The 165,489-nt window shown below is 42.7% G+C and carries 140 protein-coding genes, 1 tRNA gene, 1 pseudogene and 1 riboswitch; of the genes and pseudogenes, 68 read left to right on the forward strand and 74 right to left on the reverse strand.

Annotation, left to right across the window (positions count from 1 at the left end; translation table 11 throughout):
* Positions 1 to 323 precede the first annotated feature (323 nt).
* From HUJ21_RS09270 to HUJ21_RS09280, 3 genes are all read left to right on the forward strand, one after another.
* Positions 324 to 3,392: a SusC/RagA family TonB-linked outer membrane protein gene (locus tag HUJ21_RS09270; RefSeq protein WP_291369048.1), complete on the forward strand. Its 3,069-nt coding sequence runs from the start codon at positions 324 to 326 to the stop codon at positions 3,390 to 3,392.
* Positions 3,393 to 3,402: 10 nt separating this feature from the next.
* Positions 3,403 to 5,025 (forward strand): SusD/RagB family nutrient-binding outer membrane lipoprotein, encoded by a 1,623-nt coding sequence (locus HUJ21_RS09275; RefSeq protein ID WP_291369050.1) that lies wholly within the window; start codon positions 3,403 to 3,405, stop codon positions 5,023 to 5,025.
* Positions 5,026 to 5,103: 78 nt separating this feature from the next.
* Positions 5,104 to 8,409 carry a VCBS repeat-containing protein gene (locus HUJ21_RS09280; protein WP_291369052.1) on the forward strand — a complete coding sequence of 1,102 codons (3,306 nt, stop codon included), beginning with the start codon at positions 5,104 to 5,106 and terminating at the stop codon, positions 8,407 to 8,409.
* 66 nt (positions 8,410 to 8,475) lie between these two features.
* On the opposite strand, the gene HUJ21_RS09285 is transcribed toward HUJ21_RS09280, so the two are convergent.
* Both HUJ21_RS09285 and HUJ21_RS09290 read right to left on the reverse strand, forming a co-directional pair.
* Positions 8,476 to 9,558, reverse strand: coding sequence for a bile acid:sodium symporter family protein (locus HUJ21_RS09285; protein ID WP_291369054.1), 1,083 nt, complete (start codon positions 9,556 to 9,558; stop codon positions 8,476 to 8,478).
* A gap of 50 nt (positions 9,559 to 9,608) precedes the next feature.
* On the reverse strand, positions 9,609 to 10,070 hold the full coding sequence (locus tag HUJ21_RS09290) for a RidA family protein (protein WP_166150230.1): 462 nt from the start codon (positions 10,068 to 10,070) through the stop codon (positions 9,609 to 9,611).
* A gap of 278 nt (positions 10,071 to 10,348) precedes the next feature.
* Here HUJ21_RS09290 and HUJ21_RS09295 point away from each other — a divergent pair, with 278 nt between their 5' ends.
* The 3 genes from HUJ21_RS09295 to HUJ21_RS09305 all read left to right on the forward strand — a co-directional run bounded on the left by HUJ21_RS09295 (position 10,349) and on the right by HUJ21_RS09305 (position 14,799).
* Positions 10,349 to 11,281 carry an SMP-30/gluconolactonase/LRE family protein gene (locus HUJ21_RS09295; protein ID WP_291369056.1) on the forward strand — a complete coding sequence of 311 codons (933 nt, stop codon included), beginning with the start codon at positions 10,349 to 10,351 and terminating at the stop codon, positions 11,279 to 11,281.
* 38 nt (positions 11,282 to 11,319) lie between these two features.
* Complete coding sequence (locus HUJ21_RS09300) at positions 11,320 to 13,611, forward strand: PAS domain S-box protein (RefSeq protein WP_291369058.1); 2,292 nt, start codon at positions 11,320 to 11,322, stop codon at positions 13,609 to 13,611.
* 165 nt (positions 13,612 to 13,776) lie between these two features.
* On the forward strand, positions 13,777 to 14,799 hold the full coding sequence (locus HUJ21_RS09305) for a PAS domain S-box protein (RefSeq protein ID WP_291369060.1): 1,023 nt from the start codon (positions 13,777 to 13,779) through the stop codon (positions 14,797 to 14,799).
* A 26-nt stretch (positions 14,800 to 14,825) separates the two neighbouring features.
* On the opposite strand, the gene HUJ21_RS09310 is transcribed toward HUJ21_RS09305, so the two are convergent.
* The 11 genes from HUJ21_RS09310 to HUJ21_RS09360 form a co-directional block, all read right to left on the reverse strand.
* A complete protein-coding gene (locus HUJ21_RS09310) occupies positions 14,826 to 15,209 on the reverse strand; it encodes a response regulator (RefSeq protein ID WP_291369062.1) in 384 nt (127 codons plus the stop codon).
* A 17-nt stretch (positions 15,210 to 15,226) separates the two neighbouring features.
* The gene (locus HUJ21_RS09315; RefSeq protein ID WP_291369064.1) at positions 15,227 to 16,045 is read right to left on the reverse strand and encodes a hypothetical protein; all 819 of its coding nucleotides are present in this window, start codon (positions 16,043 to 16,045) and stop codon (positions 15,227 to 15,229) included.
* Position 16,046: 1 nt separating this feature from the next.
* Entirely contained in the window at positions 16,047 to 16,619 is a 573-nt protein-coding gene (locus HUJ21_RS09320) for a carboxymuconolactone decarboxylase family protein (RefSeq protein WP_291369066.1), read from the reverse strand.
* Positions 16,620 to 16,930: 311 nt separating this feature from the next.
* Positions 16,931 to 18,184 (reverse strand): amidohydrolase/deacetylase family metallohydrolase, encoded by a 1,254-nt coding sequence (locus HUJ21_RS09325; RefSeq protein WP_291369068.1) that lies wholly within the window; start codon positions 18,182 to 18,184, stop codon positions 16,931 to 16,933.
* Between the two features lie 3 nt (positions 18,185 to 18,187).
* Positions 18,188 to 19,411, reverse strand: coding sequence for an aminotransferase class V-fold PLP-dependent enzyme (locus tag HUJ21_RS09330; protein WP_291369070.1), 1,224 nt, complete (start codon positions 19,409 to 19,411; stop codon positions 18,188 to 18,190).
* 57 nt (positions 19,412 to 19,468) lie between these two features.
* Positions 19,469 to 19,999 (reverse strand): RidA family protein, encoded by a 531-nt coding sequence (locus HUJ21_RS09335; RefSeq protein ID WP_291369072.1) that lies wholly within the window; start codon positions 19,997 to 19,999, stop codon positions 19,469 to 19,471.
* Positions 20,000 to 20,023: 24 nt separating this feature from the next.
* A complete protein-coding gene (locus HUJ21_RS09340; RefSeq protein WP_291369074.1) occupies positions 20,024 to 20,707 on the reverse strand; it encodes a carbohydrate-binding family 9-like protein in 684 nt (227 codons plus the stop codon).
* Between the two features lie 105 nt (positions 20,708 to 20,812).
* Complete coding sequence (locus HUJ21_RS09345; RefSeq protein WP_291369076.1) at positions 20,813 to 22,573, reverse strand: c-type cytochrome; 1,761 nt, start codon at positions 22,571 to 22,573, stop codon at positions 20,813 to 20,815.
* A gap of 416 nt (positions 22,574 to 22,989) precedes the next feature.
* Positions 22,990 to 23,877 carry a MerR family transcriptional regulator gene (locus tag HUJ21_RS09350; RefSeq protein WP_291369078.1) on the reverse strand — a complete coding sequence of 296 codons (888 nt, stop codon included), beginning with the start codon at positions 23,875 to 23,877 and terminating at the stop codon, positions 22,990 to 22,992.
* The gene (locus HUJ21_RS09355) at positions 23,870 to 24,319 is read right to left on the reverse strand and encodes a sterol desaturase family protein (RefSeq protein ID WP_291369080.1); all 450 of its coding nucleotides are present in this window, start codon (positions 24,317 to 24,319) and stop codon (positions 23,870 to 23,872) included. Before HUJ21_RS09355 ends, HUJ21_RS09350 begins: the two co-directional genes overlap by 8 nt.
* Before the next feature lie 36 nt (positions 24,320 to 24,355).
* Positions 24,356 to 25,021 carry a carotenoid biosynthesis protein gene (locus HUJ21_RS09360; RefSeq protein WP_291369082.1) on the reverse strand — a complete coding sequence of 222 codons (666 nt, stop codon included), beginning with the start codon at positions 25,019 to 25,021 and terminating at the stop codon, positions 24,356 to 24,358.
* Positions 25,022 to 25,157: 136 nt separating this feature from the next.
* Between HUJ21_RS09360 and HUJ21_RS09365 the strand changes: the two genes are divergently transcribed.
* The gene (locus HUJ21_RS09365; RefSeq protein WP_166150202.1) at positions 25,158 to 25,463 is read left to right on the forward strand and encodes a DUF4286 family protein; all 306 of its coding nucleotides are present in this window, start codon (positions 25,158 to 25,160) and stop codon (positions 25,461 to 25,463) included.
* A 12-nt stretch (positions 25,464 to 25,475) separates the two neighbouring features.
* Here HUJ21_RS09365 and HUJ21_RS09370 read toward each other — a convergent pair whose 3' ends face one another.
* The 3 genes from HUJ21_RS09370 to HUJ21_RS09380 all read right to left on the reverse strand — a co-directional run bounded on the left by HUJ21_RS09370 (position 25,476) and on the right by HUJ21_RS09380 (position 29,798).
* Positions 25,476 to 25,982 (reverse strand): hypothetical protein, encoded by a 507-nt coding sequence (locus tag HUJ21_RS09370; RefSeq protein WP_291369085.1) that lies wholly within the window; start codon positions 25,980 to 25,982, stop codon positions 25,476 to 25,478.
* 157 nt (positions 25,983 to 26,139) lie between these two features.
* The gene (locus tag HUJ21_RS09375) at positions 26,140 to 28,689 is read right to left on the reverse strand and encodes a M14 family metallopeptidase (protein WP_291369087.1); all 2,550 of its coding nucleotides are present in this window, start codon (positions 28,687 to 28,689) and stop codon (positions 26,140 to 26,142) included.
* A 215-nt stretch (positions 28,690 to 28,904) separates the two neighbouring features.
* Entirely contained in the window at positions 28,905 to 29,798 is an 894-nt protein-coding gene (locus tag HUJ21_RS09380) for a TIGR01777 family oxidoreductase (protein WP_291369089.1), read from the reverse strand.
* Positions 29,799 to 30,002: 204 nt separating this feature from the next.
* A riboswitch (Fluoride riboswitch) is annotated at positions 30,003 to 30,113 on the forward strand.
* Positions 30,114 to 30,166: 53 nt separating this feature from the next.
* Here HUJ21_RS09380 and HUJ21_RS09385 point away from each other — a divergent pair.
* The 3 genes from HUJ21_RS09385 to HUJ21_RS09395 all read left to right on the forward strand — a co-directional run bounded on the left by HUJ21_RS09385 (position 30,167) and on the right by HUJ21_RS09395 (position 33,907).
* Entirely contained in the window at positions 30,167 to 31,462 is a 1,296-nt protein-coding gene (locus tag HUJ21_RS09385) for a voltage-gated chloride channel family protein (protein ID WP_291369091.1), read from the forward strand.
* A gap of 148 nt (positions 31,463 to 31,610) precedes the next feature.
* Positions 31,611 to 31,847 carry an acyl carrier protein gene (locus HUJ21_RS09390; RefSeq protein WP_166150192.1) on the forward strand — a complete coding sequence of 79 codons (237 nt, stop codon included), beginning with the start codon at positions 31,611 to 31,613 and terminating at the stop codon, positions 31,845 to 31,847.
* A 590-nt stretch (positions 31,848 to 32,437) separates the two neighbouring features.
* A complete protein-coding gene (locus HUJ21_RS09395; protein ID WP_291369094.1) occupies positions 32,438 to 33,907 on the forward strand; it encodes a Gfo/Idh/MocA family oxidoreductase in 1,470 nt (489 codons plus the stop codon).
* 62 nt (positions 33,908 to 33,969) lie between these two features.
* Here HUJ21_RS09395 and HUJ21_RS09400 read toward each other — a convergent pair whose 3' ends face one another.
* Positions 33,970 to 34,386 carry a GNAT family N-acetyltransferase gene (locus HUJ21_RS09400; RefSeq protein WP_291369096.1) on the reverse strand — a complete coding sequence of 139 codons (417 nt, stop codon included), beginning with the start codon at positions 34,384 to 34,386 and terminating at the stop codon, positions 33,970 to 33,972.
* A gap of 113 nt (positions 34,387 to 34,499) precedes the next feature.
* Between HUJ21_RS09400 and HUJ21_RS09405 the strand changes: the two genes are divergently transcribed.
* The 9 genes from HUJ21_RS09405 to HUJ21_RS09445 all read left to right on the forward strand — a co-directional run bounded on the left by HUJ21_RS09405 (position 34,500) and on the right by HUJ21_RS09445 (position 45,003).
* Positions 34,500 to 35,621: a Gfo/Idh/MocA family oxidoreductase gene (locus tag HUJ21_RS09405; RefSeq protein ID WP_291369098.1), complete on the forward strand. Its 1,122-nt coding sequence runs from the start codon at positions 34,500 to 34,502 to the stop codon at positions 35,619 to 35,621.
* A 327-nt stretch (positions 35,622 to 35,948) separates the two neighbouring features.
* A complete protein-coding gene (locus HUJ21_RS09410) occupies positions 35,949 to 36,992 on the forward strand; it encodes a quinone-dependent dihydroorotate dehydrogenase (RefSeq protein WP_291369100.1) in 1,044 nt (347 codons plus the stop codon).
* 62 nt (positions 36,993 to 37,054) lie between these two features.
* Positions 37,055 to 39,505, forward strand: a complete 2,451-nt coding sequence (locus tag HUJ21_RS09415; RefSeq protein ID WP_291369102.1) for a DNA translocase FtsK — start codon at positions 37,055 to 37,057, stop codon at positions 39,503 to 39,505.
* Between the two features lie 19 nt (positions 39,506 to 39,524).
* A complete protein-coding gene (locus tag HUJ21_RS09420) occupies positions 39,525 to 40,181 on the forward strand; it encodes an outer membrane lipoprotein carrier protein LolA (protein WP_166150181.1) in 657 nt (218 codons plus the stop codon).
* 49 nt (positions 40,182 to 40,230) lie between these two features.
* Positions 40,231 to 41,046: an orotidine-5'-phosphate decarboxylase gene (pyrF, locus tag HUJ21_RS09425; RefSeq protein ID WP_291369104.1), complete on the forward strand. Its 816-nt coding sequence runs from the start codon at positions 40,231 to 40,233 to the stop codon at positions 41,044 to 41,046.
* 75 nt (positions 41,047 to 41,121) lie between these two features.
* Positions 41,122 to 42,426, forward strand: a complete 1,305-nt coding sequence (locus tag HUJ21_RS09430; RefSeq protein WP_291369106.1) for a DUF2851 family protein — start codon at positions 41,122 to 41,124, stop codon at positions 42,424 to 42,426.
* A 53-nt stretch (positions 42,427 to 42,479) separates the two neighbouring features.
* The gene (locus tag HUJ21_RS09435) at positions 42,480 to 43,118 is read left to right on the forward strand and encodes an acetyltransferase (RefSeq protein WP_291369108.1); all 639 of its coding nucleotides are present in this window, start codon (positions 42,480 to 42,482) and stop codon (positions 43,116 to 43,118) included.
* Positions 43,119 to 43,175: 57 nt separating this feature from the next.
* The gene (locus HUJ21_RS09440) at positions 43,176 to 44,162 is read left to right on the forward strand and encodes a rhodanese-related sulfurtransferase (RefSeq protein WP_291369110.1); all 987 of its coding nucleotides are present in this window, start codon (positions 43,176 to 43,178) and stop codon (positions 44,160 to 44,162) included.
* A complete protein-coding gene (locus HUJ21_RS09445) occupies positions 44,143 to 45,003 on the forward strand; it encodes a nucleoside phosphorylase (RefSeq protein ID WP_291369111.1) in 861 nt (286 codons plus the stop codon). Before HUJ21_RS09440 ends, HUJ21_RS09445 begins: the two co-directional genes overlap by 20 nt.
* Positions 45,004 to 45,241: 238 nt before the next feature.
* Here HUJ21_RS09445 and HUJ21_RS09450 read toward each other — a convergent pair whose 3' ends face one another.
* The 3 genes from HUJ21_RS09450 to HUJ21_RS09460 all read right to left on the reverse strand — a co-directional run bounded on the left by HUJ21_RS09450 (position 45,242) and on the right by HUJ21_RS09460 (position 48,078).
* Positions 45,242 to 47,125: an ABC-F family ATP-binding cassette domain-containing protein gene (locus HUJ21_RS09450; RefSeq protein ID WP_291369113.1), complete on the reverse strand. Its 1,884-nt coding sequence runs from the start codon at positions 47,123 to 47,125 to the stop codon at positions 45,242 to 45,244.
* A 315-nt stretch (positions 47,126 to 47,440) separates the two neighbouring features.
* Complete coding sequence (locus HUJ21_RS09455) at positions 47,441 to 47,752, reverse strand: hypothetical protein (RefSeq protein ID WP_291369115.1); 312 nt, start codon at positions 47,750 to 47,752, stop codon at positions 47,441 to 47,443.
* A gap of 134 nt (positions 47,753 to 47,886) precedes the next feature.
* Positions 47,887 to 48,078 carry a hypothetical protein gene (locus HUJ21_RS09460; protein WP_291369116.1) on the reverse strand — a complete coding sequence of 64 codons (192 nt, stop codon included), beginning with the start codon at positions 48,076 to 48,078 and terminating at the stop codon, positions 47,887 to 47,889.
* A 135-nt stretch (positions 48,079 to 48,213) separates the two neighbouring features.
* Between HUJ21_RS09460 and HUJ21_RS09465 the strand changes: the two genes are divergently transcribed.
* The 5 genes from HUJ21_RS09465 to HUJ21_RS09485 all read left to right on the forward strand — a co-directional run bounded on the left by HUJ21_RS09465 (position 48,214) and on the right by HUJ21_RS09485 (position 53,871).
* On the forward strand, positions 48,214 to 49,659 hold the full coding sequence (locus HUJ21_RS09465; RefSeq protein ID WP_291369118.1) for a BatD family protein: 1,446 nt from the start codon (positions 48,214 to 48,216) through the stop codon (positions 49,657 to 49,659).
* Between the two features lie 3 nt (positions 49,660 to 49,662).
* Positions 49,663 to 50,739, forward strand: coding sequence for a chorismate synthase (gene aroC / locus HUJ21_RS09470; protein WP_291369120.1), 1,077 nt, complete (start codon positions 49,663 to 49,665; stop codon positions 50,737 to 50,739).
* 22 nt (positions 50,740 to 50,761) lie between these two features.
* Positions 50,762 to 52,087 carry a dicarboxylate/amino acid:cation symporter gene (locus HUJ21_RS09475; RefSeq protein WP_291369122.1) on the forward strand — a complete coding sequence of 442 codons (1,326 nt, stop codon included), beginning with the start codon at positions 50,762 to 50,764 and terminating at the stop codon, positions 52,085 to 52,087.
* A gap of 97 nt (positions 52,088 to 52,184) precedes the next feature.
* Positions 52,185 to 52,766, forward strand: a complete 582-nt coding sequence (locus HUJ21_RS09480; protein WP_166150157.1) for a NifU family protein — start codon at positions 52,185 to 52,187, stop codon at positions 52,764 to 52,766.
* Positions 52,767 to 52,791: 25 nt separating this feature from the next.
* On the forward strand, positions 52,792 to 53,871 hold the full coding sequence (locus tag HUJ21_RS09485; RefSeq protein ID WP_291369125.1) for a DUF3810 domain-containing protein: 1,080 nt from the start codon (positions 52,792 to 52,794) through the stop codon (positions 53,869 to 53,871).
* 87 nt (positions 53,872 to 53,958) lie between these two features.
* Here the strand turns inward: HUJ21_RS09485 and HUJ21_RS09490 are convergent, their stop codons facing one another.
* Together HUJ21_RS09490 and ade are read right to left on the reverse strand one after the other, a co-directional pair.
* Complete coding sequence (locus HUJ21_RS09490; protein WP_291369127.1) at positions 53,959 to 55,209, reverse strand: HAMP domain-containing sensor histidine kinase; 1,251 nt, start codon at positions 55,207 to 55,209, stop codon at positions 53,959 to 53,961.
* Between the two features lie 89 nt (positions 55,210 to 55,298).
* Positions 55,299 to 56,948 carry an adenine deaminase gene (gene ade, locus HUJ21_RS09495; protein ID WP_291369129.1) on the reverse strand — a complete coding sequence of 550 codons (1,650 nt, stop codon included), beginning with the start codon at positions 56,946 to 56,948 and terminating at the stop codon, positions 55,299 to 55,301.
* 153 nt (positions 56,949 to 57,101) lie between these two features.
* On the opposite strand from ade, the gene cmk reads away from it, so the two are divergent.
* The 9 genes from cmk (at position 57,102) to rffA (ending at position 65,336) form a co-directional block, all read left to right on the forward strand.
* The gene (gene cmk, locus HUJ21_RS09500; protein ID WP_291369131.1) at positions 57,102 to 57,779 is read left to right on the forward strand and encodes a (d)CMP kinase; all 678 of its coding nucleotides are present in this window, start codon (positions 57,102 to 57,104) and stop codon (positions 57,777 to 57,779) included.
* Positions 57,780 to 57,783: 4 nt separating this feature from the next.
* Positions 57,784 to 58,683 carry a 4-hydroxy-3-methylbut-2-enyl diphosphate reductase gene (locus tag HUJ21_RS09505; RefSeq protein ID WP_291369133.1) on the forward strand — a complete coding sequence of 300 codons (900 nt, stop codon included), beginning with the start codon at positions 57,784 to 57,786 and terminating at the stop codon, positions 58,681 to 58,683.
* Positions 58,684 to 58,815: 132 nt separating this feature from the next.
* Positions 58,816 to 60,177: a Na(+)-translocating NADH-quinone reductase subunit A gene (locus HUJ21_RS09510; protein ID WP_291369135.1), complete on the forward strand. Its 1,362-nt coding sequence runs from the start codon at positions 58,816 to 58,818 to the stop codon at positions 60,175 to 60,177.
* Positions 60,178 to 60,182: 5 nt separating this feature from the next.
* Complete coding sequence (locus HUJ21_RS09515) at positions 60,183 to 61,385, forward strand: NADH:ubiquinone reductase (Na(+)-transporting) subunit B (protein ID WP_291369137.1); 1,203 nt, start codon at positions 60,183 to 60,185, stop codon at positions 61,383 to 61,385.
* Positions 61,372 to 62,142, forward strand: a complete 771-nt coding sequence (gene nqrC / locus HUJ21_RS09520) for an NADH:ubiquinone reductase (Na(+)-transporting) subunit C (protein WP_291369139.1) — start codon at positions 61,372 to 61,374, stop codon at positions 62,140 to 62,142. The genes HUJ21_RS09515 and nqrC overlap by 14 nt, the downstream gene beginning before the upstream one ends.
* Positions 62,143 to 62,170: 28 nt before the next feature.
* On the forward strand, positions 62,171 to 62,854 hold the full coding sequence (locus HUJ21_RS09525) for an NADH:ubiquinone reductase (Na(+)-transporting) subunit D (RefSeq protein ID WP_291369141.1): 684 nt from the start codon (positions 62,171 to 62,173) through the stop codon (positions 62,852 to 62,854).
* Between the two features lie 12 nt (positions 62,855 to 62,866).
* A complete protein-coding gene (gene nqrE, locus HUJ21_RS09530) occupies positions 62,867 to 63,478 on the forward strand; it encodes an NADH:ubiquinone reductase (Na(+)-transporting) subunit E (protein ID WP_166150137.1) in 612 nt (203 codons plus the stop codon).
* 105 nt (positions 63,479 to 63,583) lie between these two features.
* Complete coding sequence (locus HUJ21_RS09535; protein WP_291369144.1) at positions 63,584 to 64,207, forward strand: DUF502 domain-containing protein; 624 nt, start codon at positions 63,584 to 63,586, stop codon at positions 64,205 to 64,207.
* Between the two features lies 1 nt (position 64,208).
* Positions 64,209 to 65,336, forward strand: coding sequence for a dTDP-4-amino-4,6-dideoxygalactose transaminase (gene rffA, locus HUJ21_RS09540; RefSeq protein ID WP_291369146.1), 1,128 nt, complete (start codon positions 64,209 to 64,211; stop codon positions 65,334 to 65,336).
* 66 nt (positions 65,337 to 65,402) lie between these two features.
* Here rffA and trxA read toward each other — a convergent pair whose 3' ends face one another.
* The 3 genes from trxA to HUJ21_RS09555 all read right to left on the reverse strand — a co-directional run bounded on the left by trxA (position 65,403) and on the right by HUJ21_RS09555 (position 72,240).
* Positions 65,403 to 65,753 (reverse strand): thioredoxin, encoded by a 351-nt coding sequence (gene trxA, locus HUJ21_RS09545; protein WP_291369299.1) that lies wholly within the window; start codon positions 65,751 to 65,753, stop codon positions 65,403 to 65,405.
* 65 nt (positions 65,754 to 65,818) lie between these two features.
* Positions 65,819 to 70,105 (reverse strand): DNA polymerase III subunit alpha, encoded by a 4,287-nt coding sequence (dnaE, locus tag HUJ21_RS09550; RefSeq protein ID WP_291369148.1) that lies wholly within the window; start codon positions 70,103 to 70,105, stop codon positions 65,819 to 65,821.
* A gap of 356 nt (positions 70,106 to 70,461) precedes the next feature.
* Complete coding sequence (locus tag HUJ21_RS09555; protein WP_291369150.1) at positions 70,462 to 72,240, reverse strand: metallophosphoesterase family protein; 1,779 nt, start codon at positions 72,238 to 72,240, stop codon at positions 70,462 to 70,464.
* Positions 72,241 to 72,426: 186 nt separating this feature from the next.
* Between HUJ21_RS09555 and HUJ21_RS09560 the strand changes: the two genes are divergently transcribed.
* From HUJ21_RS09560 to HUJ21_RS09570, 3 genes are all read left to right on the forward strand, one after another.
* Positions 72,427 to 72,618 carry a hypothetical protein gene (locus HUJ21_RS09560; protein ID WP_291369152.1) on the forward strand — a complete coding sequence of 64 codons (192 nt, stop codon included), beginning with the start codon at positions 72,427 to 72,429 and terminating at the stop codon, positions 72,616 to 72,618.
* Between the two features lie 155 nt (positions 72,619 to 72,773).
* Complete coding sequence (locus HUJ21_RS09565) at positions 72,774 to 76,193, forward strand: SusC/RagA family TonB-linked outer membrane protein (protein ID WP_291369154.1); 3,420 nt, start codon at positions 72,774 to 72,776, stop codon at positions 76,191 to 76,193.
* A 20-nt stretch (positions 76,194 to 76,213) separates the two neighbouring features.
* Positions 76,214 to 77,914, forward strand: coding sequence for a SusD/RagB family nutrient-binding outer membrane lipoprotein (locus tag HUJ21_RS09570; protein WP_291369157.1), 1,701 nt, complete (start codon positions 76,214 to 76,216; stop codon positions 77,912 to 77,914).
* Between the two features lie 351 nt (positions 77,915 to 78,265).
* Here the strand turns inward: HUJ21_RS09570 and HUJ21_RS09575 are convergent.
* The 6 genes and pseudogenes from HUJ21_RS09575 to HUJ21_RS09600 form a co-directional block, all read right to left on the reverse strand.
* A pseudogene (locus HUJ21_RS09575) lies at positions 78,266 to 78,460 on the reverse strand (Txe/YoeB family addiction module toxin); the annotation flags it as partial.
* A 71-nt stretch (positions 78,461 to 78,531) separates the two neighbouring features.
* Positions 78,532 to 78,783, reverse strand: coding sequence for a hypothetical protein (locus HUJ21_RS09580; RefSeq protein ID WP_291369159.1), 252 nt, complete (start codon positions 78,781 to 78,783; stop codon positions 78,532 to 78,534).
* A gap of 530 nt (positions 78,784 to 79,313) precedes the next feature.
* Positions 79,314 to 80,606: a hypothetical protein gene (locus tag HUJ21_RS09585; RefSeq protein WP_291369160.1), complete on the reverse strand. Its 1,293-nt coding sequence runs from the start codon at positions 80,604 to 80,606 to the stop codon at positions 79,314 to 79,316.
* A gap of 87 nt (positions 80,607 to 80,693) precedes the next feature.
* Entirely contained in the window at positions 80,694 to 81,857 is a 1,164-nt protein-coding gene (locus HUJ21_RS09590; RefSeq protein ID WP_166150114.1) for a DNA-binding transcriptional regulator, read from the reverse strand.
* Between the two features lie 3 nt (positions 81,858 to 81,860).
* Positions 81,861 to 83,108: an MFS transporter gene (locus tag HUJ21_RS09595; protein WP_291369163.1), complete on the reverse strand. Its 1,248-nt coding sequence runs from the start codon at positions 83,106 to 83,108 to the stop codon at positions 81,861 to 81,863.
* 249 nt (positions 83,109 to 83,357) lie between these two features.
* Positions 83,358 to 84,221 carry an ROK family protein gene (locus HUJ21_RS09600; RefSeq protein ID WP_291369165.1) on the reverse strand — a complete coding sequence of 288 codons (864 nt, stop codon included), beginning with the start codon at positions 84,219 to 84,221 and terminating at the stop codon, positions 83,358 to 83,360.
* A gap of 354 nt (positions 84,222 to 84,575) precedes the next feature.
* Here HUJ21_RS09600 and HUJ21_RS09605 point away from each other — a divergent pair, with 354 nt between their 5' ends.
* The 7 genes from HUJ21_RS09605 (at position 84,576) to HUJ21_RS09635 (ending at position 93,243) form a co-directional block, all read left to right on the forward strand.
* On the forward strand, positions 84,576 to 85,976 hold the full coding sequence (locus HUJ21_RS09605) for an alkaline phosphatase (protein ID WP_291369167.1): 1,401 nt from the start codon (positions 84,576 to 84,578) through the stop codon (positions 85,974 to 85,976).
* Between the two features lie 279 nt (positions 85,977 to 86,255).
* Complete coding sequence (locus tag HUJ21_RS09610; protein WP_291369169.1) at positions 86,256 to 87,356, forward strand: sialidase family protein; 1,101 nt, start codon at positions 86,256 to 86,258, stop codon at positions 87,354 to 87,356.
* A gap of 11 nt (positions 87,357 to 87,367) precedes the next feature.
* The gene (locus HUJ21_RS09615; protein WP_291369171.1) at positions 87,368 to 88,423 is read left to right on the forward strand and encodes a polysaccharide deacetylase family protein; all 1,056 of its coding nucleotides are present in this window, start codon (positions 87,368 to 87,370) and stop codon (positions 88,421 to 88,423) included.
* Positions 88,420 to 89,607: a sialidase family protein gene (locus HUJ21_RS09620; RefSeq protein ID WP_291369173.1), complete on the forward strand. Its 1,188-nt coding sequence runs from the start codon at positions 88,420 to 88,422 to the stop codon at positions 89,605 to 89,607. Before HUJ21_RS09615 ends, HUJ21_RS09620 begins: the two co-directional genes overlap by 4 nt.
* 303 nt (positions 89,608 to 89,910) lie before the next feature.
* Positions 89,911 to 92,154 (forward strand): hypothetical protein, encoded by a 2,244-nt coding sequence (locus tag HUJ21_RS09625; protein WP_291369175.1) that lies wholly within the window; start codon positions 89,911 to 89,913, stop codon positions 92,152 to 92,154.
* 9 nt (positions 92,155 to 92,163) lie between these two features.
* The gene (locus HUJ21_RS09630) at positions 92,164 to 92,412 is read left to right on the forward strand and encodes a hypothetical protein (protein WP_291369177.1); all 249 of its coding nucleotides are present in this window, start codon (positions 92,164 to 92,166) and stop codon (positions 92,410 to 92,412) included.
* A gap of 21 nt (positions 92,413 to 92,433) precedes the next feature.
* Positions 92,434 to 93,243, forward strand: coding sequence for an N-acetylmuramic acid 6-phosphate etherase (locus tag HUJ21_RS09635; RefSeq protein ID WP_291369179.1), 810 nt, complete (start codon positions 92,434 to 92,436; stop codon positions 93,241 to 93,243).
* 53 nt (positions 93,244 to 93,296) lie between these two features.
* On the opposite strand, the gene atpC is transcribed toward HUJ21_RS09635, so the two are convergent.
* The 3 genes from atpC to HUJ21_RS09650 form a co-directional block, all read right to left on the reverse strand.
* A complete protein-coding gene (atpC, locus tag HUJ21_RS09640) occupies positions 93,297 to 93,542 on the reverse strand; it encodes an ATP synthase F1 subunit epsilon (RefSeq protein ID WP_187357740.1) in 246 nt (81 codons plus the stop codon).
* Positions 93,543 to 93,592: 50 nt separating this feature from the next.
* Positions 93,593 to 95,095, reverse strand: coding sequence for a F0F1 ATP synthase subunit beta (gene atpD / locus HUJ21_RS09645; RefSeq protein WP_291369182.1), 1,503 nt, complete (start codon positions 95,093 to 95,095; stop codon positions 93,593 to 93,595).
* A 174-nt stretch (positions 95,096 to 95,269) separates the two neighbouring features.
* A complete protein-coding gene (locus HUJ21_RS09650; RefSeq protein WP_291369185.1) occupies positions 95,270 to 95,755 on the reverse strand; it encodes a C40 family peptidase in 486 nt (161 codons plus the stop codon).
* Between the two features lie 214 nt (positions 95,756 to 95,969).
* On the opposite strand from HUJ21_RS09650, the gene HUJ21_RS09655 reads away from it, so the two are divergent.
* Positions 95,970 to 96,215 carry a hypothetical protein gene (locus HUJ21_RS09655; RefSeq protein ID WP_291369187.1) on the forward strand — a complete coding sequence of 82 codons (246 nt, stop codon included), beginning with the start codon at positions 95,970 to 95,972 and terminating at the stop codon, positions 96,213 to 96,215.
* A gap of 8 nt (positions 96,216 to 96,223) precedes the next feature.
* On the opposite strand, the gene coaE is transcribed toward HUJ21_RS09655, so the two are convergent.
* From coaE to nusB, 6 genes are read right to left on the reverse strand one after another with little or no spacing between them, the layout of a single operon-like run.
* On the reverse strand, positions 96,224 to 96,832 hold the full coding sequence (gene coaE / locus HUJ21_RS09660) for a dephospho-CoA kinase (protein ID WP_291369189.1): 609 nt from the start codon (positions 96,830 to 96,832) through the stop codon (positions 96,224 to 96,226).
* The gene (locus HUJ21_RS09665; protein WP_291369191.1) at positions 96,825 to 97,790 is read right to left on the reverse strand and encodes a YbbR-like domain-containing protein; all 966 of its coding nucleotides are present in this window, start codon (positions 97,788 to 97,790) and stop codon (positions 96,825 to 96,827) included. The genes coaE and HUJ21_RS09665 overlap by 8 nt, the downstream gene beginning before the upstream one ends.
* Positions 97,791 to 97,802: 12 nt before the next feature.
* Positions 97,803 to 98,120 (reverse strand): preprotein translocase subunit YajC, encoded by a 318-nt coding sequence (yajC, locus tag HUJ21_RS09670; RefSeq protein ID WP_291369193.1) that lies wholly within the window; start codon positions 98,118 to 98,120, stop codon positions 97,803 to 97,805.
* A 2-nt stretch (positions 98,121 to 98,122) separates the two neighbouring features.
* Entirely contained in the window at positions 98,123 to 98,662 is a 540-nt protein-coding gene (locus HUJ21_RS09675; protein ID WP_291369195.1) for a DUF1573 domain-containing protein, read from the reverse strand.
* Between the two features lie 11 nt (positions 98,663 to 98,673).
* The gene (locus HUJ21_RS09680) at positions 98,674 to 98,982 is read right to left on the reverse strand and encodes a YtxH domain-containing protein (RefSeq protein ID WP_166150062.1); all 309 of its coding nucleotides are present in this window, start codon (positions 98,980 to 98,982) and stop codon (positions 98,674 to 98,676) included.
* 8 nt (positions 98,983 to 98,990) lie between these two features.
* Positions 98,991 to 100,175, reverse strand: a complete 1,185-nt coding sequence (gene nusB, locus HUJ21_RS09685) for a transcription antitermination factor NusB (RefSeq protein ID WP_291369198.1) — start codon at positions 100,173 to 100,175, stop codon at positions 98,991 to 98,993.
* A gap of 498 nt (positions 100,176 to 100,673) precedes the next feature.
* Between nusB and HUJ21_RS09690 the strand changes: the two genes are divergently transcribed.
* On the forward strand, positions 100,674 to 102,467 hold the full coding sequence (locus HUJ21_RS09690) for an ABC transporter ATP-binding protein (RefSeq protein ID WP_291369199.1): 1,794 nt from the start codon (positions 100,674 to 100,676) through the stop codon (positions 102,465 to 102,467).
* Positions 102,468 to 102,755: 288 nt separating this feature from the next.
* Here HUJ21_RS09690 and HUJ21_RS09695 read toward each other — a convergent pair whose 3' ends face one another.
* Both HUJ21_RS09695 and HUJ21_RS09700 read right to left on the reverse strand, forming a co-directional pair.
* Positions 102,756 to 103,808 carry an aminotransferase class I/II-fold pyridoxal phosphate-dependent enzyme gene (locus HUJ21_RS09695; protein WP_291369201.1) on the reverse strand — a complete coding sequence of 351 codons (1,053 nt, stop codon included), beginning with the start codon at positions 103,806 to 103,808 and terminating at the stop codon, positions 102,756 to 102,758.
* A gap of 11 nt (positions 103,809 to 103,819) precedes the next feature.
* Positions 103,820 to 104,833 carry a dipeptide epimerase gene (locus tag HUJ21_RS09700; RefSeq protein ID WP_291369203.1) on the reverse strand — a complete coding sequence of 338 codons (1,014 nt, stop codon included), beginning with the start codon at positions 104,831 to 104,833 and terminating at the stop codon, positions 103,820 to 103,822.
* Positions 104,834 to 104,955: 122 nt separating this feature from the next.
* Here HUJ21_RS09700 and HUJ21_RS09705 point away from each other — a divergent pair, with 122 nt between their 5' ends.
* The gene (locus HUJ21_RS09705) at positions 104,956 to 106,428 is read left to right on the forward strand and encodes a M14 metallopeptidase family protein (RefSeq protein WP_291369205.1); all 1,473 of its coding nucleotides are present in this window, start codon (positions 104,956 to 104,958) and stop codon (positions 106,426 to 106,428) included.
* A gap of 135 nt (positions 106,429 to 106,563) precedes the next feature.
* A complete protein-coding gene (locus HUJ21_RS09710; RefSeq protein WP_291369207.1) occupies positions 106,564 to 107,295 on the forward strand; it encodes a class I SAM-dependent methyltransferase in 732 nt (243 codons plus the stop codon).
* A 4-nt stretch (positions 107,296 to 107,299) separates the two neighbouring features.
* Here the strand turns inward: HUJ21_RS09710 and radA are convergent, their stop codons facing one another.
* The 3 genes from radA to HUJ21_RS09725 form a co-directional block, all read right to left on the reverse strand.
* Positions 107,300 to 108,676, reverse strand: a complete 1,377-nt coding sequence (gene radA / locus HUJ21_RS09715; RefSeq protein WP_291369209.1) for a DNA repair protein RadA — start codon at positions 108,674 to 108,676, stop codon at positions 107,300 to 107,302.
* A gap of 71 nt (positions 108,677 to 108,747) precedes the next feature.
* Positions 108,748 to 111,558, reverse strand: coding sequence for a DNA polymerase I (gene polA / locus HUJ21_RS09720; RefSeq protein ID WP_291369211.1), 2,811 nt, complete (start codon positions 111,556 to 111,558; stop codon positions 108,748 to 108,750).
* A gap of 748 nt (positions 111,559 to 112,306) precedes the next feature.
* Positions 112,307 to 112,945, reverse strand: a complete 639-nt coding sequence (locus tag HUJ21_RS09725; RefSeq protein ID WP_291369213.1) for a hypothetical protein — start codon at positions 112,943 to 112,945, stop codon at positions 112,307 to 112,309.
* Positions 112,946 to 113,319: 374 nt separating this feature from the next.
* Between HUJ21_RS09725 and HUJ21_RS09730 the strand changes: the two genes are divergently transcribed.
* On the forward strand, positions 113,320 to 113,628 hold the full coding sequence (locus HUJ21_RS09730; RefSeq protein WP_291369215.1) for a hypothetical protein: 309 nt from the start codon (positions 113,320 to 113,322) through the stop codon (positions 113,626 to 113,628).
* A gap of 122 nt (positions 113,629 to 113,750) precedes the next feature.
* Here HUJ21_RS09730 and HUJ21_RS09735 read toward each other — a convergent pair whose 3' ends face one another.
* The 3 genes from HUJ21_RS09735 to HUJ21_RS09745 form a co-directional block, all read right to left on the reverse strand.
* Positions 113,751 to 114,194 carry a hypothetical protein gene (locus HUJ21_RS09735; protein ID WP_291369217.1) on the reverse strand — a complete coding sequence of 148 codons (444 nt, stop codon included), beginning with the start codon at positions 114,192 to 114,194 and terminating at the stop codon, positions 113,751 to 113,753.
* Between the two features lie 42 nt (positions 114,195 to 114,236).
* Positions 114,237 to 114,692, reverse strand: coding sequence for a hypothetical protein (locus tag HUJ21_RS09740; protein ID WP_291369219.1), 456 nt, complete (start codon positions 114,690 to 114,692; stop codon positions 114,237 to 114,239).
* A gap of 158 nt (positions 114,693 to 114,850) precedes the next feature.
* The gene (locus HUJ21_RS09745) at positions 114,851 to 115,459 is read right to left on the reverse strand and encodes a hypothetical protein (RefSeq protein ID WP_291369221.1); all 609 of its coding nucleotides are present in this window, start codon (positions 115,457 to 115,459) and stop codon (positions 114,851 to 114,853) included.
* A 128-nt stretch (positions 115,460 to 115,587) separates the two neighbouring features.
* Between HUJ21_RS09745 and gltX the strand changes: the two genes are divergently transcribed.
* The 3 genes from gltX to HUJ21_RS09760 are packed head-to-tail and all read left to right on the forward strand — an operon-like array spanning position 115,588 to position 118,032.
* Positions 115,588 to 117,123: a glutamate--tRNA ligase gene (gltX, locus tag HUJ21_RS09750; RefSeq protein WP_291369223.1), complete on the forward strand. Its 1,536-nt coding sequence runs from the start codon at positions 115,588 to 115,590 to the stop codon at positions 117,121 to 117,123.
* 45 nt (positions 117,124 to 117,168) lie between these two features.
* Entirely contained in the window at positions 117,169 to 117,366 is a 198-nt protein-coding gene (locus HUJ21_RS09755; RefSeq protein ID WP_291369225.1) for a hypothetical protein, read from the forward strand.
* Between the two features lie 27 nt (positions 117,367 to 117,393).
* Positions 117,394 to 118,032, forward strand: a complete 639-nt coding sequence (locus HUJ21_RS09760; RefSeq protein WP_291369227.1) for a porin family protein — start codon at positions 117,394 to 117,396, stop codon at positions 118,030 to 118,032.
* 358 nt (positions 118,033 to 118,390) lie between these two features.
* Here the strand turns inward: HUJ21_RS09760 and HUJ21_RS09765 are convergent, their stop codons facing one another.
* From HUJ21_RS09765 to ruvB, 4 genes are all read right to left on the reverse strand, one after another.
* Positions 118,391 to 119,767 (reverse strand): RagB/SusD family nutrient uptake outer membrane protein, encoded by a 1,377-nt coding sequence (locus tag HUJ21_RS09765; protein WP_291369229.1) that lies wholly within the window; start codon positions 119,765 to 119,767, stop codon positions 118,391 to 118,393.
* Positions 119,768 to 119,786: 19 nt separating this feature from the next.
* A complete protein-coding gene (locus HUJ21_RS09770) occupies positions 119,787 to 122,756 on the reverse strand; it encodes a SusC/RagA family TonB-linked outer membrane protein (protein ID WP_291369231.1) in 2,970 nt (989 codons plus the stop codon).
* A gap of 288 nt (positions 122,757 to 123,044) precedes the next feature.
* The gene (gene queG / locus HUJ21_RS09775) at positions 123,045 to 123,971 is read right to left on the reverse strand and encodes a tRNA epoxyqueuosine(34) reductase QueG (RefSeq protein WP_291369301.1); all 927 of its coding nucleotides are present in this window, start codon (positions 123,969 to 123,971) and stop codon (positions 123,045 to 123,047) included.
* Between the two features lie 33 nt (positions 123,972 to 124,004).
* Positions 124,005 to 125,042, reverse strand: a complete 1,038-nt coding sequence (gene ruvB, locus HUJ21_RS09780) for a Holliday junction branch migration DNA helicase RuvB (protein ID WP_166150021.1) — start codon at positions 125,040 to 125,042, stop codon at positions 124,005 to 124,007.
* Positions 125,043 to 125,200: 158 nt separating this feature from the next.
* Here ruvB and HUJ21_RS09785 point away from each other — a divergent pair, with 158 nt between their 5' ends.
* Entirely contained in the window at positions 125,201 to 126,259 is a 1,059-nt protein-coding gene (locus tag HUJ21_RS09785) for an FAD:protein FMN transferase (RefSeq protein ID WP_291369234.1), read from the forward strand.
* A 22-nt stretch (positions 126,260 to 126,281) separates the two neighbouring features.
* Positions 126,282 to 127,016, forward strand: a complete 735-nt coding sequence (locus tag HUJ21_RS09790) for a ZIP family metal transporter (RefSeq protein WP_291369235.1) — start codon at positions 126,282 to 126,284, stop codon at positions 127,014 to 127,016.
* A 408-nt stretch (positions 127,017 to 127,424) separates the two neighbouring features.
* Here the strand turns inward: HUJ21_RS09790 and HUJ21_RS09795 are convergent, their stop codons facing one another.
* From HUJ21_RS09795 to HUJ21_RS09810, 4 genes are all read right to left on the reverse strand, one after another.
* On the reverse strand, positions 127,425 to 128,216 hold the full coding sequence (locus tag HUJ21_RS09795) for an alpha/beta hydrolase (RefSeq protein WP_366483683.1): 792 nt from the start codon (positions 128,214 to 128,216) through the stop codon (positions 127,425 to 127,427).
* A gap of 63 nt (positions 128,217 to 128,279) precedes the next feature.
* Positions 128,280 to 129,437, reverse strand: a complete 1,158-nt coding sequence (locus HUJ21_RS09800) for a succinylglutamate desuccinylase/aspartoacylase family protein (protein WP_291369236.1) — start codon at positions 129,435 to 129,437, stop codon at positions 128,280 to 128,282.
* The gene (locus HUJ21_RS09805; RefSeq protein ID WP_291369238.1) at positions 129,430 to 131,319 is read right to left on the reverse strand and encodes a CBS domain-containing protein; all 1,890 of its coding nucleotides are present in this window, start codon (positions 131,317 to 131,319) and stop codon (positions 129,430 to 129,432) included. Before HUJ21_RS09805 ends, HUJ21_RS09800 begins: the two co-directional genes overlap by 8 nt.
* A 183-nt stretch (positions 131,320 to 131,502) precedes the next feature.
* Positions 131,503 to 132,135 carry a GDSL-type esterase/lipase family protein gene (locus HUJ21_RS09810; protein ID WP_291369240.1) on the reverse strand — a complete coding sequence of 211 codons (633 nt, stop codon included), beginning with the start codon at positions 132,133 to 132,135 and terminating at the stop codon, positions 131,503 to 131,505.
* A gap of 93 nt (positions 132,136 to 132,228) precedes the next feature.
* Between HUJ21_RS09810 and HUJ21_RS09815 the strand changes: the two genes are divergently transcribed.
* A complete protein-coding gene (locus tag HUJ21_RS09815; RefSeq protein ID WP_291369241.1) occupies positions 132,229 to 133,083 on the forward strand; it encodes a hypothetical protein in 855 nt (284 codons plus the stop codon).
* Between the two features lie 12 nt (positions 133,084 to 133,095).
* Positions 133,096 to 133,752: a class I SAM-dependent methyltransferase gene (locus HUJ21_RS09820; protein WP_291369243.1), complete on the forward strand. Its 657-nt coding sequence runs from the start codon at positions 133,096 to 133,098 to the stop codon at positions 133,750 to 133,752.
* Here the strand turns inward: HUJ21_RS09820 and HUJ21_RS09825 are convergent.
* The 6 genes from HUJ21_RS09825 to HUJ21_RS09850 form a co-directional block, all read right to left on the reverse strand.
* Positions 133,707 to 135,038, reverse strand: coding sequence for an alkaline ceramidase (locus HUJ21_RS09825; protein ID WP_291369245.1), 1,332 nt, complete (start codon positions 135,036 to 135,038; stop codon positions 133,707 to 133,709). The two genes, HUJ21_RS09820 and HUJ21_RS09825, sit on opposite strands and share 46 nt — an antisense overlap.
* Positions 135,039 to 135,054: 16 nt before the next feature.
* The gene (locus HUJ21_RS09830; protein ID WP_291369246.1) at positions 135,055 to 136,224 is read right to left on the reverse strand and encodes an AIR synthase related protein; all 1,170 of its coding nucleotides are present in this window, start codon (positions 136,222 to 136,224) and stop codon (positions 135,055 to 135,057) included.
* A gap of 45 nt (positions 136,225 to 136,269) precedes the next feature.
* Positions 136,270 to 138,219 (reverse strand): OmpA family protein, encoded by a 1,950-nt coding sequence (locus HUJ21_RS09835; RefSeq protein ID WP_291369248.1) that lies wholly within the window; start codon positions 138,217 to 138,219, stop codon positions 136,270 to 136,272.
* Between the two features lie 22 nt (positions 138,220 to 138,241).
* Complete coding sequence (locus tag HUJ21_RS09840) at positions 138,242 to 138,730, reverse strand: hypothetical protein (protein ID WP_291369250.1); 489 nt, start codon at positions 138,728 to 138,730, stop codon at positions 138,242 to 138,244.
* A 172-nt stretch (positions 138,731 to 138,902) separates the two neighbouring features.
* The gene (locus HUJ21_RS09845; RefSeq protein ID WP_291369252.1) at positions 138,903 to 139,700 is read right to left on the reverse strand and encodes a (Fe-S)-binding protein; all 798 of its coding nucleotides are present in this window, start codon (positions 139,698 to 139,700) and stop codon (positions 138,903 to 138,905) included.
* A 10-nt stretch (positions 139,701 to 139,710) separates the two neighbouring features.
* Positions 139,711 to 141,048 carry a 4Fe-4S dicluster domain-containing protein gene (locus tag HUJ21_RS09850; protein ID WP_291369254.1) on the reverse strand — a complete coding sequence of 446 codons (1,338 nt, stop codon included), beginning with the start codon at positions 141,046 to 141,048 and terminating at the stop codon, positions 139,711 to 139,713.
* Positions 141,049 to 141,136: 88 nt separating this feature from the next.
* On the opposite strand from HUJ21_RS09850, the gene HUJ21_RS09855 reads away from it, so the two are divergent.
* The 11 genes from HUJ21_RS09855 (at position 141,137) to HUJ21_RS09905 (ending at position 151,425) form a co-directional block, all read left to right on the forward strand.
* Positions 141,137 to 141,209, forward strand: a tRNA-Phe gene (locus HUJ21_RS09855).
* A 269-nt stretch (positions 141,210 to 141,478) separates the two neighbouring features.
* Positions 141,479 to 141,976: a sigma-70 family RNA polymerase sigma factor gene (locus HUJ21_RS09860; RefSeq protein ID WP_291369256.1), complete on the forward strand. Its 498-nt coding sequence runs from the start codon at positions 141,479 to 141,481 to the stop codon at positions 141,974 to 141,976.
* Entirely contained in the window at positions 141,963 to 142,385 is a 423-nt protein-coding gene (locus HUJ21_RS09865) for a hypothetical protein (protein ID WP_291369258.1), read from the forward strand. The genes HUJ21_RS09860 and HUJ21_RS09865 overlap by 14 nt, the downstream gene beginning before the upstream one ends.
* Positions 142,382 to 142,909: a DUF4252 domain-containing protein gene (locus tag HUJ21_RS09870; RefSeq protein WP_291369260.1), complete on the forward strand. Its 528-nt coding sequence runs from the start codon at positions 142,382 to 142,384 to the stop codon at positions 142,907 to 142,909. The genes HUJ21_RS09865 and HUJ21_RS09870 overlap by 4 nt, the downstream gene beginning before the upstream one ends.
* A gap of 34 nt (positions 142,910 to 142,943) precedes the next feature.
* On the forward strand, positions 142,944 to 143,432 hold the full coding sequence (locus tag HUJ21_RS09875) for a DUF4252 domain-containing protein (protein ID WP_291369262.1): 489 nt from the start codon (positions 142,944 to 142,946) through the stop codon (positions 143,430 to 143,432).
* Between the two features lie 373 nt (positions 143,433 to 143,805).
* Positions 143,806 to 144,957, forward strand: coding sequence for a DUF4221 family protein (locus HUJ21_RS09880; RefSeq protein ID WP_291369263.1), 1,152 nt, complete (start codon positions 143,806 to 143,808; stop codon positions 144,955 to 144,957).
* A 745-nt stretch (positions 144,958 to 145,702) separates the two neighbouring features.
* Positions 145,703 to 146,848, forward strand: a complete 1,146-nt coding sequence (locus HUJ21_RS09885; protein ID WP_291369265.1) for a DUF4221 family protein — start codon at positions 145,703 to 145,705, stop codon at positions 146,846 to 146,848.
* A gap of 102 nt (positions 146,849 to 146,950) precedes the next feature.
* Complete coding sequence (locus HUJ21_RS09890) at positions 146,951 to 148,087, forward strand: DUF4221 family protein (protein WP_291369267.1); 1,137 nt, start codon at positions 146,951 to 146,953, stop codon at positions 148,085 to 148,087.
* 63 nt (positions 148,088 to 148,150) lie between these two features.
* Positions 148,151 to 149,296 carry a DUF4221 family protein gene (locus tag HUJ21_RS09895; protein WP_291369269.1) on the forward strand — a complete coding sequence of 382 codons (1,146 nt, stop codon included), beginning with the start codon at positions 148,151 to 148,153 and terminating at the stop codon, positions 149,294 to 149,296.
* Positions 149,297 to 149,750: 454 nt separating this feature from the next.
* Entirely contained in the window at positions 149,751 to 150,353 is a 603-nt protein-coding gene (locus tag HUJ21_RS09900; protein WP_291369270.1) for a DUF6134 family protein, read from the forward strand.
* 742 nt (positions 150,354 to 151,095) lie between these two features.
* Positions 151,096 to 151,425 (forward strand): hypothetical protein, encoded by a 330-nt coding sequence (locus HUJ21_RS09905; RefSeq protein WP_291369272.1) that lies wholly within the window; start codon positions 151,096 to 151,098, stop codon positions 151,423 to 151,425.
* 36 nt (positions 151,426 to 151,461) lie between these two features.
* On the opposite strand, the gene HUJ21_RS09910 is transcribed toward HUJ21_RS09905, so the two are convergent.
* Positions 151,462 to 151,941 carry a nucleotidyltransferase gene (locus tag HUJ21_RS09910; protein ID WP_291369274.1) on the reverse strand — a complete coding sequence of 160 codons (480 nt, stop codon included), beginning with the start codon at positions 151,939 to 151,941 and terminating at the stop codon, positions 151,462 to 151,464.
* Positions 151,913 to 152,122 (reverse strand): hypothetical protein, encoded by a 210-nt coding sequence (locus tag HUJ21_RS09915; protein WP_291369276.1) that lies wholly within the window; start codon positions 152,120 to 152,122, stop codon positions 151,913 to 151,915. The genes HUJ21_RS09910 and HUJ21_RS09915 overlap by 29 nt, the downstream gene beginning before the upstream one ends.
* Positions 152,123 to 152,366: 244 nt before the next feature.
* Here HUJ21_RS09915 and HUJ21_RS09920 point away from each other — a divergent pair, with 244 nt between their 5' ends.
* Entirely contained in the window at positions 152,367 to 153,404 is a 1,038-nt protein-coding gene (locus tag HUJ21_RS09920) for a DUF4221 family protein (protein ID WP_366483684.1), read from the forward strand.
* 971 nt (positions 153,405 to 154,375) lie between these two features.
* On the opposite strand, the gene HUJ21_RS09925 is transcribed toward HUJ21_RS09920, so the two are convergent.
* Positions 154,376 to 156,820 carry a prolyl oligopeptidase family serine peptidase gene (locus HUJ21_RS09925; protein ID WP_291369280.1) on the reverse strand — a complete coding sequence of 815 codons (2,445 nt, stop codon included), beginning with the start codon at positions 156,818 to 156,820 and terminating at the stop codon, positions 154,376 to 154,378.
* 427 nt (positions 156,821 to 157,247) lie between these two features.
* Between HUJ21_RS09925 and HUJ21_RS09930 the strand changes: the two genes are divergently transcribed.
* A complete protein-coding gene (locus tag HUJ21_RS09930) occupies positions 157,248 to 158,447 on the forward strand; it encodes a DUF4221 family protein (RefSeq protein WP_291369282.1) in 1,200 nt (399 codons plus the stop codon).
* Between the two features lies 1 nt (position 158,448).
* Here the strand turns inward: HUJ21_RS09930 and HUJ21_RS09935 are convergent, their stop codons facing one another.
* The 9 genes from HUJ21_RS09935 to HUJ21_RS09975 form a co-directional block, all read right to left on the reverse strand.
* Complete coding sequence (locus HUJ21_RS09935) at positions 158,449 to 158,928, reverse strand: nucleotidyltransferase (RefSeq protein WP_291369284.1); 480 nt, start codon at positions 158,926 to 158,928, stop codon at positions 158,449 to 158,451.
* The gene (locus tag HUJ21_RS09940) at positions 158,900 to 159,109 is read right to left on the reverse strand and encodes a hypothetical protein (RefSeq protein WP_291369286.1); all 210 of its coding nucleotides are present in this window, start codon (positions 159,107 to 159,109) and stop codon (positions 158,900 to 158,902) included. The genes HUJ21_RS09935 and HUJ21_RS09940 overlap by 29 nt, the downstream gene beginning before the upstream one ends.
* 300 nt (positions 159,110 to 159,409) lie before the next feature.
* On the reverse strand, positions 159,410 to 160,675 hold the full coding sequence (locus HUJ21_RS09945; protein ID WP_291369288.1) for a 6-bladed beta-propeller: 1,266 nt from the start codon (positions 160,673 to 160,675) through the stop codon (positions 159,410 to 159,412).
* A gap of 133 nt (positions 160,676 to 160,808) precedes the next feature.
* Positions 160,809 to 161,267, reverse strand: a complete 459-nt coding sequence (locus HUJ21_RS09950) for a YciI family protein (RefSeq protein ID WP_291369289.1) — start codon at positions 161,265 to 161,267, stop codon at positions 160,809 to 160,811.
* 15 nt (positions 161,268 to 161,282) lie between these two features.
* Positions 161,283 to 162,677 (reverse strand): mercuric reductase, encoded by a 1,395-nt coding sequence (locus HUJ21_RS09955; RefSeq protein ID WP_291369291.1) that lies wholly within the window; start codon positions 162,675 to 162,677, stop codon positions 161,283 to 161,285.
* A gap of 6 nt (positions 162,678 to 162,683) precedes the next feature.
* Positions 162,684 to 162,965: a DUF427 domain-containing protein gene (locus HUJ21_RS09960; protein ID WP_291369293.1), complete on the reverse strand. Its 282-nt coding sequence runs from the start codon at positions 162,963 to 162,965 to the stop codon at positions 162,684 to 162,686.
* A gap of 59 nt (positions 162,966 to 163,024) precedes the next feature.
* Positions 163,025 to 164,074, reverse strand: a complete 1,050-nt coding sequence (locus HUJ21_RS09965) for a pseudouridine synthase (RefSeq protein ID WP_291369295.1) — start codon at positions 164,072 to 164,074, stop codon at positions 163,025 to 163,027.
* Positions 164,075 to 164,203: 129 nt separating this feature from the next.
* Positions 164,204 to 164,764 carry an SMC-Scp complex subunit ScpB gene (scpB, locus tag HUJ21_RS09970; RefSeq protein ID WP_291369297.1) on the reverse strand — a complete coding sequence of 187 codons (561 nt, stop codon included), beginning with the start codon at positions 164,762 to 164,764 and terminating at the stop codon, positions 164,204 to 164,206.
* A 2-nt stretch (positions 164,765 to 164,766) separates the two neighbouring features.
* Positions 164,767 to 165,150 (reverse strand): TraR/DksA C4-type zinc finger protein, encoded by a 384-nt coding sequence (locus tag HUJ21_RS09975; protein WP_166149943.1) that lies wholly within the window; start codon positions 165,148 to 165,150, stop codon positions 164,767 to 164,769.
* Between the last annotated feature and the right edge of the window lie 339 nt (positions 165,151 to 165,489).

The raw sequence follows: 165,489 nt of genomic DNA on the forward strand, positions 1-165,489 counted from the left end.
GAAAGGTTTTGCTATTTTTTACTTTTTGGTTTGGTATGAACTAAAAAAATTATTTCAAAGATAATAGGGTTGTTTGGGAAATAAATTATTCCTAATATTAGCCTCAAAATCCCCCAAACTAACCAACCTAACGGGCTATTTAAGAATAGGAATGACTTGATAACGTATTTCAAAAGTTTGATTTCATAAACAAAATGAAGCGAATTCTTAATTTGGTTGCTCCGGAATAATTCGGAAGGTACTGTTGATTTCCGACAGTGATGGTTAAAATTAAACATTGGAAAAAACTCCAAAATCCAATCCATTAAATTGTTGATTTACTTATGAAAAAAAGTTTACTAATTTTATTCCTGGCTCTATTTGCCTTTCAAGGCATGGCACAGGAAAGAACGGTTACGGGCACCGTGACCGATGAAGACGCTGATTCTCCCTTACCGGGTGTCAGTATTTTGATTAAAGGGACCAATACAGGTACCATCACGGATATTGATGGGCAATATAGTATTAGTGTTCCCGATGCGCAATCAGTGCTGGTATTTTCTTATTTGGGATATGCCTCGCAGGAAAGGGTTGTTGGCAACAACAGTGAGATTAATATTACCCTTTCTTCCGAATTGGAGGCACTCTCTGAAGTAGTGGTTACTGCTTTTGGATTGGAAAGGGAGAAAAAAGCCCTTACCTACACTGTACAGGATGTGAGCACAAGGGAGCTTTCTGAAGCCAGAGAGCTTAATGTGATGAACTCGCTTTCCGGTAAAGTGGCCGGTTTGTCCATTAACCGCTCAGGCAGTGGTGTTGGTGGAGGCACTCGCGTAGTATTGAGAGGCAATCGTTCCATCAGTGGAGACAGCCAGCCTTTGTATATCGTGGATGGTGTACCTGCAAATGGAATCGAAAACCTGAATCCCGATGATATAGAGAGCATCAACGTACTTAAGGGGCCAAATGCGGCCGCACTTTACGGAAGCAGGGCAAACAATGGTGCGATTGTGGTGAACACTAAAAGAGGACGCGAAGGTGGTTTTCAGGTTAGTGTGAATACATCGTATATGTTTGATCAGCCCCTGATTCTGGCCAATTTTCAAAATGTATATGGTCAGGGAAGTAACGGCAACTATGCACCGGGATCGGAATTCTCCTGGGGTCCCAGAATGGATGGTTCTTCCGTAGCACATTGGTCTCCGGACCCTAACAGGCCGAATGACACCTATTCATTTGCTCCACAACCTGACAACATCAATGATTTTTATCAGACCGGACACAATCTGGCGACCACCCTGGCCATCACCGGAGGGAATGAGAGAAATCAAACCTATTTCTCCTATACCTACACAGATGCTGCAGGTGTAGTACCAGGCAATGCTTTGGGCAGGCATAGTATCAACCTGAGGTTGACGAATAAATTGTCAGAAAAGTTGACACTTGACTCTAAAGTCAATTATATCCGGCAGGACATAGATAACCAATTGGCTCAGGGAGAAAACTTCTCCAATCCCAACAGGCATATCATGCGCTTGCCCAGGAACATCACAACTGAGGATATTTCAGATTTTGAATTTATAAATCAGAATGGATTGCTTCGTCAGAATTATTTCAATCCGGGATCAAACGGTGGGGCCAATCCTTATTGGACCATCAACCGAAACCTGAGAAAGAACACTTCTGATAGGATTGTGGCCTTTACCTCCTTAAGCTACCAGCTGGCGGAAGGTCTGACCGTTCTGGGTAGGGCTGCTCTGGACCGCTCTTTTGGTAACAGTGAAGAGAAGTTGTACAACGACAGTTATATCATCGCCCAAAATGGAAGGTATTCCATTGGCCAATCTGAAAACATGGAGATCAATACGGACTTCCTGATTAGCTATGAGAAGACCTTAAGCCAGGATTGGTATTTTAATATCAATGCGGGAGGTAACAGCCGGATCAACAGGAACTCATCTTTGAATTCCAATACGGGTCAAAACATGGTTGTTCCTAATTTCTTTGCACTGACAAACACCCAACAGGTAGTATCAACTCATGGAGTGGGAGCACCAAAGGATGTAAATTCACTTTATTCCTTTGCCCAACTGGCTTGGAAAAATGCCATCTTCCTGGACATTACTGCCAGAAATGACTGGTCTTCTACTTTACCCAAAGACAATTGGTCCTTCTTTTACCCCTCCGTAGGGTTGAACGCCGTGGTATCTGATCTGGTGCAATTTCCAGAATGGTTCACTTTTGCCAAAGTAAGGGGATCTTTTGCAGAGGTAGGTAATGATACAAGCCCTTATCAGCTCCAGAGAACAGCTGCCTTTGCAGCGGGAGGATTGGGAGGATATCTTTCCTTGAGTACCACCCTTCCGAACGAAAATTTGCTTCCTGAAACGACGCAATCGATTGAATTGGGTGGTGATTTCCGCTTTCTGGACAATCGTCTAGGGGTTGACTTCACCTATTACAAAACCAATTCATTCAACCAACTATTTACAGTTGCATTGCCGGTAGGTTCCGGAGCCTCCAGTTTCTTCACCAATGGTGGCGATGTGCAGAATGAGGGAATAGAGGTTGTGCTCAATATCACTCCGATCCGAAAAGCTAATTTTAACTGGAATATCACGGCAAACTTTGCCCGAAATATATCCATGGTCAATGAGATCAATGACCAACGTCCAAGCATCGTTGTTGGTAGTGATTTCCTGAGACAATTCAGGGTTGAGGAAGGCAAAATGTTTGGAGAAGTTTATTCCAGGGGATATCTTAGAGATGACCAGGGAAGGGTAATCGTTGGAGATAATGGGGTCCCAAGAACCACTCCAGGATTTACTGTTCGCGTAGCCAATTACAATCCTATCTGGCTGGGAGGTATCCAAAATTCATTCAACTACAAAAACTTTCGGGCTAATTTCACCATTGATTTCCGTCAGGGAGGTAGCATTGCTTCATTGACCAATGCGATCATTTATGCAGACGGAATGACGGAAGAGACCTTGCAGGGAAGAGATGGCGGTCTGGTTTTTGGAGAGAATTTCATGGCACATGAAACCGCCGTAAGGGAAACAGAAGATGGTACTTTTGTTCCCAATGATATCGAGACCACTGCAGAACTATTTTGGGTAAATATGGGAGGTAGAAATGCGCCAATCGGCGAGGTATTCTCCTATTCTGCTACCAATGTGAGGCTAAGAGAGGCAGTGATTGGTTATACCATTCCTGCAGCTAAACTAGAAGGCCTGCCTTTAAATAGCGTCAGCATCAACTTTGTGGCCAGGAACTTGTTTTTCTTCCTGAATGAAGCGAAGAACATCGATCCTGATGTAACGGTAGGAACTTCTGCTGCTGCTCAGGGATTTGATTCCTTCGGGCCTCCAACGGCAAGATCCTTTGGTTTCAATGTTAATTTAGGATTTTAAAAAAATTAAAATGATGAAGATATCTAAAATAGCGATGGGTTTATCCCTTGCAGGCCTTTCTTTAGGTGCTTGTACGGAAAACTTTGAAGAGTTGAATACCCAGCCCAATGCCATTGTAGCATCCAATTTGGATATTGGTTTGTTGGGTCAGGCGTTTGCCAATGCCCAGGGCAGAGCCATGTACCTTGCCCCGGGAGGTAGCACAGCAGGCTTTCAGACCGCCCAAAGTTTGTTTGCTGATTTGTATGCCCAATACTTTGCGACCACCCAGGTAAACTTTGACTCTGACCGGCACATTCAGGTTGGAGGTTGGTCCAATGGCGCATGGAATTACTTCTATGGACAAGCAGCTCCTGTCATACAGTTTGTGGAGGAGTTTACTGAAGAGAACGAACTGCCCCTGGAAAACGCTTTTATCAAAGTATGGAAGGTGAATGCCTATCATAGGATTTCCGACTACTGGGGACCAATCATTTATTCCTCATTCGGAAACGGCGAGACCACGGTACCCTATGATTCCCAGGAGGAGGTTTACAGGGATCTGTTTACCGTATTGGATGAAGCAGTGGCTGTGTTGAAGCAAAACACCGGAGGATCTGCCTTTGTGGGTCATGACCAGATTTTCGGTGGCTCGGCGGACAAGTGGCTGACCTATGCCAATTCTCTGAGATTGCGGTTGGCCATGCGCGTCAAGTATATTGATCCTGCCCTTTCCAAATCAGAAGCTGAAAAAGCAGTGGCTGATGGAGTGATGGAGTCCAATGATGACAGTGCTTTTATCAACACCACCGTTCAGTCCAGAAATCCTTACTGGATCATCACCAACTGGGGTGAATTCCGTATGAGTGCTTTGATGGAAAGTGTAATGGTAGGCTATGATGATCCCCGTACCGGCGTTTATTTCAGCGAAACCGTAAATTACCAAACTACCGGTGAAGGCGAGCCTTATCAGGGCCTACGAAATGGCCTTTCTCGTGAAGATTTGGGTCAGACAGGTTGGAACGATGCACATTCTGATATGGGCGTTATCTTTCTGAATGAAGGACGAGGAGGTAGTGCTTCCGGAGAACCCTGGAGAGTGCTAAGTGCTGCTGAGGTTCAGTTTTTACTGGCTGAAGGTGCCCTTGAAGGTTGGGCAATGGGTGGTACCGCACAGGAATTTTATGAAAAGGGAATTGAATTGTCCATGTCTGAGCCCAGAATTGGTGCTGAGCCTGCAGCCATACAGGCTTATATCAATAGTGACAATACCCCTAAGCCGGTAACATTTCCCGGGAATCCGGAATGGAATTTGGGACCAAATTCAAATGTGCCTGTGGCATTTTTGACTGGAGGTACCAAAGAGCAGCAACTGGAGCAAATTTGTACCCAAAAGTGGGTTGCTATTTATCCTGACGGCTGGGAAGCATGGGCTGAACTGAGAAGGACCAATTATCCAACTCCTTATCCCAGGTTGAATTCTGACAATGAAGATGTTCCTGCCGATGAAGTAATGCCCAGGTTGATATTTGTACAAGGGGAATACGACAACAACAATGAGGCAGTGACGGCAGCAGAACAGTTACCTGAGTTGACAAGCAGGGGAGGCAATTCCAACGGCACCAAGCTTTGGTGGGATGCCAAACCTGAATAGAATCTCATTTTATTTCTTTTAAAAAAAAGTGCCGTCAATAGCGGCACTTTTTTTAGTTTTATATCAAATTGCCAAGTCATGATCTATCTATCCCGGTTTTCCTTATTTCTATTTCTTTTGTTGATTGGATTTTCATGCAAAAGGGAAAACCCGGATGCCTTGTTTTCAGAATTGTCCTCCGGTACCACTGGAGTGGAATTCAAAAACCTGGTCCGGGAATCGGATGAATTCAATGTACTGACCTATGGTTATTTTTATCAGGGAGGGGGCCTGGCAGTAGGAGACATCAATAATGACAGTTTGCCGGATATTTACTTTACGGGAAACATGATGGCCAGCAAATTGTACCTGAACAAAGGTAATTTTAGATTTGAGGACATTACTGAAAAAGCCGGCGTTGCGGCAGCAGGCTTGTGGAATACCGGAACCACCATGGCAGATGTCAATGGGGATGGATTATTGGATATTTATGTTTGCCGATCTGCCGCCAATGACCCCGATAACCGGAAAAATCTGCTATTCATCAATCAGGGAGACCTGACTTTTAAAGAAGCCGCGGCGGAATTTGGCCTGGATGATCCTGGTTATTCTACCCAGGCTTCTTTTTTTGACTATGACAATGATGGAGATCTGGATATGTTTCTATTGAACCACTCCACCCAGGAATATGCAGGATTCAGCAGAATTGATGGCTCTTATAAAAAGAGAACCGGAGCTTTTTTGGGGGATAAATTATACCGTAATGATCAGAACCGCTTCACGGATGTCACCAGGGAGAGCGGGATTATTGACAATGTTCTTGGATTTGGGCTTGCCGTTACGGTAAGTGATTTTAATGATGATGGCTGGTTGGATATTTATGTAAGCAATGATTATAATGAAGAGGATTACCTGTATTTCAACCAACAGGATGGAACATTTGAAGAAGAAGTAAGAGAGCACATGGGACATGTTTCTCTTTTTTCCATGGGTGCCGATGCCGCCGACCTGAACAATGATTTGCTTCCAGATCTGCTTACTATGGACATGATGCCTGAATACAATTTTAACCAGAAATCAATACTTGGTCCTGAAAATTATGACAAATACAGGGAACTTTTGAATAAGGGTTTTCATGCTCAATCCATGCGCAACATGTTCCAACTTAATAAGGGGGAGGGAGATTTTATTGAATTGGGCCATTACAGTGGTATTGCCCATTCTGATTGGAGTTGGGCAGTGCTGGCTGCTGATTTTGACAATGATGGTTGGAAAGATGTATTTATAAGTAATGGCTATGCCAGAAATTACCTGGACATGGATTTTTTGAATTATATGGTCAGCGAAAGGATCAAATCCAATCAGTCCGGCAAGGAGGAGGCACTGACCGAATTGATTGACAAAATGCCACCTATTTATGTCAGAAATTACCTGTACCACAATCAGGGTGACCTTACCTTTAAAAATAAGGCCCAGGAGTGGGGGCTGGATAAGGAAACGGTTTCTAACGCATCCGCTTACGCAGATTTGGATGGGGATGGAGACCTGGACCTGATCGTTTGTCATACCAATGACCCGGTAAGTATTTACCGAAACAATAGTGAAAGGCTTTTTGACCATGCCTACCTTAAAGTCAGACTTGATGGAATGGGCAACAACACATCCGGTATTGGAAGTAAGGTGGTGGTTCATGCCGGAGGGCAAAGTTTCCTACAGGAAATGATACCTGTCAGGGGTTATCAATCTTCTGTAGACCATGAATTGGTTTTTGGTTTAGGAAACCAGAATCGGGTCGATAGTCTGGAAGTCTGGTGGCCAGGTGCTGGGTACCAGGTGCTTCGTGATCTTGAAGTTAACCAAACCATACTATTGGACCAGCGGGAAGCTGAAGCAAAACCCTCTGACAGGCAGACAAATGAAAATTGGTTAGTTGAAGTTGATAATGCCCTGGGGCTGGATTTTATTCATCAGGAAAGTAATTTTCTGGATTTCACTCAAGACAGGCTGATGCCAAATACCATGGGCTCCATGGGTCCGAAAATGGCCATTGCAGATGTGGATGGAGACGGACTTCAGGATCTGTTTATTGGAGGGGGAAAAGATCAGGCAGGCAAACTTTTTTTTCAGAATAGGAAGGGGTATTTTTCAGAATCCAGACAAATTGCCTTACAAGAAGACAGCCTTGCTACCGATACGGATGCTGTTTGGCTGGATGCCAATGGAGATAGTTTCCCTGATCTGTATGTTGTCAGCGGCGGCATTGACTTTTCTGAATATCACTCTGCTTACCAGGACCGGTTGTACCTGAATGACGGGAAAGGAAATTTAATTCGATCTGAGGATGCGCTTCCGGAAATGTTATTCAGCGGAAGTGCTGTAACAGTGGCTGATATCAATGAGGATGGTTTTCCTGATTTATTTGTAGGAGGAAGATATTTGCCGGGAAGATATCCGGAAGCTCCACGTAGTTATTTGTTGTTAAATGATGGTAAGGGGCATTACCAGGATGTGACGGCCCAATACAGCAATGAGTTGCTTGCTCCTGGTCTGGTTAGTGATGCCTGTTTTGCAGACACCGACGGGGATGGTAAAGCAGAATTGGTCCTGGTCGGAGAATGGATGGGGATTCAGGTTTACAAACTGGAAGGGGACCGTTTCGAACTTACCCAAAAGGACCTTTCCGAACGGACCAAAGGCTGGTGGCTGAGCCTGCATGTGAAGGATATGGATAGAGATGGGGATGTGGATATTCTGGCGGGGAATTACGGAAAGAATACGGTTTACCAGGCAAGTCATGAACAACCCATGCAGGTAATTTACAAGGATTTTGACAACAATGGGCGAAACGATCCCATATTGACCTACTATAAGGCGGATACAAATGCTTTTGCATTCAGCAGGGATGAAATGATAGGACAATTGCCAATGATGAAAGGGAAATTCCCCGACTACCGCTCATTTGCCCAGGCTGATGTGAGTGAAATTTTGGAAGCCTTGGGTATGGTCGAAGCAGATACTTTGGCGGCCTATAGATTGAAATCCTTGTTTTTGGAAAATGACGGCGAGGGTAATTTTACCGAAAAGCTGCTGCCTGAATCGATTCAATTTTCTCCCCTTTATGCCGTGGAAAAAGCCAGGGTTCCGGGCCAGGCCAATCCTGTATTATTTACAGGTGGAAACCTGAGCAAGACCAGGGTCAGCACGGGCAGATTGGATGCCAATCCTGGTTTTGTATATGCGATGGATGATTCTGAAACCTGGAGGCTATTGCCGCATATCAACAGCGGTCTGCATATTCCCGGAGAAGTCAGGGATATAAAAGAAATTCAGGTGCAGGGAAAACAATATTATGTATTTGCACAAAATGATGGTAAAATAAGGGTCTTTACTCCCAAAAATGATTAAGTTTATATTCTAAGTATTTCAAATTAATAAACTCTTCCAAAGTTTTAAACCTTGGAAGAGTTTGGTTTATTCTTTTGGTGGTTTTCTGTGCCAATAGGAGGCCAGCACGGAACCTGTAATGTTCATTAAAGGTCCAAAAACAGCTGGGGCCAGGCCTACGGTGGCGATTTTACCCATTTCCTTGGCCAGGCCTGAGGCCAATCCCCCATTTTGCATGCCTACTTCCAGGGCCACGGTACGGGCATCTTTTTCGGAAAGTCCAAGCCATTTGCTGACCCAGAAACCCAGGTTATAGCCCATGACATTATGGATGAAAACCAGGATGATCAACAAACCTCCGATATCCAGTAAACTGTCCCGGCCTGCAGCTGTAATGATGACGATAATGACGCCGATTCCGATCATAGACACCAAAGGCATGGCATCATCCAGCCACTTGGCTTTACCGCTTAAAAATCGATTGAATAACAATCCGGCCCCAATGGGGATAATGACCATTTTGATAATGCTCCACATCATGTCCAGCACGTCTATTTCCACAAATTCTCCCGCCAGAAGTTTCATCAGAAGCGGTGTCATAAATGGAGCAAGCAGGGTAGAGATTGCGGTAATGGTAATGGAAAGTGCCAGGTTGGCTTTTGCCAGGTAGCTCATCACGTTTGAAGCCAGCCCACTTGGTGAACAGCCAATCAGTACCAATCCGGCAGCTATTTCTGCAGGGAAATTGCTCAGGCTGGCAAGGATAAAACCCAAAACGGGCATGATGGTAAACTGAGATAGCAAACCGATAAATACTCCTCTGGGCATTTTGGCCACTCCGGCAAAGTCCTTTATGGACATGGAAGTACCCATCCCAAACATTATGATCTGAATCAGTGGAGTTATCAGATTGCTATAGGAATAGCCCTTGTATTCCACAAAATATTCCGGGTAGTACATGGCTGCTGTCACCCCGGCAAAAATCATGGTAGTGTAGGTAAAACCTTTAAGCTTTTGAAAACCACGGAAACCAATACCCAGGAATACAAAAAACAAGATAAGAATCGGACCAGCAGCAGCAATCATTCCTGAAATGATCATAATGAAAGCAAGGAGCAGGCACAATAGTCCTGCTCCAATGATGGTTTTGAAAAGTTTTTCTTTTTTCAAGGTCAAATGGGTTTAAAGGGTCGGGATTTAAAAGCGGAATAAAATGGCGTTTATATATAGGCTATGCAGTCCATTTCCACCAGAGAATCACCTGGTACACCCCCATAGGTAGCTACAGTGGTACGAACGGGTGGTTTGCTTCCAAATCTTCCCCTAAATACCTCATTCATGCCCTTATAATCGCTTAAATCGTGCAGGTAAACATTAACTTTCAGTACTTTCTCCATGGAACTACCTGCCTTGACCAGCTCTTTCTCCAGCTCCTTGAGCACATGGTCGGTGTGGGCTTTGATGTCCCCTTCAAAATGAGCACCTTTTCCTGCAATGTATACGGTATTTCCCAACTTCGTTGCCCCGGAAAACAGAGGCACATCCTGCTCCTCCTGAATATTAAAAGCTTCCTTTTCAGGTGCCCCATCAGTACTGGCATGGGCTACCGATCCAACTCCCGCTATTCCTGCAAGGCTGGCAAATAATTTTTTGATGGTACTTCTTCTTTTCATCTTTTCCATTATTGTAGGTGTCGATTTATGGTAAGCATTAAAACCATTGAATATATGGGAATAAATTTTTTTCTCCAAATACTTCCGGTACAATGCCCCCAAGTCTTGTCCAAACGGAGAATCTATAGCTTGGAATTTATGGTCTGACTCGGACCAATGAAATTTTTGGATATCAAAAAATTTTTAATTCTTATTTTTGTGTAAATTCACTCTATGCCAGAAGGCGTATTGCTGCTATTTTTGGTTAAATTTGATATGATGAATTTTGTTTATTAATGCCATTCAATATGTTACTTACGAAAGAAAAACCCTGGACTGCACTACTTTTATTTTTGGTGTTGGGTGCTTGTGCCGGGAAAAACGAAAAAGCCAATTCCGTAGATATGAAGGACCAGGAAGAATTTTATACAAGTGAGCCGTTTACCAGGAATAGTGAATTTACTACCGGCATTGAAGGACCGGCGGTGGATAAAGAAGGAAATGTTTATGTGGTAAATTTTGGTGAGGCAGGTACTATTGGTAAGGTTACGCCGGAGGGTGAAGCCAGCCTGTTTGTTAACCTGCCGGAGGGAAGCACAGGAAACGGGATTCGTTTCAACAGCAAGGGAGAGATGCTAATTGCAGATTATACCGGTCACAATGTATTAAAAGTAGACATGGCATCCCGGGAGGTTTCCGTATACGCCCACCATGATGAACTGAACCAGCCAAATGACCTGGCCATAATGGATAATGATATCTTATTTGCCAGTGATCCCAACTGGGCCGAAAGTACAGGACAGATTTGGAGGGTAGGCCTGGATGGTCAGTTTGTACTTTTGGAAGCTGATATGGGTACCACGAATGGCATTGAAGTTAGTCCCGATAACAGCACCCTGTATGTTAATGAATCAGTACAGCGGAAGGTCTGGGCTTACGACCTCGATGAAAAGGGGGATATTTCCAATAAACGACTGATTCATTCTTTTGATGATTTTGGAATGGATGGCATGCGTGTAGATGTGCAAGGTAACCTGTTCATCACAAGGCATGGAAAGGGTACTATAGTGAAATTGTCCCCTGATGGGGAATTGTTGAAAGAATTTGCCGTATCCGGGAAAAAACCTTCCAACATTGCCTTCGGAGGGGCAGATGGAAAAACAGCTTATATCACCCTCCAGGATAATGGCAACATAGACCGTTTTAGATCAGAAGAAGCAGGAAGAGCTTTTGATAAATAAGTTGGGAATAGTGCCCTCATTCATTTTTTACTGAAATCATGGTTAATCTAAAAAAAGGAGACAGGCATTGGTCCAAAGTATTAAAACTTAACGGAGTAGGGGCATGGGAAATAGATCCTGCCAATCAGTCCTTTAATTGCTGTGCCATTGGCAGGGAAATCCTTCAAATTTCTCAGGTTGCACCGGTATCAATATCCTCCTTAAAGGATAAATTCAAACCCGATTTTTCTACTATGCTCACACATGCGCTTGGGAATTTCCTGAATGCCGGTCAGGCTTTTCTTGAGGTGCTGGAACTCCTATCGGGTTCCCGGGTTATAGTCAGGGGCAGGCTTGTACAGGATGGTGATGCTATGCGCTATTGTGGTTCAATAGAATCGCTTGATGTTTCGGGCCTGACCCAACAGCCGGAGCTTTTTTCTGATAGAAGTGACCTCTACAAGATTCTGTTTCAAGACCATCCCATGCCCATGTTCATCTGGGAATTTGGAAGCCTCAATATTATCGATGTCAACCGGCAGGCCTTGTTGAAATATGGATACAGTAGGGAAGAATTTTTAAGCTTAAATATCAGGGATATCAGGCCTGTAGAAGACATTCCGCTGATTGAGAAGTTCACCAAAGGTGGGGATATTTATGGTAATATTCACCAAAAAGTCTGGCGGCATTTAAACAAAGCGGGTGAATTGATGCTGGTGGAGATTACAGGGCACCTGGTAGAAGTAGCAGGAAGAAGTTGTTCTATGGTTTTGATCAATGACATTACCAATAGAGTAGAGGCAGAGGAGCAGCTTCTGGAAAGCCTTAAGGATTTGTCTGATTATCGTTTTGCTTTGGATGAGTCTTGTTTGGTGATGATCCTGGATAGGGAAAGGAAGGTAGAATATGTCAACCTGAAATTTCAGGAAATTTCAGGTTTCGATAAATCCGCCCTGGACCAGCATTCACTCAAGGTGCTTTATGATGAAAGTGAGGAGCACCTGATCCAGGATTGCTGGGATGCGGTTTTTTCCGGAAACATCTGGAGTGGAGAACTTAAGGGTAAGACAAAATACGGCGGGATATTCTGGGTAGACACAGTAATGATCCCTTTTAAAGACAACCAAGACTTTGCCTATCAGTACATATGGGTAGGCTATGATATCACCGAGAAAAAGCTTGGAGATGAAGCATTGATAAAGGAGCGTTCTTTGTTGCGGGCCATTATAGACAATTTACCTATTCAGATATATGTAAAGGATACCGAAGGAAGGTATATTATCAACAACAGGTTTCAGTATGAAAACCTTTTAGGGAAGACAAGCGAGGAAGAGACCCTGGGTAAAACGGTTTACGATTATTTCCCCGAGGAAATTGCCTCGGGGATGGATGCTTATGACAGGCAGATTCTAAGTGATGGTGAGCCGATATTGAATGTGGAGGAATATTACCATGATCGCAATGGTAGACAGGTTTGGTTGTTGACCAATAAGGTACCTTTGAAGGACAGTTATGGAAAAGTGGTAGGCCTTGTTGGCATGTCCAGGGACGTGACCGATACGAAACAGAAAGAAGAAAATCTGAAAAGCCTCAATGGTGCCCTTCAGGATAAGGCTTTGGAGCTGGAGCGTTCCAATCAGGAGCTGGAGCAGTTTGCATATATTGCTTCTCATGATTTGCAGGAACCCTTGCGGATGATCACCGGATTTTTGGGATTATTAGAGAGAAAATACCAGGCCTTACTGGATGAAAAAGGAAAACAGTATATTCATTTTGCGGTGGATGGAGCCAGTCGCATGAAAAACATTATCATGGACCTTCTGACCTATTCCAGGGCAGGAAGAATAGAAGAAAAGGTAAAAGAAGTGGCCATTGATGAACTGGTTTCCAATATTCTCCAGCTTCATAAGGAATTGATCCAGCAAAAAAATGCCCGCATCAGTCTCGGAAAATTACCGAGGTTGATAATTCCCGTTGCCCCTATCCATCAGGTATTTCAGAATCTGATCAATAATGCCTTGAAATATCAAAATGAAGGTCACATACCTGAGGTTGATATTCAAGCGGAAGAAAATGAAGATTATTGGATGTTTATTGTAAAGGATAATGGTATAGGTATTCCGGAAGGCCTGCATGACCAGGTATTTATATTGTTTTCCAGATTACATGAGAAACAAAAATTTACCGGCTCGGGGATCGGGTTGGCAATGTGTAAAAAAATAATTGAAAACCTTGGTGGTACCATAGGGTTTAGGTCTGCTGAGGGAATAGGAAGTACCTTTTTCTTTACCTTTCCTAAAACAATAAGTGATAAAAGGCTTACAGGTTTGACCAATGATTTTGAGAACTAGTTCTTAGAAAATTCATGTATTGATTGGATTTAAATTAATTATTTTCTTAATTAAGGGGTTTTTGAAACATTAGTAAAAATTCGAGAAAAATAACAGCAACCGAACAAACGATTATTTACACATAATTTTAAGGACATAACCAAGTTTGTTTTTTAGTAGATTGTAATGGTGAAAGATCAGGAAGGGTATCATTTATTGTTGGTTGAAGATAACCTGGGAGATATTTTACTGATTGAGGAATATCTTCATGAGAAAATCCTTAATTTGGATCTGTCCGTGGTTAATACTTTTGAAGAGGCAAGGGAAAAATTAATTGATCCGACGATCTATTTTGATGCGATCATTCTGGATTTAACTTTACCTGATTTACAAGGAGAATCCCTGATTTTGAAGGTCAAGGAACTTGCTGGAGATTTGAGTATTTTGGTATTGACGGGCTATTCCAACATAGAATTCGGGATGAAATCCCTTACTTTGGGTGTTTCTGATTATTTGCTGAAGGATAACCTGTCACCTACCTCATTGTACAAAAGCATTGTTTATAGCATAGGTAGGAATGAAATCTCCGCTCAGTTACAGGACTCCGAAAAGCGCTACAAAGAGCTTTTTCAGCTCAGTCCCCAGCCCATGTATTTGTATGATATGGATACCCTGGACTTTCTGGATGTAAACAAGGCCGCCATAGACCATTATGGCTATTCGGAGGAAGAGTTTTTGAATATGAATCTCAGGGATATTCGACCCAGGGAAGAAATTTCCAAGCTGGAAATGGTGATCGCCGGCATAAGGGAAGGAAAAACCATAACCGGACCGAAAATATTCAAACACCGAAAGAAAAACGGGGAAATCATTACCGTAGAAATAAAAAGCAACGTGATTGATTACCAGGGAGTAAAGGCTGAGGTCGTGCTTGCCAATGACATTACCGAAAGGGTGCAATACATCCATGCCATTGAGGACCAAAACAAACGTTTACAGGAAATCGCCTGGATGCAATCTCATGTAGTCAGGGCACCTTTGGCCCGTTTGATGAGCCTGGTGATGGCCATGGATAGTTTGGAAAAAGATTTTGGCAAGGAAAATTTTCGTAAAATGATAATGGATTCCGCAGAGGAACTGGATGATATCATCAGAGATATTGTAAACAAAACCGATAAGGTAAGCCTGAAAGAAAAAGACAGCAACTAATCGTTTTATTTCCTGTTGATTTATTTTTAAGTTGGTTTATATTCATCCAGAAGGTAATATCCCTGAAGCAATTCTGTAAAACCACTTTTGGTCAGTGGCTTAAGTTGAAAAGAAAAAACATTGTGAAACAAGTTGGCCTTTTCTCTGTCCTGCTGACTGCTTGAAGAAGTCAGAATTATCACCGGAATTTCAATTTTTCTTTTGCGCATGAATAAAAGAATGTCCCATCCACTGACTATGGGCATGTTTAAATCCAAAAAGATCAGTGCTGGTTTCTCCTTTTCCAATGCGTCCATGGCTAATTCCGGATCATCAAAATCAAAAATTTCAAGGTCCTCCCGGATCATGGATAAATACTTCCGGTTCAGTACATTTGTAATTTTCTGGTCATCAATTAAAAACACTTTCATAATCTTACTATTCGTTTTTACTTCTCTTCTTTATCAAAAAATTCAGACCTTTCTATCACTTCGATAATTGCCCGATCCAGATCCATGACCGATTCGGATAGCAAGGGTAAAATATCACTGATGTATTCTTCAACCAGAAGGTCTTCTTTAATAGCTACCAAGCTGATTACCCTGGTAAGGGGCTCTCTAAGTTGGTGTGAATTAAACTGGATCAACCCCCTTAATTTTTTATTGGAATCCTTTAATCGGGTAGTTTTTTCGATAATGATGGATTCCTGCTGATTGTTTAATGCCTGGATTTCAGTATTCTTAGATTGTAATACAGTTGTCAGGCTTTCCAATTCCTGGTTTTGCAAATGGATCAACTGTATCATTTTCAGGTTCTCTATCCGGGCAGATAGCATTTTATTTACCACCTTGATAATTGGAATGCTTTTTTCATTAAATGGATTATCTATATGAGATCTGATGCTGAGTAGACTGAAATGGTTGTTCTCATTAAAGAATTTCCAGGCGTGGGTGCTGGTGTTGCTTTTCTCACAATAGTTATATTCTGGTATCCCACTCTCGAATACCTGTTTATGGATAGGGTCCAGTTGATCCAGATGGCAGGTATGGTAGCGGGTTTTACCCATTTGATTTACCCAGAAGCAATCAACCTCCTGTCCTGCGATAAAGAAATAATTAAAGTCCTGGAAATTCAACAGGTATTTTAAATGTAAACTGACTTCCAAAGATATTTCCTCTAGCTTTTTGGCCATGGATATACCTGCAGAAAATTTCACCATGGCCTCAAAAAGGATTTTGTACCCCAAATAAGGATTGGATACTTCCATTTTAAAGGGAATAACTTAACTCCACAATTTCATTATCTATTTTAATACCGGAGATGTTGGCAATGGTATTGAGCATGTTAACCAGGTCCGCCTGAGCAAAAAGTTCCTGAATTTCATCTTCATTAAATCCTGCCTTCATCAGGGCATCAAAATCTTTTTCTTCCACATGTCCATCAGAAAGTGCCGCGTTTGCTACAGTCCTTACGGCCACTTTATAGCTGTTTGGCACCAAGTCACTGTCCATGTTTTCAGATATTAAAAAATCCGGATCCGAACTTAGGGATTTTCCCATCATATCGGCAAATAACTTGTGAGCTTCCGCACAATAGCTACACTGCCTCTCGGCAGAAACGGTGTAGATAATCAATTGCTTGATGATGTTGGGTACATTCCCCTCACAAAGGGTGGACTTTAACTTGATCCAATTTCCTTTTAATAGTGCAGGGTTTCCTGCCTGACATTTAAACCAGTTTAAAACAAATGGAATGCCTAGTGTTTTTTTGGTGTCGTCATAGATTTCTTTGATATCCTGACTAGCCTCCTGATACTCGATGATTGAAAAACTTTTTTTCATAAGTGCGTTAAGATAAAAAATGAACATTTTAACTTTAGTAACCTAGAGCAAAATTAAATTTATTTTTTATATAAATACAAAGAATTAAATATATATTTTTTAATAAAAAATAGAATTACATTTTTTTCTGTTTGAAATTAAATTAATTGTATGTAACCCGAAGGCGAGTTTGCCAACTGCTTATCAAGCTTTACTAAACAGTAAATAAGATTGTCAGCAAATTCAGGGACTTTTTAATGCATAGTGGTTGTAAATGAAAAATGCCCTCCCTGAAGGGAAGGCATTTTGACAATTTTTTCTATCTTTTGACTTTATTGAATGATTTCCTGTGCGGCCATTCCATTGAAGTCGTATACGATATTGCCATCTTTGATGGTCATTTCACATTCCAATCTTTGGTTTGTCTCTACTTTTTGACCTGTGCGGTCCCAGACCCCAAAGTCTCCCTCTCTCACCCTTAATATGGCCAGATCGGCTATGGCTCCTTCAGACAAGTGGCCCAACTCGGTCCTTTGGATGACTTGTGCCGGTTCCCAGGTGCTGGCACTGATCACTTTGGGAAGTTCCATATCAAGTGCCATAAAGGTGGTCATGACATTCAGCATATTCTTCATGGCTGCATTCATACTTCCTGCATGCAGGTCCGTACTGATGGTATTGGGATAGAGGCCTGCAGCTATGGCCGGAATGGCCTGACGGAGTTCAAAACTGGCACCTCCATAGCCCACGTCAAAAATAATCCCCCTTTTTTGTGCTTCCAGTACAAATGGTTGGAATTGTCTTGTTTCCCTGTCCACTATGGTTTCTCGGGCACCGTTAAGTTCTGCATAAGTATGGGTATATATGTCCCCGGGCCTCAACCTTTCAAAGAAGAGCTCGCGGATGGAAAGAGGTTCAAACTGTGTAGAACCTCCAAAGTCCACAATCACAGGCATTTTGGCGATGTTTCCCGCTTCCACCGCACGATCAATAGGAATCCAATCCCTACTGCCATAATGGGCAACCTTAAAGCCCACAACATGCTGGCGGTTTTGCTGGGCCACCATGGCGCTCAATTTGGCGTCCATGTCCCCGGTATTTTGCTCCCAGGCACCTCCTCGCATTCCTTCTCCCACTATATTCATAAAGGCCAGTACACGGGTCTTGCTTGCATCAATGATATTCTTCTTGAAAGTATCAAAGTTTTTCCAGCCGGGACCTCCGCAGTCCACAATGGTAGTCACTCCAACCCTGAACGTAAACCCATCCGGTGGAACGGCTATCAAACCATCACTTAAATAATGGTTTGGCTGTGTTCCGTGAAAAACATGACCATGGATGTCTATCAGTCCTGGGGTTACCAAAAGTCCCTGAGCCGGAATCGTTTTCCTGGCATCAGAAGCGTTAATGGAACTGGCTACCCGGGCAATTTTGCCATCAGTTATGGCAATGTCCATTACCCCGTCAATATTGTTTTTTGGATCAATCAACCTGCCCCCTTTGATGAGCAGATCATAGGTTTGGGCAGGTAACAGTCCACTGGAAAAAACCAGCAGGAATAAGAGAAAAAGATTTTTGATTTTCATGGTTTAAACTTTAGCAATGTTTAATTCTTCAGCGATTCTTTTGGCGACAATTTTTTCTTCTTTGGGCCTGAGCATAAAAACGGTCATGCTTATTGCATGGTCACCACCACTGATTACTTCAATGGAGGGATTGCCCTGCCTGAGTTTTTCCTGTAATTGAGCCCGGCTGAGCTGGATTTTATCCGGATCCCAGCCAATTTTGAGATAAGGGGTGTGGTTGGCAATTTCGGGAACCGATACTTCCGTAGTCACGCTATCGATTTTTTCCACCACGCTGGCCACATAAGCCACCTTATCTTCCCATTCCTGCCATTCCTTATCGTGGTCTTTTTTAATGTATTCATCCAAAGCCACATACATGCCCAGGATTTCTTCTTTATTCACCTTCATGCCCCTGCCAATGGTGCCTCCTCTGGGGGGGGCGCTCAACCTCGCTGCTTCGATAAGATCCTTCCTCCCCATAAGAATTCCGGCACTTTGCGGACCTCTCATGGCTTTGCCTCCTGAAATGCATACCAGATCAAAACCCATGTCATTGTACTTCCAAAGGTTCTCCACCGGAGGTACATCTGCTGCCATATCGATCATGGTGGGAATCCCGTGTTTTTTGCCTAAAGCCACCCACTCTTCATGCTTGATCTTTCCATCAGGTGCCTGATAATTTAAAAACCACATCATTGCCGTTTTTCCATTAATGGCGCGATCTACATCAGCAGCTGTCTCTACTTCTACCACGCTGACCCCGGTATTGGTGATGGCGTGTACGTATCCTACATTGTGTGATTTTTGTACGATGACTTCTGACTTCATCCCTTCAAGGTTAGGCAGTTGCCTGATTTTATCCCGGTCTGTTCCTGTCAGCACACCCGCAGTCCCCAAGACCATGGCAGACCAACATCCGGCAGTAACCGTTGCGGCTTCGGCATGACAAAGGGCTGCAATTTTCTCTCCCACTTTGTCCTGTACCTCGTCCAGCATGATATAGTGACGGGAAGAGAAATTAATGGTTTCCATCACTTCTTTTGGCATCAGGGAAGCAGTCATGGCCGTGTAAGTTCCAGCTGCATTGATGAAGCTCCTCAATCCCAATTCCTTAACGATATCTCTTTTTGGGCTTGTTTCAGCATTTGCAGCCATGGTTCCTGATAAAGGAATGCCTCTGCCTATCACCCCACCTACCAATGGTAAGGCACCCAGTCTTTTTAGTAATTTTCTTCTGCTTATCATAATTATATTTGTTTTAGCATGTCCCGCTCTGGCTGCCAATTATCGGTGTTCCTGAGCTCAGTCTTCTATTTCCACTATCATTTCTATTTCTATGGCAATATTGTTGGGTAAAGAACCCATACCTACAGCGGAACGGGCATGCTTGCCTTTTTCTCCAAAAACCTCAACCATAAAGTCCGAAAAACCATTCATGACACGTGGTTGTTGGGTAAAATCCGGGCTGGCATTGACCATTCCCAATACTTTAACGATTCTTTTTACCTTGTTCAAATTTCCGATTTCAGCTTTCAATGAGGAAAGTAAGGCAATTCCGGTAAGCCTGGCAGCCTCTTGTCCTTCAGTTACCGTAAGTTCAGTGCCCAACTTCCCCTGAACACTGGTTCCGTCTTCCCGTGCAGGACCATGCCCGGAAAGGAACACCAGGTTTCCCGTTCTTACCGCCCTGACAAAATTGGCAGTAGGAGGAGCTGGTGTTTTTAAAGTGATTCCCATGGATTTTAATTTTTCCTCCGGATCCTGTTGGGCATGGCCCACAATAGATATGGAAAGAAAACCGATTACCAGTAAAATTTGAAGTGGTTTAAGCATATTTATTAAGTTTGAATTAGACTATTATTGAAAGGTGATATTACCAAAATACCTGGGTAGGTGAAAGTCTGGTCTGTCATTAATTACTTCGTTCCAGGTAAAATAGTGAGGATTGCTGGTTTTACTGCCCGTCTTATAAAAGTTGGCTTTCCAGGTAACCCCCGGAGCAGGCGTTGATATGTTGCGATGCTCCTTCAAAATACTAACAGGCATTTTGAATTCTATGTACCAGGTCGTATCCTCCCGGATTTCCGGATCAACCTTGTCCGGCATGCTATGTGCGATCTCTATTTGTCTGATATCTTCCGGGTCCAGTACCTTATACTCTTTTCTGGGACTGGTGACATAGTGAAGGAGAGGAACCCCGGAGCAGTTGATTTCCAGATTAAAATATTCCAGTGGCGCAGCGACATCGGGAGAAAAGAAAAATTCCACACAGGAATCTGTCGAAACCGGGCCGTTTATTTCCTGAACCAGACATTGTACATAGCGATCTTGCACCTTAAAAATGCCATAAATATTGTCTTTGTCATACCTCAGTTTTACTTCGGTTTTTGGAGAAAATGAAGGTGTTTCTCCCATATGAAAGGCAATCTCAATGGCAGGAACTTCCTTCCACTCTTTCTTTTCCCAATTTCCATCGATAAGGATGGGTTTTGAAACTGGATGTACCATGTATGTGGATGGGTCTGCTGCAGAATGGCTCATGGTATTTGTAAAATGGCTATTAAAAAAGCCAAGTGTTAGCATTAAGATGAATAGTCCAACTTTCATTGATGTTTGAATTTAGGGAATAAAGGCAGCGAACGCAAGTTATTGCAATTCATTCCTGACTTTAGCTACCTCGGTTGCTGAAATACTGGAAGAATTATTGCCAAAGTTTTTCCTTATATAGGTCAAAACTCCAGCCACTTCCACATCACTTAAAAAGGAGTGTGCAGGCATGATACCATTATACTCCACCTCATTGACCTCAATTTGCCCTTCCATTCCATTCAATACCAGGCTGATCAATCTTTTGTTATTTCGGGTTACCCATTCTGTTTCGGACAGGGGAGGGAAGCGGGTGCCATCACCTTTACCATTGGCTTGATGACAAGTAGCACAATATATATTGTAGGTTTGTGCACCAGTTTCAAGGAGTCCCTTCTCCAGGTTATCGGCTTCCTCATCTGGGTTTTTGATGTTTGTTCTGGTATTTTTTCGTTCTTCCAATTCAGCGAGGGCTTCCTCTCCAAAATCTTCCTTTTCACCAGTATACATCACCCTCCAAATCTTCCCCTGTACGCTTTCTGTGATATAAAGTGAACCATCAGGGCCCATGGAGATGCCCATAGGTCTTGCTGCTGCATCCCCGGTATTTACTATGGTATCCAACTGTGCAAAGCCATCTGCAAAGACCTCCCAGGGTCCGGAAGGTTTGCCGTTTTCAAAAGGGACAAAGCCGACAAAATAGCCCCCTTGTGGATAGGGACCTCTAATGGTACTGCCATGGAAAGCCACAAAGGCTCCGTTTTTATACCTTTCCGGAAACTGCTCACCTTGGTAGAAATATAGATCATTTGGGGCAAAATGGCCTGGAAAACCCAAAAGGGGAGATTCCACATTTTCAGCACCTGTGGCTAAAGTTTTATCGCCGCCATATTCCGGATTAAGTAATTTCTTCTCCTGTAAGTGGTCGTAATAATAATAGGGCCATCCTCCATCTGTGCCATCTTCTACTTTAAAAAATTCTTCAGAAGGAAGAAGCGCTGACTCCCATCTTGAAAATAAATCCGGCCAGGTACGGTGAAGGTTATCCCTGCCATGTTGCACCACATAGAGGCTGTTTTCGTCTTTATTCCAGTCCATGGCCACTACACTGCGGATGCCGGTAGCATACCTGTACCCATCCTGCTGGGTTTGGTTGAGCTTGTTGGCATCAAACCGCCAAATTCCCCCATGCCATTCCAGTTCGGGGCAAGGGTCCATTCCCGGTGCACCTGGTCTTCTGTTGAACTCCTGACATACATCACCGGGAGAGCCAAAAGGCACGTACATGTTTCCTTCCTGATCAAAAGCCAGGGGTTTGGCTATGTGTTCATATCCATGAACTGCATTCTTATAATCATCTTTCATGATTAATTCTACTTCTCCTTCAGGTACCAATTTTTCCGGATCAATCTTTGTCCGGTAAACCTCCCCAGCCGTACTGAAATAAAGGTAGCCATTATAAATTTCCATTCCAGTACCGTAATTGCCTGTGTCGGAGTATGCTCCAAAAGTTTCCACCCTATCTGCTTTCCCGTCTCCGTTGCTGTCTCTTAAGGCAACAATTCCTTGTCCTTCCTCATTAGGAACTCTCAGTTTTACATAAATGTCCCCATTTTCGTTTACGGTCAGGTGCCTTGCCCGACCAATGCTGTCTACGACCACAATTGCTTCAAAACCATCTGGAAGAAACAGCCCCCCATTATCCAGATCAGCAGGAGGAAGATTGTTGTCGGACTGACAAGATGTAAAAAAAATCAAAATCAATGAAGTGAGTAGCCCAGTAGTCAAGTAATGGCGGGTGCTCCAAATTCTTTGTAACATGTCTTGATCAATTGAAAGTAGAAATAGCTAATATGTGGGTAATTTGTACTGGGTGCCTATTTGGTAAGTAATATAAAGTGAATTCGTAAATTTTCCACAAAATAAATGGTGATTCACCATAAAAAATTACCTAAATGGAGGATAGTGTATGATAGCGGTGATTGATTATCTGGGAATGAAAGGCAGGACCTCAATAAAGCTGCTGAAATAGCAATGGGTTGTGAAAAAGTCACCTTCGAATTTTTATTTGGAAAATTAATGGTGCTTATTTTATCAGTCAGTAAAGAAAGTTGTCCCCAAATTCATTTTGTAGATGATCACAAAGTCAATATAGCCAGACTGACTCTTTTCTGGTTGAGATTTTCGGAAGTTTTGCAGGTTAAGCATTGAAAAGGTTGGTGCAACAGGCCATAGGATCAGGCTACATGGGTGAGAGACACCAAATAATCCTTAATATCTTTTAAGTATTGCATGACGTGAACATTGGCAGGAATATTCAGGTCCTGCCCGATAATTTGATATCCTGAAATTAAAATTTCAGAAGCTGCAAACCTTTCGCTCAGTGAATTCAGGTATTTTTGTACTTCTTCTCCTGATGGAGAGGTGGTAATGACAGTGACTAAAAAATCGGGCTTGTGCGCATTATACACGCTATTCAGGTCTTCGTCAGGTGTGTTTTGCCCTAAATAGATGACTTTATGACCACTTGATTTGAGTAAGTAACAAGAAAAAAGCAAGGAGATTTCATGCAACTCACCTTCTGGCAAGAATAAGAGGAATTTCTTCCCTCCTCCAGTATACATTTGTCCGTCAATAGCTACTATTAATTTTTGCCTGACCAGATTGCTAATGAAATGTTCCTGACCAGGGTGAATGCTACCGGTCTGCCACAGAATCCCGATTTTGGATAAAAACGGATAAATGATGTGAAGCATGGTTAGTTCAAATCCTATTTTAAGGATATTGGTTGAAATTATCTTTTCAAAACGTTCTTCATCTAATTCTACCATGGTGATGATCAGGGAATGGATCTGATCGTCATAGGCAAATGATCTTTCCGTTAATTTAAGAATCTCTGATTTCATGTTTTCCAGAGTCATCCTGGCAATCTTACTGATTTTATATCCATTGTCATTCAACAAGGCTACGTTAAGAATCAACTTCAAGTCTTCATCATCATAGAAGCGGATATTGGTATCTGTCCTTTTGGGTTTTAGCAAATTGTACCTTTGTTCCCAAACCCTAAGTGTATGGGCTTTAATGCCTGAAAGCTGCTCTAAATCCTTTATTGAATAATTACTCATCTCTATTTTTTTTAAAGTACTTAAAAGGAACAAAAAACAAACCGAAAGATACAGATCCATCCCTGTACCTGCTGGCATGGTGGGCCTGATGGGCTTTAAAGATGGCGGCAAGGAATCTGTTTTTCGGTTTTCCAAAAAACTTCAACCGGCGGTGAATAAGTACATCATGTAAAAAGAAATAACTCATTCCGTAAATACTTATTCCCATGCCCATCCAAAATCTGTAATCATAATTTTCGAGCCCTAAGAAAATTAATGATATGGCAATACCTCCAAAAAGTAATGAAAACAAATCATTCAGCTCAAAATAGCCTTTGGAATGTTGGTGGTGGGTTTTATGAATTTTCCATAAAATGCCATGCATGAGGTACTTATGAATAAACCATCCAGATACCTCCATGGCCAAAAATCCTACCATTATATATAATAAAGCATAAATCATCTTTAGGGTAACTTTAGAAGAAATAAAATGTTTTACTTATTCAAGGATAATTGCCAAAATGGAAAAAAACAAGATCAGGTTGATGAAAATGAACAAGTTAAGCTGATTTCTTTTGTCAAATGTTGTCTTCCTGTATGTCAGTTGAATGATAAAAGCAATTAGAAACCAACCTGCAAAATTCGATAAGGGAATGTGATCGAGTTCCCATTGCCAAAAATCAAGTTTGACGGCTACCGGTTCGAGAACCACATCCATCAATACCATGAGAATGGAACTACAAATAGCAGCTAAAATATCGTTTTTAATGCGTTTGTTTAGGATACCTCCCGTGAGATAGACCAATAAAAACCAATTTATCCCAATGATCAATGGGACTCCAAGCACTTGAAAACCAAGCACCTGTCCGTAGGCGTATTCACCAAATATCAACCCCGTTTTTACACCAATGATTTCCGATACCATCCCTACGGTAAAAGCAAAAATACCAAATAACCAAAACCCCAAATTGAAATCTTTATGAAAAGAAATCAATATTCCGGTCACAACAAGTAGATGAACAGGGGTTAAGGTTTGAAATATGGGCCTGCTTATTGAGAAATAAAGCCCCAGCAAGCCAACCAAATGGAGGATTAATAGGGCTGTTTTAGCTGTAACCAGCTTATTTCTTTTTAAAAAAGACAGCATTTCTCTGAAACTCCTCATGGCCGGGTAAAATGGTTTGGTTTTCGGTACAATTTTGGTACTGTCTATTGTTAATTGATTTTTTATACTTTTGTTTCTAAATTGTTAAGTAGGGCCGTGAAATGCGAGCCAAAATTAAAAAAAAATAGTTAAACCAATGATACTTTATAATATTACCATCAATATTGACAAGGAAAGAGAATTTGAGTTTGTTGAGTGGATGAAGTTTGAGTATTTGCCAAAAGTGATGCAGACAGGCTTGTTCTTTGAAAAACGTTTCTTCAGACTTCTTCAGGAGGACAATGGTGATGGGGTGAATTTTTCTGCCCAATTTTTTACTGAGGGAATGGAGGACCTGGAATTTTTCCAACAGAAGTATGCGCCGGTATTGAGGGAAGAAATTGTAGAAAAATTTGGAAGTCAATTTGTATCCTTCAGATCGGTTTTAGAATCTGTGGATTGACTGCTCTTGTCATCAAGTTCCGGTTTTCATCAAAAGGTCTCCTTTTCTTTTTACTATCGAAAGCCCAAAGTATTCGTTAATGATTGATTTACACCTATTTTCAGCAAAACCAGCCCGGGAAGGGTTATCATAAAGGAGGGTCATTCGGAGCATGGTTTTCACATATGCTTCCTGCTGCCCTAATGCACACAGCCATTTTTTTAAGCAAAGGGCCCAATCTTCCTGGTATTTTTCAAAGTGAGATTTACCATCAAATAGAATTTCCAATTGATTTGACCCGTATCTGAAGCGGTATATTCCCGCCAATTGTCTGTATATGAGGGAAAGGTGATTTGGAGGAAACTCCTGCTGTTGGAGAATTTGCAGGTAGGTGTCATCCCTTAGCTGCAAGGGGTTGAAAAGACAAATGAAAGATTGCTTTAATTCAATTAAAATCAAGGCCATCATTTCCTTTTCCATAGCCAACTGAGCTTGTTGGAGAATGTAATTCTTGTCTAAAGGAAAGAGTTTTTTAGCCATACTTTATACTTGAGATAGTAAAATAAGCAAAACTATGCCAAAATATAAAGTAGCTTATTAAAAATAATCCTTTAGGAGTGTTTTTAAACAGGATAAATGTATTTCCAATAAGTAAAAATGCAGGAGTAGCACTGGTTTGTACTACTCCTGGATTATATTATCTTGCTGAGGCACCGCTTATGGTTTGCCCAAAGAACACTGCATTCAGAAATAGTTTATTGGTTCCAAACCAAAAAGCCCTGAAATTCGGATTGTCTACAAAGCCTATTGTTCTTCCGCTTCCCATGGCGGAAACCTGAATGACGCCGTTGTTCTTTATCATTTCCAAATTTTCCGGATGAACGTACCCACTGGCCAAAGGCTCGGCTGTGTAGATCAGGGGATTGGCATAAGGATTTTTTGCCGGTTTGAGAAACTGATTTCCCGATTTGAACACGTGGATTTCTTCGGAAGAATACCCATAAGCTACTGGATGAGTGATGTCCAACTTCGCTTTAAAAATGGCACCTCCGGTAACTTTGGCTCCCCGCTCGTTATCCATATCGGCATATTGTTTTTGAGAAAAAGCAGTAGAATCTTCCCGGGACTGAAAATTAAATGAGGCAAGTTCCTCCTTTGCCAACCAGTTCATAGCTGACCCGCGGGCAATAAGTGTACCGCCATTCCTGATCCAGGAATCTAATTTGTCGATTCCATTTTTGCCGATGGAACCATAGCTTCCGGATGGCATAACAAGGACATTGTACCGGTTCAGGTCAGCAGAGGACATCCTTCCTGTAGGTATCAGGGTTATGGGGATATTCATGCGTTGGTCAAACAGGTGCCAGATTTCTCCTGCATCGCTACTGCTTACTCCCTCATCAACCAAAACGGCGATTGATGGCTTTTCAAGCACGTCTATACTTGGTGATCCCAGGTTTATGCCAGAAGTGTATCCGGTTGTCAATGCATGAATCGTGATTCCCGTGCCCCTCGCTAACTCGCTTAGGTCATCAAAAAATGCCGTGTCGCTTTTTTCAGAATTTCCTTTTTCTACCAGTATAGTGCCTCTGGAAAATATTTTCCCCAGCTGGTTTTGGAAAGGTTTGTGTGCCAGTCTCAACTGATAACCTTTATCCATTAGCTGATACAATGCCTTTGGCGCATAATATTCCTGCCATTCGAATGCATAGCTATATGCCCCTGCAGCTCCAAGTACCCTTCCTTCCTTAAAAGTCAGGCCCCCACTCACATCTTCCACTTTCGCCAGGTTAAGGATTTTGCTGCTGAGTGCCATAAAATCTACATTGAAAGCCATTGGCATGTTCCAGGTGGAAACATCATAAAAAAGGCTATCCGTAAAAGTAGAACGCGTTTCAAACATCGTTTTTATCAGCTTGTACTGCGGTTGGTCCAAGGGAACAATAAAGGACTTCCCAGATTCAAACGGTACTCCATTGAGGGTAACATCTTCTTCCAGACTGTATAACTGAATGTCATGCTGAAGAAGAATATCAGCAAAATGATAGGTCCGGCCATAGTCTTCCTGGGCACCAAAAATATAGGCCTTGTCATCATCCTCGGTGTACGCTTGCTTCGATTCCTGATAAAAATCCACCATGTATTGGTTCAGCTCTTGTCTCATGTCCCGTGCAGCCTCGAATGAGGAAAGGGCTGTAGTGAACTGATTTCTTATGGTGAAAGGAAATGAAATTTCACCGAAGGCATTTTCCTGCAAGTGTCCCCTGGAGGAGGCTTGCTCAAATAAAATCCCAACTGCACCCTGAATATCCGGATAGGTAGAACCTTTACCATAGTAGTAATCATCAAAACTTTCTTTTGTATAGTACAAAGATCCAATTTCATCCAAATACCTGGCATGGTATTGAGCAATTTTCTCAGTCAGTTCGAAATTTTTTTCAGGGGTTAAAGGGTTGTTCCTGCTGGGTATCCCGGGCTGAAAGAAGAAAGTATTGTTTGTTCCCATCTCATGAAAATCCAGCACGATGTTGGGCAGCCATTCCTGAAGCTGTCCTATTCTGCCACGGGACTCAGGATGTTGTACGGGCAGCCAATCCCGGTTTAAGTCAAACCAATAATGGTTGGTCCGTCCTCTTGGCCATGGCTCATTGAGTTCTCTGTTATTGGGGTCTCCGCTGGGGAAGTAGCTTTTGTGGCTGTTTACCCAGGAGGCAAAGCGGTTGATGCCATCAGGGTTAATTGCAGGATCAATCAAAAGCACCATATTTTCCAGATCCTCTTTCAGCTCTATGGCTGCGGTAAAGTGGTAGGCAGAGAGAAGAGACGCATTGACTCCAGAGGGTTCATTACCATGGACAGAGTGGCCCATGTACATGACCACAGGCATGTTTGCCGGAGCGGCATTCGAATTTCTCAAAGCTGCCCTTTGCGTTTTAATGCTTTCCAGGTTTTCAATGTTTTCAGGAGAGGATACGGCCAACATTATCAGAGGCCGCTTTTCATAGGTGCTGCCATAGTTGATCAAGGTTGCACGAGGTGAACTTGCTGCAATTGCGGTAAAATATTGAACTACCTGAGAATGGTTGGCATGCCATTCCCCCACCTCAAAACCCAATACAGCAGAAGGCTCGGGAATATTTGCCTCATAGGTGAAATCTTCGGGCAGGTAGTAATCCAGACTTGCCTCCTGGGCCCTTGCCACAAAAATTATCAGCAAAAAAAAGCTGCTTAGCAATTTGATTTTCATACATATAGGATTTAGTGACGCAATGTCATTGCACTTTTACAATTAGCCATGAAGTCAACGCGATTAAAATAATCATTAAAATAAAGGGGAATGATTATTTTAATCGTCAAAGATTTCATGTCCTGCCCCGACTAATCGGGGTGAGCATTAGGAATCAATTATAAACACATGAAAGTATTAAGTTAAATTAGAAAAGGAACAACCATTTATCAAAACTAGTGAAATATTTGTTGAAGTGCCTGATTCAGGTCTCCGTAGTTGAATTTGAATCCTGTGCCTTCTATTTTTTCAGAGCTAACCCGGTTTCCGCCCAGCACCATTTGCGCCATTTCTCCCAAAAGTAGCTTTAATGCAAATCCTGGAACACCAATTTTAACGAAAGGTTTGCCTTTGAAGCTTGCTGCCCGCTCAGTTAGCACGCTGTTGGTCACCGGCACAGGTCCTACAGCATTGTAAATACCCGAAAGCCCATGATTTTCTAAGGCAAAAATAAACATTCTGGCCAAATCCTGTAAATGTATCCAACTCATGTACTGCCTTCCCGAGCCAAGAGGAGCGGCTACCGGGGGTTTAAGCATTTCTTTTAATGCTCCTCCATCTTTTGCAAGAACAATTCCTGTTCTGAAAATGACCGTTCGAATCTTTATTTCTTGAATTTTTTCAATTTCCGACTCCCATTCTTTCACCACTTTTGCAAGAAAATCCTTGCCGGGGGGCTCCCCCTCATAGATCAGTTTGTCGCCGGTATCGAATCCATAGTATCCTACGGCACTGGAACTAACAAATGCCTTGGGTTTATCCTTGACTTTTTCAAGTTCCTCAAAAAGAAGCTTGCTGCTTTTAACCCGGCTCTCCAGGATGTCCTTTTTCCGGGATTCGGTCCAGCGCTTATCCGCAACACCTTCTCCGGCAAGGTGAATGATGCCTTCCGCCCAGTATAGCGAGTCCTGGTCTATTTTATACTGTACAGGATCCCAAAAATAAGCTTTTTGTGCGTATTTTTCCGGATTTCTGCTCAGCCATGCGACTTCCTTGCCTTGCTCCTCAAGCAATTGGGTGATGGCTTTCCCAATTAATCCCGAACCACCTGTTATCAGTATCTTTTGCATAATCGACCTTCAAAATATTACAGTTATATAATCTGAATGATTATCCTATCAAAAAGCATTCCATCTAAACTTTTGTTTTGGTTTCAAATTTTTTTTTGATGTTCCTTATTTTGGGTAGCCTTTTTCCTGTTAAGATCAAATGTGTCGATTTGCCCGGCTTTATTCATTCTCTGCCTGAAAAAATTAATTTGTTTGCTTACATTTGTCGCATCTGGTGATGGGGTTCCACCAAATTTCCTGATTTCCCCTTTCTTTTGGATAGGTTTTTCAGGTTTAAACCGCTGAATTTCTTCAGCTGATGACTCCTGCTTCAACTTCTAACCTGTACTTCAGGTTTGTTTTATGCGTAGCGTTTAAAAACCACTTTCATGTTGAAGAGGACCAGGATTTTATTGCCCCTTAGAAAATTTATATTTCAGGAGTTTGCACCCAACATTGCCTACACTTTTCGATGGCTGCTACTATCTATCGTAATTGGCTTACTGGCAGGTTCCGCTTCGGCAGTCTTTTTGATCAGCCTCAATTGGGCCACTCAATTTCGGGAAGCAAATATTTATGTCATTTTATTCCTTCCTTTGGGCGGATTTGTCATTGGCTGGGTATACCACAGGTATGGCAATTCCGTAGTAAAGGGCAACAATCAATTACTGGAAGAGTTTTATAATCCTTTAAAAATCATACCATTAAGAATGGTTCCATTGGTGCTGTTCGGTACGGTCATGACCCATTTTTTTGGCGGATCAGCAGGGCGGGAGGGTACGGCCGTGCAGATGGGTGGAGCGATATCCGATCAATTTACAAAATGGTTTAAGCTTCCCAATACCGATAGAAAAACGGTTATCACCATAGGAGTGGCAGCAGGTTTTGCATCTGTATTTGGCACACCGCTGGCAGGAGCGGTATTTGCCCTGGAATGGCTGGTGATAGGCAGACTGCGGTACGAATCGATTTTGCCGGCGTTTCTTGCGGCCTTTATTGCGGATTATGCCTGTGCGGACCTTTGGGGGGTGGCTCATACCCATTATACCATTCCAATAGTGCCTGAATTAGACCTAATCCTGTTATTATGGATCATTCCAGCTGGAATTTGTTTTGGACTTGCAGGGAGGCTGTTTGCCTTTTCTACTCATTTTTGGGCTGGGTTTTTTTCCAGGAAAATCAAATATCCGCCGTTCAGACCAGTGGTGGGTGGTGTAATGATTGCCGCTTCTGTTTTTATAATGGGAGATACCAAATATATTGGTCTGGGTATTCCGACTATTGTGGATGCGTTTTCGGTAGATTTGCCTTGGTATGATTTTTTGATCAAAACGGCAAAGACCTCTCTTACCCTGGGGGCAGGATTTAAGGGAGGTGAGGTAACACCCTTATTTTATGTGGGAGCTACACTGGGGAATGCAATGGCTGAATGGACCCCTTTACCGGTGGCTTTATTGGCTGGGATGGGCTTTGTCGGGGTTTTTTCTGGCGCTACAAATACGCCGATGGCCTGTACCTTTATGGGGATAGAGCTTTTTGGCTCAGCACCTGGAATGTACATAGGTCTCGCATGCGTATTGGCCTACCTTTTTAGCGGCCATTCCGGCATTTATGGGTCACAGGTAATTGGTTCGCCCAAGCATGTTAACCTGTTGAAAAAGAAGGGAAGGCGTATTGGTAAATGATCCTATTTTTGTTTTTTTGAAATTATATAAGGCTTGGCTGCTTTTCAGACAGCGATTAACAAATTTTAATTAAAAAAATCTATTTATCCCACAACAAATCCATAAGATATGTCGTCTTAAGTTTGAGTTAAATTTTATTTATGTAAAAATGAAAAACATCACAGCAATGCGCAAAGCTATTGGCGTATTTCAGTCTTACGGCATTCCGCTTACAGGCAAAAAGAAAGCCGCAAATTTTTATAATGATTTGAGAATGGACAAAATTTTTGTGGCCGGGCTGATCTTCGAGCTGGAGTATGAGCTTAAAAGAGAGCTTGAAGAGGAAAAGGTAGCACATATTCAAACACCTTCTGAATTGATTACCACATTGCTTAAGGCTTCCTGATTTCACCTCATTTTTTTATGTATAGTAATTGAACAGTGATTTATTAGCTTAATTTTTAGAAGCTAGTGGAGTTGGTAAATCATACTCGCCCGGATGAGGCTTTGGGAATACCAATCATTTTTCTGGCATTTCTTCATTTCAAGCCTACTGAGGGTGTTCAAGTGAATCTCAAGAACCGCCTATTGGTTAATTAACAAACAGTTTCATTTTTCATGTGCGGGTTTCCAAAAGCCAATAATATACCGGCTGGACATCATTCCTTAAACATCCGTTGTAAATTTATATCACACAAAGGTGCAGATATCAGGGGTCGCGCTGTTCTATTTTCTCAATAGAAATTGGTCTTATGGAATAAGCCTCAGTGAAGTTGTCTTTGGAATTTTGATCCGGTAGATGCATTAGTGCGGCCCCTCCTTCAAAGGAGTTAAACCCGGTTTCAATGGCATTGGTTGAAAGCTATAATTTCAAAATCAAAATTCCGTTCGAGGACAAAAATTGCAAAAGGAAGGAAATATTATTTGATTCCTAAAAGTATTTTCTTTTATTTATAAGGTTACTTATTCAAATTATCCTTAAAATAAACCCAAAAAATGAAAGAAAGAAGGGAGTTTATCAAGAAATCCATTTTTGGTGCCGGTGGTCTGACCATTGGAGCCATGAGTTTCAGTGCCAAATCTTATGCATCTATTATGGGAGCGAATGAAAGGCTTAGGATTGCGGTATGTGGTGTCAATGGCAGGGGAAAAACCCATATCAGGGAATTTTCAGAACACCAGGATTCTGAGATTGCGTACCTTGTAGATCCAGACAGTCGCGTTCTTGGCGAGAGGGTTCAGGGACTTCGGGATGGAAAGACCAATAGCAATAAGGTAAAGGGAGAAAAAGATGTGCGGAGGGTTCTGGAAGACAAAAACATAGATGCCATCAGTGTGGCCACTCCCAATAACTGGCATTCATTGATGGTGGTATGGGCAGCCCAGGCAGGGAAGCATTGCTATGTGGAAAAACCCGCCAGCCATGACGTTCATGAGGGGCGAATTGCCCTCGCTGCAGCCCAGAAATATGGTATTGTGGTACAGCATGGTACCCAAAGGAGGAGCAGTGATGACTGGGCCAAACAAATTGGTGAAATCAAATCTGGAAAATATGGAAAGATGAAGGTTTCTCATGGTTTTGCCTGTAAACCGAGGGAAGGAATTGGATACAGTCCAGTTACCAATCCTCCAAATCACCTGGATTGGAATTTGTGGAAAGGGCCTTCTGTCATTGATGGTTATCATGAAAACCTGGTTCATTATAATTGGCATTGGTTTTGGCAGGTAGGTAATGGTGAACTGAATAATCAGGGTACACACCAACTTGACGTGGCCTATTGGGCACTTGATGACGAAGTGGCCAATACCCATCCCAAAAGAGTCATGGCACTGGGAGGAAGGTTCCGCTGGGATGATCAGGGTGAAACCCCGAATACCATGTTTGCCCTTGCGGAGTTTGCCAATGGGCAATATGTCTTTTTCAATGTCAGAAATGTGAATCACGAAGGTTACGAAAGGGAGGTGACCAATCGCTTTTATTTTGAAGACGGTGGGAGATTGATGGAGGGAGGAGAATACCAATCCCATAACGGTAGTCAGCCCAGAGATGTAGCATCAAAACCTGTGGCCATCACACCCGGAGGTGCATTTGGGAGCTTTATTGCTGCTTGTAAAGCCAATGATCCCATGATGGCCAATGGCAACATGTATGATGCCCATTACAGTTGTACCATGGGACACCTGATGAATATTTCTTACAGATTAGGAGAGAAAGTGCCATTTAACGCAAAGGCCGGCAGGTTTGGAGACAATCAGCTGGCTTTTGAGGAATTTATGAAAATCCACGAGACTGCCAGAGACGGAATGGGTGTACCTGTGGATCAGGCAGATTATATTGTTGGTCCCTGGCTGGAGTTTGACGGAGAGGCAGAACACTTTGTCGGAGACAGGTCCATTGAAGCCAACCGGTTGCTGTATGATCCCAGAAGAGCGGAATTTGACCTGCCTTCGCCTGGCTCAGTCTGATGGGTCGATTATGGCTGTATAATACCGAAAACACAACTACTGGAGGGCCGCGTCTGATTGGATCAGCTTAACTTATCCAAATCCTCAAGATAATAACAGTTGTCATGTTTGCTCATGCCTATTTTGGGGTAATAACCAGTGGCTTTTGGAGCAGATAAAAGAATAAGCTTGGCCTGGGGATAAGCAGCTTTGGTTTTTTGGATCAAAGTTTTGCCTATCCCCTGCTTTTGAAACTCCCGATGGACAGCCAAATCAGACAGGTAGGTACAAAAAGTGGTATCCGTAAGCGATCGGGCTATACCGATTAGTTTTCCATCCTTTCTGGCGGTAATGATGAGGTTGGCATTACGGAGCATGTCCTCCAGTCTTGCTGAATTCTCCACAGGCCTTCTTTCTCCCAGGCTGGAGGCGATCAGGATTTCCCGAAATTCAGCCATGGATAGGTGACTTTCTTTTTGGTAGGTAATGTTTGATTTCATGAACAACGGATGGAAATGTTTCCTATGGAAGATAGTTAAAATTTTACAATTATAGATAAAACCAATATCTTGCAGTAACCTCTTCAAAAAAAACCAAAAAACCTTTATTTCCCATGTCAAGTAGAAGAAATTTTTTGCAAAAATTGACGCTCTCCGCAGTGTCTATTCCCTTTATTCCCGGATTTGAAACCAAATCAATGAATGTGATGAACCAAAAACCCGATCAAAGCACCCTATTACGTGTTGCCATCATGGGCTTGGGCAGCTATGGTACCAGAGTGGCTGAGGCCATGGTGGATAGTAAAAAAGCAAAATTGGTAGGACTAATTAGTGGCACCCCCTCCAAAATTACTGCCTGGCAGGCCAAATACAATATCCCTGAAAAAAACTGCTACAATTACGAAAATTTTGATGCCATCAAGGATAATCCGGACATTGATGCCGTATATATTATTACTCCAAATGCTTTGCACCATCCCCAGACATTGAGGGTAGCAGCAGCAGGAAAGCATGTGATCTGTGAAAAACCTATGGCCCTGAATGCCCGGGAAGGAAGAGAGATGGTGGAAGCTTGTAAAAATGCAGGTGTGAAGCTTTTGGTTGGTTACCGCATGCATTTTGAGGGTAATACCCTTGAAGTTATCCGGATGCGGGAGGCTGGCGCCTTTGGAGAAGTTAAATTTTTTCAGGGTTTGAGTGGGTTTAAAATCGGAGACCCTACCCAATGGAGATTGAACAAGGAGTTGGCGGGAGGCGGTGCCATGATGGACATAGGTATCTATTCCGTTAATGGTGCCAGGTATATGGTAGGGGAAGAGCCGGAATGGGTTACAGCCCAGGAAACCAAAACCGACCCCGTGAAATTTAAAGAAGGAGTCGATGAGACCATCATGTTTCAATTTGGTTTTCCCAGTGGAGTAGTTGCCTCCTGTTTGTCTACTTACAGTATGAGTAACCTGGACAGGTTTTTTCTGAATGGCACTGAGGGATATGCAGAAATGCAGCCTTCGACCGGTTATGGACCTATCAAGGGAAAAACGCATAAGGGGCCTTTAGATAAACCCCACATTACCCATCAGACGGTACAAATGGATCGAATGGCAGAAATTATCCTGGAGGGCGATACAGCTCAGGTTCCTGTAGATGGAGAAGAGGGCCTTAAGGATTTGATCATAATCGACACCATTTATAAAGCGGTGAAAACAGGGAAAAAAGAAAGGATCAAATTGGGTTAGGGGAAGTGGTGCCCGCGCTTAATTATTTATTCAAAAATCCGCTAAACTTTCTGCTTTTGTGAAAATTTGCTGATGGTTTTCAGCAAAGCGGCGAAGCTCGGTTGTTTTTCAAAAAAAGACGCTGATTCTGGTATTGTCCATTGGATTTAATCATCAAACATTTTTTATGAGACTGCTTGGTATTCAGTGGGCATCCTTTTTGGTGTCTCAGTTCATCTCAATTGGCAGTATTTCCGGTCCTGGGCATTATCTTTCATTTTGTGTGGCGGGGACGGGGCATTGTCAGAGAATTGGATTAATTTTGTGATTAGCCAAAATATTTTCGCCGTGTACAAGCATTTCATCAAGCCTTTACTGTTTACCAAAAACCCTGAATCAGCGCATTATTTCACCTTTTCCTGGATCAAAAAATTATTTAACTTACCTATCCTGCGTTCGGTGATCAAATCCGCATTTGCCTTTGAGCACAAGGACCTGGAGCGGGAGGTGTTTGGGTTAACTTTCAAAAATCCTATAGGCCTGGCAGCGGGATTTGACAAGGATGCCAAACTGATCGATGAAATGTCCATGTTGGGATTTGGTTTTATTGAGATTGGTACGCTGACCCCCAAGCCTCAGGAGGGAAATCCGAAGCCGAGGCTTTTTCGCTTGCCCAAGGATCAGGCATTGATCAATAGGATGGGTTTTAATAATGAGGGGGTATTGGCAGCAGTAGAAAGATTAAAGAAAAGGAAGTCGGGCGTATTGGTGGGCGGTAATATTGGCAAGAATAAAACTACACCAAATGAGCTGGCCCTGGACGATTATTTGTACAGCCTGCACGCCTTGCATCCTCATGTGGATTATTTCGTTATCAATGTGAGTTCTCCCAATACGCCGAATTTAAGGGCCCTTCAGGAGAAAGAGCCACTCAAACGGCTTTTGCAGGCGGTAAAATCAGCCACTGACCATTACCCTCAAAAACGTCCGGTTTTGCTTAAAATCGCCCCGGATCTTACCAATACGCAATTGGATGATATCATAGCTATCGTCAGGGAGACGAATATAGATGGAGTAATAGCCACCAATACCACTGTGGTAAGAGATGGATTGAAGACTTCTTCAAATCTTGTTCAGGAGATAGGGGCAGGAGGCCTGAGTGGAAAAATGCTTAAAGACAGAAGCACCGAAGTCATTCGCTATTTGACCAGTCAATCCGGCAATGCCTTTCCAGTGATAGGCGTGGGAGGAATATTTTCTGTAGAGGATGTCATGGAAAAGTTAGCGGCGGGGGCCAGTTTGGTTCAGATATATACTGGTATGATTTATGAGGGCCCCGCAATGGTTAAGCGATTGAAGATGGGTATGGTAGATTGGTCCGATAAATCGTAAATCTTTTTTATTTCTAAAGCAAGCGTTAAATTACACCCCGATAGTGGAGGAAAGGAATTATCATGGCTGCAAATACGTACAAGAAGAATACTTTTAAAAAGAAAGCTGCACCGGCAAAAGGAAAAGAGAAAACCAAAAGCACAATCAACTGGGCTGTTTTTAAGGACAAGCGATGGGGATTGTCATTTGGTATTTTCTTTATGATGTTTTCCGTATTTATGCTATTGGCCTTTTTAAGCTACCTTTTTGCAGGGCAGGCAGATCAAAGCCTGGTAAGTGATTCGGGAGTTCCACTAAGAACCAAGGCTGGCGAAACCCAAAACCTTTTGGGCTATACAGGTGCAGTGATGTCCCACTACATGATTTATCGTTGGTTTGGACTGGCCGCATTATTATTTCCACCTTTTTTGTTTTTATGGGGACTCAGGCTTTCTTTTAAAAATACTTCTGTTTCATTAACCAGATATGCGGCTTTTTCCTTGTTTTTCCTTGTTTGGTTGGGTTTACTACTGGGCTATTTGGTTCATTTGTTGGATGGTTTTCAGTACCTTGCTTTTTTAAGTGGGGGATTTGGGTATGAACTGGCATTGATCACTGATGAATTTTTGGGTTGGGGTACCTTTATTTTGATTTTTGGATCCTTATTGATCTTTGTGGTTATCTTTTTTAATGTAGATCAGATCCGATGGTTTACATCTGAAGAAAAGGACGCTGCTTCTGAAGAATATGGTAATGAAACTGAAATAGACCCCAGTCCCCTATCGGAAAATGAGGATTCGGAAGATGATTCGGCCATTCAGGATGATGTGGATGATGAAACAGAATTGGGCAGTTGGAAGCTTTCCGATAAAGAAAGTTTGGTGTCTGGAAAAGACAACAGGCAGGAGCCTGCATTTAAGGTGGAGGACCGGACGGAGGAACAATACGATGAGCCTGAGGAAAAAGCCGATGGTTTTTTTGTCCAGGAGCAGAAAGTGGAAGAAAAAACAGCGGATACGGTGGAAAATCTTGATCCTTATGATCCTACACTGGATTTGCCCAGCTACAGGTATCCCACGTTAGACCTTCTGAATGAATACGACCAGCAAAAGGTGACAGTTACCCGGCAGGAACTGGAAGAAAACAAAAATAAAATTGTAGAAACGCTGGTTAATTTTAAGATCGGTATTCAGGAAATAAAAGCTACTATCGGGCCAACGGTAACCTTGTATGAGATCATTCCAGACCCGGGAGTGAAAATCAGCAAAATCAAAAATCTTGAGGATGACATTGCGCTTAGCCTGGCAGCATTGGGCATCCGGATCATTGCCCCGATACCGGGAAAGGGAACGATAGGGATAGAAGTTCCCAATAAAAACAGGGAATTGGTCGCTGCACGATCCGTCCTGGGAACGGAAAAGTTTATGAAAAGTGACAAGGACCTGCCTGTAGCCCTTGGCAAAACCATATCTAATGAAGTTTTTGTTGTGGATTTATCCAAGATGCCGCATTTACTGATGGCAGGAGCCACAGGTCAGGGTAAATCTGTGGGGCTGAACATGATTCTGGCTTCTCTGATCTATAAGAAACATCCATCTCAGCTCAAATTAATTCTGGTGGATCCGAAAAAAGTGGAACTAACGCTTTTTAATAAAATTGAAAGACATTTTCTGGCCAAACTTCCAAATTCTGAGGAGGCCATCATCACGGATACCAAGAAAGTTATTTATACACTGAACTCCCTTTGTATAGAAATGGATAACCGGTATGACTTGCTTAAAGATGCGGGGTGCCGGAACCTGAAAGAGTACAATGCAAAATTTGTGGCCAGAAAGTTAAACCCTGAGAAAGGGCATCAATTTATGCCCTACATCGTATTGGTGATAGATGAGCTGGCTGACCTGATGATGACGGCAGGGAAAGAAATCGAAGGTCCCATTGCCAGGCTGGCCCAATTGGCCAGAGCTATCGGCATTCATTTGGTGTTGGCCACCCAGCGGCCATCTGTCAATGTAATAACAGGAATCATCAAAGCCAATTTTCCGGCAAGACTCTCTTTCAGGGTGACAAGTAAAATTGACAGCCGAACGATTTTAGATGCGGGAGGGGCAGAGCAGCTGATAGGAATGGGTGACATGTTGCTGTCAATGGGCTCGGATGTGATCAGATTACAATGTGCTTTCCTCGATACACCGGAAGTGGATTCCATTTGTGAATGGATCGGAGATCAGCGCGGTTACCCTGATGCCTACCTGCTTCCTGAATTTGTGGGAGAGGACGATGGAGGAATTGGAGATGTAGACCTATCTGATAGAGACCCTTTATTTGATGATGCAGCAAGATTGATTGTGATGCATCAGCAAGGTAGTACATCACTGATACAGAGGAAACTAAAATTGGGATACAACCGCGCCGGCAGGATTATTGACCAGCTTGAAGCAGCTGGTATAGTCGGGGCTTTTGAAGGAAGTAAGGCCAGAGAAGTTTTGGTTCAGGATGAAAATAGTTTGGAACAATTATTGAACAATCTTTAAAAATATTGATCTAAATAAAATGAAAGGCAAAAAAACGATCATCGCAAGTCTTATTTTCCTTTGCTTTTTTCAGGTATCCTTTGGGCAAAACGACCCAAAAGCCGTGGAAATACTTGATAAAGTAAGTGACAATTACCAAAAATTAAACGGCTTCTCTGCTATTTTTGAATACACCTACTCCACAGAGGATGAAGGACTGATACAAACCAATACGGGTGAAGTCACTGTTAAGGGCGAGAAATACCGGCTTACCTTGAATGATCAGGAAATATTTAATAATGGGAATACCGTTTGGACGCTGATCAAATCAAGTAAGTACAAAGAAGTTACCATCAATGATGTAGAGGAAGACACTGAAGAACTTACCCCGTCAAACATCTACAGTATTTACAAAAAAGGCTATGAGGCAAAGCTTGAAGGCAGCAGTGTAATGAACGGGGTGCCGGTTCATGAAATCATGCTTACCGCTGAAAAGCCCAATGCCCAATTCGAAAAGATCAAGTTGTACGTTGATAAATCAAGATTTGATTTACTGGCTTGGGAAATTCAGGATGATGTTGGAGGTACTTTTAAATATACTTTTAAAGACCTGGATAGCAATATCAACATCATGGATGATTATTTTGTATTTAATACCAGTGAAAATCAGGATGTTGAAATCATTGACCTCCGTTAAACAGGTGGATACCATGTTATTTTGAAGTTGTTTTATTTACTTTTGTCCCATGACTTCAAAGGAAATATTTGCAGAGATCAAAAAGAAACGGTCTTTTTTATGTGTAGGGCTGGATCCTGTGCTGGAGAAGCTTCCAAGGCACCTGCAGAAGGAAAAAGACCCGGTATATGTTTTCAATAAAATCATCATTGATCATACCATAGACCAGGCGGTGGCCTATAAACCAAATCTGGCCTTTTATGAAGCAATGGGCTCCAAAGGCCTGGAAATATTGGAAAAGACCCTGGAATACCTGCCTGCAGAGGTCTTTACCATAGCCGACGCCAAAAGGGGGGACATAGGCAATACCTCAAGTCTTTATGCCAGGGCATTTTTTGAGAAGATGAATTTCGATGCCATTACCGTGGCTCCGTATATGGGGGAAGACAGTGTTACCCCTTTTTTGAAGATTGAAGGTAAATGGGTGATTCTGTTGGCTTTGACCTCGAATCAGGGAAGTCAGGATTTTCAGATGATAACCGATGAAAAGCAAAAACCGCTTTTTGTTACAGTATTGGAGAAAAGCAAGGCCTGGGGAAATTCCGAAAACATGATGTATGTCGTTGGTGCCACACGTGTTAGCCATATAGAGACTGTCCGGCAGCTTGTTCCCAATCATTTTTTATTAGTGCCCGGGGTAGGAGCACAGGGCGGAAGCCTGGAGGAAGTGGCAAGGGCGGGAATGAATGCCCAGTGTGGCTTACTGGTCAATTCTTCCAGGGGCATTATTTATGCTTCCTCAGGCGAAGATTTTGGTTTGGCGGCAAAGAAGGAAGCAGAAAGCTTACAGGTTGCTATGGAAGAACTACTGAATACCTACTGTTAAAGAAAATTCTACCGACTCATCTTTGGTTTTTTTATTTTTATAGCTATATTAATAAGGTTTTTCAATGAATTTTTCATGGTTCAATTTCAGGAAGATTTTCTTCATCTGGTGTGGAAATACCAGTATTTTGATAAAAAGGGATTGGAAACCACCTCAGGAATTCCTTTGTTTATTCCAAAAATTGGATGGCACAACCAACACGAAGGCCCCGATTTCAAGGAAGCAGAGATAATCTTGGGAGGCATCAAGAATTATGGCCATGTGGAAATTCATTTGAAAGCTTCAGACTGGAAAGCACACCAGCACCAAAATGATCCTGCTTACAATAGCGTTGTATTGCATGTGGTTTGGGAACATGACGAAGAAGTTTTTAGGGCAGACGGAACCATTATTCCTACCTTATCCCTGTTTGGGAAGGTTCCACTGGACGTAATCAGAAACTATGAAAAATTGCTTTTTTCCCCTAATAAGCTTTTATGTAGCGAAGCTTTGGTAAAAGTCCCTGACATTTTAAAATTCTCCATGCTGGAAAAAGCCCTGGTGGAAAGATTGCAGGAAAAGAGTAGGATGGTGCTGACTTTATTGGAAGAAAACAAGCAGGATTGGGAAGAGACTGCTTACCAGTGGCTCTTTTACGCCTTTGGTTTCAAAACCAATGCTAATCCCATGCTTAAACTGGCCAAAAGCCTTCCCTATAAATTGATCAAGAAAAATGCAGGTACCCAGTCTTTGGTTGAGGCCATGGTTTTTGGTCAGGCAGGAATGATTCCAGCTACCCTGGGTTTGGATCAGAAGTACGAGAAAAAACTGGAAGCTGATTATGATTTCCTTCAAAGGAAATATAACTTGAAAAACGAATTATTCGGATCGGAATGGAAATTCATGAAAGTTAGACCGGGTAATTTTCCTTCATTGCGGCTTGCCCAATTGGCGGCTTTATTGAACAAGACACCAAACTTATTCTCAAATGTGCTTTATGAGCTTGACAATAAACTGGCTTTCAGGGAAATTTTTGAAATAAAAGTAAGCGAATATTGGCAACAGCATTACCATTTTGGCAAACCCATGAAACATAAATCAAGGGGAGGGTTAAGTTCCGGTATCCTGGATTTGTTGGCCATTAATTATGTGGTGCCGCTGTGGTATGCTTATGGTCAATATTCCGATTTGGGGCACTGGCAGGAAAAATGTTTCAATTTTCTGCAGGAGGTCTCTGAGGAAAAAAACAGGTTGACGGAGATTTATCTGGCTGCCGGCTGGTCACCCGTAAATGCTTTTGACAGCCAGGGGATGTTAGGCCTTTATCATGGGTATTGCTCCAAAAGAAGGTGTCTTTATTGCAAAATTGGCCAAAACCTGCTCAGGCCGAATCTGAAATGACCTTTGCATGGGATGGTAATTTCAATTAATTTTGCACTTCTAAATCAAAAACCATGGAAAAACCCATCATTATATTTGGGGCTAAGGGAATAGCCCATCCAGCTCTGGAAATTTTTAACAGCCATGATCTGGTGGTCTTTGGTTTTTTGGATGAGGATGAAAGCCTTCACAAAAAGGAAATCAATAACATCACCGTATTGGGAGGTCCCGAGGATGATGGATTTCTTAAATTGATCGGCAAGAAATGCGAAGCATTCGTGGCCATTGATGATGCAAAATATAGGGAGTCATTGGTGAAAATGCTCAATGAAAAAAGGAAAGTCCAACCTGTAAACGCCCTGCACCGGATGGCCTACATTTCTACAGATGCAGCCATAGGGCATGGGAATTTTATCAATGCCAAGGTAACCATAGGGGCAGCAGCCGAGATCGGTAATCATTGTATTTTACATACCAACGCCACCATAGAGCACCAGGCCAGGCTTGGTGATTTCGTGCAGGTAGGAGCAGGGGCAGTGGTGAACTCCGGAGTGACCATAGAAGATGGGGCATTCCTTGGCTCAGGAGTGACGGTAGTTGCGGGGGTCAAAATTGGGAAGAATGCCAGAATAGGAGCAGGTTCAGTCGTCATTGCAGATGTAGCTGCCAAACAGACTGTTTTTGGCAATCCTGCCAAGGTCATTGAAAAATAACCAGTAGAAGTATACTATTTATTCAAATAACACCCTGCCTGAAACAGGGCTTAAGTTATGGATTACAACATTTTATTGTATTATTGTTATGCCCAAATCGAGGATTTGGAAGCCTACAGGGATGAACATCACCTGTTTTGTATTGAAAACAATATCAGGGGAAGGATCATCGTTTCTTCTGAGGGCCTAAATGGGACAGTCTCCGGGTTAAAGGAAGACTGTGAAAAATACATGGCCTATGTTAGGGCTGATCCCAGATTCGCAGATACCGAATTTAAAATTGACACCCACCATGAACATGCCTTTGCCAAGATCAATGTTCGGGCAAAGGATGAAATCGTTCATTCCGGTTTGAAACATATCAACCCCAGGGTCAGGACCGGAAAACATCTGGAGCCTGATGAATTTAAAGCTTTGAAAGACCAGGAGGATGTGGTCATCCTTGATGTACGCTCCAACTATGAACATGAATTGGGGCATTTCAAAAATGCAGTGAGGTTGGATATGGATAACTTTCGGGATTTTCCGGAGAAAGTCAGGGAACTGGAGCACCTAAAGGAAAAGAAGGTGCTGACCTATTGCACCGGTGGCATTAAATGCGAAAAGGCCTCTGCTTTTCTGCTTGAACAGGGATTCAAAGATGTGTATCAGCTCCACGGAGGAATTATCAAATACGGAATGGAAGCCGGAGGAGAGGATTTTGAAGGAAAATGTTACGTGTTTGACAATCGCCTTGCAGTAGCGGTCAATCAGGTCAACCCTAAGATTGTGTCTAAATGTTTTGTTTGCGGAACAGCTTCAGACCGCATGGTCAACTGCGCCAATCCGGAATGTAACGAGCATGTGCCTATTTGTGAATCTTGTGGTTGGGAAATGGAAGGAGCTTGCTCTGAGGCCTGTAAAGCGCATCCCCAAAAGAGGCCATATAATGGTACCGGGTACTATCAAAAAAACACAAATGGGTACAATCCCTATAAAGGGTTTTATCAAAAACCTGACGCATCTAAAATAAAATCTGTTTTGCATGGTAAAACCCATACCTGAATCGGAACTCCTCATTAATCCTGATGGAAGTATTTACCATTTGAACCTCAAACCCGGGCAAGTGGCAGATACGGTGATCGCTGTAGGAGATCCCGATAGGGTAGGAAAGATTTCCAGGTACTTTGATACCGTGGAGTTAAAGGTTCGCAAAAGGGAGTTTGTTACCCACACTGGAACATACCAGGGTAAAAGACTGAGTGTCATCAGTACTGGTATGGGTACAGATAATGTGGAGATTTTTATGACCGAACTGGATGCTTTGTTTAATGTGGACTTTGCAACCAGGCTTCCAAAGCCCAATCCCCAAAGACTGACTATTATACGTGTGGGAACCTCCGGAAGCATGCGTGCCGAAATCCCCGAAGACAGTCTTTTGCTGTCCGATTATGCATTGGGGCTTGATACACTGATGGCTTTTTATAAGCTTCCACAAACCGATCTGGAACAGGACCTATCTTTTCAGGTAAAATCTGGTCTAAAATTGCCATTTATGCCTTATTGCGTACAGGGTTCAGCGGTGTTGAGGGCAAAGTTTAGTGAATTGCCTTCAGGTATAACAGTCACTTGTCCGGGTTTTTTTGGACCACAAGGTAGAAAAGTTAGGTTAAATCCTGTTTTAACTGATATTTTTGATCAATTGGCAAAGATAAATGTCCATGGACTTCAATGCTCCAATTTTGAAATGGAGACCGCAGGGTATTATGCCATGGGCAGGCTACTGGGGCATGAAACCCTTAGCCTAAATGCCATTATTGCCAACCGCATCACCAAAAACTTTTCAAGTTCCCCAGAGGAGCTAATAGAAAGATTAATTGCCGTCGTTCTGGAAAAAACAGGCTGAATCAAAAAGAAAGCATAAGTCTAAAAGTAAGCGATATTTTTACACCAGTGTATTATAAATCAGAACGGGTATGTACTGTTTCGTCCTGGACAGGTTTACAACAGATGAAACTCAAATTGTACAACTGACTTTGTTATTCATACTTTGGGATTATAAGACAAAATAGGTCAAGGAAACAATAACAGCGAATCAGCTGGAGAAGGCAATGACTTTTAATAAGTCATCAGGTATCGGGATATCAAGCGATGCCATCCAATTCGCTTAGTTCTAGCCAGCGCATTTCCAGGTCTGCGGTCTCTTTTTCAATGTTTTCTATTTCCATAGACCATTCTATCAGGGTCTGGTGGTTTTCTGTTCCCTCATTGATTTTGTTGATGTAGGACTCCTTTTTCTTGGCCAGATTTTCCAGGTCCTGAGAAATGGTTTCAAATTCTTTCTTGTCTTTGAAACTGGCTTTATTGGTGTTTTTGTCCTGATCCTTGCTATTGCCGGATTTTTTTTCCTCTGTTTTTTTTGTGGGACTGGTTTTTATGCGTTTCAAATTTTCACGGTAGTCTGTATAATTTCCGGGAAAATCACTGATTTTCCCCTCACCGTCAAATACAAACAGGTGTTCCACCAGTCTGTCCATAAAATACCTGTCATGAGAAACGATGACCAGGCAACCCGGAAAATTATCCAAAAAATCTTCCAGTGTATTCAGGGTGACAATATCCAGGTCATTGGTAGGTTCATCGAGGATCAGGAAATTTGGACTTTTTACCAGTACCATAAGGAGTTGTAGTCTCCTTCTTTCTCCCCCACTTAATTTTGAAACAGGGGTATGTTGCTGCTTGGGTGGAAACCCGAATTGATTGAGAAATTGGCTGACGGTAATGGTACTGCCACCCGCTACTGTTACCACTTCTGCCACCTCCTTGACAATATCAATCAAGCGCTTTGTTTCATCGAAACTATCCTCCTCTTGCCTGTAATAGCCAAAAGCGGTGGTTTGACCGATGGTGACCGTGCCTTTATCCGGGGATATCATTCCGGTGAGCATGTTGAGGAAGGTAGTTTTACCTGCTCCATTGGGGCCTATGATGCCAATTTTATCACCTTTTTTGAAAACATAACTAAAATCATTTATCAAGTTCAAATCGCCGTAGGATTTGTGGATTTTTTCGATTTCCACGATCTTTTTGCCCAGGCGTTGGGCAGTAACTTCCAGACTGATATCCCGCTCCTCCGATTTATTGAAAGCTTTTTCTTTGGTTTCCTCAAATGCATCAACCCTGTATTTGGCTTTGGTACCCCGGGCTTTAGGTTGCCTCCTGATCCAATCAAGCTCTTTTTTATAAAGGCTTTTGGCCTTTTCCTGTTCGGTGGCCTGAGCAGCTTTTCTATCAGCTTTTTTTTCCAGAAAGTATCCGTAATTTCCTGCATACCGATAAAGGTTGCCTTGCTCCAATTCCAGAATCTGGTTTGTTACTTTATCCAGAAAATATCGGTCGTGAGTTACCATTAGCAGGGAAAGGTTGGCTTTTGAAAGATATTCTTCCAGCCATTCGATAGTTTCCAGGTCCAGGTGATTGGTAGGTTCATCCAATAACAAGAGGTCGGGAAAATTTAATATTGCTTTGGCCAGGGCCACTCGTTTTCTTTGCCCTCCGCTGAGTGCTGATACCTGAATGCTGGTATCATGAAGGCCTAATTTACCCAAAACTTCATTGATCTGGTATTCAAAATCCCAGGCCTGCAACTGGTCCATTTTTTCGAACAGGGGCTGCAGCTTATCATTGTTTCCGTCTTTTTCTGCCTGCAATAGGGCCTTTTGATAGGCCTGAATTACTTGTATGGTTTCATTGTCCGGATCGTCAAAAATGGTTTGATAGATGCTTTTTTCTCCAGAAAAAACAGGGTTTTGGTGCACATAGGCTATCCTGGCTTCCAGGTTGATCACCACTTGCCCTTCGTCAGGGATCTCTTCACCCATGATAATTTTCATCAAAGTTGATTTTCCGGCACCATTAATACCTACAAGGGCTGTCTTTTGTCCCTGATCTATGCCAAAAGAAATCCTGGAAAAAAGCACACGCTCTCCAAAGGACTTACTCAAATTTTCTACGGATAGGTGATTCATAAGGCAAAATTACGATGGTATTTCGGATAATTCAATTTTTGCGGTCAGCCCGCACATGATTTTATTCCTTAGCGGCAATATTGAAGGGATCAGGTGGAAAATTATCAGGTGGTGAATGTGCAAATGCGAGTGTTAAACCAGTGCTAACTTCCAAATCCTCTGAACTATTCTGTTTGAATGAATAGCCTACTGCCTGATCCAATAAAAAAATGTATTCCTCGGGTTTTACATCAAAAATGCCAGGGCTTAAAAGCAATCTATACAGATCTTTAATTATTAAGTGAAAGTTGGTTTCCCAGAGCTTTTCTTTGCGGATTATTTCAATAGCTCATTGACGGCGTTGATTAAAGAACGGACGCTTTGTTTAAGATGAAAGAATGATTCTTCAAGGAAAGGTTTCGCATTTCCTCTATTGCTTTTGTATTTTTCTTCGAACTTTGCCTTTTTTTCATGGAGTTCTTTTTCGAGTTTTTCTTTGTTCTTGCGCAGTTCCTTAATTTTCTTCTCGATCTCTTCGCTGGCTTCTCCGGTTGCCTTTGTTCCTTTTTCGATCAGTACTTCGATTTTGCTACCGATTTCCTGAAGCATTTTTTCAATCTCTTCAAATCCTGATTTTTTCTTTTCCATGTCTTTTTTCTTTATTACGTTAAAAGTAACTAAAATTCTGTACAAAACATCAGAAAAAATGAAGCCGGGAGCGTAATGAAGGATAGTATCGGGAAAAAAAATGCCCCAGTTTTCAGGGGCATAAGATAGATGGTTTAACCGGCCAGTTTGATAAAGTATTTGTTCAAAATGGGCTCGTATAATTTGGAAAATGTCTTATAACACCAAACCCTGAACTCTTCCAGTTCTGTGGGAACCAGAAGGTTCAGTCCCTTGCGCAACTCCTTTTCAAAGAGTTTGCTGTCAAAACTTACCTTCAATAAAATAGTTTTAACATATTCCATCATGGGTCATGTTATTTTAAGTTAGTTTTAGGAAAAAGAATACTATTATTACTCCATACGGTAATAGATTTGATTTGTTACGTATAAAATATACTTGTTTATTTGCAGTTATATTTAAAGATAATACAATCATCTTATATGTGTTTAACGACGAAGCATTTTCTTTTCGTATTTCTCCTGGGCCTTTTTTCCAATCAGGCGATGGCTCAGGATATCAAAATTGAATTGGGAGAAAGTGAAGTTGCATTGAATGAAACTTTTACCATAAAAGTAACAGTCTCCGGGGAAAAGATACGGTCTTATGATCAGTTACCCGAAATTCCCGGATTTCAGAAGCAGGGAGTATCCCAAAGCTCATCCATGAATATCATCAATGGCCAAATGAGTAGTACCAATAGCATCATCCAATATTATAAACCCTTGAGAAAGGGCCAATTCACAGTGCCTGATTTTACGCTTTCTGTAAATGGGGAAGCTGTATCGACGCCCGGAAAGACCATCACTGTAATAGATGCACGGGCCAGTACCAGAAACAACCGTGCCTTAGACCCTTTGGATGATCTTTTTGGGAGAAGGGATGCCGAAGAGCCAGAGTATGTAGAGGTGGAGGATGATGCGTTCTTTTCTCTTTCGGTAGACAAAGAGGAAGTCTTTGTCGGAGAAGGATTTAACGTAAGTCTTGCTTTTTATATGTCTGAAGCCAATCAGGCTCCTTTCAATTTTCATGAGCCTGGAAAACAGCTTGAGCGGATTATCAATGAGATCAAACCGGGGAATGCCTGGGAGGAAAATTTTAACATCACCAGTATTCAACCGGAGAAAGTGGAATTTGGAGGAAAAATATGGACCAAATATAAGGTTTACGAAGCAAGTTTTTTTCCGTTTAATTCTGGAACCGTTGATTTTCCTCAGGTGGGCTGGGAAATGATCAAATACAGATTGGCAAAAAACCCAAGTTTTTTTGGAAGTAACCGCCTTCAGGATTTTAAAACCTTCTACTCACAACCCAAATCCATAAAGGTAAAACCGCTCCCCCCTCACCCCCTGAAAAATGAGGTGAGTGTAGGCAACTACCGATTGAGGGAAAGTTTTGAAGAACTTGAGGCACGGACCGGAGAAGGATTTACCTATGATTTTACCATTTTGGGTGAGGGGAATATCAGTTCCATTCGCCCACCGGTTGTAAAAAGAGGACAAAAACTCAATACTTTTGATCCAAATGAACAAGTGCAGATCAACAGGGGAAGGGGAAAAGTGACAGGTATGAAAGAGTTCAGTTATTTTATGACATTAAATGAACAGGAAAGGGTGGCTTTGAAAGATCATTTTGAATGGATTTATTTTAATCCGGATTTGGCCCAATACGACACCTTGCAACCAAAGGCGGTAGTCAATGTCACTGGGGAGAGCAGGATAAACCAGGCCATCTCTTCTTCACGTTTGGGAGGATTGTATGATCTGATAGAAGTTGAGGACAATAAGCTTTTAAACCAGGGATTTAAATATTATTTTTCCATCCTGATAAATGTTTTGCTCTTCATGGCACTGATTTTATTGGGGTTTTTGATTATAAAGAAAAATTAGTTCATGCGCAATACATTTGGTAATGTTTTCACTATCACCACCTTTGGTGAATCTCATGGTAAGGGGCTTGGCGTCATCATAGATGGTTGTCCGGCAGGAATAGCCATATCGGAAGAATTTATCAGAAAAGAGCTTCAACGCAGGAAGCCCGGACAATCAAAAATTACCACCCAGCGAAAGGAAGAAGATGAATTTGAAATCTTGTCCGGTGTGTTTGAGGGCCAGAGTACAGGTACGCCAATAGCTATAGTCATCTACAATACCGATCAAAAAAGCAAGGATTATTCGCATATTGCGGATAAATTCCGTCCCTCTCATGCTGATTTCACCTACCATGAAAAATATGGAGTTCGGGATTACCGTGGGGGCGGGAGGAGTAGTGCCAGGGAAACTGCCGCGAGGGTGGCTGCCGGGGCTGTTGCAAAATTAATGCTTGCCCAATATGGCATTACCATCAATGCTTACGTAAGCCAGGCTGGTCACATTCGTCTTGAAAAACCCTATGCTGAATTGGATTTTGGCCAAATTGAATCCAATATGGTTCGCTGTCCGGATTCAACAACGGCAGAGCAAATGATTGCCCTGATAGATGAGACCCGAAAAAACCGGGATACCATTGGTGGTGTGGTCAGTTGTGTGGCTCAGGGCGTACCTACGGCATTGGGTGAACCGGTTTTTGATCGTTTACATGCTGTTTTAGGCCATGCCATGCTTAGTATCAATGCGGTTAAGGGGTTTGAATATGGAAGTGGTTTTGAGGGGGTGAGCATGAAGGGATCCGAGCATAACGATGTTTTTTACAAAGAAGAAGGCAAAATAAAAACAAAAACTAACCATTCCGGCGGTATTCAGGGTGGTATTTCCAATGGAGAAGATATTTATTTTCGGGTAGCTTTTAAGCCTGTTGCTACCATCATGCAGGATCAGGAAAGCATCAATTCCGAGGGAGAAGCTACCACTGTCACTGGCAAAGGCCGCCACGACCCCTGTGTGGTGCCAAGGGCAGTGCCCATAGTCGAAGCCATGTGCGCTTTGGTAATTGCAGATTTTATCCTATTGAATCGTTCCAGCAAAATATAACCACCACAACCACTAATCACACATGAAAAAAAGAATACCCCTTCACACCCAAATTATCATCGGCCTGGTCCTGGGACTAATGGTAGGCCTGGGAGTAGTCAAATTGGGAATTTCGCCGGATTTTACCTTAAATTATATCAAACCTGTAGGGACCATTTTCATTAACGGACTGAAAATGATAGCTGTACCGCTGGTACTGGCCTCCCTGATTGTAGGGGTCTCTAACTTAGGTGACATCACCAAACTCAGCCGTATCGGTGGGAAAACCATTCTTACTTATATTTTTACCACCGCTCTTTCCGTGACCATAGGTTTAGTGATTGTAAATATTTTCAATCCGGGTAAAAGTTTGCCTACAGATACCAGGGACAACCTGATGAGTTTGTATGATGAAACTGCAGATAGTAAATCCCTTCAAGCCGAAGAATTAAAGCAACAAAGTCCCTTGCAGCCTTTGGTGGACATGGTGCCTGAAAATGTTTTCCTGGCAGCTACAGATAATGCCAGCATGCTACAGGTCGTGTTTTTTGCCATTATTGTCGGCATTGCACTGATTCAGATTCCCAAGAGTAAGGCCGAACCTGTAATTGCTTTTTTTGAAGGATTGAATGATGTCATAATCAAGATTGTCGGGTTCATCATGATACTTGCACCATATGGTGTTTTTGCCCTGATGGCTTCCCTCATAGTAGAAATAACGGGTGATAATCCGGATTCTGCCCTGGAATTACTCCTTGCGTTGCTAAAGTACAGCCTGGTAGTTTTGGGAGGCCTGTTTTTTATGATTTTATTCATTTACCCCATGATCCTGAAACTTTTCACCAAAGTCAGGTACCTTGATTTTTTCAAAGCGATCAGACCAGCGCAATTACTTGCTTTCACGACCAGCTCCAGTTCTGCCACTCTTCCTGTCACCATGAAGCAGGTGGAGGAGGAAATTGGTGTTTCTGAGGAGGTAAGTAGTTTTGTGTTGCCTCTGGGTGCCACCATTAATATGGACGGAACAAGCCTCTATCAGGGAGTAGCAGCTGTATTTATTGCCCAGGCCCTGGGAATGGACTTGACTTTAAGTCAGCAGTTGTTGATCGTGATGACCGCTACACTTGCCTCAATTGGAACGGCAGGGGTACCTGGCGCGGGAATAATCATGCTGATTATTGTTTTGGAGTCCATAGGCGTACCAGCAGCAGGGATTGCTTTGATACTCGCCCCTGATCGTATTTTGGATATGTTCAGGACAATTGTAAATGTAACAGGAGATGCAATGGTATGCACCGTGGTCGCCTCTACTGAGGGGGAATTGCCAGAAGGTCTGGTGCGCAAAGCAAACCCATTGACGGCATCCTGAAAATCAATAATCGCAGGAAATATACCTTTTCCGAACCATCATTGATTCCCTGGCGTTTCAGTGGTAGAAAATATAGCGTACTTAAATATTGTGATCAATGTTAGAAGCAGAGAAAAAGCCGGTTCATCTTTACATGGAAGCCAACCCCAATCCCAATTCTTTAAAGTTTGTTGCCAACTTCATGTTGGCAGATGATGGGGTGAGTTTTGATTTTCCGGATGAAAAAAGTGCAGAGAATGCACCTTTGGCCAAAGAGCTATTCAATTTTGCAGCTGTAGAAAGGGTATTTATCGCATCCAATTTTGTTACCGTAACAAAAAAAGCCGATATACCATGGGAAACCATTCAAGATCATATCCGAAATCATATCAAGGAGTTTTTATCTTCCGGGAAGCAACCTGTAACGACTCAATTTGAGCAAGATCCACTTTTCGATGAAAATGATAGCGAAACGGTAAAAAAAATCAAAGGCATCCTGGATGAATACATTCGACCTGCAGTGGAACAAGATGGAGGAGCCATTGTCTTTCATAGTTTTCAGGATGGTATCGTTAAGGTGTTGCTGCAGGGCGCATGTTCAGGCTGTCCCTCAAGTACCATTACCTTAAAAGCAGGAATTGAAAACTTACTCACCGGAATGTTGGAAGAGGTCAAAGGTGTGGAAGCCGAAGGAGTATAGTTTGTAGCTTTTCATTAGCAGATCAATGGTCCTTGGAAGGTGGATTGGAGGGATTTTGGGTCTATTTTCAGTCCTTATAAGACTTGTTTCTCAAAACTACCCCAGCTTCACTGAAGTATGGTATGCCAGGGGTCTTTATCCTGCCATTAGAGGTATACTCGATTATTCCATTACGCTTCTTCCTATTCCAGCATTTTACCTGCTGCTAGCAGGGCTGCTCTGGCTGGGATGGGTTTTTTTTAAAGGATTGATCAAAGAAATCAAGGGTTTCAGGTCGAGATTGTATTTTTGCTTCAGGAGATTGATAAACTTTTCCGGTTGGATCGTATTTTTTTTCCTTTTTCTCTGGGGCTATAATTATTACAGGATCCCGCTTTACCAGCATTTATCCTTGCAGCCAGCACCATTGAACACGGAATTGTTGCTACAGGAAATGGCAGCTACTCAGGCTGGTCTGTTTCACCTTAGAGGACGCCTTCAACAGGATAGCGATACTATTGTCAATTTTTGGGATTTTAAGGATCACAGGGAATTGCTTAGAAGAGAAATGAAAATCATTTTGTCAGATATGGGTTATTCCTGGCGGGGAATGCCTACGGTGAAACAGTTTTATCCTTCAGGAATGATGAGAAGAATGGGTATTTTCGGTATTTATTTCCCTTTTACAGGCGAAGGCTATCTTGATCCTTCCCTACATCCATTGGAAAAAAGCTTTACACTTGCCCATGAATTGGCTCATGGTTTTGGGATTACAGATGAGGGAGAAGCCAACTTCATCGCCTGGCTGGTTTGTGCTGAAAGCAGTGATCCTTTTCTGAAATATGCGGGAGAACTCAAACTTTTCAGGTACCAGTTGAACGATTTGCATAGAATGGACCGGGAATCGTACAGTCAGTTTACAGAAAATATTCCCATAGCCATTAAATCGGATATAGTGGAAATCCAAAAAGCCAACCTGGAAATCAGACCTTATTCGCTTGAATTAAGCCGGAAATCCAACGATTTGTACCTGAAATCTCAGGGGATTAAAGCAGGGGTAAAGAGTTATGCCCAACTCCCCATGCTGGCTTTTGCATGGAGATCAAAATCCGGAAATTCTTATTGAAGCGGAAATAGCACCTGGGAATCTTCCTGTAGCCTTTCCCCTCGCAGAGAAAGCTTATACCGGAACCAGGGTAAAAGACCTATAATATTAAGCCAAGCCGTCAGGAAAAGTCAAAATAAAAACTGAACCATTTCCTTCCACACTTTTTACGTCTATTTTACCTCCAAGCCTGTGTGCATTCTGAAAGCAGAGGTGTAATCCCATTCCGGTACCTTTTTCCTGCTCGGTTCCATAAGTGGATTTGATGTCCTGATCAAATATCTTTTTCTGGCGTTCTTCAGAAATACCTACTCCATCATCCTGAATGGAAATGCTCACTGATCTGCCTTTGGCATTTATTTCAACCTTTACTTTACCCCCTATAGGTGTAAATTTAATGGCATTTTGCACAAGGTTCCTGTAAATAAGCAGTAGTCGGTCCGTTTCAATTTTAACCAAAGGGTTTTTTTTGTACTCCAGGAGAAGAGCTATTTGTTTTTGCTTGGCCATTACTTTAAAAATCTCTGTTGTATCTTCAATCAGCGCTTTTAATTTGATTTCCCTGACCCGTACGGTTTTGTTTTTTAGTTCGAATGAAGACCAATCCAGGATATTTTCCATCATATTATAGGTCCTGCTGGTTATTTTTGACAATTCTTCGTGAAGAAACGCAACCTCTTCGGGTGGCAGATCTCCGTTTTTCATCAACTCCATGGTTTGCATGATGGATTGAAGTGGGTTTTTTAGGTCATGTGAAATAATGGTGATGATTTTATCTTTTTGGGCACTGGTCTTAGTTAAACTTCGGTTTAGCTGCATCAATTCATTGGTTTTTTCTTTTACCTTGTTTTTCTGAACCCGGTAAAATTTTTTTAATGTCAGCACCAAAAAAGTGATTCCTGCCAGGCAGGCAGCATAAGTGAGCGTGTGGTCCACAAAAATAATATCCTTGCTGTTATACATTTTTGGTATCCACACTTCATGAAATACACCTATATAATAAAGGATAAAAAAGAATGTTCCATTGACCAGGGTCCAGAAAACATATCCACCATGAGTGGATACACTGAGAATAACAAGGTGGGAAAGAAGAAAAATGTAAAAAATGGGCCCCTGAATACCATCATTATAAAAAAAGCTAATTGCTAAAAAAGGATAGATGGACAGCCCGAAAATATAATAAGCCAACTTGTATTTGTTTTTTTTTCTTAGCAGGTTAAAGCAAACTAAAAGTCCTGCAATCACAAATAGAGTCAGCCCGATTAAAACAAAATTTCCAATAATCAGATTGAAAAAAGCCATGGCAATCATGAAGAAAAAAGCAATAACCAGCGTGGCATTGAATATTTGTTTCTCCATGACCGGGTTCTTTTCCCAGTAGAACAAATGCTTAGTGTATGTCTTTATGTCTTTCCAAAAATTCACTTTCCACCGTTGAGGTTAGGTTTTTACGCTTCCTTCTTTTTTTCGAAAACGGAAATAAATTCAAACATCTCGCCATCAAAAAGACCCTGATCGCTTATTTTAATCTGAGGGATAACCAATAATGCCATAAAGCTTAACGACATGAATGGAGATTGAAGTGAAGATCCCATGTTTTTGGCCATTTTATCCAACAGGGTGTATTGTTCCGCCACTTTAAAAGCATCCTGATGGCTCATCAGGCCTGCTACAGGCAAGGGTAGCACACTTTCCTTTTCATTTGCAACTGCGGATAATCCTCCCTGATGGGTAATGATAAGGTTAGCTGCTTGTATCATGGCTTCATCAGTGCAGCCCACAACGATGATATTATGGGAATCGTGGGCTACGGAGGAAGCGATGGCCCCTTCTTTTAACCCAAAACCTTTCACCAAAGCTACCTGAGGCTTACTGTTAATGGCATACCGGTTGATCACGGCAATTTTTAAAATATCTTTTTCTGGATCTGAGATCACTTTTCCTCTCTCAGCCCTCACTTTTGCCACAATGGTTTTTGTAATCAGTTGCCGGTCGAGCACCTGTATGATTTTTGCCGGGCCTTCTTCTTTAATTAAATCAAAGACATTCCCTGAAAGGGGCTTTGCCTTGAAATGGTTGATGGGAATGCAGCTTAAACTTGAAATTTCGGATATCCCATTATTGGCGACCATTTGCCCATTGATGTAGGTTTGCCTGGGAATAAAATCAACCAGGTTTTCTACCACAATAAAATCGGCCGGATCACCTTCCTTACACAAGCCTACATCCAATCCATAATGGGCTACTGGTGTGATGCAGGCAGCCCTCAGAACGTCAAACAAGTCCTTTCCCAATGCCACTGCCCGGGCCACAAGTTGATTGATATGGCCATCCAATAAGCTGTCGGGATGTTTGTCATCTGAGCAAAACATCAGTTGTTTAGGGGTTTCATCCATTAAGTCAATCAAGGCATCAAAATTTTTTGCCGCACTGCCTTCGCGGATAGCTACTTTCATGCCATAGCTGATTTTGTCTCTCGCTTCTTCTATCGTAAAACATTCATGGTCAGTGGATATACCTGCCGCCGCATATTTTGCCGCATTTTCTCCCATTAGGCCTGGAGCATGACCGTCAACGGGTTTTCCATATTTTTTGGCCAGCTTTATTTTTTCTTGTACCAAAACATCCCCTGATAGCACTCCCGGCCAATTCATCATTTCTGCGAGATAAAGCAGGTTTTTCTCCCGGAACAGTTGATCAATTTCGTCCGGGGTGATAGCTGCACCTGCAGTTTCAAAAGATGTGGCAGGAACGCAGGAAGGTGCGCCAAAAAAAAATTTAAACGGCGTATCATGGCCATTGTCAATCATAAAACTTATTCCATCCATGCCGCAGACATTGGCAATTTCGTGGGGGTCAGAGACGGTGGCTACGGTGCCATGCAAAACTGCCAATCTGGCAAACTCCGAAGGAACAAGTAATGAAGATTCAATATGCACATGAGCATCTACAAAGCCCGGAAGCAGGTATTGTTCGGGAGCGTCAGCAATTCTCTTTATGGCTTTGATTTTTTTGCCGCTTACTTGTATTTCAGCGGGATAAATGTCTTGGTTTTGAATATCTACAAAATGTCCTGTTACACTGAAAGCTGTCGTCATTCTATTGTGAAAAGTTAAAATAGTGCTTATGCTGCTGTTTCCTTTACCTGAGCTGGATAAATACCAATACAAAATAGGTCTGCTGCCCAGAATAGTCATAAATATACTATATTTGCATTTGAAAAGGAAAGCAGTTAACAACTCATTTTTTTGATGAAGAGAATAATTATTGCCATTGACGGTTATTCCGGGTGTGGAAAGAGTACCACGGCCAAAGCAGTAGCCAGGGCTTTAGGGTATACCTATCTGGATTCAGGTGCCATGTATAGGGCGGTTACTTTGTTTTTTATAGAAAATTACATTAACCCGGATATTCCAAAAGAAGTAAGCAAGGGTTTGCAAGAACTTGATATCTCATTTCATCAGGATGCTCCAAGCGGAGTCCAACAAGTTTACCTTAACGGTGTTAATGTAGAAGAGGAAATCAGAGGAATGCAGGTGTCTTCCAGGGTTAGTGAAATCAGTAAATTAGAAGAAGTCCGAAGAGCCATGGTTGAAAAACAAAGGAAACTGGGAAAAAAGAAGGGAATTGTGATGGATGGCAGGGATATTGGTACAGTTGTATTTCCAAAAGCCGAATTAAAGGTATTTATGAAAGCGGATACAGGCATAAGAGCAGCCCGAAGGCAAAAGGAGCTTTTGGAAAAGGGAGAAATGCTTAGTTTGGATAAAGTAAAAGAAAATCTTGAAAACAGAGATGCCATTGATACCACAAGGGCTATAAGTCCATTAGTTAAAGCGGACGATGCAATCGAATTGGATACCAGTTATCTGGATTTTGAAGAGCAGGTTTCCAGGATAATTGAATTGGCTAAAAAGAGAATGAATTGAATTTATGGAAGTTACAATAGATAAGAATTCGGGATATTGTTTTGGTGTGGAATATGCCATTAAAATGGCTGAAGATGAAATGGCTGATAATCAAAAGCTCTATTGTCTTGGAGATATCGTTCATAATGACATGGAAGTGAGGAGGTTAAGTGATAAGGGTCTGGTGGTAATTGACCGGGAAGATTTGCAGTGCCTGCGTGATTGCAAGGTATTGATCCGTGCCCATGGTGAGCCTCCTGAAACTTATCGTACAGCGATAAAGAACAATATTGAGTTGATTGATGCCTCCTGTCCGGTAGTTTTGAAACTGCAGCACAGGGTAAAGACTGCCTTTGATAAAATGGAAAAACAGGAGGGTCAAATTGTGATTTACGGTAAAAAAGGGCATGCCGAAGTAATTGGCCTTACAGGACAGACACTGGAGAAAGCCATTATTGTAATGGAGGATAAAGATCTGGATCAAATTGATTTTTCCAGGCCGGTTACCCTGTTCAGCCAGACAACCAAGAGTACCAGAGGGTTTTATGAACTAAAGGAAAAGATTGAAGAAAGGATTAGATCAGAAAAGGGGAGCCTGGAAGAGATGGATTTCAACGCCAACGATTCTATATGCAGGCAAGTTTCAAACAGGGAGCCTCAATTATTGAAATTTTCCGAAGAAAAAGACGTCATCTTTTTTGTTTCCGGCAAGAAAAGTTCAAATGGAAAAGCATTGTTTCAGGTATGCAAAGGAGTGAATCCCAGAAGCTATTTTGTCGAAAATGAGCAGGATATAAATCCGGACTGGATACGCCCCGAAGATAGTGTTGGAATATGCGGTGCCACTTCCACTCCCATGTGGTTGATGGAACAGGTAAAAGAATACCTTCTTTCCATGGATGAAAACCCGATAGAAGCAGGATAATAAAATCAAGGCTCTACCAAAGGCTTTTGATGATAATTTGGCAAATAATCACAGATTTAGCTTCTTAAAACTAATGTAATTTATTAGATTTGAGGCGTTTTTCATAGGACCATATAGTTTCAAAAATCAAATATGTCAAAACAAATCAAGCTTAAGAAAGGGTTTGATATTCGCCTGGTAGGGAAAGCCGAGAAAAAAATTGGCAACTTCCAACCTGTCAAAACCTTTGCCATCAAGCCTACAGATTTCATCGGAATGCAAAGACCAAAGGTCCTTGTAAAGGAAGGTGATTCGGTGAAGGCAGGCACCCCCATATTATTTGACAAGAAAATGGAAAAAGTGCAATACGTTGCACCTGTATCCGGAGAAATTGTTGAAATCAAACGTGGAGAAAAAAGGAAACTGCTTGAAATCAAAATTCTTGCTGATACCGAGATTGATTTTGAAAGTTTCGAGAAATTTAACGAAGCCGACATTCAGGCAGCTAGCCGGGAAAAAATTGTAGATCATCTGGCTGTCACTGGTGTATGGCCCCAACTCATTCAGCGCCCCTACGGCATAGTAGCCAATCCTGAGGAGGAGCCGAAAGCCATTTTTATCTCGGGATTTGATACCCATCCCCTGGCACCTGACTATGATTTTTTGCTTAAGGGCCAGTCCAACTATTTCCAGTTGGGCATCAATGTACTGCAAAAGCTGACCAAGGGAAAAGTCAACCTGGGTTTATCCGCCGATCATAAATCAGAAGAGCTCTCCAATATTAAGGGAACCGAAATCAACCACTTTTCGGGTCCTCATCCTTCAGGGAATGTTGGAGTACATATCCACCACATTTCTCCGATCAACAAAGGTGAAGTGGTATGGACTATCAATCCTTACGGTGTGGTACAGATAGGTAAATTATTCGCCAATGGAATCTATGATGCTTCCAAGCTCATTGCCATTGCAGGTTCGGAAACCAAATCACCACTTTATGCACAGACCTATATAGGAAGCTGTGTGGATAGTTTTGTGGCAGGGAATACAAAGACAGAAAAGGTCAGGGTGATTTCCGGCAATGTACTAACCGGAGAAAAAATTAACCGGGACGGGTATGTTGGTTTTTATCAGCATCAGATAACCATTATTCCTGAAGGGGATTATTATGAGTTTCTGGGTTGGATGAAACCTACTGCCGAAAAACTGAGTTACCATAAAGCACTTGGGTTGCTTTCTTTTCTATTCCCTAAAAAGGAATATGCCTTGGATTCCAATGCCAGGGGTGAAGAAAGGGCATTTGTCCAGACCGGTGTATTCGAAAGTGTTACTCCCATGGACATTTATCCAGTATATTTGTTAAAGGCCATCATGGCTGAAGATTTTGATGAAATGGAGGAGTTGGGTATTTATGAAGTGGTAGAAGAAGATCTGGCTCTTTGTGAATTTGTGGATGTTTCAAAACACCCTGTCCAGGAAATAGTTAGGAAAGGTATAGAACTTATTCAATACAGTTAGACAATATGGAGTTTTTACGCAATCTGTTGGATAAACAGAAACCCTTATTTCAAAAGGGAGGAAAATTGGAAAACCTTTATTACTTGTACGAGGCAGGTGAGACATTTTTGTTTTCACCCAAGCATACCACAGGTCCCAGAGGTGCGCAGGTAAAGGATGCCATTGACTTAAAGAGAATGATGATCACCGTGGTGATTGCCATGATACCCTGTCTTTTGTTTGGTATTTATAATACGGGCCACATGCATTTCCTGGCAGTGGGTGAAGAGGCCAGTTTTGGGGATAAATTTATTTTGGGTTTGACCCTGGTTTTGCCGATAGTTATCGTTTCTTATGCCGCAGGAGGATTAGTAGAAGCTACTTTTGCTGTTATTAGAAAACATCCGATCAATGAAGGCTTCCTTGTTACTGGAATGCTCATCCCCTTGGTTGTACCTGCCACTACCCCATTGTGGCAAGTGGCATTGGCAACGGTTTTCGCAGTTGTCATCGCCAAGGAGGTTTTTGGTGGAACGGGAATGAATATCCTGAATGTAGCCATGACCGCAAGGGCATTTTTATATTTTGCCTATCCGGCACAGATTTCTGGTGATCAGGTCTGGACCTATTTAGGGGATAAAGTGCCGATTGACGGATTTTCCGGGGCTACTGCCTTGGCGGTTGCCTACCAGTCCGGACAAGAAGGAGTTAATGCTGTTTCCAATCTGGGGAGTCACAATTCTGCAGTAATGGAAGGGATGTTTAGTTTTTCAAACATGTTTCTTGGATTTATTCCAGGCTCTATTGGAGAGACCTCTACTCTCATGGTATTGTTGGGAGCCGCTATTTTGCTCTTTACAGGCGTTGCAAGCTGGAAAATTATGGTAAGTGCATTCGGAGGTGCTTATATCATGGCAGCGGTCATGCAACTACTGGCAGTAAATGAATATATGGCCCTGCCAGCGCATTATCATCTAGTAATGGGGGGTATAGCCTTTGGGATCGTTTTTATGGCGACTGACCCCGTATCAGCAGCCCAAACCGAATCCGGAAAATGGGTTTACGGTCTTTTGATTGGTGTACTGACCATCATTATCCGGGTGACCAATCCGGCATATCCCGAAGGAATCATGTTGGCAGTGCTGTTTATGAATGTATTTGCCCCATTGATTGATCATTATGTAGTAAAAGCAAATAAGAAAAGGAGGTTACAACGTGCAACAGTCTAACGGATACATTATCACATTTTCTATTATTCTTACTGTCGTTCTAGGTTTATTGCTTTCTGGTACAGCGGAAGTACTGAAACCTATTCAAAAAAAGGCAGAAGAATTGGATACTAAAAAGCAGATTTTGGGTGCTGTAATTTCTTCCGATGAAATCGGAGAAATGAAGCCTGAGGAAGTCAATACTTATTACGAAGAAAGGATAGCATCTAAGGTAGTAAATATAGAAGGGGAGGAAGTTGAAGAACAAGATGGTGCTACGGTAACCGCAGAATCGGTAGATATTGAGAGAAACTACAAAAAGGCCCCTGAAGACAGGCTTTATCCCGTTTTTATTTATCACGAGGAAGGAAGCGAGGATGATATTATTGCCTATATTTTCCCGGTTTATGGAAGCGGTTTATGGGACAGTATTTGGGGTTACCTGGCATTAAAGACTGATTTGGCGACAATAGAAGGCGTTACATTTTCTCATGCAGGGGAGACTCCTGGTCTGGGAGCAAGGATAACTTCTCCTGATGTCCAGGAAAGGTTTAAGGAGAAGGCAGTATATGATGATGAAGGTAATCTTGTCTCGGTAAAGATGCAGAAAGGGGAAGGAAAAGATTATTCAGGAGATCCGCATAAGGTTGATGGCTTATCAGGTGCTACTATTACTGCACAAGGAGTTAATAATATGTTGAGTAATTACCTGGAACATTACCAATCTTTTATTAAAAAGGAAAAAGGTGGTAATCCTGAATTGGCCGCTTTAAAATGATTTGGAACGTTTCATTACAGAAGATATTATGAGTACAGAAACAGAAGAAAAGGAATTGGTAATAAAAGATTCCGAACCATTACTTTCAAAAAGAAGAAAAAAGCTCGTTACAGATCCACTTGTTGATGATAATCCTATAACCATACAGGTTTTAGGAATTTGCTCGGCACTTGCGGTAACCACACAAATGCAGCCTACGCTGGTTATGGCTTTATCTGTAATTTTTGTTATCGTTATGTCAAATCTTACTATATCACTTTTAAGGAATACAATTCCAACCAGGGTGAGGATCATAGTACAGCTTGCCGTGGTTGCAACGTTGGTTACCTTGGTCAATGAAGTGCTTAAAGCCTTTGCTTATGACATGTACAAGGAGCTTTCAGTATTTGTTGGATTGATAATTACCAATTGTATTGTAATGGGTCGATTGGAAGCCTTTGCTTTGGGTAATAAACCTTATGATTCCATATTGGATGGTTTCGGAAGTGCTTTGGGTTACTCATGGATTATCCTTACGGTTGCCTTTTTCCGGGAATTGTGGGGATCTGGATCTCTTTTCGGTATACCCATTTTTGATGGAATCTCCAGTTTGTTTGGAGAGGATTTTCAGCTTGCTACCAATGGGCTGATGGTTTCTCCAGTAGGAGCATTTATTATTTTGGGATTACTGATTTGGGTGCAACGCACCAAAACAGGATATGTAGAACATTAATAAAGGGATAATATGGAATTATTTAATTTAGCTATACGGTCAATATTTATTGATAACATGGTATTTGCCTACTTTCTTGGCATGTGTTCCTTTTTAGCAGTATCCAAAAAAGTAAGTACTGCTCTTGGACTTGGCGCAGCGGTTATCTTTGTATTGACCATTACCGTGCCCCTCAACTGGCTTTTGAATGAATTTATTCTAAAAGAAGGAGCATTGTCCTTTTTAGGAGCCTCTTTTGCTACCATAGATCTTACCTTTCTCAGGTTTATCATGTTTATTGCCATTATTGCGGCCATGGTTCAGTTGGTAGAAATGGTGGTTGAAAAATTTGCCCCGGCACTTTATGGTGCTCTGGGTATATTTCTCCCTTTGATCGCTGTTAACTGTGCCATCCTCGGTGGTTCGCTATTCATGGCTCAAAGGGATTATACCCTGGCTGAATCAGCGGTGTATGGGTTCGGTTCAGGTACAGGTTTTTTTCTGGCCATAGTTGCTCTTGCTGCCATTAGGGAAAAATTAAAGTACTCAAATGTGCCCAATGGGCTAAAAGGATTGGGAATCACCATGCTGATAACAGGGCTAATGGGAGTTGCCTTCATGTCCTTTATGGGTATTGATTTGTAATTACTCGGTTTATATTCACTCTGAATAAGCATAAAACCCTGTTCACAATCATTGTTGAACAGGTTTTTTTTTGTGTTTATATTTACATTTTAACCCGTTACAGCAATGTCTGATTTCACATCAAAAAGAATTCTTGGTTATTTCCTAAGAGGTTTGCTCTTTGTGGTGCCGTTTTTTCTTACGGCATATATTATCATTTTGACCGTAAGGTTTTTGGATAATATTATCCCGGTGAATATTCCCGGCTTGGGTATTTTGGTGATGTTGGTTTTCATCACCCTGGTAGGGTACCTGACCAGTATTTTTATTACCAAATCTATTTTTGAGCAATTGGAGAAACTTGTATTCAGGATTCCATTGGTCAATATTCTTTATACCAGTATCAAGGATTTGATGTCTGCTTTTGTTGGAGACAAAAAGAAGTTTAATACCCCTATAGTGGTGAAGCTATCCGAAAATATGTCCCGACTGGGATTCATGACCCAGGATGATTTATCGGTTTTGGATTTGGAAGATCTGGTAGCCGTTTACTTTCCCCATTCTTACAATTTCAGCGGTAACCTTTACCTGGTCCCGAGAAGCAATATTAAGCGCCTTAAAAATGTGAACAGTACCGAAATCATGAAATTCATCGTATCAGGAGGTGTTTCTCACCTGAGTTATTACCATCCGGAGGCCAGAATTAAAAAGCCTTCCGGCAAACCCAGCCCTTCTTCAGATATTCATTGATATGTACAGTATCCCGTTTAATCGTCCTTTTTTCACCGGAAATGAATGGAGCTACATCCAGGATGCCATGAAGGATGGAAAGTTATCGGGCAATGGAAAATATACCGGAAAATGCCAGCAATTTTTTGAAAGTAAATATGGCTTCGGGAAAACCTTTTTGACACATTCCTGTACGCGGGCACTTGAAATGGCTGCTATATTGATGGGGCTTGGACCTGGGGATGAGGTGATATTGCCCAGTTATTCCTATGTCAGTACTGCCAATGCCTTTGCCTTAAGGGGCTGTACACTGGTTTTTGCCGATAGCAGGCCGGATTATCCGGTAATTGATGAAACTAAACTTCAAGATTTGATTAGCCCCAGGACCAAGGCACTGGTTATTGTGCATTATGGGGGCATGGCCTGCAAAATGGAGATTATCAGCAAATTGGTCGAAGAGAATGACATTTATTTGATAGAAGATGCTGCTGCTGCCCTAGATGCCTATTATCAGGGAGAGGATGGAAAAATAATCCCTTTGGGAAGTATGGGGCATATGGCCGCTTTTTCCTTTCATGAAACAAAAAACATCAGTTGTGGGGAAGGAGGTATGTTGGTTGTGAATGATGCCTCTTTTAACAAAAAGGCTTTGGAAGTTTGGAATAGAGGGACCAATAGAAGTGCTTTTGAACAAGGCATTCACAAGTCCTATGAATGGGTAAGCTTGGGGAGTGCTTTTGCCCCTTCCGAAATCAATGCAGCATGGCTTTGGGCCCAATTGGAGCAATTGGAAAATAGTCAAAAAAAACGAGAGGCGATCTGGAATTGGTATTTTGAAAATTGTCATTCATTATTTCCTTCTTTTGACGTGGAAAAACCGATCGTTCCAAATTATGTCCACCATAATTTTCATGTTTTTTACCTGCTTTGTACTGATGCTGCTCAGAGAGGAGATTTGATCAATCATTTAAAAAGCAAAGGGATTTTATCGGTTTTTCACTACCAGTGCCTTCACCAAAGCCCCTATTTTCAGGATCAATACAAAGGTAAGCCCCTGAACCAGGCAGAAAAATACCAAAACAGGCTTTTGCGGCTTCCTCTTTTTGCTGACTTTGAAAAGGAAAAGTTTGAAAAACTATTGTTGGAATAGAAAAAACAGGAAGAAAAAAGGCCCTTAATCAAAGGGCCTTTGTAATATGCAAACAGAAATTAAATTTTAAATCTGAGCTTCTAACTTATCGGCAAGTACTGACTTGGGCACTGCTCCGATCACTTTATCCACCACTTGACCATCTTTGAAAATCAACAGTGTCGGGATGCTTCGAATACCAAATTTAGAGGCGATATCAGGATTAGAATCTACATCCAACTTGGTGATGGTGGCCTTTCCCTCATAATCTGCTGCCAATTCTTCCACAATTGGCCCAATCATTTTACATGGTCCACACCATTCTGCCCAAAAATCCATCAATACGGGTTGTTCTGATTTGATGATCTCATCAAAATTGGTATCTGTTATTTCAATTGCTTTAGCCATTTTCTTGTAATTATGGTTTTCTGAAAATATATATTCTAATCCGTTTCTGTCGCAATTAGTTCCGGAATGTTGTTATAATTTTTTCCATATTGGGTTTAAATGATTTTATAGGCTACCTCAGGGATTTGTTCCAGGGCCTGAATCAAATCGTTGGAAGGGTCTATCCGGTATTTGGAGGACATCAGGTCCAGGGTGATATTTTCCTTACTATCGATGACATTGATATAGAGTTTTGCCTCCCCTTTGTATTTTTGGGTGATTGCCTCCAATTTTTCCATGAGTTCCAGCCCCAGGTCATCCAAGTCAATATGTACCCTTACCCCTTTGATCATTCTGCCCCTGATATCGTTCAATAAGGATATTTGGTTGAGCTTGAATTCGTACTCTCCCGGTTTATATTTATTAGGATGGACACTTCCGGAAAGGAATAAAAACCATCCGGTCATAAAATATTCCTTGAATTTCACATAATCTTCACCAAATAGGAAAAAGGTATGGGCTCCATGGTAATCCTCCATTGTCAGGGTTCCGAATGGTTTTCCATTTTTAGTGGTTCTGTGGGCAAAGGAGGTTACCGCACCTGCCAATTTGATTTCACCTTTGTTCTTAAAAGACGAAATGTCGGCAAGTTCAGGTAATTTGGCATTGGTAAAGGCTTCGATTTCAACTTTAAATTGGTCCAGGGGGTGACCGGAGATGTAAAGGCCCACGACTTCTTTTTCTATATTCAATTGTTGCAACTGGCTAAAGGGTTCCAGGTCTGAAATAGACGGAACTGGAATATCTGTTCCCCCGCCACCACCAAAGAGCGAAACTTGTGCACTCTCCTCTTCCTGCAATACTTTTTGCGCATATTTTACCGCTTTTTCGAGCAAACTCGCTTCTCCTTCAGGGGCTTCCAGGTATTGTCTTCGGTGAAAGTCGGTAAAACAGTCAAAGCCCCCTGCCATGGCGAGTACTTCCATGGTCTTCTTGTTGACGGCTTTGAGGTTTACCCTCTTTGTAAAATCAAAAATGTTATTATACAGACCTTCTTTTTCCCGCTCCTCAATGATAGCGTTAACAGCGGCATTTCCTGCCCCTTTGATTGCTGCCATGCCGAACCTGACCTGACCTTCTACATTTACGGTAAAGTCACTTTTGGATTCATTGACATCTGGTCCCAATACCTGAATGCCCATCCTTTTGCATTCTTCCATGAAGAAGGTGACCTGAGTGATATCATTCATGTTATTGCTCAAAACAGAGGCCATATATTCCGCTGGGTAGTGAGCTTTTAGATAGGCTGTCTGGTAAGCGATCCAGGCATAGCAGGTTGAATGAGATTTGTTAAAGGCATAGGAAGCAAATGCTTCCCAGTCTTTCCATATTTTTTCCAGTTTTTTGGCATCGTGGCCTTTACTTACTGCCTGGTCGATAAAATTTGGCTTCATTTTATCCAATACGTCTTTCTGCTTCTTACCCATAGCCTTTCGCAATACATCAGCTTCACCTTTGGTAAAACCTGCCAATTTCTGTGAGAGCAACATCACTTGTTCCTGGTAGACCGTAATACCGTAGGTTTCTTCCAGGTATTCCTTCATGTCCTCCAGGTCATAGGATATTTCCTCTGTTCCATGCTTTCTTTTGATAAAGCTTGGAATGTACTCTAATGGTCCTGGCCGGTATAGCGCATTCATGGCAATCAGATCAGCAAAAACTGTAGGTTTAAGTTCCCGCATGTATTTTTGCATGCCTGTGGATTCATACTGGAAAATCCCAACTGTTTCGCCTCTTTGAAAAAGTTCATAGGTCTTTTCATCATCAATGGGGAAGTTTTCAGGATCCAGCAGTATGCCGTGCCGCTCCTTAATGATCCTGACAGCATCTTTGATCAGGGTTAGGGTTTTCAAACCCAAAAAGTCCATTTTTAGCAGGCCGGCACTTTCTACAACCGAATTGTCAAACTGGGTACAGACCATATCAGAATCCTTGGCCAGTGCAACTGGGACGAAATTGGTAATATCATCCGGAGTAATGATCACCCCACAGGCATGAATTCCGGTGTTTCTGACGGATCCTTCCAATACTTTGGCCTGGTTGACGGTTTTTGAATTGTCATCATTTCCCTTTGAAATTCGGATAAGCTCCAGGGCTTTGTCCAGGTTTTCGTTGTTGTTTTTTAATTTTGCTGCCAGTTTTGCCCGGTCATTGGCCAATTCAAAGAGGTTTTTTAATTTGATGTCCGGAACCAGCTTGGCCAGTCGATCTGCCTCAGATAAAGGCAGGTTCAATACCCTGGCTGTATCCCTTATGGCAGATTTGGCAGCCATGGTGCCATAAGTGATGATTTGGGCTACCTGGTTGGCCCCATACTTTTGAATGACATATTCAATTACCCGCTGACGGCCTTCATCATCGAAATCAATATCAATATCAGGTAGAGATACCCTGTCCGGATTCAGGAATCTCTCAAAAAGCAAGTCATAGGCAATGGGATCCACATTGGTGATACCCACGCAAAATGCCACCGCTGAACCGGCAGCGGAGCCCCTTCCTGGCCCCACCGAAACCCCCATATCTCTGGCCGCCCTGGTAAAATCCTGGACAATCAGAAAATAACCAGGATATCCGGTCCTTTCTATGGTCTCCAATTCGAAATCAAGTCTTTCCTTAATTTCTTCAGTAATGGTGCCATAACGTTTTGTCGCACCTGCATAGGTCAGGTGTCTCAGGAAGGCATTCTCTCCCCTGTTTCCTCCGTCTATATCGTCCTGTGGATCAATGAATTCCTGCGGGATGTCAAATTTGGGCAGCAATACATCGCGTTCCAATTTAAAAGCTTCAATTTTATCAATGATTTCACCGGTGCAGCTGATGGCTTCTGGGATGTCTGCAAAAAGCTTTTTCATTTCCTCAGCACTCTTGAGGTAAAATTCCTCATTTGGAAAACCATACCTGAATTCCCGGCCCCTTTTTCCTATGTATTTTTTTGGTTTTGCGACCAGCTCGCCATCCTTTACACAAAGCAAAATGTCATGAGCCTTGGCATCGGTTTTTGCATTGTAATAGGTATTGTTGGCTGCAAAGTAATTGACCTTGTACTTCTTGGCCCATTGCAACAGTACCTCATTGACTTTTTCCTCTTCAGGTATTCCATGCCGGTTAAGCTCTATATAAAAATCCTCTCCAAACTGTTCCAGCCACCAGACGAAGGCTTCTTCAGCCTGTGTTTCTCCCACATTAAGGATCAGGTAGGGAATCTCTCCCCAAAGGCCTCCCGTGGTGGCAATGATATCCCCCTTATATTGAACCAACAGTTCCTTGTCTATTCTCGGCAGGTAGTAAAAACCTTCAATATTGGCATAGGAGGCCAGTTTGGCCAGGTTGTGGTAGCCAGCTTTATTTTTGGCCAGGAGGACAGTTTGAAATCCATCATCTTTGTTGGATTTATTTTTTCGATCTCTGCAAACATTGAATTCGCAACCTATTATGGGTTTGATACCCTGATTAAAGGCCTCCTTAACAAAATTAAATGCCCCCATCATGTTTCCATGGTCGGTCATGGCCAGGGCCGGCATGCCCAGTTCTTTGGCCCTTCGGATCATGACAGGGATTTCGGAGGTGGCTTGAAGGATGGAGAATTGGGTATGAACATGTAAATGACTAAAAGTGGTATCGGCCAGGTCAGAGATATCCGCCTCCACTGCTGCTCTCAGAATATCTTTTGCAGCTACTTTCTTTTCATCCTTTGCTCCTGCGAAGTTAGCTTCATCCAGTTGGGGAGATTCATAGATAACCTCTTCAGGGCTTATACCAGCTGCAGGAGCCTGCACCCTTTTCTGGATCAGGCCAAAAAAGCATTTTGCTGTCGCATCTACATCATAGGCAGCATCATGGGCATCCCCAAATCCTTCTCCAAAAAGTTTGGTGTGCAATTCCAGTAAGGTTGGCCATTTGTACTTTCCGCCTTTACCGCCAGGTATGGCACAGAATTCTGTGGAAATATCTTTGGTATCGAGCGAGCCTTTTTCCAAAGGCGAGATGGCACGATTACTTCGCAGTAATTCAGCACCTACAATGTTGATGTCAAATCCAATATTGTGTCCCACAAGGTATTGAGAACCTTGCAAGTCTTTTTCAAATTCCTCCAGAACCTTTTTTAGCTCATGCCCTTCCTTTAGTGCCCTTTGGGTAGAAATACCATGAATTTTCTCGGTGTTGTACGGGATGGTAAAGCCATCAGGCTTTACGATAAAATTATTTTGGGAAAGCAGGGCCCCTTTTTCATCGTGAAGCTGCCAGGCCAACTGGACCAGGCGGGGCCAGTTTTCCAAATCCGACATGGGAGCATTGTAATTCCTGGGTAAACCAGTGGTCTCGGTATCAAAAATGAGGTACATACAAGTTCGTTTTTCTATTGAAGGATGGGGCAGTGTGTAAAATCTCTGTGCCTGGAACCAGAATTTGTTTTTACTGGCATTTATACCGTAAACTATGGTTAACGGCTTAAATTATAATAGAATAAATCCCGTAAAGAATTTACCAGGATGAAGCTACAGAATTGTAGTTTTCCAGATAACCAGACCCTTTGTCGTTACAAAATTCCCCGCAACATCCCATGTTTTTCACAACTTTAAAAATACATGGAATAATGGGGATCTTCCAAGTAATGTCAAAAAAATGATTCCTAAAAAAAGCCCACCCGCTGCCAGTCAGCAGGGTAGGAATTTTATAAAATGACATTAAAGGTATGATACTATTTGTTAATGCTAAATTGATCTACCGTTTCTCCTTCCAGATTTATGGTTGTTGCATTCAGCTGGTCTCCATCAATGGTGACGTACTGGTAAAGGTGTTCGCCCGGAAACTGAACTTCCGCGTAAGATTCCTTGTCTATTCCTTTATTCTTTCCTGTAGTGCCAATTGATATCCAATAAATGGTTCCTTCTTCCGGTGAATTTTTGACTTCACCGTTATAAATGGGTTTTGAGCGCATGTAATAGTGAAAATGCCCCCCTAGAACCATGTCAACATGGTATGCGTCGAAAAGCGGACCCCAGAGGCCCTGAATTTCCGGGTAAGGCTCCACGGCATTGTAAGGGGGGAAATGGAAAACGGCGATTTTCCAGGTAGCTTCCGATCCACTCAGTTTTTCTTCAATCCATGCGGTTTGGTCACTCAAAGGAAGGGTGGCATCAATCATGAGAAATAGCGTGTTTTGGTAATTGAAAGCATAGGTCCTTCCTGCTATTTCCGGATTTGGACTATCGGAAGGCAGGCTCAGCATTTCTTCGTACATCCAGGCTCCCAGCCCATCCTGGCTGTCATGATTGCCTGGAACTGCCAAAAAAGGCTTTCTGGAAATGGGACCTCCGGCATAGGCAAAAAGTTTGTCCCAATCATCCCTGTATAACCCGGTGTCGACCAGGTCACCGGAGGAAAAATAAAATGCTGCACCGGGATGTTGTTTTTCAGATTTTTTGATCAGGTCACCCCAAATTGCTGAATTGTGAATATCTCCAAACCAGGTGAAAGAGAAAGCCTTTTTCTCCCTGGCTGCAGTGAAGAATGTTTCAACGGATGACCAACCTGCGGCATCATTTCCCACCATATATTCGTATTTGGTATCCGGACCAAGCGCTTGGAGCTTTGCCGTAAAACGGTGCATGTAGCGGTCATTTTCTAAAAGCCGATCCTCCATTAGAAATTTTTCTGCCGTAGTCGTTAATGTATCGGTTGACCCTTCAGACCAGTATTTCACAAATCCTTCAGGAACCGTTTCATCGGTGCGCCACTGAATGTCCATGGTACTGGCAGGATCTCCGCTCCAGGTCAACACGACCTGGTCAGGCTTTTTGCCAGTAGGAAAATCAGTGGTACGGAATGCATTGACGATATGTGCCTCCCTGGCTCTCCCCCGAATGGTGGTCAGCAATTGCTGCCCTTCGAGAGCCTCTGGTACCTGCGTAAGTGTAAGCCCATCCCAGTCATGGTAAGTGAATGCACCGGTTTCAAAAGTTTCTATGTGCTGGTTTTCCGGAAAAATAGGAGTGATTTCCAAATTCTCTTCCTGGTTTTGAGGGGCAAGTGCTACAAAATATACGGGGCGGTGTTTGCCAAAGCCATTGATGCCCAGGTTTATTTCCCCGGAATCATGGTTTTTTTGCCATACTTCATAGGTATAGCTTCCATTTTTGACTTCCATATCCGTCTGGTTAAACCCCGAGGGTTTCAGCCAAAATGGGATCTTTTCCTGTGCTTTATCCCGCATTAAAGAAATGGTTACCGGAACATTTACCTTCATTTTCCAATACTGAGTGGCCAGCGCAGCTTTTTCTTCCTCACTGAGGTATTGTTCAACGAATTCATGAGAGATGGTGTCCAAAGTTTCTTTGTCCCAATCTGCATATAGTCTGGTAACAATATCATCCATGGTTGCAGATACCGGAGGCAAATTTTCAGGGATATTTCCGTCAGGACCACATGAAATTAAGATTAGGTTGAGCAACAGGACTGCGTAAGTAATTTTTTTCATAAAGAGTTTTACATTTTTAAAGAGCAACATCATTTTGCCAGACTCATTTTTATTTTAATACAGCAAACGGGGGAAACAGGCCATTTAATGAATTGTTAAGTTGCTTAACAATTTTTTCATCACAATTTGAAAATAATAAATAGTCTTTTTTTCCAGGACCTGGTATATACCGTGGAGGGCAAACACATGAAAAAGACAAAACCAGGAGCTCTGTTTCAGCGGCTTGTAAATAATAAGATTTCCAGGGATGAGTTTGAGGAGTTGTTGCAGGGCATGGAAGACCAAGAGATGAAAACCCTCCTTGAGGCGAGTATGAAAAAATATTTTGATGAGATTTTGACTCAATATGAAAAGGAAAAAAAAATAAAAAAGTCGTAAATGTATCCGTCACAACGGATAAAGGTAATGGATAATGATCAAAATGATTGGTTGTTCCAGATAAGCCTCAGGTTCAGAAGGGGCCCGGTTTGGATGAAAAATTCCAATAAAATAAAGGAAAGCTAAATTAAAACTGTAAATCAATTTAATGAGTTATGAAAAAACGCCGTACTAAAAAAATGTTGAAGTGGATGGTACCACTTCTATCGGTAGGACTGGTTTGTTCCGGTACCTTACTTGCGGGGGCAAACAACCTTCCGGGTACCAGTTTAGGAAATCCAATACATGCCTCTGGCCTATTGGAAGATGAAATTGCTGTTACTATCACAGGAACAGTGACTTCTCAGGAAGACAATGTCGGTATACCCGGTGTAACTGTTTTTGAAAAAGGAACGAATAACGGAACTGTAACCAATGCAGATGGTGCTTACAGGATAGATGTGGCAGGGCCAAATGCTGTTTTGATTTTTTCATTTGTCGGTTTCGAAAGTCAGGAAGTGACTGTTGGCAACCGAACCACCTTAGATGTTACCCTGCAGGAAACAGCAACAGATATGTCTGAAGTGGTAGTGACTGCCCTTGGAATCGAAAGGGATCAGCGTTCACTGGGCTATGATGTTTCCAGTGTAGAAGCAGAAGACATTACCCAGGTAACCCAGGAAAATGTATTGAGTTCCCTGGCAGGAAGAATGCCGGGCGTGACCATCAATCAGACCAGTGGACCTGGGTCATCCATGAGCATGGTGATCAGGGGAGCTACTTCCCTGACTACGGACAACCAGCCCCTATTTGTAGTAGATGGGGTGCCCATGTCCAATTCTCTGAATAACATTTCCCAGAATGGGGATGGTAACCAGGTTGATTACGGTAATGCCATATCTGATATCAATCCGGATGACATTGCCAATATCAGTGTATTAAAAGGTCCCAGTGCCGCAGCACTTTACGGAACCAGGGCAGGTAATGGAGTTGTATTGATCACCACCAAATCAGGAAGCAAACGAAAAGACATGGGCGTTTCCTTTTCTACCAGTAACGTATTCGAAAGACCTACACGCCTACTGGACTTTCATTACCGCTATGCCAATGGCAACAGGGAAGGGGTATTCAATGAAGGATCCGCTTATTGGGGTGGTCCCCAACTTGATGCAGGAAATACAGCCATTCAGTGGAACAGTCCTGTGGATGAGAACGGGAACAGAATTCCTACTGAGCTAAGGTCCTATCCAAATGCCATGAAGGATTTCATGCAAACGGGGGTGACTTCAACAAATAATCTGGCAGTTAGTGGAGGAAATGATGACGCCACTTACAGGGTCTCCTATTCCAATATGTTGCACAAGGGAATGATCCCCAATTCCGATCTTTTCCGAAACAACATTTCCACCTCGGTTTCCTACAACATATTGGAAAAGCTGACTTTCAGTTCAAACTTTAATTACAGCAACAGCCAGTCCAATGACCGGCCCAGTACAGGGGACAGAAGAGCTAACCCACTTGAGGCCATTTACAATTCTTCATATGTAAATTTTGAAGAGATGAGAAACATATGGGTTGAAGGACAGGAAGGTATCCAGCAAATTCGGACAACTGCAGGCGATAATCCTTATTTCATTGCCTACGGAATTGAAAATTCATTCCGAAGGGACAGAATATTTGGCAATACCTCACTGGATTACAAATTCAATGACAGCTTTAATATTACTGCAAGGTACTCCCTGGACAGATCGAATGAGAACAGGGAGACGAAAATTCCTTTCAGCTACAGCCGAATGGCGAGAGGTGGATACTACACCACTGACTTGTTGACTCAGGAGTCCAATGCGGATATTCTGGCCAGCTACAAGCAGGATTTTGGAAAACTGGATTTTAATGCATCTGCTGGTGGAAACATCATGACGCGTTTTGGCTCCAGCAACAGCGTAGGCGTAGGTGGAAACCGAAATAACGGCCTTGTAGTTCCCGGTATTTATAACGTGCAAAACATTCCTGCGGATAATCGTTCGGTGAATAGTGGGTATTTCAAAAGATCCATCTACAGTATATACGGTTTGGCTTCTTTCGGATTTGCAGACCAATTGTACCTGGATTTGACGGCCCGAAATGACTGGTCTTCTACCTTACCCGCTGCAAACCGTTCGTATTTTTATCCATCAGCCTCTTTAAGCTGGTTGGCCAATTATACCTTTAATTTGCCTGAGAGCATAGACATGCTTAAAGGTAGGATTGGATGGGCACAGGTAGGTAATGATACCGACCCCTACCGATTGGTTCAAAACCTAAGTACCGGATTGTACAACAATATCAATACCGCTGCTATGCCCTCGGGTTTGTTAAACCCAGATCTTAAGCCTGAGGAAGCCACATCAATTGAAGTAGGTGTGGATTTAAATATGTTTCAAAACAGATTGCGGTTTACAGGTACCTATTATACTGTAGATAACCGAAACCAGATCTTTGCAGTAAACCTTCCCCGTTCCTCTGGATTTAGCAGTAGGTTGATCAATGCCGGATTGATCCAAAGCCGGGGTTTGGAATTTACCCTGGGAGGCACACCATTGAGCAGGAATGGCTGGAATTGGGATATTAACCTGAACTGGAGTAGAAACCGAACCAGAGTGGTGGAGCTGAGCGATAACCTGGACCGAATCATCCTTTGGGGTGAAAATGATGCAGGAGCGATTACCTTCCTTGGAGAGAACATCGGAGATATGTATAGCTCGGGCTTTGCTCAAGTGGAGGATCCTAATTCTCCCTACTATCAATGGCCAATTTTGACCAGTACGGGCGAATGGCAAGCATTCCGTGGTGTTGATGAGGAGCTTCGCAAAGTAGGGAATTTCAATCCGGACTTTATCCTGGGGGGCCAAACCAGTTTGAGCTACAAACGATTGGTATTGAACGCCAGCTTCGATTGGAGAAGTGGCGGGGAGTTCATGTCCTTTACATATCGATACGGAGAGTCAGACTGGAAATCTCAGCGTCAGTTGGACAACCTGATTCCTGGTGGATTGTATACCGATGCCGAATTGGTGGAGCTATTGAAATCAGATCCGGATAAGTACATCATTCCACGACCAGGTAATTTCCCAAGAGTGGGTGGGCATACTGCTGAGACAGGAGGTTTTCCTGTGGATGAAAATGGAAATGACGGTGCCTTTATACCAGGTGTGATTCAAACTGCGGGCCAGGATACGCCTGATAACTATGCAGATGATGTATATGAAGAACATCTTGGAGGGCCAGAAACCAATATCTACCCCATTACCAATACTTATGCCTGGAGGTTCAATGAGCAGGTTACCTTTGATGCCTCTTTTATTAAACTGAGAGAACTTTCTCTTGGTTATCGAATTCCGGATTTCGGCGCTTTCAGAAATGCCACCTTTGCCATCTACACAAGAAATATCATGTTGTGGACCAAGGCTGACATTGGTATTGATCCGGAAAGGGCCTTCTGGGCCGGAGGGGGAAGCCAGGGAGATACAGCGTCTCAGTTCCGTCAGGGAATTGAAAGGCAGAATGTAATGCCCTGGAGTGTTCCGGTAGGGTTCAAACTTAATTTTAATTTGTAAATTCCTTTAATATACAAATCATGAAGCATTTATTTGATTTTCGAAAAATAGCTTTATTCGTATTCGGATTGGTCCTATTCTCGGGTTGTGACGAGAAACTAGATGAGATGAATATCAATCCTTATGGAATAGAGCCTTCCAATGCCAATCCGAATTTGTTGATGCCAACGGTATTGTCTTCCGCAGCCCAGGATTATGTAAACCTGGGTTACAATGACCTGGCAGGTGCTGTTCAACATACCCAAAAAAATGGCTGGTACGGTGGACACAACCATTATGAATGGAGCAACCGGAACTGGACAGGCTGGTACGATATATTACGCACCAATGAGCTGATGATCCGCAGGGGACAGGACCTGGAAAATGAATTCTTTGAGGGGATGGGTTTGACCATGAAATCCTTTGTATTTGGTAATATAGCAGACCTTTGGGGAGATGCGCCTTATACGGATGCACTGAAGGGTGACCAGGGAGGAGAGGAATTTCAATACCCTGAATTTGATAGCCAGGAAGTGATATACGATGGGATCATAGCAGATCTTCAGCAGGCAGTTCAGATTCTTGGCTCAGCCTCCAATGAAGGGGTTACAAATGGCAATGACCTGTACTACGGCGGGAATACCCAAAACTGGCAGCGATTTGCCAATTCACTCTTGCTGAGATATTACATGCGCCTTTCGGAGAAAAAACCTGATGTGGCCAGGGCAGGAGTCGAAGCCATCTATAGCAGTGGCATTTATATTGATGACCCCTCTCAGGATGCAACATTGGATTACACCGGAGGGGCCAATGATCAGTGGTTATCCAGGCATGTGAGACTCAATCCGGATGATTTTCAGCGGTACCAGGCCTGCCAGACTTTCATAGACCAGTTGACTGAGACCAACGACCCCCGTTTGACCGTATGGTTTGATTCGGTGCGGGTACAATGGGTAGCTGATGAATCCCTTGCTACAGCCAGAGAAGATTTTATCAGAGCGGATGGGGAGCCTTTGAGCGTGGAAACATATCCTTATGATGATTTTGTAGAATTGTATGCCGATGTGAAATTTACCAGGCGGTACAATCCTACTCTGGTAGAAGAGGATTACAACGATGACCTTTATGTAGGCCTTCCTCCTGGAATTACCGTTCCAGAATCTTATAACGGTAATCCTTCACCAGGTCAGGGAACGCAAAACCAGCATGTTTCTCAGCTTGCTCCTATTTACAGCACCGAGGGATCCCCAGGTGATATCTTGAAGGCCAGGATCATATCCGCAGCAGAAGTGAGCTTTATCTTTGCAGAAGCTGCCTTGAAAGGCTGGAATGTGGGAGATGCCGAAACCCATTACAATAAAGCCATAGAGCAGTCGCTGGAAACCTGGAACAGGGCTGATGAGTACAATTCCTTCATCAGTCAGCCGGAAATCAGTTTTAACAATTCATTGGAGCAAATAATGGAACAAAAATGGGTGGCCAGCTGGACAGCTGCTGCCGAATCCTTTGCTGATTTCCGAAGAACAGGATATCCTGCACTGGAGGCAGGTCCACTTTCTCCTCAGCCAGAGGTGGCCATCAGGTTCCAATATGGTAACGACGAATACAATAACAATTCAGAAAGCATTGAGGCTGCACTGGATGCGGGAGGCCTTGAGGTGACTCCGTATTCCGGAAACTTCGGTGCCGATAGTCCCTGGTCCAAGCCATGGTTGTATCAGGGCACCAATGTTCCATTTTAAGATTTAATCTCATTTTTTTCTAATCACGATAAAGGTTCTTCGCCCCGTTTTGGAGCGGAGGACCTTTTTTATTTAAAAATTTAAATTTCAAATGCCATTCCTGAAACACAGGAGTATTAAATTCTCCTTCATTAATCCTACAAACTTATGATTGGGCAGCATGAAATTCTAAGTGCTGCCCTTTTTGGTCCATGAGGGATGTCTTTTTTCTTTTGGAAAACTTTTGAATGGGAAAAACTATCTTCATGGTGGCTCAAAGGGAAGAAACGTTCTTTGTTTTTAGACTCGCAAAAAGGTCGGGAGGAGGTTGGAGAAGTTTAGCTACAAAAAACCACTTACATAAATAGCCGTCTAATAATGTCCATAAGCTGAAATAACAGTAACAATCACTTTCTCCCCATCAATTGAATAAACCAAACGGTGTTCTTTATTTATTCTTCTTGACCAATAGCCAGAAAGGATATTTTTCAATCTTTCTGGTTTACCTGTGCCGGTCTCCGGATGTTCTTCAAGTTCATCCAACAATTGATCGATCTTTATAATAAGCTTTTTGTTTCCAGATTTTTAATGTCTCAAGAGGCCCTTTTCGGCAATTTTAGTAAAGACTACTTTAAAACTCACAGACCGAGCATTTTTTTACGTTCTTTTTTGGTCATTTCGATAATTTCCCCCTCCTTGGACTGTTTTACACCCTCAAGTATTTCTTTTACATTTTTTGGATTGTCGAAATATGGATCTCCGCTTGGAGAAGGATTTTCCTTTTTTGCCAACTCCCACTCTCGAAATGATACGTTGTACCTTCGGGCAAGCTCCCTAAACTTCTCCAGTATTTCGATTTTATCGCTCTCTATTTCAAATAGTTGCTTCATAATCCAAATTTAAGATTTAATTATTAAACGATGCAAATATTAAAGAGATTCAAAGTTGTGCTTCTTTTCTCATTCCTGTCTGCAGATTAACTTTTAACTGAAAAAGGAAAAACTATCTTTATGATTGTCCACAGGGGCGAAACGTTCTTTATAAAGGTTGTGAGGGGGGTGGAAAAGCTTCGGAAATTGTTGTGCAGGGGCATACCGCTATGGGTTCCAGCGCTGGGAGGCTGATGACGAGCTTAAAGAACCTGGTAAATCCTACACTACGCATTTCAGACAGCATGATCCTGAGATTGGCAGGACCTGGAGCAGGGACCCCAAGAATCAGTATGCGTCTCCCTACGTCATGCCCCGAAATGCTGAGAAGAACTAATAAGCAAAAGCAGGTCCACCGTGGGCCAATCAACAAGCTTACCATCCTAACCTACCGAATCAAGCCCCGGAAGGGGCAAATAGAACGGATTAACATCCGTTCTTCCAGACAAAAGCCACTGAAACGATAATATCCGTTTTGCAAATAAATCCTACTATTCAAACCGCTTGTTCATCCCCGGCATCTCCCCATGACTGCTGATGGCAATCAGGCTGATCAAGGCAATAAATACCAATATGCCCAGTGCCATCAAGGTCCATTTTTGGGGATGGGCCTTTCTGTTTGTAAACAGGGGCATTGCTTTTGGGATCAGCACAAGAATAACAGCAAAATTGAGGATGTACAAAAACTGTTCGATCCGGTAAAAACTCAGAAAAGATCCCGTAATCAGGATGGTAAAGATGATGTATACGGCAAAATAGGTGATAAAAATACCATGTACTTCCCCAAAGCTCAGCTCCTGACTGAGCCTATTTTTTTTATTGGAAAGGAGGTAGATCCAGAAAATGGCTGGAATGAGAAAGGCCACGAAAGCCACTGACTGTGCCATGCTGATCCAAATGCCGGGTTCACTGACCAGTTTTCCTATGGTAGGTTCCAGGTCTTTCTCCACAAAGGATTGCTGCCAGACAATGAATGGAATCAGCAAAAGAAACCCTACCATAGGTATGGTCAGGTTACTGTAAGAGTACTGGGTTGTGGGTTTTTCTTGTGGCCAGGGAGAAGTATATGCTCCATAAGCCATGCCCAGCCCCCCAAAGAAACCCAGTGAATACTCCATCACATTCCACATGTTAAAGGGTACCTGGGCTACATTGCCCAATACCTGCAGGAAATTGCCAAAAGCAAAGCCAAAGCCGCCACCAAGTCCCGCAAAGACGGCTACCCGCATAGCACTGTATTGTTTATTTCTGGCCAGGTAATACATCATGGCGATCCCGATGCCCGCACAGACTCCCCAAGCTTCTGATCTGGGTGGAGTCATGGCAATACCCAATTGTTCAATGATAAAATAGTAGAAAATGACTCCCCCGGTGGTCATTTCAATGATGACCTGATGCCATTTCACTTTTTTATCCGGATGATCAGCCAGGACCAGACCAAAAAGCCCGCCTCCAATTAAGCCGTAAAGGCCTCCAATAACAAACAACATGGACAACCCATAATACACATTGACAAAGTCCACTCCTCTACCATAGCCTACTACTGCTCCATAACTCATCATGCCACCCAGACCCCAACCCACAGCCCCTGCAAAAGCTGCTTTCATGGCTTTATTGTACCAGCTTTTGTTTCTGGAGAGTACGATGATACAAAGGCTGCCGATTCCTCCTGCCCAGGCTGCTCCTTGTTCATGTCCAAACTGCCCCCTGATGGCCCATGCCGTGCCTAAAGCCATTCCTACAATTACCATGGATAGCATGGTGTTTTTACTCAAGTGTCTCATATGTTTAATATACCGGATACGACTTATTTGTACCATTTGGAAGTACATGTTTTATTGGAGCAGAACAAAAAAGTGGGAGCAAATTTTTTATTTACCAGCCAGGTATCTTTTGCGGTATTCGATTGGATTGCAGCCTTTTATTTGTTTGAACTGCCGCGCAATATTTTTGCTGTCATTTAAGCCCAAATCCAAGGCGATCTCAAAAACAGTTTGGTCTGTTTCCAGAAGCTTTTGTGTGAATTTTTCTATCCGTAAATTAAAAATATACTTGTAGATAGGGTAGCCTGTGATTTGGTGGAAACGTTTTTCCAGACTCCTTCTGGAAAGGGGAACCTGCTTTACCACTTCATCTACCTGCAGGTTTTTCTCTATGTTTTTGTGGATGTATTTTAGCGTGGAGGCGATATGATCATCATTGGTGGCATAGATATCAGTGGATTGGCGGGTAATGATCTGTGTGGGCTTAACATGAATGTCATAAAACTGGTCAGCACCATTTTGGATCATGTGCTCCATTAATCTGGCCGTATCGTAACCGCCTTTTTCTATATCAAGCCCTATACTGGACAAGGGGGGGTCTGACAATTCACAAAGCATTTCATCATTGTCCACTCCTAAAACGGCGACCTCTTCAGGTATGCGGATTTTGTTTTGCTTACAGGCTTCTGTGATATGCAGGCCCTGGTTGTCATCACAAGTCATCAAGGCAATGGGCTTTGGAAGGGAAATCAGCCATTTGCTCAGGGAGTTGCTCTTGTAATACCAGAGATCGGTAGAACGTGATTTCCGGTGTTCAAAATAATGCACTTTGGACCCAACAGAGTTGATTTTCTTTTCAAATCCTTCAGCCCTTTCCCTGGACCAAACAATGTCATTGAACCCATAAAAAGCAAAATTTTTGAATCCTTTTCTTAAAAAGTACTCAGCACCCATCTCTCCTGCTTCGTGATAGGATCCGGTAATATTGGGGAGTTCAGAAAAACGTTCTTTAAAATCCTGAGCAATAACCGGAATTTTGGAATCAAGGATCAGCTTTAGGTCCATATCATTATACAACTGTCCGATAATACCGTGGGCCCCCCAATCCTTTGCCCAATCTAAAATACCCTTTATGCCGATGGTCTCCCGGTAATACAGGGGCATGCGGCAGTAGGTCCATGGGCCGTTTTCTGTTGAATACTTGGAAATTCCCTTGAGTAAACTTTTACTATATTCTTCTGCAAAATCCAGTAGTAAAATGATTTTATACATGTTTTACCTGAAGATATCTTTGAAGTTTTTAGTGGCATTGCTTACCAGAGGTTTGGCCCATATGCCAATACTCAGGATATAACCTAAAGTGATCAAAAGAAAAAGCATGGCCAATTTAAGCCCGATCAATTCGGCAATGCCGCCTACAATCAGAGGCACCAGAGCTCCACCTGCAATGCCCGTACATAGGATCCCGGAAAAGGTACCATGATGATGGGGAACGGAATTCAGGGCCAGGGAAAATATAATGGACCACATGACGGAGGCAAAGAAACCTGTCAGTGGGAAAGCCACCAAAGCCCAGGATACCGGACCGAAAAGTGCTGTAAGCAAGGCCAGGATGGCACCCGCGGTAAAGCCTATCAATACTGTTCGGCTATCCATAAATTTCAATAGCAGCAATCCCAACAGACAACCGATGGTCAGTAATCCCCAAAAATAAGAAATGACCGTTGCGCCGGTTGTAGAAGGATCCACTCCATGGTAACTTTGTAAAAATTTGGAAATCCAGTTGGCGATTCCCTGCTCTGTACCTACATAACAAAAAATCCCCAGAAAATACAGGATGACAATCCTGTTGGACAACAAGTCTTTAAATGCTACCCCTATATCGATTTTTTCATCCTCCTTGAGCTCTACCTTTGGAAATTTAGCGATATAAACAACGATGATCATGATAAAGGCAATAACTGCAAATACCCAGTAAAGGGATACCCATTTGAGGTTTTCCGGTACCATTTCATTTAAAAATGTAAATAATACAGAAATGTCATCGGTATGCATGTTTGTAACCAGGTAACTGTACAACATGGGGCTCAAAAAAGAAGCCGCACCAAAAGCCAATTGGCCCAACACTGAATTAAAGGCAAAATGTTCTTCTCCACCTGCGGTTCTGAGCAGGGGATTAATGACTACTTGCAAAATGGCCATACCTATTCCTATAATAAATAGAGAAGTAAGGGCTATGGCAAACCCGGGAATCAATGCAAACAAAATGGCCCCTAAAAAAGCCAGCGTAAATGCCAAAACCAGCATTTTTTTTTCCTTGTACTTTTCTACTAAAATCCCTGAGGGAATAGACATAACCGCATAGGCAACAAAAAAGGAAAAAGGTAAAAATCCGGCCAAACCAATACTCAGAGTAAAACTATCAATGATATCAGGAATAATGGGACCAAGAATATTTGTCAAAAAGGAAATGACAAAAAATATCAATAAAATCAGTGCTACGATGAGTTTGTTTTGATTCATGTGTTTATAATTGTTTTTATTGGTCCCACCTGACTGCCATCAGTCAGGTAGAATCTCGCATATGACAAAATTATCTCTCTGAGTTCGTTTGCGTCATGCTCGATTTCATATCCCGTTAATTGTTGAAGATGAAGTTAATGATAAAAAACTCAAACCTATACATTCAGTGCTATTGGTTTTTAATTTTGCTGGAAACATGGTTAAAACCGAAATAAAATTCAATGGCTTCACCTGTTGGATGGTGCCAGCTTATTTCTGTACCACCCCATTGGCATGCTCCAGAGACAAATCTACCAGGGCAGCGGCTCCCAAAAGCGCAATATCTTCATTTTCAGTAAGGTGAATTTTTAATTTCTTTATGGACTCCGGGTAAATAAAATCCTTGAAGCTTTCACGCATGCTAGCTTCAAAATAGGGATAGGCATTGGCTACTGAACCCCCAATCACGATGGCCTGGGGATCATAGGTGTACATGACCGCCTGAACTGCAGCCCCGAAATGTTGGCCGAAGGTTTTCCATTGCTCCAGTGCCACCTTTTCTCCTTTTTTAGCGGATGTAAAAGCATCTAAAGCTGTCGTTTGGTAAAAAGCATTGAAAAAATTTCCACTGGCATAATATTCAATATTGTGGTCTTTATAGGGAAGAAGTCCTATTTCGCCCGCACCGCAATTGATACCCGCATAAAGTTTATTCCAAATGATCACTCCCGATCCCAAACCTGTTCCTATGGACATCCCCACCATGCAGCTGTAGTTTTTCCCTAAACCGAACTTATGTTCACCAATGGTAAAACAGTTGACATCGTTGTTGACAAATACAGGCAGGTTAAATTCTTTTTCCAGGATATCCTTGAGTGCTACTTTTTTCCAGGAAGGTATGTTGGTGACATTGTAAACAATTCCCTTTTCCACATCTACAACCGAAGGTACACCGATGCCAATGCCATCTACTTTATGGATAGTGAGTGGTTTGATAAATTGAATCACCTGATCCAAAGTAGAACGAAGATCGTCTTTTTCTTGTAAGAGGGCTTTGGTTTTGTGGATAATTTTCCCATCTTTCTCAATGCCGACCTGGATTTTTGTACCTCCTAAATCTATTCCTATGTTCATTGCGCTAATTCAGGTGAGTTTTATAAAAAATGAAACAACAAATATATCTTAATTTAAATATTATACAAATGAATTGGTAGCCTACCTGCCTTCCATGCTTTTATCGAACTGTTTGAAAATCAGGAATAAAAGGTTCTGTAAGGTGTCCGTTTTCAGCAGTTATACTTTGAATTAGGGGTTTGTACTATTGGCCGGGTATGTTTTTTTTAATAGTACAAATGTGAAAAATAGCGTATTGTTGATAACAGATCATGTTATATTTATGCGATAGGATATGTTTCACTTTTTTTGGATTTAATGTATTCGGTCCACATCTTAATTTTGAATTTCAATTACAGTAGAAAATAGACAGTTATGAAAAGACGGGAATTCTTTAATAAGGGACTTTTGGCCTCTATGGGTCTGGGAGCTCTGGGTACCCAATTGGGTTATGCCAAACCCAATGTGCACAGTAAAGCCAAAACGGCAAAAAATATTATTTTTTTAGTAAGTGATGGAATGAGTACCGGCACCTTAAACATGGCCGACCTGCTATTGAGACAAAAGGAAGGTAAATGGAGTCGTTGGATGGGCTATTACCAAAGTAGCTTTGCCAAAAGGAGCTTAATGGATACTGCCTCTTCCAATTCCATGGTGACGGATTCCGCTGCCGCCGGAAGTTCCTGGGGTGGTGGTATGCGGGTACCCAACGGATCCCTTAATGTGGGCCCAAACGGGGAATTGCCGGTTCCGATATTGCAAAAATTCAAAAGTGCGGGTAAATCAGTGGGCTGCGTAACCTCTGTACCCATTACCCATGCTACTCCGGCTTCTTTTTGTGTGAATGAAAAAAGCAGGAGTGCCATGCCTGAAATAGCGGTAAAATACCTGGATCTGGAATTCGATGTGATGATGGGTGGAGGCAAGGCGCTCTTTGATAGTGAATACAGAGAGGATAAAAGGGACCTTTTGGGCGATTTTCGAAAAGCAGGATTTTCCCTGGCGCAAAACAGAGAAGAAATGCGCAACTTGAATGGACAAAGTCCGGTGCTGGGGCTGTTTAGTGAAGGAGGTATGCCTTATGCCATCGATAGGGAGAATGATCCTGAATTGAAAAAATCCACTCCTTCTCTGGCTGAGATGTCCGCTAAGGCCATTGATTTGCTGAGTCAAAACCCGAATGGTTTTGCCATGCAAATTGAAGGAGGAAAGGTGGATTGGGCAGCACATGCCAATGATGCCCCTGCACTCCTGTATGATCAGTTGGATTTTGATGCAGCGGTAGGTATTGCCCTGGATTTTGCCTCCAGGGATGGTGAGACGCTCGTCATCATGACCACCGATCATGGCAATGCCAACCCGGGGCTTTTTTCCAGCAATAAATTTTCCAAACTTTACACCGCTACCCGCTCCAACGAATGGATTCTGAAACAACTATCCGGAGACAATACCCCAGCCCAGGTTGCTGACCTGATCGAAGCCTACCAGGGCCTCCAACTTAAAACTGAGGAAGCCGAGGCCATAGTGAAGAAATACCAGGGTCCGGATGGGGATGGCATGTACGGATCAGGGGAGGTGCCCAATCACTTACTCGCCAGTATCCAAGCCAACCATACAGGAATTGGCTGGTCAGGCACCGGCCATTCCAGTGATTATGTGGAGTTGGCCATGTATGGCCCGGGAAGCGAAAACCTACCTGCATTTATAGAGAATTACAAATTGCATAACTTAATGTTGGAAGCTGCGCAGGTACCTTCTCTTTCGTATGCCATTTAGCTTTAAGCTGATCCATTATTCTCTATGTTGTTGTTATAGGCTTTAAGCTAAACCAGGAACAGGCCTGTTAAATATAAAGGCCTTTGTCATTGGTTTGTGCTGAAGGCAAACAGCAATTTATGGTAGACAAATGGTTTGAACATTTAGGAAGGAAAAGAGATTTGTTGGGCCAATAGGCATTAAAGTGAAATCTTTACGGGTTTACCTGACTTCGGTATAAAAAACAAGAATTGGGCAGGAATGTATACTGTCAGATATGGCATTAATTTGATGATATTTATGAAAAAGAAAAGCAATTATTGGCTGTTGGCTACAGTACTTATGGTATTGGTTCAGTCTTGCAAACAAGAAAAAACAGCAGATTCAAATCCTGAAATCATGGAAGAACCGGCAGAAATAGCCATCGAGACGGTTGAATACGATCATGTTTTTGAAGATGACCGGCCTTTTCCCCAATGCCATGCTTCTACCATTGTAGGCTTGGGAGATGGGACCTATTTGATGGCCTGGTTTGCAGGTTCTCATGAGAAAAACGATGATGTGGGGATTTGGACATCAAAAGGAAGTCCGGGAAATTGGTCAGCGCCAAAATTATTGGTAAAAGTAAGGAATGACCCCCACTGGAATCCGGTGCTATTCGATGCCCCGGACGGAAAAGTATATCTGTATTTTAAGGTAGGAAAGGAAATTGACTATTGGGAGACCTGGGTACAGCATACCGAGGATGGTGGTGATACATGGTCAGTGGCAGAAGAATTGGTCCCCGGTGATAAAGGTGGTCGGGGTCCGGTAAGAAATCACATGTTGGTTTTATCCAATGGTACCTGGCTTGCCCCGGCTTCAGATGAGAAAGATAAGGTATGGACAGTTTTTATAGACCGCTCGGAAGATGGAGGAAAAAGCTGGGAAGCGACTGATAAATTGGAAATGGACCGGGATGTGATCAAAGGAGAGGGTGTAATCCAACCTGCGCTCTGGGAATCAAAACCAGGCCATGTTCACATGCTCATGAGAAGCAGTTCCGGAAAGATCTGCCGGTCGGATTCAGAGGATTATGGCAAAACCTGGTCTGCCGTAAGTGAAACGTCCCTTCCCAATAACAACAGTGGCATCGATGTGGCCCATTTGGGTGGGGAGAAATTGGCAGTCATATACAATCCTGTATCAGAAAACTGGGGAGACAGGTTTCCCATCAGGGTAGCTGTTTCCACAGACAATGGACATAGCTGGACTTCTAAATTTGATATAGAAAAAGGAGAAAGAGAGTCTGATGAGTTGTCCTATCCGGCCATGTTTTATGAGGATGGTCACCTGGTGGCCTGCTATACCTGGAACAGGGAAAGGGTAGCGTTTTGGAAAGGTAAAATCGAAGGTATTTAATAAAATGAGAAATGGATATTAAAACCAATATGATGATCGGCTGTTTTATCCTGCTTGTGCTGGAATCAGCCATTGCCCAAAAGGCGGCTACCTATGCTGAGATGCTTGGCTATCCCACAGGGGTAAAAGTGGTGATTTTTCACGTGGATGATGCAGGGATGTCCTATGAATCCAATGAAGGTACCATCAAATCCATAGAAAACGGCGTTGCCACTTCCTGTAGTATCATGATGTCCTGTCCATGGGCTGCCAGTTTTGTCCGGCATGCCATGCAGGAGCCCATGGATGCGGGCATTCACCTGACACTTACATCTGAATGGAAAGACTATCGCTGGCATCCTGTTTCCGGGAAAAAAGCAGTGCCTGGACTGGTGGATGCCGAAGGAGCCTTGTGGCCATCTGTAAGGGAAGTGGTACAACATGCCAGTCCCGATGAGGTGGAAATGGAAATACGCGCCCAAATAGACCGGGCCCTGGAAATGGGCCTGAAGCCGACCCATTTGGACAGCCATATGGGGACATTGTTTTACCATCCCCCTTTTCTTGAAAGATACATCAAGGTCGGGGTGGATTATGGTATTCCAGTCATGTTTCCGGGCGGAAACAATAAACTTTTGAAAATTTCCATGAGGGACAACCTGATCAAGCAATTGAAAAAAGATGGGAAATTCAGGGAAGGAATGGAGTTGCCCGGCAATGAAATGTTGGAAAATGCTACTGAAATCGGCCAGCAGATCTGGAAATCAGGACTGCCTGTATTGGACGATTTACACAGTGTGAGTGGGAATTGGAAACCTGAAGGAAACCCGGATGATAAAGCATGGGGAGAATACAAGGTAGCACAATTTAAATCCGTTCTCAGAGAAATGGAGCCCGGGCTGGCCATGGTCATTGTTCACAGTAATGGAGACCGTAAAACTTTTGACAGGATCAGCTCCTCGGATGGGTCCAGGTATGCAGATATGTTGGCCATGACACATCCGGAGTTGAAGAAATTTATCGCCGAGGAAGGTATCCTGCTGACCACCTGGCAGGAAGTGATGGAAAGAAGAAAGAATATCAAATGAGAAAATCAATATCAACCCTGTTATTACTATTGGCATGTGTGACAGCATTTGGTCAATACATTCCCAGGGAAAAAGTCATTGTATCTGAGAGCCTCATTTTTCCCCTGCAGAAAAATCATGTACATGGCAGCAGCATCGTAGCCCTTCCCAATGGCGACTTGCTGGCCGCCTGGTTTGAAGGCTCCGGCGAACGCACAGCCGATGATGTCCGGATTATGGGAGCAAGATTGAGGAGGAAAGAGAGCCAATGGGGAGCCACTTTTTTGTTGGCAGATACCCCGGGCATTCCCGATTGCAATCCGGTACTGTTTATCAACCAGGAAGGAAAGCTTTTTTTGGTCTGGATAGCTGTACAGGCAAACCGGTGGGAGCAGTCAATACTCAGGTTACGGACCAGTACCGCCTACGATAATGCAGGTGCACCCATTTGGGGATGGCAGGATAATATCCTCCTGAAACCCGGTGAGGAATTTCATGAGGAGGTGGTAAGGAAATTCGGGGAATTGCCTGAAAATACCTCTGGTTGGTCAGAATATGCACCTACCTATGATGAAATGATTCTGGAGGCAAGCAAGGATAGCAAGAAAACAAGTATCGGATGGATGACGCGTATCAAGCCATTGGTTTTGCAGTCGGGGAGATTGCTATTGCCACTTTATTCTGATGGATTTAATTTCTCCATGGTGGGCATTTCGGATGATGATGGAGAAACCTGGACTTCTAGTCTTCCAATAGTAGGCAGAGGCCCCATTCAGCCTGCACTTGCACAAAGAAAGGATGGGGAAATCATGGCACTGATGCGGGATAGTGGAGATGCTCCAAACAGGCTGCAAAGGAGCTTTTCAACCGATGAGGGAGTAAGCTGGTCTGCAGCTGAAAAATCAACCATTCCCAATACCGCCAGTGTGGAATTATTGGTTTTGGATAATGGGCTCTGGGTGTTTTTAGGTAATGATGTGGATGATGGCAGGTACAAGTTGTCCATGTATATTTCAGATGATGAAGGCAGAACCTGGAGAGGAAAAATTTATCTGGAGGATGAAAAAAAGGATGTTGGAGGATTTTCTTACCCTTCCCTGATTCAGGATGTAGATGGAATAATTCACGCTACCTATTCCTATCACCTCAATAATGGGGACAAGGCAATTAAATATGTTAAAATTGATCCAAATAATTTTTTTTAGGAATAGTCCTTCTACATGGTAGGACTGTATTACAGGTGAGTAGATTGATTGCCTTAACAGGGTAAAATTGATTTGACTTTAGTAGTTAGGTTAGGTAAGTTTTGTCCGCTCCTGTCCATTGGGCAGGGCGGACAAATTTATTTTTAATGGGATACGAACAGGGTAAACCCACAACCTGATGCTGATTGCTTGGGGTTCTTCCCCATTTTAGTTTAATGATTCACATGCTATTCTATGCTGAGAAAGGCTGGCCTTGTCGCAGCATTAATTATTATTATCACCAATTAAATTATCCTTTTACCAATGAAGCATTCACATTTTAAATCCCTGGTACTACTGGGATTGATATTAGGTATTGTCAGGCTACAAGCCCAAAACTTGCCGGCTTACAGTGAGAAAGTACATTTGGATCATTCTTTTGTCCAGGAATTCAGCGTCAAGTATTTGGTTGGCGATGAGGAAAAGGGTTTTAAGAAGGCCTTTGCCGATAGAAATGGTACCGTTCAGGTTTTGTCAGAAAATGGCTTGTTAAGAACGCATGCCGGAGCATTTCTATATCCCGGCAAATTGATTGACGACAGGACCTACCTGCCCATGAAAGATAAAGCCATCAAGAATATAACATTAGTAGACGAGCAGTTTGTTTATTTGGATGACAAGGCCGTGTTCAGCAATGCCTGGGCAGGTAGCCTTTATTTGCCCCATCAACTTCCGGAAGCCAGGCTTTTCGCCCAGGGAGATGGTTTCAATTTTTTGGTATCCGATGGTAAGCAGCTTCATTTGATAGGAGATGAAGGACTGATTTGGAAAGGTAGCGTGGACGGATCGGCTTTATTGGATATGAAATACGATAGTTCGAGGAAAGTATTTTATTTGTTATCCTCAGAATCCGTACGGATCTATAATGTGGATAAGAAAAGTGTTGAAACGCTTACCAATGGAAATGGATTTACCTGTTTCGAGCTGCGCAGTGGAAAGGAACTTTTGGCTATTGGTACCCAGGATGGCTTTTTCGAATGGGATCTCACCGAAGGCCGGGTTGTGGGAGAAAAGAACAAAGCTTTGCCCTGGCCGGAATTAACAGAGATAACTGAGATCAACGGAATGCTATGGTTTGGTTCCCAAATGGGAGCTTTTATGCTCAGGGAAGACGGCAAATTCAATTACTATTTCGGAAAAAGATGGCTTCCTGGTGAAAAAGTGATTCATATCAGCCAGAAGAATGAAAATGAAGTGCTTTTAATGACCGATCAGGGATTAGGGAAATTGGTTTTTGACACCTTCACATTGGCAGAGAAGGCTGCCTATTACGATCAGCAAGTACGGGAAAGGCATATCCGGCATGGCTTTAATGCCAGTCTGGTTGGAATGGAAGAAGGAAATGTAAATTCAGGCAGACTTGGCGATTCCGACAATGATGGCCTTTGGACTTCCATGTACCTTGGCGGAGAAGCCTTTCGCTATGCAGTGACGGGCTCAGCTGCGGCCTTACAAAATGTAAGGGAATCTCTGGATGCCATGGAAAGGCTCTATACCATAAATCCCGTAGCCGGATTTCCTTCCAGGTCTTTTGAGAGAAGCGGATACATAGAGCGCCTTTCTGATCCGGAGCGCTGGCAGCATGCAACTGACCCTGAGTGGGACTGGAAAGCAACGACCAGTAGCGACGAGGCCATTGGGCATGTTTTTGTATTTGGTGTCATCGCTGAATTGGTGGAGGATGAGGCCATTCGGACCAAGGCCGTCCGCCTTTTGGATGAACTCATGGAACACATTGTAAAAAATGACTGGTATTTGATCGATTATGATGGCCAACCCACTACCTGGGGCAGGTGGAATCCGGAATACGTTAACGGATTTCCCACCATGGTAGGAGACCGGAAACTGAATTCCTCCAATATCGTGGCCATGCTGCAGACGGCCTACCATTTTACCGGGAAGGAATTGTACAAGCAAAAAGCCTTTGATTTAATGGAAAATCACGGATATTTGGAAAACCTGATGCGTCCTATGGAAGGAATTGGTAAAGCTCAGGAAGGAAGTGACGAGTGGGCCGCCATGCTTTCGGAGTCCTGGAATCATTCTGATGACGAGATGTACTTTTTGGGCTATTGGGGGCTGTACCGGTATGCCTTTAATGAAGAGCTGAAAGAAAAATACAAGGTAGCGATCATGGATCACTGGGAGGCAGAGAGACCCGAAAAAGAGGGACTTTGGAATATCTTTTCGGCCATGGTTTCACCAGAAAATTTTGATTTGGAGGAAGCCATTTGGTACTTGCAGGAATACCCGCTCGATCTGATCAACTGGACGGTAAAAAACAGCCACAGAAAAGACATTGAACTGATGGAAGAAAATTTCAGGCGGCAAAGTACCCGGGAGGTACTTCCTCCGGATGAATTGCAGATCCGAAGGCACAATGCCAATCGTTTTGGGCTGGATGGAGGAAGAAACGGTACCCAGGAAAATAGTGCGGGAGATATTTGGTTGCTGCCCTATTGGATGGGAAGGTACCTGGATGTAATCTCCTCACCGGTAAATGAATAAATCAATCGTATGGTGAGCTTATTGAGCAAAATCAAAGCTGAAAAATTGGTTTTTGGTACCTTTATCACTTCTCCTAATCCATTATGGCCAAATGCCCTGCAAAGGGCTGGCCTTGATTTTGTCTTTATTGATACGGAACATATCCCCATTGCCCGAAATGAGCTTGCTCATATTTGTCAAAAGCACAAGGGAAGGGGAATTACTCCTGTGATGAAGGCGCTTCTGCCGGATACTCCATTTGATAAAAACATCATTTAAAAAGTTAAAATTTATTTCCCCATGACCAGAATCACAGAGCAGGATTCCTTGTACAGGCACCTGGAAAAAATGTCAATTGCAGAACTGACGGCCCATATCAACAATGAGGACAAAAAGGTAGCCCTAGCCATAGAAAAGGTGCTTCCGGAAATTAATTTATTGATCGGCAGCATCGTAAAGCAGTTGGAAGCAGGCGGCAGGTTGTTTTATCTCGGTGCGGGAAGTGGGGGCAGGCTTTCTGTTTTAGATGCTATTGAACTGCCCACTACCTATGGTATTCCGGAGGGAATAGTGAATGTCATCCTTGCCGGAGGTGTGGAGCACCTGATAGAAGCCAGGGAAGAAGAAGAAGATGACAGGGAGGCAGGATGGCTGGCCCTGCAAAGCCATGACATATCCGCCAAAGACTTTGTATTGGGGATTTCGGCAAGTGGGACTACCCCTTTTGTATTGGCCTCACTTAAGGCCTGCAGGGAAAATGGTATACCCACCGGTTGTATTGTTAGTAATCCGGAATCTGCCATAGCTTCTCAGGCGGACTTCCCTGTGGAGGTAATCACTGGTCCTGAGTTTGTGACAGGAAGTACACGTATGAAATCCGGGACTGCCCAGAAAATGATTTTTGATATGATTTCCACCACGGCCATGATCAGATTGGGAAGGGTAGAGGATAATAAAATGGTCAATGTACTGCTGATCAACGATAAAATCATCGATCGCAGCGTGAAAATGTTGATGGGAAGGTCCGGAATAACCGATTATGAAAAAGCAAAAGCCTTGCTTACCGAGAAGGGCTCTGTGAAAAAGGCTTTAGATCATTTGGGGAAATAAAAAAGGGTTCCGGAAAAGCTCCGGAACCCTTTTTTGTTTTTATATCCTGCCGATCAGGCGATCACTTTTTCGGCCAAAACAATTATTTTATTATCGTTTACTTCCACCACTCCCCCTTCCACTACCAGGGATTTTCGCCCATTCGAAGTGGTATAGGATACTGCTCCTTTATCCAAAGCAGATATGATGGATGCATGGTTTTTCAATACTTGAAAGGAACCGTTTGCTCCGGGGAAGGTAGCTTCTGAGACTTCTCCTTCAAATACTTTTTTATCCGGCGTAATAATTTCTAAGTGCATGATTTTTATTTATGGTGAGCAAATGAATGCCCTTCAAAACAACCCTTTGCTTATTTCACTTCTGCCAGCATTTTTTCTCCCTTGGCGATGGCATCTTCAATGCTTCCTACCAGGTTAAAAGCAGCTTCAGGCAAATGGTCCAGTTCACCATCCATGATCATGTTAAAGCCTTTGATAGTATCTTTGATGTCCACCAAAACCCCTTTCAGACCGGTAAATTGTTCTGCCACGTGAAAGGGCTGTGACAAGAATCGCTGTACCCTTCTGGCACGGTGTACCACCATTTTATCTTCTTCTGAAAGCTCTTCCATACCCAGAATGGCGATAATGTCCTGCAATTCCTTGTAGCGCTGCAACAGCTCTTTGATTTTGGTCGCACAATTGTAATGCTCTTCACCAACAACACCTGGCTCCAGAATCCTGGAAGTAGACTCAAGAGGGTCTACCGCAGGGTAAATACCCAATTCGGCAATTTTTCGTGAAAGTACCGTTTGTGCATCCAGGTGGGCAAAAGTAGTAGCCGGAGCAGGATCTGTCAAGTCATCCGCAGGTACGTATACGGCCTGTACAGAAGTAATGGATCCGTTTTTTGTTGACGTTATTCTTTCCTGCATGGCACCCATTTCGGTAGCCAGAGTTGGTTGGTAACCTACAGCTGAAGGCATCCTTCCCAATAGAGCGGATACTTCCGAACCTGCCTGTGTAAAACGGAAAATATTATCAATGAAGAAAAGGATGTCTTTTCCGGCACCTTCTCCTTCTCCATCCCGGTAGTATTCTGCCAGGGTCAAACCTGTCAGGGCAACCCTTGCACGTGCTCCCGGAGGCTCATTCATCTGTCCGAAAACAAAGGTAGCTTTGGAGTCCTGAAGTTGATCCAGTTTTACTTTGGACAAGTCCCAGCCTCCTTCTTCTTCAAGTGATTTTACGAAATCATCTCCGTAGGTTACAATTCCGGATTCAATCATTTCCCGCAACAGGTCGTTTCCTTCACGGGTACGTTCGCCTACTCCGGCAAAAACTGAAAGGCCTGAGTATGCTTTAGCTATATTGTTGATCAATTCCTGGATCAGTACGGTTTTACCTACACCAGCACCTCCGAAAAGGCCGATTTTTCCACCTTTTGCATAAGGTTCGATCAAGTCGATTACCTTTATTCCTGTATAAAGAACCTCTGCAGAGGTAGATAAATCTTCGAACTTCGGTGCGGATCGGTGAATGGGTAGCCGTTTGGTATGGTCGGGTTGAGGTAATCCATCAATGGCTTCTCCTACCACATTAAATAACCTTCCTTTGATGCTATCTCCTATTGGTACAGAGATGGGGGCACCAAGATCTGTTACCTCCATTCCTCTCACCATACCTTCCGAAGAATCCATAGCGATGGTTCGTACCCGATCTTCGCCCAAGTGTTGTTGTACCTCGAGAATTACCGTTTGGCCGTTTTCTTTTGTGATTTCAAGTGCATCAAGGATATTTGGTAGTTTACTTCCCTCAAAGGAAACATCCACAACAGGACCAATTACCTGAGTTATCTTACCAGTATTCGCCATTGTTATATTTTAAGATGAATAGGAACAATACTTTTAATTCGAGTGCAAAATTAGTTAATATTGCTGAATACCAAAGGATGTTTTAAAAATTAATACACTTTGTCCGATTTTTTTATATTACTAGCTTTTTAATGATAAAAAAGGATGCAATTCCGGCATTTCAATAGATTCGAACTAAAAAATCCTCCTGGCCCGTACCCACCTTTTCGACCAGTATTTAGACTGAATATGGTCTTCTGTTACTCCTAAAGAGGTGGAGGCATGAATAAAATATGTTCTGCCAGGCCTTTTCTCGGTAATGATGCCGGCATGGGTTACCCTCCTTCGCCTTCTTCCCGTTGCGAAGAATACCACATCTCCCTTTTTAAGCTTTCTTTTGGAAACCCTTTTTCCTATTCGGCTTTGATCTGCAGAAACCCTGGGTAGGGTAATTCCCACACTTCTAAATGATAAGTAGACCAGTGCCGAACAATCCATGCCTGTTCTGCTGCTTCCCCCGTAGCGGTATGGAGTGCCCTGAAATGATTTTGCGGTATCTATTACCTGTTGTACGTTTTGCTGCCGGATTTTACGGGCAGAGGAACAGGAGCCAAGCAGCAACATTGATAGCCCAAATATCATGATCAGGAACCTGACTTTCATTATACTGTTAATATCCATGTGGGGATTGAGATTTGATTGCCCGTAAAAAGCATAAAACTAACATGCAAAACGCAATCTTGCAAAAGCTGCAGGGTAAGGTTAAATTACTTTGAATTCGGGATGCAATTTTTACAATAATTATTTACTTTTATTTCCGCTTAGTCGTTTACCTAAAGAAGATAGCCCCATCAAACTGGAAGTTCGATTCACCAGGAAGCCCAATAGATTTGATATGAGCAAAGAGGATTTTAGAAAGCTTACACTTCATAAGAAAGTTCAAAAGTTATATACTGAGGGTACATTTGTAGTTGCCATTCGTTATTATGCCTATAAAGTAAACCTTTATCTCTTAGGAAAAGAGTATGTTGAGGTTTTTTACAATCACAAATACGACAGGATAGACAAAATTGAATTTTTAAACCAAAGGCATTCCAGAATGAAATTCTACCTTGATCAAATCAGCCTGGCAGAAATCTGATTGTCTTTTTAGGGGGTTCCTGACTGCAGGGCTTTATGGATTTGAAGCACCTGAGGGATTACCAATCTGCTGTTGTCATTGTATAAAATAAAATCAGCAAGTTCGTTTTTTTTGGGGTCATCCCATTGTTTTTCCATGATCTGTACGATTTGAGTTTCGGGCCTGTGGGGGTCTCTTTGTTTAATCCGCTCCATTCTCAATTGCTTTGGCGCGGTGACATGGATGGTGAATTCCAATTCTTTAAATGATCCTGTCTCAAACAAAAGGGCGGCTTCCTTTAATACGTATTTTGAATTTTGTTTGCCTGCCCATTCCCTGAAATCTGCTTGAACTACAGGATGAACAAGGGAATTTATTTTTTTGGTGAGGATGGGGTCTGCAAAAACCTTGTCTGCCAGGAACTTTCTGTTCAGGCTTCCGTCCTGAAAATAGGATTGCGCTCCAAATACTGAACTAATTTCTGATTTAAGCCCTTTTTGATGGGCCATAAGCCACCTTGCCTTTTCGTCGGCATTGTATACCGGTACGTCCAGCAGGGTAAAAATTTTGGTCACCAAGGTTTTTCCCGCACCAATGCCCCCACTGATTCCTACCAAAACCGGTTTGGGTTTATTCATAGGTCAACTTGAAACTTTCAGGTTCAAAGGAAACGTCCCGGATGTAGTCAGGTGCGGTATTTAAGGATACTGAAATGGTGCTGTCTTCCCGGTTTCTGTTGTTATAATTTAGCGTTGCAGCAAGTTCCAGGTTTTGAAAATCCTCCAGACGGCTTTCTTTGACATAAAGATTCACCCTCACCTCAGTGATCTCACTATTGATATCAACATTATTTGGAAAATAGAGTTTATTGATTTCCAATTGAAGGGTATTTTCAAGGAATTCTTCCACCTTGAAGGATATCTGAGCTGTTTCTTCATCAAGGGAAAGGTACCTGCTCAATTCCCTATCCAATTCCAGAGGAAGCAGCCTGGAAAAATCATCTTCAATATTTCGTTCACCCAAAGGGACCCTGAGTATGCCCTCTAATTGTTCGATTATGGAAATGGGTCCTGTTACCATGACCGTTTTTGGTTCTATCTCAATAGCTGAGGCAAAGGCATGGTTTTCAGCAAGTATGTTTTCAGTTGTGTCAGCTACCAACTGAATTCGTTTAGATACTATTTTATCAATCTGATAAAACAAGGTATCCGGTGCAATATCTACCAGGTTTGTGGTGCCAACATGTTCTGAAAGCTGGCTTTCAATATCGGATGTAAGCAAATAGGGTTGTCTGGATGGTTCCTCAAGTCTGATTTCAAATTCGGTTACTCCAATCTTAAAGTGTCTCTTTAGCAGGTCCCATCCATTGCCGTTTATAGAAATCCTGACTTCCCTGGGAACCCCAGCAACAGCCATGTATTCTTCCTTATCATAGTCAATGACTACGGGTTGGGTTACTGTTGTCGTGTAGTTGTCTTTGTTTAATGCATTCAAAAGCCAAAAAGTGGAAGCCGTGAAAACACATAGGACTACCACTTTCAGGTTTGATGTTTTTTCAGGTTTTAGCTTCCTGAAATATTTACCTAATGTACTCAATTGTACAGGGAATTATTTGCCATTATTTAACTTTTTAGAGTAATCCAGCGATAGGGCAGATTTTTCTACTTTCAATTTAATGCCTTTATCCAATTCTATCTGCACGATGTCACCTTCCACAGAAAAAACTTTTCCATGGATTCCTCCTACCGTTACAACATGATCTCCTTTTTTAATTTCAGAGATAAACTTGGTGGTTTCTTTTTGTTTTTTTTGTTGGGGCCTGATCATGAAAAAGTACATGATCAGAATGATACTGCCGAACAGAAATACCTGACCCATGATGCCAGATCCGGCACCATCTAATTGAAGCAATATTTGGTTGTACATTTTTATCTTTTAACGGGGCCCGCAGCAGGTTGTGATGCTGAAGCCGAATTTCTGTTTACTGTTCCTTTAAGTCTTAAACGGGTTACGTTCGGTGAGGTATTGGCCTGAATTGTTACTGTTGGACTTTGAACACCTGATTTCCCTGTTGAGTTGAAAGCTACTTTAACAAAACCTTCTTCTCCTGGCTTGATAGGGGTTTTGGTCCATTCGGGAGTGGTACAGCCACAGGAAGCCTGAATATTGGAAATTACCAGGGGAGCCTGACCTGAGTTTTCAAAGGTAAAAAGATGCTCGATTACCTTGCCCTCCTGTATGGTACCGAAATCAAATACCTCTTCCTCAAAGGTAAAAGCTGCAATGGAGGAGGGGTCAGCTGGTGTTACATTTTGTGTATTGCTGGGTGTTACTACCTGATTTTGCTCCAGCTGAGATATTTTTTGCTCTAAAGCCTCAATCCGGTCATCCTTTTCGCTCTGGCTACAAGCTGCAGTAAACAATAGGGAAGCCCCCAAAAGCCAAACTGGAATTTTTGAATAATTCATAAATGAATACTTTAATTGTTATTGTTTTCTTTATTGATTTGATCAATTAGCTTATTCACATCATTAAGCAGGTTTTCTGCTTTTGATTTGGCCTCAGTGATCACTTTGTCCCCTTCGGATTTGGCCAGGTTATCGGGCAGACTTTTCCCTTCTACAAGATCATCGATAAGATCTTCCAATTCATTTCGGTACTTACCCAGCCGGTAAGATAATTTATCTCTGGTGTTGTTACCTGAATCCGGTGCATAAAGCACCCCCAGAACAGCCCCAATACCTGCTCCCAAGGCAAAAACGAATATTGAATTTGTTTTTTTACTCATTATTTGTGTCATTTATTATCAATAAGTCCTCTACCACTTTTACGGATTTTTCCGCTATCGGTTAATTCTTTCGACAAAGTATCTAATATTCCGTTCACAAACTGCTTGCTTTTGGGCGTACTGTATGTTTTGGATATATCTATGTACTCGTTTATAGTTACCTTGGTCGGAATACTTGGAAAATTTACCATTTCCGTCAGTGCCATAATAAGTATCACCCTGTCCGTTAAGGCTATCCTTTCCACATCCCAATTTTTCGCCTTTTCAGCGATCAAGGTGCTGAAATCCTGGTCTGATGTAATGGTCAAGTTAAATATATTTTGGAAGAATTCCTTGTCCTCTTCCCAGTTAAGTGCCAGCTCCGGAAGTATTTCATCCGAACTTTCTTCATTGCCTGTAAGATTCTTTAGCACTTTCGATGCCAAACTTCTGACAATTGGTTTGTTTTCGGACCAATTCAAATCCCTGTCCTGAAAAAAACTGAGCGGTGCTTCACTTTTGAACAAGACTTTTTTCAAAATGGATTGAAGCACCTCCTTGTCTTGCTCAAAAGTAGGGTTTTCTGTATGCATGTATTTTTGGTAATCCTCCTGAGGCTTTACCAATTCCCGGTACCATTCTTTGATTTCCTGTTCCAAATCTTCTAAATCAACCTGAAACCTAAGGCATTCCCGCTTAAAGGAGTGGTTTGCTGCAATGATTTCCAGGACTTTGTTGTTTCCCAGGTTATAAACCGAAGGAGGTTGGATGATTGGCTGATCTTCCAAAATCCTTTTTTTAGCTTTTTCCTTCCTGACATGGGTTCCGAAACCCAACAGCATGCTGATGGCAAACAAGTATAGCCCCGGAATATTCTCCACAGCAGTCAACATGTTATTCTTCAAAAATTCCCTGTCTTTTTGATTGTATTTGTGGTAAAGATCTATGGCTTTGATTGCAGTATGTCTTATTTTCTCGCTGTTCTCATTTGCAGCAATTAATTCGTCCTTATCAAGGTTTTTTAAAAAAAGGGTGACACATCTCTCGGCCTCTTTCTTTAATTGACCCCGGTCCTGAATTTCCATGGTGTTGAGGTCAGGCATAAAAGATTCTTTAATAAAATCTTGTGCCAGATTAGCGTTGGAATACTTACACTGCTGATAAGCATAAAGTGTCTGAAATGCTTTTACTCTTAAGATTCTCCTGTTTAACATTAACTAAAATTAAAGAACGTGATGAAATCAACGTTGTCAGTTGCATTCAACGTAAATTCGCTTATCATACTGAAAATTCCTGCAAATTAATAAATGTACCCGCAAAGGGCAAATAAATAATTGTTCAGGCCTTTAAAATTTTTATTTAACAATTCCCGAACAGTATTCACATGGCCAAAGGGCTGTATCTTTCAACAGCCAAATGATAGGTGACCTCATGTGGGCTTACCTTTTTTTTGTAACCGAATTCCGGACGCGACGTCTCAGTTCTGCCGTCGCTGGGGATTTTTCAAATCCATTATTAGCACGTAGATTTCGGTCATTCCCATTTTTTCTCCTGTTTTGATACCTGCCATTGAACTTTGGCATTTAGAAAACGTTATATTTGAATTCAGGTTGTTTTAAAACCCTGCAAAATTAATTACATTTCATTCATTCAAACACCGCAAAGTAACATATCTTGTAAAAGATATTGTTAATCCTAAAGATTTTTATTTTGTGAAGCCCCTCTGGAGATTAAATAAATATCTGTATAAATATAAGCTATATCTTTTTTTAGGAATAGTTTTCACTTTTATTTCCAACATTTTTGTCATTATTCCGGCCCAACTGGTTCGAATTGCCATTGATTATGTGGTGGAAAGTTTCAGCTATTATCAGGTATTTGAGGAAGGTGGTTTGGTAAAAGAGCTCTCAAGAAGTTTTTTTCTGAAATACATTTTGATATTTGGCTTGCTGATCCTGGGAATGGCCTTAATGCGTGGTCTTTTTCTTTTCCTTATCCGGCAGACCATTATTGCCATGTCCAGGCTAATAGAATACGACATCAAAAATGAAATTTTCAGGCATTACCAAAGCTTGCCCTTAAGTTTTTTCAGGCAAAACAGCACTGGTGACCTTATGGCCAGGATTACCGAAGATGTTTCCAAGGTGAGAATGTACCTCGGTCCAGCCCTGATGTACGGCATCAACCTGGTTATTTTATTTCCAATGGTGATAGGTTATATGCTTACCGTGAACGTCCCGCTTACCCTTTATTCCCTATTGCCACTCCCCGTTTTGTCCTTGAGTATTTACGTGGTAAACAACATGATCAATGAAAGGTCGGAAAAAATACAAAGGAGCCTTTCAGGCTTAAGTACTTTTGTACAAGAAGCCTTTTCAGGCATCCGGGTGATCAAATCTTTTGTAAGAGAGGAAGACAGTGCCAGGAAATTTGAAAATGCCAGCGAAGATTACAAAGAAAAATCCATTTCCCTTACCAGGGTTCAATCCCTTTTTTTTCCATTGATACTGGCATTGATTGGCCTGAGTACCATCATAACAGTTTATGTTGGCGGAATTCAGGTAATTGAAGGAGCCATAGGTTATGGTGTCATTGCGGAATTTATTTTATATGTGAATATGCTCACCTGGCCGGTGACCTCTCTGGGTTGGGTAACCAGCATCGTGCAAAGAGCAGCCGCTTCTCAGGCCAGAATCAATGAGTTTATGGATCAGAAGAACGATATACTCAGTTCAGAAAATTTATGTCTGGACATTAAAGGTGATATTGAAGTAGAAAACCTCTCTTTTGTCTATCCTGATTCAGGCATCAAAGCCCTGGATAAAGTAAGCTTCAAAATTTCTGCTGGCCAGTCTCTTGCAATTATTGGTACCACAGGTTCGGGAAAATCTACGGTGGCCAATCTGCTCATGCGCATGTATGACGCTACTGAAGGCAAACTTTTGATTGATGGTCATGACATACGCGCTTTTGATATTGCCAACCTAAGAGAACAGATTGGCTATGTGCCGCAGGATGTTTTCCTTTTTAGTGATACCATTACCAATAATATTGGGTTTGGCCTTGGCAAGGAACTGGATAGGGAAAGCATTGAGCAGGCAGCAAAAGATGCGGATGTTTACCAAAACATCATCGAGTTTCCAAATGGCTTTGATACCCGCCTTGGAGAAAGGGGGATTACCTTATCAGGAGGGCAGAAACAAAGGGTTTCCATTGCCAGGGCGGTGGCCAAATCCCCAAGAATATTGCTTTTGGATGATTGCCTTTCCGCTGTAGACACCAAAACGGAAAATGCCATATTGAATGCATTGGAAAAAATCATGAAAGGCAGGACTTCCATTATCATTTCTCATCGGGTTTCTTCTGCCAAGCTGGCAGACCAGATCATTGTTTTGGATGATGGAAGGGTAGTGGAAAAGGGAAATCATGAGGAATTGATGCAAGCCAAAGGGACCTACGCAGAACTTTATGAGAAGCAAACCCAGCAGGCAGGAGAGGTGGAGTGAATTATTTAGCAGGGATTACCTATTGCCATCTCCTTCCGTATCAAATTGGGCAGCACAGATTTCGCAGATTGACACAGAAAGTATTGGTTAAATTAGTAATAAATTGCCAAAAACCCCTTTCCTGGGTATTTAATTAACAAAAGAAAGGTTGGAACGCTAAATAGAATTTTGGGGAAATCATGCACCATCTGTGGTGGAAGGAATTCAAAAGCCAAAATGATATTAGGGCTTTAAAAGGTGCAACTTTTTGGAATTTCTTCCTGGCAGAATTTGAAATCAAGAAATATTTTATTGTAGTTTCATCAATGCTTGCAGCAGGAGATTCAGGTCTTCCTTCTCATGCCAGGCTGAAAGTACAATCCTGTTTACAGGTTTGTCTTCCGGACCCGGATATGGAAAGGAAGACAAGATAAAACCCATATGGTGCAATTGGTTTACCCATGCGGTATTCTCAAAGGTAATGACCGGATAATTTGGTGAAAATTTAAAGCTTTTCTGATCCGTAAGCTTACCCCACATAAAATCCATATTGGTCAAAAGCTTCTTTCTTTGCTTCAAATACATGGACCTGCCTTGTAAAAAAGCATCCAGAAAGGCCGGTGCAGGTGGGGAGGAAGACCGGAAAACCGGATTATTTTTTGCATTTTCCATCAACAAGCCATCCCCCAAAATAATCCCTGCCGGTAAAGAAAGTGCTTTTCCCAGAGATCCGCAAACCGTTAGATTTACAGGCAGGTCTTTCCAACTGGCATAAGTGCCGAACAGATCCTCACCCAAAATCCCAAAGGCATGGCTATCATCCACAAGTAAAAAGTACCTGTTGGCAGGCGATAGTTTTTTGGTCCACTGGAAATCATGAACCTCCGGCTTCAGCGGGTTTACCGCATTGGAAAGCATCAAAATATTTTGCCCCATCAATTCCCTGGACTTTTGTATACAATGCCTGGTCCAGGCTGAAAAGGTATCGTTATAGGGCTTGAACCGGGTCGGTAATATGGCAGGATGCGTGTCCGGTGCCACCCAGGTCAGGTCTGTCTGCTTTTTTAAGGTTTCAAGGGCCAGTTGTCCTGCCATGTAGCCGCTGCTGAGCAATAAGGCTTTCGGTGCACCGGCATTTTTGGCAAATTCGGTTTCAAATTGCTCGTAAATGGGAAGCTGAACATTACTGGTTCTGCTGGATCCATGGTTGGGACCATGCTTTTTGATGCCTTCAATGAGCAGGTTTTTGAATTCCGGCAAAGCCCCAATTCCCAAATATGCCGTTCCGCTGAAATGCAGGTAGGTTTTTTCGTTAAATACGATTTCTCTACCCAGTTGCCGGGTCAAGTATTTGTGGCTCATAAGTAAGGCTATTAAATCAGCAAGGCACCTGTTCCAGGCCTGTCCGGAAAGGTCACCCGTTCCGGAGTAATGGTCACTCCCTTTGCAATATCGCTGGCCAACAGCATGGCTCCGTCCATATCCACGTAATCAAGCATGCCCGCAATATGGGCAATGGCAGAAATCCCCACCGATGACTCTGTCATGCAGCCCACCATGGTCTTCATGCCCAGGGTTTTGGCTTCCTGAAGCATCCTCAAACCGGGGCTGATGCCTCCTGCTTTTACCAATTTTACATTGATGCCATGAAAATGGCCATAACATTTCTTTACGTCCTCTTCTATGATACAACTTTCATCTGCAATCACAGGAAGGGCACTATTGGCATATACTTTTTTCATTCCCTGAAAATCATCCTTTGGCAATGGCTGTTCCATAAACTCTACATTAAGTGCTGCAAGCTCTTTGGAAAAGGCAATGGCCTGATCTGCCGTCCAGGCGCAATTGGCATCAATTCTGAAAACGGCATCGGTATGTTTTCTCAATGCCTTGACAATGTCAAGGTCATGGTCCGTTCCCAGTTTTATTTTATAAATCGGCCAATCCAGCTCCTTCATTTTTTCGATCATTTTTGGGATGGGAGCTATGCCAATGGTGAAGTTGGTGAGCGGGATCTTATCAGGATTTAAATGAAGCAATTCGTATAATTTTTTGCCCTGTTTTTTCGCATACAGATCCCAGGCTGCCATGTCAAGGGCGCATTGGGCAAAGGGATTTCCTTTAAAATACGACTTGGTTTTGTCCCATAGCTCTTCCGGATGGATAGGCTCCAATTCAGCCAGCATCCCTGCGACGTCTCCCAAACATGCTTGCATGTTTTCCAGGCTGATGCCATAAAAGGGATTCGTTGTGGACTCCCCAAGTCCATAAAGGCCATCTTTGTCTATCAATTTTACAATCAGGGTATCCTGAACATCCCGGCTTTGGTGGGCTATGGTAAAGGTATGTTTAAGAGGTAACTTATAGGGCAGTAATTCAAGTTTCATAAAAATAATATGGTGTTTTCTATGTCCCAAAGATAGGCAAAGCCCATAAGCTTTTAATTTCTTTCTTAAAAATCTAATCTAAAATAGCCATATTTACAGGAAAACCAACCTACAAGCAGGAAATGACCACTTACTACCCATTCCGATTGCTGCTATTGATTTGTTTGATTCTTTTTCAGGCTTGCCGGGAGCCTCAAAATACAGACTTGCTGGAAACCGCCGATTTGGCAGAGGCCTATGCAGGGTTTCAGGAAAATAGCATTACCGAACGAAGGTTTGGATACGATAAAATAGCCCCATTGATCAACAACCGTAGCTCTGTCTTTGAAAATCAGGTGTTGGGATATTCCGTAGAGGGAAGGCCTATTCATTCCCTGACATTTGGAGAAGGGCAAGTAAAGGTATTGCTTTGGTCCCAGATGCATGGCAATGAAAGCACGGCCACAATGGCATTATTTGATCTTTTTAATTTTTTGGAGGGATCATCAGCTGATAAATTTGCCGATTTGCGTTCCACCATACGGGAAAATTTATTGCTGCGGTTCATCCCCATGGTCAACCCTGACGGTGCAGAAAGATTTCAGAGAAGGAATGTGCAGGACATTGATCTCAATAGGGATGCAATCAGGCAAAGCAGCCCGGAAGGCATCATTCTGAAAGAAGCAAGAGATGAGTTTGAACCTGAGTTTGGGTTTAACCTGCATGACCAAAATGTGTATTACAACGCTCAGGGAACTGCTCAGCCTGCCACAATTTCCGTATTGGCTCCGGCCTATAATGAAGCCAGGGAAATCAATCCAGTCAGAAGCAGGGCCATGAAGCTGATTGCAGGAATGAACAGGGTGCTACAGGAGGAGGTCCCCGGGCATGTAGGTAAATACAACGACACTTTTGAACCCCGGGCATTTGGAGATAATTTTCAAAAGTGGGGGACCAGCACCATTTTGATAGAGTCGGGAGGGTATCCGGATGATCCGGAAAAGCAATATATCAGGAAGCTCAATTTCATGATTATTCTCAATGCCTTGTATGAAATTGCAAGCGGTAGATATGAAAACTTTAATGAGGATGATTATTTCGCTATTCCTGATAATGATTCCAAATTGATGGATCTCCTGATAAAAAATGTAGGCACGGAAACCAATGACTACAGCTACCGGGCTGATATTGGTATCCGGAGATCTGACCTGTACCAGGAAGGCATCCGTTATACCAGGGGCAATGTTTCGGATTGGGGTGATCTGTCGGTTTATTATGGCTATCAGGAACTGGATGCTGAAGGGATGGTACTGAGCCCCGGTAAAGTTTGGAATGAAGAAATTGCTTTGGAAGATTTGACAGATAGCCTGGCCTGGGGTATGCTCAAAAATGGGTATTTGGCTGTAAAAACCCAAGAAGCCGACAAAGGGAAGATTCATGAATGGCCACTTCTTTTATATTCAGGTGACATGAAGCCAGCCATGAAGGCGGGATTAGACAACAGCCCTGATTTTTACCTGGTAAAGGACGGAAAATTGCGGTATGCGGTGGTTAATGGGTTTTTGATTGATCTGGAAAAGCAAGCATCGACTCCTTTTTTGCAAAAGGTACGGTAAAACCAAACCACCTTAAAACAGAAAAATCATCCTGGTTTCACACTGCTATTTTCAGGTATGAATGCCTATTTATTGTAATTGTACAGAAAAATGGTTAAAATCGAATTTGTTTTTATTTAAACCTTAGATAACCCTATGCAAAATAAATCGACTACTGAGGAAATCAGAAAAAGATTCGATCGGGATGTGGAACGTTTTTCTAACCTGGATACCGGGCAGGAGGCCACTATGGATGCCCCCCTTTCCATGGAGCTGATTGCCAATGCGGTGGTGGTTTCCAGTCCACAAGCTAAGACTTTATTGGATATTGGCTCCGGAGCAGGAAATCTTTCCTTAAAAATATTACAATACCTCCCACAAATAGATTGTGATTTGCTTGATCTGAGCAAACCCATGTTGGTAAAAGCCCAGGATCGGGTTTCCTGGGCGACTACCGGGAAGGTAAATACCATTCAGGCAGATATCAGGGATGCTGAATTGACTGCCAATAAATATGATGTTATTGTGGCTGCTGCCGTATTGCATCACCTGAGGAATGAGCAGGACTGGGAGGATGTTTTTAGAAAAATTTTCGAGCTTTTGGCACCGGGTGGATCGTTTTGGGTTTCTGATTTGGTGGCGCATGATGATCCAAAAGTTCAGGAAATGATGTGGAACAGGTATGCCCGTTACCTGGAGAGCATTGGAGGCCTCAAATACAGAAAGAAAGTATTCGATTATATTGAAAAGGAAGACAGCCCCCGTTCAATGACCTTTCAGCTCAGGCTGATGGAGAAGGTAGGTTTTACCCAATTGGATGTCTTGCATAAGAATTGTTGTTTTGCTGCTTTCGGGGGTAAAAAGCCATTGGCAGACCTTTCTGAATAAGGACTTATAAAAACAGGTGGCGGTACATTTCTTCCAATTTTCCAACAGGTAAAATTTCAATAGCAAATTTTCGCGGGCCCAGTCCTTTGATGGCATACTTGGACAAAATGATCCTTTTGAATCCCATTTTCGCGGCTTCGGCTATGCGGCTTTCAATGCGGTTTACAGCCCTGATTTCTCCTCCAAGGCCGATTTCCCCCGCAAAACAAGTGCCCGGATCGATAGGACTGTCTTCATGGGAGGAAATGATAGAGGCGCAGACAGAAAGGTCTAATCCCGGATCATCTACCCTCAGCCCACCGGCTACGTTGAGGAAAACATCTTGTTGCCCCAAGCGCATTCCCCCTCTTTTTTCCAGGACTGCGAGCAGCATGTTGAGTCTTTTGGCATCATGTCCGGTGCTGCTTCTCTGAGGGGTTCCATAAGTAGCAGGGCTGACGAGAGACTGGATTTCTATCAAAAGAGGGCGGTTACCTTCTAGCATGGCCCCTATGGCCACCCCGTTGAGCTGCTCTTGCCGCTGGGTCAGCAGAATTTCAGATGGATTGTTTACCGCCTTCAGGCCATCGGCATGCATTTCGTAGATGCCAAGTTCATTGGTGGAGCCAAAGCGATTTTTGGAGGTTCGCAGAATACGGTAACTCAGGTGCCGGTCACCTTCAAATTGTAATACCGTGTCCACCATGTGCTCGAGGATCTTTGGCCCTGCGATGGAGCCATCCTTGGTGATATGACCGATAAGAAAAACTGGAGTACCTGTTTGCTTGGCAAATTTCATCAATTCAGCCGTGCATTCCCGGACCTGGCTGACTGAGCCGGCAGCTGAAGCCACATACTGGCTGTGGAGGGTCTGGATGGAGTCTATGACCAGTAATTCGGGCTTTAACAATTCTATCTGTTGGAAAATCTGTTGGGTATTGGTTTCTGAAAGTACATAGCATTGGTCAGATTGGTATTTCATGCGCTCACTGCGCATTTTAATCTGATTTTCACTTTCTTCTCCGGAAACGTAAAGGATTTTTGTCTGGCCAAGCATCAGGGCGATCTGAAGCATTAAAGTGGATTTCCCTATTCCCGGTTCCCCGCCTATTAATACAAGGGATCCGGGCACGATACCCCCTCCCAAAACCCTGTCCAATTCCTCATCCCTTGTCACCAGCCTGGATTGTTCCTTATAGTTGATTTCTTTCAACTTTTTTGGCTTATTGGCTTTTTTGGGGTCTGAGTTGCCGGACTTCCAGGCACCCCTTTGGCCATCTTCTTTCTGGACCACTTCCTCTACATAGGTGTTCCATTCCCCACAGGAAGGACATTTTCCTACCCATTTGGCACTTTCCACCCCACAGTTTTGACAGAAATAAGCAGTTTTAATTTTGGCCATGATAAATATTAGATGCTTTGGTACGGAATGTAACTATTAATCGGGGTTTGGTTTTGTCTGGATCAAAAATCTCAATGGGCTTCCAGCCAATCTTTGCCCATGCCTATCTCCACCTCCAGCGGTACCGCTATTTTGATTGCATCGGCCATGAGTTTCGGGATTTCCTGTTTTAACAATTCCGTTTCTTCCTTGTGGGCATCAAATACCAGTTCATCGTGTACCTGCAATATCATTTTGGATTTGAGCTTGTTTTGAAGCATCCATTCGTGAACATGTATCATGGCCACTTTGATCATGTCGGCTGCTGAACCCTGAATAGGCGCATTGATGGCATTTCTTTCTGCGAATCCCCTCATGGTAGCATTCCGGCTGTTGATGTCCCGTAAGTAGCGTCTTCTTCCCAAAATGGTTTCCACATATTCATTCTTCCGGGCTTTTTCTATGCTTTCATCCATATAGGCTTTTACAGAGGGGAATTCTTTGAAATATGCATCGATGATGTCTTTGGCTTCCCCCCTGGGGATTTTCAATCTTTGGGATAGCCCGAAAGCAGAAATACCATAGATGATCCCAAAATTGGCCGTCTTGGCTTTTCGGCGCATATCCCCTGTCACTTCCGCCAAAGGAACCTGGAAAATTTTTGCGGCCGTGGTGGCATGAATGTCTCTGCCGTTTTTAAAGGCTTCTATCATGGAAGTATCCTGAGAGAATGCGGCCATGATGCGCAGTTCTATCTGGCTGTAATCTGCTGCAAGAATTACATGGTTTGCGTCCCTGGGAACAAAGGCCTTTCTTATTTCCCTTCCCCTTTCGGTTCGGATTGGAATGTTCTGCAGGTTGGGATTGATGGAGGAGAGCCTGCCTGTGGCAGCTACGAATTGATTGTAGGTGGTATGGATCCGGCCGGTTTTTGGATTGATCAGGCTGGGAAGGGCATCCACATAGGTGGATTTGAGCTTGACCATTTGCCTGAAATCCAGGATGGCCTGGGCTATCTCGTGTTCTACGGCAAGCTTGCTCAGAACTTCTTCTCCGGTAGCATATTGCCCCGTTTTTGTTTTCTTTGCCTTGGGGTCCAGTTGGAGTTTGTTAAAAAGGATCTCGCCCAGCTGCTTGGGGGAGCTGAGGTTAAACCGTTCTCCCGCCAGTTCGTAAACCTTTTTTTCTATTTCCCGGCTTTCTGTTTCCAGTTCTTTGGACATCTCTGCCAAACTATCCGTATCGATCCTGACACCCTCAAATTCCATGGCTGCCAACACTTCAATTAATGGACTTTCTACTTCATGAAGTAAATGATCGAGTTTGTTCTCCTTAATGATGGGATCCAGGGATTTTTTCAACAAGAGGGTAATATCCGCATCTTCTGCGGCATAATCTACTACTTCATCCGGATCCACATCCTTCATGTTGCCCTGGTTTTTACCTTTTTTACCAATGAGGGTCTCTATGGATACGGGCTTATAATTGAGGTACTGCTCGGCCATCCAATCCATGGAATGTTTGCCTTCCGGTTCGATCAGGTAATGGGCCAGCATGGTATCATAAAGCTTTCCCTTCACTTCCATGCCATAATTCATCAAGACCAGGATATCGTATTTGATGTTTTGACCTATTTTCAGGATTTCAACGGATTCAAAAACCGGCTTTAACAGGGATAACAGATTTTTTGCAGCCTTCATCTCTCCCGGAAAGGGGATGTAGTAGGCTTCACCGGGGAGGTAGGCAAAGGAAATCCCCACCAATTCAGCCTCATTGGGATTAATGGAGGTAGTTTCCGTATCGAAACAAATCTCTTTTTGCATCAGTAAGTAGCTTACCAAATTTTTAATGGCCTGCTCTCCGGATACCTTGTGGTAATCATGGTCCCGGGTAAAAAGGCTGCCCAGACTGTTTGTGGCTGGAATAGGGGGTTCCGGTGTTGCAATTTCATTGCTTTCTGCAGTATCCTGTCCGGTAAATAAACCCAATTGCTCATCCACTTTCAATGCCGGCTTTTTGAGGGCTTCTCCAAAAACCCTCTTGGTCAATGTCCTGAATTCCAGCTCAGCAAAAAGTGCTTTCAGTTTTTCTTCATGGGGAGGATCCCGTGTCAGGGATTTCTCATCAAATTCAATGGGGACATCCTGCATGATCGTGGCCAGCTCCTTGGATAAAATGCCTTGTTGGGCATAATTTTCCACATTTTCCTTTTGCTTGCCCTTCAGCTGATCGGTGTTCTTTACCAGTTCCTCAACTGAGCCATATTCTTTCAAAAGTTTAACGGCGGTTTTGGCACCAATTCCGGGTATTCCTGGGATATTGTCCACAGCATCTCCCATGAGGCCCAGTATATCCCTTACCTGATCCACATTTTCGATGTCCCATTTTTCACATATCTCTTTCGGGCCCATAATATCCACCGCATTACCCATAAAAGCCGGTTTATACAGGTAAATGTGGTCTTCCACCAACTGTCCGTAGTCCTTATCCGGAGTCATCATGTACACGGTAAAACTGGTTCTCTCCGCTTTTTTGGCCAATGTGCCAATGATATCATCGGCTTCGTAACCATCAAGCTCAAGGGTGGGAATGTTAAACGCCTGCACAATTTGTTTGACCCAGGGAATGCCGACCTCAATGTCTTCAGGTTGTTCCTGCCTGTTGGCCTTATAGGCTTCAAACTGTTTGTGGCGAAAAGTGGGGGCCTTGGTGTCGAATACCACGGCGATGTGTGTGGGGTTTTCCTTTTCCAGAACCTCCAGCAATGTATTGGTAAATCCCAGCATGACTCCCGTGTTGAGCCCTTTGCTGTTGATTCTGGGGTTTTTGCTGAAGGCAAAATGAGCCCTGTATATCAGGGCCATTGCGTCCAGAAGAAAAAGTTTTTTACTGCCTTTAGCCATTTGTAGATCTGGTTTTTGAGGTATTTATAGGAATCGCTCGCAGATTATTTCTGCTAAATCCAGCCCAAGTTAGTGATTTTTGGGCAATGCTTCGGATGGAAAAACATAAGAATTTGCCCAAATATCTTAGGCTTTATTAATTCCTGAAACCGGCTCAGGTAATTGCATACAGAAAACAAAAGATTAATTCCAAAATTCCCTCTCCGGTTAGGAGAGCGATTCCCCTTTGGATTTATTTTCATTGCAGCAGGTGAAAATGGAGAAACAGAACAGGGGAAATGTATTCGATGGTTTGACCCCTTTTGGGCTTGGTTTTTTTAAATCGGACTCTTTGTGAAAAATGATCAGACAACCGCTGTTGCTTATTTGGTTTCTAAATTGTAATGATTACAATTGATATATTTCAACCAAACCCGATCACATTACGGCAGCATTCCAAGCCAATGCTCCAGCAGTACTCCCATATAGAATTGATGGTTTAAACGGCTTCCTTTTTTGCACAATACAAACTTGCCCTGTAAAAAATATTCGGTTACCTGACCATTGTTGTCTATTATGATTTGACAGTCCGGGCGAATAAGTATTGGTCTTGTACTTTTACCCATTTGGGCAAAGAGATTTTTAAAAAAAACTGAAATGCCAGATCCCTGTACACGCCTAAGTTCGTTTAAAAACAAATTGCGTTGGTACGAATCCAATGTAAGTTCGTTTGGGGTACCGTACTCAATTATTTTAACAATAGTAGCCATCACCAATTGCCATTTTTAAATCCTAACCAGCAAGCATTTCCAGTTGCATTTGATCCACCAGGATATTTTTCCCAAATCGTTGTCGTCCAGGGAGGAATGGACCAGGTCAGTTCTCGCTCGGTGAAGGTGTCGACAGTTTTTTCACTTCCCTCGACATGAGAACCAGATAAATATCCATTGGATCCATAAACCCAAATTCTATGAGCAAACGAAGCAGCATTGAATTGTAGGGCATCCGCAAGTAGCTTAGCAATTGGTCCTGTAACCAAAGGGTTTGTTATTCGTGTTGTACGCTTCAGTCCGGTGTTGCATCCCGAAAGATAAATACTGGCCTCATCACACCAGGTAAGGGTTTTCAATTGGCTTGCCCAGGTATTGACATCAGTCCTTGACAAGTCATTGATTCCTATTGGGTTGCCGTGAGCATAAATTTCCAGTGTTTTCAAACAAGGATGATCAGGATCTATGGTAAGAAATTGATTGATTTTATTTATCAGATCCGGAAGATCATCGTAACCTAATATCACCTCCCAGGTATTCGGTGCGTTGCGGACAATGCGGGCTTCAGTATTATCGTATTGATTTTGTGAGTCCCAACCTTTTGTGTAGGGAGCAATCACATTTAATTCAGTAGCCATAACTCCTAGCGTGATTCAACCATTTATTCAATTGAAAAAGTGATAAAATACGATATAAGGTAGAAATTAAATTGAATAAATCAAAATAAAAAATAATATTTTTATCAAATTATCATTTCTGTAATTTTACAGAGACATGCCGGGAAATGGCATAAATCCCTATAAGTATACATCCTTGAACGCATAATTTTTCAATTGAAAGAACCCATTTCTCAGGTAAAAGTAAAGTGCCTATGTCGGTTATTTTTCCCGGATTCCTGTCCTTATTCATTTTTTGGTAAGATTATTGGTATATTTCGGGAAATTATCAGTTTGAATTCTGACCTTTATCTGAAGAAATTTAACAATATGTTTAACCTTAAATTCTAGTCCTTATGAAAAAGATCGCATACTTTTTATCCATGCTGATGTTATTGACAGCTATTGCACCTGCGGCCATGGCAAAAGAAAAACCGGCAGAAAAAGAACCCAGTCCGGAAGAGCAGGCACGTTTAGAACAATTGGATGAACGGGTTTTGGAAATAAAGGCCATGGATTTTAAGGCCATGGACAAGGATGAGCGCAAAGAGATTCGCAACGAACTGAGGGAAATTAACAAAGAGGCCAAAGCGCTGGGTGGTGGTGTTTACATCTCCGCTGGTGCCCTGATTGTCATTCTTATTTTACTAATCATTTTGACTTAATAAAAGCAGCCCCAATCTCTCAAAATGGGGATTGGGGCTGTTTATTTTCGTTCGGTGAGTCACAGCCAACAAAGTGGTGTAAGATTGCCTTGGGGATTAATCTTTTTTGCTTTATCTGCCAATCAGGATTGTGTTTTTAAAAACTTTTTTACTTTCAGGGCTCTCCAGAGGATTATGGTCAGAGGAAGCAACCAAATGCCTTCATTGAAAAGCAAATGAAAGGCAACTCGCTTATTCCATTCTAAACTTCCCATGTAGAGGCCCAGAAAACTTATCAGAGAAACTATTTTTCCTAGAAAACCAATACCAATCAGGTAAATCCAGCTGATAGGATAAAAGGCGGATAAGAACAGCATTAGCCCGGTTACCATGCCAATGCCTCCATAAAACAAGGTGTCTGTTCCACCTGAAAAGCTATTTTCCATGGATAACCAGCTCAGAACAGCAGGGCCAAACCACCTGAAAAATGCTCCCCAAAGGATCGCATAAATCCCGGAAAGCAACAATAGCCCTCTGTGAGGCATGGTGAATTTTGGAAAGGTTTCAGTTACCGGTTGTTTTTTCATATAATTATCAATCAGATAGACTTGAAAAAAGTTTGGATGAATTTAATTTTTTATGGTTTCGGAAAAATACCTGAATTTCCAGAGGGTTTCGCTGATAAAATTGATGGGCTGATAGGTCTGCCGGATGTTTCGGGGAATAAAACCCTCCAGTATCACCCTAAAGTGGTTGAACCTGTCTTTTTCCACGTAAAGGGTAAAATTAGCGGTCAGTTTGAGTAATTCACTCGGGAAAAATAATTTTTGGTGGACTTTAATTATTGGAGAAGGGATTCCGAATTTCTTTTGACCTGCAGCATAGGTCTTAACAGCCATTTCAAAATCAGCTGGCCCCATACGGAGGCTTGATTGCCCGGTAAATTTGGGATTAAAGGAATGGATCAGTTGAATATTGTTTTTGGTGAATGAATAATGAATTTCCTGTTCAACTTGCTTTTTTAGAAAGACATGGTTCTGGGTAGCAAAAAAATGCCAAATTGTATCGATTCTTTTGAGTTCCATGGCAGCATTATTTTGGGTGCAATCGGATTTAAAACCTGTTTTTATCGGGTACCTCTGACAATATAGGTTTTATTATTTTAATTTATGGGTAATAAACTGGAGATTGAATAGTTGCCTGCTGTTCCATCGGTTATTATTTCATTTTTCTTTTCTAAAGGCTATAGAGCGGATGTGATTTTGAGAAAGTCCTTGTAGGTGTTTACAAATGCCTCCTTTTCTTTTTTTTCCTCCAGAATGGGGATCCAAGCCCCATTTACTTTAGCCTCAATAGTAATCATTTCGCTATTCAGCCAATGAAATAATTTTTTCGCCTTATTCAGGTGTTCGTAGCGGTTGCCCTGAGTAATTTCCAACTTATCGTTAACTTTTTCCTTTGTCACTGATTTTAGTAGCAAGGGTCGCTGCGTTTCAAGTTGTCCCTGTTGCAGCAGATAAAGAGAGGCAGCATTTTTATTTTTGTGGACGATTATTTCCAGGACCAGGGCATTTTTACTACTGTCTATTTCAAAACCCTTATGGGTATAGATGTCGATATTGGCTTCAGCCATTCCCCTCACGGCATAGTCGATTCTCCGTATATTTTTAAAAAAAAGCATGCCGGCATCACTAAGTCTGAATGTGGGGTCTTCTCCTGTGTTATTGGCCCTGCGTTCGTTAAACAAAGAGAGCAGGAGTACCAATCCCAGGGAAGCCAGACCGAATATTTTCAGTAGCCGGAACATTTCCTGACCCATTTGGTCTTTATTAGCTGGGGAACCATTTACCATCAGGTATATTTAACAGCTTTCAGGCCCATTTGGTTTGCCTTAAAAAGCCCAAGACTTTGTCCAGGAAACCATCGAATTCCTTATTTATTGCTTATCTTTGCCCTCTTAAATGAAATTGATGCCTATTTATGAGTAAAGAAGTACGTGTAAGATTTGCCCCCTCCCCTACGGGAGCTCTACATATTGGTGGTGTAAGAACTGCTTTGTACAACTACCTTTTTGCCCGCAAAAAGGGTGGTAAGTTTTTGTTGAGAATCGAAGATACAGATCAAAACCGTTTTGTACCCGGAGCGGAGGATTACATCAAAAGTTCTTTGGATTGGATCGGAATTGCCCCGGACGAAAGCCCTTGGAATCCAGGTGATTGTGGTCCTTACAGGCAGTCCGAGCGAAAGCCCATGTACATGGAATACGCCAGGTATCTTTTGGAGCAGGGTCATGCCTATTATGCCTTTGATACTTCAGAGGAGCTGGATGCCATGCGGCAACGCCTGACTGCGGCCAGGGTTGTTTCTCCACAGTACAATTCCATTACCCGTACTCAAATGAAGAACTCACTCACCCTACCCGCAGATGAGGTGAAAGCAAGGCTTGATTCCGGAGATCCCTATGTGATTCGAATCAAGATACCCCGAAAAGAAGAAGTCCGGTTAAACGATATGGTCAGAGGATGGGTGATGGTACATTCCAATTCATTGGATGACAAGGTGTTGATGAAGTCAGACGGTATGCCCACTTACCACCTGGCCAACATTGTGGATGATCACCTGATGGGCATTACCCATGTGATCCGGGGTGAGGAATGGTTGCCCTCGGCACCCCTTCATGTGCTTTTATACAAATATCTTGGATGGGAGGACAGCATGCCCGAGTTTGCTCACCTACCTCTTTTGTTAAAACCTGACGGGAACGGTAAGCTTTCCAAGCGGGATGCAGAAAAGCATGGTTTTCCTATTTTTCCATTAAACTGGACCGATCCCATTTCGGGAGAATTGGTGGATGGGTTTAGAGAATCCGGTTACCTTCCGGAAGCTTTCCTTAATTTCCTTGCGTTTTTGGGCTGGAACCCTGGAGATCAACGGGAGCTTTTTACTTTGGACGAGCTGGTTGAAGCGTTTTCCATTGAAAGAATTGGAAAATCCGGGACCAAATTTGACATCAATAAAGCCAAATGGTACAACGAGCAATACCTGAGAAATAAGAGCGATAAAGTTTTGGCTGAATACCTGTTGGCTGACCTGAAAAAGGAAAATATTTCCGTTTCCCAGGAAAAAGCAGAGAAAATCGTCGCTGTAATGAAAGAAAGAGCTACTTTTCCTTCAGATTTATGGCAGGAGGGGAGGTTTATGGTATTTGCACCCAAAAAATTTGATGAGCAGGTGGCTGCCAAAAAGTGGAACCAGGATGCCATAAAGGTATTGACGACCTTTAGAGTTAAGTTGGCCGCAATTGATGCAGTGTTAACAGCCCAATTGGCCAGAGAAATGCTGGGAGAAGCCGCTGCCGCTGAGGGCATTAAATTGGGAAAGGTGATGCAAGCTGTAAGGCTGGCCATTACCGGAGTTGGTGCAGGACCGGATCTGATGCAGATTTTTGAGATATTAGGCAAAGAAGAACTGATCAAAAGAATTGATTTTGCGTTAGATAATATAGTAGCCAGCTAATGGTTATTGTGCCGATGATGAAATCATGATTAAACGAACAGCGTTATGGCTAAAAAGACAAAAAAGAAAGAGACACCAAGGGTTAATGAAGAATTGGAGGGTTTCAATATGAATATCAATTCTTTTGGAGAAATTTCCAGTTCATTTTCTATTGACAAGATCAATGAATTCCTTAATAAAAATGTGGATGATAAAAAATTAAGGGATAGAGAGGAAGGAAAGGACGAAAAAAAGGAAAGTTAAGAACGAAAACGATTTTTCTTTTTCTATATGAAAATCTGGGGGTCTCTATTTTGTATTATTTTTTTGTCCTGCAGCGGGATCAGTGCCCAAACGAGTGTAGGGGTTAAAGCGGGATATACCAGCTCCAGTGCCTCCTATAGGGTTACTTTAGGCAGTTTTCCAAGAAGTGTGACCGGAATTTCCGCTCCATCCTACAGTCTGGTCATTGAACAATTTTTTGAAAAAAATGCAGGAGCCCAGATTGAATTCCAATTCCTGACAACAGGTTATGCTGCTACGGATACCATCAACATGGGAAATGAAACCCAATTTGATTACATGAAAATCCCGATTTTATCTAATTTTTATTTGGGGAATTCCGGGAGGTTTCACATCAAGCTTGGACCACACTTGGGATATTTGCTGGAAGCCAGGGATGTAAACAGGGTAGTGGAAGGTGAGCTGGTAATACCCACCTATGGGCAGGCAGCTGACCGCCCCAGAAAAATCATGTATGGGCTGACTGCCGGCGTAGGATTGTCTAAATTATTTGGAAAGCATACCCTTCAGGGAGAGGTCCGTTATTCTTATGAATTCGGAAGGCCGGAATCGCAAGAAAGGATATTTGACATTAACTTCACCCAATTGGAGTTTTCTCTGGCTTATCTTTTTAGGGTACTTCAATAAAGTTAAACTATCATCTAACCCAACCTCTATCTTTCTGATAATTTGACATTTGTTATCAAAATAGATAATTGGAGCCCCGCTCATTGATGAACTAAGTTCGATTCAATTGCGTTAAAAAACCGTGATAGGTAGACCTAACATTTTAAAAAACGCAGCAATCGGGATGAGGTTGTGGTGATTTCAACATATTGATTTATAGGTGTTTAATAAATACCTCATCTGCATACGGAATGACCTAGGGATGTAGAGAATGGGAACGAATAAAAAAGCGGAGTCACAAAAACACGAAGTAATATCAAAAAAGCCATTTCTGATCATCAGAAATGGCTTTCTATCTATTTGCACTTATTTATTGACATCAATTTTCAACATATATATCCCAATTCACTTCTGATTGTGGATGTGGAAACTGCCTAAACACGGATCCCTGGTCAAAGGAAGTATTGATCTCATCCAAACGGTCATACCTTCTGGCGTCAATCCAACGATGTCCCCAGGGTTCTGCCCATAGGGAGTATCTTCTTTGATACAGTATTTCATCTATCAGGCTCTCCTGATCAGTACCACCGGTATAATCACCTATTTCGGCCGCGTTTCGGATCACATTGATGGCAGCAACAGCCAGGTCTGATTCTCCCAGTTGGGCATGGGCTTCAGCTTTTAGCAATACCAATTCCTCATTTCTGATAAATGGAATAGGAGTGGTATTGTTTGGCCAGCGGTTGTCCTGGTGCGTACCTACCAGGGGAGTGGCATCAGTTGTAACGACGACAGGATCTTCACGCTCATAGAATTTTTCAGCTACCCTGGCATCACCTTCGGTCGCATCTTCCAGCAGGGAAGGGTGAACCACGATAATGGTATTGATAGCCGCATCCCTGATATAAAATAAAGGATTAAATTCATCAGGTGGACCATTGTAGGGGTGAGCCGGTCCTACATCTAAATCACCTTCCAGATCCATAAAGGAATTGTTCAAGGCGGCCAAAACACCTTCCCAGTCCTCCAGATAGGCATTGTTTCTGGCCAGAATGGCATTGGTTACTTCCCGTAGCGCATCAATGGATGCATATCCTTCAAAGCCCGGAGTCAGCGTAAATGGAAAATCCCCACTTGCTGAGGCAAACAATTGATCAGCTTCGTTTAGCAGGGCACGGGAATGCTGCATGGCTTCCTCATAGCTAACATAAGGTCCCGGATTTAAAGGGTCTTCCACGTCAATCCTGATGCCATTATCATATACAAAATTTGCAGGGATCATGAATTGATACCCCTGTATCATGCGCCCGAAACCTGAAATTGCCGCTTGCTCTGCAGCTGAAAGTACATTGGTATTTTCGGCAGCCGAGATCAGGACTTCTGCCTGCCGGATAGCCTGGTAAGGATCGGCCCAGGAACCTCCTCCTGTGGTGCCAAAACCAAAATAGATTCGGTCAGGTTCCCGTCCCGCCTGTCCAAGCCAATCGGTTTGGAATCGGGGGTCCGACCCATTCAAATACCATATTTCTCTTCCAAAGGTATTCCAGGCACGGGATACATTAGTGACATAATCCCTGTGACGGGACTCCAGACCTGTCACCAGAAATTGGATTTGGGACCGGCTGGCATTTTCACTGACACTTCCTACGGAAGGGTTGTTCGGATCATCTATTTGATCCAATTGCAATGGGTTACAGCTTGCAACAAAAAGTGCGGCTATTGCTGTAAATCCGATATATGATTTTATCTTTTTCATAACTTTCATCGTTTTGGAGTTAAAAATCAAGATTTACGTGAAAGAAAACCCTTCTTGGGGTTGGATAAGGAGCAATATCTACGTTATTGTCCACAGACCTGGCACCAAAAGTGGATGTTTCCGGATCATATCCTTCATAGTCGGTGAAAAGGAAAGCATTGTTAACCGACAGACCAAAACGGATACTTTCCAGGGCATTACCAAAGGTGTTGGTTACAGAGGCCTTGGGAAGGGTATAGTACAGGCCGATTTCCCTTACCTTTACGAATGAGGCATCCTGCACCCATCTTCCGGCATTGTTGTAGGGCTCCGGAGGTCGTTGTCTTCCGTTGGGAACTCCATCACCATTATCATCGTCAAACCATCCGTTTGTCGTTCCACCGGAATCTGAAAGAAAGGACGTCAGGTTGATATTTTCACCTCCTTGTCGCCATTCCACCAAGAAAGACAATTCCAGATTATTGTAAATTCTCATGGTATTGTAGAAGGAAGTATTGAATTTGGGTTGGGCATTTCCCCAAACCGTAAATCCACTGGGGTGATCAGGATTTGCAGGTGTTCCCACGATGGTAGTTGGCGCAAAGCCTTCCGCATAGTAGAAAGTTCCCAATGCAGGACCGAAAGCACCTTGAGTATATTGTGGGATACCCAATCTTGTCATGTTTACCCTGTTTTGCCAATACATGATTCTTGAGAACCAGTTGAAGTTGGCCTGATCTACGACAGTTCCGGAAAGGCTCAATTCCAATCCCTTGTTCTGCAGTTCTGCCTCATTGCTGGGTATGGTAGTTACACCTGTGGATGGCGCAAGGTTAAGGTCCTGAATATTGTTTTGGGTATTTTTAATGTAGTAGGTCGCCTCTAAAGCAAATCGGTTGTTTAAAAACCCAAGGTCTACTCCAAACTCCAATTCAGTAGCTGTTTCTGGTCTGATTTGGGTGTTTCCGATCTGAGTACCTACTACCGAACCCAAAAGCCCACCTATATTGGCTCCTTCCAGTCTGGAAAAAGTATTTCCAAAAGCTACAGGTCCAGCCGTTTCACCATAGGCTATCCTGGGTTTCAGTTGATTGATGAAACTGGAATTCCAGAAATCAAAATTCCCAAGATTAAAAGCTACCGAAGCTCTTGGGAAGGCATAAAACTGGGAGGGATCACCATTTAAGGTGGATTTGTCCCATCGTACGCCTACCGTACCAATGATTTTATCCTCAAAGTTGGCTTCCTGTTGCAGGAATATACCCGCTTCCTGAACTTCACTGATAAATTGATCGGCGATTTCCTGGACGGATGCTTGTTGCAGGTTTGTTTGACCGGGTACCAAACCCCGTCCCCTGTTGAATAACTGGCTGTTATTAAAGTCCAACCTTACCAAACCAGCCTGGGAGTTCATATTGATGCTACCCAGATTGAAATTATAAACCAATGCTGCCTGGAAATTGGTGTTGAAACTTTCCTGTTTTCCCCAGAACACATCTCCCGGATTGGCTTGCCCTCTCTGGTACTGAAGAGACTCCGGTAAATAAATCAATGTTGAGTTTTGAAGAAAATCCAGGCCACCGGCCACATTGGCTTTCAGGAAGCTGTTGCTGTTGCTGAACAGGTCAATGTCCAGTGTAAAAGCCTGAACAAAACGTTGTACATCTGATCTGTTTTCCGCATTATCTGTGACAGCTGCTGGGTTCTCACTAAAATATGGATTGGTAGGGTAATTTCCATTTTCATCAGGTCGGATGTCAAAATAATTTGGAATATAGGCAATGCTGTAGCCTATACTTGCACCTGAATTATTCTGATTACCTGTAAACCCCCTGTCTGAAGTTGACTTGATGTAATTGGAAGAGACTCCCAATTTGATTTTTTCGGTGATTTTATGATCCAGATTTGCCCTTACGGAAAAGCGGTCAAAACCGGTATTTTTCACAGTACCATCCTCTGAATTGATGTTTCCAGAAACATAAAATTTTGTTTTTTCATTACCCCCGGATACCGTTAGGCGGGTATTGCTGAGTAAGGCCGTATTGTTGTAGAAGTAATCCTCATAATTAATTCTGGTTCCTTCCCTGAAGCGTTCCAGTTCAATGGGTCTCCTGTTTTCAGGGAAAAATGTATTGATTTTTTCCTCACTCCAGCCATCTACTCCCAAAAGCCTTAAGGGTTGAGCAAAGCCGGTATCCTGAGAAAGAGATACTTTGGTCTTTCCCTCTGCACCCCGCTTAGTGGTAATGATAATTACCCCGGCATTGGCCCTGGTCCCATAGATGGCAGCAGCAGAAGGACCTTTAAGCACTTCGATGGTAGCGATGTCGGCCGGATTTAGATCTGCTAGTCTGTTGGATCCATCATCCTGGCTCTCAGCACCTGCCCCGGTTACTGTCGCACGGCCAGTTCGCTGAAAGGAATTGTTGATATAAACCCCATCCAAAATAATCAGAGGCTGTGAAGCTCCTGTAAGGCTGGAGATACCCCTCAACTGAATAGAAAGTCCCCCTCCCGGGGCTCCTCCGTTTGACCGGATATTGGCACCGGCAATTTTCCCATAAAGTGCCCCATCTGTGGTCTGTATGGTGGTGGTTCCTGTCAATTCCCTGGAAGAAACCGAGGAGACGGCATTGGCCAGGTTTGACCTTTTTACAGAAGAAGCCAACCCTGTTACCACCACTTCCTCCAGGTTGGTGGCATCTTCTTTCAGGGATACATTCAGGTTATTGTTGTTGTTTGGTCCTACCTCAATGGTCTGACTGAGGTAACCAAGGGATGAAATGACCAATTTGGCGGGGTCATTGTTGTCAAAATTCAGGTTAAACCTTCCGTCCAGGTCCGTAACGGTACCTCTGGAGGTGTTGCTGACCAGAATACTGGCACCTATCATGGGTTCACCCGTCCGTTCGTCGGAGATAACCCCCGAAACACTGTACTGTGCATGACTCCAGCCTACAATAAGGGTAGACAGCATCATGACCAATGATAATTGGTAAATTTTAGTCATAGAAATAAGTTTAGATTAAGGATTAGGTTACTAAGTTTTAAATTTTAAGGCATAATTTTGTTTTTTATTATTAATTCAATGCTTTTTACAATTATATGAATTTTATCTTTATTTTTAATTTTGTAGTCCATATAATTTAAACCTATAAAAGGCTTTTATGCCTTATTTTGTTTAAGAAAGGGTTTTATTTTTTTTTAAAGTTGACTGTAATCCGCATTCAGGGGGAAAAAGTAGATCAAAAAAACGAAAATTCCAGCCTACATTAAGTAGCAAAGGTCACATTATGAATCAAGTTTGTCTGATAAATTGAATATTCCGCTTTAATCCTTCCCATTTGCTGCGTTTTAAGGCCGACTTTTTAAAAACCCGGCTAAAAGTTTCTTTGGTCATTTCCTGCCAATCCAGGGCTTCCAGCTCTGGATGGGGTAAAAATTCAGGTTCCTGATGAGGTCTTGAAAAGCGGTTCCACGGGCAAACATCCTGACATATGTCACAACCAAAGGCCCAATTTTCCATTTTTCCCTTAAATTCAGTGGGAATTTCTTCCTTCAGTTCAATGGTAAGGTAGGAAATGCATTTGGAGGCATCCACCAGGTTGTCCTGAACAATGGCATCGGTAGGGCAGGCATCGATACAGCGTGTACAGGTCCCGCAATAATCTTTGGTAACGGGGTTGTCATAATTAAGTGGAAGGTCGATGATCAACTCCGCAAGAAAAAAAAAACTACCGCTGTTTTTATTGAGCAGCAGGCTGTTTTTGCCCGTCCAGCCCAGGCCAGCTTTTTGGGCCCACTGTCTTTCCATGACAGGTGCACTATCCACGAAAACCCTGCCATCGATCTCACCAATTTCATCCCTGAGGATTTCCAAAAAGTTTTTGAGTTTGTCCCTGATGACAAAGTGGTAATCTTTCCCATAGGCATATTTGGCAATTTTCAGGTCTTCTTTCCCTTCAGGTAGCTTTTGTGAAGGGTAATAATTGTACATCAGGCTGATCACCGATTGGGCCTTATCTACCAGTTTTCTGGGATCAAGTCTTTTGTCAAAATGCCTGGCCATGTAGGCCATTTTTCCATGGTAATTTTTTGCCAGCCAGGCGTCCAGTTTTGGAGCTTCTTCTTCCAGGTATTCCGCTTTGGCAATCCCGCAATAATCAAAACCCAAATTACGAGCAGTTTTTTTGATCAAATGTGTGTTTTTCTCCTGTAGTTGCATCTTCAAAATCAATGGGATCCTTCCAGTTCGAAGCTATAAATCAAAAAGACTCCCGGATTGACCCCCAAAATCCGGCTTCAGTTTAAGGTGTTTGTAGGCCAATTCAGTGGCAGTCCTTCCCCTGCTGGTTCTTTTCAGATAGCCTTCCTGAATCAGGAAAGGTTCATAGACTTCTTCAATGGTTTCTGCCTCTTCTCCACAGGCTGTGGCGATGGTGGAAAGGCCTACCGGACCTCCGCTAAACTTCTTGATAATCGTCAGAAGAATACGGTTATCCATCTCATCAAGCCCATTTTCATCCACATTCAGGGCATTCAGGGCAATTTTAGCGATGCCCAGATTGATGCGGCCATCTCCCTTGATCTCTGCAAAGTCCCGTGTTCTCCGGAGTAGCGTATTTGCAATTCTTGGTGTGCCTCTGCTTCTTCTGGCAATTTCATAGGCGGCTTCTTCATCCAGCGGAGTGCCAAGTATGGAAGCTGATCTTTTGACAATGGTGCAGAGCAATTCCGCATCGTAATACTCCAGTCTGGCATTGATGCCAAAACGAGCCCTGAGGGGGGATGTAAGCAGCCCCGATCTTGTGGTGGCTCCCACCAGGGTAAAGGGGCTCAGGCTGATCTGCACAGAGCGGGCATTTGGACCTGAATCCAGCATGATGTCGATACGGAAATCTTCCATGGCTGAATAGAGGTATTCTTCCACAATGGGATTTAAGCGGTGGATTTCATCAATGAAAAGCACATCACCATCCTCCAGATTGGTGAGCAGTCCCGCCAGGTCTGAAGGCTTGTCCAGTACCGGGCCAGAGGTAATTTTCAGGCTGGATTCCAGTTCATTGGCAATGATATGGCTCAGGGTGGTTTTCCCCAGTCCAGGGGGGCCATGCAACAAGACGTGATCCAGTGATTCGCCACGTTTTTTTGCCGCCAACACAAATATCTTTATGTTCTCCACAGTCTTTTGCTGACCAGTGAAATCATCAAAGCTTAATGGCCTAAGCGCTTTTTCAATTTCCTTGTCACCGGGAGCCATGCCCTCCTGGTCTCCGCGCAGATAATCTTCTCTCATATGATCTTCCTAAGAAGTACAAATATAGAAAATTCATCCCAGCTTTGCAGACGATAGATCAGCCTGCCGGGGAATTGTAAATCAGGATAATGGGTAAAAACGATGAGCAATTAAAAAATAAGAATTAACTTTCGGAAAATTAAAACAAGCCTTGTTTTATGCGAAAATCAGCCAAAAAAAATATCATTTACAGCATTTTGTTGTTGTTGGTGGTATTCATGGTTTACCTATACCGACAAAGTAAAGACAGTCCGGAGCAACCCAAACAGGATGATCCAAAAATGGTGGTTTCTGGTCCAACCATGGGGACCACTTACCGGATTGTCTACCTGGATGAGGGAAGAAGAGATTTTAAGGAGGAAATTGATGCATTACTGGGCGAGATTAACCAGGCTTTGTCTACCTATATCCCCGAGTCTGAAATCAGCAGGTTCAACAGAATGGATTCCCTGGTTTTTGATTCGCCCCACTTTTATCCGGTATTGGAAAAAAGTAAGGCCATATACGATGCCACCAATGGGGCTTTTGACCCCACAGTAGGCCCCCTGGTGAATGCATGGGGTTTCGGCCCTGAAGGAGCTACTTTAAAAGACAGTGCGGAAGTGCAACAGATTTTGGATCAGGTGGGTTTTGATCAGTTGGTTTTTGATCAAAAGGGCATTAGAAAGGCCAATACGGATGTTTACCTGGACCTTAGTGCTATCGCCAAAGGGTACGGGGTGGATAAGCTGGCAGAATATTTAAATGAAAAGGGTGTTCAGAACTACCTCGTGGAGGTTGGAGGAGAGTTGGTCAGCAAGGGTGTAAATGACAAAGGTGAATTGTGGAAAGTGGGCATTTCCCGTCCGGACGAGGAAGGTCTTGCCAATGAACTATTCAGTATCCTTGCACTGGACAACAAGGGTATGGCTACCTCTGGAAATTACCGAAATTTTTATATTAAGGATTCCGTTAAATATTCCCATACCATCAGCCCCTATACGGGATATCCAGTTGAACATTCCCTTTTGAGTGCTACTGTAGTAGCTGAGGATTGTATGACCGCAGATGCCTTTGCCACGGCTTTTATGGTGTTGGGTATCGAAAAAGCCAAGGAAATTTATGAGTCAACGGATGGTTTGGAAGTTTTTCTTATCTATAATGATGACCGGGGTCAGATGCAATCCTTTGTAAGTGAAGGCCTGATTCCTTATATTACTGCTGTGGATAAGGAATAATCCCAATAACCCTGATTACATTATGGTGCATTTTATTTTACTTTTTGTTGCTGCCTTAGGTGCGGGCTTATTGGCTTTGATTATTCCAGAATGGAAGGAAAAGAGTTTTAAGCTGGGCTTGATATTTGCCGGAGCCTATCTATTTGCCATTACCATATTGCATATTTTGCCGGAACTATTTGCTGATCAACAATCTGCCTATTATATGGGTTTATACATCCTGCTGGGATTTTTGCTGCAACAGGTTTTGGACTTTATGTCCTCAGGAATTGAGCACGGACATATCCACGACCACAGCGGACATGGTATGGGTAACAGCGTATGGACCCTGATGATCGGTTTGTTTTTGCATGCTTTTCTGGAAGGTACTTTGCTTTCCAAGCAACCCATGCTTGCCGGGCACCATCATGGCAGTGAAACCCTTTTGATTGGGATGATTTTACATAAAATGCCGGAAGCTTTTGCTTTGGTTGCGGTATTGATGACCCGGATGAATAAACCAGGGGTTCTTTCGCTGCTTATTCTTTTCGCCCTGGCCTCTCCTTTGGGAATGATTTCTACCGATTTTCTTTTTGATCAGCAGCTGATCGGAAGGGGAACCTTAAATATTTTGTTTGGTTTGGTAGCCGGGGGCTTTCTTCACATTTCTACCATAATTTTCTTTGAAAGCTCCCCACAACACCGCTTTAATTTGCACAAGTTGCTGATTATTTTGCTGGCCTCCGGTATAGCTATTCTGACCGAGTTCATCATATAAAAAAAATGCCGGAGCCTTATGTTGCCATAAGACCCCGGACAAACCCTACATTAAAAAATAACCAACTTCCCTTACGGATTTCCAACTTCACTTAGCTTCGTTATCCGTTCTTCATTTCTTTAACATTCGAAATTTAGTGTGTAAAAAATTATAAAACCAATATTTAAACAAATAAATTATGGTAAAAATGTACATAATATTTTATTTATTCTGAAATACATTATTTTAGCTGTGGAAAAATTTCAAACTGATAATATTGTTTTTGGCCCTGGAAAAAATTCCTTTAGTAAAATTCAATAGGCTCTTTTTCAGTATATTAGCTATGTTATGTCCAATAATTCTTGAAAAAAGATTGTTTTTTTTTCAGGGGATTACTGAAAGGTTTTAAAAATGGCTTCGGTGGAAGCTTTATTTATTAAGGAAATTCAAGGCAATTTGATTGAATGCTTCAGGTTTTTCCACATTGACCACATGTCCGCAGGCAGGAACAACCTCCAGTTTTGCAGAGCTGTGGTTTTTCACCAGCTTGGTAATGGAGGGCAAAAACATGTAATCTTCCTCACCCATGACATAAAGCGTGGGGATCGGGGTTTCTTTGATTCTGAAAAATGCCAATAATGGATTGACTTTTGCGGCCAGGGTAAACCAGCGGATAAATTCTTTTTGATAAAGCTTTTTGGCCTCCTGCACAAAAAGATTCCTGGATGCTTTGTGGTTCTTCTTAGGCATGATAATAAAGGCAAATAATTTATACAAAAGCAAATAAGGGATGACGGACTTTAGCAAAATACCCAGGCGCATCAGGATCTGACCCCGGATATTCAATTTCATGATGGCTCCTGCCAAAATCATGCTGCTCACCCTCTCAGGATGTCTTTCTGTAATCTCCCTGATAATGATGGTTCCCAAGGATATGCCTACGAAATGAGATTGCTTAATCCTTAGGTGATCCAGCACCTCAATGACTTCGTCGCCAATAACGTCAAACGAATATTGCTTCAACTTTTCATAAACGTGGTTTTTGGATTTTCCGTGTCCACGTAAATCTACCAGCAATACATTGAAAGATTTTTTAAAATCCCGGATTTGCCTGAACCATATGGCACTACTGCCACCCGCTCCGTGCACAAAGGTAACCCAGGGGGCATCTTTATCAAGTAAATATGTGGTGTAATGGAGCATGTAGATTTTAAACTGCAAATCGACCGCTAAGGTTTAAACCGGAGCAATCTGTCTGTGGAAAAAAAATTTGGAGAATATTCATTAATCTCGTTTAATAATTTCCCAATAGCTTTTGGGCGCTTTATAGCGTATTCTAAAACCCAATAAGTGAAAAATTTCCTTATTAAGCCAGCGTGCAATCGCCGGATTGACCAAATACCTGTTTTCGGAACGGGCTACTTTGGATACTCCGGGAAGTAAAGGCAGCAAATCTGGCAAAAAGGTTTTTCTGAGCCATTTGGACAATCCAAGCCAGAATGAAGAAACAGGTTTCACGATAAAAAAGCCGTCCTGACCCTTATTTTGGTACAAAGGAAGGAATACCATGCCCCTGTACCGGCTAATTACTGGCAGGCCATTGTTTCTTGCCAGTTCATACCCTTTTTTAATGGGATTGAAATTTGAAAATCCGGGTTTCATCTCAAACCTTTGGTCCGGGCCTATCGGGTAACGGCATAATATTTCATAAAATCCGCTTTTTATTCCCAAATTATTTTTTAAACACATCTCCTCCCGTTCGATATCATTGGAAGACATGTCGATTATCCCCAGATGGACCATACAAAGTTTGATAAATGCTTCATGTCTCCTCTCACTTTGAGGATCGTCATGTTTCCCTGCTTCAAAACCTAAAGCTGGATAGCCGAGATCATTGATATGGCTCATCAGAGGCCCTTCGAGGTATTCTTCTATTCCGAGTACCAGAGGCACAGGAAAATGTTTGGCCATGGAGCGATTGGGTAGGGTATCATTGAAAGGTAAAAAGGCGCAACTCTCTGAGGAAGTGGTATGGAGGTCGGTAAATAAAATTTTTCCAGCCCCATAAACTGCTATTATGGAATTGATCAGTTGATCCAGCAGCGCAAGTTCTTTAAGCTCTGGATAGCTAAAACCTGGCTCTTCCTGGTCTTTCATCCGCACCAGGGTCAAATTTTCACTGGTCCAGATCCGGTTGAGGTCTTTGGTAATATATCTTTGATGGGATTTCAGGGCCTCAGCGTTTCCTTTGAGCACAAAAACATTTCCCTTCAATTTAAATTTCCCAGGGTTTTTATCCTGGAAAAGGGTTTTCATCGCATTAACAGAGGCAGGCTCGTTGCCATGAATGCCAACAATGATTACCAGGGTAGGCAATGTTCTTCCCTGATGGTTGGCAAAAATGATCCTTGAGTTATTTGTCGTCAGAAGTGTTTCAGGCATTGTTCTTCTGATAAAGCTTTTCCCAAATTCCTTTGGCATCCTTATCGGTTACCAATCCGATAAGCCGGTCCCCATCCACCACTGGCAAGCTGCTTATTTTTTTATTGACCATTAATAGCATGGCATATTTGATGTCGGTTTCCGGACCGGTGGTGATGACATCCTTAATCATGATATCTTTTGCAATTTCCATTCCATCCGTTTTTTCCCTGTTCTTTTTTAAAGTAGATGTGGTGATTAAACCCTTTAATTTACCTTGTTTGTCTTCTACAGGAATGTGATGGATGTTATTCCATTCCATGATTTTTTCCACCAGGGTGACCAGGTCATCCTCCTGCACCGTAATGAGGTTGGTGGTCATGATATTGCCGATCCAGTCATACTGTATGGGGATGGCTTTCAGTTCTGCTGCTGCCGCTGCCAACCACTCACTTACCGGTTGATCTGCTTTCCTGCGTTGTTGCATGGCTGCTGTAAGGGTAACCATGGCTTCATCCCTGCTCATGTGTTTTTTAATATTCCGATAGCTTTTTATGAGCCAACTGCTACCCGTTTGACCTGATTTAATTCTTTTTTGAATGATATCCAGGTACCTGTTTGATTCTTCTTCAGGAATGCCTGTTGCGGAGAGCCCTTTTTTTGCCAAAGGCAGAAGTTGATCAAGCATGAGTTTTTGGACAGGTATCATCCGGCCATTCCAGACCATACTGCTGAATATACCCGAAGTAGCTGCCCGGTAAAAATTACCTTTGGTATCTTCAAAGGATTTCCTTTGCCAGGATCCCTTATATTGTTCAGGCATGGCCTTCATCAGGCCCACCCAGAGTGCCAAATTGGCCATTTCGTCTATGATGGTGGGTCCGGATGGAAGGTATCGGTTTTCTATTCTTAAATGAGGCCGTCCATCGGTCGTTCCGTAGCAAGGCCTGTTCCACCGCCAGATCGTACCATTATGCAGCTGTAATGCCTGCAGTTTGGGTATGCCTCCCTCTTCCAGAACGGTTAAGGAATTATCCGTTGACTTATGGGTAAGGATCAGGGGAAACCGGGCGATGTTTTCTTTGTAGATTTCCGTGGTTTCCCGGATCCACTGATTTCCAAAGGATACCCGTTGTTCTCTTTCCTTCAGGTGATAACCTTTGCTGCGGATGTCGATGCTCTGCTGAAAGAGGGGTATTCTGGTTTCGGACCACAATTCCCTGCCAAACAGCAATGGGGAATTGGTACAAACCGATAACACAGGACCAGAAATCATTTGGGCCCAGTTGTATTGGTCCACAAATTCTTCTTCGCTTACCTGCAGGTGACATTGAAAGCTGGTATTACAGGCTTCGAAGAGGATATTGGTATGCGCCAAAATCAGTTCATCGACTCCCGATATGTTTAGTTCAAAATCCTGACCCCTCAGTTGTTTGATGATTTCATCCAGGGCCTGGTAGCGGGGATTTGGCGTCATGAAGTCCATCTGTCCCGATCTCAGGTCTATGGAAGGCAAAATACCTGTAAGGATCACGGAATCACCAAAACCGGATGCCACCCCTTCAGCGTTTTTAAGGTATTTTCGCAGTTGCTTTTCCATTTTGAAAAGACACCCTTCTTTCAGCTCCTGGGGATCAAGGTTTAGCTCCAGGTTGTACATGGCCAGTTCCGAAGTAAAGTGACTGTTATCCAGTTTCCCAAGGATTAAGGGGCCATTTTTCGAAGGTTTGTAATGCTTGTTGATCAGGGCGAATTCCTGCTCTGCCCCTATCCTTTGTACCTCTTTTTCAATCATTCCTTGCCGGATCATCTGATCCAGCGCTTCGATATCATGAATCAGGTTCTTGAGAAATTTTTTTCTCTCGGAGGCCTTTCTATCGGTATTTACTTTTTGTTCTCCCATCTGTGGCATCAATTTATGCAAGGGACAGGTAATTAGGAAACAAGAGGCAAAGAATCCAAAGGTCAGCTGATAAAAATCATTACCGGGAAAGCCTTTCTACCAAACTATTTTTCCAACCACTTAGAACATATCCAAAAGATTTGTAACATAAATTCTCTGGTGGCATAGCCATCACTTTCAAGTTTATGGTTTTATGTTTTGTGCCACTGAATGAGCGAGGATTTTTGCCCCCTTCTTATTTGGATGTACGCCATCCGGGAATAGTTCGGCATGGGGTGCCAGTGCCGAATGCAAATCGATGACAATAGATCCTGTTTTCATGGCTACTTCCTTAATCAGAGGAACCATTTCTTCTACAATGATTTTTTCGGTGATGCCATAATTGTCTTCAAAGACCGGAACAGGAAGACAAATGTAGATCTTTGCACTAGCGGGCATGTGTTTTTTATAGGTTTCAATCATTGCTACATAGTCTTCTGTAAATGATTCCTTGTGGATCCAGTTATGGGGTTTGGAGTCATTTGTTCCCAGCTTGACGACCAGGATGTCAGGTTCAAATTCCTTTACCTGTTCAAATTGAGGCTCATTCCAGAAAGGGAAATCTCCTTTTTTCATCAGGGTTCTTGCGCTTACTCCAAAGTTTTTTACCAGGTAAGCTTTACCCAGCTTTTTTTGTAATTGTAAAGGATAACTGTCCGGGTGATTTCTGCCTGGCCCCTCTGTTATGCTATTGCCTACGCAGGCCACTTTTACAGGCTGTTGCGCAAAAGCCCCGTGGCCCAAAAGCAAAAAAAGGGCATAGATGATTTTTCTCATAAAGGTGATGGTTCTGCTAAAAGGGAAATTACGGAAATTTTTGAATGATTTGGAAGGATCAATTATTTAAATTGCCTTCAAATTAATAAATGAGTGAGTTTGATTCAAAAAATTTCTTTAAGATTTATCGATAAAGCCAACATGCTATCGCTGGATGTGGTGGCTGGGGCATGTGCTGGCTTGTTCTTTTTCGGGGACATGATGAGGTTGTCCTTGCCTCCCTTTCTTTACATCTTGCTGGGAATGGCCGTTTGGACCATTTATACTTTTGACCATCTTTTAGACGCAAAGAAAATACCCCAAAAGGCCCTGTCCAGACGACATCGATACCATCAAAAGCATTTTAACAAGCTCAGCCTGGTTACAGCCATTATTTCAATACTGGGAATAGTACTTGCTTTAAAATGGCTATCCTGGGATGGGTTATTGGGCGCTGGTCTGCTATTGATTACACTGATTATGATTGTGATCATTGGTTTGCGCTTTGCATATGTAAAATGGGCTGTTTTTAAGGAAGCAGCCATCGCTTTGTTGTATGTTTGTGGTATTGTCTTAGTGCCCTTTTGGCAACAGGATTTTGGGTTTGAGTCCTGGAACTGGTTATTTTATGCTGCTGGTTATTTTGCTTTGGCCTGGTTTAATCTGGTGTTTTTGTCTTATATGGATGCAGCTTTGGACAAGGCGCAGGGCCATCATTCCATAATGACAGTTTTGGGTAAAAAGAGGACCCGCCAATTGCTTTGGGGACTAGTTGCCTTTTCCCTGATGTATATGTTGATCCTTTTTATCATCTTGCCCTCTTTTTATCACCGCTACACCCTGATCTGGGGGATGATGATATTAATTCATGCCATAAGTTTCATGGAGCACCCCAGTAATATAAGCAGTGCAAGGAGGCGGCTGGAACTCTCTTTTTCACTACCTATACTCCTGATTTTATTTGAATAGACCCTGATAAATATGGCATCTCCTGATCATTATCGTTTACTGGCTCCTTTTTACGAAAGCCTGAGCCGCTTGCTGTTGGGAAATCAATTCCAGGCCAGTAAAACCGCCTTTCTACACACCATTGAAAAAGGTGACCAGGTGCTGGTAGTAGGAGGAGGAGCAGGAGCGAACATGCCTGAGCTGCTGCGAAGGTGCGGAGAAAAGGGAAAAGTTGTTTATATGGAAGCTTCCGCTTCCATGATGCGGCAGTGTCGTAAAGGTTTGGACAGGGATCTGTTAAGGCAGGTTGTATTCATTCATGCTTCTGCCTTTGATGCCTTGCCGGATTTGAAATTTGATGTGGTGATCACTCAGTATTTTTTGGACGTTTTGCCGGATGAGCAGATAGATCGCTTATTTGGAGCATTGCAATCTAAAGTGGGCAAGCATACCCGTTGGATTTTTGCAGATTTTTATCCCCTATCAAGCAAAATGGTGCAGCTGAAAGCCATGATCAATACTTTCAGATTGCTCACCAGGCATGCCCGAAAGGACCTTCCGGAATATGAGGGTTATTTTTACAAATGGGGCTGGCAGGAAATGGAAAGCATGATTTATTGCCAGGGTTTTTACCAGGCAAGGATTTATGGTTTCGCCCCCAATTCAATTAACCCCGAAATCAGTTCCTGAAAATAAGCCCCATTGTAGGGGCCATAAAAATTCATGTCCCTTACTTCGTACAAATCTTCCTGGTAGTACTTATCCGGAGTAATGTAGCCGATATAGCCGCCATTGAAAGTGGTGACGATCAGGTTTAAACCCATAGCTGTGGCTTGTTTTTCCCAGTCTTCGTAAAAAACTCCCGAAACTTCACCTGATGAGGAAATGAAAAGTGTATTGCCTATCCGAACGAGGTCAAAATGAGCAGGATAATCGCCAATGGCCCAGTCAAAGAGCCAGGGCCTGATTCTCCAGTTATCGCTGATCCGGAGATGGGGCTCCCGTAGTTTGATGGGAAGCTTCCCTGCCAGAACCTCATGACCTACCAAAGGTTTTGTGGAGGTGGTATCATGAGTCATTACAGAATCTAATTGAAAAGCATATTGACGTATACCTGCAATATCGTTTCCAGGCGCTTTTGGACGGTGGCTTCCCACTGCTCCTGCGGCAAAAATGACCAGGTCCTGCTCCTTTTCCATTTTTTTTGACAGGTAAAAGGGATAATCACCGGACAATCCCATAAAGCGGCTGCTCAGACAGGTGGCATGCGCACTGTAGGTGAGCAGACTGGCAGTTTTTCCATTTGGCTGGGTAAGGTTGATTTGCCGCATATAGGGATCCACCGGATCATTGGCTATTAACCGATTGGTGACAAAATCTCCGGCATGGCTTTTCTTAAAATCTATTTTTACAGTATCCATCCGCCTGAGAGCTTCTTTCAAAGCCAGTACGGTGTTTTCGGCAATTTGATTTACCAGCGCAACATTCCATCCTCCCAAAGCGAAATTACCTACAGGACCTGGAATGGTTCCCCCCATCCCACTGTGGGTATGCGTGGCAGTAAAGTAAAGATGATCTATTGGAACATCTTTTTGTTGGATTACCTCCGTGATGGTTTTTGCCATTTCAGGATGAACAATCAACAATTCGTAATTGATAAAGGCCACTTTAAATTCATGGTTGCCCAGAATGATGGTTTTGACAAAGCTGCTGTCCTGAACAAATTCATAATTTCCCCTCGGTCGGTAAGCTACCAGGGGTACAGGATCATCCGGGGTGATGTTGGCCCTTGCCCATCCCCCCAGCAAATAGCCCTGGTCACTTCCAGACAGGCTAAGGGTATCCAAATACCCTATGGTTTCTTTATAGTATGACTTTTCCTGATAGGGCGTCCAGTCTACCCTTGTAATGCTACCTACGGCCAAAAGGATCAAAAAAACAACAAGACCGATGAGTATCTTAAAAAAAACCCGCATCAACTATCGAACAAGATTAATCCTCATAAGTAAACACCCCATGCCGGCCATCAATGGTTACTTTTTTTCCTTTGTGGGGGACCACCCTTCCGATTATTTTTGCAGAAACCCCAAAAGTTTCAGCCATCCGGATGATCTCATTTGCCCATTTTTCTTCCAGGTAAATCTCCATGCGGTGCCCCATATTAAAAACCTTGTACATTTCTTTCCAATCTGTTCCACTTTCTTTTTGGATGATGGAAAAGAGAGGTGGGGTGTCAAAAAGCTGATCTTTAATCACATGCAGGTCATCGATAAAATGCAGCACTTTGGTCTGGGCTCCGCCACTGCAGTGAACCAGCCCATGGAGAGCAGTGCGGTATTCTTTTAGGATGGCAGCGATTACCGGGGCATAGGTTCTGGTGGGAGAAAGGACTAATTTTCCCATGTCCAGGGGAGTACCTGGTGCCTCGTCTGTCAAACCATAACTGCCGGAATAGACCAAATCCTCTGGCACAGATGGGTCAAAACTTTCGGGATAGGAGGCCATGAGGCTTTTTTTGAAAACATCATGACGGGCTGAGGTTAATCCGTTGCTGCCCATTCCTCCATTGTATTCGGTTTCATAACCAGCCTGGCCAAAAGATGCCAGTCCCACTACCACATCCCCTGCCTTTATCCGGTCATTGGAAATGACATCCGCTCTTTTCATCCTGCACGTTACCGTACTGTCTACAATAATGGTTCGGACCAGGTCGCCTACATCAGCTGTTTCTCCTCCGGTAAGTATGGCATTAACTCCATGATCCCTTAACATTTGCAACACCTCTTCTGTACCATTGATCAGCGCCGCAATGACTTCTCCGGGAATCAGGTTTTTGTTTCTTCCAATAGTAGAAGAAACCAATATATTGTTGACGGCCCCAACACAGAGCAGGTCGTCAATGTTCATGATGATAGCATCTTGAGCAATACCTTTCCAGACACTTAGATCTCCTGTTTCTTTCCAATAAAGATAAGCAAGGGAGGATTTGGTACCTGCCCCATCGGCATGCATGATATTGCAGTATTCCGGATCATTTCCCAAAAGATCCTCCACAATTTTACAAAATGCTTTGGGGAACAGCCCTTTGTCCAAATTAGAGATGGCACTGTGTACGTCTTCTTTGGAGGCCGATACCCCACGTTGCATATACCTTTCGTTCATAACCCTGGCTTTGAAAAAAACAGATAAGCCGCAAAGATAAGAATTTTAGTCCGTGATTTCTATTACCTTAAACTCCGTCCTTCTGTTGGTTTGGTGCTCTTCTTCGGTTTGGGCATTTTCTATGATCAGCTGTCTCTCCCCGTATCCCCTGGCTTCCAGACGGTCACTGTCAATTCCCTGAGAGACGATGTATTCCACAGCAGATTCTGCCCTTCTCTGAGAAAGGTCGTCATTGTAGGCATCACTGGCCCGGGCATCGGTATGGCTGCTGAGTTCTATCCTGATTCCGGGATTGTCTTTCAGGATTTGGACAAGTTTATCCAATTCTTGCGCTGCATCAGGTCGTATTTCAGCTTTATCCAGATCATAATAGATGTTTTCAAGTACGATGGCCCGTTCCAAAACCAATTGTTCCAGAACAATGGTGGTATCCAGGGTAATGTTTGTAACCTGCTCGATAAGTTCATCCTGGGAAGGCGTTTTGCCTACGGTACTGTAAGGAATGCTTTTGGTGAAATAGCCATTTTTGGAAGCGATCATGGAGTAATTTTTTTCCGGTTCCAGCGGGAATCTTAACCTACCGTTTTGGCTGGAGAAGTTACCGTCGATGGTCTGGTTGTTTTCATCGTACAAAACTACCCGGGTTTGGGGTAGAATTTTCTCCTCGCCGTTCTCTAGTCTTTCCCTGGTCTCCACGTTCAGCAATACATTGACCACTTTTGGTGGAGGGGTCATGTCTTTGAAATAATAAATGTCGTCATCTCCCTTTCCTCCCTCGCGGTTGGAAGTAATGAAGCCTTCTTTGGGATAATCGGTAAAAAAGATCCCAAAATCATCTGCCAATGAATTAAAATTGGGACCAAGGTTACGGACAACAGCTTTGCCATCTTCTTCTTTATAAACGAACAGGTCCAGCTTGCCATAACCTGGATGACCGTCAGAGGAAAAATAAAATTCCCCGTTGGACATGGGACGCGGAAACATTTCATTGCCTGGGGTGTTGATCTCAGGGCCCATATTGACTACATTTCCAAAATCTCCATTGGCCAATTTAGTGGATTTGTAGAGGTCGGATCCTCCAAATCCTCCCGGTCTGTTGGAAGCAAAATAAAGGACTTCTCCATCAGGGCTAAATGCAGGAGTAGAGTTCCAGTATTCCGGTTCCCCATTTACGGGCATGAAAATGGGCTCCGTAAATCCACCGCCTCTGAAATAGGATGCAAATAAGCTCACATCGGGGAGATCGTTTTTAGTGCCAGCGTTACCTCGTGCGTAAATGATGGTATTGCCATCGGGACTGATCGCAATGGCTCCCTGATTCAATCCTCCTTCATTCTGAAATTCAGGAAGGGTCTGAACATTCTGAGCATCTACATTTACCCCTTCAGCGCGGGCCCTGAACAAGCGGGTATAACCTTGTCCTGTAGCCGGATAAATATCTCCGGCTCCCCTGGAACTGGTGAAATAAAGGTAATTTTCACTTAATACCGGAGCGTAATCTATTCCGGAGGTGTTTAAAAGCTCATAGTTTTCCAATTCGTGGTTGGGCCATATGGGCTCTATGGACGAAATGGCCTCAATATTTTGGATTTCCTTTTCAGCCAGGGCAATTCTTTCATCGTCCATGGTCAATTTTTTGGCCGCCTCAAAAGCTGCCGTTGCTTCTTCGTAGAGGCCTTGCCCTTTCAAGCTTTTCCCCTGGTAGTATTGGCTTTCGAAGGTAGCATCCTCTTCGGAAACTTTTTCATAAAACTCAGCTGCTTTTTCCACTCTGTTGGAAAGCCGGTAACTTTCTGCCATATACAAGTTGGCCTTACTGTTGTCGGGTTCTTTTTCCAGCAATTTCGAATAGGAGTTGATGGCTACCTGATACTCTCCCGCACTGAATTGATTTTGGGCTTTTTGTTGCAGACTGGTACAGGCCACCTGCAGTAACAGAAATCCCCCCAGGAGTAAGAATGAACTGATTAGACTGGAATGCGTTGCTTTTTTCATGTGAATAGCTTCCCTTACAGATTTATTTGGCGAAATACTTTTTTAACCAGCTATGATCTGCCGGTATCAACCATTGGTTTTCCAAATCTGCTATTTTGTTAACGCCCGGATTGAATACTTTACTTTGGGCTTGTAGTGATCCTTCATTGATATGTTTCCTGATTTCAGGCAGAAAGGCTACTTTAACGCCATGGGAATCCATGTAGGAAACCTTACCGCTATCCAGGAGGTTGATGTCCAATTCGGTTTCAATTTCCCTAAGGATCTTTACCGAACTGTCGATGGAGCAACCACTTGCGCCCAGTTTACTTTCATCCACTGCCAGGACAATGAATTGGTCGTATTTGATATCAAAAGAACTCGGCATCAGGCTGCCGTGGGTATTCCACTGGTTACAGAAAGTCACTAATTTGGAGATGATCCAGGTTTTTTCCTTTTCATCAAATGGTCTGTCTGCCTGATACACCCAAATTCTTGCCTCATGGGGCATATCTTCAAAAGGTAAATACATGCTTTGGCTCCTTTGTTTTTAATGAATAAATTGTTAATGGTTTTGTCATCCGTTTATTACCAATTACAGGTTAAACGTAAATTGATTTTATAATGATACAAAATATACTTTAAGATCGTTTAAAAAAACCAAAATACCGAAACACAGGCAAGTTGGCCTGTATCAGCTTATTCTATAAATTCTGGTCTTTGGCTATCAGTTCGGCCAGGTCCAGCACATTGACCTCCTTTTCTTTTTCCTTGTTTTTTATACCATCTGCCATCATGGTCAAACAGAAAGGACAGCCGACAGCTACGGTTTGGGCACCAGTCTTCAATGCCTCTTCGGTTCTTTCTATATTAATATCTTTTTTACCTTTTTCGGGCTCCTTAAACATCTGGGCACCACCTGCGCCACAGCACAGTCCCTTGGAGCGGCACCGCTTCATTTCCACCAGTTCCATGTCCAGAGCTTTGATCACATCCCTGGGTGCCTCGTATACATTATTGGCGCGACCCAGGAAACAGCTATCGTGGAAGGTGATCTTTTTACCTTTAAATGAACCTCCACCCTTCATGACAATTTTGCCTTCATTAATGAGTCCCTGTAAAAACTGGGAATGATGCATGACTTCATAATTTCCCCCTAGGGCGGGGTATTCGTTTTTCAGGGTATTGAAGCAGTGGGGGCAGGCAGTGACAATTTTTTTCACCTGGTAGCCGTCCAGTACCTGAATATTGCTCATGGCCTGCATCTGAAACAGGAATTCATTGCCGGCCCGTCTGGCAGGGTCGCCGGTACAGGTTTCCTCTTCACCTAATACGGCAAAGTTGATTCCGACTTTATTCAATATTTTCACAAAAGCCAGGGTGACGGCCTTATAGCGTTCATCAAAAGATCCGGCACATCCCACCCAGAAGAGGACCTCCGGACTTTCACCGGCCGCGGTTTTTTCCGCCATGGTGGGAACTTGATAGGTAGTATTGTTCATGCTCATTGGGTTACTTAGCTTCTTTATTGATTTCTGATGCCCAGTTGAAACGATCCGATGGAGCGAATTTCCAGGGGGCAAAACTGGTTTCCACATTCTGGAACATGGCGTTCCACTGGGCAGGACTGCCGCTTTCCTCCATCGCAGTATATCTCCTCATCTCCAGAATGATGGACAAGGGGTCTATGTTGATGGGGCAGGCTTCTACACAGGCGTTGCAACTGGTACAGGCATTGATTTCTTCCTGACTGATATAATCTCCCAACAGGGATTTGCCATCATCCAATCCTTTTTTCCCTGCTTTGATATTTTGGCTTACTTCTTCCGCCCGGTCTCTGGTGTCCATCATGATTTTTCTGGGAGAAAGCTTCTTGCCAGTGATATTGGCCGGGCATTCGGCCGTGCACCTGCCACATTCTGTGCAGGAGAATGCATTCATGAGATTAACCCAGGAAAGGTCATTGATGTCTTTCGCCCCAAACCTACCGACTTCGGCCGGTGCTGTTTCATTGCCTGATGGAGCATTTTGCAAGCCCAGCATCAGCTGTACTTCTCTGGTGACCACATCCATGTTAGGCATTTTTCCTTTGGGTTCCAGGTTGGCATACCAGGTGTTTGGGAAAGCCAGGAAAATATGGAGGTGTTTGGAATAGGTCACATATACGGCAAAGCCCAGAATACCGATGATGTGAAACCACCAGGCAAACCTTTCCCAAAATACAAGGGAAGCATTACTCATCCCGTCAAAAAGCCATTGGAAGCTGCCGCTGATCCATAAACCACCCAGGGGAATGTATTTTTCCACACCCCGGTAAGCCAATAACTGATCTGTGGCATTCATGGTCAGGATGGCCAGCATCAATAAGATTTCAATCCATAGTATCAGATTGGCATCCAATTTTGGCCAGCCCTTTAATTCAGCTGAGCTCAGACGAGGAACTTTGGTAATATTTCTACGGACAAGGAAAAACAGACAGGAGACCAAAACACCCAGTGCCAGGATTTCAAATATATTCATGGCTGTGGTGTAAAAACCGGCCAATACCGGAGCAAAAATCCTATGGGTGCCTGCCAGTCCATCGATTATGAATTCCAAAACCTCCAGGTTGATAACCACAAAAGAAATGTAAATGACCAAATGAAGTAGGGCAGGACCCAATCTTTTGAACATTTTTTTCTGCCCAAAAGCGACCAATGCCATGGTTTTCCATCTTTCTTTCGGATTATCTGTGCGGGAAGCCGGTTTTCCCAGCATCATGGTCTGCCGGAGGTAACTGACCCGTCTGTATAACAGGTAACCTGCCCCGCCTAATACCAGTAAAAAAAGGATTTGTGGTAAGCTGCTCATATTGAATTGATTATTCTAAGTCTTCTATTTTTTTAGCCAAATCATTTGTACAAAAGTAACAAATACCTACCTTTGCATCACTTTCGGCGGTGATGTAGCTCAGTTGGTAGAGCATCGGACTGAAAATCCGTGAGTCGGTGGTTCGAGCCCACTCATCACCACCCTTGGCCCTGACATTGTCAGGGCTTTTTTTATGCCCTCATTTTCTGGATTTCCGAAGTTTTTCCTCATTTTGCTCAAGATAATTTTGTGTCGGCAAATTAATAAATAGTCAGGAGGCATACTATTTTAATTTAGGTTTAAACCCTGGGGTAGATTTCTTGTTCAAATTTTCGTCCGAATCACCTTGCCAAAACATAAAAACTTCTAAACAAAAAAAAATTTTTCCGAAAAGTGTAACCTTTCGGTTTTTCAATCATCATCTACTTGTATGAAGTCCTTTTTTGAAACCGAAATTTGGCCCCTTAAAAACCGGCTTTACCGTTTTGCCTTGCTTTGGTTAAAGGACAGAGATAAAGCACAGGATGCCGTACAGGAGACCATGACCAAGGGATTCCTGCACAGTAATCAACTGGAACACATGAAGAATCCTGTGGGCTGGATGGTGAAAACATTGAAAAATGAGTCGCTGATGCAAATCAGGAGGGATGGAAAACATGAAGTACTGGATGAAGCTGATTCCCAACTGATGGTGGTTGAGAGCGAGAAACAGGACTTTTCCCGGGAGGTGAAAATGGTTTACAGGTTTTTGGACCTGTTACCGGCCAAACAGAGGGAAATTTTCTACCTCCGGGAGGTGGAAGGATTGAGATATCAGGAAATAGCAAGCTATATGGAATTGCCCGAAGAGCAGGTGAAAGTAAACCTGCACCGGGCAAGGAAAAAGTTAAAAACCTATCTGGAAAACAATGGAAATGGACAAATCTGAATTGTGGGAAAAATATTGGAAGGGGGAAAGCAGCCTGGAAGAAGAAAGTTTGCTTTTTGGGGAGCAGGAAGAATTGACTGAAAATCACCCTCATTCCGCCTTTAGAAAAGGTATGGCCGCTTTAAGAGACGAAAAGCCCAAAGCTTTCCCAAAACCGGCTACAGCTTTTCCCTGGCAAAGGATGGTAGCCGGGATAGCCCTGCTCTTTACCCTTATGGCTTGCTGGTGGGGTTATGCCAGCTACCGGGAGCAGCAACAAATGCAGGCCTATCTGCAGGTGGTGGAGGCCATGGAGATCTTACAGGAGCAACTCCATAAAGGTAGCCGCCAACTTGAAAATGTGGAAAATCTGAAATACCTGAATGCAGGATCAGATTGGTATGAAATCAATAATCAACACCAAAGATGAAAAAATTAGTAGGATTGGTCGTTTTGCTTTTACCTGTACTGGTACAAGCGCAGGAAGATGCCATTGAGCGCTTCTATGACAAATACATGGAGGATGAGCGCTTTTCCCGAGTGTATATAAGCCCCAAAATGATGCAGATGGCAGGAGGCTTCCTGAATTCCAATAGTGTGGAGGGGGATGAGGATGCCGAGGAATTGTTCTCTCTTATTTCCAAAGTGAAGGGCATCCGTATCCTTTCCGGTGAACAGGTAAGTGGGCTGAACATGTTTGATGAGGCCATTGGGCTGCTCAACCGCAATAAATACGAAGAACTGATGGATATCAAGGATAAGGGGAGTTCGCTGAAATTTATGGTGAGAGAGGAAGGAGGCAGGATAAAAGAGCTGCTGATGGTTTCGGGAGCAAATACCGAATTCACCCTAATGAGCATGCTGGGAGATTTTACCTATCAGGACCTGAACATGTTATCCGAAAAAACCAACCTCCCGGGCATGAAGGAATACGGGCAGGGCAATAAGGAATAAAATATTTACCATTTAAAAATCAACGATTACAGTTATGAAAAATGCATTGAACATCGCTTTCCTGTCCCTATTATTCTGTTTGCCCCTGAGTCTATTTGGGCAAAGTAAAAGCGTAGACCGGCTTTACAATCAATACAAAGGAGATGAATCCTTTTTCCACCTGGATCTGGCGGGCAATTTCCTGGATTTTGCCAAGGGCTGGGATATCGATATTGAGGAAGCCAACCTTTCAGCCATTACCGAAAGTATCGAAAGGGTAAAGCTATTCAAACTTCCCGTAAGTGGAGATCAGGCCCGATCCGATTTCAAAAAGCTGTCTCAGGGCCTGCAGCGGGAAAATTATGAGTTGATGATGGAAGCAGAAGAAAAGGACAGCGGGATTTCCATCTATTCCCTGGGGGAGCGAAGTATGAAAGGCCTGGTGCTGCTGATCCGTTCCAATGAGGATGCGGAATATATGGTAATTGAGCTGGAAGGCCAGTTCGACAAAAAAGCGCTGGCCAAAGTAGGGAAGGGTATTTGATCGGTTCAGGGCTGCGTTAGAGAATTAGGAGATTTTGGAAACTGCATCCCTGTAACCCTTGAGGTCTTCAAGACCTCGAGGGTTTTAATAGTACACGTTCTGAAAAAAGACCCTCGGGGTTGGAGAAACCCCAAGGGTCAATGTCTATAACCGTTTAGGTCTTTGAGACCTCGACGGTTTTATTTGTGCATGTTCCGCGAAAAGACCCTCGGGGTTGGAGAAACCCCAAGGGTCTGCATTCTTTCGAGACCACGACGGTTTCAATCGGGTGAAGTCCGGGAAAGACTTAATTGGACGGGCACTTTATAATAGAAAGGAATTTTCAAGCGCATAATTTTTTCCGTATTTTTCTTTTTCAATCAAATCAATACCCATGAAGCAATTGATATGCGGCTTGATTTTCCTGTTTTTGGCAGCCTGCGGATCAGGCGAACCTTCTGATGAAAATGGACAAGCACCTGTGTTGGAATTTACATTGGATACCGTGCAGATCGATGCCAATGGGGAAATCCTGTTTCTGAACAATAGCTTGCGTTTTGCTGATCTGAGTAGGAACAAACAATACCTGTATAATTTAAACAGCCAAACCAACACCATCGAACAAATCGACCTGGATAAATTGGCCCTGCAGGCTTTGCTTCCTTTCGAAAAAGAAGGGCCTGACGGCATAGGGCCATATATGTTCGGAATGAGACTGGTGGAGGAAGATAAATTCCTCATGTCCGGATATGGCAATCATGCCCTTTTTGACAGTAGCGGCAAGAAATTGGCGGATGTGGGTCCGGAAACAGTCCCATCTTTCCCATCGGAAATGGAAGCAGGGAACGTGCTGTTTCCTGTACGGTTGCCAGAGACTACAGCTTCTTATGCAGGGATCTATAAGGTTCCGGGGGAAAGAGAACCCTGGTTATTGTTTTGGGATACCGAAGAAAAAAGCTACCGGAAAATAAGGAATCCCCTCCTCGAAAAGTCCGTGCAATACCAATCGGACTTTAATGATGGAACGACCGCATTACATATAAGTGGAGGGGAATACCTGGAGGTGGAAAATGAGAGGGTCTTGCTGTTCCTGGCGGGAAGCTCCGATCTGTATGTACTGGAACCCGGGGAAAAAGATTTCGAGGCGTATACTTTTGAAAACGGTTGGCTTCCCCGGGAAAGGGAGACCCTCTTTCCTGAAAAAATAAACGATAGGGCCTTATTTCAAGAACTATATAAAAAAGCTAATGAGGAAATTTTTTACCACAAGCCCATTTGGGACGGAAGTCTTCAGGTCTATTACCGGTTTTCCCACAAGCTGGAATACGAAGTTGGAATCAGTCCTTCGGATGGTCTTTTTCCAAAACCTAAGGGAGCCAGTGTTTTTCTAACGGTCTACGATGCCGATTTTAGTTTGCTGAGAGAATCTGCCGTTCCTGAATTAGATCAGCCACCTTCCTACCACTTCGCCAAAGACGGCAAAATCTGGGTTTTTGAGAATATAGAAGATGAAATGGGTTTTGTAAGGTTGAGCTTTGATATGTGATTTCGGATTGTTTGTAGGTTGTTTGTAAAATATCTGAACCATATAAGGTATAGAAGGACATATAAGGAATTTTTTAGTTATTCTGATTGTATTGGGATTTATCCTATAACCTGACGGAAAGCATGGATATTTAGTCATTAAAGTATTCGGTGAAACCTCCTCTTATAATCCCTTATATTTCTTATATGGTTCAAAAAAAGGAGGAACCATATAAGGCATAGAAGTACATATAAGGGGCTTTCATGTATTCGGGGGGAATTTGCTGACCTAACCATTAACCCGCCGACTTTAAGCATGTATATTTAGCAAATAAAGTAATCCGGGAAGCCTCCCCCTTATAATCCCTTATATTTCTTATATGGTTCAAAAAAAGGAGGAACCATATAAGGCATAGAAGTACATATAAGGGGTTTTTAATATAATTCTGGGTGTATTTGAGATACATTCTTCTAATGGTAAAATTTGCCGGGTTTTGTTTCTAATCCTTGATTAGGTTGGCTTAAGGTTATTTTTGGGATAATTGACCGCAATCCAAGCCATTTATTCGGACAGCTTTCCCTTTAGGGAATAGGGCAAGTTCATCAGAGTAAATCGCTTACCAGAAAGCTTCTTCACTGCTGTTGGTTGAATTCCTTATCACTTATCCAAATTGGCAATTTTAGTTTATTTATAATTTTTTAACAATTATTTATTTTTATTGCCATATAAAATTCCTAATTTTTTAGTCTCAATAAACACCTATCTTATGAAACAGTCAATTTTTATTTTGCTATGTGGAATGATGTTAGCCTGCGGAGGCAGTGATGGGGGAAAAAACGGGGATCAGGTTCGTTTAAATTATTCCATAGATACCGTGATGGTTCATCCTGGCCAGGAAATCCTGTATGTGAATTCCAGCCTATATCAAGCCCAACTTAGCAAGGATAAAAAACACCTGTATAATTTCAACCATACGGAGTTTGCTATCGAAAAGATCAACCTGGATGACCTGGCTTTCGAAGAAAAAATCATGCTGTCGAAGGAGGGTCCAGATGGAGTGGGGCAATATTTTTATGGGTTCCTGCTCAAGGATGAAAATTCCCTTCTGGTCAGGTGCTACAATCAGGATAATATTGTAGACTTTAATGGGAAGAAAAAAAGTCAAATTGACTTTAAGAAATTGGGAGATGAGACAGAAAAGCTTTCGGATACGGAGAGCCTCATTTCTGCGGTGCTGGTTCCTGAGCAAACTGACGTATACTATGGTTTAATATCCAGCTGGGAAGAAGGCAATACGGAGGTTGCCAAAATCCATGTTGAAGAAGATAAAATCCAACGGTTTGATATTCCCATTTTCGAAAAGGCGAAGAAATTTGAAATAGAGATCGCTGATGGAGGGAGATTTACCATGGCCAAGTATATCATTAATGCAGGTGATAAACTGATAGTAGGTGTAGAGGGAACCAATGAAATGTATGTGTTAGACAAGGACACCGGTGCGGCCCGGCATCATGAATACACCAGCGAACTCACGGCCATAGAGAAAACGGGAAACTATCCTTCACAAGTTGGGGGAATAGAGGAGTTTTCCGGTATTTACAGGAGAATATTGGAGGAGGTAGGATTTTTGCCCCCGGTTTGGGATGAGGTCAATGAAATGTATTACAGGTTTTCCTTTATCATGGAATTTGATGACAATGCCGAGAAACCTGAGGGAAGCCCCTTTCAACAGCCATCCGGAGCTAAGGTGTTTTTGACGGTTTACGACAAAGACCTGAACATGTTGGCCGAATCAGCCATTCCCCAAATGAAAAATCGACCACCTTTTCATTTTGCCAAAGAGGGCAAACTTTGGGTCTTTGAGAACATCGAAGATGAGATGGGGTTTGTCCAATTTGGTTTTGATTTATAATCTGATGGTTTGAGGAGTTAAATTATCTTTGTTTTAACACGAATTTATTTGTATTTACTTTAAAAAATCCTAATTATTTAGTCTAAATAATATTTTAACCACATGAAGCTTTTAATTTTCTTTTTCCTATTTGGACTTCTTGCAGGCTGTGGGAGCAATGATAATCTGGAGAAAACCGGTGAAATCCGCCTGGATTTTAACCTGGATACGGTGATGATTAATGGGGGAGAACAGCTTGTTTTTCCATACCTGGTAGCGTCAAGAAGTTTCTTTATTGAGGATAACCGCTTTTTGTTTAACTTCAATGATTTTGACCATACGGTAGAAAAAATTGACCTGGAAAAACTTGAGTTGGCCGCTAAATATCCCTTTGAAAAGGAAGATCCCAACGGCACCGGGGAATACGTGGATTACCTGGTATCGCTTGACTCCGGAAAATTGCTCATACAAACGAGCAATCAGGCTGGTTTTTTTAATTGGGAGGGAAATAAACTCGGGGAATTTAACCCTTTGCTGAAGGGAACTTCTGTGACGCATATTGACAGGAAGGCTTTTCAGCCCGTACGGTCAGTGGGGGAACAGGTTTATGGGCTGATTGTTGACAATGCGGCCAATACCAGTGAACTGGGGTATTATAACCTCGGCAGAGATGAATTTTCATATATCCCTTTGGCAAAGGAATTCAGGCATGGGGACTTTAACCTGGAACACAGGGAAGGTAATTCCCGGCGAAGGTATGCGGCAGGGTTCATCATGCAGGCCTATGGTGAGAATAAGCTGGTAGTGGGCAGTACAGTGTCAAGCAGCTTGTTTATTTTCGACCCTGAAACCCGGAAATCAACAAAGAAGGAATTCAACCTTTCCCTGACAGCAAATGAGAAAAAAGGGGTTTACAGGCTAGCAACCGAGGATGAGGCTGCTTTTCAGCGGGCATACGTGGCATTGTATGAGGAAGTATCATTCGGTCCTTTAATATGGGATGTAGAAAATGAACGTTATTTTCGTTTTTTCTATGAGTATTCCTATCCTGATGAGCATCCTCCAGGTGGATTTCCAAAACCTGATTCCACCGCCGTCTACCTGATGGTATTGGATAAGGAACTTAACTTACTTCATGAAACCGCCGTGCCTCAACTTGACCATGTACCCCACTTTTCTTTCGCCAAAGACGATAAAATCTGGATATTCGTAAATATGGAAGATGAGCTGGGTTTTTTGCGCCTCCAAATAGATTTGTGAATTCGAATTTATGAATATCCCATTTTACATCTGATATCCACCCTATTTCCAATTTAAATTCAAATGAATAATCCGCTTGACATTTTATGCTTTGTATTTGGTTTGATTTTTATGCTGATGTCTTGTGGATCTCCAGCGGAAAAGGAGATACAGGAACTCACAATCAGCGTAGATACCGTACAGATCGATCCGGGAGAGGAACTGTTGTTTCTCAAGTGGGGGCTTGAGCTTTCCGGTCTGAGCGAGGACCAACGTTACCTGTTTAATTTTGATGTGGAGCAGCACCAGCTCGAAAAAATTGACCTGGATTGTCTGGCTCTGGAGCGTAAAATTCCCTTCGAAAAAGAAGGTCCTAACGGACTAAATAGCATTCATTCCCTCAAAGGTTGGGATAGAGGTCGCATATTTTTTAGCACCTGGAAGGGGCCGCTGCTTTTTTCAGAGTATGGCCAGCTTGAACATACCTGGAATGTGGATCCAAAGGGATTTTCCGGGGATGTGCTCAGCGAGAAGGAATCCCTGATAGGTGTGCAAATTGACCCTATCCGCAATCGTCGGTTGTATGGGCTTGTCAAGGAATTCCAAAACAAGGAAGTAGAATTTGCGAGGGTGGACATGGATCAAAAGCACATCTACAGGTATTCAGTCCCTGTATTAAACAAAGTGGAAACTTATACTGCTTTATTGAACACGGGGGAGAACTTAGCCTATCACGAAGTAAGTACATATCTTGAAGTGGTGGAAAGTGGTGTCTTGTTTGGAGCGGAAACCGGCAGTGAATGGTACCTATACGATCCTGTAGGAGATTCCATACGGGTTGCTTCCTCTAAAAGTAGGTGGCTGGATGATGAAAATAGGGCTATAGGGGGTGATTTTGGGGCAGCAGGTGAATTCACCCGATATTACAAGCAGTATATGGAAGGACCCCATTACTTTTTGCCTGTTTACGATGCACAAAATAAACGGTATTGGAGGCTATTTTATGAGCATTATTTCACCGTCGAAAAAACAGAAGGACTTTTTCCAAAATCCTCCGGCGTAAATGTTTACCTGGCTTTATACGATGAGGAGTTGAACCTGATCCAGGAGGCCAAACTCCCCTTTTTAACCCAGAAGCCCTCACGGCATTTTATTAAGGATGGGATGCTTTGGATCTTTGTCAATCTGGAGGATGAAATGGGATTTGTCCGCCTGGAAATTGATTTGTGATTTCGTATTTTTTTCAGAGAAGTGTTGTAAAAGCTTCATAGTGAATCTTCACCCTTATAATACCTTATATGGTTCAAAAAAATGGAACCATATAAGGCATAGAAGGACATATAAGCGTTTTTTAGATCAGGACACTTTTTCAATTTATTCTTTAAGCAATAGTTAATGATCTATTTCCAGAAAAAAACACCAAAATGAGCCCTTACCCTTATAATCCCTTATATTTCTTATATGGTTCAAAAAAAGGAGGAACCACATAAGGTATAGAAGTACATATAAGTGGGGGAATGTGATTCAGGTTGTATTTGCGATTCAAGCGCCCCGAATCACAAATCAGCTTTCCTAAATCCTATCTTTGAAGTATTTTTTGGTAATTTTAAGCTTGTTTTGAATTTGATGCGTTGTTGTCTAAATAAAACCCATTGGTCTAACCAGAATATAAATAAGCTTTTACATGTTAAAAAATCCACTTGTTGCAATTGCCGCCCTTATTTTAGCTTCTTCACCTTTGCTGCTTCAGGCACAGGAAAGGCATGAATATGAGATTTCCATTCTGGGCATCAACATTGGTGACATGGTAGCCACCAAAGAAACCAAAGCCGATACCACGTATTTTTTGCTGAGAAGTGAGGTGAGCTTCTGGTTTTTTGGGCGGATCAACCTGGATTATACCACCAAGGTAAAATACCATCAGGGGCAGTTTATCGAATCAACCGTAGAAAAAAAGACCAACCGGGGAGATTTTCTGTCCAGGATTTGGCTGGAAGATGGGGTCTATGAAATCCGGGCCAATTCCTATAAATATGAATTCAATGATCAGGTCGGTGAAAAAATCGACTACAGTGCGGTACGTTTGTTTTTTGAGGAGCCGAAAGGTAAAAAAAGGATGATTACCGAAAACCACGGCCAATTTGCCAGCATTAGCTCCAAAGGAAACGGGGCCTACGATACCTATGTGGAAGGCAACGAAAACAACTACCAATACGAGAATGGTAAATTGCAGGAGGTGAGCATGCACAGTCCCATCAAGAATTATGTGATACAGCGTAAGGAATGATGGTTGCTGAATTTATTCGATGATGGATAGGTTGATAGCCTTTGACCCGAATAGATTGGTAGTATTTTGACTTAATCCTATACCCAAAGCATCCTCGCTAGTGAGGTTGCAAACGCTGTTTAGTTGAATTCGCCATTGCAAATGTCGAAAAGCGGATTATGGTTAATACACCATTATATCCCACCGAGGTTGGCGAGGAGCTCTTATTTCCGGATGGGAAAGTTGGTAGGCAGAGCGTTGTTCAACCCCTGCCGGGGTTGCGTGAAGGTTGGATTCTCGCAGACCCCGGGTTTCGCCCGGGGGTATTTTTGTTGAAGCCCTTCAGGCTTCGGCATCAAGGGGGAGTATGGTAATGAATAAAGAAGTCCAATGACTCGATTGGCTAGAAACTGGTTCGAAAGAAATTTGAGATTTCCAGTCAGACTAATTGGTCTGGAATCAGATAAAATGCCTTTGATTTCCTATTCTGCACCAACCGATTTCCCTAAAGTAACCCAGGCCTGAATGGCCTGAACAACAATAACCGTGGGTGCAGCCCACGGCTGATGGATACTTATTTCCTCCAACCCCGGCAGGGGTTGAACAATCGATCTTAAATTAGTAGGTTACAAATTTACCATAAAATCGAATATTCAATTTTCGTTTTTCATGGTAAAATAGTGTTGAAGACCTACTTTTTAATTTATATTTACATAGAATATTTTTTAATTCATGGTAAAGCAAAGGTATATACAGGCACTGGTTGAAGAATATATGGAAAATACCGGGGATCTTTGTCATCAAGCAGATAATCAACGTGCTGGGACAGCATTACCAATACTGTTTTTACAGAACCCATCAGGGGGCGGAATGTGATTTGTTATTGGTAAAATCCGGAAAGGTCGAATGGGCCATTGAAATCAAAAATACCCTTTCACCTAAAATCACTAAGGGGTTCCTGATTAGCATGGAAGATAAGAAGGCAGCTAATGGGGCAGTTATTTCACGGGTGGAAGAAGGTTATCCGATGAGGGAAGGGCTGAGGAAATATTCTTTGCTGGAATTCTGTAAAGTGATTAAAAAGGGGAAATAAAGGGGGAGAGAAAAGCTAAAAATTTTAAAATGTAAATTATTTCAACTTATGAATGGATTTCAGTTCTAAGATGTCCAATAAATCTTTAGGTCTGGCAGCTCTTCTTTTACTTTCGAGCAGGTCGTATAAGTTAAGGACATTCCATTTAAACGGGCCATGTTCCCTTATTTCCACTTTTACGCTTTCTGCAAAGGCTTCATCAAAGCTTTTTCCAATCTGGAAATTTGTAATCAATTCCAGGTTCAGATCAGCAGGAGAGAATTTTACGGATATATTTTGTTCTTTTCTTTTAACCTTATCGGGAAAGCTGTCGATCTCATATCCCATTCGTTGAAATACCTGTAGTAGCTTGGAGAAATTTTCTTCGGAGGTATCTATCCAAAAATCCACATCTGCGGAGTGTCTTTGGTAGCCGTGGAAATTAACCGCCCCGCCTCCAACCAAAAGCATTTTTACCCCTTCTTTTGATGCTTCTTTTAAAAAGGCATCAATGTTTTCCTTCCAGATTTTTGTCATGGGTTTTGATTTCAATTATGAAATTGTCCGAAGGGGCTTTGTTGGTTGAATTGACGGGGAATCTCTTTAGGTTTTCGCAAAGGTCCAGAAAAGCATAGAACCGATCTTCCGGTGCCAGCCGTAGAAATGCGTCCCGCTGTTCCCGATTGCTTTCTTCTTTGGTCTGAAACTTGATTTTCATGTCGGAAGCTTTTTTATGTCCTAAATATAAGGTTTAATGGATAGAACGAAGAAATTTTAATGAGGATCTGTGGAATTTTGAGCTCATTAAAAGGTTGTTTTATTGGTTTTAGGAAAAAAATCTAATATCTTAGTTTACAATGAAAACCCCATACCCTATTAAGCTGATTCCTTTTCTTATTCTTGGTTTTATTTCCAGCTGCAATGATCGTTCTGGAAATGAATCAAAAACCATATCCTTCTCAATGGATACTGTGGTCGTAGATGCAAGGAATGAATTCTTGTTTCTAAATGGAAGTCTCGCTGGAGCAAGCATTTCCCAAAACAAAGAACTTTTATATGTATTTAATAGAATCGAAATTGCGCTGGAAATAATCGATCTAAACAACCTTATATTAAAGGAAAAGATACAGTTTGAGACTGAAGGGCCGAATGGAATAGGTCCTTGGATATCCGCTTTTTCAATTTATAAAGATGATAAAATTATTTTTCATACCAATAATAGGTATGGTCTCTTTGACTTTGAGGGCAAGAAAATCCAGGATCATCACTTTGATTCCGTGAGTAGTGGCTTGAGTGAAGTGGAATATTTAAGCAGATTGTTTAATTGGGATAACGAAAACATGCATTTTGGAATTATTTCTAATTCAGTTTCCGACAGTTATTATTTGGGGCATGTTGATATCCAAAATGAAAAAGTCGCAAGGGTGCCTTTGCAAAAATTTAAGGATTTAAAAGATTATTATGTGACCTGGTCCCGAAATGGACAAGTCTCCGGAGGGTTCGGTCCTAGAATACAGATTACTCAATCACCCGAGAAATTGATTTTGAGTAGTGATTATGCCAATAAATTTTACCTATATCATCCCGATAGCATGGATTTAATTTTCAAAACGGTTGAAAGCAGCTTAGTACCGAATCAAAAAGAATTACCCAGCTTCAATATTGCCGAATCCACAGAAGAATATCACAGTTTTCAACAAACCTATTTTGAGGATATTAATTTCTTACCCCCATTTTGGGATGAAACAAGAAAGGTTTTTTACAGATTTTCATTTAAGGAAATATATGGAGATAAGAAAAATCAGTATGGTAAGGCCATTTCGTCAAATAGCCAGGTTTTCCTCACCGTTTTTGACAAGGATTTAAATATACTTTCCGAGACAAGGGTTAGGGAATTGAACAAAAAGCCAGGATTCCACTTCGCAAAAGACGGGCAGATTTGGATTTTTGAGAACTTGGAAGATGAATTGGGTTTTGTTCGGCTCAGCATAGATTTTTGATTTCGGAATTTTGGCGCAATATTTTTTTAACATGTGGAGGGATTAATATCCTGGAATAAAATTGATGGCTTTAAAAGCAGGGTTTACAGCTGTAGGTTTGCAAGCCCTATTTATCTGAGTTCAGCATGGCAAACTCTGAAAAGCTGGTACACCGTTATTTCTTCCGAGGTTGGCAGAGGAGGCCTTATCTCCAAAAAGGACGGTAGGTTCGCAGGCTCTTGTTCAACCCCTGCCGGGGTTGCGTGAAAGCTGGATTCCCGCAGGCCCCGGGTTTCGCCCGGGGTTATTGTTGTTGAAGCCCTTCAGGCTTCGGCATTAGGAGTTTGATAATGAGGGAAGAAGGCCGCTGATTCGATTAGCTGAGAATTGGATTGAAAGTAATTTGAGATTTACGGTTTCATTATTGGAATTGAGGTATAAAATCCTCATTTATTTCTAAGTCTGTTGGGTAAGATTCCCTGGATCATCCCAGGCCTGAAGGGCCTGAACAACAATAACCGTGGGTGCAGCCCACGGCAGATGGACTACCGATAACTTCCAACCCCTGCCGGGGTTGAAACTGACGTAGCTGCCTTAATAAGAAAAGAAGTCCAAACCTTTGATTAGCCTGGAATACCCCTTTCACCAAAATAGCGAACTTTTGGTGAATCAAATCACCAAATATCCGGATTATTGGTGAAGAGCTGAATTTCAAGGATTGAAAAATGCAGGGAAATTGGAGTAACTTTAAAACTGTTTTAAGGAGATTTCATTAAATTTTGGCGCCGGTTAAACAATAATCCTTCAGCCACAAGCCCTGAATTTGGTCCTTTTGGAACTTCCAATAGCCAATACATAATGCTTATCCCCATAAGCAAGATAGGTACCTGGTTCAATAAAATGTCAACTATCACAATTATTCCTTTGAAAAAGTGTTATTTGGGTTTTTAACACTTAGGCATGAGAATAGAACTTATATTATTCTTATTTCTTTATTCCTCCGCAGGCAAAGTCCAGTCATTTCCGTAGAATCCTGCAGCCTTGATGGCTTCAACGCCTTTTACCGGCAGCTCGGAGGAAAATACGACGAAATCCGGGAAGCCGCTTCCTCCGGCAAAGTATTGGTTGGCATTGGCTATATGCAGGCCTTTCAATCCGGTACCGCTTACTACGGCAATACTGAGTTTGTCATTGTCTTTTCTTGGGACCATGAAATAGGTTCCCAGGTTATCCTGACGGAAAACTTCCTCTCCCATGCTGATCTCATTCCTGCTGACCTGAATGGGGCTTTCATCCAGAAGTGTTTTCCATGCCCGGTTGGTATCGGCATTGCCATAAATAATGATCCCCCTGTCACCCTGTTTCTCCAAATCAAATTCCCTATCTGAAACCAGGTCCACGGCACCATTCCCCCTGTAATACCAGCTTTCTGCATCAAAACGTGCCTTATTGTAGGCCCATTCATTTTCAGCTTTGTTGCCAGCCGTGCCGTACACGAAGATCATCCGGTGGTTAAAGGGTTCTTTGAACGTTCCGTTTCTAAGGATGCCCTTGGCAGAAGGATCCGGTTTTTGTCCCGGTGTCCAGGCCTTGTTGCTTTTGTGCAGGTAAAGGGTAGGTGTTTGGTCCTTTACCCATACCAGCTCTTTCCCGTCCAGGTCCAGAGAAATGCTGTCTCCGACCTGAAAATACTGGGTATCAATACCCAGCACGGCTATATTCTCTGTTTGCCCACTGATTTTCAACCCTTCCATATCTCGTTGCAGGTTTGCCCGGCTGTAGGCCAGGGACTGTTCCTGTTGCAGGATATGCAGCCATTTGTTGCGGGAGGAAACGGCTGTATTGGCGGTAGAAAAGTCAATGATATGGGTCAGACTGTCGGGGCTACGCTTATGCCATTTGAAATAATCGAATAAGGGAGCCCAGTCTACACTTTCACTGCCAAACCAATGGCTGCCTCCCGGATATTCGTAGTAGCTGAAGTCCGGATGAAACTCCGCCAGAATGCCCCGCATCTGCCGGGCATAATTGACAGAGACCACCCGGTCATTGTCGCCATGGTGGATGTAGACCCCTCCCGCCGCATAGTTTTTCGCCAGTTCGATGGTGTTACTGGGGTTGCTGGCCCGTAATAAAGTTTTTTCCAGTTCGCTTTCGGGGTTTTCCGGGATTTTTCCGTCAGCAGAACCATAGCCCATCAAGGTGGGATAGCCGGCGCAGGGAGCGATGGCCGCCCACCTTCCGGCAAAAGTAGCTCCCAAATACCAGGTACCATGGCCACCCATGGAATGTCCGGTCAGGTAGATCCGGGAGGGATCTGGTTTGAATTTTTCTACTGCCAGACCCAGGACTTCCATGGCATCTATCCTGCCCCAGTCTTCCCAGTTGAATCCCCTGGGCCGACGGTTGGTAGGGGCTACCAATGTTCCCCAGTCTTTTTGCTGATAGGCCCTAGCCTGGCCTATGGCTTCCACGCCTGCACCATGCACGGATAAAAACAAGGCCGAACCGGGGCTTCCCCCATCCGTTTGGGGTGCTACGCCATAGTACTGTACGCTGCCATCGATTTCGCTGACAAACGTCTGCTTGTAATGTTCTGTGCTTTCTCTTGCATCCAGGCTTACTGTTTGATTATCGACTACTTTGTTTCCCAGCAAAAGGTTTAGAGAACAGGCATATTCTCCGGTTTCTGATATATCGTTGGCATTTATTTCAAAACCTACCTTTCGAATGCTCATGGGTGGAATGGTAGGAAGGGGAGTGGTTACCACTTTTTCGTTGAGTATGGACTCCATGTTGGCATTGTTGATAGGCTTGGGGGTATTGTTGATGACCACCACTGCTCCCATAAGTGCACCATTGTCCTCTCCCAAGACAATATCCGGAAGGGTAGCATCTGCTACTTTTAGAAGGGCCGGTTTTTGATCCAGCAGTAATTCTGCGGCAATTCCCGACCAAAGCCCGTTAAACCGGGCTAAAATTTCATTTTCACCTTTCTCCAAGGCTATGGGCAGGTAAAGCCAACCGTCCCCGTAGATATCCCCCGCTCTGGGAACACCATTGACATATATCATGCTGCTACCACTTACCTTTAAAAGCGCATTTTGCTTTTTATCCGAATCATAGGTAAAGTAGAGGTACCCACTTCGTATCCGCCCTTTAAATTTACCATCTTCTGCAGGCTGGATGGTCTTCCAAACGCCATCTATATCGGCGGAAATCCCCTGTCCTTCTTCCGGCTTTTGGAAAGTCCCTTCGGCCAACTGGAACGCCACAGGATCCGTAAAGATCACCTCCCTGCCATACCGGTGAATATTTTCCAGAAATAATCCGCTGGTAAAAGTGGTGCTATTTTGGGTATAGGCAGGGGATATCCCTAAAAGTACCCAGCTAATCAAAAAATATACTTTCAGGTAATGCTTAGAAACAAATTTCATAAAACTAGCTGGTCTTAGGGAAATAATTGATTAAAGGATTGCCCCAAAAATAACCCTTTTGATCTGATAATCATGTGGGTTTGTACTTTTTTTATAAAAACGTATGATCGATCCTGCCCGTTACCAAGATTGCAAATCCAACTTATCTGGGTTCGACATTACAAATATCAAACAGCGCGGCTCCTCGGAATTTGTAATTCCGTGGAACAGATAGGGAGGGATTTGTAATCCCCGGAATGGGCTGAAGTAACTTAGGGAGAATTGTTTTCGGAATGCAGTGAAGGAATAGCCAGTTTTTAACGAAATTCTTGTCCCGAATTCTGGGTATGATGGATCAATGGGAATTTAATTTCTTGATTTTAAATTAACCTTTTAATAGGTTTTTAAACCATATTTTTTAAATTTATAGTTCTAAACGGATAAAGTTATGGCAAAGATTTTTCCCTTATTGGTATTCCTTCTAATTCAGATAGCCTGTACCAGCGAAAACCAAATGGAAACCCTGAGTGGCAGTACCTCCCTGGATTATGCCCTGGACACGGTAATCATTGATCCCGGAGAGGAATTGCTTTTTGTGGCAGGAAGGTTGTACAATTCGGACCTTTCCCCAGACGGCAAGTATTTATACAATTACAATCAGCATGATCATAGCTTCGAACAGATTGATCTGGATGAGAAAAAGTTTGTCCGGAAACTGCCTTTTGAGAAAGAAGGGCCTAACGGCACGGGTGATTTTTTCCGTTCTTTTTTTCTTTTGGACGATGAACATATCCTGATCGTCACCTTTCCGAATCCGCTAATTTTCGACCTGAATGGTAAGAAGTTGAAGGAACTGAAGTTTCAGGAATTAATCACTGATGACAGTAAAACCGACGTTAGACAGGCCTTCCTGGTTGAGATGAATCTTCCTGAACAGAAAAACCAATACCTCGGTTTTCTCAGAAGCTTTGAAGCAAAATCGACGGAACTCATGCGGGTTGATTTAAACGAAGGTAGTACCAAAACGATGTCCATTCCCCAATTCGAAAACCTTAAGAATTTTAGTTTGCAATTTACAGATGGGAAAAGCTCCATGATTTCTGGCCCTCAGACCTATCTGAGTCGAAAGGGAGGTAAAATCTTGCTGGGAAGTAATCTTAGGAATGAAATCTACCAGTACCTGCCTGAAACCGACAGCCTGCGGGTATTCACCTACCAAAGTCAGCTTACCGACAATGAAAAAACGATTCCAGGGGCTAGCGAGTTTGATACTCAGGAAGGTTTTTTGGAAGCCATACGGCAGGTAAGAGAAGAAATCAGTTTTTCCCCACCTGTTTGGGATGAGCGGAATAAGGTGTATTACCGATTTTCCCACAAAGAAGTTCTGGAAGAACCGGATACAGAAAACTTTCAATGGCCTGCTGCTACCTCTGCTGAGGTATACCTGACCCTATTTGATGAAAATCTGGAAATGCTGGCAGAGACAGCGGTACCAGACATCACCATGCCGCCCCAGATGCATTTTGTCAAGGACGGGAAGATCTGGATGTTTGTAAATGTAGAGGATGAAGTTGGGTTTGCCAGATTGTCGATGGACCTGGGGAGACGAACATTTCCTTCAGAGGGGGTATCGCTCCATGAAAACTAAATCATTTCATACCATGAATTGATTTCAGCTCTAAGATATCCAACAAATCTTTGGGTCTGGCGGCTCTTCTTTTACTTTCAAGCAAGTCATATAAATTTAGGACGTTCCATTTAAATATTCCATGATCCCTTATTTCCACTTTTTCACTTTCGGAAAAGGCCTCATCAAAGCTTTTTCCAATCTGGAAATTTGTAATCAATTCCAGGTTTAGATCAGCAGGAGAGAATTTTACGGATATATTTTGTTCTTTTCTTTTAACCTTATCGGGAAAGCTGTCGATCTCATATCCCATTCGTTGAAATACCTGTAGTAGCTTGGAGAAATTTTCTTCGGAGGTATCTATCCAAAAATCCACATCTGCGGAGTGTCGTTGGTACCCGTGAAAATTCACAGCTCCACCCCCAACCAAAAGCATTTTAACCCCTTCCTTTGATGCTTCCCTTAAAAAGGAATCAAAGTTCTCCTTCCAGATTTTTGTCATGGGTTTTGATTTCAATTATAAAATTGTCCGAAGGAGCTTTTCTGGGTGTTTTGAGGGGAAGTTTCTTCAGGTTTTCGCAAAGGTCCAGGAAAGCATAAAACCGGTCTTTCGGTTCCAGTTTTAAGAAAGATTCCCGCTGTTCCCGGTTACTTGCTGCTTTGGTTTGAAACTTGATTTCCATGTAGGATGCTCTTTTATATCCTAAATATAAGGTTTAATTGATAAACTGAAGAAATTTTATGGCTGATTACACTTTTCAGTAAGCTTATTTTGAGAATATGGAAGATGAGAAGGAGTTTATAAGATTGAGGTTTAATGGATGAATTTGCATGATGGTTGATAGCGCCATTATTTGTATTTCGCACCTTCAGTAGAGTTGCAAACTCTGTTTATCTGGGCTTCCTATCTTAAATGCCGAACCTCGGAATATGGTTAATGTAACCTTATAAATTGATCCCGACGATCTCGATTCTGCACTGTGCTATTTCAGCGTATAGACAATCAGCACCGGGTTTTCGGATGCTCTTGCCTTCATGGCTGTTTCTGCGAAATTCCTTCCCTGGTTTTTTACCCAGTTTTCAAATTCCGCCTTTCCCATATTGTTTTTTTTCTCCATTAGGGTTTCATACAGATCCCTGCCAGGTACTTTTAAACCTACCTTTCCCGGTTTAAAACTATATTGCAACCCAGGAGCATCGTATCCTCCATCAATATCATTTGTAAGGCGTTTCTCAATGAGATGAGTCTTATTTTGTTCCCGATCAAAGAATAAAAAGATTGCTTTTTTTTCATAAGCCAGCAGGGTAAAGAGGTGCTTTTCGGAAATAAGGTATTGACCACGGAAGTACAACCTGGCTCTGTTATTGATAAAATCCAAGCTTTCCATGCCAGGATCAAGCCTTTTAATCTCATCAAGGTCCTGCCCGTATTTTCCGAAATCAAAAACGAGCTTTGGCATAAAATTGCCCTTATCCACCTGATAGATGGTATCCAGATAGGTCATTCCAAAATAAAGATTCTCTGTACTTTTCTGGAAAAAATTTCTACCGGAAAAATTTCCATACAGCCTCTCAGGATGGAAAGGAAAATACTGAATGGTGTCCTGAAATGATTTGTTGAAGCTTTTGACAAAATAATCTCCCGGATCCCGGGTGTCGGTGAAAAGGTACAATCTTTGGTCAAATGCTGAAAAAACACCCGGCCCAATAGGGTCACGAAACGAAAGCTCCCGAAGGAATTCACCCTCCAGGCTAAACCACATGATCTTGCGTGGGAATACTCCGAGTAGGACTATTTCCTCGTCAACAAATGCCGCATCATCAAAGTCAAGGTATTGGCCAGGGCCCTCTCCATAGGCACTTATCTTTGACAAGTACTTGCCGGATGTATCGAAAATATGGATACACTTGCAGCCGTAAATATCCAGGGTGTAGATTCGGTTTTCGTGAAAAAGTATTTTATGCAATCCGGCATTGAGTTGGGCCTCCTCCGAATCATCCTCCAGCCAGATGTATTCAATAGAAGGCTCGAAAAACTCGGATAACTTTCCGGTACGCGATTCCGAAAGATCCACGGAGATTCTTTCCAGACCAGGAACGGAATTAGGTTTTTGATTACAACCTCCAGGCAAGCCTATAAAAATTCCCAGCAACAAAACGTAAAGCCAGTACTTAATAAATAGCAGAAATTTAAAAAAAGAGGCTTTAGCTAAACCGACAATACTTAATGTAGGGAGTGAAAGTTTCATGGCAAAAAGAATTAGATAGTTAAATTACTAAAAAATATTGACATTTTAAGCCATTTAACCTCTGCCTGGTGAAAATGAGCCAGGAATTTTTCCCAGTACTTCGAAAAAGGGAGCAAATGTGGGATTAAAATGCTCAGGGATTTTCTTTCCAGATTTTATCTGCCGCATCCAGATACATGGGCAGGGCAGCAGAGCCATACCAGGGGTACAGTTTGACGTCCAAATACCCCGCCTGAATGGCAGGGTCGCTGCTCACCAAATTCCTTGCCTCTTCTAATGTGGTTACATCAAAGATAAAGATCCCCCTATACCGGTCATCATTTTCTCCCAGAGGACCTGCGATCAATAACTTACCGGCTTCCACCAGCCGGCGGATGTTGGCCATGTGACCTGAAAAGGCCTTACTGACCTCGGCTTTATCGACCGGGGCTGTGCTTCCGGTCTCAAGAATGGCCAGTACGAAACTTTTCATCCCGTAAGCATCTGCACCAAGGCTGTCAGCAAGCGCTGCGTTGTATTGGAGATTGGTACCCTGGGCGATAGAGATAAGACCAATTCCTGTCAGAAAGTATAGGATAATCAAGAACTTCATTTTCTTATAGAAACGCTATTTATTGGTACGCTTGATTTGCCCCATCAGGTTGTTCAGGCTTTCGGCCAGGGTAGGGTGGGCGATGGGCAGGTGTTGGATCTGATTATAGGGAATCCCCCCAACCATGGCCATTTGTATGACAGCCATGATTTCTCCCCCGTCCATGCTGAGGATGGTGGCTCCGAGAATTTGCTTGCTTTCCGGGTCTACCAGCACTTTGAAAAAACCCCTGGTTTCATCGGTTTCAAGGGCCCTTCCTGAATGTTTCATCCAAAATTTCCCGGTTTCATAAGGAATGCCCCGTTCTTTGGCCTGCTGCTCGTTCCATCCAACCCGGGCAAGTTGGGGATCTATGAAAACACAATAGGGTACCAAACGATTCTTCGCTGAGAGCGACTTGTTTCCTTCAAATATCCGGTTAAAGGCAATATGGGCATCATGATAGGCCATATGGGTAAATGGGGGGCTTCCTGCCACGTCTCCCAGGGCATAGATACCCGGTACGGAGGTTTCAAAGTTGTCGTCCACGACTATATGACCGCTACCGGCCAACTTCACACCAATGGTTTCCAGGCCAAGTCCTTCACTGCTCGGCTTTCGGCCGGTAGCTACCAGCAAATGCGAACCACTGATGCTGCCTTTGCCCGCTTTATCATCATAGCTAACCGTAATCTTCCCATTGGCAAAGCTGACCGTTTTTACCTCTATATTGAATATGGTATCGATTTGTTCCTCTTTGAAAATGGCTGAAATTTCTTCGCAAACATCGGTATCCTCCTTGGGCACCAGCCGAGAGGCCATGTCCATGATGGTCACCTTGCTGCCGAACCTTTTGAACATTTGGCCAAATTCCAGGCCGATATACCCTCCTCCCAGCACAATCAGGTGTTCCGGTGTTTCCTCCAATTCCATGATACTGGTACTGTCCAGGTAAGGGCAATCGCTCAAGCCTTCAATCGGAGGGATATTGGGGCCTGATCCGGTATTGATAAAGTATTTTTCAGCTTTCAGGGCCAGGTCTTCCTGCCCGGGCCTTTTGACCAATAGTGTTTTATCGGCCTGGAATACTCCCTCACCCATGATGATGTCCAGGTTTTCGGCTTTTTGTAACCCCTTGGTAGCTCCTCCCCGAAACAATTCCACGATATGGTTTTTCCTGTCCCTAACCGCTTTTTGGTCTACACTGAAGTCTTTGACATTTACCCCAAAATCACCTGCCCTGCCCACCAGGTGAGCGATTCTGGCAGAGGCGGCCATGGTTTTGGTTGGGGAACAGCCATCATTGATACAGGTTCCTCCCAGAGCTCTTTTTTCTATCAATGCCACAGAAAGGCCTTTGGCACTTATTTTTTTTGCCAGCGGCATCCCCGACTGACCGGCTCCGATTACTATGGCATGGTATTTCTTCATAGATATTTATTCCTCTACTTTGATGCCTTTCCAAAAGGCTACATGGTCCTTGATGTCCTTTGCAGCCTCCTTGGGCTTGGGATAAAACCAGGCAGCATCTCTGTTAATATCTTCCCCGATCCTGACATGGTAATAACTGGCCCTACCTTTCCAGGGACAATCAGAGGTGGTGTTGGATATTTCAAAAAATTCCCTGTTCAGAGATTCATGGGGGAAATAATGGTTGTTTTCCAGAAATTTTGTTTCCTCTGACTGAGCTAAAATTTTATTTTTCCAAATGGCTTTCATAGGCATGGGTATAATTTCAGAATAAGATAACTAAATCCCTGCCAAAAACAAAAAGCGACCTATTTGGGTCGCTTTTTGTTTTTACTTTTATTCATGAATTTGAGATTGATAACCTCTTTTTCATTTAAGAACCTGTATTTGCCACGGGCTATGTCTTTTTTACTCAGGCCGGCAAACATTACCCGGTCCAGTGCCGTCACCTCGTATCCAAAATGCGCAAAAATCCGGCGCACGATCCGGTTTTTTCCGGAGTGGATTTCCAGTCCCAAAATGGTTTTGTCAAGAGAAAGCACCTGCAGGTCATCTACCATGGTCAGCCCATCCTCCAGAGTCACACCTGCTATAATAGCTTCCAGATCATTTTTCGCCAGGGGTTTGTCCAGGGTTACCTGGTAGATCTTTTTGACCTGATAGGAAGGGTGGGTAAGCTTGGCCGATAACTCACCGTCATTGGTAAACAAAAGAAGGCCAGTGGTATTTCTGTCTAGTCTGCCCACAGGAAACAAGCGTTCTTCGCAGGCCCCATCTACCAGGTGCATGACAGTCTTTCGTTCCAAGGGATCATCCGTAGTGGTGATAAAATCCTTAGGTTTATTAAGCAGCAGGTAAACGGGTTTTTCAGGTCGAATGGCTTTCCCCTTATACATTACCCTGTCTTTCCGGATGACCTTATAGCCCAATTCGGTAACAACCTTTCCATTCACTGCAATTTCCCCTTTTTTAATCAGCTTGTCGGCTTCCCTTCTGGAACATATGCCTGAATTGGCAATGAATTTATTGAGGCGGATTTCATCCGCATCTTTGTGGGCTTGTTTTTGAATGGATGTAAGGTCGTATTCCGGCTGGGTTTCGGATTTACTTTTGTTTTTCCTTGATTTGGTTATGGGAGAAAAGGGTTTTTTGAAAGGTTTCTTTTTATTGTCTCTTTCCTGGAAGGAGCCATAAGTAGGTTTCTCATTTTTGCCCCGGCCTTTGTACTCGCTCTTTTCTGCCTGAGTACTTTTTTCCCCAGTTTTGGGTTTGTCTTTGGAAAACCGGTCTTTGCTGCCGGTGCTGGTACGGGAAGATTTCCTGGTGAAATCACCGTCTTTTTTATCAAATTTTTTCATAAATCTGCAGCATCTCTGCTGTATTAGCCTATAACTTGGTAAGAAGCTTGAAATGAAGGAATTGCCTTCAATCAATGCGGCTGCAAAATTAGACTATTTTTATGGATTAATTTTAAAATCGATTAAAAATCAATCATTTTGATTGCCAATTTCATTTTCCTCTGTTTTGAAATCCCTGGGTTGAGGCAATTCGCTCAGGTCATTTATGCCGAAGTATTCCATAAATTTGGGGCTGGTACCGTAAAGTATGGGTCTGCCTATGCCTTCTGACTTTCCTTTGATGGCGACCAATGATTTTTCCAATAATTTTTGGACGGAATAGTCGCAATTTACCCCTCTGATCTGTTCAATTTCAGATTTGGTCACAGGTTGTTTATAGGCGATAATAGATAAAGTTTCCAGCTGTGCGGTAGACAACCTTTTTTGGGATTGGTGTTTTTGAAGGATAGAGATACTGCTTTGGTAGGCGGGTTTGGTTAAAAACTGATAACCTCCGGCTAATTTTTCCAGGCTGAATGCATGCTCCTCCGCCTGGAATTTTTCCTGCAGGGCTGCTACTGCAATTTCCAGGTGTTCCATCGGGACCTCTGATTCAAACATTTCAGTCAGGCATTTCTGTATCTCTTCCAGACCCAAAGGATCGGAGGAGCAAAATACCAAAGCTTCAATATGCCGGTGTAAAAAATCCAATGCTATTTTTTTGCCATTTTTGCTTCAATGCTGTGCATGGTATGAGGTACAGCACGCAGCCTTTCTTTGCTGATCAGTTTTCCTGTATCCACACAAACACCATAGGTACCGTTCTTAATTCTTCTCAGCGCATTTTCGAGATTGATGATAAATTTTTGTTGCCTTGCTGCCAACTGGCTTAAATTTTCCCTTTCCAGGGTATCGGCACCGTCTTCCAGAAGTTTGGAAGTAGAAGCAGTGTTGTCCGTTCCGCTGTCGTTTTGTTTGCTAAGAGATCTTTTTAGCTGCAGAAATTCTTCTTTGGCTAAGGCAAGTTTATCATTTATCAGCACTTCAAATTCCTGAAGTTCTTCCTTGGAATAACTGGTTTTTTCTCCCTGACTCATATACAGTTCTTTTTAAAAATTTCCCTAAAATACAGTGACATTTCTTAAATCAAAAATCTTATTTTTTTTATTTGTTTTATTTGAAATCAGGGAGATAAGGCCGAAAGAGATTTAATTTTTAAATGAGCAGAAATTTTCGTTTTGATGGAAGATTAATCTTTTTATTAATTCCGAACTGCTATTATATTTGGGATTGTTCTTTAGGAGTTAATTCGAAAATGTATTGTAATATCTTTTTTGAATTATTCCTTTAATTGTATTAATTTCAACATAGCTAAATAAACAAAAAATAATCTAATGAAAAAAATCCTAGTAGTAGACTTATGTCTGTCTATTATA

The organism is Cyclobacterium sp., from assembly GCF_014762705.1.
Lineage (GTDB): Bacteria > Bacteroidota > Bacteroidia > Cytophagales > Cyclobacteriaceae > Cyclobacterium.

Bases quoted from the DNA above. Each gene is read 5' to 3' on its own strand.
- HUJ21_RS09270 (WP_291369048.1), top strand. From the start codon at position 324: ATGAAAAAAAGTTTACTAATTTTATTCCTGGCTCTATTTGCCTTTCAA.
- HUJ21_RS09275 (WP_291369050.1), top strand. From the start codon at position 3,403: ATGATGAAGATATCTAAAATAGCGATGGGTTTATCCCTTGCAGGCCTT.
- HUJ21_RS09280 (WP_291369052.1), top strand. From the start codon at position 5,104: ATGATCTATCTATCCCGGTTTTCCTTATTTCTATTTCTTTTGTTGATT.
- HUJ21_RS09290 (WP_166150230.1), bottom strand. From the start codon at position 10,070: ATGGAAAAGATGAAAAGAAGAAGTACCATCAAAAAATTATTTGCCAGC.
- HUJ21_RS09295 (WP_291369056.1), top strand. From the start codon at position 10,349: ATGTTACTTACGAAAGAAAAACCCTGGACTGCACTACTTTTATTTTTG.
- HUJ21_RS09300 (WP_291369058.1), top strand. From the start codon at position 11,320: ATGGTTAATCTAAAAAAAGGAGACAGGCATTGGTCCAAAGTATTAAAA.
- HUJ21_RS09305 (WP_291369060.1), top strand. From the start codon at position 13,777: ATGGTGAAAGATCAGGAAGGGTATCATTTATTGTTGGTTGAAGATAAC.
- HUJ21_RS09310 (WP_291369062.1), bottom strand. From the start codon at position 15,209: ATGAAAGTGTTTTTAATTGATGACCAGAAAATTACAAATGTACTGAAC.
- HUJ21_RS09315 (WP_291369064.1), bottom strand. From the start codon at position 16,045: ATGGAAGTATCCAATCCTTATTTGGGGTACAAAATCCTTTTTGAGGCC.
- HUJ21_RS09320 (WP_291369066.1), bottom strand. From the start codon at position 16,619: ATGAAAAAAAGTTTTTCAATCATCGAGTATCAGGAGGCTAGTCAGGAT.
- HUJ21_RS09325 (WP_291369068.1), bottom strand. From the start codon at position 18,184: ATGAAAATCAAAAATCTTTTTCTCTTATTCCTGCTGGTTTTTTCCAGT.
- HUJ21_RS09330 (WP_291369070.1), bottom strand. From the start codon at position 19,411: ATGATAAGCAGAAGAAAATTACTAAAAAGACTGGGTGCCTTACCATTG.
- HUJ21_RS09335 (WP_291369072.1), bottom strand. From the start codon at position 19,999: ATGCTTAAACCACTTCAAATTTTACTGGTAATCGGTTTTCTTTCCATA.
- HUJ21_RS09340 (WP_291369074.1), bottom strand. From the start codon at position 20,707: ATGAGCCATTCTGCAGCAGACCCATCCACATACATGGTACATCCAGTT.
- HUJ21_RS09345 (WP_291369076.1), bottom strand. From the start codon at position 22,573: ATGTTACAAAGAATTTGGAGCACCCGCCATTACTTGACTACTGGGCTA.
- HUJ21_RS09350 (WP_291369078.1), bottom strand. From the start codon at position 23,877: ATGAGTAATTATTCAATAAAGGATTTAGAGCAGCTTTCAGGCATTAAA.
- HUJ21_RS09355 (WP_291369080.1), bottom strand. From the start codon at position 24,319: ATGATTTATGCTTTATTATATATAATGGTAGGATTTTTGGCCATGGAG.
- HUJ21_RS09360 (WP_291369082.1), bottom strand. From the start codon at position 25,021: ATGAGGAGTTTCAGAGAAATGCTGTCTTTTTTAAAAAGAAATAAGCTG.
- HUJ21_RS09365 (WP_166150202.1), top strand. From the start codon at position 25,158: ATGATACTTTATAATATTACCATCAATATTGACAAGGAAAGAGAATTT.
- HUJ21_RS09370 (WP_291369085.1), bottom strand. From the start codon at position 25,982: ATGGCTAAAAAACTCTTTCCTTTAGACAAGAATTACATTCTCCAACAA.
- HUJ21_RS09375 (WP_291369087.1), bottom strand. From the start codon at position 28,689: ATGAAAATCAAATTGCTAAGCAGCTTTTTTTTGCTGATAATTTTTGTG.
- HUJ21_RS09380 (WP_291369089.1), bottom strand. From the start codon at position 29,798: ATGCAAAAGATACTGATAACAGGTGGTTCGGGATTAATTGGGAAAGCC.
- HUJ21_RS09385 (WP_291369091.1), top strand. From the start codon at position 30,167: ATGTTGAAGAGGACCAGGATTTTATTGCCCCTTAGAAAATTTATATTT.
- HUJ21_RS09390 (WP_166150192.1), top strand. From the start codon at position 31,611: ATGAAAAACATCACAGCAATGCGCAAAGCTATTGGCGTATTTCAGTCT.
- HUJ21_RS09395 (WP_291369094.1), top strand. From the start codon at position 32,438: ATGAAAGAAAGAAGGGAGTTTATCAAGAAATCCATTTTTGGTGCCGGT.
- HUJ21_RS09400 (WP_291369096.1), bottom strand. From the start codon at position 34,386: ATGAAATCAAACATTACCTACCAAAAAGAAAGTCACCTATCCATGGCT.
- HUJ21_RS09405 (WP_291369098.1), top strand. From the start codon at position 34,500: ATGTCAAGTAGAAGAAATTTTTTGCAAAAATTGACGCTCTCCGCAGTG.
- HUJ21_RS09415 (WP_291369102.1), top strand. From the start codon at position 37,055: ATGGCTGCAAATACGTACAAGAAGAATACTTTTAAAAAGAAAGCTGCA.
- HUJ21_RS09420 (WP_166150181.1), top strand. From the start codon at position 39,525: ATGAAAGGCAAAAAAACGATCATCGCAAGTCTTATTTTCCTTTGCTTT.
- pyrF (WP_291369104.1), top strand. From the start codon at position 40,231: ATGACTTCAAAGGAAATATTTGCAGAGATCAAAAAGAAACGGTCTTTT.
- HUJ21_RS09430 (WP_291369106.1), top strand. From the start codon at position 41,122: ATGGTTCAATTTCAGGAAGATTTTCTTCATCTGGTGTGGAAATACCAG.
- HUJ21_RS09435 (WP_291369108.1), top strand. From the start codon at position 42,480: ATGGAAAAACCCATCATTATATTTGGGGCTAAGGGAATAGCCCATCCA.
- HUJ21_RS09440 (WP_291369110.1), top strand. From the start codon at position 43,176: ATGGATTACAACATTTTATTGTATTATTGTTATGCCCAAATCGAGGAT.
- HUJ21_RS09445 (WP_291369111.1), top strand. From the start codon at position 44,143: ATGGTAAAACCCATACCTGAATCGGAACTCCTCATTAATCCTGATGGA.
- HUJ21_RS09450 (WP_291369113.1), bottom strand. From the start codon at position 47,125: ATGAATCACCTATCCGTAGAAAATTTGAGTAAGTCCTTTGGAGAGCGT.
- HUJ21_RS09455 (WP_291369115.1), bottom strand. From the start codon at position 47,752: ATGGAAAAGAAAAAATCAGGATTTGAAGAGATTGAAAAAATGCTTCAG.
- HUJ21_RS09460 (WP_291369116.1), bottom strand. From the start codon at position 48,078: ATGATGGAATATGTTAAAACTATTTTATTGAAGGTAAGTTTTGACAGC.
- HUJ21_RS09465 (WP_291369118.1), top strand. From the start codon at position 48,214: ATGTGTTTAACGACGAAGCATTTTCTTTTCGTATTTCTCCTGGGCCTT.
- aroC (WP_291369120.1), top strand. From the start codon at position 49,663: ATGCGCAATACATTTGGTAATGTTTTCACTATCACCACCTTTGGTGAA.
- HUJ21_RS09475 (WP_291369122.1), top strand. From the start codon at position 50,762: ATGAAAAAAAGAATACCCCTTCACACCCAAATTATCATCGGCCTGGTC.
- HUJ21_RS09480 (WP_166150157.1), top strand. From the start codon at position 52,185: ATGTTAGAAGCAGAGAAAAAGCCGGTTCATCTTTACATGGAAGCCAAC.
- HUJ21_RS09485 (WP_291369125.1), top strand. From the start codon at position 52,792: ATGGTCCTTGGAAGGTGGATTGGAGGGATTTTGGGTCTATTTTCAGTC.
- HUJ21_RS09490 (WP_291369127.1), bottom strand. From the start codon at position 55,209: ATGGAGAAACAAATATTCAATGCCACGCTGGTTATTGCTTTTTTCTTC.
- ade (WP_291369129.1), bottom strand. From the start codon at position 56,948: ATGACGACAGCTTTCAGTGTAACAGGACATTTTGTAGATATTCAAAAC.
- cmk (WP_291369131.1), top strand. From the start codon at position 57,102: ATGAAGAGAATAATTATTGCCATTGACGGTTATTCCGGGTGTGGAAAG.
- HUJ21_RS09505 (WP_291369133.1), top strand. From the start codon at position 57,784: ATGGAAGTTACAATAGATAAGAATTCGGGATATTGTTTTGGTGTGGAA.
- HUJ21_RS09510 (WP_291369135.1), top strand. From the start codon at position 58,816: ATGTCAAAACAAATCAAGCTTAAGAAAGGGTTTGATATTCGCCTGGTA.
- HUJ21_RS09515 (WP_291369137.1), top strand. From the start codon at position 60,183: ATGGAGTTTTTACGCAATCTGTTGGATAAACAGAAACCCTTATTTCAA.
- HUJ21_RS09525 (WP_291369141.1), top strand. From the start codon at position 62,171: ATGAGTACAGAAACAGAAGAAAAGGAATTGGTAATAAAAGATTCCGAA.
- nqrE (WP_166150137.1), top strand. From the start codon at position 62,867: ATGGAATTATTTAATTTAGCTATACGGTCAATATTTATTGATAACATG.
- HUJ21_RS09535 (WP_291369144.1), top strand. From the start codon at position 63,584: ATGTCTGATTTCACATCAAAAAGAATTCTTGGTTATTTCCTAAGAGGT.
- rffA (WP_291369146.1), top strand. From the start codon at position 64,209: ATGTACAGTATCCCGTTTAATCGTCCTTTTTTCACCGGAAATGAATGG.
- dnaE (WP_291369148.1), bottom strand. From the start codon at position 70,105: ATGTACCTCATTTTTGATACCGAGACCACTGGTTTACCCAGGAATTAC.
- HUJ21_RS09555 (WP_291369150.1), bottom strand. From the start codon at position 72,240: ATGAAAAAAATTACTTACGCAGTCCTGTTGCTCAACCTAATCTTAATT.
- HUJ21_RS09560 (WP_291369152.1), top strand. From the start codon at position 72,427: ATGAAAAAGACAAAACCAGGAGCTCTGTTTCAGCGGCTTGTAAATAAT.
- HUJ21_RS09565 (WP_291369154.1), top strand. From the start codon at position 72,774: ATGAAAAAACGCCGTACTAAAAAAATGTTGAAGTGGATGGTACCACTT.
- HUJ21_RS09570 (WP_291369157.1), top strand. From the start codon at position 76,214: ATGAAGCATTTATTTGATTTTCGAAAAATAGCTTTATTCGTATTCGGA.
- HUJ21_RS09580 (WP_291369159.1), bottom strand. From the start codon at position 78,783: ATGAAGCAACTATTTGAAATAGAGAGCGATAAAATCGAAATACTGGAG.
- HUJ21_RS09585 (WP_291369160.1), bottom strand. From the start codon at position 80,606: ATGAGACACTTGAGTAAAAACACCATGCTATCCATGGTAATTGTAGGA.
- HUJ21_RS09590 (WP_166150114.1), bottom strand. From the start codon at position 81,857: ATGTATAAAATCATTTTACTACTGGATTTTGCAGAAGAATATAGTAAA.
- HUJ21_RS09595 (WP_291369163.1), bottom strand. From the start codon at position 83,108: ATGAATCAAAACAAACTCATCGTAGCACTGATTTTATTGATATTTTTT.
- HUJ21_RS09600 (WP_291369165.1), bottom strand. From the start codon at position 84,221: ATGAACATAGGAATAGATTTAGGAGGTACAAAAATCCAGGTCGGCATT.
- HUJ21_RS09605 (WP_291369167.1), top strand. From the start codon at position 84,576: ATGAAAAGACGGGAATTCTTTAATAAGGGACTTTTGGCCTCTATGGGT.
- HUJ21_RS09610 (WP_291369169.1), top strand. From the start codon at position 86,256: ATGAAAAAGAAAAGCAATTATTGGCTGTTGGCTACAGTACTTATGGTA.
- HUJ21_RS09615 (WP_291369171.1), top strand. From the start codon at position 87,368: ATGGATATTAAAACCAATATGATGATCGGCTGTTTTATCCTGCTTGTG.
- HUJ21_RS09620 (WP_291369173.1), top strand. From the start codon at position 88,420: ATGAGAAAATCAATATCAACCCTGTTATTACTATTGGCATGTGTGACA.
- HUJ21_RS09625 (WP_291369175.1), top strand. From the start codon at position 89,911: ATGAAGCATTCACATTTTAAATCCCTGGTACTACTGGGATTGATATTA.
- HUJ21_RS09630 (WP_291369177.1), top strand. From the start codon at position 92,164: ATGGTGAGCTTATTGAGCAAAATCAAAGCTGAAAAATTGGTTTTTGGT.
- HUJ21_RS09635 (WP_291369179.1), top strand. From the start codon at position 92,434: ATGACCAGAATCACAGAGCAGGATTCCTTGTACAGGCACCTGGAAAAA.
- atpC (WP_187357740.1), bottom strand. From the start codon at position 93,542: ATGCACTTAGAAATTATTACGCCGGATAAAAAAGTATTTGAAGGAGAA.
- atpD (WP_291369182.1), bottom strand. From the start codon at position 95,095: ATGGCGAATACTGGTAAGATAACTCAGGTAATTGGTCCTGTTGTGGAT.
- HUJ21_RS09650 (WP_291369185.1), bottom strand. From the start codon at position 95,755: ATGGATATTAACAGTATAATGAAAGTCAGGTTCCTGATCATGATATTT.
- HUJ21_RS09655 (WP_291369187.1), top strand. From the start codon at position 95,970: ATGAGCAAAGAGGATTTTAGAAAGCTTACACTTCATAAGAAAGTTCAA.
- coaE (WP_291369189.1), bottom strand. From the start codon at position 96,832: ATGAATAAACCCAAACCGGTTTTGGTAGGAATCAGTGGGGGCATTGGT.
- yajC (WP_291369193.1), bottom strand. From the start codon at position 98,120: ATGTACAACCAAATATTGCTTCAATTAGATGGTGCCGGATCTGGCATC.
- HUJ21_RS09675 (WP_291369195.1), bottom strand. From the start codon at position 98,662: ATGAATTATTCAAAAATTCCAGTTTGGCTTTTGGGGGCTTCCCTATTG.
- HUJ21_RS09680 (WP_166150062.1), bottom strand. From the start codon at position 98,982: ATGAGTAAAAAAACAAATTCAATATTCGTTTTTGCCTTGGGAGCAGGT.
- nusB (WP_291369198.1), bottom strand. From the start codon at position 100,175: ATGTTAAACAGGAGAATCTTAAGAGTAAAAGCATTTCAGACACTTTAT.
- HUJ21_RS09695 (WP_291369201.1), bottom strand. From the start codon at position 103,808: ATGAGCCACAAATACTTGACCCGGCAACTGGGTAGAGAAATCGTATTT.
- HUJ21_RS09700 (WP_291369203.1), bottom strand. From the start codon at position 104,833: ATGAAACTTGAATTACTGCCCTATAAGTTACCTCTTAAACATACCTTT.
- HUJ21_RS09705 (WP_291369205.1), top strand. From the start codon at position 104,956: ATGACCACTTACTACCCATTCCGATTGCTGCTATTGATTTGTTTGATT.
- HUJ21_RS09710 (WP_291369207.1), top strand. From the start codon at position 106,564: ATGCAAAATAAATCGACTACTGAGGAAATCAGAAAAAGATTCGATCGG.
- radA (WP_291369209.1), bottom strand. From the start codon at position 108,676: ATGGCCAAAATTAAAACTGCTTATTTCTGTCAAAACTGTGGGGTGGAA.
- polA (WP_291369211.1), bottom strand. From the start codon at position 111,558: ATGGCTAAAGGCAGTAAAAAACTTTTTCTTCTGGACGCAATGGCCCTG.
- HUJ21_RS09725 (WP_291369213.1), bottom strand. From the start codon at position 112,945: ATGGCTACTGAATTAAATGTGATTGCTCCCTACACAAAAGGTTGGGAC.
- HUJ21_RS09730 (WP_291369215.1), top strand. From the start codon at position 113,320: ATGAAAAAGATCGCATACTTTTTATCCATGCTGATGTTATTGACAGCT.
- HUJ21_RS09735 (WP_291369217.1), bottom strand. From the start codon at position 114,194: ATGAAAAAACAACCGGTAACTGAAACCTTTCCAAAATTCACCATGCCT.
- HUJ21_RS09740 (WP_291369219.1), bottom strand. From the start codon at position 114,692: ATGGAACTCAAAAGAATCGATACAATTTGGCATTTTTTTGCTACCCAG.
- HUJ21_RS09745 (WP_291369221.1), bottom strand. From the start codon at position 115,459: ATGGTAAATGGTTCCCCAGCTAATAAAGACCAAATGGGTCAGGAAATG.
- gltX (WP_291369223.1), top strand. From the start codon at position 115,588: ATGAGTAAAGAAGTACGTGTAAGATTTGCCCCCTCCCCTACGGGAGCT.
- HUJ21_RS09755 (WP_291369225.1), top strand. From the start codon at position 117,169: ATGGCTAAAAAGACAAAAAAGAAAGAGACACCAAGGGTTAATGAAGAA.
- HUJ21_RS09760 (WP_291369227.1), top strand. From the start codon at position 117,394: ATGAAAATCTGGGGGTCTCTATTTTGTATTATTTTTTTGTCCTGCAGC.
- HUJ21_RS09765 (WP_291369229.1), bottom strand. From the start codon at position 119,767: ATGAAAAAGATAAAATCATATATCGGATTTACAGCAATAGCCGCACTT.
- HUJ21_RS09770 (WP_291369231.1), bottom strand. From the start codon at position 122,756: ATGACTAAAATTTACCAATTATCATTGGTCATGATGCTGTCTACCCTT.
- queG (WP_291369301.1), bottom strand. From the start codon at position 123,971: ATGCAACTACAGGAGAAAAACACACATTTGATCAAAAAAACTGCTCGT.
- ruvB (WP_166150021.1), bottom strand. From the start codon at position 125,042: ATGAGAGAAGATTATCTGCGCGGAGACCAGGAGGGCATGGCTCCCGGT.
- HUJ21_RS09785 (WP_291369234.1), top strand. From the start codon at position 125,201: ATGCGAAAATCAGCCAAAAAAAATATCATTTACAGCATTTTGTTGTTG.
- HUJ21_RS09790 (WP_291369235.1), top strand. From the start codon at position 126,282: ATGGTGCATTTTATTTTACTTTTTGTTGCTGCCTTAGGTGCGGGCTTA.
- HUJ21_RS09800 (WP_291369236.1), bottom strand. From the start codon at position 129,437: ATGCCTGAAACACTTCTGACGACAAATAACTCAAGGATCATTTTTGCC.
- HUJ21_RS09805 (WP_291369238.1), bottom strand. From the start codon at position 131,319: ATGGGAGAACAAAAAGTAAATACCGATAGAAAGGCCTCCGAGAGAAAA.
- HUJ21_RS09810 (WP_291369240.1), bottom strand. From the start codon at position 132,135: ATGAGAAAAATCATCTATGCCCTTTTTTTGCTTTTGGGCCACGGGGCT.
- HUJ21_RS09820 (WP_291369243.1), top strand. From the start codon at position 133,096: ATGGCATCTCCTGATCATTATCGTTTACTGGCTCCTTTTTACGAAAGC.
- HUJ21_RS09825 (WP_291369245.1), bottom strand. From the start codon at position 135,038: ATGCGGGTTTTTTTTAAGATACTCATCGGTCTTGTTGTTTTTTTGATC.
- HUJ21_RS09830 (WP_291369246.1), bottom strand. From the start codon at position 136,224: ATGAACGAAAGGTATATGCAACGTGGGGTATCGGCCTCCAAAGAAGAC.
- HUJ21_RS09835 (WP_291369248.1), bottom strand. From the start codon at position 138,219: ATGAAAAAAGCAACGCATTCCAGTCTAATCAGTTCATTCTTACTCCTG.
- HUJ21_RS09840 (WP_291369250.1), bottom strand. From the start codon at position 138,730: ATGTATTTACCTTTTGAAGATATGCCCCATGAGGCAAGAATTTGGGTG.
- HUJ21_RS09845 (WP_291369252.1), bottom strand. From the start codon at position 139,700: ATGAACAATACTACCTATCAAGTTCCCACCATGGCGGAAAAAACCGCG.
- HUJ21_RS09850 (WP_291369254.1), bottom strand. From the start codon at position 141,048: ATGAGCAGCTTACCACAAATCCTTTTTTTACTGGTATTAGGCGGGGCA.
- HUJ21_RS09860 (WP_291369256.1), top strand. From the start codon at position 141,479: ATGAAGTCCTTTTTTGAAACCGAAATTTGGCCCCTTAAAAACCGGCTT.
- HUJ21_RS09865 (WP_291369258.1), top strand. From the start codon at position 141,963: ATGGACAAATCTGAATTGTGGGAAAAATATTGGAAGGGGGAAAGCAGC.
- HUJ21_RS09870 (WP_291369260.1), top strand. From the start codon at position 142,382: ATGAAAAAATTAGTAGGATTGGTCGTTTTGCTTTTACCTGTACTGGTA.
- HUJ21_RS09875 (WP_291369262.1), top strand. From the start codon at position 142,944: ATGAAAAATGCATTGAACATCGCTTTCCTGTCCCTATTATTCTGTTTG.
- HUJ21_RS09880 (WP_291369263.1), top strand. From the start codon at position 143,806: ATGAAGCAATTGATATGCGGCTTGATTTTCCTGTTTTTGGCAGCCTGC.
- HUJ21_RS09885 (WP_291369265.1), top strand. From the start codon at position 145,703: ATGAAACAGTCAATTTTTATTTTGCTATGTGGAATGATGTTAGCCTGC.
- HUJ21_RS09890 (WP_291369267.1), top strand. From the start codon at position 146,951: ATGAAGCTTTTAATTTTCTTTTTCCTATTTGGACTTCTTGCAGGCTGT.
- HUJ21_RS09895 (WP_291369269.1), top strand. From the start codon at position 148,151: ATGAATAATCCGCTTGACATTTTATGCTTTGTATTTGGTTTGATTTTT.
- HUJ21_RS09900 (WP_291369270.1), top strand. From the start codon at position 149,751: ATGTTAAAAAATCCACTTGTTGCAATTGCCGCCCTTATTTTAGCTTCT.
- HUJ21_RS09910 (WP_291369274.1), bottom strand. From the start codon at position 151,941: ATGACAAAAATCTGGAAGGAAAACATTGATGCCTTTTTAAAAGAAGCA.
- HUJ21_RS09915 (WP_291369276.1), bottom strand. From the start codon at position 152,122: ATGAAAATCAAGTTTCAGACCAAAGAAGAAAGCAATCGGGAACAGCGG.
- HUJ21_RS09920 (WP_366483684.1), top strand. From the start codon at position 152,367: ATGGATACTGTGGTCGTAGATGCAAGGAATGAATTCTTGTTTCTAAAT.
- HUJ21_RS09925 (WP_291369280.1), bottom strand. From the start codon at position 156,820: ATGAAATTTGTTTCTAAGCATTACCTGAAAGTATATTTTTTGATTAGC.
- HUJ21_RS09930 (WP_291369282.1), top strand. From the start codon at position 157,248: ATGGCAAAGATTTTTCCCTTATTGGTATTCCTTCTAATTCAGATAGCC.
- HUJ21_RS09935 (WP_291369284.1), bottom strand. From the start codon at position 158,928: ATGACAAAAATCTGGAAGGAGAACTTTGATTCCTTTTTAAGGGAAGCA.
- HUJ21_RS09940 (WP_291369286.1), bottom strand. From the start codon at position 159,109: ATGGAAATCAAGTTTCAAACCAAAGCAGCAAGTAACCGGGAACAGCGG.
- HUJ21_RS09945 (WP_291369288.1), bottom strand. From the start codon at position 160,675: ATGAAACTTTCACTCCCTACATTAAGTATTGTCGGTTTAGCTAAAGCC.
- HUJ21_RS09950 (WP_291369289.1), bottom strand. From the start codon at position 161,267: ATGAAGTTCTTGATTATCCTATACTTTCTGACAGGAATTGGTCTTATC.
- HUJ21_RS09955 (WP_291369291.1), bottom strand. From the start codon at position 162,677: ATGAAGAAATACCATGCCATAGTAATCGGAGCCGGTCAGTCGGGGATG.
- HUJ21_RS09960 (WP_291369293.1), bottom strand. From the start codon at position 162,965: ATGAAAGCCATTTGGAAAAATAAAATTTTAGCTCAGTCAGAGGAAACA.
- HUJ21_RS09965 (WP_291369295.1), bottom strand. From the start codon at position 164,074: ATGAAAAAATTTGATAAAAAAGACGGTGATTTCACCAGGAAATCTTCC.
- HUJ21_RS09975 (WP_166149943.1), bottom strand. From the start codon at position 165,150: ATGAGTCAGGGAGAAAAAACCAGTTATTCCAAGGAAGAACTTCAGGAA.